189 protein-coding genes, 1 pseudogene and 1 riboswitch (2 of these 191 only partly in view) are annotated in these 230,686 nt (G+C 71.8%); of the genes and pseudogenes, 120 read left to right on the top strand and 70 right to left on the bottom strand.

Annotation, left to right across the window (positions count from 1 at the left end; all coding sequences use genetic code 11):
• Both RM609_RS14575 and RM609_RS14570 read left to right on the top strand, forming a co-directional pair.
• On the top strand, positions 1-420 hold the 3' portion of the coding sequence (locus tag RM609_RS14575) for a Dps family protein (RefSeq protein ID WP_311611039.1). 51 nt of this gene lie to the left of the window's left edge; the window shows 420 of its 471 coding nt (coding positions 52-471); the start codon falls outside the window, past its left edge; the stop codon is at positions 418-420.
• An 8-nt stretch (positions 421-428) separates the two neighbouring features.
• Positions 429-716 carry a hypothetical protein gene (locus RM609_RS14570; RefSeq protein ID WP_311611037.1) on the top strand — a complete coding sequence of 96 codons (288 nt, stop codon included), beginning with the start codon at positions 429-431 and terminating at the stop codon, positions 714-716.
• Between the two features lie 116 nt (positions 717-832).
• On the opposite strand, the gene RM609_RS14565 is transcribed toward RM609_RS14570, so the two are convergent.
• The 3 genes from RM609_RS14565 to RM609_RS14555 all read right to left on the bottom strand — a co-directional run bounded on the left by RM609_RS14565 (position 833) and on the right by RM609_RS14555 (position 7,496).
• Positions 833-1,639, bottom strand: a complete 807-nt coding sequence (locus tag RM609_RS14565) for a DNA-formamidopyrimidine glycosylase family protein (protein ID WP_311611035.1) — start codon at positions 1,637-1,639, stop codon at positions 833-835.
• A gap of 42 nt (positions 1,640-1,681) precedes the next feature.
• Positions 1,682-6,442: an ATP-dependent helicase gene (locus RM609_RS14560; protein WP_438828434.1), complete on the bottom strand. Its 4,761-nt coding sequence runs from the start codon at positions 6,440-6,442 to the stop codon at positions 1,682-1,684.
• Between the two features lie 133 nt (positions 6,443-6,575).
• Complete coding sequence (locus RM609_RS14555) at positions 6,576-7,496, bottom strand: hypothetical protein (protein WP_311611032.1); 921 nt, start codon at positions 7,494-7,496, stop codon at positions 6,576-6,578.
• An 80-nt stretch (positions 7,497-7,576) separates the two neighbouring features.
• Here RM609_RS14555 and RM609_RS14550 point away from each other — a divergent pair, with 80 nt between their 5' ends.
• The 4 genes from RM609_RS14550 (at position 7,577) to recX (ending at position 10,999) form a co-directional block, all read left to right on the top strand.
• Positions 7,577-7,771 carry a DUF3046 domain-containing protein gene (locus RM609_RS14550; protein ID WP_311611030.1) on the top strand — a complete coding sequence of 65 codons (195 nt, stop codon included), beginning with the start codon at positions 7,577-7,579 and terminating at the stop codon, positions 7,769-7,771.
• A 121-nt stretch (positions 7,772-7,892) separates the two neighbouring features.
• Positions 7,893-9,035, top strand: coding sequence for an AI-2E family transporter (locus RM609_RS14545; RefSeq protein ID WP_311611087.1), 1,143 nt, complete (start codon positions 7,893-7,895; stop codon positions 9,033-9,035).
• Between the two features lie 210 nt (positions 9,036-9,245).
• Positions 9,246-10,370: a recombinase RecA gene (gene recA, locus RM609_RS14540; RefSeq protein ID WP_311611028.1), complete on the top strand. Its 1,125-nt coding sequence runs from the start codon at positions 9,246-9,248 to the stop codon at positions 10,368-10,370.
• Between the two features lie 8 nt (positions 10,371-10,378).
• A complete protein-coding gene (recX, locus tag RM609_RS14535) occupies positions 10,379-10,999 on the top strand; it encodes a recombination regulator RecX (protein ID WP_311611026.1) in 621 nt (206 codons plus the stop codon).
• 156 nt (positions 11,000-11,155) lie between these two features.
• Here recX and RM609_RS14530 read toward each other — a convergent pair whose 3' ends face one another.
• The 8 genes from RM609_RS14530 to RM609_RS14500 all read right to left on the bottom strand — a co-directional run bounded on the left by RM609_RS14530 (position 11,156) and on the right by RM609_RS14500 (position 17,697).
• Positions 11,156-11,563 carry a rhodanese-like domain-containing protein gene (locus RM609_RS14530; RefSeq protein WP_311611024.1) on the bottom strand — a complete coding sequence of 136 codons (408 nt, stop codon included), beginning with the start codon at positions 11,561-11,563 and terminating at the stop codon, positions 11,156-11,158.
• Positions 11,560-12,141, bottom strand: a complete 582-nt coding sequence (locus RM609_RS14525) for a cupin domain-containing protein (protein WP_311611022.1) — start codon at positions 12,139-12,141, stop codon at positions 11,560-11,562. Before RM609_RS14525 ends, RM609_RS14530 begins: the two co-directional genes overlap by 4 nt.
• Before the next feature lie 77 nt (positions 12,142-12,218).
• The gene (locus RM609_RS34500; RefSeq protein WP_361699378.1) at positions 12,219-12,305 is read right to left on the bottom strand and encodes a putative leader peptide; all 87 of its coding nucleotides are present in this window, start codon (positions 12,303-12,305) and stop codon (positions 12,219-12,221) included.
• Between the two features lie 32 nt (positions 12,306-12,337).
• Complete coding sequence (locus RM609_RS14520; protein ID WP_311611019.1) at positions 12,338-14,095, bottom strand: FAD-dependent monooxygenase; 1,758 nt, start codon at positions 14,093-14,095, stop codon at positions 12,338-12,340.
• 221 nt (positions 14,096-14,316) lie between these two features.
• Positions 14,317-15,216, bottom strand: coding sequence for an amino acid ABC transporter permease (locus RM609_RS14515; protein ID WP_311611018.1), 900 nt, complete (start codon positions 15,214-15,216; stop codon positions 14,317-14,319).
• Positions 15,213-15,863, bottom strand: coding sequence for an amino acid ABC transporter permease (locus RM609_RS14510; RefSeq protein WP_311611015.1), 651 nt, complete (start codon positions 15,861-15,863; stop codon positions 15,213-15,215). The genes RM609_RS14515 and RM609_RS14510 overlap by 4 nt, the downstream gene beginning before the upstream one ends.
• A gap of 48 nt (positions 15,864-15,911) precedes the next feature.
• A complete protein-coding gene (locus RM609_RS14505; protein WP_311611014.1) occupies positions 15,912-16,835 on the bottom strand; it encodes a glutamate ABC transporter substrate-binding protein in 924 nt (307 codons plus the stop codon).
• A gap of 85 nt (positions 16,836-16,920) precedes the next feature.
• The gene (locus tag RM609_RS14500; protein WP_126916400.1) at positions 16,921-17,697 is read right to left on the bottom strand and encodes an amino acid ABC transporter ATP-binding protein; all 777 of its coding nucleotides are present in this window, start codon (positions 17,695-17,697) and stop codon (positions 16,921-16,923) included.
• Between the two features lie 256 nt (positions 17,698-17,953).
• Here RM609_RS14500 and RM609_RS14495 point away from each other — a divergent pair, with 256 nt between their 5' ends.
• Together RM609_RS14495 and RM609_RS14490 are read left to right on the top strand one after the other, a co-directional pair.
• Positions 17,954-18,664: a response regulator transcription factor gene (locus RM609_RS14495; RefSeq protein ID WP_311611012.1), complete on the top strand. Its 711-nt coding sequence runs from the start codon at positions 17,954-17,956 to the stop codon at positions 18,662-18,664.
• A gap of 12 nt (positions 18,665-18,676) precedes the next feature.
• A complete protein-coding gene (locus RM609_RS14490) occupies positions 18,677-20,083 on the top strand; it encodes a sensor histidine kinase (protein WP_311611010.1) in 1,407 nt (468 codons plus the stop codon).
• An 81-nt stretch (positions 20,084-20,164) separates the two neighbouring features.
• Here the strand turns inward: RM609_RS14490 and RM609_RS14485 are convergent, their stop codons facing one another.
• Positions 20,165-21,163, bottom strand: a complete 999-nt coding sequence (locus RM609_RS14485) for a TAXI family TRAP transporter solute-binding subunit (RefSeq protein ID WP_311611009.1) — start codon at positions 21,161-21,163, stop codon at positions 20,165-20,167.
• A 142-nt stretch (positions 21,164-21,305) separates the two neighbouring features.
• Between RM609_RS14485 and miaB the strand changes: the two genes are divergently transcribed.
• The 3 genes from miaB to RM609_RS14470 are packed head-to-tail and all read left to right on the top strand — an operon-like array spanning position 21,306 to position 24,034.
• Positions 21,306-22,802 carry a tRNA (N6-isopentenyl adenosine(37)-C2)-methylthiotransferase MiaB gene (miaB, locus tag RM609_RS14480; protein WP_311611008.1) on the top strand — a complete coding sequence of 499 codons (1,497 nt, stop codon included), beginning with the start codon at positions 21,306-21,308 and terminating at the stop codon, positions 22,800-22,802.
• A 21-nt stretch (positions 22,803-22,823) separates the two neighbouring features.
• Positions 22,824-23,300: a hypothetical protein gene (locus RM609_RS14475; protein WP_311611007.1), complete on the top strand. Its 477-nt coding sequence runs from the start codon at positions 22,824-22,826 to the stop codon at positions 23,298-23,300.
• Positions 23,301-23,323: 23 nt separating this feature from the next.
• Positions 23,324-24,034: a class III extradiol dioxygenase subunit B-like domain-containing protein gene (locus RM609_RS14470; RefSeq protein ID WP_311611006.1), complete on the top strand. Its 711-nt coding sequence runs from the start codon at positions 23,324-23,326 to the stop codon at positions 24,032-24,034.
• 104 nt (positions 24,035-24,138) lie between these two features.
• On the opposite strand, the gene RM609_RS14465 is transcribed toward RM609_RS14470, so the two are convergent.
• Positions 24,139-24,396: an antitoxin gene (locus RM609_RS14465; RefSeq protein ID WP_311611004.1), complete on the bottom strand. Its 258-nt coding sequence runs from the start codon at positions 24,394-24,396 to the stop codon at positions 24,139-24,141.
• 31 nt (positions 24,397-24,427) lie between these two features.
• Entirely contained in the window at positions 24,428-24,679 is a 252-nt protein-coding gene (locus RM609_RS14460; RefSeq protein ID WP_311611003.1) for a hypothetical protein, read from the bottom strand.
• 183 nt (positions 24,680-24,862) lie between these two features.
• On the opposite strand from RM609_RS14460, the gene miaA reads away from it, so the two are divergent.
• The 6 genes from miaA to hflX all read left to right on the top strand — a co-directional run bounded on the left by miaA (position 24,863) and on the right by hflX (position 32,998).
• Complete coding sequence (miaA, locus tag RM609_RS14455; protein ID WP_311611001.1) at positions 24,863-25,801, top strand: tRNA (adenosine(37)-N6)-dimethylallyltransferase MiaA; 939 nt, start codon at positions 24,863-24,865, stop codon at positions 25,799-25,801.
• Between the two features lie 107 nt (positions 25,802-25,908).
• Positions 25,909-26,385, top strand: coding sequence for a hypothetical protein (locus tag RM609_RS14450; RefSeq protein WP_438828437.1), 477 nt, complete (start codon positions 25,909-25,911; stop codon positions 26,383-26,385).
• A 53-nt stretch (positions 26,386-26,438) separates the two neighbouring features.
• Positions 26,439-27,326 carry a diaminopimelate epimerase gene (dapF, locus tag RM609_RS14445; RefSeq protein ID WP_311610997.1) on the top strand — a complete coding sequence of 296 codons (888 nt, stop codon included), beginning with the start codon at positions 26,439-26,441 and terminating at the stop codon, positions 27,324-27,326.
• A gap of 238 nt (positions 27,327-27,564) precedes the next feature.
• The gene (locus tag RM609_RS14440; RefSeq protein WP_311610996.1) at positions 27,565-29,703 is read left to right on the top strand and encodes a RelA/SpoT family protein; all 2,139 of its coding nucleotides are present in this window, start codon (positions 27,565-27,567) and stop codon (positions 29,701-29,703) included.
• 160 nt (positions 29,704-29,863) lie between these two features.
• Positions 29,864-31,348 carry a M1 family metallopeptidase gene (locus RM609_RS14435; RefSeq protein ID WP_311610994.1) on the top strand — a complete coding sequence of 495 codons (1,485 nt, stop codon included), beginning with the start codon at positions 29,864-29,866 and terminating at the stop codon, positions 31,346-31,348.
• Between the two features lie 147 nt (positions 31,349-31,495).
• On the top strand, positions 31,496-32,998 hold the full coding sequence (gene hflX, locus RM609_RS14430) for a GTPase HflX (RefSeq protein WP_311610993.1): 1,503 nt from the start codon (positions 31,496-31,498) through the stop codon (positions 32,996-32,998).
• A 91-nt stretch (positions 32,999-33,089) separates the two neighbouring features.
• On the opposite strand, the gene RM609_RS14425 is transcribed toward hflX, so the two are convergent.
• Positions 33,090-34,292 carry a trypsin-like serine peptidase gene (locus tag RM609_RS14425; RefSeq protein ID WP_311610991.1) on the bottom strand — a complete coding sequence of 401 codons (1,203 nt, stop codon included), beginning with the start codon at positions 34,290-34,292 and terminating at the stop codon, positions 33,090-33,092.
• Positions 34,293-34,553: 261 nt separating this feature from the next.
• Here RM609_RS14425 and RM609_RS14420 point away from each other — a divergent pair, with 261 nt between their 5' ends.
• The 4 genes from RM609_RS14420 (at position 34,554) to RM609_RS14405 (ending at position 40,877) form a co-directional block, all read left to right on the top strand.
• Positions 34,554-35,939, top strand: a complete 1,386-nt coding sequence (locus tag RM609_RS14420; RefSeq protein ID WP_311610990.1) for an aminotransferase class III-fold pyridoxal phosphate-dependent enzyme — start codon at positions 34,554-34,556, stop codon at positions 35,937-35,939.
• Positions 35,940-36,016: 77 nt separating this feature from the next.
• Positions 36,017-37,972, top strand: coding sequence for an IucA/IucC family protein (locus RM609_RS14415; RefSeq protein ID WP_311610989.1), 1,956 nt, complete (start codon positions 36,017-36,019; stop codon positions 37,970-37,972).
• A 7-nt stretch (positions 37,973-37,979) separates the two neighbouring features.
• The gene (locus RM609_RS14410) at positions 37,980-38,714 is read left to right on the top strand and encodes a GNAT family N-acetyltransferase (protein ID WP_311610987.1); all 735 of its coding nucleotides are present in this window, start codon (positions 37,980-37,982) and stop codon (positions 38,712-38,714) included.
• A 183-nt stretch (positions 38,715-38,897) separates the two neighbouring features.
• Positions 38,898-40,877 (top strand): ATP-dependent DNA helicase, encoded by a 1,980-nt coding sequence (locus RM609_RS14405; RefSeq protein WP_311610985.1) that lies wholly within the window; start codon positions 38,898-38,900, stop codon positions 40,875-40,877.
• Between the two features lie 201 nt (positions 40,878-41,078).
• Here RM609_RS14405 and lexA read toward each other — a convergent pair whose 3' ends face one another.
• Entirely contained in the window at positions 41,079-41,864 is a 786-nt protein-coding gene (lexA, locus tag RM609_RS14400) for a transcriptional repressor LexA (protein ID WP_099202316.1), read from the bottom strand.
• A 579-nt stretch (positions 41,865-42,443) separates the two neighbouring features.
• Between lexA and nrdR the strand changes: the two genes are divergently transcribed.
• The 4 genes from nrdR (at position 42,444) to RM609_RS14380 (ending at position 47,562) form a co-directional block, all read left to right on the top strand.
• A complete protein-coding gene (gene nrdR / locus RM609_RS14395) occupies positions 42,444-42,980 on the top strand; it encodes a transcriptional regulator NrdR (protein WP_438828433.1) in 537 nt (178 codons plus the stop codon).
• Positions 42,981-43,093: 113 nt separating this feature from the next.
• Complete coding sequence (locus tag RM609_RS14390; protein WP_311610981.1) at positions 43,094-45,967, top strand: vitamin B12-dependent ribonucleotide reductase; 2,874 nt, start codon at positions 43,094-43,096, stop codon at positions 45,965-45,967.
• A gap of 125 nt (positions 45,968-46,092) precedes the next feature.
• Positions 46,093-46,923 carry an arylamine N-acetyltransferase family protein gene (locus RM609_RS14385; RefSeq protein WP_311610979.1) on the top strand — a complete coding sequence of 277 codons (831 nt, stop codon included), beginning with the start codon at positions 46,093-46,095 and terminating at the stop codon, positions 46,921-46,923.
• 33 nt (positions 46,924-46,956) lie between these two features.
• Positions 46,957-47,562: a YdbC family protein gene (locus tag RM609_RS14380; protein WP_311610978.1), complete on the top strand. Its 606-nt coding sequence runs from the start codon at positions 46,957-46,959 to the stop codon at positions 47,560-47,562.
• Between the two features lie 53 nt (positions 47,563-47,615).
• Here RM609_RS14380 and RM609_RS14375 read toward each other — a convergent pair whose 3' ends face one another.
• Positions 47,616-48,242 (bottom strand): TetR/AcrR family transcriptional regulator, encoded by a 627-nt coding sequence (locus RM609_RS14375; RefSeq protein WP_311610976.1) that lies wholly within the window; start codon positions 48,240-48,242, stop codon positions 47,616-47,618.
• Between the two features lie 140 nt (positions 48,243-48,382).
• On the opposite strand from RM609_RS14375, the gene RM609_RS14370 reads away from it, so the two are divergent.
• The 4 genes from RM609_RS14370 to RM609_RS14355 all read left to right on the top strand — a co-directional run bounded on the left by RM609_RS14370 (position 48,383) and on the right by RM609_RS14355 (position 51,373).
• Positions 48,383-49,042: a histidine phosphatase family protein gene (locus tag RM609_RS14370; protein WP_311610975.1), complete on the top strand. Its 660-nt coding sequence runs from the start codon at positions 48,383-48,385 to the stop codon at positions 49,040-49,042.
• An 11-nt stretch (positions 49,043-49,053) separates the two neighbouring features.
• Positions 49,054-49,947, top strand: coding sequence for an ADP-ribosylglycohydrolase family protein (locus RM609_RS14365; protein WP_311610973.1), 894 nt, complete (start codon positions 49,054-49,056; stop codon positions 49,945-49,947).
• A 65-nt stretch (positions 49,948-50,012) separates the two neighbouring features.
• Positions 50,013-50,714, top strand: a complete 702-nt coding sequence (gene rnhB, locus RM609_RS14360) for a ribonuclease HII (protein WP_311610972.1) — start codon at positions 50,013-50,015, stop codon at positions 50,712-50,714.
• A 65-nt stretch (positions 50,715-50,779) separates the two neighbouring features.
• Positions 50,780-51,373 (top strand): hypothetical protein, encoded by a 594-nt coding sequence (locus RM609_RS14355; protein ID WP_311610971.1) that lies wholly within the window; start codon positions 50,780-50,782, stop codon positions 51,371-51,373.
• Between the two features lie 60 nt (positions 51,374-51,433).
• On the opposite strand, the gene RM609_RS14350 is transcribed toward RM609_RS14355, so the two are convergent.
• The gene (locus tag RM609_RS14350) at positions 51,434-52,021 is read right to left on the bottom strand and encodes a hypothetical protein (protein ID WP_311610969.1); all 588 of its coding nucleotides are present in this window, start codon (positions 52,019-52,021) and stop codon (positions 51,434-51,436) included.
• Between the two features lie 230 nt (positions 52,022-52,251).
• The gene (locus RM609_RS14345) at positions 52,252-54,414 is read right to left on the bottom strand and encodes a RecQ family ATP-dependent DNA helicase (protein WP_311610968.1); all 2,163 of its coding nucleotides are present in this window, start codon (positions 54,412-54,414) and stop codon (positions 52,252-52,254) included.
• Between the two features lie 158 nt (positions 54,415-54,572).
• On the opposite strand from RM609_RS14345, the gene RM609_RS14340 reads away from it, so the two are divergent.
• The 7 genes from RM609_RS14340 (at position 54,573) to RM609_RS14310 (ending at position 65,242) form a co-directional block, all read left to right on the top strand.
• On the top strand, positions 54,573-56,081 hold the full coding sequence (locus RM609_RS14340; protein WP_311610967.1) for a DUF4192 domain-containing protein: 1,509 nt from the start codon (positions 54,573-54,575) through the stop codon (positions 56,079-56,081).
• Positions 56,078-58,294 (top strand): glycogen debranching N-terminal domain-containing protein, encoded by a 2,217-nt coding sequence (locus RM609_RS14335; RefSeq protein ID WP_438828432.1) that lies wholly within the window; start codon positions 56,078-56,080, stop codon positions 58,292-58,294. The genes RM609_RS14340 and RM609_RS14335 overlap by 4 nt, the downstream gene beginning before the upstream one ends.
• A gap of 88 nt (positions 58,295-58,382) precedes the next feature.
• On the top strand, positions 58,383-59,141 hold the full coding sequence (locus tag RM609_RS14330) for an NUDIX hydrolase (RefSeq protein WP_311610966.1): 759 nt from the start codon (positions 58,383-58,385) through the stop codon (positions 59,139-59,141).
• A 152-nt stretch (positions 59,142-59,293) separates the two neighbouring features.
• On the top strand, positions 59,294-61,078 hold the full coding sequence (locus RM609_RS14325; RefSeq protein ID WP_311610965.1) for an ABC transporter ATP-binding protein: 1,785 nt from the start codon (positions 59,294-59,296) through the stop codon (positions 61,076-61,078).
• Between the two features lie 175 nt (positions 61,079-61,253).
• On the top strand, positions 61,254-62,192 hold the full coding sequence (locus RM609_RS14320) for a FadR/GntR family transcriptional regulator (RefSeq protein WP_311610963.1): 939 nt from the start codon (positions 61,254-61,256) through the stop codon (positions 62,190-62,192).
• A gap of 379 nt (positions 62,193-62,571) precedes the next feature.
• Positions 62,572-64,119: an RNA polymerase sigma factor gene (locus tag RM609_RS14315; protein WP_311610961.1), complete on the top strand. Its 1,548-nt coding sequence runs from the start codon at positions 62,572-62,574 to the stop codon at positions 64,117-64,119.
• A 142-nt stretch (positions 64,120-64,261) separates the two neighbouring features.
• Positions 64,262-65,242: a S1 family peptidase gene (locus tag RM609_RS14310; protein ID WP_311610960.1), complete on the top strand. Its 981-nt coding sequence runs from the start codon at positions 64,262-64,264 to the stop codon at positions 65,240-65,242.
• 169 nt (positions 65,243-65,411) lie between these two features.
• Here RM609_RS14310 and RM609_RS14305 read toward each other — a convergent pair whose 3' ends face one another.
• Positions 65,412-65,648, bottom strand: a complete 237-nt coding sequence (locus tag RM609_RS14305) for a DUF7455 domain-containing protein (RefSeq protein WP_311610959.1) — start codon at positions 65,646-65,648, stop codon at positions 65,412-65,414.
• A gap of 430 nt (positions 65,649-66,078) precedes the next feature.
• Here RM609_RS14305 and RM609_RS14300 point away from each other — a divergent pair, with 430 nt between their 5' ends.
• The 3 genes from RM609_RS14300 (at position 66,079) to RM609_RS14290 (ending at position 70,254) form a co-directional block, all read left to right on the top strand.
• Entirely contained in the window at positions 66,079-68,199 is a 2,121-nt protein-coding gene (locus RM609_RS14300; protein ID WP_311610958.1) for a DNA gyrase/topoisomerase IV subunit B, read from the top strand.
• 139 nt (positions 68,200-68,338) lie between these two features.
• Positions 68,339-69,502, top strand: coding sequence for a sensor histidine kinase (locus RM609_RS14295; protein WP_311610957.1), 1,164 nt, complete (start codon positions 68,339-68,341; stop codon positions 69,500-69,502).
• 77 nt (positions 69,503-69,579) lie between these two features.
• Positions 69,580-70,254, top strand: coding sequence for a response regulator transcription factor (locus RM609_RS14290; RefSeq protein ID WP_311611083.1), 675 nt, complete (start codon positions 69,580-69,582; stop codon positions 70,252-70,254).
• 15 nt (positions 70,255-70,269) lie between these two features.
• Here the strand turns inward: RM609_RS14290 and RM609_RS14285 are convergent, their stop codons facing one another.
• Together RM609_RS14285 and RM609_RS14280 are read right to left on the bottom strand one after the other, a co-directional pair.
• Positions 70,270-70,947, bottom strand: a complete 678-nt coding sequence (locus RM609_RS14285) for a response regulator (RefSeq protein WP_311610955.1) — start codon at positions 70,945-70,947, stop codon at positions 70,270-70,272.
• Complete coding sequence (locus RM609_RS14280) at positions 70,944-72,569, bottom strand: sensor histidine kinase (protein ID WP_311610954.1); 1,626 nt, start codon at positions 72,567-72,569, stop codon at positions 70,944-70,946. The genes RM609_RS14285 and RM609_RS14280 overlap by 4 nt, the downstream gene beginning before the upstream one ends.
• A 243-nt stretch (positions 72,570-72,812) precedes the next feature.
• Here RM609_RS14280 and RM609_RS14275 point away from each other — a divergent pair, with 243 nt between their 5' ends.
• The 3 genes from RM609_RS14275 to RM609_RS14265 all read left to right on the top strand — a co-directional run bounded on the left by RM609_RS14275 (position 72,813) and on the right by RM609_RS14265 (position 75,647).
• Entirely contained in the window at positions 72,813-73,682 is an 870-nt protein-coding gene (locus RM609_RS14275) for an ABC transporter ATP-binding protein (protein ID WP_311610952.1), read from the top strand.
• Entirely contained in the window at positions 73,672-74,538 is an 867-nt protein-coding gene (locus RM609_RS14270) for an ABC transporter permease (RefSeq protein ID WP_311610950.1), read from the top strand. The genes RM609_RS14275 and RM609_RS14270 overlap by 11 nt, the downstream gene beginning before the upstream one ends.
• A 65-nt stretch (positions 74,539-74,603) precedes the next feature.
• The gene (locus RM609_RS14265) at positions 74,604-75,647 is read left to right on the top strand and encodes an ABC transporter substrate-binding protein (RefSeq protein ID WP_311610949.1); all 1,044 of its coding nucleotides are present in this window, start codon (positions 74,604-74,606) and stop codon (positions 75,645-75,647) included.
• Here the strand turns inward: RM609_RS14265 and RM609_RS14260 are convergent.
• Positions 75,631-76,569 (bottom strand): ferredoxin family protein, encoded by a 939-nt coding sequence (locus tag RM609_RS14260; protein ID WP_311610947.1) that lies wholly within the window; start codon positions 76,567-76,569, stop codon positions 75,631-75,633. The genes RM609_RS14265 and RM609_RS14260 overlap by 17 nt on opposite strands.
• A 162-nt stretch (positions 76,570-76,731) precedes the next feature.
• Here RM609_RS14260 and RM609_RS14255 point away from each other — a divergent pair, with 162 nt between their 5' ends.
• Complete coding sequence (locus RM609_RS14255; RefSeq protein WP_311610946.1) at positions 76,732-77,808, top strand: CobW family GTP-binding protein; 1,077 nt, start codon at positions 76,732-76,734, stop codon at positions 77,806-77,808.
• Between the two features lie 83 nt (positions 77,809-77,891).
• Here the strand turns inward: RM609_RS14255 and RM609_RS14250 are convergent, their stop codons facing one another.
• Positions 77,892-80,348, bottom strand: a complete 2,457-nt coding sequence (locus tag RM609_RS14250; protein WP_311610945.1) for a DNA gyrase/topoisomerase IV subunit A — start codon at positions 80,346-80,348, stop codon at positions 77,892-77,894.
• A 222-nt stretch (positions 80,349-80,570) separates the two neighbouring features.
• Here RM609_RS14250 and RM609_RS14245 point away from each other — a divergent pair, with 222 nt between their 5' ends.
• The 4 genes from RM609_RS14245 to RM609_RS14230 all read left to right on the top strand — a co-directional run bounded on the left by RM609_RS14245 (position 80,571) and on the right by RM609_RS14230 (position 85,434).
• Positions 80,571-81,920: a M16 family metallopeptidase gene (locus tag RM609_RS14245; RefSeq protein ID WP_311611082.1), complete on the top strand. Its 1,350-nt coding sequence runs from the start codon at positions 80,571-80,573 to the stop codon at positions 81,918-81,920.
• Positions 81,921-81,961: 41 nt separating this feature from the next.
• Entirely contained in the window at positions 81,962-83,329 is a 1,368-nt protein-coding gene (locus tag RM609_RS14240) for a M16 family metallopeptidase (protein ID WP_311611081.1), read from the top strand.
• 225 nt (positions 83,330-83,554) lie between these two features.
• Positions 83,555-83,709, top strand: a riboswitch (cyclic di-AMP (ydaO/yuaA leader).
• Between the two features lie 13 nt (positions 83,710-83,722).
• Positions 83,723-84,526 carry a M23 family metallopeptidase gene (locus RM609_RS14235; RefSeq protein WP_311610944.1) on the top strand — a complete coding sequence of 268 codons (804 nt, stop codon included), beginning with the start codon at positions 83,723-83,725 and terminating at the stop codon, positions 84,524-84,526.
• A gap of 191 nt (positions 84,527-84,717) precedes the next feature.
• Positions 84,718-85,434, top strand: coding sequence for a GntR family transcriptional regulator (locus tag RM609_RS14230; RefSeq protein ID WP_311610942.1), 717 nt, complete (start codon positions 84,718-84,720; stop codon positions 85,432-85,434).
• Positions 85,435-85,696: 262 nt separating this feature from the next.
• On the opposite strand, the gene RM609_RS14225 is transcribed toward RM609_RS14230, so the two are convergent.
• Positions 85,697-85,978, bottom strand: coding sequence for an HPr family phosphocarrier protein (locus RM609_RS14225; protein ID WP_311610940.1), 282 nt, complete (start codon positions 85,976-85,978; stop codon positions 85,697-85,699).
• Positions 85,979-86,131: 153 nt separating this feature from the next.
• Between RM609_RS14225 and RM609_RS14220 the strand changes: the two genes are divergently transcribed.
• From RM609_RS14220 to RM609_RS14205, 4 genes are all read left to right on the top strand, one after another.
• A complete protein-coding gene (locus RM609_RS14220) occupies positions 86,132-89,332 on the top strand; it encodes a GNAT family N-acetyltransferase (protein WP_311610939.1) in 3,201 nt (1,066 codons plus the stop codon).
• A gap of 80 nt (positions 89,333-89,412) precedes the next feature.
• Positions 89,413-90,009: a DUF5998 family protein gene (locus RM609_RS14215; protein WP_311610937.1), complete on the top strand. Its 597-nt coding sequence runs from the start codon at positions 89,413-89,415 to the stop codon at positions 90,007-90,009.
• Entirely contained in the window at positions 90,009-91,217 is a 1,209-nt protein-coding gene (locus RM609_RS14210; RefSeq protein WP_311610934.1) for an alkaline phosphatase family protein, read from the top strand. Before RM609_RS14215 ends, RM609_RS14210 begins: the two co-directional genes overlap by 1 nt.
• A gap of 94 nt (positions 91,218-91,311) precedes the next feature.
• Positions 91,312-91,977: a thymidine kinase gene (locus RM609_RS14205; protein ID WP_311610933.1), complete on the top strand. Its 666-nt coding sequence runs from the start codon at positions 91,312-91,314 to the stop codon at positions 91,975-91,977.
• A 13-nt stretch (positions 91,978-91,990) separates the two neighbouring features.
• Here the strand turns inward: RM609_RS14205 and RM609_RS14200 are convergent, their stop codons facing one another.
• Complete coding sequence (locus RM609_RS14200; protein WP_311610932.1) at positions 91,991-92,785, bottom strand: VOC family protein; 795 nt, start codon at positions 92,783-92,785, stop codon at positions 91,991-91,993.
• 209 nt (positions 92,786-92,994) lie between these two features.
• On the opposite strand from RM609_RS14200, the gene RM609_RS14195 reads away from it, so the two are divergent.
• The gene (locus RM609_RS14195) at positions 92,995-93,840 is read left to right on the top strand and encodes a sulfurtransferase (protein WP_311610931.1); all 846 of its coding nucleotides are present in this window, start codon (positions 92,995-92,997) and stop codon (positions 93,838-93,840) included.
• Between the two features lie 114 nt (positions 93,841-93,954).
• Here RM609_RS14195 and sepH read toward each other — a convergent pair whose 3' ends face one another.
• Positions 93,955-95,067, bottom strand: coding sequence for a septation protein SepH (sepH, locus tag RM609_RS14190; RefSeq protein WP_311610929.1), 1,113 nt, complete (start codon positions 95,065-95,067; stop codon positions 93,955-93,957).
• Positions 95,068-95,436: 369 nt separating this feature from the next.
• Between sepH and RM609_RS14185 the strand changes: the two genes are divergently transcribed.
• Positions 95,437-96,522, top strand: coding sequence for a hypothetical protein (locus tag RM609_RS14185; RefSeq protein ID WP_311610927.1), 1,086 nt, complete (start codon positions 95,437-95,439; stop codon positions 96,520-96,522).
• 90 nt (positions 96,523-96,612) lie between these two features.
• Here the strand turns inward: RM609_RS14185 and RM609_RS14180 are convergent, their stop codons facing one another.
• Positions 96,613-97,968 carry a D-arabinono-1,4-lactone oxidase gene (locus RM609_RS14180; protein WP_311610925.1) on the bottom strand — a complete coding sequence of 452 codons (1,356 nt, stop codon included), beginning with the start codon at positions 97,966-97,968 and terminating at the stop codon, positions 96,613-96,615.
• The gene (locus RM609_RS14175) at positions 97,910-99,172 is read right to left on the bottom strand and encodes an MFS transporter (protein WP_311610923.1); all 1,263 of its coding nucleotides are present in this window, start codon (positions 99,170-99,172) and stop codon (positions 97,910-97,912) included. The genes RM609_RS14180 and RM609_RS14175 overlap by 59 nt, the downstream gene beginning before the upstream one ends.
• 142 nt (positions 99,173-99,314) lie before the next feature.
• On the opposite strand from RM609_RS14175, the gene RM609_RS14170 reads away from it, so the two are divergent.
• The 6 genes from RM609_RS14170 to RM609_RS14145 all read left to right on the top strand — a co-directional run bounded on the left by RM609_RS14170 (position 99,315) and on the right by RM609_RS14145 (position 105,407).
• The gene (locus RM609_RS14170) at positions 99,315-100,445 is read left to right on the top strand and encodes a ferrochelatase (protein ID WP_311610922.1); all 1,131 of its coding nucleotides are present in this window, start codon (positions 99,315-99,317) and stop codon (positions 100,443-100,445) included.
• Between the two features lie 13 nt (positions 100,446-100,458).
• Positions 100,459-101,292, top strand: coding sequence for an inositol monophosphatase family protein (locus RM609_RS14165; RefSeq protein ID WP_311610921.1), 834 nt, complete (start codon positions 100,459-100,461; stop codon positions 101,290-101,292).
• A 565-nt stretch (positions 101,293-101,857) separates the two neighbouring features.
• The gene (locus tag RM609_RS14160; RefSeq protein WP_311610920.1) at positions 101,858-102,511 is read left to right on the top strand and encodes a response regulator transcription factor; all 654 of its coding nucleotides are present in this window, start codon (positions 101,858-101,860) and stop codon (positions 102,509-102,511) included.
• A gap of 6 nt (positions 102,512-102,517) precedes the next feature.
• A complete protein-coding gene (locus RM609_RS14155; protein ID WP_311610918.1) occupies positions 102,518-103,816 on the top strand; it encodes a sensor histidine kinase in 1,299 nt (432 codons plus the stop codon).
• A 456-nt stretch (positions 103,817-104,272) separates the two neighbouring features.
• On the top strand, positions 104,273-104,569 hold the full coding sequence (locus tag RM609_RS14150) for a DUF4193 domain-containing protein (RefSeq protein ID WP_229355835.1): 297 nt from the start codon (positions 104,273-104,275) through the stop codon (positions 104,567-104,569).
• A gap of 13 nt (positions 104,570-104,582) precedes the next feature.
• Positions 104,583-105,407 (top strand): hypothetical protein, encoded by an 825-nt coding sequence (locus RM609_RS14145; protein WP_311610915.1) that lies wholly within the window; start codon positions 104,583-104,585, stop codon positions 105,405-105,407.
• A 115-nt stretch (positions 105,408-105,522) separates the two neighbouring features.
• Here RM609_RS14145 and RM609_RS14140 read toward each other — a convergent pair whose 3' ends face one another.
• Positions 105,523-105,966 carry a DUF3093 domain-containing protein gene (locus tag RM609_RS14140; RefSeq protein WP_311610913.1) on the bottom strand — a complete coding sequence of 148 codons (444 nt, stop codon included), beginning with the start codon at positions 105,964-105,966 and terminating at the stop codon, positions 105,523-105,525.
• A 59-nt stretch (positions 105,967-106,025) separates the two neighbouring features.
• Between RM609_RS14140 and RM609_RS14135 the strand changes: the two genes are divergently transcribed.
• The 7 genes from RM609_RS14135 (at position 106,026) to kdpC (ending at position 112,765) form a co-directional block, all read left to right on the top strand.
• Entirely contained in the window at positions 106,026-106,610 is a 585-nt protein-coding gene (locus RM609_RS14135) for a PaaI family thioesterase (RefSeq protein WP_311610912.1), read from the top strand.
• Positions 106,611-106,615: 5 nt separating this feature from the next.
• Positions 106,616-107,116 (top strand): dUTP diphosphatase, encoded by a 501-nt coding sequence (gene dut, locus RM609_RS14130; RefSeq protein WP_311611079.1) that lies wholly within the window; start codon positions 106,616-106,618, stop codon positions 107,114-107,116.
• A 1-nt stretch (position 107,117) separates the two neighbouring features.
• Positions 107,118-107,888: a DUF3710 domain-containing protein gene (locus RM609_RS14125; protein ID WP_311610910.1), complete on the top strand. Its 771-nt coding sequence runs from the start codon at positions 107,118-107,120 to the stop codon at positions 107,886-107,888.
• 324 nt (positions 107,889-108,212) lie between these two features.
• A complete protein-coding gene (kdpF, locus tag RM609_RS14120; RefSeq protein WP_043188605.1) occupies positions 108,213-108,302 on the top strand; it encodes a K(+)-transporting ATPase subunit F in 90 nt (29 codons plus the stop codon).
• An 8-nt stretch (positions 108,303-108,310) separates the two neighbouring features.
• Positions 108,311-110,002 (top strand): potassium-transporting ATPase subunit KdpA, encoded by a 1,692-nt coding sequence (gene kdpA, locus RM609_RS14115; protein WP_311610906.1) that lies wholly within the window; start codon positions 108,311-108,313, stop codon positions 110,000-110,002.
• Positions 109,999-112,110 carry a potassium-transporting ATPase subunit KdpB gene (kdpB, locus tag RM609_RS14110; RefSeq protein ID WP_311610904.1) on the top strand — a complete coding sequence of 704 codons (2,112 nt, stop codon included), beginning with the start codon at positions 109,999-110,001 and terminating at the stop codon, positions 112,108-112,110. Before kdpA ends, kdpB begins: the two co-directional genes overlap by 4 nt.
• A 4-nt stretch (positions 112,111-112,114) precedes the next feature.
• On the top strand, positions 112,115-112,765 hold the full coding sequence (gene kdpC / locus RM609_RS14105; protein WP_311610903.1) for a potassium-transporting ATPase subunit KdpC: 651 nt from the start codon (positions 112,115-112,117) through the stop codon (positions 112,763-112,765).
• A 136-nt stretch (positions 112,766-112,901) separates the two neighbouring features.
• Here kdpC and RM609_RS14100 read toward each other — a convergent pair whose 3' ends face one another.
• On the bottom strand, positions 112,902-113,399 hold the full coding sequence (locus tag RM609_RS14100; protein WP_311610901.1) for an 8-oxo-dGTP diphosphatase: 498 nt from the start codon (positions 113,397-113,399) through the stop codon (positions 112,902-112,904).
• 182 nt (positions 113,400-113,581) lie between these two features.
• On the opposite strand from RM609_RS14100, the gene RM609_RS14095 reads away from it, so the two are divergent.
• Positions 113,582-115,504 carry an NAD-binding protein gene (locus tag RM609_RS14095; protein ID WP_311611077.1) on the top strand — a complete coding sequence of 641 codons (1,923 nt, stop codon included), beginning with the start codon at positions 113,582-113,584 and terminating at the stop codon, positions 115,502-115,504.
• Between the two features lie 9 nt (positions 115,505-115,513).
• Here the strand turns inward: RM609_RS14095 and RM609_RS14090 are convergent, their stop codons facing one another.
• Positions 115,514-116,053, bottom strand: a complete 540-nt coding sequence (locus tag RM609_RS14090) for a GNAT family N-acetyltransferase (protein WP_311610900.1) — start codon at positions 116,051-116,053, stop codon at positions 115,514-115,516.
• Positions 116,054-116,336: 283 nt separating this feature from the next.
• Between RM609_RS14090 and RM609_RS14085 the strand changes: the two genes are divergently transcribed.
• The 4 genes from RM609_RS14085 (at position 116,337) to RM609_RS14070 (ending at position 120,916) form a co-directional block, all read left to right on the top strand.
• Entirely contained in the window at positions 116,337-118,889 is a 2,553-nt protein-coding gene (locus RM609_RS14085; protein ID WP_311610899.1) for an ATP-binding protein, read from the top strand.
• Positions 118,890-118,980: 91 nt separating this feature from the next.
• Positions 118,981-119,670: a response regulator gene (locus tag RM609_RS14080; protein WP_311610898.1), complete on the top strand. Its 690-nt coding sequence runs from the start codon at positions 118,981-118,983 to the stop codon at positions 119,668-119,670.
• A gap of 106 nt (positions 119,671-119,776) precedes the next feature.
• Positions 119,777-120,175 (top strand): OB-fold nucleic acid binding domain-containing protein, encoded by a 399-nt coding sequence (locus tag RM609_RS14075; RefSeq protein ID WP_229358002.1) that lies wholly within the window; start codon positions 119,777-119,779, stop codon positions 120,173-120,175.
• A gap of 3 nt (positions 120,176-120,178) precedes the next feature.
• Entirely contained in the window at positions 120,179-120,916 is a 738-nt protein-coding gene (locus RM609_RS14070; protein ID WP_311610897.1) for a DUF3159 domain-containing protein, read from the top strand.
• Between the two features lie 92 nt (positions 120,917-121,008).
• On the opposite strand, the gene RM609_RS14065 is transcribed toward RM609_RS14070, so the two are convergent.
• On the bottom strand, positions 121,009-121,686 hold the full coding sequence (locus RM609_RS14065) for a potassium channel family protein (protein WP_311610895.1): 678 nt from the start codon (positions 121,684-121,686) through the stop codon (positions 121,009-121,011).
• Positions 121,683-122,351: a potassium channel family protein gene (locus RM609_RS14060; protein ID WP_311610894.1), complete on the bottom strand. Its 669-nt coding sequence runs from the start codon at positions 122,349-122,351 to the stop codon at positions 121,683-121,685. Before RM609_RS14060 ends, RM609_RS14065 begins: the two co-directional genes overlap by 4 nt.
• Positions 122,352-122,898: 547 nt before the next feature.
• On the opposite strand from RM609_RS14060, the gene RM609_RS14055 reads away from it, so the two are divergent.
• From RM609_RS14055 to RM609_RS14020, 8 genes are all read left to right on the top strand, one after another.
• Positions 122,899-124,674, top strand: a complete 1,776-nt coding sequence (locus tag RM609_RS14055; RefSeq protein ID WP_311610892.1) for an ATP-binding protein — start codon at positions 122,899-122,901, stop codon at positions 124,672-124,674.
• A gap of 8 nt (positions 124,675-124,682) precedes the next feature.
• Entirely contained in the window at positions 124,683-125,114 is a 432-nt protein-coding gene (locus tag RM609_RS14050; RefSeq protein ID WP_438828436.1) for a roadblock/LC7 domain-containing protein, read from the top strand.
• A complete protein-coding gene (locus RM609_RS14045; RefSeq protein ID WP_311610888.1) occupies positions 125,111-125,473 on the top strand; it encodes a DUF742 domain-containing protein in 363 nt (120 codons plus the stop codon). The genes RM609_RS14050 and RM609_RS14045 overlap by 4 nt, the downstream gene beginning before the upstream one ends.
• The gene (locus RM609_RS14040; RefSeq protein WP_311610886.1) at positions 125,451-126,053 is read left to right on the top strand and encodes a GTP-binding protein; all 603 of its coding nucleotides are present in this window, start codon (positions 125,451-125,453) and stop codon (positions 126,051-126,053) included. The genes RM609_RS14045 and RM609_RS14040 overlap by 23 nt, the downstream gene beginning before the upstream one ends.
• Entirely contained in the window at positions 126,050-127,549 is a 1,500-nt protein-coding gene (locus RM609_RS14035) for a cytochrome P450 (protein ID WP_311610885.1), read from the top strand. The genes RM609_RS14040 and RM609_RS14035 overlap by 4 nt, the downstream gene beginning before the upstream one ends.
• Positions 127,546-128,649, top strand: coding sequence for a cytochrome P450 family protein (locus RM609_RS14030; RefSeq protein WP_311610884.1), 1,104 nt, complete (start codon positions 127,546-127,548; stop codon positions 128,647-128,649). The genes RM609_RS14035 and RM609_RS14030 overlap by 4 nt, the downstream gene beginning before the upstream one ends.
• Before the next feature lie 114 nt (positions 128,650-128,763).
• Positions 128,764-130,815 carry an APC family permease gene (locus RM609_RS14025; protein ID WP_311610883.1) on the top strand — a complete coding sequence of 684 codons (2,052 nt, stop codon included), beginning with the start codon at positions 128,764-128,766 and terminating at the stop codon, positions 130,813-130,815.
• Positions 130,816-130,922: 107 nt separating this feature from the next.
• Positions 130,923-132,251 carry a class I SAM-dependent RNA methyltransferase gene (locus tag RM609_RS14020; protein ID WP_311610882.1) on the top strand — a complete coding sequence of 443 codons (1,329 nt, stop codon included), beginning with the start codon at positions 130,923-130,925 and terminating at the stop codon, positions 132,249-132,251.
• Positions 132,252-132,797: 546 nt separating this feature from the next.
• Here the strand turns inward: RM609_RS14020 and RM609_RS14015 are convergent.
• The 3 genes from RM609_RS14015 to RM609_RS14005 all read right to left on the bottom strand — a co-directional run bounded on the left by RM609_RS14015 (position 132,798) and on the right by RM609_RS14005 (position 134,292).
• Positions 132,798-133,034 carry a helix-turn-helix domain-containing protein gene (locus tag RM609_RS14015; RefSeq protein WP_311611076.1) on the bottom strand — a complete coding sequence of 79 codons (237 nt, stop codon included), beginning with the start codon at positions 133,032-133,034 and terminating at the stop codon, positions 132,798-132,800.
• A 35-nt stretch (positions 133,035-133,069) separates the two neighbouring features.
• Positions 133,070-133,813: a hypothetical protein gene (locus RM609_RS14010; RefSeq protein WP_311610880.1), complete on the bottom strand. Its 744-nt coding sequence runs from the start codon at positions 133,811-133,813 to the stop codon at positions 133,070-133,072.
• 320 nt (positions 133,814-134,133) lie between these two features.
• The gene (locus tag RM609_RS14005; RefSeq protein ID WP_311610879.1) at positions 134,134-134,292 is read right to left on the bottom strand and encodes a hypothetical protein; all 159 of its coding nucleotides are present in this window, start codon (positions 134,290-134,292) and stop codon (positions 134,134-134,136) included.
• A 243-nt stretch (positions 134,293-134,535) separates the two neighbouring features.
• Here RM609_RS14005 and RM609_RS14000 point away from each other — a divergent pair, with 243 nt between their 5' ends.
• Positions 134,536-137,283, top strand: coding sequence for an AfsR/SARP family transcriptional regulator (locus tag RM609_RS14000; RefSeq protein ID WP_311610877.1), 2,748 nt, complete (start codon positions 134,536-134,538; stop codon positions 137,281-137,283).
• A gap of 30 nt (positions 137,284-137,313) precedes the next feature.
• Here RM609_RS14000 and RM609_RS13995 read toward each other — a convergent pair whose 3' ends face one another.
• On the bottom strand, positions 137,314-138,216 hold the full coding sequence (locus tag RM609_RS13995) for a serine/threonine protein kinase (RefSeq protein WP_311610876.1): 903 nt from the start codon (positions 138,214-138,216) through the stop codon (positions 137,314-137,316).
• Positions 138,217-138,324: 108 nt separating this feature from the next.
• Here RM609_RS13995 and RM609_RS13990 point away from each other — a divergent pair, with 108 nt between their 5' ends.
• The 5 genes from RM609_RS13990 to RM609_RS13970 all read left to right on the top strand — a co-directional run bounded on the left by RM609_RS13990 (position 138,325) and on the right by RM609_RS13970 (position 149,997).
• Positions 138,325-139,821, top strand: a complete 1,497-nt coding sequence (locus RM609_RS13990; protein ID WP_311610874.1) for a PD-(D/E)XK nuclease family protein — start codon at positions 138,325-138,327, stop codon at positions 139,819-139,821.
• Entirely contained in the window at positions 139,782-140,963 is a 1,182-nt protein-coding gene (locus RM609_RS13985) for a pPIWI_RE_Y domain-containing protein (protein WP_311610872.1), read from the top strand. The genes RM609_RS13990 and RM609_RS13985 overlap by 40 nt, the downstream gene beginning before the upstream one ends.
• Positions 140,956-144,465: a pPIWI_RE_Z domain-containing protein gene (locus tag RM609_RS13980; protein WP_311610871.1), complete on the top strand. Its 3,510-nt coding sequence runs from the start codon at positions 140,956-140,958 to the stop codon at positions 144,463-144,465. Before RM609_RS13985 ends, RM609_RS13980 begins: the two co-directional genes overlap by 8 nt.
• Before the next feature lie 32 nt (positions 144,466-144,497).
• A complete protein-coding gene (locus tag RM609_RS13975) occupies positions 144,498-147,266 on the top strand; it encodes a pPIWI_RE module domain-containing protein (RefSeq protein ID WP_311610870.1) in 2,769 nt (922 codons plus the stop codon).
• Positions 147,267-147,879: 613 nt separating this feature from the next.
• Entirely contained in the window at positions 147,880-149,997 is a 2,118-nt protein-coding gene (locus RM609_RS13970; RefSeq protein WP_311611075.1) for a DUF2075 domain-containing protein, read from the top strand.
• A gap of 56 nt (positions 149,998-150,053) precedes the next feature.
• On the opposite strand, the gene RM609_RS13965 is transcribed toward RM609_RS13970, so the two are convergent.
• The 3 genes and pseudogenes from RM609_RS13965 to RM609_RS13955 all read right to left on the bottom strand — a co-directional run.
• Positions 150,054-150,182: a DUF6408 family protein gene (locus RM609_RS13965; RefSeq protein ID WP_311610867.1), complete on the bottom strand. Its 129-nt coding sequence runs from the start codon at positions 150,180-150,182 to the stop codon at positions 150,054-150,056.
• 266 nt (positions 150,183-150,448) lie between these two features.
• Positions 150,449-152,320 (bottom strand): DNA/RNA helicase domain-containing protein, encoded by a 1,872-nt coding sequence (locus tag RM609_RS13960; protein ID WP_311610866.1) that lies wholly within the window; start codon positions 152,318-152,320, stop codon positions 150,449-150,451.
• Positions 152,321-152,447: 127 nt separating this feature from the next.
• Positions 152,448-153,323 (bottom strand): annotated as a pseudogene (locus RM609_RS13955) (TIGR02677 family protein); the annotation flags it as partial.
• Between the two features lie 288 nt (positions 153,324-153,611).
• Here RM609_RS13955 and RM609_RS13950 point away from each other — a divergent pair.
• Together RM609_RS13950 and RM609_RS13945 are read left to right on the top strand one after the other, a co-directional pair.
• Positions 153,612-154,244: a DUF4956 domain-containing protein gene (locus RM609_RS13950; protein ID WP_311610864.1), complete on the top strand. Its 633-nt coding sequence runs from the start codon at positions 153,612-153,614 to the stop codon at positions 154,242-154,244.
• Between the two features lie 32 nt (positions 154,245-154,276).
• Positions 154,277-155,068 (top strand): polyphosphate polymerase domain-containing protein, encoded by a 792-nt coding sequence (locus RM609_RS13945; RefSeq protein ID WP_311610862.1) that lies wholly within the window; start codon positions 154,277-154,279, stop codon positions 155,066-155,068.
• 51 nt (positions 155,069-155,119) lie between these two features.
• Here the strand turns inward: RM609_RS13945 and RM609_RS13940 are convergent, their stop codons facing one another.
• Together RM609_RS13940 and RM609_RS13935 are read right to left on the bottom strand one after the other, a co-directional pair.
• A complete protein-coding gene (locus tag RM609_RS13940) occupies positions 155,120-155,971 on the bottom strand; it encodes a putative RNA methyltransferase (protein ID WP_311610860.1) in 852 nt (283 codons plus the stop codon).
• Positions 155,972-156,003: 32 nt separating this feature from the next.
• The gene (locus RM609_RS13935; protein WP_311610859.1) at positions 156,004-156,609 is read right to left on the bottom strand and encodes a TetR/AcrR family transcriptional regulator; all 606 of its coding nucleotides are present in this window, start codon (positions 156,607-156,609) and stop codon (positions 156,004-156,006) included.
• A 180-nt stretch (positions 156,610-156,789) separates the two neighbouring features.
• Here RM609_RS13935 and RM609_RS13930 point away from each other — a divergent pair, with 180 nt between their 5' ends.
• The 4 genes from RM609_RS13930 (at position 156,790) to RM609_RS13915 (ending at position 159,422) form a co-directional block, all read left to right on the top strand.
• Positions 156,790-157,197, top strand: coding sequence for a cell division protein SepF (locus RM609_RS13930; protein ID WP_311610857.1), 408 nt, complete (start codon positions 156,790-156,792; stop codon positions 157,195-157,197).
• 26 nt (positions 157,198-157,223) lie between these two features.
• Complete coding sequence (locus RM609_RS13925; protein WP_311610855.1) at positions 157,224-158,372, top strand: AAA family ATPase; 1,149 nt, start codon at positions 157,224-157,226, stop codon at positions 158,370-158,372.
• A gap of 122 nt (positions 158,373-158,494) precedes the next feature.
• Entirely contained in the window at positions 158,495-158,845 is a 351-nt protein-coding gene (locus tag RM609_RS13920; RefSeq protein ID WP_311611073.1) for a nucleotide pyrophosphohydrolase, read from the top strand.
• 118 nt (positions 158,846-158,963) lie between these two features.
• Complete coding sequence (locus RM609_RS13915) at positions 158,964-159,422, top strand: DUF6099 family protein (RefSeq protein WP_311610853.1); 459 nt, start codon at positions 158,964-158,966, stop codon at positions 159,420-159,422.
• Between the two features lie 20 nt (positions 159,423-159,442).
• Here RM609_RS13915 and RM609_RS13910 read toward each other — a convergent pair whose 3' ends face one another.
• Positions 159,443-159,670: a hypothetical protein gene (locus RM609_RS13910; protein ID WP_438828431.1), complete on the bottom strand. Its 228-nt coding sequence runs from the start codon at positions 159,668-159,670 to the stop codon at positions 159,443-159,445.
• Between the two features lie 406 nt (positions 159,671-160,076).
• Between RM609_RS13910 and mmuM the strand changes: the two genes are divergently transcribed.
• From mmuM to RM609_RS13875, 7 genes are all read left to right on the top strand, one after another.
• A complete protein-coding gene (gene mmuM, locus RM609_RS13905) occupies positions 160,077-161,009 on the top strand; it encodes a homocysteine S-methyltransferase (RefSeq protein ID WP_438828430.1) in 933 nt (310 codons plus the stop codon).
• A gap of 34 nt (positions 161,010-161,043) precedes the next feature.
• Entirely contained in the window at positions 161,044-162,609 is a 1,566-nt protein-coding gene (locus RM609_RS13900) for a 3' terminal RNA ribose 2'-O-methyltransferase Hen1 (protein ID WP_311610851.1), read from the top strand.
• Positions 162,610-162,665: 56 nt separating this feature from the next.
• Positions 162,666-165,299, top strand: a complete 2,634-nt coding sequence (locus tag RM609_RS13895) for a polynucleotide kinase-phosphatase (RefSeq protein ID WP_311611067.1) — start codon at positions 162,666-162,668, stop codon at positions 165,297-165,299.
• Positions 165,300-165,519: 220 nt separating this feature from the next.
• Entirely contained in the window at positions 165,520-166,752 is a 1,233-nt protein-coding gene (locus RM609_RS13890) for an arginine deiminase (RefSeq protein ID WP_311610850.1), read from the top strand.
• 106 nt (positions 166,753-166,858) lie between these two features.
• Positions 166,859-167,860 (top strand): ornithine carbamoyltransferase, encoded by a 1,002-nt coding sequence (argF, locus tag RM609_RS13885; RefSeq protein WP_311610849.1) that lies wholly within the window; start codon positions 166,859-166,861, stop codon positions 167,858-167,860.
• Positions 167,861-168,017: 157 nt separating this feature from the next.
• Entirely contained in the window at positions 168,018-168,845 is an 828-nt protein-coding gene (locus RM609_RS13880; RefSeq protein WP_311610848.1) for an enoyl-CoA hydratase family protein, read from the top strand.
• Positions 168,842-171,115 carry a bifunctional salicylyl-CoA 5-hydroxylase/oxidoreductase gene (locus RM609_RS13875; RefSeq protein WP_311610847.1) on the top strand — a complete coding sequence of 758 codons (2,274 nt, stop codon included), beginning with the start codon at positions 168,842-168,844 and terminating at the stop codon, positions 171,113-171,115. Before RM609_RS13880 ends, RM609_RS13875 begins: the two co-directional genes overlap by 4 nt.
• 93 nt (positions 171,116-171,208) lie before the next feature.
• Here the strand turns inward: RM609_RS13875 and RM609_RS13870 are convergent, their stop codons facing one another.
• Entirely contained in the window at positions 171,209-172,045 is an 837-nt protein-coding gene (locus RM609_RS13870) for a PaaX family transcriptional regulator (RefSeq protein ID WP_311610846.1), read from the bottom strand.
• Positions 172,038-173,678, bottom strand: a complete 1,641-nt coding sequence (locus RM609_RS13865) for an AMP-binding protein (protein ID WP_311610844.1) — start codon at positions 173,676-173,678, stop codon at positions 172,038-172,040. The genes RM609_RS13870 and RM609_RS13865 overlap by 8 nt, the downstream gene beginning before the upstream one ends.
• A gap of 157 nt (positions 173,679-173,835) precedes the next feature.
• On the opposite strand from RM609_RS13865, the gene RM609_RS13860 reads away from it, so the two are divergent.
• From RM609_RS13860 to RM609_RS13850, 3 genes are all read left to right on the top strand, one after another.
• Positions 173,836-174,999, top strand: a complete 1,164-nt coding sequence (locus tag RM609_RS13860; protein WP_311610842.1) for an acyl-CoA dehydrogenase family protein — start codon at positions 173,836-173,838, stop codon at positions 174,997-174,999.
• A gap of 31 nt (positions 175,000-175,030) precedes the next feature.
• Entirely contained in the window at positions 175,031-175,429 is a 399-nt protein-coding gene (locus RM609_RS13855) for a RidA family protein (protein WP_311610841.1), read from the top strand.
• A 157-nt stretch (positions 175,430-175,586) separates the two neighbouring features.
• Entirely contained in the window at positions 175,587-176,210 is a 624-nt protein-coding gene (locus RM609_RS13850; protein ID WP_311610839.1) for a TetR/AcrR family transcriptional regulator, read from the top strand.
• A gap of 78 nt (positions 176,211-176,288) precedes the next feature.
• Here the strand turns inward: RM609_RS13850 and RM609_RS13845 are convergent, their stop codons facing one another.
• Positions 176,289-177,512 carry an FAD-dependent oxidoreductase gene (locus RM609_RS13845; protein ID WP_311610837.1) on the bottom strand — a complete coding sequence of 408 codons (1,224 nt, stop codon included), beginning with the start codon at positions 177,510-177,512 and terminating at the stop codon, positions 176,289-176,291.
• A gap of 217 nt (positions 177,513-177,729) precedes the next feature.
• Here RM609_RS13845 and RM609_RS13840 point away from each other — a divergent pair, with 217 nt between their 5' ends.
• Positions 177,730-178,839 carry a PP2C family protein-serine/threonine phosphatase gene (locus tag RM609_RS13840; protein WP_311610836.1) on the top strand — a complete coding sequence of 370 codons (1,110 nt, stop codon included), beginning with the start codon at positions 177,730-177,732 and terminating at the stop codon, positions 178,837-178,839.
• A gap of 61 nt (positions 178,840-178,900) precedes the next feature.
• On the opposite strand, the gene RM609_RS13835 is transcribed toward RM609_RS13840, so the two are convergent.
• From RM609_RS13835 to RM609_RS13825, 3 genes are all read right to left on the bottom strand, one after another.
• Positions 178,901-180,430: a helix-turn-helix domain-containing protein gene (locus tag RM609_RS13835; protein WP_311610833.1), complete on the bottom strand. Its 1,530-nt coding sequence runs from the start codon at positions 180,428-180,430 to the stop codon at positions 178,901-178,903.
• Positions 180,431-180,529: 99 nt separating this feature from the next.
• Positions 180,530-181,087, bottom strand: coding sequence for a Uma2 family endonuclease (locus RM609_RS13830; protein WP_311610832.1), 558 nt, complete (start codon positions 181,085-181,087; stop codon positions 180,530-180,532).
• Between the two features lie 153 nt (positions 181,088-181,240).
• Positions 181,241-181,837 carry a hypothetical protein gene (locus RM609_RS13825; protein ID WP_311610830.1) on the bottom strand — a complete coding sequence of 199 codons (597 nt, stop codon included), beginning with the start codon at positions 181,835-181,837 and terminating at the stop codon, positions 181,241-181,243.
• 343 nt (positions 181,838-182,180) lie between these two features.
• On the opposite strand from RM609_RS13825, the gene acnA reads away from it, so the two are divergent.
• From acnA to RM609_RS13805, 4 genes are all read left to right on the top strand, one after another.
• The gene (gene acnA / locus RM609_RS13820) at positions 182,181-184,895 is read left to right on the top strand and encodes an aconitate hydratase AcnA (protein ID WP_311610828.1); all 2,715 of its coding nucleotides are present in this window, start codon (positions 182,181-182,183) and stop codon (positions 184,893-184,895) included.
• A 235-nt stretch (positions 184,896-185,130) separates the two neighbouring features.
• Positions 185,131-185,421, top strand: a complete 291-nt coding sequence (locus RM609_RS13815) for a hypothetical protein (protein ID WP_311610827.1) — start codon at positions 185,131-185,133, stop codon at positions 185,419-185,421.
• Positions 185,422-185,540: 119 nt separating this feature from the next.
• Positions 185,541-185,873, top strand: coding sequence for a hypothetical protein (locus RM609_RS13810; RefSeq protein ID WP_311610825.1), 333 nt, complete (start codon positions 185,541-185,543; stop codon positions 185,871-185,873).
• Between the two features lie 98 nt (positions 185,874-185,971).
• Complete coding sequence (locus tag RM609_RS13805) at positions 185,972-187,273, top strand: hypothetical protein (RefSeq protein WP_311610823.1); 1,302 nt, start codon at positions 185,972-185,974, stop codon at positions 187,271-187,273.
• Positions 187,274-187,332: 59 nt separating this feature from the next.
• Here RM609_RS13805 and RM609_RS13800 read toward each other — a convergent pair whose 3' ends face one another.
• The 5 genes from RM609_RS13800 to RM609_RS13780 form a co-directional block, all read right to left on the bottom strand.
• Positions 187,333-188,277: an FG-GAP repeat domain-containing protein gene (locus RM609_RS13800; protein ID WP_311610821.1), complete on the bottom strand. Its 945-nt coding sequence runs from the start codon at positions 188,275-188,277 to the stop codon at positions 187,333-187,335.
• Between the two features lie 142 nt (positions 188,278-188,419).
• On the bottom strand, positions 188,420-189,310 hold the full coding sequence (locus RM609_RS13795) for an FG-GAP-like repeat-containing protein (RefSeq protein ID WP_311610820.1): 891 nt from the start codon (positions 189,308-189,310) through the stop codon (positions 188,420-188,422).
• Between the two features lie 163 nt (positions 189,311-189,473).
• The gene (locus RM609_RS13790; protein WP_311610818.1) at positions 189,474-190,442 is read right to left on the bottom strand and encodes an FG-GAP repeat domain-containing protein; all 969 of its coding nucleotides are present in this window, start codon (positions 190,440-190,442) and stop codon (positions 189,474-189,476) included.
• Between the two features lie 189 nt (positions 190,443-190,631).
• Complete coding sequence (locus RM609_RS13785) at positions 190,632-191,543, bottom strand: FG-GAP-like repeat-containing protein (RefSeq protein ID WP_311610817.1); 912 nt, start codon at positions 191,541-191,543, stop codon at positions 190,632-190,634.
• Positions 191,544-191,718: 175 nt separating this feature from the next.
• The gene (locus tag RM609_RS13780) at positions 191,719-195,594 is read right to left on the bottom strand and encodes a GH92 family glycosyl hydrolase (RefSeq protein ID WP_438828429.1); all 3,876 of its coding nucleotides are present in this window, start codon (positions 195,592-195,594) and stop codon (positions 191,719-191,721) included.
• A gap of 450 nt (positions 195,595-196,044) precedes the next feature.
• Here RM609_RS13780 and ngcE point away from each other — a divergent pair, with 450 nt between their 5' ends.
• From ngcE to RM609_RS13735, 9 genes are all read left to right on the top strand, one after another.
• The gene (gene ngcE, locus RM609_RS13775; protein WP_311610815.1) at positions 196,045-197,475 is read left to right on the top strand and encodes an N-acetylglucosamine/diacetylchitobiose ABC transporter substrate-binding protein; all 1,431 of its coding nucleotides are present in this window, start codon (positions 196,045-196,047) and stop codon (positions 197,473-197,475) included.
• 9 nt (positions 197,476-197,484) lie between these two features.
• A complete protein-coding gene (locus RM609_RS13770) occupies positions 197,485-198,402 on the top strand; it encodes a carbohydrate ABC transporter permease (protein ID WP_311610813.1) in 918 nt (305 codons plus the stop codon).
• On the top strand, positions 198,402-199,328 hold the full coding sequence (locus tag RM609_RS13765; protein ID WP_311610812.1) for a carbohydrate ABC transporter permease: 927 nt from the start codon (positions 198,402-198,404) through the stop codon (positions 199,326-199,328). Before RM609_RS13770 ends, RM609_RS13765 begins: the two co-directional genes overlap by 1 nt.
• A gap of 226 nt (positions 199,329-199,554) precedes the next feature.
• Complete coding sequence (locus RM609_RS13760) at positions 199,555-200,754, top strand: ROK family transcriptional regulator (RefSeq protein ID WP_311611063.1); 1,200 nt, start codon at positions 199,555-199,557, stop codon at positions 200,752-200,754.
• A gap of 280 nt (positions 200,755-201,034) precedes the next feature.
• Positions 201,035-202,141, top strand: coding sequence for a substrate-binding domain-containing protein (locus tag RM609_RS13755; RefSeq protein ID WP_311610811.1), 1,107 nt, complete (start codon positions 201,035-201,037; stop codon positions 202,139-202,141).
• Between the two features lie 4 nt (positions 202,142-202,145).
• A complete protein-coding gene (locus RM609_RS13750; protein ID WP_311610809.1) occupies positions 202,146-202,937 on the top strand; it encodes an ATP-binding cassette domain-containing protein in 792 nt (263 codons plus the stop codon).
• Positions 202,938-202,945: 8 nt separating this feature from the next.
• Positions 202,946-204,229, top strand: a complete 1,284-nt coding sequence (locus tag RM609_RS13745) for a sugar ABC transporter permease (protein WP_438828435.1) — start codon at positions 202,946-202,948, stop codon at positions 204,227-204,229.
• 231 nt (positions 204,230-204,460) lie between these two features.
• Positions 204,461-206,449, top strand: a complete 1,989-nt coding sequence (dxs, locus tag RM609_RS13740) for a 1-deoxy-D-xylulose-5-phosphate synthase (protein ID WP_311610805.1) — start codon at positions 204,461-204,463, stop codon at positions 206,447-206,449.
• Between the two features lie 201 nt (positions 206,450-206,650).
• Positions 206,651-208,177 (top strand): amino acid permease, encoded by a 1,527-nt coding sequence (locus RM609_RS13735; protein ID WP_311610804.1) that lies wholly within the window; start codon positions 206,651-206,653, stop codon positions 208,175-208,177.
• 33 nt (positions 208,178-208,210) lie between these two features.
• Here the strand turns inward: RM609_RS13735 and RM609_RS13730 are convergent, their stop codons facing one another.
• On the bottom strand, positions 208,211-208,636 hold the full coding sequence (locus RM609_RS13730) for a PIN domain-containing protein (protein WP_311610802.1): 426 nt from the start codon (positions 208,634-208,636) through the stop codon (positions 208,211-208,213).
• A gap of 103 nt (positions 208,637-208,739) precedes the next feature.
• Here RM609_RS13730 and RM609_RS13725 point away from each other — a divergent pair, with 103 nt between their 5' ends.
• Positions 208,740-209,756 (top strand): PLL family lectin, encoded by a 1,017-nt coding sequence (locus RM609_RS13725; protein ID WP_311610800.1) that lies wholly within the window; start codon positions 208,740-208,742, stop codon positions 209,754-209,756.
• A gap of 58 nt (positions 209,757-209,814) precedes the next feature.
• Here the strand turns inward: RM609_RS13725 and RM609_RS13720 are convergent, their stop codons facing one another.
• The 5 genes from RM609_RS13720 to RM609_RS13700 all read right to left on the bottom strand — a co-directional run bounded on the left by RM609_RS13720 (position 209,815) and on the right by RM609_RS13700 (position 216,181).
• A complete protein-coding gene (locus RM609_RS13720; RefSeq protein WP_311610799.1) occupies positions 209,815-210,900 on the bottom strand; it encodes a C40 family peptidase in 1,086 nt (361 codons plus the stop codon).
• Positions 210,901-210,917: 17 nt separating this feature from the next.
• Positions 210,918-211,400: a poly-gamma-glutamate biosynthesis protein PgsC/CapC gene (locus RM609_RS13715; RefSeq protein WP_311610798.1), complete on the bottom strand. Its 483-nt coding sequence runs from the start codon at positions 211,398-211,400 to the stop codon at positions 210,918-210,920.
• A complete protein-coding gene (gene pgsB, locus RM609_RS13710) occupies positions 211,397-212,626 on the bottom strand; it encodes a poly-gamma-glutamate synthase PgsB (RefSeq protein ID WP_311610796.1) in 1,230 nt (409 codons plus the stop codon). Before pgsB ends, RM609_RS13715 begins: the two co-directional genes overlap by 4 nt.
• A gap of 3 nt (positions 212,627-212,629) precedes the next feature.
• A complete protein-coding gene (locus RM609_RS13705) occupies positions 212,630-214,858 on the bottom strand; it encodes a cache domain-containing protein (protein ID WP_311610794.1) in 2,229 nt (742 codons plus the stop codon).
• A 177-nt stretch (positions 214,859-215,035) separates the two neighbouring features.
• Positions 215,036-216,181, bottom strand: coding sequence for a CapA family protein (locus tag RM609_RS13700; protein WP_311610792.1), 1,146 nt, complete (start codon positions 216,179-216,181; stop codon positions 215,036-215,038).
• A gap of 18 nt (positions 216,182-216,199) precedes the next feature.
• Between RM609_RS13700 and RM609_RS13695 the strand changes: the two genes are divergently transcribed.
• Complete coding sequence (locus RM609_RS13695; protein ID WP_311610790.1) at positions 216,200-217,189, top strand: hypothetical protein; 990 nt, start codon at positions 216,200-216,202, stop codon at positions 217,187-217,189.
• Between the two features lie 72 nt (positions 217,190-217,261).
• Here the strand turns inward: RM609_RS13695 and RM609_RS13690 are convergent, their stop codons facing one another.
• From RM609_RS13690 to RM609_RS13670, 5 genes are all read right to left on the bottom strand, one after another.
• Positions 217,262-219,388, bottom strand: a complete 2,127-nt coding sequence (locus RM609_RS13690) for a 3-hydroxyacyl-CoA dehydrogenase NAD-binding domain-containing protein (RefSeq protein ID WP_311610788.1) — start codon at positions 219,386-219,388, stop codon at positions 217,262-217,264.
• Positions 219,385-220,605, bottom strand: coding sequence for a thiolase family protein (locus tag RM609_RS13685; protein WP_311610787.1), 1,221 nt, complete (start codon positions 220,603-220,605; stop codon positions 219,385-219,387). Before RM609_RS13685 ends, RM609_RS13690 begins: the two co-directional genes overlap by 4 nt.
• 249 nt (positions 220,606-220,854) lie before the next feature.
• Positions 220,855-222,132, bottom strand: coding sequence for an HRDC domain-containing protein (locus RM609_RS13680; protein ID WP_311610785.1), 1,278 nt, complete (start codon positions 222,130-222,132; stop codon positions 220,855-220,857).
• A gap of 81 nt (positions 222,133-222,213) precedes the next feature.
• Complete coding sequence (locus tag RM609_RS13675) at positions 222,214-222,873, bottom strand: response regulator transcription factor (protein WP_126916532.1); 660 nt, start codon at positions 222,871-222,873, stop codon at positions 222,214-222,216.
• Positions 222,874-223,154: 281 nt separating this feature from the next.
• Positions 223,155-223,817, bottom strand: a complete 663-nt coding sequence (locus tag RM609_RS13670; RefSeq protein ID WP_311610782.1) for a DUF3000 domain-containing protein — start codon at positions 223,815-223,817, stop codon at positions 223,155-223,157.
• A 91-nt stretch (positions 223,818-223,908) separates the two neighbouring features.
• Here RM609_RS13670 and hemE point away from each other — a divergent pair, with 91 nt between their 5' ends.
• The gene (gene hemE / locus RM609_RS13665; protein ID WP_311610780.1) at positions 223,909-224,973 is read left to right on the top strand and encodes a uroporphyrinogen decarboxylase; all 1,065 of its coding nucleotides are present in this window, start codon (positions 223,909-223,911) and stop codon (positions 224,971-224,973) included.
• A 30-nt stretch (positions 224,974-225,003) separates the two neighbouring features.
• On the opposite strand, the gene pcaG is transcribed toward hemE, so the two are convergent.
• The 3 genes from pcaG to RM609_RS13650 all read right to left on the bottom strand — a co-directional run bounded on the left by pcaG (position 225,004) and on the right by RM609_RS13650 (position 227,562).
• Positions 225,004-225,561, bottom strand: coding sequence for a protocatechuate 3,4-dioxygenase subunit alpha (pcaG, locus tag RM609_RS13660; protein WP_311610778.1), 558 nt, complete (start codon positions 225,559-225,561; stop codon positions 225,004-225,006).
• Complete coding sequence (pcaH, locus tag RM609_RS13655; protein WP_311610777.1) at positions 225,561-226,292, bottom strand: protocatechuate 3,4-dioxygenase subunit beta; 732 nt, start codon at positions 226,290-226,292, stop codon at positions 225,561-225,563. The genes pcaG and pcaH overlap by 1 nt, the downstream gene beginning before the upstream one ends.
• Before the next feature lie 76 nt (positions 226,293-226,368).
• Entirely contained in the window at positions 226,369-227,562 is a 1,194-nt protein-coding gene (locus RM609_RS13650; RefSeq protein WP_311610776.1) for a thiolase family protein, read from the bottom strand.
• A 131-nt stretch (positions 227,563-227,693) separates the two neighbouring features.
• Here RM609_RS13650 and hemG point away from each other — a divergent pair, with 131 nt between their 5' ends.
• Entirely contained in the window at positions 227,694-229,130 is a 1,437-nt protein-coding gene (hemG, locus tag RM609_RS13645; protein ID WP_311610775.1) for a protoporphyrinogen oxidase, read from the top strand.
• Between the two features lie 10 nt (positions 229,131-229,140).
• Positions 229,141-229,866 (top strand): hydrogen peroxide-dependent heme synthase, encoded by a 726-nt coding sequence (gene hemQ, locus RM609_RS13640; RefSeq protein ID WP_311610773.1) that lies wholly within the window; start codon positions 229,141-229,143, stop codon positions 229,864-229,866.
• A 67-nt stretch (positions 229,867-229,933) separates the two neighbouring features.
• On the opposite strand, the gene RM609_RS13635 is transcribed toward hemQ, so the two are convergent.
• Positions 229,934-230,686: the 3' portion of an alpha/beta hydrolase gene (locus RM609_RS13635; protein ID WP_311611062.1), read on the bottom strand. The gene runs 810 nt beyond the window's last position; 753 of the gene's 1,563 nt are visible here — the last part of the coding sequence; its start codon lies beyond the right edge, outside the window; the stop codon is at positions 229,934-229,936.

The raw sequence follows: 230,686 nt of genomic DNA, 5'->3' as shown, positions 1-230,686 counted from the left end.
GACGCCCTCCAGGGCGCGCTCGTGGACCTCGTCGACCTCTCCCTCGTCGCCAAGCAGGTCCACTGGAACGTGATCGGCCCGCGCTTCCGCTCCATCCACCTCCAGCTCGACGAGGTCGTGGCCAGCGCCCGTATCCACGCGGACACGGTCGCCGAGCGGGCCTCGGCGCTCGGGGTCTCCCCGGACGGCCGGGCCGAGACGGTCGCCAAGACCAGCGGAATCGGCACGATCGGCGGCGGCTGGACCAAGGACACCGATGCCGTACGGACCCTGGTCGAGGCGCTCGGCGCCGTGATCACACGGATGCGCGAGCGCATCCAGGCGACCGGCGACCCGGACCCCGTCACCCAGGACATCCTCATCGGCCTGACGGGCGACCTGGAGAAACACCACTGGATGTTCCAGGCCGAGAACGCCTGAAGCACGCGATGCTCCGGGGAGACGAGCCCGGGCGCCCGCCGCCCCTGGGACCGCTCGGCTGGGCGGTGGGAGGCCTTCTGACCGGGGTGTGGTGCTGGGCCGTCCTCCGGCTGCTGCTCCAGCCGGGCCGGGCCGGATTCGTGGAGGGGCTGGTCGCGGCCGGGGGCTGGGGGCTGAGCCTGCTGCCGGTGCACTGCACGCCCCGGAGCCGGGCGGAGGGCGGGGAGGCCGGAGGGGCCGGAGGGGCCGTCCTGAGGGCGCTGCGACGGTGGTGGCGCGGAGGGGCACGGCACTGAGACGTCGCCTGCCCCCGGCCGTGGGGCCGTCGCCTGCCCCGGCCGTGGGACCGTCGGTGCCGTCGGTTCACCCGTTCGGATGAGTGGCGGGGGATCGAGCGGCGGGGGATCGGGGGTCAGCCGGTGGGCGGCGGGGGAGGGCCCGTCTGGCAGTGGGGGCACCAGTAGGTCGTCCGCTCCCGGCCCTCCGGCCCCTGGCCGGCCACCAGGACGGGCGTGCCGCAGCGCCGGCACGGCCGGTCGGCCCGTCCGTAGACCCACAGACCGCGGTCCGGGCGGGCGTCGGCCGTGGTGATCCGGGAGACACGGGACTTGTTGGCCTCCAGCAGCTTCTTCGCCAGGGCCACCAGCCGATCGGGGCCGGGCACGGACGCCATGGGCAGCCAAGGGGTGACCCGCAGCAGGAAGCACAGCTCGGACTTGTAGACATTGCCGACGCCCGCCAGATTGCGCTGGTCGAGGAGGGCCTCGCCGACCGTGCGCCCGGGGTCCGAGAGCAGCCGGAGGACGGCCTCCTCCGCGTCCCAGTCGGGGCCGAGGAGGTCGGGGCCCAGATGGCCGACCAGCGTGGACTCGTCGGTGGTGCGCACCAGGTCCAGCACGGGAAGGCGATAGCCGACGGCCGTGCGGTCGGCGGTGGCCAGGACGGCCCGGATCTGGTGGTGCGGGCCGCCGCGCGGGCGCTCACCGGTGGCGTGGACGCGCCAGGAGCCGTCCATGCCGAGGTGGGAGTGGAGGGTGAGGCCGCCGCCGACGCGGGTGAGCAGGTGCTTGCCGCGCGGGACGACCTCGAGGACCGTGCGGCCGGTGAGATCGGTGGTGGCGAGCCGGGGCACGCGCAGGTCGCTGCGGATCAGCGCCTCACCCGCGAGGGCCTCGTGCAGGACCCGCGCGGTGCGCCAGACGGTGTCTCCTTCGGGCATACGGCGACTCCTTCGCGGATACGGCCCATGATGCGGCGTGGGTCAGGGCGCGCGCAGGCGCAGCCCCCGCGGTGTGGCGTGGAAGCCCGCCGCCTCCAGCACGGCCCCGAGCGGGGAGGACAGGGCCGGGGCGCCGTTGACACGCTCGACGGTGACCGTGCCCAGCGCGCCGGCGTGCGCCGCCTCGGCCAGGGCCGCGGCCGCCTCGCGTACGGCGGGATCGTCAGCGGTGGTCTCCGCGCCGGGTTCCTGTGGCCAGGCCAGGACGGTCTTCCCGCCGCGCTCGACGTAGAGCGTCAGCGCGCCGTCGAGGAGGACGACCAGGGCGCCGGCCTTGCGGCCGGGCTTGTGGGTCGCGCCGGCGGGCGGATCGGGCCAGGGCAGCGCGGCGCCGTAGGCGTTGGCGGGGTCGGCGGCGGCGAGGACGACCGCCCGGCGCCGGCCGTCCCGAGCGCCCGCCGGCCGGTCCTCCCAGGGGGCGCCTCCCGGGGCGCCGGAGCGCTCCCGGGCCGTACTGGCGGCGCGCAGCCGGTCGACCGCGCCGTCCACGGCGAACTGCGCCGCGCCCAGCCCCTCGACGACATAGCCGCGGCGGGCCTGGCCGCTCTCCTCGAAGACCGACAGCACCCGGTAGGCCGCCGCGAAACCGCCCTCCACCCCTTCGGCGGCGACGGCCCCTCGGGTCACCACGCCGTGCCGGTCGAGCAGGGTCCGGGCCAGGGCGTGGGCCCGGTGCGTGACGTCGGGCGCGCGCTCGGGCAGCAGCGACCAGCGGCCCGCGACCGTGGGCGGGCCGCCGCGCGAGGCGGTGGGCCGGAGCCCCGGGCCCGTCCGGGCGAGGACGGAACCGTAACGGCCGCGCGGGACGGCCCGTTTGGCGCGGTGGGCGGTGGAGCCGGCCGTGCGGCCGGAGCCGAGCACCGAGCGCAGCGGCGCGAGGGTGTCGTTGGTCAGCCGGCCGGACCAGGCGAGATCCCAGACGGCCTCGGCGATACGGGCGTCCGTGCCGTCGGTGCCGTCCACCGCCGCGCTCGTGGCGCGCACCTGCTCGGCGATCTGCCGGAAGAACAGGCCGTAGCCACCGGCGAGGGCGTCCAGCACGGCCTGGTGGAGGGGGGAGAGCTCCAGCGGATGCGGGGCCGGGAGGAGCAGGGGGGCCGTGTCGGCGAGCAGCAGCGAGACCCAGCCGTCCTTGCCGGGGAGGGCGCCCGCGCCGGCCCAGACGACCTCGCCCGCCGCCGTGAGCTCGTCGAGCATGGCGGGGCTGTAGTCCGTCACCCGGGAGGGCAGGACGAGCTTCTCCAGCGCGGACGCGGGCACCGGGGCGCCCTGCAACTGCTCGACGGCGCGCAGCAGTCCGTCGACGCCGCGCAGGCTGTGGGAGCCGACGTGCTGCCACGCGGGCAGGAACGCGGCGAGCGTGGCGGGCGGCACGGGCTCCAGCTCGTGCCGCAGCGCCGCCAGGGAGCGGCGTCGCAGCCTGCGCAGGACGGCCGCGTCGCACCATTCCTGGCCCAGGCCGGCGGGGTGGAACTCGCCCTGCACGATCCGTCCGGCGGCCGCCAGCCGGTGCAGCGCGCCGTCGGTCACCGCGATGCCGAGGCCGAACCGGGCCGCCGCCTCCGCCGAGGTGAACGGGCCGTGGGTGCGGGCGTAGCGGGCGAGGAGATCGCCCAGCGGGTCCTTGACGGGCTCGGTGAAGGCCTCGGGAACGCCGACGGGCAGGGCCGTGCCCAGGGCGTCCCGCAGCCGCCCGGCGTCCTCGACGGCGGCCCAGTGGTCCTCGCCGGCGATCCGGACGCGCAGGGCGCGGCGGGCGTCGGACAGCTCCCGTGCCCAGCCCGGCTCGGCGCCGCGCGCGGCCAGCTCGGCGTCGGTGAGGGGGCCCAGGAGCCGCAGCAGATCGGCGACGCCTTCGGCGTCCTTGGCGCGGCGGTCCTCGGTCAGCCACTGGAGCTCGCGCTCCAGCTCGGTCAGCACGTCGGCGTCGAGCAGCTCGCGGAGCTCGGCCTGGCCCAGCAACTCGGCCAGCAGCCGGGAGTCGAGGGACAGGGCGGCGGCGCGCCGCTCCGCGAGCGGGGAGTCGCCCTCGTAGAGGAACTGGGCGACGTAGCCGAAGAGCAGCGAGCGGGCGAACGGGGACGGCTCGGGGGTGGTGACCTCCACCAGACGGACCCGGCGCGCTTCGATGTCGCCCATCAGCTCGGTCAGGCCGGGGACGTCGAAGACGTCCTGGAGGCATTCGCGGACGGCTTCGAGGACGATCGGGAACGAGCCGAACTCGCTCGCCACCTGGAGCAGCTGGGAGGCGCGCTGGCGCTGCTGCCACAGCGGTGTGCGCTTGCCCGGATCGCGGCGCGGCAGCAGCAGGGCACGGGCGGCGCACTCGCGGAAGCGGGAGGCGAACAGGGCCGAGCCGCCCACCTGATCGGTGACGATCCCCTCGACCTCGCCCTTGTCGAACAGGACGTCGGCGGCGCCGAGGGGGGACTGCTCGGCGTCGTACGCGCCGTCCTGCCGGGTGGGCTCGGTGTCGAGCAGGTCCAGGCCGAGCAGGTCGGCGTCGGGCAGGCGGAGGACGATGCCGTCGTCGGCGTGCATCACCTGGGTGTCCATGCCGTACCGCTCGGAGAGCCGGGCGCCGAGGGCCAGCGCCCAAGGGGCGTGCACCTGGGCGCCGAAGGGGGAGTGGACGACCACCCGCCAGTCGCCCAGCTCGTCGCGGAACCGTTCGACGACGACGGTCCGGTCGTCGGGCACGTGCCCGCAGGCGCGGCGCTGCTCGTCGAGGTAGGACAGGACGTTGCCGGCGGCCCAGGTGTCGAGGCCGGCGGCGGTGAGCCGGTCGCGGGCGGCGTCGGGCGTCAGCCCGCCGATCTCGCGCAGGAACGCCCCGAGCGCGCGCCCCAGTTCGAGCGGGCGGCCCAGCTGGTCGCCCTTCCAGAACGGCAGCCTCCCCGGGGTGCCGGGGGCGGGGGTGACGAGGACGCGGTCACGGGTGATGTCCTCGATCCGCCAGGAGGTCGTGCCCAGGGTGAACACATCGCCGACGCGGGACTCGTAGACCATCTCCTCGTCGAGCTCCCCCACCCGGCCGCCGCCCTTCTTGGGGTCGGCGCCGGCCAGGAAGACACCGAAGAGGCCGCGGTCGGGGATGGTGCCGCCGGAGGTGACGGCGAGCCGCTGCGCGCCGGGGCGCCCCGTGACCGTACCGGCGACGCGGTCCCAGACCAGGCGCGGGCGCAACTCCGCGAAGGCGTCGGACGGATAGCGTCCGGCGAGCATGTCGAGAACGCCGGAGTAGGCCGACTCGGGCAGCGCCGCGAAGGGCGCGGCCCGGCGCACCAGGGCCAGCAGCTCCTCGACGTCCCAGGTGTCCATGGCCGCCATGGCGACGACCTGCTGGGCGAGGACGTCCAGCGGATTGGCCGGTACGCGCAAGCGCTCGATGGCGCCCCGGCGCATGCGCTCGGTCACCACGGCCGCCTGCACCAGGTCGCCCCGGTACTTGGGGAAGACGACGCCGGTGGAGACCGCGCCGACCTGGTGGCCCGCGCGGCCCACCCGCTGGAGCCCGGAGGCGACCGACGGCGGCGACTCGACCTGGACGACCAGGTCCACGGCGCCCATGTCGATGCCCAGCTCCAGGCTGGAGGTGGCGACGACGGCCGGCAGCCGGCCCGCCTTGAGGTCCTCCTCGACCAGGGCGCGCTGCTCCTTGGAGACCGAGCCGTGGTGCGCGCGGGCGAGGACGGGCGGCGCGCCCTTCGCCGGGCCGGATCCGCCCATCAGCTCGGCGGGGGAGTGGTGCTCGGGCAGCGGGGCCCCGGTGGCCCGTTCGTGGGCGATCTCGTTGAGCCGGTTGCACAGACGCTCGGCGAGGCGGCGGGAGTTGGCGAAGACGATCGTGGAGCGGTGGGCCTGGACGAGATCGGCGATGCGCTCCTCGACGTGCGGCCAGATCGACGGCCGGTCCTTGCCGTCGCCGCCCTCCTGCACGGGCGAGCCGCCGAGCTCGCCGAGGTCCTCGACGGGCACGACCACCGACAGGTCGAACTCCTTGCCGGACGGCGGCTGGACGATCTCCACCTTGCGCCGCGGCGAGAGGAAACGGGCCACCTCGTCCACCGGGCGCACGGTCGCGGAGAGTCCGATGCGCCGGGCGGGGCGCTCCAGCAGGACGTCGAGGCGCTCCAGGGACAGTGCCAGATGCGCGCCCCGCTTGGTCCCGGCGACGGCGTGCACCTCGTCGAGGATCACGGTCTCCACGCCCGTCAGCGCCTCCCGCGCGGCGGAGGTGAGCATCAGGAACAGCGACTCCGGCGTGGTGATCAGGATGTCCGGCGGCCGGGTGACCAGGGCGCGGCGCTCGGTCGCCGGGGTGTCGCCGGAGCGGATGCCGACGCGGATATCCGGCTCGGGCAGCCCCAGCCGGGCGGCCTCCTGGCGGATGCCGGTCAGAGGGCTGCGCAGATTCCGCTCGACGTCCACGGCGAGGGCCTTGAGCGGCGAGATGTACAGCACCCGGCAGCGCTTGCCGCGCTCGGCGGGCGGCGGGCTGCTCGCCAGCCGGTCGAGGGAGGCGAGGAAGGCGGCCAGCGTCTTGCCGGAGCCGGTGGGCGCGACGACCAGGACGTCCGAGCCCTCGCCGATGGCCCGCCAGGCGCCGGCCTGGGCGGCGGTGGGCGCGGAGAACGCCCCCGTGAACCACGAGCGGGTCGCGGGGGAGAACGCGTCGAGAGCCGAGGCCGGGTCCGGCTCGGAGGGCGGGGCCGCCGCCGTGTCGTTCGCCATGCCCCCCATCGTGCACCGCACCACTGACAATGCCCCGGACACGCAGGTCAGCGGCGGTTCCAGCGGGTTCGGGGCCACTGGCCCGGGGTTCCGGGGGCACTGGCCCGGGGCCCGAGGTCCGGGGGCCGGGCGGGCCGCGGGGCTAGACGGGGCGGCCGTACGCGCGCAGGGCCAGCAGGGCGTCGATGGTCACCATGGGCCGGCACTCGAGGACCGTGCCCGGGGCCCAGGCGCGCCAGCGGACCGGCCAGCCGCCGTCCTCCTGCTGGGCTGCGGCGAGGAAGTCCAGCGACCGCGCCATCTCGGCGTCGGAGAACCAGCCGCGGGCCAGCGATCCGGGCGTGCGCGCGAAGTCGTGCGGGAAGTGGTACTCGCCGGGCGCGTACCCCTCCGGCAGGGGATGGTCGGCCGCCCGGTCCGGATCGAGCACGGCCAGCCGCTGTTCCCGCACCGTCCGCCCGAGCCGCTCGGCCGCGGCCTTCGCCCGGGCGCGGTCCGGCGCCCCGTCGAGGAAGGCGACGGCCGCCTCGACCTCGTACGGGTGGGTGCGCGCCCCCCGGCCGAGGGCGTCGACGGCGGCCCAGCAGAAGTCGGTGGCCCGGAACAGCCAGGCGTGCCACACCTCGTTGCGGTGCAGCAGGCCGACCACGGGGCCGGTGGCGAGCAGATCGCTGGGAGGGTCGTCCACCAGCGGGATCCAGGGGGCCGCCGGATAACCGCGCAGCGAGGGGTGGAGGGCGGGCAGCGCCCCGTCGGGGGTGGAGACCGCCGTCAGATAGCGGCACACGGGCTCCACCCGCCGGTCGCGGCAGCGCCCGATCTCGTCGAGCACGCGCAGGGCGTGCGCGGTGTGCAGCGGCTGGCTCACCGGGCCGCGCAGATCCGGCTCCAGGGCGTGGCCGAAGCCCCCGTCGTCGCCCGCGTACGCGTCGAGGGCGGCCTCGACGGCGGCGGCATGCCCGCCCAGGAAATGGAACGCGAATCTCCGCTGCTCCAGGACACGGGCGGTCAGCCAGATGAAGCGCTCGGCGAGGGCGGTGGCGGATGCTCCGGACGGTGCCATGGACAAGACCGTAGGGCGCGGAGCGCCGCCGGTCAGCGGCTCATGGTCGGCTGCACTCTCAGGGGCGGGATACTGGGCGCATGCGGTTGACGGTCTTCTGGCAGCGAATGGCTGACTATTTCGGCGCGGTGTACGCCGACTCCTTCGCTCGCGATCATGTGATGTCCGAACTCGGCGGGAGGACCGTGCACCAGGCGCTGGACGCCGGCTGGAACGCCAAGGACGTCTGGCGCGCGGTGTGCCGGGCCGTGGAGATCCCCGAGGACCGCCGCTGATCGTGCCCGGACGGCGGCCGCCGACCGGACGCCTCATGAATTTCATCCGATAAGCCACACTTGCTCCGTGGCAGCGACAGACGACACCGCCCCCGACGACTCCCGGCCCGACGACACGCGGATGCCGCGCTGGCTGCCCAGGGCGGTGGTGGTCACCCTCGCCCTGTTCGCGTGCTTCCAGCTGGCCGGGTGGGCCTTCCACCGGCTCACCGGTCTCCTCGTCGACATCCTGGTCGCGTTCTTCCTCGCGCTGGCCATCGAGCCCGCCGTGGACCGGATGGCCGCGCGCGGCATGCGCCGGGGCCTCGCGACCGCTCTGGTCTTCCTGGGCGTGGCCGCCGCCGTGACCGGCTTCGTCACCCTCCTCGGCTCGATGCTCGCCGGGCAGATCCAGACCATGGTGGAGAGCTTCCCCTCCTACCTGGACTCGGTGATCAGCTGGATCAACCGGACCTTCCGCACCAGTCTCTCCCGCGTCGAGATCCAGAGCAGTGTGCTCCACTCGGACTGGCTGCGGAAGTACGTCAGCAGCAGCGCCGGCGGCGTGCTGGACGTGTCGGCCGCCGTCCTGGGCGGGCTGTTCCGGACCCTGACGGTGATGCTCTTCGCGTTCTACTTCGCGGCCGACGGGCCCCGGTTGCGCCGCGCGCTGTGCTCGGTGCTGCCGCCGCGCCGGCAGGCGGAGGTGCTGCGCGCCTGGGAGATCGCCGTCGCCAAGACCGGCGGCTACCTCTACTCGCGCGCCCTGATGGCGCTGGTCTCCGGGATCGCGCACTACGTCCTGCTCCAGACGCTGGGCGTGCCCTACGCCCCGGCGCTCGCGATCTGGGTCGGGCTGGTGTCGCAGTTCGTCCCGACCATCGGCACCTACCTCGCGGGCGCCCTGCCGACGCTGCTCGCCTTCACCGTCGACCCCTGGTACGCGGTGTGGGTGCTGGGCTTCGTCGTGGTCTATCAGCAGTTCGAGAACTATGTGCTCCAGCCCCGGATCACCGCCAGGACGGTCGCCGTCCACCCGGCGGTCGCCTTCGGCTCCGTGATCGCGGGCGCTGCGCTGCTGGGCGCGGTGGGCGCCTTGATCGCCATCCCGGCGACGGCCACGCTCCAGGCCTTCCTGGGCGCGTACGTCAAGCGCTACGAGGTCACGGGGCTCCCGACGGGTCCGGGCGGCCGGGGCGAACGGGACGAGCAGGACGAGCGAGGTGGCGACGGGCGGTCGCCTTCGCTGCTCGCGAGGGTGATCAAGGCCTTGCGGGAGCGCTGATTCCGCTGTGGTTCCGCTGTGGTTCCGCCGCCGTCCGGCGCGCGGAGTGGTGCGCTTGACACCAAAATCGAACATCCATTCTTATGGGTGTCCCGGGCGGCTGGAGCCGAGTTATCCACAGGCCCGGAGCGACGCCCGGGCGCATTGTCAGTGGCAGGCGTTAGCGTCGTGGACGTGAAGCGATCGACTCAAGCGAACCGGGTGGAACCCATGGCAGGAACCGACCGCGAGAAGGCGCTCGACGCCGCGCTCGCGCAGATTGAACGGCAATTCGGCAAGGGCGCGGTCATGCGCCTGGGCGAGCGGCCGAATGAGCCCATCGAGGTCATCTCCACCGGGTCGACCGCTCTCGACGTCGCCCTCGGCGTCGGTGGCCTGCCGCGCGGCCGCGTGGTGGAGATCTACGGACCGGAGTCCTCCGGTAAGACGACCCTGACGCTGCACGCCGTGGCCAACGCGCAGCGGGCCGGTGGCACCGTCGCGTTCATCGACGCCGAGCACGCCCTCGACCCCGAGTACGCCAGGAAGCTCGGCGTCGACATCGACAACCTGATCCTGTCCCAGCCGGACAACGGCGAGCAGGCTCTGGAGATCGTCGACATGCTGGTCCGTTCCGGCGCGCTCGACCTGATCGTCATCGACTCCGTGGCCGCCCTGGTGCCGCGCGCGGAGATCGAGGGCGAGATGGGCGACTCGCACGTGGGTCTCCAGGCCCGTCTGATGAGCCAGGCGCTGCGCAAGATCACCAGTGCGCTCAACCAGTCCAAGACCACCGCGATCTTCATCAACCAGCTCCGCGAGAAGATCGGCGTGATGTTCGGCTCCCCGGAGACCACGACCGGTGGCCGGGCCCTGAAGTTCTACGCCTCGGTGCGCATCGACATCCGCCGCATCGAGACGCTGAAGGACGGCACGGAGGCGGTCGGTAACCGCACCCGCTGCAAGGTCGTCAAGAACAAGGTCGCGCCGCCCTTCAAGCAGGCCGAGTTCGACATCCTCTACGGCCAGGGCATCAGCCGCGAGGGCGGCCTGATCGACATGGGTGTGGAGCACGGCTTCATCCGCAAGGCCGGCGCCTGGTACACCTACGAGGGCGACCAGCTCGGTCAGGGCAAGGAGAACGCCCGCAACTTCCTCAAGGACAACCCCGACCTCGCCAACGAGATCGAGAAGAAGATCAAGGACAAGCTGGGCGTGGGTGTCCGGCCCGGTGCCCCGGCGGAGGAGCCCGCCGCCGACGCCGCGGGTGCCGCCGCGGGCGAGCCGGCCAAGTCGGTGCCCGCTCCGGCCGTCAAGTCCACCGGTAAGGCGGCGAAGGCCGCGGCCAAGAGCTAAGCCGCGTCATGTCTGATGCACAGCCGTGGCACGGCGACGGGCCCGTGCCACATGAGCCGCGCGCGGACGACCGAACGGGCGGTGGCTCCGCTTCCCCGTCGAGGGCCGGGGCCGGAGCACCACCGTCACCGGAGGAGCAGGCGCGGGCGATCTGCCTGCGCCTGCTCACCGGATCCCCGCGCACCCGCAAACAGCTCGCCGACGCCCTGGCCAAGCGCGGCATACCGGCCGAGGCGGCGGAGGAGGTCCTGTCCCGGTTCGTGGACGTGGGCCTGATCGACGACGCCGCGTTCGCCGGCGCATGGGTCGAGTCCCGCCACCACGGCCGGGGCCTGGCCCGCCGCGCCCTCGCCCGGGAGCTGCGCACCAAGGGCGTCGACTCCGCGATCGTCGCCGAGGCCGTCGGGCAGCTCGACGCGGAACAGGAGGAGCGCACCGCCCGTGAGCTCGTCCAGCGCAAGCTCCGGTCGACCCGGGGCCTGGACCGGGAGAAGCGGCTGCGCCGCCTCGCCGGAATGCTGGCCCGCAAGGGCTACTCCGAGGGGCTCGCCCTGCGCGTGGTGCGCCGCGCCCTGGAGGAGGAGGGCGACGACCCGGAGTTGCTCGACCACTATCTGCCGGACGTCTGAGGCCGCGACGGGGTTGGGACGGCGCCCCAAGAAACAGGAAGGGGCTGGACAGGGGCCTCTTCTCCGCCGCGACGGCGAGCAGCCACCCGCCGCATGTCCGGCGGTGCCGAACCGCCCTCGGCCGACCGGGCGATCGGCCGTGCCGCCCCTCGTCGCTCAGGGCGTCCCCGGAAGCCAGGGCAGCGTCACCGGCAGTCCGGCCGCGCGCCAGGCCTGAAAACCGCCCACCAGGTCGGTGGCCCGGTACAGGCCCAGCCGGCGCAGGGAGACGGCGGCCAGCGACGAGGCGTACCCCTCGTCGCAGAACACGACCACCCGCAGGTCGTGATCCGTCACCCGCGCCGCGCGGTGCTCACAGTCCGGGTCGAGCCGCCACTCCAGTTCGTTGCGTTCCACGACGAGCGCCCCCGGGACCGTCCCGTCGCGCTCCCGCAGCGCCGCGTAGCGGATGTCCACCAGCAGCCCGCCGTCCCTCTGGACGGCAGCCGCCTCGGCCGGCCCCAGGCGGTCGAGCTGTGCGCGCGCCTCGGCAAGCAGCTCCTCCACCCTCATCCGCTCCCTCATGCCCACTCCCGCGCCCACTCGACCGCCTCCAGCCGCAGCACCTGACCGCTGCGGCTGTACCGGCGCATCATCGGCAGCGGTGGGTAGTACGCGTGCACGGACACCGCGTGCCGCTCCCGTGAGGCGTTGAACACCTGGTGGACGTGGTGGGGACCGAACGCCCTGCCGTTCCCGTCCGCCAGCAGCCGCTCACGGTCGATGCCGTCCGCCAGCTCCAGCAGTTTCCACCCCTCGGTGGGCAGCCGCGCGGCCAGAGACTGCTCGGTCAGGCCGCCGGCGGCCACGGCGAATGCGCCGTGCGAGCCACCGTGGTCGTGCCATCCGGTGCCACTGCCCGGCGGCCAGCCGATGAGCCATGCCTCGCTGCCGGCCGGCCCCTCCAGCCGGATCCAGGTCCGTCCGTGAAGGTCGAGCGGGAGCGAGGCGACGAGACGGGTGTCGGCGGCCGTCCGTCCGGCGAAGTCGAGGAGATCCGCCTGGGACGGCGCCCCGGGGGCGTCCGGCGAGGCGGCGTACGAAGCGGTCGTGCGTGCGGAAGCTGGCGCACCGGAGGAAGCGGGCGCAACGGAAGAGGGCACAGTCGAACCGTCCTGAGTGATCGCGAAGGACGCGCGCGGCGCATGGAGCGCCCGGCAGCGCGGAAGGAAAGAGCGGATCAGCAGGACGGACGACAGACACAGCCCGCGTAGCGGACGAGGTCCAGATGGACCCTCCGCCAGAAATGCGAGCCGCTGTCAGTCACGTTGCGGAGTCAACCATGGCGACAAGTGCCGGTCAACGGTTGGCCGTAGCCTCACGGGTGGCTTCGTCGGGGCTCGCCGCGCCCGTGCGCACCGCTTCCGCCGGCGCCCCGGTGCCACCGGCGGCACCGCCCCGTGCCGCGTCCGCGCACGCGTACAGCTCCGCCGCCCGCACCCCCGCCAGCGCGGCCACCAGCCGGCCGTCCGGCCGGACCACCAGCACGGTGTGCGCGTCCGCACCCGGATACCCCTCGGCGACCAGCAGTTCCGCCGCCATGGGCAGGGCCGAGACGGCCGCCGCCAGCCCGGGCATGAGGCCCGCGCCCAGCCAGTGGCGACGCTCCCACACCCCCGTACCGGGGGCGACGAGGACCACCAGAAGATCGCCGCCCAGCCGGTCGCGCAGCCACACCTCCGACCCGTCCGGCGCGGTCACCGGCACGTCCGCGACCGGCGCCCCCACGGCCGTGCCCACCAGTACCGAGCTCGCGGGAGGCGCGGCCGGCAGCAGGGGCGTACGGGAGTGGACGGCCGGCGCGCCCAGCAGCCCGTGCCCCAAGTGGCCTTCCGTCAGCAGCGCGTCATGGGAGCGCGCGGCGCCCGGCACGAGTGTGCGCCGTACCGTCCGCCAGCCGCCCTCGCCGCGTACCGCCGGCAGCATCCGGTCGGCGGTACGCAGCCGGGCGGCGACGGCCTCCCGGCGCTCCGCCTGATAGCTGTCGAGCAGCGCCTCGGAGGCGCCGTGGTGCCAGGCCAGCGCCAGCTTCCAGGCGAGGTTCTCGGCGTCCAGCAGCCCTTCGTCGAGCCCCTGGGTGCCCAGCGCGCCCAGCAGATGCGCGGCATCGCCCGCGAGGAAGGCGCGCCCGCAGCGCCAGCGGCGCGCGAGTCGGTGGTGCACGGCGTACACACCGGTGTCCAGCAGTTCGTACGCCGGGGTTTCGCCGCACCACGCCGCCAGGGAGTCGCCGACCCGGGCGAGGAGCGCATCGGGGGTGACCAGCCCGCCGTCGGGGGGCAGCGGCCAGTCGAGCCGCCACACCCCGTCGGGCAGCGGACGGGCCGTCACCTCGTCGCCACGCGGCGGCGACCGGTGCAGCACGGCCTCGCCCGGCCAGGGCAGCTCGGCGCGGAGCGCGGCGACGGCGTACCGCTCCACGGCCGTGCGCCCGGGGAAGCGGGCGCCGAGCAGTTTGCGGACGACGGAGCGGGCGCCGTCGCAGCCGATGAGATAACTGCCGCGCCATACCGTGTGGTTGTCGCCGTCGTTGTCGCCACGGGTGTGCGCGGTGACTCCGGAGGAGTCCTGTTTGAGGAGGGCCACGCGGCTGTCGTGGACGACGCGGACGTCCGCCTCGGCGGCGAGCGCCGCCCGTAGTTCGCGCGTCAGGGCGTGCTGGGGCAGATGCAGCGGAGACGGTTCTGCTGCCGGGTCGGAGTGCCCCTCGTCTCCCGGGTGCTCCTCGGCGCCCTCCGGATCCTCGAACTCGGCGGGCTCCACGGCCTTTCCCGCGCCGCCGGGCGGCGCGAACGGGATCCGAGCCACCTCCGTCCGGCGCCGCAGCGTGCGCCAGCCCGCCCAGCGGGTCCCCTCCGAGGTGACGCACCCCAGCCGCTCCAGCAGCGCGGCGGTGTCCGGCCGCAGCACGACCGTACGCGCCAGACGGCGCTCATGCGGCAGACCGGTCTCGTCGGGGGACTCGTCCAGGACGGTGACGGGCACCTCGTACCGGGCCAGGGCCAGGGCCAGGGTGAGCCCGACGGGCCCGGCCCCGACGACGATCACCGGGTCCACGGCGCGGCCCCCTCGCCCCCGGAACGGACGGTGACCTCGCCGTACGCGTGGCGCGTACGGGACGTACGGGGACTGGCAGGGGGAAAACGGTGCGCGATCACAGAACGTATGCAACCCATTGCCGGTGCGTGCGTCAAGTGATCAGAGGTGCCGTCACGGCGCGCCGAAGGCGTGCGCCCCGCCGGTCCGGTGCGACCGACGGGGCGTCAACCGTCGTCCGTTCAGCCGTTCCCGGCGACGTCCGCGCCGGAGGCTCCCGCCGTGGACTCGGTGCCCGGCACCGCGCCGGCGGCGGGCATCGCCGGCGGCCTTCCCTTGCGGGAGCGCTGTGTGCGCCGTTCGACCCATGTGGCGACGGAGGACAGCGCCAGGCACAGCAGGATGTAGATCGAGCCGAAGACGATGACCATCGGGATGAAGGCGTAGACGCCGTTCACGGGCGGGGTCTGCTGGGCGAAGGCCTTGCCGACGAACAGCAGTTCCTCGTAGAGGATGATGAAGCCGAGCGAGGTGTCCTTGAGGGTCACCACGAGCTGGCTGATGATCGACGGCAGCATCGAGCGCACGGCCTGCGGCACCAGCACGGTCGTCATCACCTGGGTCTTGCGCAGCCCGATCGCGTACGCCGCCTCGCTCTGTCCCCGGGGGACGGCGTTGATGCCGGAGCGGAAGATCTCCGCCTGGACCGAGCCGTTGTACAGCGTCAGCCCGATCACCAGGGCCCACATCGGGTCGGAGGTGAAGACCGCCGCGTACAGCAGGAAGATCATGATGAGCAGCGGCATGGCCCGGAAGAACTCCACCAGGGCCGTGGCCGCCCAGCGCACCGGCCGGTGGTCGGACAGCCGCGCGGTGGCCAGCACGGTGCCCAGCGCCAGTGAGAGGACGGCCGCGACGGCGAAGGTCTTGAGGGTGGTCAGCAGGCCGTCGACGATCCGCTGCTGGGTCTCGGTGTACTCGTAGTCGTCCCACAGCCCGGCCTGGAATTGCCCGGTGGCGTCCAGCCGGTAGATCACGAAGCCGATCAGCCCGGCGATCGCGACGGTGGACAGCGCGCCGTAGAGGCGGTTGCGGGCCCGGCTCCGGGGGCCGGGGACGTCGTAGAGGACGCTGCCGCTCATCGGGCCACCGCCAGTCGGTTCTCCAGCAGCCGGAACAGGCCGCTGATGGTGAAGGTGATGATGATGTAGCAGATCGCGATCCATAGGAAGATCACGTAAATGTTGTAGCCCGAGGCGGCGTTGAGGGTCTTCTGCACCGAGCCGAGCTCGGTGACGTTGAAGCCCGAGGCGATGGCCGTGTTCTTGGCCAGGGCGATCAGGAGGCTGCCGATGGGCGGTATCGCGGTGCGGACGGCCTGCGGCAGCACTATCCCGGCCAGCGTCTGCCCGAAGGTCATCCCGATCGACCGGGCGGCCTCCGCCTGGCCCACCGGCACCGTGTTGATCCCGGACCTGATGGCCTCGCAGATGAACGCCGAGGTGTAGCAGCCCATGGCGAGGACGGCGAGCCAGAAGGAGTCCCAGCCCTTCAGGCCCAGTGCCGGCAGCCCCAGGGTGACGGCGAGGAAGAGCAGCACCAGCGGGGTGTTGCGCAGCAGCGTCACCCATGTGGTGCCGAAGACGCGCAGCGCGGGCACCGGAGAGACGCGGAACGCCGCGACGAGGGTGCCCAGCACCAGGGCGAGCAGCGCGCTGAGCACCGTTAGTTCCACGGTGCCGATGAAACCTTCGCGGAACATCGCGAAGTTGTCCGACAGAACGTTCACGTCACTTCTCCGGGTATCGCGAGTCGGTCGTCCGGCACCGCTCGCCGGTCAGTAGCGGTCGATCGCGGGCGGGGGGGACGCGGGGACGCCCGAGCGGCCCAGCGTGGCGTCGTAGGCCTTCTTCCAGTCGCCGTTCTTCTCGTGCGCCTCGATGGCCTTGTTGACCGCCTCGCGCAGCGCCGTGTCGTCCTTCTTGAGGCCGACGCCGTAGGGCTCCTTGGAGAAGGGATTGCCGACGACCTTCAGCGCGCCCTTGTTCTCGGCCGCGTAGCCCTTGAGGATCGAGTCGTCCGTGGTGACCGCGTCGACCGAACCGTTGACCAGCTCCTGCACACACAGCTGGTAGCCCTGCTGCGCCTTGGCCTCGGCCACGCCGTACTTGGGCTCCTTGATCCGCTTCAGCGGGGTGGAGCCGGTCACCGAGCAGACCTTCTTGCCCTTGAGGTCGTCCGGGCCCTTGATCGAGCTGTCGGCCTTCACCAGCAGGTCCTGCCCGGCGACGTAGTACGGGCCGCCGAAGCCGACCTGCTTCTTGCGCTCGTCGTTGATCGTGTACGTACCGACGTACAGGTCGACGCCGCCGCTGGCGATCTGTGTCTCCCGCGCCTCGGAGGGGACCGTCGCGAACTTGATGTGCGCCTCGTCGAAGCCGAGATCGGCCGCGATCATCCGGGCGATCTCCACGTCGAAGCCGGAGCGCTTCTTGGTGCCGGGGTTCTCGAAGCCCAAGCCGGGCTGGTCCGCCTTGGTGCCGATGGTGATCGTCTTGCCCTTGATCTTCTCGAAGACCGAGGATCCCTTGACGTCCGCGGCGGAGTTCACCTGGTACTTCGGCGGCTCGGCGGCTGCGGAGGCGCCGCCGCTGGACTTGTCGCTCTTGTCGTCGGGGCTGCCCGACTTGCCGCAGGCGGTCGCGGAGACGGCCAGCGCGACGACGACGGCTGCCGCCGCTGCGGTGTTGCGGAGCTTCATGGAGGACATCCTTTGCGTCTGCGGGACCTCGGGGGGCGGTGGAGCGGCGGGGAAGGGCGGTGCGGAGCGGAGCGCGGTCGTGCGCTCAGTGGTGGAGGATCTTCGACAGGAAGTCCTTGGCCCGGTCGCTGCGCGGGTTGCTGAAGAACTGGTCCGGCCGCGCCTCCTCGACGATGCGGCCGTCCGCCATGAAGACCACGCGGTTCGCCGCGGAGCGGGCGAAGCCCATCTCGTGGGTGACGACGACCATGGTCATGCCGTCCCGGGCGAGCTGCTGCATGACCTCCAGCACCTCGTTGATCATCTCCGGGTCCAGGGCCGAGGTCGGCTCGTCGAAGAGCATCACCTTCGGGTCCATGGCCAGCGCCCGGGCGATCGCCACACGCTGCTGCTGGCCGCCGGAGAGCTGGGCGGGGTACTTCTCCGCCTGGGCGCCCACGCCCACCCGGTCGAGCAGGGAACGGGCCGTGGCCTCGGCCGACTTCCGGTCCTTCCTGCGGACCTTCACCTGCCCCAGCGTCACGTTCTCCAGCACGGTCTTGTGGGCGAAGAGATTGAACGACTGGAAGACCATGCCCACGTCGGCGCGCAGCCGCGCCAGCTCTCTGCCCTCCTGGGGCAGGGGCTTCCCGTCGATGGTGATGGAACCGGAGTCCGTCGTCTCCAGCCGGTTGATCGTGCGACACAGGGTCGACTTGCCGGACCCCGACGGCCCGATGACGACCACCACTTCGCCGCGGGCGATGGTCAAGTCGATGTCCTGGAGCACGTGCAGCGCGCCGAAGTGCTTGTTGACCTTGTCCAGGACGACCAGGGCGTCCGCGGCGGGCGCCACGTCCTTGGTCACCGATATCTCGTTCATCGGCGCTCCTCGCTCCGTCCTCCTCGGTTGGGGAGGACCCTAATGAGCGGCGAAGACCAGCGTCATTACATCTGAGCTGAAATTGAGCATAACGATCCGGACTCAAACGGACACACAGCGTCAGAGCGCCGGAACGTTTCGGTCCGGAGTACCGGCTGGATAACGGATGCCCTCGCGTGGGCAGAACCCCTTGACGTACCGGGAGCGCATCGGCGTGGATGCGGTGATACCGCACCGAGCCGCGCGGAGGGGGCCGATGAGACTGCTGCTCGTGGAGGACGACGACCATGTCGCCGCGGCCCTGTCCGCCGTCCTGGCCCGGCACGGCTTCGACGTCACCCATGCCCGGAGCGGCGAGGAGGCCCTCCAGGCCCTGCTCCCGGGCGAACGGTCGCCCTTCGGCGTCGTCCTGCTCGACCTCGGACTGCCCGACCAGGACGGCTTCGAGGTCTGCGGCAGGATCCGCAAGCGCACCACCACGCCCGTCATCATGGTGACCGCCCGCGCCGACACCCGCTCGAAGATCCACGGCCTGAACCTCGGCGCCGACGACTACGTGGTCAAGCCCTACGACACCGGTGAACTGCTCGCCCGCATCCACGCCGTCGCCCGGCGCAACCCGCCCCACGAGAGCGCACCGGGCCAGTCGCACGACCCCGAGGGCGACCCGAACGTCATCGGCCTGGGCGCCCTGACCATCGAGCTCCCCAACCGCCGTGTCTGCGTGGACGGCTCGGCCGTCGCCCTCACCCGCAAGGAGTTCGACCTGCTGGCACTGCTCGCCCAGCGACCCGGGGTCGTCTTCCGCAGGGAACAGATCATCAGCGAGGTGTGGCGCACCAGCTGGGAAGGGACCGGACGCACCCTGGAGGTGCACATCGCCTCGCTGCGCGCCAAGTTGCGGATGCCCGCCCTCATCGAGACCGTCCGGGGCGTGGGCTACAAGATCGTCATCCCGGCCCGGTAGTCGCGGCACCCCGTGCGCGCCCGACTCCTCCCGCTGCTCATCGTGCTGATGGCGGGCATCCTGATGACGCTCGGCCTCCCCCTGGCCGCCGGCATGGCCGCCGTGCGCCAGCAGCACGTCGTCGTCGACCGCATCGACGACACCGCCCGCTTCGCCGCCCTCGCCCAGTTCGCCGGCTACCGCACCCCCGAGCCGCCCCAGGGCGGCGAGAGCGGCGACCGGCAGCTCAGCCTCCAGCACGAACTCGCCCGCTACGAGAAGCTGTACGGCATCCGCGCCGGCGTCTTCTCCCGCGAGGGAAAGCCCCTGACGGTCGCCCCCGCGGGCTGGGTGCTGCCCCGGAGCGGCGAGAGCTGGGCGGCCTTCCAGGACGCGCTGGCCGGGCGCCGCAGCCGCGACCCCGGACAGATCTGGCCCTGGCGCCACGACCGGCTCACCGTTGCCTCGCCCGTCATCCGCGACAGCGACGTCGTCGCCGTCGTCGTCACGGACTCGCCCACCGGCCGGCTGCGCTCCCTCATCCTGCGCGACTGGCTGCTGATCGTGGCCGGGGAGACGGCGGCGATGCTGGTCGCGGTCGCGGCGGCGTTCCGGCTCACCGGGTGGGTGCTCAAGCCCGTACGCACCCTCGACGCCGCCGCCCACGACATCGCCACCGGCCGGATGAAGTCCCGGGTCGTCGCCGACAGCGGCCCACCGGAACTGCGCAGACTGGCGCGCTCGTTCAACGAGATGGCCGACAATGTCGAGGACGTCCTGGAGCAGCAGCGCGCCTTCGTCGCCGACGCCTCGCACCAGCTGCGCAACCCGCTCTCCGCGCTGCTGCTGCGCATCGATCTGCTGGCACTCGACCTGCCCGAGGGCCACGGGGAGGTCACCTCGGTGCGCGCCGAGGGCAAACGGCTGGCCCGCGTCCTGGACGACCTGCTGGACCTCGCCCTGGCCGAGCACGACCCGGGCGACTCCCAGCTCACCGACATCGCCGAGATCGTCACCGACCGGGTGGGCGCCTGGTCCCCGGTCGCCGACCGCGAGAAGATCGCCCTCACCTACCGGGGGCCCGCAGCGGCGACCGGATGGGCCGACCCCGTCGCCCTCTCCAGCGCGCTCGACGCGATCGTGGACAACGCGCTCAAGTTCACACCCGAGAACGCCCGTGTCGAGGTCACCGTCGCCGTGTCCGGCGACCGGGTCGACATCACGGTGGCCGACGGCGGCCCCGGCCTCACCGAGGAGGAGCTCACCCGCGTCGGCGACCGCTTCTGGCGCAGCAGCCGCCACCAGAACGTCTCCGGTTCCGGCCTCGGACTGTCCATCTCCCGCGCCCTGCTCGCCGCCGGCGGGGCCACGCTCGCGTACGAGCCGAACAGACCGACCGGGCTGCGCGCGACGATCGCCGTCCCGCGCCACGGCGGCTGAGCCCACCACGCCCCGGCCGCGCGGGCGTTCCGCGTCGCGACCGCGATCGTCTCCGGCGTCCGGCGTCTCCGGAAAGGATGTTTACGGCTTGGCCGACAGGTAATAGCGGCGCGCTCCGGCGTGGAGCTCCAGGGGGTCGGTGAAGATGGCCGTGCGGAGGTCCACCTTCTGCGCGGCGTTCACCTTCTTGCCGATGGGGTCGCGGCTCTCTATCACCGTGCGGGTGACGCTCTCGGTGAGATCCGCGTCGGTGTCGTCCCTGGTGACAAGGAGATTCGCGATCGCGATCGTCTGGACGACGCCGGGGGCGTTGAGCTCGGGATAGGCGTCCGTCGGCATCATCGCCGACCGGTAGTAGCGCGTCTGCCGTCCCATCCGGTGCAGGGGCTCGATGAGGTCCCCGAGCTGGACGAGCCTTATCGGCAGCCGCTTTCCCAGTTTGCTGACGGCGTCGGTGGCCAGCCCGCCGGACCAGAAGAACGCGTCGAGCTCGCCGTTCTCCAGCAGCCCCGGCATCTGGTCGATGCCCACCCGCCGCGGAGCGATGTCCTTCTCGAAGTCGAGGCCGGCGGCCTGGAGCAGCCGCCGGGTGATCAGTTGCACCCCCGACCCGTCCGCGCCCACCCCCACCCGCAGCCCCGCGAGATCCCGGGTGGACCGCACCGGGGAGTCCTTGCGCACCACCAGCTGCATGTAGTCGTCGTAGAGCCGCGCGCACGCCCGCAGCCGTCCGGCGCCCGGCTGCTTGCGGTCCCGGTAGGTGGCCACCGCGTCGGCCGTGGCGAAGGTGAAGTCGGCCTCGCCGCTCGTGAGCTGCCGCAGATTGTCGAGGGAGCCCTGGCTGGGCCGCAGCCGTACCCTCAGGGCCGGCACCTCCCGGGCCAGGTTCTCCTTGAGGACCTTGCCGTACCTCTCGTACACCCCGGTCGCCACCCCCGTCGCGACCCTGATCTCCCCGGTCGGCGCCGGGCCGCGATCGGGCGGCCACAACGACCACAGCAGCAGGGCGAGCACGGCGGCCGCCACCGCGCCCGCCCGCGCGGCGCGGCGCCCGCCCGGGCGCGCGAATCGGGGAAGCACGGTCGGATCCTGCCAGTCCGCCGCCCCGCCGACCAGGCCTCGGCGAGAGGCGTCGCGGGGCGGTGATCACGGGGCGGGAGACGGGTGCCGGGGAAACGCGGGGGCGGGCTGTCCGAGCGACCACGTACCCTGGTCGATTGAGATGAGTGCGAAGACATACGAGGTGCGCACCTACGGGTGCCAGATGAACGTCCATGACTCCGAGCGGCTGTCCGGCCTGCTGGAGGACGCGGGCTATGTCCGCGCGCCCGAAGGCACTGCCGAGGGCGATGCCGACGTCGTCGTCTTCAACACCTGCGCGGTGCGGGAGAACGCCGACAACAAGCTGTACGGCAATCTCGGCCGCCTGGCCCCGATGAAGACGAAGCGGCCCGGCATGCAGATCGCCGTCGGCGGCTGCCTCGCCCAGAAGGACCGCGACACGATCGTCAAGCGGGCCCCCTGGGTCGACGTCGTCTTCGGCACCCACAACATCGGCAAGCTGCCGGTGCTGCTGGAGCGCGCCCGCGTCCAGGAGGAGGCGCAGGTCGAGATCGCCGAGTCGCTGGAGGCGTTCCCCTCCACGCTGCCGACGCGCCGCGAGAGCGCCTACGCGGCCTGGGTCTCCATCTCCGTCGGCTGCAACAACACCTGCACCTTCTGCATCGTCCCCGCGCTGCGCGGCAAGGAGAAGGACCGCCGCCCGGGCGACATCCTCGCCGAGGTCGAGGCGCTCGTCGGCGAGGGCGTCAGCGAGATCACCCTCCTCGGCCAGAACGTCAACGCCTACGGCTCCGACATGGGCGACCGCGAGGCGTTCTCCAAGCTGCTGCGCGCGTGCGGCCAGATCGAGGGCCTGGAGCGCGTCCGCTTCACCTCGCCCCACCCGCGTGACTTCACCGACGACGTGATCGCCGCGATGGCCGAGACGCCGAACGTGATGCACCAGCTGCACATGCCGCTCCAGTCCGGCTCGGACACGGTCCTCAAGGCGATGCGCCGCTCGTACCGCCAGGAGCGCTTCCTCGGCATCATCGAGAAGGTGCGCGCCGCCATGCCGGACGCCGCCATCTCCACCGACATCATCGTGGGCTTCCCCGGCGAGACCGAGGAGGACTTCGAGCAGACCATGCACGTGGTCCGCGAGGCCCGCTTCGCGAACGCCTTCACCTTCCAGTACTCCAAGCGCCCCGGCACCCCGGCGGCGACCATGGACGGGCAGATCCCCAAGGAGGTCGTGCAGGCGCGCTACGAGCGTCTGGTCGCCCTCCAGGAGAAGATCTCCTGGGACGAGAACAAGAAGCAGGTCGGCCGGGTCCTGGAGGTCATGGTCGCCGAGGGCGAGGGCCGCAAGGACGACGCCACCCGGCGCCTCTCCGGCCGCGCCCCCGACAACCGCCTGGTCCACTTCACCAAGCCGGACGAGGACGTCCGCCCGGGCGACGTGGTCACCGTCGAGATCACCTACGCCGCCCCGCACCACCTGCTGGCCGAGGGCCCGTCCAAGGCCGTCCGCCGCACCCGCGCGGGCGACGCCTGGGAGAAGCGCAACGCCGCTCCGGCGGAGAAGCCCAAGGGCGTGATGCTGGGCCTCCCGCGCATCGGCGCCCCCGCGCCGACTCCGGCGCCCGCGGCGGGGCCGGGCTGCGGCTGCGACTGACCGGTCACAAGGGGGGGCGATATGACAGCCTGGGGGCTCGTCATCGAGACGACGACGGGGTCGGCGGACCGCAAGCACTGGACGGCCGCCGTCGTCGCCCACGTCGAGGGCACGCGCGAGGACGCTCTGCGAGAGCTCGAGGCGCGTGCCCGGCGCTACGTACCCCAGCATCCCTTCAGCCCCAGGCGCACCCGCCTGCTGCGGACCGCGGACGGGTTCGCGCAGGTGGTGGACGGGGTGTGGGACACCTTCATCACCCGCTTCAGCGTGGCGGAGCTGCTATACGACAGCGACCCGCGACCGCCCGAGCCGGACGATCCGGAACCCCCGCTGAACGCCTATGGGGACAGGCGGACGGGCAATCGGCACGCCGAGCCGTTCCCGCTGCCGGCGCCGAAGCCCCCGCCGCCCGAGCCGGTGCCCGAGCCCTGGGACCCGGCGGAGAAATGGCTGCGCGACGATTCGGGAAACGGTACGGGGAAGCCCGGCGACCGATGATCGCGAATTGCTAGGGTGCGGCCATGCTCGTCGCCGCCGCAGTATGCCCCTGCCCGCCCCTGCTGGTCCCCGACGTGGCCGCCGGGGCCGCGCCCGAGCTGGACGGCCTGCGGGCCGCCTGCCTGGACGCGGTGGCCGTGCTGGCTGCCGCCCGGCCCGACCGGCTCGTCGTCGTGGGCCCCGCCCCGCACGACGGTGACGGCACATACCCACAGGGTTCCCCCGGGTCCTTCCGCGGCCTGGGCGTGGACCTCGACGTACAGCTCGGCGCGGCGGATCCCGCCGGTGGGCGCCGGCTCCCGCAGCCCCTGGCCGTCGCCGCGTGGCTGCTGGAGCGTACGGAGTGGGCCGCCTCGCCGGTCGAGGGCCTGGGCGTCGGAGCGGCGCTGGAGAGCGGGCGGTGCCTGGAGACCGGCCGGGAACTGGCCGCCGCGGCGGAGCGGACCGCGCTCCTGGTGATGGGCGACGGCAGCGCCTGCCGCACGGTGAAGGCGCCAGGCTATCTGGACGAGCGGGCCGAGCCCTTCGACGCGGAGGCGGCACGGGCCCTGGGAGCCGCCGACACGGCCGCCCTGGCCGCCCTGGACCCGGGGCTGGCCCGCGAGCTCCAGGCGGCCGGACGCGCCCCCTGGCAGGTCCTGGCGGGCGCGGGGGAGGGCGCGGGGCTGAACGGCGCGCTGCTGTACGACGAGGCCCCGTACGGCGTGGGCTACTTCGTGGCGGCCTGGTCGTAATTTCTTCGGTCGTGGCAGCTCCAGGCTGCGCGGTCACGGCGCACACACGGCGACGGCCGTGGAGCGCGCTCCACGGCCGTCGCCGACTGAGGTGATGACGAGGATCAGGAGCCCTCGGAGCCCTTGCCGCCGGCCGGGCCCCCGGGCTTGCCGTCCTGCTCGGCCAGGCGGCCGAGGGCGTCCTTGGCCTTGCCCGTACCGGCCTGGATCTGGCTGCTGTACTTGCCCTTGGTCTTCTCGTCGACCGCCTTGGCGGCCTTCTCGAGCCCCTGCTCGATCTTGCCCCCGTGCTGCTGCGCGAGATCGCCGGCCTTGTCCTTCAGCGGACCGAGCTTGGCCTTGAGATTGTCCAACAGGCCCATGGTGACCGCCCCTCGTCTTTCCTTGCCGAACCTACTTGCGGGCGCCTTCACCGGCCTCGCTGTCGGCTGCCTTCTCCGCCGACTGCTGCTTCGGGATCTCCACTCCCTCGGCCGTCTCGTCCGCGGTCTCCTCGGCCTTGGCCTCGGCCGCCTCCTCCGGCTGCGCCTCGGCCGTCCCGTCGGCGTCGGTGGATTCCGCCGTCGGAGTGGCAGCCGCGGCCTCTTCCGTTGACGCCGAGGACTTCGACGACGACCTGCCGAGAAGCCTTGCAAACACGCCCATATCTACTCCATTACCTTACTGGTGTGAGCGAAATCCCGCGTCGTCAGGGGCGTCCCATGGCGCCGCTCACGCACGCCGGTCCGCGAACCGGCTCTCGGAACCTCGCAACAGGCAACGAACCCGTCTGCGTCGCGTCACGTCGCTCGTTCGTGGGGTGCTCCGGAGGTTTGGGAGACTGAAGCGGTGAGAAACGCAGCTCCCGCACCCCGGGTCATCGCCGTCGTCGGTCCCACGGCGGCAGGCAAGTCCGATCTCGGCGTCGCCCTCGCCCAGCACCTGGGCGGCGAGGTCGTCAACGCCGACTCCATGCAGCTCTACCGCGGCATGGACATCGGCACAGCCAAACTGACCATGGAGGAGCGGCAGGGCGTGCCGCACCATCTGCTCGACATCTGGGACGTCGAGGTGGCCGCGAGTGTCGCCGAGTACCAGCGGCTGGCCCGGGCGGAGATCGACCGGCTGCTCGCCGAGGGCCGCACGCCGATCCTCGTCGGGGGCTCCGGGCTCTACGTCAAGGGCACCATCGACGCCATGGACTTCCCCGGCACCGACCCGGCCGTACGGGCCCGGCTGGAGGCCGAGCTGGAGGAGCTCGGCCCGGGTGCGCTCCACTCCCGGCTGGCCGCCGCCGACCCGGCCGCCGCCCGCGCGATCCTGCCCGGCAACGGCCGCCGCATCGTGCGCGCCCTGGAGGTCATCGAGCTCACGGGCCGGCCCTTCACGGCGAACCTGCCCGGCGAGGAGCCCGTCTACGACGCCGTGCAGATCGGCGTGGACGTCGAGCGCCCCGAACTGGACGAGCGGATCACCGTCCGGGTGGACCGGATGTGGGAGGCCGGGCTCGTCGACGAGGTGCGCGCCCTGGAGCGCGAGGGACTGCGCGAGGGGCGCACGGCCTCACGCGCACTCGGCTATCAGCAGGTGCTCACCTTCCTGGCGGGGGAGTGCACCGAGGAGGAGGCCCGCGCCGAGACCGTCCGGGCCACCAAGCGCTTCGCGCGCCGGCAGGACTCGTGGTTCCGGCGGGATTCCCGCGTCCACTGGCTGAGCGGCGCCGCCGACCGGCGGGCGGAACTTCCCGAGCGAGCGCTGGCGTTGGTCGAACGGGCTATTACAGCCTGATCACGTGATGGCATCGGGACGCTCCGCACGCCATGGGGAGCGTGTCCGACGTGCCATCATCAAGCTTCGATCGAGCCGTGGAGTCCGAGTTGGGAGGGCGCGTGGCGATGGAGGCCGGCCCTCGTGACAGACCGCATCAGCCGCAGTCCTGGGAGGACCTCCCGGCGGCGGCCGGGGGAGAGCCGGACGTGCTGACCCCGGACGGCCCCGAGGACACCGAGGGGACGACGGCGGACGCGACGGCGCCCGCTTCCTTCCGCGAGCTGCGCCCGCCGCGCAGGCTCCGGCTGTGGCAGATCGCGCCCATCGTCGTGCTGGCGGCCGTCGGCTCGCTGATGTTCGCCTTCCCGCTCGCCTTCGAGTTCGGCGACGGCGGGCCCCTCGTCGCCGTCCTCGGCCTGCTCATCAGCTGCTGTGCCGCCGGCTGGGGCGTGATGGCGGCCCGTCGCGTGGGCTACACCTGGCCGGGCCTGCCGCCGCGCGGCTCCGGGCGGCGCCCGGACTGGCGGTACGTGGCCGGGTACACGGCCGTCGTCGCCGTGGTGGTCCTCCTCGCCGTCCTGCGCGTGGCGCGACTGCGCTGACCCCCGCCGGGACCGGCGGAAGGCGCCCGGGCGGGGACCCGTACCATCGAAGCGTGAGCACCGCGCAGATCGCCTTCCTCAAGGGTCACGGCACCGAGAACGACTTCGTGATCATCCCCGACCACGACGGGCGCCTGGATCTGTCCCCGGCCGCAGTCGCGCTCCTGTGCGACCGGCGTGCGGGTATAGGCGCGGACGGCGTGCTCCGGGTCGTGCGCTCCGCCGCGCACCCCGAGGCGCGGGCGATGGCCGGCGAGGCCGAGTGGTTCATGGACTACCGCAACAGCGACGGCAGCGTCGCCGAGATGTGCGGCAACGGCGTCCGGGTGTTCGCGCGCTACCTCCAGGCGGCGGGCCTCGTCGAGGAGGGCGACCTCGCGATCGCCACCCGCGCCGGCGTCCGCCACGCCCACATCGCCAAGCCGGGCCCCGAGGGCGAGCCCGGCGGGATCACCGTCGCCATGGGCCGGGCCGAGCTCCCCGAGGGCGAGGTCACCGTCACCGTCGGTGAGCGCGACTGGCCCGCGCGCAACGTCAACATGGGCAACCCGCACGCGGTCTCCTTCATCGACGACCTCGCCGACGCCGGGAACCTGTACACCGCCCCCGCCGTCGCCCCCGCCGCCACCTACCCGGACGGCGTCAACGTGGAGTTCGTCGTCGACCGTGGCCCCCGCCACGTCGCCATGCGGGTCCACGAGCGGGGCTCGGGCGAGACGCGCTCGTGCGGCACCGGCGCCTGCGCCGTGATGGTCGCGACGGCCCGCCGCGACGGCGCCGACCCGGCCGTCCTGGGCCACCCCGTCACCTACACCGTGGACGTCCCCGGCGGACGCCTGGTGATCAGCGAGACCCCGGACGGCACCGTCGAGATGACCGGGCCCGCCGTGATCGTCGCGGAGGGCGTCTTCGACGCCTCCCGCTTCGCCGTCACGGTCTGACGCCCGCAGTCACCGCCTGACCCCACGGCTGCCGCCTGACGCCCGCAGCCGCCGTCTGACGCCCGTACGGACGCGCCACCGTTTGCCGCTCGGCCCGTGTCATGCCTCGGCTCCCTCGAATGGGTGATCCGTTTCACTCTGGGCGAGAGCGGGTGAGCGGTGCGTGATGGGCTCGGTAGCATCAAGCACCGGCCTGGAGGCGTGAGCCGACCGCCGGTCGACGCTGCCGGAGGTGCCCATGGGCGCAGAGGTCACGAACACCGGTGCTCCCGGCCGCAGGCGCGGCCGCCGCATCGACCTGAGACGACTGGGGCGCGCCGCGCTCAGCGGCTCCGGTGCCCGCGGCCGTCTCCCCGATGCCATCGACCACGTCGCCAAGGTCCACCGCGCCCACCACCCCGGGGCCGACCTGGACATCCTCCACCGGGCCTACGTCCTCGCCGAGTCCTCCCACCGCGGCCAGACGCGCAAGAGCGGCGAGCCCTACATCACCCACCCCCTCGCCGTCACCCTGATCCTGGCCGAACTGGGCGCCGAGACCACCACCTTGACCGCGTCCCTCCTCCACGACACGGTCGAGGACACCGAGGTGACCCTCGATCAGGTGGGGGAGGCCTTCGGCGAGGAGGTGCGCTTCCTCGTCGACGGCGTCACCAAGCTGGAGAAGGTCGACTACGGCGCCGCCGCCGAGCCCGAGACCTTCCGCAAGATGCTCGTGGCCACCGGGAACGACGTCCGGGTCATGTCCATCAAGCTCGCCGACCGCCTGCACAACATGCGCACCCTCGGCGTCATGCGCCCCGAGAAACAGGCGCGCATCGCCAAGGTCACCCGCGATGTGCTGATCCCCCTCGCCGAGCGGCTGGGTGTCCAGGCCCTCAAGACCGAGCTGGAGGACCTGGTCTTCGCCATCCTCCACCCCGACGAGTACGCCCGCACCCGTGACCTCGTCCTCGCCCACGCCGATCGCCCCGACCCCCTGGAGGCCACCGCGACGCGGGTGCGCGCCGTCCTGCGCGAGGCGGGCATCGCCGCGGAAGTCCACGTCCGCCGCCGTCATTTCGTCTCCGTGCACCGGGTGCGGATCAAGCGCGGCGAGCTCACCGGTTCCGACCTGGGCAGGCTGCTGGTCCTGGTCGGCGAGGACGCGGACTGCTACGCGGTCCTCGGCGAGCTGCACACCTGCTTCACACCGTTCATCTCGGAGTTCAAGGACTTCATCGCCGTCCCCAAGTTCAACCTCTACCAGTCGCTGCACACGGCCGTCGCCGGCGAGGACGGCCAGGCGGCTGAAGTCCTCATCCGCACCCACCGGATGCACCGGGTCGCCGAGGCCGGCGTCGTCGCCCTCGGCAACCCTTACGCGGCCCCCGAAGCCCCCGACGCGCCGGACGGCGAGCGGGTCGACCCCACCCGCCCCGGCTGGCTCTCCCGCCTCCTGGAATGGCAGCGCGCCACCCCCGACCCCGACACCTTCTGGACCTCCCTGCGCGACGAGCTCGCCCAGGACCGCGAGGTCACGGTCTTCCGGGCCGACGGCGGCACCATCGGCCTCCCGGCGGGCTCCAGCTGCGTCGACGCCGCCTACGCCCAGTACGGCGACGGGGCCCACCACTGCATCGGCGCCCGGGTCAACGGCAGGCTGGCCGCCCTCGGCACGGTGCTGCGCGACGGCGACACCCTCCATCTGCTGATGTCCCCCGACAGCGCCTCCGGCCCCTCGCCCGAGTGGCGCGAGCACGCGCGTACGCCGGCGGCCCGGATCGCAATCGACCGCTGGCTGGCCGCCCACCCGGCCCCCGACCCCGCCGCCGACGGCCCCCCGGCGGCGCCACCCGCCCCCGGCCCGCCCCGGGCCGCCCCCCGGGCCGCCTCCGCCGCGCGCGACCCCGTCGCCGTCGTCACCGGAGCGGCGGGCGAGGGCGAGCGGGCGGGCGTGAGCGTACGGCTGGCGGGCTGTTGCACCCCCGTACCGCCCGACGAGGTCACCGGTTTCGCGGTGCGCGGCGGCACGGTCACGGTCCACCGCGCCCCGTGTCCCGTCGTGGACCGGATGGTCACCTCGGGACGGCAGCCGGTGGAGGTGCGCTGGCGCAGCCCGGACGGGACGGGTGGCGGGGACTACCGCGTGACCCTGCGGGCGGAGTCGTTCAGCAGACCGCATCTCCTCGCCGACCTGACCGAGGCCATCGCGGCCGAAGGGGTCGCCGTCATCTCCGCCGCCGTCGAGCCGCCGTATGAGCAGCGCGTACGGCATACCTACACGCTCCAGCTGGCCGACGCGGCCCAGCTGCCGGAGCTGATGCGGGCGATGCGCCGGGTCCCGGGGGTCTACGACGTCGAGCGGGCGGGCCGGTCGCTGACGGCCCCGCTGTAGCCCCCGCTCCCGTCGGCTGTGGCCCCGCTCCCGCCGGCCCGGGGGCGCGGGCCCGCCGGTCGTCCGATACGACACTCGTACCAGCATCCAAGACGCTCGTAAGGGTGGGCCGACGTCGCGCCGCCACCGGCGTGCGGGCGCGCGCTGATAGCGGTGGAGCATGTCGCACTCACCCGCCCCCGGGGAGCGTTCCCCGCAGCGCCGGCGCTTCCCGCGCCGCCGGGCCACCCTCCTCGCGGCCGCGGCGGTCCTGGTCCTGGGCGCCGCCGTGCCGCCGACCCCCGAGGCCCGGGGGATCGGCGACCGGCTCTTCCCCCACCTGGGCAACCCCGGCTACGACATCGCGGCCTACGACATCTCGCTCGTCTACCACGCCAACGACCAGCCACTGGATGCCGTGACCCGGTTCGTCGCCCGGTCCAGCGCGCAGCTGGACGGCTTCAACATGGACTTCACCCACGGCAAGATCGCCTCGGTCGAGGTCAACGGCGCGCCCGCCCGGTTCGCCCCCGCCGGGGAGGACGTGGTCGTCACCCCGACGGAGCCGGTGCCCTCCGGCAGCTCGTTCACCGTCACCGTCCACCACACCAGCGACCCGCGCGGCGAGGGCGAGGGCGGCTGGGTGCCCACCGCCGACGGCCTCGTCATGGCCAATCAGGCCGACGCAGGCCACCGGGTCTTCCCCGGCAACGACCACCCCTCCGACAAGGCACTGTTCACCTTCCGGGTGACCGCCCCCAAGGAGCTGACCGTGGTCGCCAACGGGCTGCCCGCCGGGCGCGCCACCGAGGGGGCGAACACCACCTGGACCTATCGCACCCTCCACCCCATGGCCACCGAGCTCGCCCAGGTCGCCATCGGCCGCTCCACCGTCCCCCAGCGCGGCGGCCCGCGCGGGCTGAAGCTGCGGGACGTGGTGCCCGCCGCCGATCAGAAGGCCCTGGAGAGCTGGACCGCCAAGACGCCCGACCAGATCGCGTGGATGGAGAAGCGGGTCGGGAACTACCCCTTCGAGACCTACGGGGTGCTCATCGCCGATGCCTCGACCGGCTTCGAGCTGGAGACCCAGACCCTCTCCCTCTTCGAGCGCGACGTCTTCACCAAGGCCGGCTTCCCCGACTGGTACGTGGAGTCGATCATGGTTCACGAGCTCGCCCATCAGTGGTTCGGCGACAGCGTGAGCCCCCGCGTCTGGTCCGACCTGTGGCTCAACGAGGGCCACGCCACCTGGTACGAATCGCTGTACGCGGAGGAGCGCAAGGGCCGGAAACTGGTGGACCGGATGCGCGTCGCCTATCAGCTCTCCGATCAGATGCGGGCCGACGGAGGGCCCCCGGCGGCGATCAAGGCGCCCGTTCCGGGCAAGAAGATCAGCATCTTCCGGCCGGTCTGCTACGACGGCAGCGCCCTGGTGCTCTACGCCCTCCGCCAGCGGATCGGTGCGGCGGCCTTCGACCGCCTGGAGCGCGAGTGGGTGCGCCGCTACCGCGACTCCACCGCCACCACAGCCGACTTCGTCGCCCTCGCCTCCGAGGTCTCCGGCCAGGACCAGGCACGCTTCCTCCACCCCTGGCTGTACGAGCGGACGACCCCGCCCATGCCCGGGCACCCCGACTGGAAGACGACCCCGCCGAAACCCGCGTGACGCCCCGGCGGCGGCATGGGAACATCGACGGGTCGGCGAGGCGGCCGCCTCCGGGAATCTCCGGAGCGCGCCGGACGTTGTCGATGCCGTGAGCGCCCGCCGTGAGGGCGGGCACCGCGCACAGTCGTCAATCAAGCAAAGGATCAAATGACCTCCTCTTCTTCCCTTCCCCAGGACCGGCAGGACCGGCAGAGCCTCCCGGAGAGCCTTCGGGCCGACGCCCTGATGGAAGAGGACGTCGCCTGGAGCCACGAGATCGACGGGGAGCGTGACGGCGAGCAGTACGACCGTTCCGAGCGCGCCGCCCTGCGGCGTGTCGCGGGGCTCTCCACCGAGCTCGAGGACGTCACCGAGGTCGAGTACCGGCAGCTGCGCCTGGAGCGCGTGGTGCTGGTCGGCGTCTGGACGTCCGGCACGGTCCAGGACGCCGACAACTCCCTCGCGGAGCTCGCCGCCCTCGCCGAGACCGCCGGCGCCCAGGTGCTCGACGGCGTGATCCAGCGCCGCGACAAGCCGGACCCGGCGACCTACATCGGCTCGGGCAAGGCCCGGGAGCTGCGGGACATCGTCCTGGAGAGCGGCGCCGACACCGTCGTCTGCGACGGTGAGCTCAGCCCCGGCCAGCTCATCCACCTCGAGGACGTCGTCAAGGTCAAGGTCGTCGACCGCACCGCCCTGATCCTCGACATCTTCGCCCAGCACGCCAAGTCCCGCGAGGGCAAGGCCCAGGTCTCCCTGGCCCAGATGCAGTACATGCTGCCGAGGCTGCGCGGCTGGGGTCAGTCGCTGTCCCGGCAGATGGGTGGTGGTGGCTCCGGTTCCTCCGGCGGCGGCATGGCCACCCGTGGTCCCGGTGAGACCAAGATCGAGACGGACCGGCGGCGGATCCGCGAGAAGATGGCGAAGATGCGCCGGGAGATCGCGGAGATGAAGACCGGCCGCGACATCAAGCGCCAGGAACGCCGGCGGAACAAGGTCCCGTCGGTGGCCATCGCGGGCTACACCAACGCCGGCAAGTCCTCGCTGCTCAACCGCCTCACCGGCGCGGGCGTCCTGGTGGAGAACTCCCTGTTCGCCACCCTGGACCCGACCGTCCGCCGGGCCGAGACGCCCTCGGGCCGGATCTACACCCTCGCCGACACCGTCGGATTCGTCCGGCACCTGCCGCACCACCTCGTCGAGGCGTTCCGCTCCACCATGGAGGAGGTCGGCGACTCCGACCTGATCCTCCACGTGGTGGACGGCTCGCACCCGGCGCCCGAGGAGCAGCTGGCCGCCGTGCGCGAGGTGATCCGGGACGTCGGCGCGGTCGACGTGCCCGAGATCGTGGTGATCAACAAGGCGGACGCGGCCGATCCGCTGATCCTCCAGCGGCTGCTGCGCATAGAGAAGCACTCGATCGCGGTGTCGGCGCGGACCGGCGAGGGCATCGAGGAGCTGCTGGCGCTGATCGACGCCGAGCTGCCGCGCCCCGCCGTGGAGATCGAGGCGCTCGTGCCGTACACCCATGGCTCGCTGATCGCCCGGGTGCACAAGGACGGCGAGGTGATCTCCGAGGAGCACACCCCGGAGGGCACCCTGATCAAGGCCCGGGTCCATGAGGAGCTCGCCGCCGAGCTCCAGCGGTTCGTACCGGCCGCCCGGCCCTGACCCCGGCACGGCGAAGGCCCGCCCCGACTTCGGTCGGGGCGGGCCTTCGTCCTGTGCGGCGCCGCTTCGCTCCACGCGGTGCCGCTTCGCGCTACTGCTTGTTCGCGAACTTCTGGCTCAGCGCGTCATAGACGCCCTTGGCCTCCGGGCCCAGGCGCGGACCCGCCAGCCAGGTGCTGTTGGCCGGGCCGATCGAGGTGTTGGAGACGAGCACCGGCTTGCCGTCCGGACCGTTGGCGAACCAGCCGCCACCGGACGAACCGCCCGTCATGGTGCAGCCGATGCGGTACATCGTGGGCTGCGACGACTCGATGGTCAGACGGCCCGGCTTGTCCACGCAGTCGTACATCTTCTGCCCGTCGAAGGGCGGCGCGGCCGGGTAGCCCCAGGCCCCCATGCTGCTGATGGACTTCACCTGCGGGGTGCTGAAGTCGACGGTGAGGGCGTTGCCGACCGTCTCCTCCAGGGACTTCCCGCTGCCGTTCTCGGACTTCACATGGAGCACGGAGAAGTCGTACGGGGCACCCGCGCCACCGGTCTCGGCGCCCTGCGTGATCCACTGCGACGACGTCTGCGCCCAGTCCGCCCACCACACGCCGTACGGGGCGACGTCCTGCACCGGAGCGCTGTTGACCTGCGCCCCCGGGAGACCGTTGTCGTTGTAGGACGGCACGAAGGCGATGTTCCGGTACCAGCCGCCCTTCTGGCCGGCGTGGACGCAGTGGCCGGCGGTCCACAGCAGGTTGGACTTGCCGGGGTGTGCCGGGTCCTTGACGACCGTGCCCGAGCAGACCATGTGGCCCTCGGGGCTGTCGAAGAAGACCTTGCCCACCGGGGCGGCGTTGTTGTGGTACGGCAGGCCGACGGCCTTGGCGGTGACCGGACGCGGCTCCGGGTCGGTGACGCCCTGGTCGCTCGCCCCACTGCCCGGCACGGTGCCGGGGGCGCCCTGGGTGGCCAGCGTCTTGTCGCTGGAGCGGGCATCCTTCATCGTGTCGGGCTTCCAGTGGCCCTTGATGATGGGGTTGATGAAGTCGCGGGCCTCACGGAGCCACTGGTCCTTGTCCCAGTTCTTCCAGGCGCCGTCCTGCCACTTCTTCTTCCACTTGTCCAGGTCCCCCGCGGAGATGCCCTTCGGCAGGCTGGGGAGGTCGTCGCCCTTCTGGCTCGCGGCCGCGCTGGGCTTGGTGTCGCCCCCGGCCTTGTCGTCGGACGGGCCGCACGCGGTGACCGACAGCGCCAGGGCGGCGGTGAGGGCTGCCGCGGCCAGAACAGGCCGCCTTGTCGATGGCATGGAGTGGGCTCCCCTGTGATCTGTGCGTATTGGGTGGCTCATGCCCGCTATGCGAGTGACATGGCGGGCACTTGTCATGTACTGCCCCGGCGAGGGGCAGGCCCCCACTATGCCGGTGCCGAGGGAGACGGACACGGGCGGGTCCTCGGTTCCGGAACGAAGGATCTTGCGATCGGACCGTGATCCGCAGCTCGCGGCGTCGTTGGTACGTACGGGGGACGACCGACCATCGTTCAGCGGGCAGGAGGAGGTAACCGAGCCATGGCCCCGACCCGACCAACGCCGCCCGCACCGCCCTTGACCCGTCGGCCCGGCCGCGCGGGCACCCTCCGGCGGCAGCCGGCCCGGGAGTCCTCGGCCCGGACGTACGCCCGCTCGCTGCCCGTCGTGCCCGTGCGCGCCCGGGGCCTGACCATCGAGGGCGCCGACGGCCGCCGCTATCTCGACTGCCTCTCCGGCGGCGGCGCCCTCGCGCTCGGCCACAATCACCCGGTCGTGTTGGAGGCCATCCGCGCCGTGCTCGACTCCGGGGCACCGCTTCAGGTCCCGGACCTCGCCACCCCCGTCCAGGAGGCCTTCGCGGACGAGCTGTTCGCGACCCTCCCGCGCGGACTGGCCGACTCGGCCCGGATCCGGTTCTGCGGCCCCGCCGCCACAGACGCGCTGGCGGACGCCTTCCGGCTCGTCCGCGCCGCGACCGGCCGCGACGGGCTCCTCGCCCTCGCGGACGGCGGGCCGGGGGAGGCCGTACCGGATGTACTGGACGTCCGGGGCCCGAGGGTGGCCCGGCTGACCTTTCCTCAGGGGCACGCGTCCCCGGCCGGGGACGCCGGCGAGACCAGCTGTCCGATCAGCGACGTTCGCAGGGACATCCCGCTCCCCGCCGGGCTCGTCGTCGAGCCGGTCCTGGGCGACGGAGTGGTGCCGCTGCCCGACGACCGGCTGCGACGGCTCCGCGACATCACCGCGGCGCGGGCCGTGCCGCTCATCGCCGACGAGGCGTGGACGGGAGCCGGGCGCACGGGCGCCTTCTGGGCCGTCGAGCACAGCGGCGTCGTCCCCGACGTCATGGTCCTGTCCAGGGCCATCGGCGGCAGCCTCCCGCTCGCCGTCATCGTCCACCACGACGACCTCGGCGCCCGGCCGCGCCATCGGGACGAGGCCGTCGCCTTCCAGGGCAACCAGCTCGCCATGGCCGCGGGCACGGCCACCCTGCGCCACATCAGGGAGAACGGACTGGAACGCCGCGCGGCCGTCCTCGGCGCCCGGATGCTCGAAGGGCTGCGGAGGCTCGCGCGGGAGCACGAGTGCGTCGCGGACGTACGCGGCAAGGGGCTGATGATCGGCATCGAGGTCACCGATCCCGAGGCCGGCTCCGCGTCCGTTCCTGGAGCCGGTTCCGTGTCCGGCGCGGGCGTCCCGGCCCCGGGTCGTAGCGCGTCCTCCGCCGTCGCCCTCGCCGAGGACGTACAGCGGGAATGCCTGCGCCGCGGGCTGATCGTCGGGCTGAGCGACCGCCGCCCCCCGGTGATCCGGCTGCTGCCGCCCCTCACCCTCACCGACGAGCAGGCCGAGGCCGTCCTCGACCGGCTGTCCGACGCCGTCGCCGCGGCCTCCCGCACCGTCCGCCGGCACCCCACTTCCTAGACCGCCGCACCAGACCGCCGAAGGAGGAAGGCGCCGCAGCCCGGCCGGAACGCCGTGACCTGTACGCCGCACCCCGCATGAACGCGTCCCTCCCCACCGACGCCTCCCCCGTCGGCCAGGCCCGGACCCCCGCGCTGCCGCGCCGGCACGGCAGCGCAGGCGAGCACGACCGTCTCGGCGGGCACGGTGTCCGCGCCGAACTGCCCGCCGCCGGCCCGCACGGCGTCACCGAACCCCTGGACGACCCCGACCCGCGAGCCGCCGCGGACACCGCCGCCGTGGAGAACCTGCTGCGCTGCTGGGTACGCGAGAACGGCGTCGAACGCCCCCACGGCGACACCCTCTACCTGCCGCTCAACGCCAGCGGCATCCCGCTGAGCGTGCCCGTGCACTACTGGTCCGCGACCGGCTGGCACCGCTTCGGGCGCGTCACACTGACCGGCGGCCCCGACGACGCCCCCGCCTTCGACGCCGTCACCCTGGCCGCCCTCCTCGGCCGGGAAGCCGCCCACCGCGCCGCACAGGCCGGCCGTCCCTCCACCGACGACGGTGGCGAACTGGTCGCCCGCGTCGCCGACTCGGCCCGCCGCACGGCCGTGTTCCTCACCGACCGGCGCGAGCGGCCCGCCGACCCGGACGAGGGCGAGCTCTTCCTCTACGGCGAACAGGCCCTGCTCCTCGGACACCCCCTGCACCCCGCGCCCAAGAGCCGGGAGGGCCTCTCGGACGCCGAGGCCGCCCCCTTCTCGCCCGAGCTGCGCGGCCGCTTCCCACTGCACTGGCTGGCCGTCGACCGTTCCGTGCTGGCCGCCGACTCGGCCTGGACCGAACGCGGCCGCCCCGTCGACGCCACCGCCCTCGCGGCCCGCCTCGCCGGACCGGACCTGGAACGGGAGCTGCCGCCCGGGACCGCCCCCCTCCCGGCGCACCCCTGGCAGGCCCGCGACATCCGCCACCGCCCGGAGACCGCCCGGCTCTTCGACGCCGGACTGCTGCGCGACCTCGGTCCGCAGGGCGAGCCCTGGTACCCCACGTCCTCGCTCCGGACCGTGCACCGGCCCGGCGCCCCCGCGATGCTCAAGCTCTCCCTCGGCCTGCGCGTCACCAACTCCCGCCGCGAGAACCTCCGCAAGGAGCTGCGGCGCGGCGTCGAAGTGCACCGGCTGCTGCGCGGCGGCCTCGCCGAGCGCTGGCGGGCCGCCTGCGTCGGCGGACACGGCTTCGACATCGTCCGCGACCCGGCCTGGATCGGCGTCGACGCCCCGGACGGCACCCCGCTGAGGGGGCTCGACACCGTCATCCGGCACAACCCCTTCGGCCCCGGCGACGACGCCGTGTGCCTCGCCGGGCTCGTCTCGCCCCGGCCGTGGGCGGGCCGGCAGGGGGCCACCGGCAGGCCCGCCACCCACTCCCGGCTCGCCGACATCGTCGCCCGGCTCGCCTACCGCACGGGCCGGCCCGCCGGAGCCGTCGCCACGGAATGGTTCCTGCGCTATCTGGAGGCGATCGTCCGGCCCGTCCTCTGGCTGGACGGCGAAGCGGGCATCGCCCTGGAGGCCCATCAGCAGAACACCCTCGTCCTGCTGGACGCGGACGGCTGGCCCGTCGGCGGGCGCTACCGCGACAACCAGGGCTACTACTTCCGCGACTCCCACCGCGACGCACTCGAACAGAGGCTTCCGGGCATCGGGCGGGAGAGCGACACCTTCGTCACCGACGACGTCGCCGACGAACGGTTCCTCTACTACCTCGGCATCAACAACGTCCTCGGGCTGATCGGCGCGTTCGGCTCCCAGCGCCTCGCCGACGAGCACGTCCTGCTCGCCGCGCTCCGCCGCTTCCTCAAGGAGGTCGCGTCCGGAGCCTCCCCGGTCCGTTCCACCCTGCCCCGGCGCCTGCTCGAGGAACCCAAGCTGCGCTGCAAGGCCAACATGCTGACCAGGCTGCGCGGTCTCGACGAGCTCTCCGGGCCCGTGGACTCCCAGTCGGTCTATGTCACCATCGCCAACCCCCTGGCCACGGCGGCGGGGTGAGCCACGGATGAACGCCGACGCCTACGACGACTGTGCCGACACCGTCGACCTCCGGCTGACCGACGAACTCATCGAGCTCATCACCGCCGAGCACGCCGTCCACGACCTCACCGAACCCGCCGACGCCCACCACTCGTCGTCGGTCCGGTCCGGCCTCTCCGGCGGCGCGGGCGACTTCCTGGACGGCCTCGCCGACTGGGGACCGGTGGGCACCGACGCGGGGCCGTTCCAGCTCGTCCCGGTACGGATCGAGCGCGACCTGCGGCTGGTCACCCAGTGGATGAACGATCCCGCTGTCGCGGCGTTCTGGGAGCTGGCCGGGCCCGGTGCCGCCACCGTCGACCACCTCCGGGCCCAGCTCGACGGCGACGGGCGCAGCGTGCCCTGCCTCGGAGTGCTCGCCGGGGTCCCGATGAGCTACTGGGAGGTCTACCGGGCCGACCTCGACCCGATCGCCCGCCACTACCCGGCCCGGCCGCACGACACCGGGATCCACTTCCTCATCGGCAAGATCGCCGACCGGGGCCGGGGTCTCGGCACGCTGCTCCTGCGGGCGGTCGCCGACCTGGTCCTGGAACACCGCCCCTGCTGCGACCGGGTCGTCGGGGAGCCGGACCTGCGCAACACCCCGTCCACGGCGGCGTTCCTCGGCGCGGGCTTCCGGCTGAGCGGCGAGGTGGAGCTGCCCGGCAAACGCGCGGCGCTGATGATCCGCGACAGGGCGCTGCGTGCCGTCCTGTGACGATCACGAGACGGCGGGGGAGGGGCCGGGGCCCGTCGTGGGCCTCACCGCCGGTCCGGGCTTCCCGGCCGGTCCGGGGCTCCCCGCCGGTCCGGGTCGGGCCCTTTGCGCGGCCTGGCCCGGAAAGGCCCAGGACGGTCATCGGGACCCGATGTCAGTGCCGCACCGTAGGCTGAACAGGCTATGACTGCCACCTCCTCGCCCTCCGTCACCGACCTGCTGCACGCCGCTGTCTCCGCCGTCGGGGGCTCCGAGCGGCCCGGCCAGGTCACCATGGCCGAAGCCGTCGCCACGGCCATCGACGACGGTTCCCACCTGCTCGTCCAGGCGGGCACCGGCACCGGTAAGTCGCTCGGCTACCTCGTGCCGGCCCTCGCCCACGGCGAGCGCGTCGTCGTCGCGACCGCCACACTCGCGCTTCAGCGCCAGCTCGTCGAGCGCGACCTGCCGAGGACGGTCGACGCGCTGCATCCGCAGCTGCGCCGCCGCCCCGAGTTCGCGATGCTCAAGGGCCGCTCCAATTACCTGTGCCTCCACCGGCTCCACGAGGGCGTCCCGCAGGACGAGGAGGAGGGGCTCTTCGACCCCCTCGAGTCGGCCGCGCCCACCAGCAAGCTCGGCAAGGACCTGCTGCGCCTGCGCGACTGGGCGGACGAGACCGAGAGCGGCGACCGCGACGATCTGACGCCCGGCGTCTCCGACCGCGCCTGGGCCCAGGTGTCCGTCACCTCCCGCGAGTGCGTGGGCGCCTCGAAGTGCGCCTACGGCGCCGAGTGCTTCGCCGAGGCGGCGCGGGAGCGGGCCAAGCTCGCCGATGTGGTGGTCACCAATCACGCGCTGCTGGCCATCGACGCGATCGAGGGCGCCCCGGTCCTCCCCGGCCATGAGGTCCTGATCGTGGACGAGGCCCATGAGCTGGTCTCTCGGGTCACCGGCGTCGCGACCGGTGAGCTCACCCCGGGCCAGGTCAACCGGGCCGTCCGGCGGGCCGCCAAGCTCGTCGACGAGAAGGCGGCGGACGCCCTCCAGACCGCCGCGGAGAGCTTCGAGCGGCTGATGGAGCTCGCCCTGCCCGGCCGGCTGGAGGAGGTCCCCGAAGATCTCGGCCACTGCCTGATGGCGCTGCGCGACGCCGCGCGCACGGTGATCTCGGCGATCGGCAACACCCGCGACAAGTCCGTCCAGGACGAGGACGCGGTCCGCAAGCAGGCCCTGGCCTCCGTGGAGAACGTCCACGCGGTCGCGGAGCGCATCGTGGAGGGCTCCGAATACGACGTCGTCTGGTACGAGCGCCACGACCGCTTCGGTGCCTCGCTGAGGGTGGCGCCGCTGTCGGTGTCGGGGCTGCTGAGGGAGAAGCTCTTCAGCGAGCGGTCCGTGGTGCTGACGTCGGCCACGCTCAAGCTCGGCGGCGACTTCAACGGTGTCGGCGCCTCCCTGGGGCTCGCTCCCGAGGGCGTCGAGGGCGAGGACGTCCCGTCGTGGAAGGGCGTCGACGTCGGCTCGCCGTTCGACTATCCGAAGCAGGGCATCCTCTACGTCGCCCGGCACCTGGCCCAGCCGGGCCGGGAGGGCAACCGGACGGACATGCTCGACGAGCTGGCCGAGCTGGTGGAGGCGGCCGGAGGCCGCACCCTGGGGCTGTTCTCCTCGATGCGGGCCGCCCAGGCGGCCGCCGAGGCGCTCCGAGGGCGGGTCGACATGCCGATCCTGCTCCAGGGCGAGGACACGCTGGGCGAACTCATCAAGAACTTCGCGGCGGACACTCGTACGTGTCTGTTCGGCACGCTGTCGCTGTGGCAGGGCGTCGACGTGCCGGGGCCGAGCTGTCAGCTCGTGGTGATGGACCGCGTGCCCTTCCCCCGCCCGGACGATCCGCTGATGAGCGCCCGGCAGCGGGCCGTGGAGGACGCGGGGGGCAACGGCTTCATGGCCGTGGCCGCGACGCACGCGGCACTGCTGATGGCGCAGGGCGCGGGCCGGCTCGTCCGGGCGTCGGGCGACCGCGGCGTGGTCGCGGTGCTCGACCCCCGGTTGGCGACGGCCCGCTACGGCTCCTTCCTGCGCGCCTCGATGCCGGACTTCTGGTACACCACGGACCGTAATCAGGTGCGCCGCTCCCTGTCCGCCATCGACGCGGCGGCCAAGGCGGACGGGAAATAGCGGGGCACGAAGTAGGGGCACGAAGTAAGCGGTCGCGCATAAGTCGCGTGACCGCTTGCTGCTGCTTAAGACGCTCCGCCGCCTTGCCGCATTAAAGAAAGACGCGCGAAATCGGCAGCGCGTAAACGCGTATGTGCGCATAAAGAAGAGCCCCGGAACCGGCGCAGTTGGTCCCGGGGCCCAGTCTTTCGACGGGTGGTGTCAGACCCGCCGCAGTACGGCCACGACCTTGCCCAGAATGGTGGCCTCGTCACCGGGAATGGGCTGATAGGCGGCATTGTGCGGAAGCAGCCAGACATGGCCGTCTTCGCGCTTGAAACGCTTGACCGTGGCTTCTCCGTCGAGCATCGCGGCCACGATGTCGCCGTTCTCCGCCACGGGCTGGCGGCGGACCGTCACCCAGTCGCCGTCGCAGATGGCGGCCTCGATCATGGAATCGCCGACCACCTTGAGGACGAACAGCTCCCCGTCGCCCACCAGCTGGCGGGGGAGGGGGAAGACGTCCTCGACGGACTCCTCGGCCAGGATCGGGCCACCGGCGGCGATACGGCCCACCAGCGGGACGTACGAGGCGGCGGGCTTGCCGGTGGTGTCGGTCGGCTGCGTGCTCGGCTGGTCCGAACCGCGCACCTCATAGGCGCGGGGGCGGTGCGGGTCCCGGCGGAGGAAGCCCTTGCGCTCCAGGGCCATCAGCTGGTGGGCGACGGAGGAGGTGCTGGAGAGCCCCACCGCCTGGCCGATCTCGCGCATGGATGGTGGGTATCCGCGGCGCTGGACGGAGTCCCGGATGACCTCGATCACGCGGCGCTGCCGGTCGGTGAGCCCGGAGCTGTCCGCCCGGATACCGGGGGGCCGTCCAGGGAGTGAGCGGGCCGGCTTCTGCCCCTCGGCGTTCATGGCTGCGTCATTCATCGGGTGTGCCTGGTCGAGTCGGTTCTGGGAGCGGTCCTGGGCGGTGATGGTGGCGCTGTCTGCGGTGGTGGTCACGTCGGCCCCTCTCGAGATGTTCTCTCCCTAGCTGGACAACGGTAGTTGCTTTCGAAAGGTTGCGCCAAACACACGTTCGAGTGAAATATCGCGGATTGGCTGACTTGATCAGTCGGCAGGGTGTACGGGCAAAGATCAATTCGCCCCATTACGGTACTCTTCGATGCGCGGTTCGCCCGCTCGCGCCGGAGGCCCGTTCGGGTCGCCCGGCGCTCGCGCGACGGTCCGTCCGCCGCCGTCCGAGAGGTGTCGGCGGTGTCCGGCGGCGTCGCCGTGCCACGTCCCCAGTGTGTCATCCGCGACCTTCCCGGCTTGCCTTCGGGCGCCTCGCGCGAGGCCGTGTCCCGTCGCGGCGGCGCGACACGCTGGGGGAGATCCTGGCGGCCGGGCACCAGATCTAGTGGTTTGATGGCGGAAGCTACCCACAAGTTGTGGTCGATGCCCCTCCCTGGTCATTCCGGGTCCCGGTCATCGCCTATGCTGGGGGCTGCTCGGCGAGACCCCCTACGGGGTCGCCGAAGTCGGAGAACATGTACAGCTTTTTCGAGGTTCCTCGAGGGTGAAGGAGGGTGGAGAGCCATGCACTGCCCCTTCTGCAGGCACCCCGACAGCCGTGTCGTCGACAGCAGGACCACCGATGACGGCTGCTCGATCCGCAGGCGCCGCCAGTGCCCCGACTGCTCCCGCCGGTTCACCACCGTGGAGACCGCGTCACTCATGGTGGTCAAGCGGAGCGGGGTCACCGAGCCGTTCAGCCGGACCAAGGTGATCTCCGGAGTGCGCAAGGCGTGCCAGGGTCGCCCGGTCACGGAGGACGCTCTGGCGAAGCTCGGTCAGCGGGTCGAGGAGGCGGTGCGGGCCACGGGCAGCGCCGAGCTCACCACCCATGACGTCGGGCTCGCCATACTCGGCCCGCTCAAGGACCTCGACCTCGTGGCGTACCTGCGCTTCGCGTCCGTGTACCAGGCGTTCGACTCGCTCGAGGACTTCGAGGCCGCCGTCGCGGAACTGCGCGAGGGCCTCGGCCGTGGCGAGAGCGGCGGAGGCTCCGCCGCGGACCCGGCGGCTCCCGCCGGTGGCGCCGAGGTGCCGGCGCCCGCCGTCGCCGCCGACTGAGCGACGACATCCAAGACCTACCCGGGGCGCTGAGCGCCACCGGGTGACAGAACACATCGCGCCCCGGAAGAAAATCGGCGCATTAGGGCGTTTTGCCCGTAGAGGGAGGCGGCATGACCGAGACGACGAGCGGCTCTGCGCGAGGTTCCCGCTCCAAGGGAAACAAGGGCGGCAAGGGCTTGCGCATCGAACGCGTCCACACCACCCCCGGGGTGCACCCGTATGACGAGGTGGTCTGGGAACGTCGTGACGTCGTCATGACCAACTGGCGCGACGGCTCGATCAACTTCGAGCAGCGTGGCGTCGAGTTCCCCGACTTCTGGTCGGTGAACGCGGTCAACATCGTCACCAGCAAGTACTTCCGCGGCGCGACGGGCTCCCCCCAGCGCGAGTCCAGCCTGCGCCAGCTCATCGACCGCGTGGTGTCCACCTACCGCAAGGCGGGCGAGGAGCACGGGTACTTCGCCTCCCCGGCGGACGCCGAGATCTTCGAGCACGAGCTGACCTACGCCCTGCTCCACCAGGTCTTCAGCTTCAACTCCCCGGTCTGGTTCAACGTCGGCACCAAGCAGCCGCAGCAGGTCTCCGCCTGCTTCATCCTCTCCGTCGACGACTCCATGGAGTCGATCCTCGACTGGTACAAGGAAGAGGGGATGATCTTCAAGGGCGGCTCCGGCGCCGGCCTGAACCTCTCCCGCATCCGCTCCTCCAAGGAGCTGCTCTCCTCCGGCGGCAACGCCTCCGGTCCCGTCTCCTTTATGCGCGGTGCCGACGCCTCCGCCGGAACGATCAAGTCCGGCGGCGCCACGCGCCGTGCGGCCAAGATGGTCGTCCTCGACGTCGACCACCCGGACATCGAGGCCTTCATCGAGACCAAGGTGAAGGAGGAGGAGAAGATCCGCGCCCTGCGCGACGCGGGCTTCGACATGGACCTGGGTGGCGACGACATCACGTCCGTCCAGTACCAGAACGCCAACAACTCCGTCCGTGTGAACGACGAGTTCATGAAGGCCGTCGAGACCGGCTCGAAGTTCGGTCTGCGCGGCCGGATGACCGGTGAGGTCATCGAGGAGATCGACGCCAAGGGCCTCTTCCGCAAGATGGCCGAGGCCGCCTGGGCCTGCGCCGACCCGGGCATCCAGTACGACGACACGATCAACCACTGGCACACCTCGCCGGAGACGGGCCGGATCACCGCGTCCAACCCGTGCAGCGAGTACATGCACCTGGACAACTCCTCGTGCAACCTCGCCTCGCTCAACCTCATGAAGTTCCTGCGCGACGACGACAACGGCAACCAGTCGTTCGACGCCGAGCGCTTCGCCAAGGCCGTCGAGCTGGTGATCACGGCGATGGACATCTCCATCTGCTTCGCCGACTTCCCGACCGAGAAGATCGGCGAGACCACCCGCGCCTTCCGCCAGCTGGGCATCGGCTACGCCAACCTGGGCGCCCTGCTGATGGCCACCGGCCACGCCTACGACAGCGACGGCGGCCGCGCCCTGGCCGGCGCGATCACCTCGCTGATGACGGGTACGTCCTACAAGCGCTCCGCCGAGCTGGCCTCGGTCGTCGGCCCGTACGACGGCTACGCCCGCAACGCCGACGCCCACAAGCGCGTCATGAAGCAGCACTCCGACGCCAACGCCGTCGCCCCGCGCATGGACGACCTGGACACCCCGGTGTGGGCCGCCGCGACCGAGGCCTGGCAGGACGTGCTCCGCCTCGGCGAGAAGAACGGCTTCCGCAACGCCCAGGCCTCCGTGCTGGCCCCCACCGGCACCATCGGCCTGATGATGGACTGCGACACCACGGGCGTCGAGCCGGACCTGGCCCTGGTCAAGTTCAAGAAGCTCGTCGGCGGCGGCTCGATGCAGATCGTGAACAACACGGTCCCCAAGGCGCTCAAGCGCCTGGGCTACCAGCCGGAGCAGATCGAGGCGATCGTCGCCCACATCGCCGAGCACGGCAATGTGATCGACGCCCCGGGCCTCAAGGCCGAGCACTACGAGGTCTTCGACTGCGCCATGGGCGAGCGCGCGATCTCCGCCATGGGCCATGTGCGCATGATGGCGGCCGCGCAGCCGTTCCTCTCCGGCGCGATCTCCAAGACGGTGAACCTGCCGGAGTCGGCCACCGTCGAGGAGGTCGAGGAGGTCTACTTCGAGGGCTGGAAGATGGGCCTGAAGGCCCTCGCGATCTACCGCGACAACTGCAAGGTCGGCCAGCCGCTCTCCGCCAAGAAGAAGGAGGAGGAGAAGAAGGCCGAGGCCCCCGCCCCCGCCGTCGCGAAGGTCGTGGAGTACCGTCCGGTCCGCAAGCGCCTCCCCAAGGGCCGCCCGGGCATCACCACCTCCTTCACGGTGGGTGGCGCCGAGGGCTACATGACCGCCAACTCCTACCCGGACGACGGCCTCGGCGAGGTCTTCCTGAAGATGTCCAAGCAGGGCTCGACCCTCGCGGGCATGATGGACGCCTTCTCGATCGCCGTCTCGGTCGGCCTCCAGTACGGCGTGCCGCTGGAGACCTACGTCTCGAAGTTCACCAACATGCGCTTCGAGCCGGCCGGTATGACGGACGACCCGGACGTGCGGATGGCGCAGTCGATCGTCGACTACATCTTCCGCCGCCTGGCGCTGGACTTCCTGCCCTTCGAGACGCGCTCCGCGCTGGGCATCCACTCCGCCGAGGAGCGTCAGCGCCACCTGGACACCGGTTCGTACGAGCCGGCGGACGAGGAGGTCGACGTGGAGGGCCTGGCCCAGTCCGCGCCGCGTCAGGTCGAGCCGGCCAAGCCGGAGGTCCCGGCCCGGCCCGCCGCGGCCGCCCCGGCGCCGAAGCAGGCCCACAACTCCACCGAGCTGGTGGAGATGCAGCTCGGCCTGAACGCCGACGCGCCGCTGTGCTTCTCCTGCGGCACGAAGATGCGCCGCGCGGGCAGCTGCTACCTCTGCGAGGGCTGCGGCTCGACCAGCGGTTGCAGCTGATCGCCCTGACGATGGCCCTGTGACGATGGGGGAACCGGCTTGTGCCGGTTCCCCCATCGGCTTTTCCGCGACTCGTACGCACAGGTGAATACTGGTGGGGCGATCACGTGAAAGGCGGCATGGGAATGGGGCATTCCATATGGGGCGGCGCCGAGCTGGAGCTCGGCGCCTATCTGGAGCGCATCGGATTCGAGGGGACCGCCCGGCCGGATCCGGAGACCCTGCGGGCGGTGCACCGACGTCATGTCGCCGCGTTCACGTTCGAGAATCTCGAAGTGATGCTCGGCCGCCCCGTCCTGCTCGATGTGAAGGCGCTCCAGGACAAGATGGTCGTGAAGCGGCGTGGCGGTTACTGCTACGAGCAGAACCTGCTCCTGGCCGCCGCCCTGGAGCGCATCGGCTTCGCGGTCTCCGGGATCGGCGCGCGGGTGCGCATGGACAGCGGAAGCGTGCGCCCGACGACGCACATGGCGCTCAAGGTCGAGGCCGGTGGCGAGGAGTGGCTGTGCGACGTCGGCTTCGGCGGCGAAGGGCTGCTGGAACCGCTGCCCCTGCGGGACGGGGCACCGGCAGAACAAGGGGAATGGACGTTTGAACTCGGGCGTGAGCAGAAGGACATACGCGTCCTGCGCTCGCTCCATCCGGACGGCTGGTTCGACCTTTACGCCTTCGGTCCCGAGGAGCGTCACCCGGTCGACTACACGGTGATGAACCACTACATCTCGACGCACCCGCGCTCGCCCTTCGTCTCGCGGCTGGTGGTCCAGCGGACGGAGCCGGGCCTACGGCGCACGCTCATGGGTTCGACGCTGACGAACGCGCGTCCTGATGGATCGGGGGATGAACGTGAAGTCGGTGCCGAGGAGTTGACCACGGTGCTGAAGAACGAGTTCCGGATCGAACTGGACGCCGAGGACGCCGCGATCCTCACCCGCGTGTACCGCGCCGCTACGTGACGCGCGCCACTGCCGTCGCCGTACGATGGGTCGGTGCTGGTCAAGTGGATTCGCTGCACCGTGGTGGACCGCCGGGGGTTCGAGCGGGGGCAGCGAAAATGGGCGGGACTGCTCGGTGAACCGGGATTCCGGGGGCAGGGGGGTGGCTGGAGCCGGGCGCGTCCCGGTGTGGTGCACCTCTTCGGCTTCTGGGAAAGCCGGTCGTTCTACGACTCCTTCATGGCGCGGTCCCACGACAGGCTGGCGGCGGCGCAGGCCGGCACGTTCAGGAACGTCCAGGTGCGGCTCTTTGAGCACCGCTTCGATGTGAAGGTGGGATTCCGGCCGCAGTTCGGGGACGCGGACGTGGTGCGTTTCGCGCACTGCCGGGTCCATGAGGACCGGGTGGAACACTTCACGCTGATGCAGGAGAAGGTGTGGAACCCGGCGATGGCCGGGTCGCCCGGGATGCTGCGGGGGGTCTTCGGCGAGGCCCCCGGCCCGGAGTTCCTTGTCCTGTCGATGTGGAACTCCGGGGCGGAGCACGGGAAGTACCGCGAGGACCGGGTGGAGCGGCTCGCCCTGCGGGCACAGACCGAGGCCGACGTCGCGGCGATCAACGGTGACGTCGTGCAGATAGAGCAGGCGTGGACGGTGTGACGGCGCGCCCTGCCCGCCTGGTGCCTGCCTGATGCCGGGCACGCCCGGCCGCGTCAGCCCGCCGTCGTGACGTGGGCGCCCGCGGCGACCGCCGCGAGCGTGGCCTCGGCGGCCTCGTCCGCGACGGCGGCGTCGACGGGCTCGCGGGTGATGAACAGCCTGAGGAACAGCGGGGCGGACACGGCCCGTACGACGGCGCCCGCGTCGGTGCCGGCGGGCGCCTCGCCCCGCTCGACGGCCCGGGCGATCAGCGGCCCGCAGCGCGCGAAGCGCTCGCGGTGGAAGGCGCGCAGGGCCTCCGCCGCGCGCTCGGACTGGAACGCGGCGGCGATCAAGGCGGTCGGGGCGGCGGCGGTCCCCGGGGCGGTGAAGGTGTCGACGATCCCGTGGGCGAGCGCCCGGAGATCGCCTCTGAGGGTGCCGGTGTCGGGCGGCGTCCAGGCGTCCTCTCCCGCGAGGCCGAGGGCCTCCGCCACGAGCCCGTCGACGCCGCCCCAGCGACGGTAGAGCGTGGTCTTGTGCACGCCGGAGTGCTCGGCGACGTACTCGACGGTCAGGCCCGGGTAGCCGTGCTCGACGAGCCCGGCGAGAACGGCGTCGCGCACGGCGGCGCGGGTGCGGGCGGTGCGTCCGCCGGGCCGGACGGTGCCGGGCTCCGAGGACGAGGACTTCGCAGCCAAGTGCAACTCCTGTTGCGTTAGTCGAGCGAGGCGTGCCATGCTGAGGGTAACGCGACTTTGGTTGCGTTTGATGTCGTGTCGAGTCCCATCGCTTGGGGGAGCGTGAGGCATGGTCCGGCTGCTGGCTCTAGGGTGGCGGCATGTCACGCCCCCGGCGCATCGTCCTCCTCCGGCACGGAGAGTCGGAGGGCAATGTCGACGACACGGTCTACGAGCGGGAGCCCGACCACGCCCTCAGCCTGACCGCGAAGGGCCGCAAGCAGGCCGAGCGGGCCGGGGAGCCGCTCCGGGAGCTCTTCGGCGACGAGCGGATCTCCGCGTACGTCTCGCCCTACCGCCGCGCGCATCAGACCTTCCACGCCCTGAAGCTCGACCCCGCCCGCGTCCGCGTGCGCGAGGAGCCGCGCCTGCGCGAGCAGGACTGGGGGAACTGGCAGGAACGGGAGGACGTACGCCGCCAGAAGGCCTACCGCGACGCCTACGGGCACTTCTTCTACCGCTTCGCCCAGGGCGAGTCCGGGGCCGACGTCTACGACCGGGTCGGCGCCTTCCTGGAGAGCCTGTGGCGCAGCTTCGAGGACCCCGGCCACCCGCCCAACGTCCTCCTCGTCACCCATGGCCTGACCATGCGACTGTTCTGCATGAGATGGCTGCACTGGACCGTCGCCGAGTTCGAGTGCCTGTCCAACCCGGGCAACGCCGAGACCCGCGTACTGCTGCTCGGCTCCGACGGCCGCTATCACCTGGACCGGCCGTTCGAGCGCTGGTGTACCCCCGAGTCGTACGGCTTCACCGACTAGAGTTCGCAGCGATGACAGCTGACCGATTCCACCGGGCCCTGGCGAGTCTCCAGGGGCTGGCCGTGGGTGACGCCCTCGGCTCCCAGTTCTTCGTCCCCGCCCACTATCCGTCCCTCAAGCGCCGCGAGCTCCCGCCCGGGCCCTGGAGCTGGACCGACGACACCGAGATGGCCTGCTCCGTGCTGGCGGTCCTGGCCGAGCACGGCCGTATCGACCAGGACGCCCTCGCGCGCTCCTTCGCCGATCACCACGACTTCGACCGCGGCTACGGCCCCGCGGTCAACAGGATGCTGCGCCTGGTCAGGGAGGGCGGCGACTGGCGCGAGCTGGCCGCCGCGCTGTTCAAGGGGCAGGGGTCCTGGGGCAACGGCGCCGCCATGCGCATCGCGCCGCTGGGCGCCTGGTACGCCGACGACCCCGAGCAGGCCACGCACCAGGCCGAGATCTCGGCGTACACCACCCACCAGCACCGCGAGGCCGTGGCCGGCGCCATGGCCGTGGCCGCCGCGGCGGCCATCGCCGCGGGCCCGGCCGGCGCCCCCGGCCCGGAGGCGCTGCTGGACGGAGTGATCGCGCTCGTGCCGCGCAGCGCGGTCCAGCAGGGGCTGCGCCGCGCCCGCGACATGCTCGACTACGCCGACACGAACACCGTCGCCGCCGTCCTGGGCTGCGGTCGGCGGACCAGCGCCCACGACACCGTGCCCTTCGCCCTGTGGGCCGCGGCCCGCCATCTCGGCTCGTTCGAGGAGGCGTTCTGGACGACGGCCCGGGCCGGCGGTGACGTGGACACCACGTCCGCGATCGCCGGAGGAGTGGTCGCCGCGGCGGAACGAGGTGCTCCGCCGGCAGCCTGGCTGGAGTCCACGGAAGCCCTCCCCGGCTGGCTTCCGGCCGCTTCGCGCTGAGCGGACGGAAGGAGCGGGGGCGGGGCGGGACAGCCCGGCCTCAAAGGCGTAACCTTGCAGGCGTCATGCCCTACCAACCGCCTACCCACAGCGTCGAGCGCTCCCTCCGAGCGACGACCGGAGCAAAGATCGTCGCCGGCGTGGACGAGGTCGGCCGGGGTGCCTGGGCCGGTCCCGTCACCGTGTGCGCGGCCGTCACCGGCCTCCGCCGTCCGCCCGAGGGGCTCACGGACTCCAAACTGCTGACGCTCAAGCGGCGCACCGTGCTCGCCGAGCAACTGGAGTCCTGGGTCACCGCGTACGCGCTCGGCCACTCCTCCCCACAGGAGATCGACGAGCTGGGCATGACGGCGGCCCTCCGGCTCGCGGCCACCCGGGCGCTGGAAGCGTTGCCCGTACGGCCCGACGCGGTGATCCTCGACGGCAAGCACGACTACCTCGGGGCGCCCTGGAAGGTCCGTACGGTCATCAAGGGCGACCAGTCCTGTGTGGTCGTGTCTGCCGCCTCCGTGATCGCCAAGGTGCGGCGGGACGCCATGATGGCCGAACTGGGCGAGGAGCACGCCGACTTCGGCTTCCGTGACAACGCGGGCTACCCGTCGCCCGTGCACCGCGCCGCCCTGGAGGAGCTGGGCCCCACCCCGCACCACCGGTTGTCGTGGGCCTATCTGGACGCGCTGCCCCGGTGGCAGCACCTCAAGCGAGTTCGTATCAGCCCCGACGACATGGCCTTGGAGGCCGGTGGTCAGCTCGGCTTCGATTTCTGATCCGGACGGGCGCACAGCGCCACCCGCCGACGCGACTCGCACCGGCGTTTGATAAACATCAACTCATGCCTCTCATCCCCGAGGAGCCTCAGATTCACGAGAGTGTCCCGGGTCCCCGCGCGGTACCGGCCCCCGGCCGGACCGCGGCGACCCCCCGCCCTGTCCCTGGTCCCCGACCGGCCCCCATACGGCCCGGCGGCACCGGCCCGCACCGCACCTCCGTCCCGGCCCAGCGCGCCCCGCGCGAGACGGCCGCGGCGGAGTCGGCGGCCACCCCGCAGATCCAGCTGATCCCGGCAGTCGCCGAGGGTGCCCTGGACGCCGCGGACGAGGCCGTCGACGTCCTGCTCGACAGCGGCCGGGCCCCCGGCGAGGTGCTGGTCCTCACCACCGGTGACCCGCACCCCTGGTCCGCGCACGAGCTGTCCTTCGGCGAGGCGTCCTACTGGGCGCAGCACGACGCCGGGGACGACGTCTTCTACGCGAACGCCGACACCCAGCGGGTCACGCCCCGCCCGGTCGTCGTCGTGGCCGTCAACGGCGGGTCGGACGCCGCGGTGGCCGGCGCGCTGCCCGCGGCCATGGCCCGCGCCGGCGCGCTGCTGATCGTCTGCGGTGACCCGCAGCGGGTCAACAGCCTTCTCTCCGTCGACGCCTGACGGACGCGCACGGCGGCCGGCCGCCCGTGAGAGGGCCGTCGGCCGCCGAGGCGTATCGCCTCACCGGGCCACCGTACGGCGGTGCGCCTCGGGCGCTCCGCCGCCGGAGCTGAGCGGTGCCACCGGATAGACGGCGGAGCAGGGCCGGCGGCCGCTGCGTCCCTCGCCGAGGATCTGCCACCCGGTGCCGGTGAGCGTGATGTACGCGCCGCAGCGCAGGCCGTGCAGCGCGCAGGCGTCGCGCAGGGCCCACATCCACGCGCCGTCCTCCTCCGTCCAATGGGACTCGCCCTCACGGCAGTAGAGCAGCACGGCCGTGCGGACGGGGGCGCGTCTGCGCAGATCGTGGGGGATCACCCGGCGCAGTTGGATGAGGAGCGCGTTGCGCAGCTCCCAGCCGTCGGCCGGGCCCGCGCGCCCGGCGTGCCGGACGAAGGAGGCGCTGGCCACGAGCCGTTCGTCCGGCTGGAAGACGGCGACGACCGCCGTGGACGGCGTCGGCGCGTGCCGGGCGTGGAGCCCGCTGACCACCTCGCGCGGATTGCGCAGCAGGGGGACTCCCGAGGCGATCCAGTCCGAGGGTTCGAGCAGCCTGCCCGGGCGGGGAACGGAGTCGGCGGACGAGGGTGGAGCGAAGCCGAAGGCCATGATTCTCCCTTCGTCTGCACGCCCACGATCCGGGGCGGGAGCTCAGGCAGGGCGTACACCGCGGCCTACGGCGCGACAGCGGTCCCGGCGGCCTGTGCGACGGGCGGGGGCGGGGGACCCGTCCAATTCTCGCGGCCCCACCCGCCGCGCGGCAACGATCAATTGCCGCCAATGACCGGTATCCGCTGTTCCGGGGCCCGGAGTTCCGGGCCGCCCGGTCGTCTCGTACGTCACCCCTGAACGGCCAGGACCAGAGGGAACACCCCCTTCGCCCCGGAGCGCCGCAGCAGCCGCGCCGCGACGGCGAGGGTCCAGCCGGTGTCGGTCATGTCGTCGACGAGAAGGACCGGACCGCCGGCCGACGCCAGGGCCTCCGCGAGGGCCGACGGCACGGTCAGCGCCCCGTCCAGCGCCCGCAGCCGCTGGGCGCTGTTGGTGCGCGGCACCCGGGTGTCCGCCTCCACGTCCCCGTACTCGACCGAGCCGAGGAGGGGCATTCGGCCAATGGCGGCGATGCGCTCGCCGAGCGAACGGATCAACAACGGCCGGGTCCGGGAGGCGACGGTGACGACGCCCACCGGGCGGGCCGGGGCGTCCGGGGCGCCGGACGCCCAACCGCCCGCTCCCCGGGCCCAGTCGGCCAGCACGGTCACCACCGCGTCCGCCACGTCGTCCGGAACGGGGGCGTCCGGGGCCTGCGGCGCGAGGAGGGGGCGCAGCCGGTTGCCCCAGCCGATGTCGGAGAGCCGCCCGAGCGCCCGGCCGGGTGCGGCCTGCTCACCCACGGGGATCCGCCCCTTGAGGTCCACACCGACCGCGGCCATCCCCGTCGGCCACATCCGGCGCGGCTCCACCTCCACCCCCGGTCGTCCCAGCTCGCCCCGGGAGGCGTCCAGGGCCGCGCCGGAGACGCCGGCGGAGAACCGGGACCCGGCACAGTTGTCGCACCGCCCGCAGGGCGCCGCCGCCTCGTCGTCCAACTGCCGCCGCAGGAACTCCATCCGGCACCCGGTCGTCGCCGCGTACTCCCGCATCGCCCGCTGCTCCGCCTCGCGCTGCCGCGCGACCCAGGCGTACCGCTCGCCGTCGTACGCCCAGGACGCGCCGGTCGCGGTCCAGCCGCCGCGGACCCGGTGCACGGCGCCGTCCACGTCGAGGACCTTCAGCATGGTCTCCAGACGGGAGCGCCGGAGGTCCACCAGCGGTTCGAGGGCGGGCAGCGAGAGCGGCCGGTCCGCGGCGGCCAGCACGTCCAGCGTGCGACGGACCTGCTCCTCCGGCGGGAAGGCCAGCGACGCGAAGTACTTCCAGATCGCCTCGTCCTCACGCCCCGGCAGCAGCAGCACCTCGGCGTGCTCGACGCCGCGCCCGGCCCGGCCCACCTGCTGGTAGTAGGCGATGGGAGAGGAGGGGGAGCCGAGGTGCACCACGAAGCCGAGGTCGGGCTTGTCGAAGCCCATGCCCAGCGCGGAGGTGGCCACCAGCGCCTTGACGCGGTTCGCCAGCAGGTCCTCCTCGGCCTGCTGACGGTCGGCGTTCTCGGTCTTGCCCGTGTACGAGGTGACGGTGTGCCCACGCCGGCGCAGGAACGCCGCGACCTCCTCGGCGGCGGCGACCGTGAGCGTGTAGACGATGCCCGAACCGGGGAGCTCGTCGAGGTGATCGGCGAGCCAGGCCAGGCGGTGGGCGGCGTCCGGGAGCTCCAGGACGCCGAGGCTCAGGCTCTCCCGGTCCAGCGGACCGCGCAGCACCAGCGCCTCCGCCCCTTCGCCCGTCCCCAGCTGCTCGGCGACGTCGGCGGTGACGCGGGCGTTCGCCGTGGCGGTCGTGGCGAGCACCGGCACCCCGGGCGGCAGGTCGGCGAGCATGGTCCGCAGCCGGCGGTAGTCGGGCCGGAAGTCATGGCCCCAGTCGGAGATGCAGTGCGCCTCGTCGACGACGAGCAGACCGGTGGCGGCGGCGAGCTTGGGCAGCACGTTGTCGCGGAAGTCGGGGTTGTTGAGCCGCTCGGGGCTCACCAGCAGCACGTCCACCTCGCCCGCCGCGACCTCGGCCTGGACGGTCTCCCACTCCTCGGTGTTGGAGGAGTTGATCGTGCGCGCCTGGATGCCCGCCCGCGCGGCCGCCTCGACCTGGTTGCGCATCAGGGCGAGCAGCGGGGAGACGATCACGGTCGGGCCGCTGCCCCGCGCCCGCAGCAGGGCGGTCGCGACGAAGTACACCGCGGACTTGCCCCACCCGGTGCGCTGGACGACCAGCGCGCGGCGGCGGTCGGCGACGAGGGCCTCGATCGCGCGCCACTGGTCCTCGCGCAGTCTCGCCTTGCCCGTGGCGTCTCCGACGAGACGGGCGAGGACGGTGTCCGCCGAGGTGCGGAGGGCTTCGTTGGTCATGCCCCCATGCAACACGAGGACACTGACAACGCGCGAACCCGGTGGCCGGGCCTGTGGAAAACCCGTGCGGACGGTTCTCCACAGGAGTAGTACGACAATACTTCTGGAGTTATCCACAGGGCTGGCGGGCTCGGACGGCCTCGCGGGACTCTCGGGCCATGACGCACCACAACGAGTCCTCCCGCCCCTCCATCGACTCCTCCGCCGCCCGGGACACTCCGCCGGACGCGCAGATCACGCTGCGCAGCCCGGCCGAACTCGCCGACGCCCTCCCGTATTTGCTGGGCTTCCACCCGAACGACAGCGTGGTGATGCTGGCCCTCCACGGTGAGCGCGGCCGCTTCGGCGGGCGGCTCAGGCTGGGCATCCCGGGCCCGGAGGAGTGGCCCGACGTCAGCCGGCAGCTCGCGGAGACCCTGATCTCGGGCTGCGACAAGCGGGGCGCCCGGCCCGACGGCATCGTCCTGTTCCTGTGCCAGGACCCCGCCGGCGGAGAGACCGGCCGCCAGGTGATGGAGCGGCTCCGCCCGCTGGCCCAGAGCCTGCGTCTGGCCTGCGGAGAGCTGGACGTACCCGTCTATGAGGCACTGTGCCTCTCCGACGGCCGCTACTGGTCCTACTGCTGCCCCGACGAACGCTGCTGCCCGCCGGACGGCGCGCCGCTGGCCCCTCCCGGCACCTCGGTCATGGCCGCGGCCGCCGCCTACGCGGGGATCCAGGTGCGCGGAACGCTCCGCGAGATGGAGGCCCGGTACGCCCCGCTCACTGGAGGACGGGCGCTGGAGCAGCAGTCCGCGCTGGACGCGGCCGCCGCCGACCTCGTCCCCCGCATCCTGGCCGGCACCGCCGGCCGGACCGTACGGCAGGAGACGCTGGACCTGGTGAGCCTGGTCGTGGGCCGGTTCCACACGGCCCGGCCTGTCGTCGGCCGGGCGGAAGCCGACGCCCGTGACGACGACCTCCTGGCCGCCGACGAGGCGGCGGCTGTCATCCTCGGTCTTCAGGACCGCACCACGCGCGACCACGCCGCGGAGTGGATGGAGGGGCCCCGGGCCCCGGCGGTGCTGCGCTTGTGGCGGGCTCTCGCCCGGCGGTGCGTGCCTCCCTATACGGAGCACGCGGCCGCGCCTCTCGCCCTGGCGGGCTGGGTCGCCTGGTCGATCGGCGACCACCCGGAGGCCCGGGTCGCCCTGAGCCGGGCCCTGAGCACCGACCCGGAATACCTCTTCGCCCAGCTCCTGCACCGCGCGTGCAACGACGGCATGGACCCCGAACACCTCCGTCGCTGTCTGCGCCGCGAACGCGCCGACCGCGCGGTGCACGCGGCGGCCCACGCCGAAGTGGCCCGCGCGGCGGCAGCGGACGCCAAGACGGCGGGAACGAAGGAAGTGGTGGAGGCGCCGAGGGCCAGGGAGGCAGCGGACCACGCGCAAGAACGGCGACGCCGTGACCGGCCCGCGACCGCCGGCGCGGGGACGGCCGACGTGGGCCCGGTCGGCGTGGGATCCACCGGCCCGGGCGGCACGAGCGGGCCATCCGGCTCGGGCGGTACGAGTGGGCCGGGCTCTTCGGCCGGGCCCGTGGGCCCTGCCGGAGCCAGTGGTCCTGCGGGACGGGCGCGTACGCGGCGGCGCGGCGGGCCGCGGGGCGCGCGGAGCCGGTCATGACCCCGGCCGCCGAGGGCCACCGTGACCTCGGCGGGCCCGGCGCCGTTCACCTGAGTGGCCGTAATCGTCGTCGACGATCGTCGTCGGCCATCCGGCGGCCCGGTCAGGACCGCCGGGACCCGGACCGCGAGCACCCAGGGAGCGCAGACACCGTGCAAGGCATCGCCCCCAAGGGTCCTTCGACCCACACGTCCCACCTGGTGCAGCGGCCGCCCGAGCAGCGGCGCGGCGGCAGTGCGCGCGCCCAGGGGCCGCAGCCCGTGCACGAGTCGCTGATCTGCGTCGCCCTCCCGGCGCTCGCGATCTCCCGTGCGCACGGGCAGCTCACCGGGCACGGCCTCGACGGGTTCTACCGGAGCGGCCGCAGGCTCCTGGGCACGTGCCGGGTACGGGTCGCGGGGGTCGAGCCGTTGCCCGTGCAGGGGCGGATGGTCAGCGCGGACCGCGCCCGCTTCGTCGGCACGGTACGCACCCCCGCCGACGCCGGGCCGGACCCGGCCGTCACCGTCGAGCGGCTGCGCGACGCCGAGGGCGTGGAGCGGATCGTCGTCCGCAGCTCGGCGGCGCAGGAGCTGACGCTGCCCGTGGAAGTGGCCCTGGGGACCGACCTCGCCGAGCTGGCCGCGATCGCCGCCGGTGCCGCCGGACCCGAGCTCCCCGCCGACGTGCACGCCTCCGGGCTGCGCTGGTCGGCACCCGGGACGCAGGCGGTGGTCACCGCCGACCCGGCCCCGGACGACGTCCTTGCCTCGGCCGGACTGCTGTGCTGGGAGATACGGCTGCCGCCCGGGGGCAGCCGGAGCATTGAGCTCCGGGTCCGTCCAGAGCTGCCCGGCCGGCCGCAAGCACCCGAGTCGGCGGCGCTCGGCCGTGGCGGGGCGGCGCCGCCCTGGGGAGAGGCGGAGGCCGCCGGGGACGACCCACGGGTCGCGGCACTGCTGGCGACGGCCCTCGGCGATCTCCGCGCGCTCCTCGTCCGCGACCCCGTCCACCCGGGCGACGCCCACCTCGCCGCCGGCATCCCCTGGCGGTGCGGCCAGCTCGCCCCCGCGGAGGCCCTGTGGGCGGCCCGGATGACCCTGCCCCTGGGCGTCCGGCTGGCCGCCGGCACGTTGCGCACCCTGGCGCGTACACAGATCGCCGGGCCGGGGCCCGACAGCGGCAGGATCCCCGGGGCGCTACGGCACTCGGGCGCCCACCTGCCCCCCGGGTGCACCGGCGTCGAGGCGACCCTGCTGTTTCCCGTCGTCCTCGCCGAGGCCCGGCGCTGGGGGCTCCCCGAGCAGGAGATCGAGGCCCTGCTGCCTGCGGCCGAGCGGTGCCTGGAGTGGCTGCGAGCCGCCACCGGGGACCGGGTGTATCTCGCGGACCCGGCGCCGGGCGGGCCGTACCGCTGCGAGGTCCAGGCGCACGCCCACCGGGCCGCCTCCCTCGGAGCGGATCTGCTGGAGGCCTACGGTCGGCCCGGCGCGGAGGGCCTGCGCGAGTGGGCGGCGGCGCTGCGCCGCCGCTTCCGGGAGGACTTCTGGTCCGACGACCGCGGTGGCGGGCGGCCCGTGGCCGCGCGCACGGCCGACGGCCGGCTGATACCCCACCTGGGGTGCGCGGCGGCCCACCTGCTGGACACGGGGCTGCTCGGTTCGGGGGAGTACGGCCCGGGGCTGCTCGACCGGGTGCAGACCGAGCAGCTCGCACGGCTGCTCGGCGGTCCCGCCCTCGACTCCGGCTGGGGGCTGCGCAGCCTGGGGGCGAAGGAGCCCGGGCACAACCCCTTCGGGCACCGTGGGGGAGCCGTGCGGGTCCATGAGACGGCGGTCGCCGTGGCCGGGCTGATGGCGGCCGGGTACGAGAAGGAGGCCGCCGGGCTGCTCCGGGGGGTCCTGGACGCCTCCGAGTCCTTCGGCCACCGGTTGCCGGAGATGTACGCGGGGGACCAGCGGACCACGGGCGGTGCGCCGCTGCCGCACCCGGCGGCTTGTCGGCCCGCCGCTGTCGCCGCCGCGGGCGCGGTCCAGCTGCTGACGGTGGCGGCCGGGGTGCGCCCCGACGTCCCGGCGGGCGGTGTGACGGTCCGGCCGCCGCGCTCGGTGCCGCTCGGCGAGCTGCGGTTCACCGGGCTGCGCGTCGCCGAGCGGCCGTTCTCCGTACGGATCAGCAGACTCGGGCTCGGCATGGTCGAGGAAGCCGCGGCCGGCCTGCAACTGGGGGTGTGAGCGGATGGGCGCCGGGTTCGTGGCCGGGCCGCTGATGGGGAGAGCGCAAGAGCCTGTTTATCGTCAGGAAGACGACTATGATCACGACATGCCCTACGACCCGTCGGCCTTCCCGCCCTTCGCAGTCACCGTCGACCTGGTCGTGCTCACCGTGCGACGCCATGCGCTGTGCGCGCTGGCCGTCCGCCGCGGCGAGCCCCCCTTCCAGGGCCGGTGGGCCCTGCCCGGCGGATTCGTGCGAGCCGACGAGGACCTGGCGACGGCGGCCGCCCGGGAGCTGGCCGAGGAGACCGGGCTACAGGCCCACGACCCGGCGGCGCCCGCGAACGCCAACGCCGCGCACCTCGAACAGCTCGCCACGTACGGCGACCCCAAGCGCGACCCCCGGATGCGTGTGGTGAGCGTGGCCCATCTCGCGCTCGCGCCCGACCTGCCGGCCCCGCGCCCCGGCGGCGACGCGCGCAGCGTGCGCTGGGCGCCCGTCGAGGACCTGCTGGACGAGGTCGGGTACGGGCGCGAGGGCGAGCAGGCCGCGCCGCTGGCCTTCGACCACGCCCGTATCCTCGCGGACGGCGTCGAGCGCGCCCGGTCCAAGATCGAGTACTCCTCGCTGGCCACCGCCTTCTGCCCCCAGGAGTTCACGGTCGGCGAGCTCCGCCGGGTCTATGAAGCGGTGTGGGGCGTCGCCCTGGACCCGCGGAACTTCCACCGCAAGGTCACCGGCACCCCGGGATTCCTGGTGCCCACGGGCGGGACGACGACGCGCCAGGGCGGGCGACCGGCGCAGCTCTTCCGGGCGGGCGGGGCCACGCTGCTCAATCCGCCCATGCTGCGGCCCGAGGCGTAGCCCCGAACCCCTGGGGCGCGAAAGCCGGACGGGGGACTCGGCGGGGCCGCCGGAGGGAACACGCGGCGGCACGGGCATCTACATTGCGTAGCAAATAGGACATATCGGGTTACGGTGCTGCGGTACGGTCCCGCCGTCCCGCGAGTGAAGCCATGATCCAGGCCATCGGGCTGACCAGCCTCTCCCGCCGCCACCAGCCCCCCGCCGTCGACGACCTCACCTTCGAGGCCCGCCCCGGGCGCGTCACCGTGCTGCTCGGCGAGCCCGGCGCCGGCAAGACCACCGCCCTGCGCCTGATGCTGCGACTCGACGCCGGGCGCGGCGTCGCGCTCTTCCGCGGCCGCACCCTGGACCGGATCCCTCACCCCGCCCGCGAGATCGGGGTCCTCCTCGGGGACGTCCCCGGACACCCCGGTCGCACCGCACGAGGCCATCTGCGCATGCTCAGTGCCGCGGCCGGGGTCCCGGCCGAGCGCGCCGACGACGTCCTCGAGGTCGTCGGCCTCAGCGGCCTCGCCGACCAGCGCCTCGGCGACTTCTCGCTCGGCATGGACCGCCGCCTCGGCCTCGCCTCCGCGCTCCTCGGCGACCCCCACACCCTCGTCCTCGACGAACCGGCCGGAGGGCTCTCCCCCCGCGAGACCGCGTGGCTCCACGGGCTCCTGCGCGGCTATGCGGCCCAGGGCGGAGCCGTCCTGGTCACCTCGCGCGATCCCGCCGAGGCCGCCCGGATCGCCGACCAGGTCGTCACCATCGACGAAGGGCGCCTCGTCGCCGACCAGGAGGGGACCGCCTTCTCCGGCACCCGGCTGCGCCCCCACGTCGTCGTCCAGTCGCCCCTGGCGAACCGCCTCGCCCATGTCCTGGCCGAGGAGGCGGACTCGGCGGACGAGCGGCCGAGCGGCCCTCCCGTCGAGGTCGTGCGCGAAGGGGGCAGCCGGCTCCTCGTCTACGGCAGCAGCTGCGCCGTCGTTGGCGAGACCGCCTACCGCCACGGCATCCTCGTGCACCGCCTCGCGGAGGAGACCATGGACACCGGCCCCGTCGCACCGCTGCGGCGTGCCGACGGCCGCGGCGCCGACGGCGCGGCCGGCGAGGACGGCGCGCCGGACGGACCCGCCGTGCCGGAGGCCGCGACCCGTTCCGGCCTGCGGCGCCGGCTCCCGGCCCCGAGCCCGGCGTGGCCTCTGCGATACGAACTGCGCCGCGCCACCGGCGTACGCACCGGCTGGGGCGTGGCGGGCGGGGCGCTCGTCCTGTCCGTGCTCGCCTCCGTCCTGCTCGCGCGCGCCGGAGCCGACCCGACATCGCGGCTGCTCGTCGGCTGGCCGCTCTGGCTGCCCCTGCCGCCGGCCGCCTTCGCGGCCGGCCTCCTGGGCTCGCTCTCCTTCGGCCAGGAATTCCGCTACCCCGCGCTCGCCCCGGACCAGGGCACCGTGCCGCGCAGGCTCGGGCTGCTCGGCGCCAAGCTCGCGGTCTCGGCGGGAATCGCCCTGCTCCTCGCGCTGACCGCGCTCGGTCTCGACGCCGCCGCCCTGCGGACCCTCTTCGGCCCTGCCGTCCCCCTCCTCCCCGGCGGCTGGGCGGCCGCGCTCGTGGGCTGGACCTGCCTCGTCCTGGGGTGCGCCTGGGCGGGACTGCTCGCGGCCGGGCTGTTCCGGTCCACCGCGCTCGGGCTGGTGGCGGTCCTCGCCGTCCCCACGCTGGTGGTGCCCGTACTGGGCGGCGCGCTCTCCCGGCCCGAGGCCCGGTCGCTGATCGGCCTGCCGGAGCGGCTGCGCTCGGCGGCCCTGGTGCGCTGGCCGTCCGGCGTCGACCAGGGGATCGAGGCGGCGCTGCGCCTGATGTCCCAGCCGATCGGATGGGCGCTCGCGCTGTCGCTGGCGGGACTGCTCGGCGCGTATGTGCTGACCGTGATCCGCGGGCGGCCCAGGTGAGCGCTGTGCTAATGCGCCTCGCCGGTCCGCGGCGAACGCAGAGTGACAATCGGCCCGGAGGGGCTGTGGAGAACCCGGCGGAGCCATCACTCTCCGCAGTCGGTCAATCCAGAAGGGCGCCCGATTCTGGCTATTTGAGCGTCAATTGCGAGGTAATGGGCGATCACCCTTTCGTGTGCTTTTCACCAAAGACCTCAAGGGCCTTCGAGGTGTCGCCGACAAAGGAAGCGTGAGTACCCTTGCGCACACCATGATGACCGCGGCTCGCCCCGCCGACTCCGGCCTCGCAGGCCCGGGCGAGCTTGACCGCTACTCCTACGCGGACGCCCCCGGGGCCGACCGCGGAGCCCCGCCCGCCTGGGACGGCGACGGGGAGCTGAGCCGCGCGGGCCGCCGCGCCGCAGGCAGCCGTGGCCGAGGGCTGCACGGCCAGCTCGTACAGCAGCTGGGCCAGATGATCGTCTCCGGCGACCTGGGCGCCGACCGCCCGCTGGTCCCGGAGGAGATCGGGCAGCGGTTCGAGGTCTCCCGCACCGTCGTCCGCGAGTCCCTGCGCGTCCTCGAGGCCAAGGGCCTGGTCAGCGCCCGCCCCAACGTGGGCACCCGGGTCCGGCCCGTCAGCGACTGGAACCTCCTCGACCCCGACATCATCGAGTGGCGCGCCTTCGGTCCACAGCGCGACGACCAGCGCCGGGAGCTGTGCGAGCTGCGCTGGACGATCGAGCCGCTGGCCGCCCGGCTCGCCGCCGGTCACGGCCGCGAGGACATCCAGCAGCGCCTCGCCGACATGGCCGAGATCATGGGCCACGCCCTCGCCCAAGGTGACTCCCTCACCTTCACCCGCGCCGACGCCGAGTTCCACTCCCTGCTCCTCCAGGTCGCGGGCAACCGCATGCTGGAGCACCTCTCGGGGATCGTCTCCTCCGCCCTGCACGTCTCCGGCGCCTCCACCGGCGGCTGCGACCGTCCCACCGAGGCGGGCGTCGGGCAGCACCTGCGGATCGTCGACGCCGTCGCCGCCGGGGACGCCGCGGGAGCCGAGGCGGCCATGCGCCAGCTGCTCGTCACCCACCCCGAGGTCGAGCGAGTGGTGCCCGCCCCGCGCGAGCACTGAGCGCGGGACGGACCCCGCGGACGGGGCGGCGCGTGCGGGGCCGCTCGGCCGGCGCGTGCGTACGGGAGCGTACGCGCGCACCGGCCGAGCCGTTCCGCACGGCCGTCGACGGCGGCAGAGTTCACGATCTATCCACTTCAGGGGCCTTTCACCCTGTTTTGGGGTGTGACTCGGGCCACGAGGATTGGGCGTAACGCTCCTTGTGACAGCGCGATGACTAAAGAGGTGGTGACTGCGGAGGGAATACGCGCCTCGATGGAGGTGCTGACTTCTCCGCACTACCGCCCACGCGCCGTCGGTTCATCCTTGCCGACGGTCGTCGGCCCGGTCCAGAGCGGACGGGGCCGGAAGCCGTTTCCATCGTTCCGAGAGGTTGTTCGTGTCGGCCAGCACATCCCGTACGCTCCCGCCGGAGATCGCCGAATCCGAGTCTCTGATGGCGCTCATCGAGCAGGGAAAGGCCGAGGGGCAGATCGCCGGCGACGACGTGCGTCGGGCCTTCGAGGCTGACCAGATTCCGCCAACCCAGTGGAAGAACGTTCTGCGCAGCCTCAACCAGGTCCTCGACGAGGAGGGTGTGACGCTGATGGTCAGTGCCGCAGAGGCGCCCAAGCGCACCCGCAAGAGCGTCGCAGCGAAGAGCCCGGCGAAGCGCACCGCCACCAAGGCCGTCTCCTCCAAGACGGTCACGGCGCGGCAGTCCTCCGTCTCCACGTCGTCCGCCCAGGGCGCGTACGGCGACGAGACGGACGAGGCCGTGGCGCCCGCCAAGAAGACCGCCGCCAAGAAGGCGACGGCCAAGAAGACGGTGGCCAAGAAGACCGCCGCCAAGAAGACGACGGCCAAGAAGTCGGCCGCCAAGAAGGACTCCGACGAGCTCCTCGACGAGGACCTCCTCGAGGAGACCCCCACCCCGGGCAAGGGCGAAGAAGAGGAAGAGAGCGGCGAGAACAAGGGCTTCGTCCTGTCCGACGAGGACGAGGACGACGCCCCGGCGCAGCAGGTCGCGGTGGCCGGCGCCACCGCCGACCCGGTGAAGGACTACCTGAAGCAGATCGGCAAGGTCCCCCTGCTCAACGCCGAGCAGGAGGTCGAGCTCGCCAAGCGCATCGAGGCCGGTCTCTTCGCCGAGGACAAGCTGGCGAACGCCGACAAGCTGGCCCCGAAGCTCAAGCGCGAGCTGGAGATCATCGCCGAGGACGGCCGCCGCGCCAAGAACCACCTCCTGGAGGCCAACCTCCGTCTGGTGGTCTCCCTGGCCAAGCGCTACACCGGCCGCGGCATGCTCTTCCTGGACCTGATCCAGGAGGGCAACCTCGGTCTGATCCGCGCGGTGGAGAAGTTCGACTACACCAAGGGCTACAAGTTCTCCACGTACGCGACCTGGTGGATCCGCCAGGCCATCACGCGCGCGATGGCCGACCAGGCCCGCACCATCCGTATCCCGGTGCACATGGTCGAGGTCATCAACAAGCTCGCGCGTGTCCAGCGCCAGATGCTCCAGGACCTGGGCCGTGAGCCCACCCCGGAGGAGCTGGCCAAGGAGCTCGACATGACCCCCGAGAAGGTCATCGAGGTCCAGAAGTACGGCCGTGAGCCGATCTCCCTCCACACCCCTCTGGGTGAGGACGGCGACAGCGAGTTCGGTGACCTCATCGAGGACTCCGAGGCGGTCGTGCCGGCCGACGCGGTCAGCTTCACCCTCCTCCAGGAGCAGCTGCACTCCGTCCTGGACACCCTCAGCGAGCGCGAGGCCGGCGTGGTCTCGATGCGCTTCGGTCTCACCGACGGTCAGCCGAAGACGCTCGACGAGATCGGCAAGGTCTACGGGGTGACGCGTGAGCGCATCCGCCAGATCGAGTCCAAGACGATGTCGAAGCTGCGTCACCCGTCGCGTTCGCAGGTGCTGCGCGACTACCTCGACTAGTCCTGACAGAGCGATAGATCGATCGCCGTGGGGCCCGGTTCCTCTTCCGAGGAGCCGGGCCCCGCTGTTCTCCGGATGCGGTGACCGGCGTGCGGGGTGACGCTGGGTAGGCAAAGAACTTCGCTCCGTCAGGAGGCTGTGTATGCGCGCCCTGAGGTACCCGCTGATCGGAACGGCCGTGCTGCTGCTGGTGGCCCCCGTCCCGGTGCGGGCGGGAAACCGCGGGATCATCGGCGGGCAGGCCGTGAAGGTCGCGGACGTGCCCTGGACGGTGGCTCTGGCGAGCCGTGAGCGGTTCGGCCCCGTCCGGTCGGGCCAGTTCTGCGGTGGCGCCCTGGTGAGCCGTACGACGGTCGTGACGGCGGCCCACTGTCTCAGCCGTGAGGTCCTCGGCGTCGAGATGTCCGAGGCGAAGGACCTACGAGTGATCGTGGGGCGTGACGACCTGCGCGGCGGGGCGGGGAAGGAGATCGCGCTCAAGGACGCCTGGGTCAACCCCGCCTTCAACCCCGAGACCAACGGCGGGGACGTCGCCGTCCTCACTCTGGCCGAACCGGTCACCGACAAGGCCCCGATCGCCATGGCGAAGGAGGGGGACGCGGCCTACAAGCCCGGCACGGAGGCGGGCGTCTACGGCTGGGGCGACATGTTCGGCAACGGCGCCTACTCGCCCACGCTGCGGGGGGCGCTGGTGTACGTCATGGAGGACGGGATGTGCCGGCAGGCCTACCCGGGCGGCCCCGAAGGGGTCTACCAGCCGTCGACCATGCTCTGCGCGGGGCTGCCGCGCGGCGGGCGGGACGCCTGCCAGGGCGACAGCGGGGGCCCGCTGGTGGCGCGGGGCCGCCTCGTGGGGCTGGTGTCCTGGGGGAGCGGCTGCGCCCAGGCGGGCCGTCCGGGGGTCTATACGCGCGTCTCCGCCGTCGCCGCGCTGGTCTGGGCGCACAGTGTCGACCCGGCCCCGGGAGCCGCTCCACCGGCCGCTCCGCCGCCCGCGCAGCCTCCCGTGGCGCCGCCCGTCCGGCCACCGGCCCCGTCGGTCGCTCCCTCCGCGTCCCCGCAGGTGGCACCGCCCGCTCCGGGGGCCGGGAAGCGGCCGGGCCGGAGGCCGCGATGGGCTTGAGGCCGCGACGGGTCCTAGGCCGGGGCCGTCACCGAGCGGCGGGAGCCGGAGGAGGGTACGAGAGCGGGCGGCCTCCCCGGCAGGGGTGGCCGCCCGCGGCTGTCCGGCCCTGGACGGCCGGACCTCGCTCGTCGTCGGATGCGATGTGTCAGCGCCGCACCGTGCGGACTCAGCGGTCCTCGTCGGATGCGGACGCCGACGCCGGCACGGCGGTGAGCCGCTCCGTCTCGTCCTGTATTTCCGCGGCGATCTTCTTGAGTTCTGGCTCGAACTTGCGGCCGTGGTGGGCGCAGAAGAGCAGTTCACCGCCGCTCATGAGAACGACGCGCAGGTAAGCCTGAGCGCCGCACCGGTCGCAGCGGTCAGCGGCCGTCAGCGGGCTCGCGGGGGTCAGAACAGTAGTCACGTCGCCTCTTCTCTAGCTCGACGAGCTGTCGTACCAGGGTCAACATCCAACCAGGCCGAAAACGTTCCCGCTCGTGGCTTTTCCTCGAAACTTCCTTCCGAGGGGCCGGATCTTGACGTTTGGCGGCGAATGAGCCGTATTGCGTGGGCTTACGGTTTCACGTCGCTGGGGGTTGTCGTCCTCCCGGCCGGCTTGCCGGGTTGTTCTTGAGGACGTGCCCGGAGCCTAAATGGTTCATGCCTCGAAGGGAACGTGATGTGCATGTCACTCCATCGAGGTATCGAACAGGTGATCGAAACTCGATTAGCATGGTTGTTCTCAAGGGTGGCGGCACAAAGGCTCTACCTGGCCTCGGTACCCTCTGAACGGCAACTGAGCCACCCATGTGCCCCACTCGGGCCAGACAGAAATTCAGCGAGGAGCGAACCGCGTGACCGCCGAGACGTCCGTGCCGTCCACTGCGTTGCTGACCGGGGCAGACCGGGACGGATCCAACTACACCGCTCGGCACCTGCTCGTCCTCGAGGGCCTGGAGGCCGTCCGGAAGCGGCCGGGCATGTACATCGGCTCGACGGACAGCCGTGGCCTGATGCACTGCCTCTGGGAGATCATCGACAACTCCGTCGACGAGGCCCTCGGCGGGTTCTGCGACCACATCGAGGTGATCCTCCACGACGACGGGTCGGTGGAGGTGCGGGACAACGGCCGCGGCATCCCCGTGGACGTCGAGCCCAAGACCGGGCTGTCCGGTGTCGAGGTCGTGATGACCAAGCTGCACGCGGGCGGCAAGTTCGGCGGCGGCTCGTACGCGGCCTCCGGCGGTCTGCACGGTGTCGGCGCCTCCGTCGTCAACGCGCTCTCCGCGCGGCTGGACGTCGAGGTCGACCGGAACAGCAGGACCCACTCGATCAGCTTCCGCCGGGGCGTCCCCGGCATCTTCACCGAGTCGGGCCCGGACGCCCCCTTCGACCCCTCCGGCGGGCTGCTCAAGGGCAAGAAGGTCGCCAAGGCCCGCACCGGCACCCGCGTCCGCTACTGGGCGGACCGCCAGATCTTCCTCAAGGACGCCAAGCTCTCCCTGGACAACCTCTACGGGCGCGCCCGGCAGACGGCCTTCCTGGTGCCCGGGCTGACGATCGTCGTCCGCGACGAGCGGGCCCTGGACGGCGGGGAGATCACCGAGGAGACGTTCCGCTACGACGGCGGCATCAGCGAGTTCTGCGAGTTCCTCGCGCAGGACAAGGCCGTCTGCGACGTGCTGAGGCTGTCCGGGCAGGGCACCTTCAAGGAGACCGTGCCGGTCCTCGACGACCGGGGCCACATGACCCCCACCGAGGTCACCCGCGAGCTCGGCGTGGACATCGCCCTGCGCTGGGGCACCGGCTACGACGCCACGGTGAAGTCCTTCGTCAACATCATCGCCACCCCCAAGGGCGGTACGCACGTCACCGGGTTCGAGCGGTCGATCACCAAGACGGTCAACGAGGCGCTCCGGTCGGCCAAGATGCTGCGGGTCGCCGAGGACGACGTCGTCAAGGACGACGCCATGGAAGGGCTCACGGCGGTCGTCACCGTCCGGCTGGCGGAGCCGCAGTTCGAGGGGCAGACCAAGGAGGTGCTGGGCACCTCGGCCGCCAACCGGATCGTCGCCAACGTGGTCGCCAAGGAGCTCAAGGCGTTCCTGACCTCCACCAAGCGCGACGCCAAGCAGCAGGCCCGGTCCGTGCTGGAGAAGGTCGTCGCGGCGGCCCGCACCCGTATCGCCGCCCGCCAGCACAAGGAGGCCCAGCGGCGGAAGACGGCGCTGGAGTCCTCCTCCCTGCCGGCCAAGCTGGCCGACTGTCGCAGCGACGACGTCGAGCGCAGCGAGCTGTTCATCGTCGAGGGCGACTCGGCCCTCGGTACGGCCAAGCTGGCGCGGAACTCGGAGTTCCAGGCTCTGCTGCCGATCCGCGGCAAGATCCTCAACGTCCAGAAGTCCTCGGTCTCGGACATGCTGAAGAACGCCGAGTGCGGCGCGATCATCCAGGTGATAGGAGCCGGGTCCGGCCGCACGTTCGACATCGACGCCGCGCGGTACGGGAAGGTGATCTTCCTCGCCGACGCCGATGTAGACGGCGCGCACATCCGCTGTCTGCTGCTGACGCTGTTCCAGCGCTACATGCGGCCGATGGTGGAGGAGGGCCGGGTCTTCTCGGCGGTGCCCCCGCTGCACCGGGTGGAGCTGACGCACCCCAAGAAGGGGCAGGACAAGTACATCTACACCTACTCCGACAGCGAGCTGCGGCAGACGCTCATGGAGCTGGACCGCAAGGGCGCCCGCTACAAGGAGAGCATCCAGCGCTACAAGGGTCTGGGTGAGATGGACGCCGACCAGCTCGCCGAGACCACGATGGACCCCCGTCACCGCACCCTGCGCCGGATCAACATCAGTGACCTGGAGGCCGCCGAGCGCGCCTTCGACCTGCTGATGGGCAATGAGGTCGCGCCGCGCAAGGAGTTCATCACCAACTCCGCCGCCACGCTGGACCGCTCGCGCATCGACGCCTGACGGCCCGGCGGGCGGCACATACGAGGGCGACACGCCCGACGTCCACCCCCGGGTGGAGAGGACATCTCCACCCGGGATCCACCCGGGACCCACCCGTGCTCCGATACGCGCCGGGAGCCGACTCCGTAGCGTGGGTCGCGTGGCGATCGAGAACTGGACCGAATGGCCCGCCCGCGAGGCGCTCGCCGGGGTGGGAGTGCCCCGGCGGCGCCGGGTGATGACGTGGGTGGTGCGCGTCGTCCTGGTGGGCGCCTTCCTGTGGGGGGTGCTCCGCGAGGACGTCTTCCACGGCTGGGGGTACGCCGCGCTCGCGGCCGGCTTCCTGCTCTGCGCCGCCGCCGTGCGGGGGTGCTATCTGACGACGCTCGCCATGCGGCTGTGGCCCTCCGTCGCGCTGCTGGGCGTGCCGGCGCTGATGGGGGTGGCCGCCCAGGCGGCCGGGTCGCACGCCGCGGTGACGGGGCTGTGGTGCGTCACCGCCGCCATCGCCGTGGAGCGGCTGCCCCTGGGCGCGGGGGTGGCCTTCGCCGGTGTGTGCCTGGGGGCATACGCGCTGGTCACCCACGAGCGGCCGGTGACGATCGCGGTGACGGTCGTGGGTGTGCTGCTGATCGGGTACTCGCTGCGGCTGGACGAGGAGGCCCGCGGCGCCGGGTTCCGGTTGCTGGCCCAGGAGCGGGCCGCCCGGCGGGCCGAGGCGGAGTCGGCGGCGCTGGCCGAGCGCGCCCGTATCGCCCGGGAGATACACGATGTGCTGGCGCACAGCCTCTCCGCCCAGCTGGTGCATCTGGAGGCGGCCCGGCTGCTGATCGAGGGCGGCGCGGACCGCCGGCAAATCCTGGAGCGGGTGTCGGCGGCCCGGGGCATGGCGCGCCAGGGCCTGGCCGAGACGCGGCAGGCGCTGTCCGCCCTGCGGGGAGAGCTCACACCGGTGGAGGAGTTCCTGCGGGAGGTCGCGGCGGTCGAGGGGGCGCGGCTGGAGATGGCGGGGGAGCCGCGCGGGCTGCCCGCGGAAGCGGGGCTGGCCGTGCGGAGGGTCGCGCAGGAGGCGCTCACCAATGTGCGCAAGCACGCTCCCGGCGCTCGGGTGGAGATGCGGTTCACCTATCTGGAGCGAGAGGTGGAGCTCTGGGTGAAGGACAGCGGAGCGGTGGGCACGGTCGAAGGGCTGGCGGTCACCGGCGCCGGGTACGGTCTGCTCGGGATGAGGGAGCGCGCCGAACTGCTCGGCGGCACGCTGGAGGCCGGGCCGGCCGGATCGGACCAGGAGGGCTTTGTGGTGTGTCTGAGGGTGCCCGCGTGACGGGCGGTACGAGCGGCGGAGCGAGCGGGCCGGGGGGCGCCGCAGGGGAGGGGAGCGGGGGGCCACGGGCCGCGCGGGTGGTGGTCGCCGACGACCAGACCGTGGTGCGCGAGGGGATCGTCATACTGCTGGGGCTGCTGCCGGGGATCGAGGTCGTGGGTTCGGCGGCTGACGGGCTGGAAGCGGTACGGCTGGTGGCCGAGCACGCGCCCGATGTGGTGCTGATGGATCTGCGGATGCCACGGTGCGACGGTGTGGAGGCCACCCGGCGGATCCGTGCCGAGTACCCGGCCACCCAGGTCGTGATCCTGACGACCTACGCCGACGACGACTCGCTCTTTCCCGCGTTGCGGGCCGGCGCGCGCGGCTACCTCACCAAGGACGCCGGCGGGGAGGAGATCGTACGGGCCGTCGAGCATGTGATGTCGGGGGAGGCGGGGCTGTCCCCGAAGGTGCAACTGCGGCTGCTGGAGCGCCTTTCCGCGGGAGCGGTCCAGCGTCCGACGATGGCGCCGTGGCCTCCGCGCGAGCTTCCGGACGGGCTGACGGCACGTGAGGCGGAAGTCCTCTCACTCGTCGCCGAGGGCCTGTCCAACGGTGAGATCGCCCGCCGCCTCCAGGTCAGCACCGCGACGGTGAAGACCCATATCAACAACCTCTTCGCCAAGACCGGGGTGCGCGACCGGGCCCAGGCCGTGCGCTACGCCTTCCGGCACGGCATCGCGCGGCCACCGGAGACCTCCATGTCCTGACGAGCCGATGGAGTGTCACCGCCCTGACCAGGCATAGCGATGCTCGGGGCGGCCCGTCTCGCCGTACTTGAGCGTCAGGCTGAGCCTGCCCGACTCCTCCAGCCGCTTGAGATACCGCTGGGCGGTCGACCGGCTCAGCCCCGAGCGCTCCGCCACCTCGTGTGCCGACAGCGGCTGCGAGGCGTCCGAGAGCACCCGGCGGATCAGGTCGGCCGTCGGCGCCGAATGGCCCTTGGGCAGGGGCGTGGTGACGGCGGCGGTGCGCAGGGTGCCGAAGATCCGGTCGACCTGGTCCTGCTCCGCCTCCTCGGCGCCCGCCAGGGTCCGCCGCAGCCGCGCGTACGCCTCCAGCTTCACCCGCAGCCCCGGGAAGGTGAACGGCTTCACCAGATACTGAAGCGCGCCGTAGCGCATGGCCGTCTGCACGGTCGCCACGTCACGGGCCGCGGTGACCATGATGACGTCCGTGTGGTGGCCGAGCTCCCGGATGCGGCGGATCAGCGACAGCCCGCTCTCGTCCGGCAGATAGTGGTCGAGGAGTACCAGGTCGATGCCCCCGCGCTCCAGCAGCGCCAGCGCCTGCGCGGCGTTGTGGGCCGTGGCCCGCACCCGGAAGCCCGGCACGCGCATGACATACGCGGCGTTGATCTCGGCGACGCGGAAGTCGTCGTCCACGACCAGGACCTCGATCATCTGCTCACTCCTTCGAGGGATCGTGCGCCCGACGCCAAGGGGTGGAGGGCGTCCGGCAGCTCCACGGTGAACGCCGCGCCGCCGTCGTCCCGTTCACCCGCGCGGGCCGAGCCGCCGTACCGTTCGGCGAGGCGCCGTACGAGCGAGAGGCCCAGTCCCCGGGGGCGGTTGGGCGCTGCCTTTTTGGTGGACCAGCCGTCGGCGAAGACCAGTTCGCGGGCCTCCTCCGGGACGCCGGGGCCGTTGTCGGAGACGGTGACCACGGCCGTCGTGCCCTCCGCCCGGATCCCGACCTCCACAAAGGCGTCCGGCCGGTAGTTCCCGGCGGCGTCCAGGGCGTTGTCCACGAGGTTGCCGAGCACGGTGACGAGGTCCCCCGGCTCCACCACCCGGCCCGGCAGATCCGACTCCTCGCTCACCCGCAGCGCCACCCCGCGCTCCGCGGCGACCGCGCTCTTGCCCACCAACAGGGCGCTGACCAGCGGTTCGTGGACCCGCTCGGTGACCTGTTCGGCGGTGGCCCGGTGTGCTCCGGTCACCTCGGCCACGAAGTCGACGGCCTCCTGGTACATCTCCAGTTCCAGCAGCCCGACGAGGGTGTGCAGCCGGTTGGCGTGCTCGTGGTCCTGGGCGCGCAGCGCCTCCGTCAGCCCCCGGGTGCCGTCCAGTTCGCGGCCCAGCTGCTCGAGTTCCGTACGGTCGCGGAGCGTGGCCACGGTTCCGCCGTCGGCGGTGTCCATCCGGTTGACGACCAGCACCCGGCCGTCCCGGACGGTGAGCAGGTCCGTGCCGGTCACCCGGCCCGCCAGCACATCGGTGGTCCGGCCGGGCGGGAGGAGGATGTCCAGTGGCCGGCCGAGGGCGTCCGGGCCGAAGCCCAGCAGCCGCCGCGCCTCGTCGTTGACGAGCCGGACCCTGCCTTTCCGGTCGAGGGCCACCACCCCCTCGCGAATGCCGTGGAGGATGGCCTCGCGCTCGTCGAGGAGGGCGGCGATTTCCGACAGCGCGATGCCGCGGGTGCGTTTACGCAGTCGCCAGGAGACGGCCAGGGCCGCCAGCGCGCCGACCGCGAGCGCCGTTCCCGCGTTGGTGAGGATGCCGGGCAGGGCGTGCAGCAGGACGTCGCGCACGTCGTCGTAGGCGATGCCGACCGAGACGGCGCCCACGATCGCGCCCTCCGGTCCGCGCAGCGGCACCTTGCCGCGCGCCGAGCGGCCCAGGGTGCCGTTCTCGATGCCCGTCCACTCGCGCCCGGCCAGTGCCGGGCCGGGATCGGTGCTGACATGGCGGCCGATCTCGGCGGGTGTGGTGTGGGAGTAGCGGATGCCCTGGGTGTCGACGACCACGACGTAACTGGCGTCCGTCGCCAGACGGATGCGCTCGGCGGCGGTCTGCACCGGTCCGTCGGGGCTCGGCGGCCCGGCCAGGATGTCATGGGCGAGCCCGGGCTGGGCGGCGGCCGCCTCGGCGATGGCCAGCGCGCGGCGTTCGGCCTGCTCGTCCAGCTGGGCGCCCAGGGGTGCGAGGAAGAGACCGGCGGTCAGCGCGGTGACACCGGTGGTGATCAGCAGCTGGACGGACAGGGCCTGGGCGAAGACGCGCCGGGGCAACCGGGGGCGCATGGAGAGAGCCTTTCGCTTCCGGGCCAAGGGTGTGTACCGAACGTAGCCGGACGATGGCCTCTTGTGTCACCCCCGTGTCACTTTCGTTGTTCTATCGCGAGCAAAACGAGCAGAACAGGCTTCGTACGCTGAAGTCGCACAGCGCACACAAGACTGCCGCTGTGGCGCAGGCCACTTCTAGCCTCCAGCACCGGTCGTCCCGCACGGGCGGCGGGACCGGACACCCAGGAGCGGAGGCGCCCTATGAACAGCGGCAACCCAGGGGAGAACCCCGGCGGCACGCCACGGCCGGCCGTGGCGCCGGCGATCGAGCTGCGCGGCGCGACCAAGGTGTTCCGCACCCCCTCGGGGGCGGACCACACGGCCGTACGCGATCTCGACCTCACCGTCGCCCAGGGGGAGTTCGTGGCGGTCGTCGGCCCGACCGGCTGCGGCAAGTCCACCACGCTCACGCTGGTGAGCGGCCTGGAGGAGCCCACCGAGGGCGAGGTGCTGGTGGGCGGCGAGCCCGTGACCGGCATCCGGCCCGAGGTCGGCTTCGTCTTCCAGCAGGACGCGGTCTTCCCCTGGCGGACCGTGCTGTCGAACGTGATGGCCGGCCCGCGCTTCCGGGGCGTGCCGAAGACGGAGGCGCGCGAACGGGCCCGTGACTGGCTGGGCCGGGTGGGGCTCGCGGCGTTCGAGGACCGCTATCCGCACCAGCTCTCCGGCGGCCAGCGCAAGCGCGTGGCCCTCGCCCAGACCTTCGTGGGCGACCCGGAGATCCTGCTGATGGACGAGCCGTTCTCGGCGCTGGACGTACAGACCCGGGCGCTGATGTCGGACGAGCTCCTGGAGCTGTGGGGCGGTTCGCGCCCCGACGGCCGGGCGGCCTCCGTCGTCTTCGTCACCCACGACCTGGAAGAGGCCATCGCGCTCGCCGACAAGGTCGTCGTGATGACGGCCGGGCCGGCCACCGTCAAGGAGATCTTCCCCATCGACCTGCCCCGCCCCCGGAGCGTCGAAGCCGTACGCCTGGAGCCCCGGTTCATCGAGATCTACCGGGAGATCTGGTCCTCCCTCGGCGAGGAAGTCCGTATCACCCGGGAAAGGGGTGCCGCTCATGTCGCCTGAGTCCATCTCCGCCACCGTCGTCACGCAAAAGCGCCCCCAGGGGCGCACGGAAGCGCGGGCACGGGCGGCGCGCAACCACAAGCTGCGGGTTCTTACCGCGCGCGTCCTGCTCCTCGCCGTTCTGCTGGGCGCCTGGGAGGTGCTGGCCCGTACCGAGGTCATCGACGCCTTCAACTTCTCGATGCCGTCGAGGATCTGGGACCAGGCCGTCCAGTGGACCCTCCACGGCACCCCGCAGGGCTCGCTCGGCGAGCAGATCGCCTACACGCTCTACGAGGCCCTGCTCGGCTGGGTCGTGGGAGTGACGGCCGGTGTGGTCCTCGGCATCGCCCTCGGCCGGGTCCGCTTCCTCGCCGACGTCCTCGGCCCGTTCATCAAGGTGCTCAACGCGCTGCCCAGGATCGTCCTCGTGCCGATCTTCGTGATCTGGTTCGGCCTGGGGATCGCCTCCAAAGTCGCCTCGGCCGTAGTGCTGGTCTTCTTCCCCGTCTTCTTCAACGCCTTCCAGGGCGCCCGCGAAGTGGACCGCAACCTGGTCGCCAACGCCCGCATCCTGGGCGCGAGCGACCGCCGGGTGACCTTCCAGGTCGTCATCCCCGCCGCCACCTCGTGGATCTTCACCAGTCTGCACGTCAGCTTCGGTTTCGCGCTGATCGGCGCGATCGTCGGCGAGTACCTCGGCGCGTCCAAGGGCATCGGCCTGCTCGTCGCCGCCTCCCAGGGCACCTTCAACACGGCCGGGGTGTACGCGGCGATGGCCATCCTCGCCGTCGTCGCGCTCCTCGCCGAGGGCCTGCTGACCTTCGCGGAGAAGCGGCTCTTCCGCTGGAAGCCCGCCGCGTCCGGCGAGCGCTGACCGCCCCCTCATCCCCACCGCGCACCACCCGTTTCACCCCCCGACCCGACCGTAAGGAACGGAAAATGCGTACGTCCGCCAAGCTCTCCGCACTGGTCGTCGCCGGAGCGATGTGCCTGTCCCTCTCCGGCTGCGCCGACGAGTCGTCGGCCGACACCTCCGGCAGCGAGTCCCTCAAGGGGGACGTCGTAAAGATCATGGTCGGTGGCCTGGACAAGGTCATCTACCTGCCGGCGGTGCTCACCCAGCGCCTCGGCTACTTCCAGCAGGAGGGCGTGACGGTCAAGCTCCTGAGCGAGCCCGCCGGCGTCCAGGCCACGACCTCCCTGCTCTCCAATGACGTCCAGGGCGTCGTGGGCTTCTACGACCACACCCTCGACCTCCAGGTCAAGGGCAAGAAGGTGGAGTCGGTGGTGCAACTCGCCCAGACGCCGGGCGAGGTGGAGGTCGTCTCCACCAAGGCGGCGGGCGACATCGTCTCCCCCAAGGACTTCAAGGGGAAGAAGCTGGGCGTGACCGGACTCGGCTCGTCCACCGACTTCCTCACCAAGTACCTGGCGGTGAAGAACGGCGTGGACGTCAGCGATGTGACGCCCGTGGCGGTCGGCGCGGGACAGACCTTCCTCTCCGCGCTGGAGAAGGGCGCCATCGACGGCGGCATGACCACCGACCCGACCGTCGCCCAGGTCCTGGACAAGAACCTCGGCAAGGTCCTCGTCGACATGCGCACCCCGGAGGGCTCCAAGGCGGCCCTCGGCGGCCTCTACCCCGCGTCGAGCCTCTACATGAGCAGCGACTGGGTGAACAGCAACAAGGAGACCGTCCAGAAGCTCGCCAACGCCATGGTGAAGACCCTCAAGTGGATGTCCGAGCACACGCCCGAGGAGATCGCGGCGCAGATGCCCGCCGACTACGCCAAGGGCGGCAAGGACCTGTACGTGAAGTCGATCCGCAGCACCCTGCCGATGTTCACCAAGGACGGCGTGATGCCCGCCGACGGGCCGAAGACCGTCCTCCAGGTGCTCAAGTCCTTCAACCCGAACCTCAAGAACGCCTCCGTGGACCTGGCGAAGACCTACACCACGGAGTTCGTCAAGAAGGCCGGCTGAGGCCGGCCGGCCGGGCGGCGGCCAGCGGGACGACGGCGACGACGTCCATCCGGGCCGGTGTGCCCAGTGCCCGGCCGCAGCTCTCGGGGCGGGGCGGCTCCGCCGCGCCCTGCTCGACCTCGACCCGCCAGGCGCGGCCGTCCGTGTGCGCGACGGTCACGGACCAGCGGGGCGCGGCCCCCTCGGTACCGGTGACGTCCAGGGCGTCCGCGCCCTCCTCGCCGGTCAGCGCGCGGACTGCCAGCTCGGCGGCCTGCCCGGGGCGTTCCCAGGCGGAGCGGCCCCGGCAGTGCGCGGTGATGATCCGGCCGTCGCGCGCCGCCTCCAGGGCTTCCTTGACGGCGTGCGCGGTGGCCCGCCCGTAGGCGTAGCCGTAGGGCAGGACGAACAGGGTGGGGGAGAAGCGGTGGCCACCGATGTGGGTGACCTCCCAGACCTCCGTGCCTCCCGCTGCGGCCAGCTCGGCGGCGAGCGGACGGCCCAGCAGGGCACAGCAGCGGTCGCGCTTGCCGTTGGTGCACACCAGGGCGAGGGGATCCCCGTCGTACGACTCCCACAGCCCGCCGTGCTCGCCCGCGCCGAGCGCCGCGAGGTCCAGCGCCGGCAGCGCGGCCGGGTCGGCGAGGGCGGTCGTACGGATCCAGGAGCGGCCGGGCGCGGTGTGGGCCACGAAGATCCGCTGGAGGGACGGCTCATGGCAGTCCGCGTGCCGTCCCGGGCGGCGGATCAGGGCGATCCGCACACCGGTGCCTGCGGCCGCCTCGTCGAGGGCACGGCCGACGGCGGGGTCGAGGTGGCTGGAGGTGAGGGCGTTCGCACCCCACGGGCCGGGCTGCTCGATCAGCAGCCAGGTCCGCGCCGGTGCGGCGGTACCGGCCAGCGGCTCGGTCAGCTGTAGGGAGGCGGTCGCGCACGTGCTCACGTAGGTGAGCCTAACCTGACCGGGGACGGTCCTGCGCGCCGAGCCGGTTCGTTCGTAGGACGAGCCGACGATATGCGGACGATCGTCCGGACCCTCCTATCCTGGGTCGGGCGGTGGATCCCGGTCCGTCCGCCGCAGTGGACCGACGATGGAGGCTCTTCCTTGGCCAAGCGACAGATTCCGGTCATCGTGCTGGCGGGATTCCTCGGATCGGGCAAGACGACCCTGCTCAACCACCTCCTGCGGCGCAGCGGAGGCACCCGGATCGGGGCGGTCGTCAATGACTTCGGCAAGATCGAGATCGATGCGATGAGCGTCGCCGGCCAGGTGGATTCCATGGTCTCCCTCGGCAACGGCTGCCTGTGCTGCGCGGTGGACACCAGCGAGCTGGACGGCTTCCTGGACCGGCTGGCCCGCCCGGCGGCCCGTATCGACGTGATCGTCATCGAGGCGAGCGGGCTGGCCGAGCCCCAGGAGATCATCCGGATGATCCTGGCCAGCGACAACGACAGCGTCGTCTACGGCGGGCTGGTCGAGGTGGTCGACGCGGCGGAGTTCGCGGCGACGCGCGAACGCCACCCGGAGCTCGACCGGCATGTGGGCATCGCCGACCTCGTGGTCCTCAACAAGGCCGACCGGATCGGGGACGAGGCCCGCGAGAGCCTGCTGGAGACGCTCACCGGGCTGGCCCCGGGCACTCCCGTCGTCCCGGTCTCCCATGGGCGGATCGACCCGGAGATGCTCTTCGACCGCAAGCCCCGCGAGGACCATCTGGAGGCCGTGCGCCAGCTCTCCTTCGAGGACCTCCTCCTCACGGACGACGAGCACGAGCATGACCACGAGCACGGTGACCACTGCGGGGAGCGGTGCGGCCACGGCGGCCATCTCCACTCCGGCTACGAGAGCGTCGAATTCCGCTCCGACGCCCCCATGAACCCCCGGCGGCTCATGGACTTCCTCGACAGCAGGCCCGAGGGCCTCTACCGCATGAAGGGCTTCGTCCACTTCGGCGTGACGGGCCATCGCGACAAGTTCACCGTGCACGCGGTGGGCGACTTCCTGCGCTTCTACCGGTCGCCCTGGGGCCGTTCCGAGGAGCGCGTCACACAGCTGGTGATGATCGGCAGGGGCATCGACGCCGGTGCCCTGAAGGAGGGCCTCGAAGCCTGCCGGGACACGGCACCGGAGGCCGCCGAGGAGCACAGCATGTGGGGCGTACTGCGCTACGCGCAGGCCTGACGCGCGTACGGGCCTACGGGCTTGAGGCGCGTACGAGCCGGGGGTACGCGCCAGGCCCGCGCGTACCCCCGGCCCAGGAGGGTCTACACCGGGCCGGCCACCACGGCCACCGGCTTCGGCAGCGGCGTACCCGAACCGTCACGGCGCGGGTCGGGGGCCGGCAGTTCGGCGGGCAGGCCGGCGTCCGTCGCGGCCCGCGCCGGGGCTGCGCCCGCCCAGGCCAGGACGAGGCAGTCCTCGCCCTTGAGGAAGCGCTGGCAGCGCACACCGCCCGTGGCCCGGCCCTTGCGCGGGTACTGGTCGAACGGCGTCGCCTTCGCCGTGCCCTCGGAGGCCGCGCCCGGCAGCCCGCCCCGGGCACCCGCGACCGTGAACACCACCGCGTCCTCCGCGGGGTCGACGGCCGTGAAGGAGATGACCTTCGCGTCCGGCGACAGCTTGACGCCTGCCATGCCGCCCGCCGGGCGGCCCTGCGGCCGCACCTGCGAGGCCTGGTAGCGCAGCAACTGCGCGTCGTCCGTGATGAAGACCAGGTCCTCCTCGCCCGTGCGCAGCTCGACGGCGCCGACGATGGTGTCGCCGTCCTTGAGGGCGATGACCTCCAGCTCGTCCTTGTTGGCCGGATAGTCCGGGACCACGCGCTTGACCACGCCCTGCTCCGTGCCGATGGCCAGGCCCGGGGAGGACTCGTCGAGCGTGGTCAGACAGACCAGGCGCTCGCCGTCCGCCAGCGACAGGAACTCCGACACCGGGACGCCGCCCGCCAGGTTCGGCGGGGCCGCCGTCTCCGGCAGCTGCGGCAGGTCGATCACCCGCAGCCGCAGCAGCCGCCCGTCGGAGGTCACCGCGCCCACCTCGCCCAGGGCCGTCGCCGGGACGGCCGAGACGATCACGTCGTGCTTCACGCGCTTGGCGTCGGCCGAGGCGTCCACCGGCTCACCCGTGGCCGTACGGGCCAGGAGGCCGGTGGAGGACAGCAGCACCCGGCACGGGTCGTCCGCGACCTTCAGCGGCACCGCCGAGGCCGGCGTGCCCGCCGACTCCAGCAGCACCGTGCGCCGGTCGGTGCCGAACCGCTTCGCCACGTCCGCCAGTTCCGCCGAGACGAGCTTGCGGAGCTCCGCGTCCGACTCCAGGATCCGGGTCAGCTCGGCGATCTCCGCGGTGAGCTTGTCGCGCTCCGACTCCAGCTCGATCCGGTCGAACCTGGTCAGGCGGCGCAGCGGGGTGTCGAGGATGTACTGGGTCTGCACCTCGGAGAGGGAGAAGCGCTCCACGAGTGACGCCTTGGCGGCCGCGGCGTTGTCGCTCGATCGAATGATTTGGATGACCTCGTCGATGTCGACGAGCGCCACCAGCAGACCCTCGACCAGATGCAGCCGGTCGCGCCGCTTGCCACGCCGGAACTCGCTGCGTCGGCGGACCACCTCGAAGCGGTGGTCGACATAGACCTCCAGCAGCTCCTTGAGGCCCAGCGTCAGCGGCTGCCCGTCGACGAGCGCCACGTTGTTGATGCCGAAGGACTCCTCCATCGGCGTCAGCTTGTAGAGCTGCTCCAGGACGGCCTCGGGGTTGAAGCCGTTCTTGATCTCGATGACCAGGCGCAGGCCGTGGGCGCGGTCGGTGAGGTCCTTGACGTCGGCGATGCCCTGGAGCTTCTTGGAACCGACCAGGTCCTTGATCTTGGAGACGACCTTCTCCGGGCCGACCGCGAACGGCAGCTCCGTGACGACCAGGCCCTTGCGGCGGGCCGTGACGTTCTCCACGGAGACCGTGGCGCGGATCTTGAACGTGCCGCGGCCGGTCTCGTACGCGTCGCGGATCCCGCTCAGGCCGACGATGCGGCCGCCCGTGGGCAGATCGGGGCCCGGGACGAACTTCATCAGGGTGTCGAGGTCGGCGCCCGGGTGCCGGATCAGGTGCCGGGCGGCGGCGACGACCTCGCCGAGGTTGTGCGGCGGCATGTTCGTCGCCATGCCGACCGCGATGCCGGACGAACCGTTGACCAACAGGTTCGGATAGGCGGCCGGGAGGGCCACCGGCTCCTGCTCGCTGCCGTCGTAGTTCGGCGTGAAATCGACGGTGTCCTCGTCGATCGAGTCCGTCATCAGCGACGTCGGCGCCGCCATCCGGGCCTCGGTGTAACGCATGGCCGCGGGCGGGTCGTCGTTGCCCAGCGAGCCGAAGTTGCCGTGGCCGTCCACCAGGGGCAGCCGCATGGAGAAGGGCTGCGCCATGCGCACCAGGGCGTCGTAGATCGAGGCGTCGCCGTGCGGATGGAGCTTGCCCATCACCTCGCCGACGACCCGGGCGCACTTCACATGCCCCCGCTCGGGCCGCAGGCCCATCTCGTTCATCTGGAAGAGGATGCGGCGCTGGACCGGCTTGAGGCCGTCCCGGGCGTCGGGCAGGGCACGGGAGTAGATGACGGAGTACGCGTACTCGAGGAAGGAGCCCTGCATCTCGTCGACGACGTCGATGTCGAGGATGCGCTCCTCGAACTCTTCCGGCGGCGGGGTCTTCGTGCTGCGGCGGGCCATCGCGGCTGCTGCTCCTTCGATCGATTGCCGAGGCGGTTCTGACGCGGACCATTGTGGACCGAGCCACCGACAACGCCGACCGCGACCCGTCCGGGGCATCCCCGGCGGTTCGGGAACTTCGCCAGATGTCAGCGCGCTTGCATACAGTGACAGGACTGTTCATCACGCGAGTCGTCGCGAGGCACCGCGGGATCTCAAGAGATCGAAGGGACGTACATGCCCATGGGTCACACGGCCACGCAACAGGCCGGCTCCGGCGGCCTGACAGCGACCGAGCACCGCCTGGCCAACGGCCTGCGGGTGATCCTCTCCGAGGACCACCTGACCCCCGTCGCCGCGGTCTGCCTCTGGTACGACGTCGGCTCGCGCCATGAGGTCAAGGGCCGTACCGGCCTCGCCCACCTCTTCGAGCACCTGATGTTCCAGGGCTCGGCCCAGGTCAAGGGCAACGGCCACTTCGAGCTGGTCCAGGGCGCGGGCGGCTCGCTCAACGGCACCACCAGCTTCGAGCGCACCAACTACTTCGAGACCATGCCCACCCACCAGGTGGAGCTGGCCCTGTGGCTCGAGGCCGACCGGATGGGCTCACTGCTCACCGCCCTCGACGACGAGTCGATGGAGAACCAGCGCGACGTCGTCAAGAACGAGCGCCGCCAGCGGTACGACAATGTGCCCTACGGCACGGCCTTCGAGAAGCTGACGGCCATGGCCTACCCCGACGGCCACCCGTACCACCACACGCCCATCGGTTCCATGGCCGACCTGGACGCCGCCTCCCTGGAGGACGCGCGCGCCTTCTTCCGCACCTACTACGCGCCGGGCAACGCGGTCCTGTCGGTCGTCGGCGACATCGACCCCGAGCAGACGCTCGCCTGGATCGAGAAGTACTTCGGCTCCATCCCGGCGCACGACGCCAAGCAGCCCCCGCGCGACGGCCGGCTGCCCGACACCATCGGCGAGCAGCTGCGCGAGGTCGTCCGCGAGGAGGTGCCCTCCCGCGCCCTGATGGCCGCCTACCGCCTGCCCCACGACGGCACGCGCGAGGGTGACGCCGCCGACCTGGCGCTGACCATCCTCGGCGGCGGCGAGTCCTCCCGTCTGCACAACCGCCTGGTCCGGCACGACCGCACCGCCGTCGCGGCCGGCTTCGGCCTGCTGCGCCTGGCAGGCGCCCCCTCGCTCGGCTGGCTGGACGTCAAGGCGTCCGGCGGCGTGGAGGTCTCCGCGATCGAAGCCGCCGTCGACGACGAGCTCGCCCGCTTCGCGGCCGAGGGCCCGACGCCCGAGGAGATGGAGCGCGCCCAGGCCCAGCTGGAGCGCGAGTGGCTGGACCGGCTGGCCACCGTCAGCGGCCGCGCGGACGAGCTCTGCCGCTTCGCCGTGCTCTTCGGCGACCCCCAGCTCGCCCTGACCGCCGTTCAGCGCGTCCTGGACATCACCCCCGGGGAGGTGCAGGAGGTCGCCAAGGCCCGGCTGCACCCCGACAACCGCGCCGTGCTGGTGTACGAGCCCACGCCCCAGTCCGGCACCGACGCCGCCGGCGAGAACCAGGAAGAGGAGGCGGACCGGTGAGCGACGCCGCAGCCGCGAGCACCCAGACCGTGAAGGCCTCGATGGACTTCCACCCGCAGCCCCGGCCCGGCACCGCCACCCCCTGGGCCTTCCCCGCACCCGAGCGCGGCCTGCTCCCCAACGGGCTGACCGTGCTGCGCTGCCACCGCCCCGGCCAGCAGGTCGTCGCCGTCGACGTCGTCCTGAACGCGCCGCTGGCCGCCGAGCCCGAGGGCCTGGACGGCGTCGCCACGATCATGGCGCGCGCCTTCTCCGAGGGCACCGACAAGCTCAGCGCCGAGGAGTTCACCGCCGAGCTGGAGCGCTGCGGCGCCACCCTCGACGCCCACGCCGACCACCCCGGTGTCCGGCTCTCCCTGGAGGTCCCGGCCTCCCGGCTGGGCAAGGCCATGGGCCTGCTCGCCGACGCCCTGCGCGCCCCGGCCTTCCCGGACAGCGAGATCGAGCGCCTGGTCGACAACCGCCTGGACGAGATCCCGCACGAGCTGGCCAACCCGGCCCGCCGGGCGGCCATGGCGCTGGCCGCCGAGCTCTTCCCGGCCGACTCCCGGATGTCCCGCCCCCGTCAGGGCGCGCAGGAGACCGTCGAGCGCGTCGACGCCGCGGCGGTCCGGTCCTTCTACGAGGCCCATGTCCGCCCCGCCACCACCACCGTGGCGATCGTCGGCGACTTCACCGGCATCGACCTCGACCGGACCCTGGCGGAGTCCCTGGGCACCTGGACCGGCACCACCGTCGAGCCGCTGCCCGTGCCGGCCGTCACCGCCGACGACACCGGCCGCGTCGTCATCGTGGACCGGCCCGGCGCCGTGCAGACGCAGCTCCTCATCGGCCGTACCGGCCCCGACCGGCACGCGAGCATCTGGCCCGCCCAGATCCTCGGCACCTACTGCCTCGGCGGCACCCTCACCTCCCGCCTGGACCGCGTCCTGCGCGAGGAGAAGGGCTACACCTACGGCGTGCGCTCCTTCGGCCAGGTGCTGCTCTCCGCCCCCGACGGGACGGGCACGGCCATGCTCGCCATCAGCGGCTCCGTGGACACCCCCAACACCGGCCCCGCGCTCCAGGATCTGTGGACCGTGCTGCGCACCCTGGCGGCGGAGGGCCTGACCGAGGCCGAGCGCGACGTCGCCGTGCAGAACCTGGTCGGTGTCGCGCCGCTGAAGTACGAGACGGCCGCGGCCGTCGCCGCGACCTTCGCCGACCAGGTCGAGCAGTACCTGCCGGACGACTTCCAGGCGCGGCTGTACGAACGCCTCGCGCAGGCCGGCACGGTGGAGGCCACGGCGGCCGTCGTGAGCGCCTTCCCGGCCGACCGCCTCGTCACCGTCCTCGTCGGTGACGCCGCCGAGATCGCCGAGCCCGTCAAGGCCCTGGGCATCGGCCCGGTGACGGTCATCCCCGCCTGACGGCGACTCACCACCCCGGCGCGGCGGCCACGCTGCGCCGGGGCAGCGTTGGCGCATGGGTCCGTTGTGACCCATGCGCCTCGCTTATGTCCGCTTTCAGGCGGAGGTTGCATGTTGGTCGTGTGGCGTACGTCATAAAACCCCACTTCTGTTTGCTGTTCGAATCTGACGCCGATTAGCGTCAGGCCCGGCAGCCCGCCTATCGGAGCCGCGACCGCGGCCCCCGGGCAGCCATCGCCGAGTTCCCGAGGCGCGAGCCGAGGGGAGCCGGGGACCCAAACGTCCCTGGGGTGAATCGGGCCCCTCTCACGAGGGATCCGTAGGAGACCTTCCTGCTCCGAACCCGTCAGCTAACCCGGTAGGCGAGAGGGAAGGAAAGGAACAGCCGCAGACATGGCGTTCACCCGTGCCACCGGGAAGCACCGTCGTCCGAGCCGCGCCGCGCGCGTCAGCGCCAATGTGGCGGGCATAGCCACCCTGACGGCCGCCGGCGTCGTCGCCGGTGTCGCCGCCCCGGCCTTCGCCGCCTCCGACGACGCCCAGCGCCCCGAGGACACCGGCCTGACCCAGGCCGTCGTCATCGGCGACGTCATGGCCGAGCACGTCGACGCCCAGGCCGAGTCCCAGCGCAGCGCCGCCGACGAGGCCGCCGCCCGCCTCCAGGCCGAGGAGAGCGCCAAGCAGAAGGCTGTCCAGGCCAAGCAGCGTTACGAAGAGGCCAAGCGCAAGGCCGAGGAGGAGCGCGCCGCCAAGGAGAAGGCCGCCCGCGACGAGGAGCGCAAGCGCCTCGGCACCTTCGTGAGCCCCATCGACGGCTCCTACGTCTCCACCGCCTACAAGGCCTCCAGCGGCCTGTGGTCCTCCGGCAGCCACACCGGCATCGACATGCACGCCGAGACCGGCACCTCCGTCCACGCGGTGGGCATGGGCACCATCGTCGAGGCCGGCTGGGGCGGCGCCTACGGCAACAACGTCGTCATCCAGATGGCCGACGGCACGTACACCCAGTACGGCCACCTGTCCTCCATCGACGTCTCCGTCGGTCAGTCGGTCACCCCGGGCCAGCAGATCGGCCTCTCCGGCGCCACCGGCAACGTCACCGGCCCGCACCTGCACTTCGAGGCCCGCACGGCCCCCACCTACGGCTCGGACATCGACCCGATCGCCTACATGGCCGCGCACGGCGTCAACCTGTAACGACGCGCGACGACTTCCGAAAGGCCCCGGCCCCAGGCCGGGGCCTTCGTGTTGGCCAAAAAATATCCATGAAGCGGCGGCACCATCGGAAAACGCCCGGGATTGCCATAGAGTCGCCGAACGGACGTCAATCGGCCGTGCTGCAGGGGGATTGAAGCATGAGGCGGAGGTAGACCCATGCGGGGCCGTACGTGAGCGGCGACGGCGAAGGGCCGCGCGAGAGCCGTCGTATTTCCACGCACGCGGTGTGCACCGCCATCCGCGACGACATCGTCTCCGGCGCTTTCCCGCCGGGCAGCCGGCTCATCGAGGAAATCCTCGCCCGCCGCTACGGCGTCTCCCGGGTGCCCGTGCGCGAGGCGCTGCGCACCCTCGCCTCCGAGGGCTTCGTGACCACCCGCCGGCACGCCGGCGCCTGTGTCGCCGAACCCACCGAGCGCGAGGCCGCCGACCTTCTCGACATCCGGGCCCTGCTGGAGCCGCTGGGCGCCGCCAAGGCCGCGCAGCGGCGCTCCGAGGCCCATCTCAAGGTGTTGCGGGGCCTGGTCAGGCTGGGTCAGGAGCGGGCCCGCGCGGGCCGTTGCGCCGAACTGCGTCAGCTCGGCGACTGGTTCGACGAGACGCTCGCCCAGGCGTCCGGCAGCCCCTCGGTCGCCGGGCTCCTGACCCAGCTGCGCCGCAAGATCGCCTGGGTGTACGCCCCGGGGCCCGTGGTCCGGCCGCTGGAGACCTGGGAGGCGTGCGGGGCGCTGGTGGACGCGGTGGCCCGCGGGGACGTGGAGCGCGCCCGGGAGCTGGCCGCCGTACGGGCCGGCCGTTCACCCGGTGAATTCCTGCTGCGGCGGACCGGCGGCGACCGCGTCCATCCGCCGAAACAGCCCGTAAACACGGCGGGCGTCCGTTCTTAACAAGGGCCCGCTATTCCTGGAGGAATAGCGGCCGGGAATTCGTGGCGGTCCCCGGCCGGAGCACCGCCGTGCGCGTCTGTGGAGAGCGGCGCGCACGGCGTGTGAAAAGCCCGTGGGCGCGGCCGTGATGCGGCCCTTGGGCACGGCCGCGGGATACGCCCCTGGATACGGGCCCTGGATACGACGACGGGGCCGCGGCGGCCTCGGTCGGCTGCCGCGGCCCCGCCGCGCGGTCCCGCCCGGGGAGGGGCGGGCCGGTGGATCAGACGGTCTCCGGGAGCTCCTCGAGCCCCTCGGCGACGAGCTTGGCCAGACGGTCGAGCGCGGCCTCGGACCCCTCCGCCTCACTGGCGAGGACGATCTCCTCGCCACCCTGGGCGCCCAGGCCCAGCACGGCGAGCATGGAGGCGGCGTTGACGGGGTTGCCGTCCGCCTTGGCGATCGTCATGGGGACGCCGGCGGCGGTCGCCGCACGGACGAAGATCGACGCGGGCCGGGCGTGCAGGCCCTCGGCCCAGCCGACGTTTACGCGGCGCTCAACCATGGTGTTGCCCTTCAAGTCGATATTGGTTGTCTAGACCATTGTGGCACGGGGCGCGCGGTGCCCAGCGCGCGCGCCCCACCGGGGACCTCCGGTCGCGCCCCGTGGGCCGGGCGGCACCGGACCACTGTCGGTACCCGGCCTTACGCTGGGCCCATGCAGACGCCGTCCGAGCACGCGTACCCGACCCACTGGGAAGCCGACGTCGTGCTGCGCGACGGCGGCATCGCCCACATCCGCCCCATCACGCCCGACGACGCGGGGCGGCTGGTCAGCTTTTACGAGCAAGTGTCGGACCAGTCCAAGTACTACCGCTTCTTCGCCCCCTACCCCCGTCTCTCCGACCGGGACGTCCACCGCTTCACCCACCACGACTACGTCGACCGGGTGGGCCTCGCCGCGATCGTGGGCGACGAGTTCATCGCCACGGTGCGCTACGACCGCATCGCCCCGGCCGACGAGGCCGAGGTCGCCTTCCTCGTCCAGGACGCCCACCAGGGCCGCGGTGTCGCCTCCGCCCTGCTCGAGCACGTCGCGGCCGTCGCGCGCGAGCGCTCGATCCGGCGCTTCGCCGCCGAGGTGCTCCCCACCAACACGAAGATGATCAAGGTCTTCACGGACGCGGGCTACACACAGAAGCGCAGCTTCGAGGACGGCGTCGTCCGCCTCGGCCTCGACCTGGAGCCCACCGACGCCTCCCTCGCCGTGCAGCGCGCCCGCGAACAGCGCGCCGAGGCCCGCTCCGTGCAGCGCCTGCTCACCCCCCGCTCCGTCGCCGTCGTCGGCGCCGGCCGCGAGCCCGGCGGCATGGGCCGCACCGTCCTGCGCAACATCGTCGCCGGCGGCTTCACCGGTCGGACGTACGCGGTCAACCTCGCCTTCCCCGAAGAGCCTTCGCGCCTGGAGCCCGAGGGCGTCCCCGCCCATCGCTCCGTCCTCGGCATCCCCGAGCCGGTGGACCTCGCGGTCGTCGCCGTCCCCGCCGAGCAGGTCCCCGCCGTCGTCGCCGACTGCGGCGAGCACGGCGTCCAGGGCCTCGTCGTGCTCACCGCCGGATACGCCGAGAGCGGGGGGAGGGGCCGCGCCCGCCAGCGCGAGCTGGTCCGCCAGGCCCGCTCGTACGGCATGCGCGTCATCGGCCCCAACTCCTTCGGCCTGATCAACACCGCCGACGCCGTCAGGCTCAACGCCTCCCTCGCCCCCGAGCTGCCCGCCGCCGGACGGGTCGGGCTGTTCAGCCAGTCCGGCGCCATCGGCATCGCCCTGCTCTCCGGCCTCCACCGGCGGGCGGCCGGCCTCGTGGGCATCTCCACCTTCGTCTCCGCGGGCAACCGCGCCGACGTCTCCGGCAACGACTTCCTCCAGCACTGGCACGACGACCCCGACACCGACGTCGTCCTGATGTACCTGGAATCCATCGGCAACCCGCGGAAGTTCGCCCGCCTCGCCCGGCGCACGGCCGCCCGTAAGCCGCTCGTCGTCGTCAAGGGCGCCCGGCACGGCGCCGCCGCCCCCACCGGCCACGCCGTGCCCTCCACCCGCATCCCCGACGCCACGGTCTCCGACCTGCTGCGCCAGGCCGGCGTCATCCGCGTCGACACGGTCACCGAGCTGGCCGACGCCGGGCTGCTCCTCGCCTCCCAGCCGCTCCCCGAGGGCCCCCGCGTCGCGATCTGCGGCAACTCCGAATCCCTCGCTCTCCTCACGTACGACGCCTGCCTCACGGACGGGCTGCGGCCCCTACTGCCCCGCGACCTGACCACGTCCGCCACCCCGGCGGACTTCCGCGCCGCGCTCTCGGCCGCGCTGGCCGACCGGGCCTGCGACGCCGTGGTCGTCACCGCCATCCCCTGGGTCGGCGACACCTCCGCCGCCGACCTCGCCACCGCCCTGCGCGAGGCCGTCGCGACGTCCCCCACCGCGAAGCCGGTGGCGGTGGTCCACCTGGAGATCCCGGGCCTGGCCGAAGCCCTGGCGGCACCGGGCCCGGCCCGCGCCGCGGACGAGCCGCCCTCGGCCGAGGGCCCTGCGGGCCCGCTGCCGGGGAGCCCCGCCTCCACGGCTGGGCGCCGGCCGCCTGTTGTGGACGGCGGGGCCGTCGGCCGGGGGGCCGCATCGAGGGACACCGCTGCCGGGGGAGCCGTCGCGGCGGAAGCCGCCGCTGCTGCGGGCCCTGCCCCTGGTGGGCCTCCGGACCGCGCCCCGGTGAGGCCTGCCGTCGAGGCAGGCCCGTCGCCCGCTGTCGGCAGCGGCGCCCCACACACTGGCCCGGCCGCCCCGGGGTCGGTCGCCCCCACCGGCGCCCCGAGCGCGGGCGCCGCCCCCGGCACGCGTCCGGACCGCCGCGCCCCGGCAGGCTCACCCGCCACGGGCGGCGTTCCCGGCGCCCCCGCCACCACCGGTGGCGAGCCGCAAGCCGCTGCCGCGATCGGCACCGCATCCGCCCCCGGCCCAGCCGCAGGCGTACCCGCAGGCGGCTCCGTGCGGATACCCGCCTACCCCGCCGCCGAGCGGGCCGTGCGGGCGCTGGCCGAGGCTGTGCGTTATGCGCGGTGGCGGCGGGATGTCGCCGTGCCCGGGCGGGTACCCGAGTACGACGACATCGACGAAGAGGGCGCCGCCGCCGACATCGACGTCCTGCTCCGGGCCCACGGCGCCGTCGCCCCGCGCGCCGTGACGCTCTCCGCCCCCGACACCCAGCGCCTCCTCGCCCGCTACGGCATCGCCGTGCTGCCCGCCCTGCCCGCGCCCGACCCCGACAGCGCCGTGGACGCCGCCCGGCGGCTCGGCTTCCCCGTGGCCCTCAAGCCCACCGCACCCCACCTCCGCCACCGCGCCGACCTCGGCGGGGTCCGCCTCGACCTCGGCGGCGAGGCGGAATTGCGCCGCGCGTACACGGAGTTGACCGAGCTGCTCGGCAAGCCCGAGGAGCTGAGCCTCGTCGTGCAGTCCATGGCGCCCCGTGGCGTCGACACCGTCGTCCGCGCCGCCATCCACCCCACCGCCGGCGCGGTGCTCTCCTTCGGGCTGGCCGGCGCGCCGTCCCTGCTGCTCGGGGACATCGCCCACCGCCTCGTCCCGGCCACCGACCGGGACGTCGCCGAGCTCATCCGTTCCGTGCGCACCGCGCCGCTGCTCTTCGGCTGGCGCGGCTCCGCCCCCGTGGACACCGCGGCCCTGGAGGAGCTGCTGCTGCGGGTCTCGCGCCTCGTCGACGACCACCCGGAGGTCGTGGGCGCCGACCTGGAGCCGGTGATCGTCGCCCAGCATGGGGTGCACGTCCTCGGCGCGACCATCCGGCTGGCCCCGCCCCCGGCCCGCTCCGACCTCGGGCCGCGGAGTCTGCCCCTGTACTGACCCTGTACCGAGTCCCCGTACCGAGTCCCTGGCCGGGGATCGGCGGCAGCCGGACCCCGTACGCCCCGTAGGATGGGCGTATGGCGAAGACCGGTACGACGACCCAGGGGCTGCGCGCGGCTATCGAGCGCAGCGGCTACTACCCGGCCCTCGTGGCCGAGGCGGTGGAAGCCGCCGTGGGCGGTGAGCCGGTCGTGTCGTACCTGGTCCACCAGGAGACGACGTTCGACTCGAACGAGGTGCGCCGCCATGTCACGGTGCTCGTCCTCACCGGCACCCGATTCATCGTCAGCCACACCGACGAGCAGGCCGCCGACGGCACCTCCCCGTCGCCCTACGCCACCACCTCCACCGAGTCCGTGAAGCTCGACCGGATCTCCTCGGTGGTGCTCAGCCGCGTCGTCGCCAACCCCGAGGCCTACACCCCGGGCACCCTGCCCCGCGAGGTCGTCCTGACCATCGGCTGGGGCGCGGTCTCCCGCATCGATCTCGAGCCCGCCGCCTGCGGCGACCCGAACTGCGACGCCGACCACGGCTACACCGGCTCCTCCACCGCCGACGACCTCAGCCTGCGGGTCAGCGAGGCGGGTGACGGCCCGGACACCGTCCGTCAGACCCTCGCCTTCGCCCAGGCGCTCTCCGAGGCCACGGCGGCCACCGCGGCGACCGCCCGCTGATGTCGTATTCCACCGTCGCCGGCGCGGCCTGGCCCGAGCCGGCCCCGCTCGACCCCCGCTCCGCACCGCTGCCCCGCTACGGCACCGGCTCCCTCGCCGACCTGCTGCCCTCGGTCGCGGCGGGCCTGGGCGTGCCCGGCCTCACTTCCGGGATGGAGCTGGCGCCCGCCGACCGGGTCTGCGTCTTCCTGATCGACGGCCTGGGCTGGGAGCTGCTGCGCGCCCACCCCGACGAGGCCCCGTTCCTCCACTCGCTGCTGGGCACGTCCATGAACGGCACCGGCGCGCCCATGACCGCCGGCTTCCCCTCCACCACCGCGACCTCCCTCGCCTCGGTCGGTACGGGCCTGCCGCCCGGCGCCCACGGTCTGGCCGGCTACACCGTCGCCGACCCGGCCACCGGGCAGCTGATGAACCAGCTGCGCTGGCGCCCCTGGACCGACCCCCACGCCTGGCAGCCGTACCCCACCGTCTTCCAGCTCGCGGACGCGGCCGGGATCGCCACCTGCCAGGTCTCCGCGCCGGACTTCGAGCACACGCCGCTGACCAAGGTCGCGCTGAGCGGCGGCACCTTCCACGGCCGGCTCTCCGGCGAGGAACGGATGGACTTCGCCGCCCAGCGCCTCGGCGCCGCGGACCGCTCGCTCGTCTACACGTACTACAGCGAGGTCGACGGCAAGGGCCACCGCTTCGGCGTCGACTCCGAGGAGTGGCGCGGCCAGCTGATGTACGTGGACCTGCTCGCCCGGCGACTCGCCGAGCAGCTGCCGCCGCGCTCGGCCCTCTACGTCACCGCCGACCACGGCATGATCGACATCCCGTTCGACCCGGAGTCGCGCATCGACTTCGACGAGGACTGGGAGCTGCGCGCCGGGGTCGCCCTGCTGGGCGGCGAGGCACGGGCCCGCCATGTCTACGCGGTGCCCGGCGCGGCCGCCGACGTCCTGACCGTGTGGCGCGAGGTGCTCGGCGAGCAGATGTGGGTCGCCGGCCGGGACGAGGCCATCGAGGCGGGCTGGTTCGGCCCGCCCGGCGAGGGCGTCGACGACCGGGTGTACGCGCGGATCGGCGACGTCGTCGCCGCCGCCCGCGACGACGTCGCGATTGTCGCCACGGAGACCGAGCCCAACGAGTCGAAGATGGTCGGCCTCCACGGTTCCATGACGCCCGTCGAGCAGCTCGTGCCGCTCCTCGAAGTCCGCTCCTGAGCGAAGCCCGCTTCCTGAACGAAGCCCGCTCGCGAGCGGAGCCCGTTCCCCCCTGACCTCCCCCCACGATCAAACGAAAGGCATCGGCCTTCCCATGCCCGAGCTGGTGTTCTTCTCCGGAACGATGGACTGCGGAAAGAGCACCCTCGCTCTGCAGATCGAGCACAACCGGTCGGCCCGCGGCCTCGAGGGGCTGATCTTCACCCGCAACGACCGCGCGGGCGAGGGCAAGCTGTCCTCCCGGCTCGGCCTGGTCACCGACTCCGTCGAGGCGGGGGAGGGGTTCGACTTCTACGCGCACCTGGTCGCGCACCTCTCGGCGGGCGGCCGCGCGGACTACGCCATCTGCGACGAGGCCCAGTTCCTCGCCCCGGAGCAGATCGACCAGCTGGCCCGGATCGTCGACGACCTCGAACTGGACGTCTTCGCCTTCGGTATCACCACCGACTTCCGCACCAAGCTCTTCCCCGGCTCCCAGCGCCTGATCGAACTCGCCGACCGCGTCGAGGTCCTCCAGGTCGAGGCGCTGTGCTGGTGCGGGGCACGGGCCACCCACAACGCCCGTACGGTCGGCGGGGAGATGGTCGTCGAGGGCGCGCAGGTCGTCGTCGGCGACGTCAACCAGCCGGAGACCGTGGTCGGTTACGAGGTGCTGTGCCGGCGCCACCACCGCCGCCGGCTCACGGCGGCCGCCGCGCGTGCGGCTGCCCTGTCGCCGGACGTGCTGCCGGTGGATCCCGAGACCGAGAACGCGCGCTGAACCGGACGGCCCGCTAGCGCGCCGTCCGCAGCAGGGTGAAGACCGCGCCCTCCGGGTCCTCGACCGTCGCAGCGTGCCCGGCCGCCATCTCCGCCGGGCCCTCCACGACCCGGCCGCCCAGCTCGACGACCCGCTCGGCGGCCGTGTCCACGTCCGCCACTTCGAAATACGTCATCCAGTGCGGATGCCGCAGCGACGGCCCCGCACCCCGGATCGCGGCCACCGGACGGCCGTCCAGGTGAAGCGTGAACGTGTCGGCGCCCACGGCGCCGGACGACTTCGTCTCGTACCCGAACAGCGCGCGGTAGAACTTCAGCACCGCGGCGGCGTCATGGGTCACCAGTTCGTGCCAGACCGGGGTGCCCGGCGCGCCCGTCGTCCCGGGATCCACCATCCCCCGCCCCTGCCGGACGCCGAACGGCGCCCCCGCCGGGTCCGTGGCGAGCACCACCCGCCCCGCGTCCTCGGCGGCCAGCGGGCCCACGCCGACCGTTCCACCGGAGCAGTGGATCCACTCCGCGGAGGCGTCCGCGTCGTCGCTCGCCAGATAGGTGGTCCACGCGTTGGCGAGTTGACGATCGGGCGGCAGGCCCCCGATCCCGGCGACATCGTGGCCGTCGACCGTGGCCCGTACGTACGGGCCCGGGCGGCCGGGCCCCGGGCTGTAGTAGGACCACCCGAACAGCCCGCTGTAGAACTCCTTGGTCGCCTCCAGGTCCTGCACCAGGAGACTGGTCCAGCAAGGAGTGCCCGGTGTCTGCCGCCGGGTGCCCTCGCCGTGCTCGGAGGAGCCCCATACCTCGGTCATCGTCAGTATCTCCTCGGACCATCGTGGTGGCCGCGCGTCCCCGCCGGGACACGCGCCCCGGCCGCGCCGGGCGTAAGGGTTCCCGCTGAGCATGCCCGAATTCGCGTTCCGCTTCCGTGTCCTCGGCAGCGCCGTCCAGTATCGATCAGCAAAGCGCCTTCTGGCCAGGGGACCGTTCGGAGCAACGGGGACTACGCCAGGATGGGTTCATGAACGCCATCATCACCGCGAAGGAATGGGCGAGCGAGTCGGCCGGCGAGCGGCCGCCTACGCTCCTGGACGTCCGCTACCGGCCTGGAGGCGCGCCCGGCCGTCCCCAGTACGAGGCCGGGCACCTCCCGGGCGCCGTCTATGTCGACATGGACGCCGAACTCGCCGGCGAGCCGGGGAAGAAGGGCCGTCACCCGCTGCCGGACACCGCGGAGTTCGGGGCGGCGATGCGCCGGGCCGGGGTGCGCTCCGACCGCCCGGTCGTCGTCTACGACGACGGTCTGGGCTGGGCCGCGGCCCGGGCGTGGTGGATGCTGCGCTGGGCCGGGCATCCGTCCGTACGCGTCCTGGACGGCGGGCTCGCCGCGTGGAACGCGGCCGGGGGAGAACTGACGACGGAGGTACCGGCGTCGGCCGACGGCGACTTCGTGCCCGAGCCGGGCGCGCTGCCGGTGCTCGACGCGGACGGCGCGGCCGCGCTGGCGCGGCGCGGGGTGTTGCTGGACGCGCGGGCGGGGGAGCGCTACCGCGGTGAGGTGGAGCCGCTGGACCGGGTCGCCGGGCACATCCCCGGCGCGGTCTCCGCCCCCACGACCGAGAACGTCGCCGAGGACGGCCTCTTCCGCCCGGCCCCCGAGCTCGCGGCCCGCTTCGCGGCGCTGGGGGCGACGGGTGCGCCCGGCGCGGCGGAGGTGGGCGTCTACTGCGGCTCGGGCGTCTCCGCGGCACACGAGATCCTGGCACTGGCGGTGGCGGGTGTGCCGGCGGCGCTGTACGTCGGGTCGTGGAGCGAGTGGTCGTCCGACCCGGCGCGGCCGGTGGCGACGGGGGCGGAAGCGGGCTGACCACCGCCGGGGCGGATCCGGCACCGCCGGACGCGTATCCGGTGGTGCCTCGCCGCGACGGCGCTTAGCCCACCGCGAGGTGCCCGGCGGTGCCGAACCGGCCTGTCGGCCGGATCAGTCCTGCTTCTTCCGCCGCGTCCCGAAAACGATCTCGTCCCAGCTCGGCACCGCCGCCCGTCGCCCGGGGCGGACGCCGTCCGCCTCGGCCTGGCGGTCCGTCGTGCCGGTCAGGCGTTCGCGGTGTCCCGCCACCGATCGCGGCATGAGGACGTCCGCGTAGGCGGACCCGGCGCTGGCGGCCGGGGCCGGGGGCTCGACGATCTCCGGCTCCTCCGCCGGGGCCTCGGACGGGGGCGAGGGGATCGCGCCGACGGCCGGGGGTGTGGAGGGCGGCTCGGGTACGACCATGTCGCCCCGGAAGCTGGGCACGGCCTCCAGGAGGCTGGTCAGCGAGTCGCGGTCGCGCTCCTTGGGCGCGTCCTCGGCCGGCGCCTCGCCGGAGGGCGCCTCCGTGTCCGCGCCGTCGGCGGACTGCCGGTCCCGGTCGAGGGAACGGTCCAGCGGCCGGTCGCGCGGCAGCCGGGCGATACGTGGCACGAACGGGAAGGTCGGCTCGGGCGTGTCGTCGGTCTCGCCGATGAGCGCCCGGGCCTCGTCGTCCAGCGCCTGAACGATCCGGCGCGGCGGGTCGTAGGTCCAGCTGGCCGCGCGCGGCTCCCCGGCGGCGCGGTAGACCAGCAGGACTTCCCAGGTGCCGTCGTCGCGGCGCCAGGAGTCCCACTGGGCGGTGTCCTTCTCGGCGCCACGCAGCATCATGCGCTCCGCGACGGTCTCGCCGAGCGGCGGACCGCTGTTCTCGCCGGGGCGGCGTACGGCCGTCTTGCGGGCCCGCTCCGCCATGAAGGCGCGCTCGGCGAGCACGGGGCCCTCGAAGCGCCGTACGCGCTCCACGGGGATGCCCGCCAGCTGGGCGACCTCCTCCGCCGAGGCGCCGGCCCGGATGCGGGCCTGGATGTCGCGGGGCCGGAGGTGGCTCTCCACCTCGATCTCGATCTGGCCGAGGCGTGCGCGGTCGTTGCGCACGGCGGCGCGGAGCCGCTCGTCGATGGGAAGGGTGTACTCCGTGCTGTCCGCAGACTTGAGAACCAGCCGTGTGCCGTCGTTGGAGACTGCCACGACACGCAGTTCGGGCATGGGGACCTCCCGGGTGGTGCCTGCCGACGTCACCTGCGTCGCTGCTTCCGCTAGTCGAGTGTGGCCTGCCCGGGTAGCAGCCTGCCACAACATTGCCGAGTTGACGGGGCGAGAGCCGCCCGGGCCCCTCCCGCCGGATCCGGTGGATTCCGGGCAGCCGAACGGGATATTGGGGCCAGGGCTCGCCACAGTACTCCATTCGGGCCAGCGGGCGTGGATCGGCGCGCCAGCGAAGTTCACCTGCGGCAAGGGAGTTGGAATGCGCCCCTTGGGGCGGGCTCGGCCGGGCTTGGTTCCCATGGGTGGCGAGGTTCACATAATCGCCCGATTCGGAACTGTTCGTTAGGCTCGAATGTCTCTTCTGGCTATAAGAGGTACTGAAAGGAACAACAGAGGCTGGAGATGGACGACAAAGCCGAAAGTGAGGCAAAAGCCAAGGGCAAGCGCCTGGAACTGAGCGTCGCACAGGTGTCCGGTAGTGCTCTGGCGGCAGTCGTGGCGGCCCTGCTCGCGGGCAAACTCGGTGTATACGGCACGGTACTCGGTGCCGGTGTCGTCAGTGTGGTGGCCACGACGGGTGGCACAGTCTTCCAGCACCTGTTCAAACGTACGGGTGAGCAGATACGCGATGCGGCGGGCCCGTCGGAGCCCCGGCTCCGTCAGGTGCCGGTGCGCGACGCGTCCCGCGCCGTGGACCGGGCGCGCTCGGCCGACGCCGCGACGACCGTGCTCCCCGTCGCCGATCCGGAGCGCACCCAGCTGCTCGGACAGGTCGACGCGACGGGCGCGTCGCCGGGGACCGAGGACCGTACGCAACTGCTGCACCAGGTGTCACATCCCGGTGCGAACCCGGCGCAATCCGAGGCGTACGCCGGTGCGTACACCGGCGCGCAGGACGACGCGTACATCCACGGCTACTCCGACACGTTCTCGCACGGCACGACCCACGGCACCCGGCTGCGCGGCTGGAAGCGCCCGCTGCTGGGGGCCGCTGCGGTCTTCGCCCTGGCCATGGGCACGGTGACGGCGGTGGAGGTCGTCTCCGGTTTCAGCGCGGACGGGGACAAGGGCGAGACGACCGTCAGCCGGATCTTCCAGCCGGGCAAGAGCGAGAAGAAGCAGGACCCGGACCCGCCGCAGACCCCGGACCCCGGCCGCTCGCACGACGGGAACGAGGCGGACGCCGGCGAGAACGGCCCGACCCCCTCGCCGGGCGTGTCGCAGCAGGGCGGCGGCAGCGGTACGGGCAAGCAGACGCCCGACCCGGGGCCGACCCCGTCCTCCGGCGGTAGCTCCACGCCGAAGCCGACCCCGACGCCGGACGGCAGCTCGTCGCCGGACGCGGGCAAGGGCGGGACGGACGGCAAGGGCGGCGGCACCGGCGGCCAGGGCTCCGGCGGCACGGGCGGCCAGTCGCCGTCGCCGCAGCCCGGCCAGAACGCCGCGGCCGGTACGGGCACGGGCACCGGTACGGGCACGGCCTCGTAGGTCGGCCTCGTAGGGCGAGACGCGCGGGAACATCACGGGCGCCGGGCGGCGGACCTCCCCCGAGGGAGGCCGCGCCCGGCGCCCGTGCCGTCACCCGCCCAGGACCCGCCGCAGATAGGCGTTGCCGAAGACGCGGTCCGGATCCAGCCGGTCCCGCACCGCCGTGAACTCCGCGAAGCGCGGATAGACGTCCGCCAGATACGCGGCGTCGCGGTTGTGCAGCTTCCCCCAGTGCGGCCGCCCCCCATGGGCCGTCATGATCTGCTCGACGGCCGTGAAATACGCCTGGTGCGGGGTGCCCCTGTACATGTGTACGGCGATATAGGCCGTATCCCTGCCCGAAGCGGTGGACAGCGGGATGTCGTCCGCCGGGGCCGTCCGCACCTCCACGGGGAAGCTCACCCGCAGCCGCCGGCGCTCGATCATCGCCCGCAGCTCCCGCAGGGCTGCCATTGCCGCCTCGCGCGGCAGTGCGTACTCCATCTCCAGGAAGCGCACCCGGCGGGGGCTGGTGAAGACCTTGTAAGGGATGTCGGTGTACGTACGGGGGGACAGAGCCCGGGCGGAGAGCCGGGCGATTCCGGGGACCGTCCCGGGGACGGCCCGGCCCAGCGCGCAGACGGCGCCGAAGAGGCCGTTCGACAGCAGTTCGTCCTGCACCCAGGCGGCGGCCCGGCCGGGCGGGGCGGCCGGGCCCTCGACGCGGTTGTTCCGCTTGGTGGTACAGCGGTCGGTGTGCGGGAACCAGTAGAACTCGAAGTGCTCGTTCTCCGCGACGAGCGTGTCGAAGCCGGATGTGACCGCGCCGAAGGACATCGGCTCCTCGCGCGCGGTGAGCAGGAACTCCGGTTCGACCCGGAAGGTGATCGCGGTGATCACGCCCAGCGCGCCGAGGCCCACCCGCGCCGCGGCGAACACCTCCGGGTTCTCGCCCGCCGAGCAGGTCAGTACCGAACCGTCGGCGGTCACCAGCTCCAGCCCCGCGATCTGGGCGGCGATCGCGCCCGAGTCGCGGCCGGTGCCATGGGTGCCGGTGCTGACGGCCCCGGAGACCGTCTGCTCCATGATGTCGCCCATGTTCGTCAGGGACAGGCCCCGGGCGGAGAGCTCCTCGTTGAGCCGACGGAGCGTCATGCCCGCGCCGACCGTCACGGTCCCGGCGTCCCGGTCGATCGAACGGATGCCGTCCAGGCCCTCCGGGCGTATCAGCAGACCGTCGGTGGCGGCCGCGGCGGTGAAGGAGTGGCCGCTGCCGACCGCCTTCACCTTCAGGCCGTCGGTGGCGGCCCGGACGACCGCGGCGGCCAGCTCCTCCGTGGTCCGCGGGGTCACCGTGCGCGCGGGCCGGGCGGTGACGTTCCCCGCCCAGTTGCGCCATACGTCGTCGTCATGCCTCCTGGTGGCGCTGTTCCGCCAGGTGCTGTTCGTCCTTGCCGTCGCCCCCATGGGCGCGCACCCCCACCCGCTCCGGCGCCGGCCGCAGCCGGCGGTACCCGAGGAACGCGCCGACGGCCGCGAGCAGTCCCGCCGCGCCGGACACCGCGTACCCCGCCCGGGCCCCGGCCGCGTCCACCACCCAGCCGGCGGCCGACGAGCCGAGCGCCACGCCGACCGCCAGTCCGGTGCTCGTCCAGGTCATGCCCTCGGTCAGCTTCGCGCGCGGTACGTGCTGCTCGACGAGGGCCATCGTGGTCACCATCGTCGGCGCGATGGCCAGGCCCGCGACAAAGAGCGCCACGGCCAGGAACGGCAGGTTCCCGACCAGTTGGAGGGGGATCATACTCACGGCCATCGCACACACACCCAGAACCCAGCGGCGGGCGGCGTCACCCCGCAGATGGAGCAGGCCGAAGACCGCGCCGGCGATCCCGGAGCCCAGCGCGTACACAGCGAGCACCAGGCTGGAGGCGGCCTTGTGGCCCTGGTCCTCGGCGAAGGCCACGGTGACGACATCGATGGAGCCGAACAGGGCGCCGGTGGCCGCGAAGACCGCCACCAGCACCTGAAGCCCCCGCGAGCCCAGCGCGGAGCCCGCCGACTGGTCCGTCCGGGGGTGCGGCTCCGGCTCGGTGGCCCGCTGCGCGGTCAGCCACACGACGCCGATCGCCAGGAAGCAGGCCGCCAGCAGCGGACCCGCCTCGGGGAACCAGCTCGTGGACAGGCCGATCGACAGGATCGGCCCGATGATGAACACGACCTCGTCGATGACGGACTCGGCCGAGTACGCCGTGTGCAGATCGCGCGGTGAACCGTGGAACAGCGCCGCCCAGCGGGCCCGCACCATCGACCCCACGCTCGGCACACAGCCCGCGCCCGCCGCGAAGACGAAGAGCGTCCACTCGGGCCAGCGCTGCTGCGCGCTCACCAGCAGCCCGGCGACGGCCGCCAGCGCGACGGCCGTCGCCGGGCGGAGTACGCGCCGCTGCCCGTGCCGGTCGACCAGCCGGGAGACCTGCGGTCCCAGGACGGCGGCGGAGAGCGCCAGGGTCGCCGAGACGGCGCCCGCCAGCCCGTACCGGCCGGTCAGCTGGGAGATCATCGTGACGACGCCGATGCCGAGCATCGACAGGGGCAGCCTGCCGACGAGGCCCGCCGCGGCGAAGCCCTTGGTGCCGGGTGCGGCGAATATCGCGCGGTAGGGACTGGACAAGGACGCTCCCGGAAAGGTCGGCACTGGGGACGGGTCGAGGGTGCCGTAAGGGACGTAGGTGGCCGATACAGCTTACGTCCGTATGTTCGTGCGACGCACCGCCATTTCCCGGCTGTCAGTGGCGGGTGGCAGGATCGGAGGCATGTCGGATCAGCCATCCCACGCCCCCTATGACGCCCTGCTGTTGCTCTCCTTCGGCGGGCCCGAGGGGCCGGACGACGTCGTCCCGTTCCTGGAGAACGTCACCCGCGGCCGGGGCATCCCCCGCGAGCGGCTCAAAGAGGTCGGGCAGCACTACTTCCTCTTCGGCGGCGTCAGCCCGATCAACGACCAGAACCGGGCGCTGCTGAGCGCCCTGCGCGAGGACTTCGCGGCGCGCGGTGTCGACCTCCCGGTCTACTGGGGCAACCGCAACTGGGCGCCGTACCTGACCGACACGTTGCGTCAGATGGTGGCCGACGGCCACCGCCGGGTGCTCGCCCTGACCACCAGCGCCTACGCCTCCTACTCCGGCTGCCGGCAGTACCGGGAGAACCTCGCCGACGCGCTGGCCACGCTGGAGGCCGAGGGCCTGCCCCTGCCGCGCGTCGACAAGCTGCGGCACTACTTCAACCACCCCGGCTTCGTCACGCCCATGGCCGAGGCCACGCTGGCCGCGCTCGACCGGCTGCCCGAGGACGTCCGGGCCGGCGCCCATCTGGCCTTCACCACGCACTCCATCCCCACGGCCGCCGCCGACACCTCCGGCCCGGCCGAGGGCCACGGCGACGGCGGCGCCTATGTCGCCGAGCACCTCGACGTGGCCCGGCTCGTCGCGGAGGCGGTGCGTAAGGAAACCGGCGTCGAGGACCGCCCCTGGCGCCTCGTCTACCAGTCCCGCAGCGGCGCCCCGCACATCCCCTGGCTCGAGCCCGACATCTGCGACCACCTGGAGGCGGTGAGCGCCGAGGGCGCGCCGGCCGTCGTCATGGTGCCCATCGGCTTCGTCTCGGACCACATGGAGGTCAAGTACGACCTCGACACCGAGGCCACCGCCAAGGCCGCCGAGCTGGGCCTGCCCGTGGCCCGGGCCGCCACCGTCGGCGCCGACCCGCGCTTCGCCGCCGCCGTCCGCGAGCTGGTGCTGGAGCGCGCGGCGACCGAGCGGGGCGAGCGGCCCGAGCGCTGCGCGCTGGGCTCGCTCGGGCCCTCCCACGACCTCTGCCCCGTCGGCTGCTGCCCGGCGCGGGCCCCGCGCCCGGCCGCCGCCGGCGCCGACAGCCCGTACGCGTAAGGAGCCGCTGACCGTGACCGTGAACGACGCCCCCGATGCCCTCGACGCCCCCGACGCTCTCAAGGACGAACTCCTGGCGGTGGCCCTGGAGGCCGCCGACCGGGCCGGCGCGCTGCTGCGCGACGGCCGGCCCGCCGATCTCGGCGTGGCCGCCACCAAGACCAGCCCCATCGACGTCGTCACCGAGATGGACATCGCCGCCGAGAAGCTGATCACCGGCTTCATCGCGGAGCGCCGCCCGCACGACGGACTGCTGGGGGAGGAGGGCGCCAGCACCGAGGGCACCAGCGGGGTGCGCTGGGTGATCGACCCCCTCGACGGCACGGTCAACTATCTCTACGGGCTGCCGTCGTGGGCCGTGTCGATAGCCGCCGAGATCGACGGCGAGGCTGTCGTGGGCGTCGTCGCGGCCCCGATGCGCGGCGAGACGTACCGCGCCGTGCGCGGGCGGGGTGCCTTCGAGGGGCAGCGGCGGCTGCGCTGCCGGCCCGCGCCCGCCTTCGCACAGGCCCTCATCGGCACGGGCTTCGGCTATCTGACGGCCCGGCGCGCCGCCCAGGCGGAGGTGGTGCGCGCGATCCTGCCGGAGGTGCGGGACATCCGGCGCGCCGGAGCGGCGGCGATCGACCTGTGCGACGTGGCCTGCGGCCGGCTCGACGGCTACTACGAGCGCGGGCTCAACCCCTGGGACTACGCGGCGGGCGCCCTCATCGCCCGCGAGTCCGGCGCCCTGACGGGCGGCCGCCCCGGGGCCCCCGCCACGGGCGAGCTGACGATCGCGGCCGCCCCGGGCCTCTTCGAGCCGCTCCAGGCACGGCTGGAGGAACTGGGAGCCTGGCACGACTAGCCCTGCCGACCGGCCCTGCGGGCGGCTTCCGGGGACGTACGGCGAAGCCCCCTCACGCAGGCGCCCCCGGCACGGGCATCCGTGCCGGGGGCGCTCCGCGCTGTGCGGATCAGACTTGTACGCCGTGCTCCGCCGCCAGGCGGTGAAGCTCGTCGAGCTCCGACTGTTCGACGTCGGCGAGGTAGTCGTCGCCCGTACGACGGGCGTGGTCGAGGTCGGACCGGGTCATCTCTATGCGCTGCAGAATGCCAGCGGTGAACGCGTCCATGGTGCTGCGCCCCCTCGTCGTGGGTTGGCGGCACGGGGGTGTGCCACGGCGAAAACGATCACTGCGTGGTGTACCCGCATACGCGTAGGCGTACGGAGAAGCGTGATCGCGGGTGTGCAGACGTCTTCCCCACCCCGGTCCGGGCGGAAACCTTTGACCGCCGAAGAATCCGGAATCCTTCCCAGGCAGACCGCCGGGCACCCCTTACAGCCGGTTTACCGACATCCGAGGCAGGATGGAGGGACCCATCAGGGACAACACGCCTGCCCACACGGGCCAAGAGGAAGGAACAGCGCCGTGCGCGTACTCGTCGTCGAGGACGAGCAACTGCTCGCAGACGCCGTCGCCACCGGACTGCGCCGGGAGGCCATGGCCGTCGACGTCGTGTACGACGGAGCGGCCGCCCTGGAGCGCATCGCCGTCAACGACTACGACGTCATCGTCCTCGACCGTGACCTGCCGCTCGTCCATGGCGACGACGTCTGCCGCAAGGTCGTCGAGCTCGGCATCCCCACCCGGGTCCTGATGCTGACCGCCTCCGGCGACGTCAGCGACCGGGTGGCCGGCCTGGAGCTCGGCGCCGACGACTACCTTCCCAAGCCCTTCGCGTTCAGCGAGCTCACCGCCCGCGTGCGCGCCCTCGGGCGCCGTACGACCGTGGCGCTGCCGCCCGTCCTGGAGCGCGCGGGCATCAAGCTCGACCCCAACCGCCGCGAGGTCTTCCGCGACGGCCGCGAGGTACAGCTGGCGCCCAAGGAGTTCGCGGTGCTGGAGGTGCTCATGCGCAGCGAGGGAGCCGTGGTCTCGGCCGAGCAGCTGCTGGAGAAGGCCTGGGACGAGAACACCGACCCGTTCACCAACGTGGTCCGGGTCACCGTGATGACGCTGCGCCGCAAGCTCGGCGAACCCCCGGTGATCGTCACCGTGCCCGGTTCCGGATACCGGATCTGACGCGCGATGTCCCGGACCCCCGCCGCCCCCACGCCTCCGCCTCCCCCCGCCCCTCCGGCGGGCGGGCCGGACCCGGCCGCCGCTCCGCCCCCCAAGCCCACCTGGGACCCGCGCCAGCCTGTCGTCCGGCCGTTCCCCTGGCTGCGCCCGACCATCCGGATACGCCTCACCCTGCTCTACGGCGGGATGTTCCTGATGGCCGGCGTCCTGCTGCTGACGATCATCTATCTGCTGGCCGCCGACGCCCTGAGCGTCGGCAGTGAGCCCCTGATCAGACTGGTCAACGGCAGCCAGGTCCAGGTGACCGGCAACACCTGCCCCGAGCTGAAGAGCCCGGGCCTCAACGCCGACCAGGCCAACAACATCCTCGAAGCCTGCATGCGCGACCAGCGGGCGGCGGCCCTCGGCTCCCTGCTGCGCCGCTCCCTCCTCGCCCTGCTCGGCCTCGCCGTGATCGCCTTCGCCTTCGGCTACGCCATGGCCGGCCGGGTCCTCTCCCCGCTGGGCAAGATCACCCGCACCGCCCGCCGGGTGGCCGGGTCGGACCTGACCCGGCGGATCGAGCTGGGCGGCCCGGACGACGAGCTCAAGGAGCTGTCGGACACCTTCGACGAGATGCTGGACCGGCTGGAGCGGGCCTTCACCGCCCAGCAGCGGTTCGTCGCCAACGCCTCGCACGAGCTGCGTACCCCGCTGGCGATCAACCGCACCCTGCTGGAAGTCAGCCTCTCCGACCCCGGGGCCTCCCCGGAGCTCCATCAGCTAGGCAAGACGCTGCTGGCCACGAACGAGCGCAGCGAGCAGCTCGTGGAGGGCCTGCTGCTGCTCGCCCGCAGCGACAACGAGATCGTGGACCGCAAGCCCGTGGACCTCGCCGAGGTGGCCTCCCAGGCCCTCGACCAGGCCCGTGGGGAGGCCCAGACCAAGGGCGTGGAGCTGCGCGGCACCCGGCAGCCCGCGGTCGTCCAGGGCAACGGCGTGCTGCTGGAGCGGATCGCGCTGAACCTCGTGCAGAACGCGGTGCGCTACAACACCCCCGACGGCTGGGTGGAGGTCACCACCCAGGCCCTGCCGGGCCAGGCCGTGCTGATCGTGGAGAACACCGGCCCGGTCGTCCCGGCCTACGAGGTGGACAACATCTTCGAGCCCTTCCGGCGGCTGCGCACGGAGCGTACCGGCAGCGACAAGGGCGTCGGCCTGGGGCTGTCCATCGTGCGCTCGGTGGCCCGGGCGCACGGCGGGCGGATCACCGCGGAGCCTCGTGAGGGTGGTGGTCTGGTCATGCGCGTCGTCCTGCCCACCTGACCGGCCCCGGGCCGGTCAGGTCCCGGCCCGATCCCGGCCCGGGCGTGCCCGGGCGAGGGGGAGTCTGCGACAATAGGTCCCTCGTGGGTTCGCTTTGGGCGGAATTCATCCGGTCCGCCCGGCACCGCGGCTGTGTGTGATCGGTCACATACGCAGACTTCCGGCCATCTACTCTCCGTGACCATGGATCCCAAGGGAGCGCCTGAAAAATGGGGGTTTCCAGGGGTCCTGATCACGGGAAGTACACGGAATGGCGTGGCCGCACACGGCATTTCGACCGTGTACGGTCCCCATCGACACCCGTCCCGATCACCTCTTCAGGTGTGCGGTTGGGTGTCGATTGAGTAACAGACCTTGATGTGAGGCAAAATCTCCGCCTCGGGTCGGGCACAAGTCCGGCCTCTCACGCGTTACGTGCGCTGGAGATACCGCAGACACCCAGAGGGGGAGAGCGACATGGCAACGGACTACGACACCCCACGCAAGACCGACGACGACGTCGACAGTGACAGCCTTGAAGAACTGAAGTCCCGGCGGAACGACAAGTCCTCGTCGTCCGTCGACGTCGACGACTTCGAGGCCGCCGAGGGCATGGAGCTGCCCGGCGCCGATCTTTCCAATGAGGAGCTGGCCGTTCGGGTCCTGCCCAAGCAGGCCGATGAGTTCACCTGCATGAGCTGTTTCCTCGTGCACCACCGCAGCCAGCTCGCCGGGGAGAAGAACGGCCAGCCGATCTGCCGCGACTGCGAGTAGGCGAGGGTCTGCCATGGCAGGCTCGAACCCGTTCCGGAAGCGGCGTTCCCAGCGGCCCGGGCTGACCTCCGGGCCCGTCGAGAACGCCCCCGGCGGCACGGTCGAGACCGGTGCCGACCCGACCACCGAGCGAGGCCGTACGGCCTCGCTCGCGGTTGTCGTCGGCCAGGAGGCCGCCGCGCGGCTGCGCAAGGGCGGCCGGCTCGGCCGGGCCGGGCTCACCGCCGTAGCGGACCGGATCATCGCGAACGCTCCACGCATCCCGGTGCGTGATCTCGCGACCCTTCGTACACAGTTCCCCGGCCTCGGGCCGGAGGAGCTCGCGGACAAACTGGTGGCCGGTGCCGTCTACGGCACCTCCACCGTGGGCGCGGGCATCGGGGCGGCGGCCATGCTGCCCGTACCGCCCGCCATGCCCGCCGAGCTGGCGGCCGAGGTCATCGCGGTCGCCGCCGTGGAATACAAGCTCATCGCCGAGCTGCACGAGGTGTACGGCGTCCGGGCCCCCGGCAACGGGCGCCAGCGGGCTGTGGCCTATCTCGGGGCCTGGGCCGACGAGCGTGGCATCGACGTCACGTCCCCCTTGACCGTCAATGCCGCGCTCGGCGGCCAGCTCCGTCGCGAGCTGCGTCAGCGAGTGCTGAAGCGCACCTTCCGCAATCTCCCCAACCTCACGCCCTTCATGATCGGCGCGACCGTCGGCGCGGTGATGAACCGCCGGGACACCAAGCGGCTCGCCGAGAAGGTCCGCGCGGACCTGCGCACCCAGCAGGTCCCCTGGGACGAGCTCGCGGGCACGCCCCCGGAGCCGCCGGACGAGGGTCTGGGGCTGGCCTGAGCCATGGGACCGGCCCACAAGGGCCTCTCAGGGGCCCTTGTGGCCCTTGTGGGTGACCGCCGGGCCCGGGAGAGCCAAGGGAGCCGCGCGGGCCCGCCCTCAAGCCCGTACGCCCTCAAGCCCGTACGGCCTCGACGGCGGCGGCCAGTCGCTCGGGGAAACGCGTGGAGAGATAGAGATACGGAGTGGGGTCCACCGGATCGGTGACCTCGATCCGCACCGCCGTGGGCACATAGCCGCGCAGCAGCATGAAGGCGCGGGTGTCCGCCTTGTGGGTGCGCCAGGCGCGGGCCTCCTCGGCGTCCAGCACCTCCGGCACCCCCAGCGCCGCGACGGGGATCTTCGCGTCCCCCGCCACCAGGGCGTCGCCGACGACCCGGATCCGCGCGGAGCCGTACGAGCTGACCGCCATCGCGGCCAGCGCCGAGCCGCCGATCAGCCCGCCCAGCATCGGCAGGGTGCCCAGCGGCAGCAGGATCAGCGCCATGGCGACGCCGGCCATGACCGCGATGACCCACCAGGAGCGGGGCGCGGTCAGGCGTTCTTCGTAAGGCTGCATACGCACAAGCTTGGCACGGACGGGACCGGGCCCCGTTCACGCGGGTAAGGTCAGCCCCTGTGAGTGGACGAACGACAGCGCTGACACCGCCGGCCGACGCACGGCCTCCGGTGCGGCACCCCGAAGCCCCCGCGCCCGGAGAGATCATCGGGTCGCACTACGAACACTGCTTCGGCTGTGGCGGCGGTCAGCCGCACGGGCTGCACCTGGAGACGCGCGCCGGTGAGGGAGTCAGCGTCACCGCCGAGTTCCGGGTCAGGGAGGCCCACCAGGGCGCCCCCGGCCTGGCCCACGGCGGTGTGCTGGCCACGGCCCTGGACGAGACCCTGGGCTCGCTGGGCTGGCTGCTGCGCACCATCGCGGTCACCGGACGGCTGGAGACGGACTTCACGCGTCCCGTGCCGGTCGGCACCGTGCTGCACCTGACGGCCGAGGTCGTCGCGGTGCACGGCCGCAAGATCTACTGCACGGCCACCGGCCGCGTCGGCGGCCCGGAGGGCCCGGTCGCGGTGCAGGCGGACGCGGTGTTCATCGAGGTCAAGGTCGACCACTTCATCGAGAACGGCCGCAAGCAGGAGATCCAGGCCGCCCTCGCCGATCCCGACCAGGTGAAGGTCGCCCGAGCCTTTGAGGTGAACCCGTGAGCGTCGTGCCCCGTCCGCAGCTGGACGTCCTGATCCGCCGGGTCGACCCCGAGGTGCCCATTCCCTCGTACGGGCACCCCGGTGACGCGGGCTGCGACCTGGTCACCACCGAGGCCGCCGAGCTCGCCCCCGGCGAGCGCGCGGTGCTGCCCACCGGCGTCTCCATCGCGCTGCCCGACGGCTACGCGGCGTTCGTCCACCCCCGGTCGGGCCTGGCGGCCCGCTGCGGGGTGTCCATGGTCAATGCCCCGGGCACCATCGATGCCGGGTACCGTGGAGAGATCAAGGTGATTGTGGTCAATCTGGACCCGCGCGAGAGCGTCCGGTTCGAGAGGTTCGACCGCGTCGCCCAATTGGTTGTCCAGCAGGTCGAGAAGGTCCGCTTCCACGAGGTGGCGGAGCTTCCCGGCTCGGCGCGGGCCGAAGGGGGCTTCGGGTCCACCGGTGGCCACGCTGCCGTGGGGAATGGATTCGCTTCGGTCGCCTGCGACCGGGAAGGACAGTGACGTGTTCGGTCGTCGCCGCAAGCGCAGCGAGGACGTTGTCGATCGTATCGACGACGTGGCCTCCGAGGAGTTGACTGAGGACTCCCGGGCCGCAGAGGCCACCGCGGCCGAGAGCCGGATCCGGCTGGAGCCGGGGCCGCGCCCCGACGGTCCGTGGGACGCCTCCGAGGTCGGGGACCCCGCCGAGGGCCGGGTGGACCTGGGCGGACTGTTCGTGCCCGGCGTCGAGGGCATGGAGCTGAGGGTCGAGGTCGCCGGTGACGCCATCGTCGCCGCGACCGTGGTGCTGCGCGACAGCGCCGTTCAGCTCCAGGCGTTCGCCGCCCCCAAGCGCGAGGGCATCTGGGGCGAGGTCCGCGAGGAGATCGCGGCCGGCATCACCCAGCAGGGCGGTGTCGTGGACGAGGTCGAGGGGTCGCTCGGCTGGGAGCTGCGGGCCCAGGTGCCCGTGGCGCTGCCGGACGGCACTCAGGGCGTCCAGCTCGTCCGTTTCATCGGCTGTGACGGTCCGCGCTGGTTCCTGCGCGGTGTGATCTCCGGCCAGGGCGCGGTGCAGCCGCAGACCGCCGGGCTGCTGGAGCAGGTCTTCCGGGACACCGTCGTGGTGCGCGGGGAGTCCCCGATGGCGCCGCGCGACCCGATCGTCCTGAAGTTGCCCGACGACGCGCAGATGGTGGCCGAGGGGCTCCAGCAGCAGGAGGAGCCGGGCTCCCGCTTCGCGGGCGGCGTGGACCGTCTCCAGCGCGGCCCGGAGATCTCCGAGATCCGCTGACGCCGAGGGCCTCCTCCGGCCGCCGGGCGGCCGGAACATGCCGTTTCACTGGGCCGGAACCCGTAATACGGGTTCCGGCCCAGTGGCGTTTCCGAAGCGTTTTCGCAGGTCCGCGAGGTCCGCGTAAGGATCTCGTCAAGGGGGCGCTAATGGCCGTAAGGGAGGCGTCAACGGAAGCGCTACCGGGCGGTAGTGGAGGTTTCCTCTAGAGGTCCGTTCTCCCGAACCTCTCTAGGAGCACACGATGGCCGATGTGGCCTTCGTCGTCACCACCGTCGCGGTCTTCGTGCTGGTGGCTCTCGTCGCCAAGGGGGTGACGAAGCTGTGACCGCCGAGAACATCGTCGGCCTCGTCGTGGCCGTCGCCCTGCTGGGCTACCTGATCCTCGCCCTCGTTTTCCCGGAGAGGTTCTGAGCACAGACATGAGTCCCGTCCTCTCCGGAATTCTTCAGCTCGTCGCGCTCACGGGCGCGCTGGCCCTGGCCTACGTCCCGCTCGGCGACTACATGGCCCGCGTCTACAGCTCCGAGAAGCACCTGCGCGCCGAGAAATGGGTCTACCGCCTGATAGGCGCCGACCCCGACGCGGAAATGCGCTGGCCCGCCTATCTGCGCGGCATTCTCGCCTTCTCCGCCGTCAGCGTCCTCTTCCTCTATCTGCTCCAGCGGGTCCAGGGCGTGCTGCCCGACTCGCTCTCGCTCGGCTTCCACGCGATCAGCCCGGACCAGGCGTTCAACACCGCCGCCTCGTTCGTGGCCAACACCAACTGGCAGTCGTACTCCGGTGAGCAGTCCATGGGCCACGCCGTGCAGACGCTCGGCCTCGCGGTGCAGAACTTCGTCTCGGCCGCCGTCGGCATGGCCGTGGCCGTCGCCCTCGTCCGGGGCTTCGCCCGCTCCCGCACCGGCGAGCTGGGCAACTTCTGGGCCGACCTGGTGCGCGGCACGATCCGCGTCCTGATCCCCCTCTCGGTGGTCGGCGCGCTGATCCTTGTCGCGTGCGGCGCCATCCAGAACTTCGCCGGCATCCACGACATCGGGCAGCTGGCGGGCGGCACCCAGCAGGTCAACGGCGGCGCCGTGGCCTCGCAGGAGGTCATCAAGGAGCTCGGCACCAACGGCGGCGGCTACTTCAACGCCAACTCCGCCCACCCGTTCGAGAACCCCAACGCCTTCACCAACCTCTTCGAGCCGTTCCTGATCCTCGTCATCCCCTTCGCGCTGACCCGCACCTTCGGCAAGCTCGTCGGCAACGTCAAGCAGGGCTACGCGATCCTGGCGACGATGGGCGTCATCTGGCTCGGCTTCACCGCGCTGATGATGTGGACCGAGTACGCGCACCACGGCGCGGCGCTCCAGGCCGCCGGCAGCGCGATGGAGGGTAAGGAACAGCGCTTCGGCGTCGGCGCCTCCGCGATCTTCGCGACCGCGACCACGCTCACCTCGACCGGTGCGGTGGACTCCTTCCACTCCTCCTTCACCGGCCTCGGCGGCGGCATCACCCTGCTGGGCATGATGCTCGGCGAGATCGCGCCCGGCGGCGTGGGCTCCGGCCTCTACGGCATGCTCGTGATGGCGATCATCGCGGTCTTCATCGCGGGCCTGATGGTCGGCCGTACGCCCGAGTACCTCGGCAAGAAGATCGGCACCCGTGAGATCAAGCTCGCCGCGTGCTACATCCTCATCACCCCGACCCTGGTCCTCGGCTTCACCGCGCTGTCCATGGCGCTGGCCTCGCCGCCGGAGTCGATCCTCAACACCGCGGGCAACTCGGTGCACAACAGCGGCGCCCACGGCTTCTCCGAGGTCCTCTACGCCTTCACCTCCGGCGCCAACAACAACGGCTCCGCCTTCGCCGGCCTCAACGCGAACACGCCCTGGTACAACACCACGATCGGCCTCGCGATGCTGCTCGGGCGCTTCCTGCCGATGGTCTTCGTCCTGGCGCTGGCCGGTTCGCTCGCCGAGCAGAAGCCCGTCCCCGAGACGGCGGGAACCCTGCGCACCGAGAAGCCGCTCTTCGCGGGCCTGCTCGTCGGCGCGATCCTCATCATCACCGGCTTGACCTACTTCCCGGCCCTGGCCCTTGGCCCGATGGCGGAGGGACTCTCATGAGCACGACCACCCCTGTCCGTACCGAATCCGAGGACCCCAAGGACGTCCACCCGCACGGCGACCAGGAGGCCGGCCGGGTCTCCGGCGGGCTCTTCGACCCCGCCCAGCTGGTCAAGTCCCTGCCGGACGCCTTCCGCAAGCTCGACCCCCGGGTCATGGTCAAGTCCCCGGTCATGTTCGTGGTCGAGGTCGGCTCGGTGGTCACCACCGGCCTGGCGCTGAAGAACCCGGGCGACTGGTTCGGCTGGACGATCACGATCTGGCTGTGGCTGACCGTCCTGTTCGCCAACCTCGCCGAGGCCGTCGCCGAGGGCCGCGGCAAGGCCCAGGCCGACACCCTGCGCAAGGCCAAGACCGACACGGTCGCGCGCCGGATGACCGGCGACGGCGGCGAGGAGTCGGTGCCCGGCACCGAGCTGCGCGTGGGCGACCTGGTCGTCTGCGAGGCGGGCGACATCATCCCGGGCGACGGCGACGTCGTCGAGGGCGTGGCCTCCGTCGACGAGTCGGCCATCACCGGCGAGTCGGCCCCGGTCATCCGGGAGTCCGGCGGCGACCGCTCGGCCGTCACCGGCGGTACGAAGGTCCTCTCCGACCGCATCGTCATCAAGATCACGACCAAGCCGGGCGAGACCTTCATCGACCGGATGATCAACCTGGTCGAGGGCGCCGCCCGCCAGAAGACGCCGAACGAGATAGCCCTCAACATCCTGCTGGCCTCGCTCACCATCGTCTTCCTGCTCGCCGTCGTCACCCTCCAGCCCTTCGCGATCTACGCGGGCGCCGAGCAGACGATGATCGTGCTGGCCGCCCTGCTCGTCTGCCTCATCCCGACGACCATCGGCGCGCTGCTCTCCGCGATCGGCATCGCCGGCATGGACCGGCTCGTCCAGCGCAACGTCCTGGCGATGTCCGGGCGCGCGGTGGAGGCCGCGGGCGACGTCTCGACGCTGTTGCTCGACAAGACCGGCACCATCACCTACGGCAACCGCCAGGCGGCCGAGTTCGTGCCCGTCAAGGGCACCATGGCCGCCGAGGTGGCCGACGCCGCCCAGCTCTCCTCGCTGTCCGACGAGACGCCCGAGGGCCGCTCGATCGTCGTCCTCGCCAAGGAGAAGTACGGCCTGCGCGAGCGCCACGAGGGCGAGCTCGTCGGCGCCGAGTGGATCCCCTTCACCGCCCAGACCCGGATGTCCGGTGTGGACGTCGACGGCCGCAAGGTCCGCAAGGGCGCGACCGGTTCGGTCGTGGCCTGGGTGGAGGAGCGCGGCGGCACCGTCGCCGAGGACGCCACCAAGCTCACCGACGACATCTCGCAGGCCGGCGGCACCCCGCTCCTCGTCGCGGTCGAGGACGACAAGGGCCCCCGCGTCCTGGGCGTCATCCACCTGAAGGACGTCGTCAAGGAAGGCATGCGCGAGCGGTTCGACGAGCTGCGCGCCATGGGCATCAAGACCGTCATGATCACGGGTGACAACCCGCTGACGGCTCGGGCCATCGCGGAGGAGGCGGGAGTCGACGACTTCCTGGCCGAGGCCACGCCCGAGGACAAGATGGCGCTCATCAAGCGGGAGCAGGCCGGCGGCAAGCTCGTGGCCATGACCGGCGACGGCACCAACGACGCCCCGGCGCTGGCCCAGGCGGACGTGGGCGTGGCCATGAACACCGGCACCTCGGCCGCCAAGGAGGCCGGGAACATGGTGGACCTGGACTCCAACCCCACCAAGCTCATCGAGATCGTCGAGATCGGCAAGCAGTTGCTGATCACCCGTGGCGCGCTGACCACCTTCTCCATCGCCAACGACGTCGCGAAGTACTTCGCGATCATCCCCGCGATGTTCGCCGTCGCCTACCCCGGCCTCGACAAGCTCAACATCATGAGCCTGGAGTCGCCGAAGTCCGCGATCCTGTCGGCCGTCATCTTCAACGCGCTGATCATCGTGGCCCTGGTGCCGCTCGCCCTCAAGGGCGTGCGCTACCGCCCGATGAGCGCGGACGCCATGCTCCGCCGCAACCTGCTGATCTACGGACTGGGCGGCCTGATCTCCCCGTTCATCGGCATCAAGATCATCGACCTGCTCATCTCCCTCATCCCTGGCATCGGGTGACGTCATGAACAACTCCGTACAGAACACGATCCGGCTGGTCGGCGCCGGGCTCCGCGCCCTGCTCGTCCTCACGGTCATCTGCGGTGTGATCTACCCGCTCGTCGTCACCGGCATCGCCCAGGCGGCCTTCAACGACAAGGCCAACGGCTCCGAGATCAAGGTCGACGGCAAGTCCGTGGGCTCCGAGCTGCTCGGCCAGAGCTTCAACCTCGCGGACAAGAAGGACAAGGACGGCAACCCTCTGCCGGACCCCAAGTACTTCCAGCCCCGCCCCTCGGCGGCCGGTCCCAACACCGAGAACACCCAGTACAAGCTGCTGGTCTCCGGTGCCTCGAACCTCGCCGCCGACAGCAAGGTCCTGCTCTCCAACGTCGAGCAGCGCCGCGCGGACGTCGCCGCCTTCAACGGCGCCTCCCCGGCCTCGGTGCCGGTGGACGCCCTGACGGCCTCCGCCTCCGGCGTCGACCCGCACATCTCCCCGGACTACGCCCGGCTCCAGGCCAAGCGCGTGGCGAAGGCCAACGGGCTGCCGGAGGCCAAGGTCGAGAAGCTGGTCGAGGACCACGTGGACGGCCGGATCCTCGGCTTCATGGGCGACGAGCACGTCAACGTGCTCCAGCTCAACGTGGCCCTGAAGGAGCTCGCCAAGGGCTGATGTCCCTTCCGGTAAGCCGCGTCAGGCACCGACGGCCCGGCCCCCTTGTCACCTCGCGCGTCCGCGGTGACCGGGGGCCGGGCCGTTCGCCGTTCGGACGCCTGTCCGTGACGCCCCATAGGCTCAGTGGCTGTCGTCAGCCCGCCACCGGCTCCGCCCGGACCTGTGCCGTGGCGACGGTCAGGCAGTCGTCGGCGAAGACGAACTCGGCGTCGACGTAGCGCCCTTCGAGCACATCGGGCATCCAGTGCCCGGCGTCGTCCCACATGGCCCCCAGCGGCAGCGCGCGCACCGGGTACCAGGCGGGCGCGATCTCGTCGCACTCGCGCGGGGTACCGGTGGCGGTGTCGGTGACGAAGACGGTCACCTCCTGGTCGTGGTCCGGGCGGGCCGGGAAGCGGAAGACGAGCTTCGCCGCCGGTCGCAGCGCCGACTCGGGCGCGACCAGCGAGGACTCCTCCCGCAGCTCGCGCACCGCGGCCCGCTCGGGGCTCTCCCCGACCTCCACGTGGCCGCCGAGGCCCACGATGTTGCCCGTGCCGAAGCCCCGCTTCTTCCGGCCGAGCAGGACCTCCCGTTCACCGTCGGCGGCGGTCCGGGTCACCAGGCACAGGCACATCGGCGTCAAGGTCATGCCCCGCATCATGGCGCACTCCTGGGCGGCACGGCTTGTGTTCGCCCCACCTGCCCCACCCATAGGCGGGGCAGGCCCGCGCGCCGGAGGGAAAACGCGCGGCGTTCCGGGCCGCGGCAGGGCACTGTAGGGGCGTGGCCTCCTTACCTCAGCAGTCCCATGTCACCTCGCCCGCACCGCACATGATCGTGTGCGGTGACGACGGCCTGGCGCCCCGGCTCGCGGCGGAGCTGTCCGGTGTGCACGGCGAGCGGGTCGTCCTGGTGCTGCCGCCCGCCCGCGACGACCGGCGTCGCCCCGTGGCGGTGGCGGGACGGGCCGCCGCGCTCTTCGGACGGGTGACCGGCGCGGTCGGACGGGGCGTGAACGGCCCCAATGGCTCGTCCGGTCCCAATGGCTCGTCCGGTCCCAATGGTTCGTCCGGCGCCAACAGGGCGACCGGATCCAGCGGCAGGGCGACCGGCTCCAACCGGGCGACCGGGCCCGACGGTTCGTCCGGTGGGGCGGTACGGGTCGTGGAGGCCGTCGAGCCCGACGACGAGGCGCTGACGGAGGCCGGTGTCGAACGGGCCGTCGCGCTGGCGCTCGTCCATGACGACGACGAGACGAACGTCAACGCCGCGATGCGCGCCCGGCGGCTCAACCCCCGGCTGCGGCTGGTCATCCGGCTCTACAACCGCCGTCTCGGCCAGTACCTGGAGGAGCTCCTCGACCAGGCCGCCCTCGTGGGCGACGCGGACGCCGGGACCACCACGGTGCTCTCCGACGCCGACACCGCCGCCCCGGCACTGGTGGCCGCCGCCGTGACGGGCACCAGCAAGGCCATCGAGGCGGGGGACCTGCTGCTGCGGGCCGTGGAACGGCCCGCGCCGTCCCCGGGGCAGGGCGGGGACGACACCGGGCCCGGGACGGTCATCCTCGCCCTGCTCTCGGACGGCGACGGGCCGGTGCTGCTGCCCGACGAGCGACAGGTGGCACGGGCCGGACGCCGGGGGCGCGTCGTGCTGGAGACCGTGCGGTACGCGGCGCCGCCACCGCCGCCGTCCTCGCGGTTCGCGGCGGCGCGCAGTCTGCCGCTGGGTTCGTTCTTCTCCCCGCGGCTGCGCTGGGCGCTGGTGGGGCTGGCGGCGGCCGTGTGCGGGCTGGCGGTCGCGTCGTGGCTGGTGACGGGTGAGGCGCCGGTGCACGCGGCGTATCTGTCCCTCCTGGACCTCTTCGCCATCAACGACCCGGCCATCGGGCAGCCCATGGGGCGGCAGATCCTCCAGCTGCTGTCCGGGCTGCTGGGGCTGTTGTTGCTGCCGCTGCTGGTGGCGGCGGGCCTGGAGGGCCTCGGTACGTTCCGGTCCGCCTCGGCGCTGGCGCGGGTGCCGCGCGGGCTGTCCGGGCATGTGGTGCTGCTGGGGCTCGGCAAGATCGGGGCGCGGGTGCTGGCCCGGCTCCGGGAGCTCGGCATCCCGGTGGTCTGTGTGGAGCGCGATCCACAGGCCCGGGGCGTCGCCCTGGCCCGCTCGCTCCGGGTCCCCACGATCATCGGTGACATCACGGAGGAGGGCGTCCTGGAGGCGGCCAAGATCGCCGACAGCCGGACCCTGCTGGCGCTGACCAGTAGCGACATCACGAACCTGGAAGCCGTTCTGTACGCGCGAGGCGTCAAACCCGACCTTCGAGTGGTCATGCGGCTGTACGACGACCGCTTCGCCGGCGCGGTCTACCGCACCCTGCGGGACTCCCACCCCCAGGCGCTCACCCGCAGCCGCAGCGTCTCCTCCCTGGCGGCCCCGGCTTTCGCGGGCGCGATGATGGGCCGTCGGATCCTGGGGGCGGTCCCCGTGGAACGGAAGGTCGTCCTCATCGCCGCCGTGGAGGTCGAGGGCCACGCCGCGCTCGAAGGCCGTACGGCGGGGGAGGCGTCCCGCCCCGGCGCCTGGCGGGTCCTCGCCCTGTGCGGCCCGGAGGCGACGCCGCGCTGGGACCCACCGCCCGGGCAGGTCCTGGGCCCCGGGGACGAGGTGATCGTGGCCGCGACCCGGGAGGGGCTGGCGGACCTGCTGGGCCGCCGGCCCCACTCCCGTACGGACGCGGACGGCGGCCGGACCGGCTGACCCGCCGGCTCACCACACGTCGCCCGGCCGCCAGTCGCAGACGAGCTCGCCGTCCAGGTCCGGCCCCGGCGCGGCCACCGGAAGGACATAGACGCTCCCGTCCTCCTCCGGGATCCGCCGCATCCCCGACGGGGCGAGAACCGACAGCGGACCCCGCCACAGGCGCCAGCCCCGGCCCGTGTACAGCGGAGCCGCCGCCTCCCCGGAGCCGAGGGCACCCAGCTCGTAGGCGCCCCGCAGCAGCACCCCCTCCAGCGCCGTCATCACCGCCGAAGCGAGGCCCTCGCGGCGGCGGTCCGCGCGCACGGCCACGGCCTCGACGTAGCCCGTGCGCAGCGCGCGCCCGCCGTGCAGCAGCCGGCGCTGCACCAGCGAGCCGTGGGCGAGGAGGACGCCGTCCTCCCACACCATGGCGTGCATGCCACCCACCGCGTGGTCCCAGTCGTCGTCCGTGAAGCGGTCGCCGAAGGCGTCGTCCAGCAAGGCTCGGATCGTGGCCAGTTCGGCGGAGGTGAGGTCGGAGGTGTGCGCGGTGCGCGGCTCGGGCATGGTGGAGGCCTCCTCGCGTCGGCGGGGATGGAACGTCGGTGTGTGGGGGTCCCGCCGCGTCATTGTCGCCGGGCGACCGGAGTGCCGCACCGGATTTCCCCGCCCCCGGCCGTCACCACGCCTCCGACCTGCGGGCGGGCGGTTACGGCCCGAGGCGTCAGGACTGCGTCAATACCTGCCGCCCGACCGACTACCGCCCGAAATGTCCAAAACCCTGGCCGTAAGGTCGGGGAATACACGGCAGCCTGCACACCGCCGTGACTCGTGAAAGACAATAGGGGCCATGGGACGCGGCAACCTCCGGATCTACCTAGGCGCGGCACCGGGCGTCGGCAAGACCTACGCGATGCTCTCCGAGGCGCATCGCCGGGTCGAGCGTGGCACGGACGTCGTGGTCGGTTTCGTGGAGCACCACAACCGTCCGCGCACCGAGGTCATGCTCCACGGCCTGGAGGAGGTGCCCCGGCGGGAGCTCGTCTACCGGGACTCGCGCTTCACCGAGATGGACGTGGACGCGCTCCTCGCCCGCCGCCCGGCCGTCGCCCTCGTGGACGAGCTCGCCCACACCAACGTCCCCGGCTCCCGCAACACCAAGCGCTGGCAGGACGTCGAGGAGCTGCTCCAGGCCGGCATCGACGTGGTCTCCACCGTCAACATCCAGCACCTGGAATCGCTGGGCGACGTGGTCGAGTCGATAACGGGCGTCCGCCAGCGCGAGACCGTCCCCGACGAAGTCGTGCGCCGCGCGGGCCAGATAGAGCTGGTCGACATGTCGCCGCAGGCCCTGCGCCGCCGCATGGCGCACGGCAACATCTACAAACCCGACAAGGTCGACGCGGCCCTCTCCAACTACTTCCGCCCCGGCAATCTGACCGCCCTGCGCGAGCTGGCCCTGCTGTGGACGGCCGACCGGGTCGACGAGTACCTCCGCCAGTACCGCACCGAGCACGACGTCTCGACGATCTGGCACGCCCGTGAGCGCATCGTCGTCGGCCTCACCGGCGGCCCCGAGGGCCGTACGCTCATCCGCCGCGCCTCCCGCATGGCGGCCAAGGGCTCCGGCAGCGAGATCCTCGCGGTGTACATCGCCCGCAGCGACGGGCTGACCTCGGCCTCCCCCAAGGAGCTGGCGGTCCAGCGAACCCTGGTCGAGGACCTGGGCGGCACCTTCCACCACGTCATAGGGGACGACGTCCCGGCCTCGCTGCTGGAGTTCGCGCGCGGGGTGAACGCCACCCAGATCGTGCTCGGCTCCAGCCGCCGCAAGACCTGGCAGTACATCTTCGGGCCCGGCGTGGGCGCGACCGTCGCCCGGGACTCCGGCCCCGACCTCGACGTCCACATCGTCACCCACGGCGAGGTCGCCAAGGGCCGCGGCCTGCCCGTGGCCCGCGGCGCCCGGCTCGGCCGGGGACGGATCGTGGCCGGCTGGCTGGTCGGCGTGGCCGGCCCGGCACTGCTCAGCCTGCTGCTGACGCGCGTCGTCCCGGACCTCGGGCTCGCCAACGACATGCTGATGTTCCTGTGCGCGACGGTCGGCGCGGCCCTCCTGGGCGGCATGTTCCCGGCCCTGGCGTCGGCGGCCTTCGGCTCGCTCCTGCTCAACTACTACTTCGTCGAGCCCGTCCACCGGCTGACGATCACGGACAGCAAGAACATCGTCGCGATCACGATCTTCGTCTTCGTGGCGATCTCCGTGGCATCCGTCGTCGACGTCGCCGCCCGCCGCACCCACCAGGCCGCGCGGCTGCGCGCGGAGTCGGAGATCCTCTCCTTCCTGGCCGGCAGCGTCCTGCGCGGCGAGACGAGCCTGGACGCCCTGCTGGAGAGGGTCCGCGAGACCTTCGGCATGGAGTCGGTGGCGCTGCTGGAGCGCGCCAGCGAGGTCGACCCCTGGACCTGCGCGAGCAGCGTCGTCACCAACAACGGCAAGCCCCTGCTGCGCCCCGAGGACGCCGACGTCGACATGCCCGTCGGCGACAACATGGCCCTCGCCCTCTCCGGCCGGGTGCTGCCCGCCGAGGACCGCCGGGTGCTGGCCGCCTTCGCCGCGCAGGCCGCGGTCGTCCTGGACCGGCAGCGACTGGTGGACCGGGCGGAGGAGGCCCGCGCGCTCGCCGAGGGCAACCGCATCCGCACCGCCCTGCTGGCCGCCGTCAGCCACGACCTGCGGACCCCGCTGGCCGGCATCAAGGCGTCCGTCACCTCGCTGCGCTCCGACGACGTCGCCTGGTCGGAGGAAGACGAGGCCGAGCTGCTGGCCGGCATCGAGGACGGCGCCGACCGGCTCGACCACCTCGTCGGCAACCTCCTCGACATGTCCCGCCTCCAGACCGGCACCGTCACCCCGCTGATCAGGGAGATCGACCTCGACGAGGTGGTCCCGATGGCACTGGGCGGCGTCCCCGAGGGCAGCGTCATTCTCGACATCCCCGAGACGCTGCCGATGGTGGCCGTCGACCCGGGCCTCCTGGAGCGCGCCGTGGCGAACATCGTGGAGAACGCGGTCAAGTACAGCCCCGACGGCTCACGCGTCCTGGTGTCCGCCAGCGCCCTGGGGGACCGGGTCGAGGTGCGGGTCGCCGACCAGGGGCCCGGCGTCCCGGACAGCGCCAAGGACCGCATCTTCGAGCCCTTCCAGCGTTACGGCGACGCGCCGCGCGGCGCCGGCGTCGGCCTCGGTCTCGCGGTCGCCCGCGGCTTCGCCGAGTCCATGGGCGGCACACTGGCCGCCGAGGACACCCCCGGCGGCGGGATGACCATGGTCCTGACCCTGCGGGCGGCCGCCGGCCGGCCGCCCGTACGGCCGGACCTCCCGGCCCAGGCCACCTCGTGAGGCCCGGACCGGGGCGCGGCCCCCGTACCAACCCCGACGGAATCCCGGGCTCCCATGGCGGGGCCCGCATGAACAGCAGAGGTGGTTCAGCATGAACCGGGTGCTCGTGGTGGATGACGAGCCGCAGATCGTGCGCGCGCTCGTGATCAACCTCAAGGCGCGGAAGTACGAGGTCGACGCCGCGCCCGACGGCGCCACAGCACTCCAGCTCGCCGCCGCGCGCCACCCCGACGTGGTCATCCTCGACCTCGGCCTGCCCGACATGGACGGCGTCGAGGTGATCAAGGGCCTGCGCGGCTGGACCCGGGTGCCGATCCTGGTCCTCTCCGCCCGCCAGACCTCCGACGAGAAGGTCGAGGCGCTCGACGCGGGCGCCGACGACTACGTCACCAAGCCGTTCGGCATGGACGAGCTGCTGGCCCGGCTGCGGGCCGCGGTGCGGCGGGCCGAGCCGACGGGCGTGTCGGCGGCGGGCGACGACGCGATCGTCGAGACCGAGGGCTTCACGGTCGACCTCGCGGCGAAGAAGGTCAACCGCGGCGGCAAGGACGTACGCCTCACGCCGACGGAGTGGCACCTGCTGGAGGTGCTGGTACGCAATACGGGCCGTCTCGTCAGCCAGAAGCAGCTGCTTCAGGAGGTCTGGGGGCCGTCGTACGGGACGGAGACGAACTACCTGCGGGTATACATGGCCCAGCTCCGCCGCAAGCTGGAGCTCGATCCGTCGCACCCGAAGCACTTCATCACGGAGCCGGGGATGGGGTACCGGTTCGAGGTGTGAGGGGACCGGTCCGAGGTGTGAGGGGGACCGGTTCGGGGTGTGAGGGGACCGCGCCGGGCCCGTCGGGACTGATCCCGTCGGCGTGGGCCCCCGGTACGCTGGGGACATGAGTGCCGTACCCCGTTCCGAGAAGCCGACCGGCCGTTTCCGCCGGATGCTCGACCGGCTGTCGTCCTCCCAGGAGGAGCTCCACCACGCCGAGCTTCAGCAGGACACGGAGGCCACGGGCTGCACCCGAATCTGCGACTGCGACGACCGTGACATCGTCAAGGTCACCGGTACGCTACGGACGGTCACCCTCCGGCCCCGCGCCGGGGTGCCCGCCCTGGAGGCGGAGCTGTTCGACGGCTCGGCCGCGCTCGACGTGGTCTGGCTGGGCCGCCGCTCCATCGCGGGCATAGAGCCCGGCCGTAAGCTGATCGCCTCCGGGAGGATCTCCATGAGCCGCGGCCGGAGGGTGCTGTTCAATCCCCGATACGAACTCCGACCGCTCGGACAGGAGTAGCCGTTGCCGTCCTTCGACAAGCCGACGGACCAGCAGGAAGCGACGCCGGACGCGCAGGGCGCGGACTCGAGGGCGGCCACCGAGGCCGCCCTCTTCGAGGCCTTCGGCGGCGTGCGCGGCATGGTGGAGACCACCGTTCCCGGTCTGGTCTTCGTCGCGATCTACACGGTCAAGCGCGACATCCACGTCGCGGCCATAGCCGCGCTGGGCCTCTCGCTCCTCCTGGGCGTCGCCCGCCTGGTCCGCAAGGACACCCTCAAGCACGCCTTCAGCGGTGTCTTCGGCGTGGCCTTCGGCGCGGTCTTCGCGATGATGTCCGGCGACGCCAAGAACTTCTACCTGCCGGGCATGCTCTACTCCCTGGGCCTGGCGGTGGGATACATCGTCTCGGCCGTGGCCGGCTATCCGCTGATGGGCCTGATCCTGGGCCCGGTGTTCAAGGAGAACCTCTCCTGGCGCACCCGCAACCCCGGCCGGAAGGTCGCCTACACCAAGGCCAGCTGGGCCTGGGGGCTGATCCTGCTCGCCAAGTCGGCGGTGCTCTTCCCCCTCTACTGGTGGGGTGACGTCACCCAGCTGGGCTGGGTGAAGGTGGCCCTCGGCATCCCGCCGATGCTGCTGTCGGTCTATCTGACCTGGATCTTCCTCTCCAAGGCCCCGCCGCCGATCGACGTCTTCGCGGAGATGGAGGCGGCCGAGCGCGCGGAGCGCGAGCGCGAGGCCGAGGCGACGGCCCGCTGAGCGGCCGTACGACCGCCCTGAACGACGTGGAGGGCCCCCGGGACTATTCCCGGGGGGGCCCTCCACGTACGCAAGGTCCGTACGGACCGGACTCAGTCGGCAGTGGCCTCGCGGCGCACCGACAGCAGGTCCTCCAGCTGCTCCTCGCGGGCCGGGGCGGCCACGAACAGCAGCTCGTCGCCGGCCTCCAGCGCGTCCTCCCGGTTGGGGGTGAGCACGCGGTTGCCGCGGATGATGGTGACCAGCGAGGTGTCCTCCGGCCAGTCCACGTCGCCGACGCGGATGCCGGCCAGGGCCGACTCCGGCGGCAGGGTGAGCTCGACGAGGTTGGCGTCGCCCTGGCTGAAACGCAGCAGCCGCACCAGGTCGCCGACGCTCACGGCCTCCTCGACCAGCGCCGACATCAGACGCGGGGTGGAGACGGCGACGTCCACGCCCCAGGACTCGTTGAAGAGCCACTCGTTCTTGGGGTTGTTCACCCGGGCCACGACCCGGGGCACCCCGTACTCGGTCTTGGCGAGCAGCGAGACGACCAGGTTGACCTTGTCGTCACCGGTCGCGGCGATGACCACATTGCAGCGCTGGAGCGCCGCCTCGTCGAGCGAGGTGATCTCGCAGGCGTCGGCCAGCAGCCACTCCGCCAGCGGCACCCGCTCCACCGAGATGGCCGAGGGGGCCTTGTCGATCAGCAGGACCTCGTGCCCGTTCTCCAGCAGCTCGCCCGCGATGGAACGACCCACCGCGCCGGCACCGGCAATGGCAACCCTCATCGGTGAGCCTCCTCGGGCCCCTGCGAGAAGGCCGCTTCGACCTTCTCGAGCTCGTCGGTGCGCATCATCACGTGCACCAGATCGCCCTCCTGAAGCACCGTGGAGGACGTCGGCAGCATCGCCTCGCCCAGTCGGGTGAGGAACGCCACGCGCACCCCGGTCTCCTCCTGGAGGGCGCTCACCTTGTGGCCGACCCACGCCTCGGCGATGGGGACCTCCGCGAGCTGCACACCGCCGCTGGGGTCGCGCCACAGCGGCTCCGCGCCCGACGGCAGCAGCCGCCGCAGCATCTGGTCGGCGGTCCACCGCACGGTGGCCACGGTCGGGATGCCGAGCCGCTGGTAGACCTCGGCGCGGCGGGGGTCGTAGATACGGGCCGCCACGTTCTCGACGCCGAACATCTCCCGGGCCACCCGGGCCGCGATGATGTTGGAGTTGTCGCCGCTGCTCACGGCGGCGAAGGCGCCGGCCTCCTCGATGCCCGCCTCACGCAGCGTGTCCTGGTCGAAGCCGACGCCGGTCACCCGGCGCCCGCCGAACCCGGAGCCCAGACGGCGGAAGGCCGTCGGGTCCTGGTCGATCACGGCGACCGTGTGGCCCTGCTGCTCAAGGGTCTGCGCGAGGGCCGAGCCCACTCGCCCGCACCCCATGATCACGATGTGCATTACGCCTGCCCCAAGCTCCGGACTACCGCGCTGACCTGCACCAACACCCTGCTCACAACTTTCTTCCTCGACTCACGGCCCCACAGGCGGGGGCCCGAGGGTACGACCGATGTGCTCGATGGGAGTTTTGTCCGCACCGAGCGCATGCCACCACCGTATCCGCAACCCCCGGACGACCGGGCGCCAGGACCTCCGACCGGGCCTGCCGCGGGCGCCGCGGACCCTCGCGGCCCCTCCCCGGACGGGGGTTCCACACCCCTCCCGGAGCCCCTGCCGACACCCCCCGTCGACGCCCTTCCCGGCACCCCCGAATCGGTCCTGGATCGGTCCTGAAACGGTCCTGGGCCGGTCCCGGATCGGGGTGACGTGAACCCCATCCCCTTGAAGGGACGAAAGGCATGCGCAAGCATGTTCGGGACTCGTGACGGAGATCGGACGCATGGTCATGTACGCGGTTAGGATGATCCGCGTATTCCGCTTCTGGACGGGACGTCAGGGTGCCGACCTGTCCCTCCGACCGCAAGCCCCCTTCGTCCAAGAGGAATTGATGTCTGATCACATATCCCAGGTGGTGATCTGGTGTCTGGTCGTCGCGGTGGCCGCCGTGGCGGTCCTGCTGACCCGTCAGCGCTCGATCACCGCCGGACTGCGCAGGCGCGTCGCCCAGCTGGAGGAGAGCGTCCAGGCACGTGACGAGGAGATCGGGCATCTGGTCGGTGTCCGGCTGCCCGCCGTCGCGGACGCCGTCAACCAGGAGGTGCCGCTGCCCGGGCCGCTCGACGCGCGGCTCGCCGGCACCCTCTTCGCGCTGCGCCTCCAGGATGTGATGGACCTCTTCGCCCAGGCCGTGGAGAAGGCGCAGAGCCGGGCGGACCAGTCCGCCAAGGCCGCGCTCAAGGCGTCCATGCGCGCCCTCCAGGGGCTGGCGCACGAGCAGCAGCTGGCCATCTCGGAGATGCAGGAGCGGCACGACAACCCCGACGTCCTGCGCGACCTGCTGGAGATCGACCACGCCAACGCCCAGTTCGGCCGGCGCGCACAGGCCATCGCCGTGCTCTGCGGCTCCTGGCCCGGCCGGCAGCGCGTCGCCTCCCCGCTGACCGACGTGGTCCGGGGCGCCACCTCCCGGATCCGCGACTACCGCCGCGTGCGGGTGCACAGCGGCCAGAACGAGCTCGCGGTCGTCAGCCGGGTCGTCGAGCCCGTCGTCCTCGCCGTCGCCGAGCTCCTCGACAACGCCGCCCGCCACTCCCAGCCCAACACCATCGTCGAGGTCAGCCTCCAGCCGGTGCACAACGGCGCGTGCGTCGTCATCGACGACGCGGGCGTGGGCATGGACGGCCGTGAGATCCAGGAAGCCGTCGCCATGCTCTCGGGCCGGCAGGCGGTGGACGTCTCCCGCCTCGGCGACCCGCCGCAGTTCGGCTTCCCCGTGATCGGCGTGCTCGCCGCGCGCTACGGCTTCAGCGTCTCGGTCGACACCCGCTCCCCGTACGGCGGTGTCCGCGCCGTCCTGTTCCTGCCCTCCGCGCTGCTCACCCAGCTGGAGCTGGACGGGCCCGGCACGACGCCCCTGCGGGAGCGCGGCCGGGACGAGGAGGCGCGGCACGCCCCGACCGTGCCCGCCCCGCGCGGCCCCTCCCGTCCGCGCACCCGCCAGCCGGAGCGCACCCACGCACCGCAGGAGCCGCCCGCGTACGGCGGAGGCGCGGACCGGCCCGCCGAAGGTGCCGGCATCCCGCGCTCCGCCCCGCACGCCACGCCGCAGCCGCCCGGCACCGGTACCTCTCACAACAGTGGCGCACTGCACGACACCGCGCACAACCACCCCGGTGCCCCGGACAACCCCGCCACTCCGCATGCCACCGGCGCCGCGCACGACTCCGGCACCGCACACGACTTCCCCGACACCGCGCACAACCCCGGCACCCCGCCCCCCGCCGGCAACCCGCACGTCACCGGCTCCACCGCCGGTGGGCTGCCCAAGCGCCGCCGCAGGCAGCCCGCGCCCGGACAGCAGCGTCACTCCCGGCCGGCCGCGCCGATGCCGCCCACCGACCTTCCCCCGGAGCGCTCGGCGGAGGAGACCGCCCGGCGCATGGGCGCGTTCGCCCGCGGCACCCGCACCGGCCGCACCGGTGAGCACCACTTCCCGCCGCTGCCCGGCGCCCCTGGCGCCCCCGGCGACCGGGACGCCCGGCCCGCCGGCCGGGTCCCCGGCCCCGGACCGCTGCCGGAACAGCTTCCGCTGCCGGAACGGCTTCCACAGGCCGACGCCCACGCCCCCACCCCCGTAGAAGACGAAGGGAACCCGCACGCGTGAACGACCACATGAACAAAGAGCTGGGCTGGATGCTGGACGAGGTCGTCAAGATGCCGGAGGCCCGGCACGCGATCCTGCTCTCCGCCGACGGCATGCTGCGCGCCCACTCCCAGGGCATCGACCGCGACGAGGCCGAGCGCCAGGCGGCCGCCCTCTCCGGGCTCCAGTCCATCAGCCGCTCCACCACCGAGTTCTGCACCCACCCGCAGAACCAGGACAGCCCGTGGCGGCAGACGCTCATCGAGTTCGCCCACGGCTACGTCTTCCTCATCGCCGCCGGCCCCGGCGCCTACCTCGCCGTCTCGGCGAGCGAGAACGTCGACATGGAAGCCGTCACCTACCGCATGCAGAAGACCGTCGACAGGCTCGGCAAGGAACTGGTGAGCCCGCCCCGGCAGGGCATGGGCGCCTGGCAGGGCGGCCCGGGCAGCCAGGCATGACCCCGCCGGCGCCGCGACGCGACAAAGGGCTGGTCCGCCCGTATGTCGTCACCGAGGGCCGCTCCCACCCCACGCGCAACACCTTTGACCTCGTCACCCTGGTGATGGCGCATGAGGACCGGCCGCTCGGCGGCCTCAGTCCGGAGAAGCACGCCCTCATGGAGCTCTGTCTCGGCGGCGCCCTGTCCGTCGCCGAGATCGCCGGTCATCTGATGCTGCCCGTCAGCGTCGTCAAGGTGCTGCTCGGCGATCTCGTCGACAGCGGCCACCTCTCCACCCGGGCCCCCATTCCCTCGGCAGAGCTGCCCGAGGCCCAGATCCTCCAGGAGGTGCTCGATGGACTCCGCGCTCGCCTCTGACGGAGCCGTCTACCTGCCCCGTACCGTCCGGACCGCGGCGAAGATCCTCGTCGTGGGGCACTTCGCGGTCGGCAAGACCACCTTCGTCGGCTCGCTGTCGGAGATCCGGCCGCTGCGCACCGAGGAGACCATGACCCAGGCCGGCGCGTTCGTCGACGACCTGGCCGGTATCGACGGCAAGACCACCACGACCGTCGCCATGGACTTCGGCCGGCTCACCCTCAGCGAGAGCCTCGTCCTCTATCTCTTCGGCGCGCCCGGCCAGCAGCGCTTCACCCGGCTCTGGCAGGACATGACCCATGGCGCGCTCGGCGCGCTCGTCCTCGCCGACACCCGGCGGCTGGACCAGTCCTTCGAGGTCATGGGGCTGCTGGAGGAGCTCGGACTGCCGTACGCGGTCGCCGTCAACCACTTCGACGGCGCCCCCGCGTACCCCGACGAGGAGATCCGCGAGGCCCTCGACCTGCTCCCGGAGACCCCGCTGATCACCTGTGACGCCCGTGACCGGGTCTCCTCGACCCGCGCCCTGATCACCCTCGTCGAATACCTCAGCGCCCGCATCGCCCAGGAGCACGTGTGACCTTCCGCCCGGACGCACCACCCCCCGGGTGCCCCGCGCACCAGGCGCCGCCCACGCCCCACCCCTCGCAGGCGCCGCCGGCGACGTACACCCCGCTCTACGGGCCCGACTTCGCCGCCGACCCGCACGTCGTCTACCAGCGGCTGCGGCAGTACGGGCCCGCCGCGCCCGTGGAGCTCTCCCCCCGGGTCAAGGCCGTCCTCGTCACCGACTACCGCGCCGCGCTGGAGGTCCTGCGCAGCCCCGACCGGTTCGTCAAGGACGCCCGCCACTGGCGCGCCCTCGCCGACGGCCGTGTCGAGGCGGACAACCCGGTGGTGCCGATGATGGCCTACCGGCCCAACTGTCTGTTCTCCGACGGCGACCACCACCGCCGCTACCGCCAGGCCGTCGACGACAGCCTCGCCCGGATCGACCCCAACGCGCTGCGCGGCTATGTCGAGCGCAGCGCCGACAGCCTCATCGACCGTTTCACCGCGCTCGGCGAGGCCGACCTGCTCGGCAGCTACGCCAAGACCCTCCCGCTGCTGGTCTTCCAGCAGCTCTTCGGCTGCCCGCCCGAGCTCGGCGACCGGCTCGTCGAGGGCTTCTCCGGCATCTTCGACGGCGTCGACGCCGAGCGCGCCGACGCCCTGATCACCAGCAGCCTCCTGGAGCTCATCGCCCTCAAGCGCCGGCAGCCCGGTGCGGACGTGATCTCCTGGCTGATGGCCCACCCCGTCCAGCTCAGCGACGAGGAGATGCTCCATCAGCTCGTCGTCCTGATCGGCGCGGGCACCGAGCCCCAGCAGAACCTGATCGCCAACGCGCTGCGGCTGCTGCTCTCCGACGACCGCTTCGCAGGCGACCTCGCCGGGGGCAGCCTGCCCGTCGACGACGCCCTCGACGAGGTCCTCTGGCTCGACCCGCCCATGGCCAACTACGCCGTCCACTACCCCCTGACCGACGACAGCCTCGGCGACGTCCCGCTGCGCGCGGGCGAGCCCGTCGTGGTCAGCTTCGCCGCCGCCAACACCGACCCCGCCCTGCGCACCGGCCACCCGGCCGGCAGCCGGGCCGGCAACCGTGCCCACCTCGCCTGGAGCGCGGGCCCCCACCACTGCCCCGCCAAGGACCCCGCCCGGCTCATCGCGGCCGCCGCCGTCGAGCGGCTGCTGGACCGGCTCCCGGACCTGGAGCTGGCCGTGCCCGCCGACCGGCTCGTCTGGCGGCCCGGCCCGTTCCACCGCGCGCTCACCGCGCTGCCGGTGCGCTTCCCCCCGGTGCCCGTCCCCGTACCGGCGCCCCCGCCCGTACACCCCGGTATGGCCCCCCGCCCTCAGCCGTCCGCGCCGACCCCGGCCGAGACCTCTGGAGACCGCCGATGGACCGCCCCACATGCCCCGTCGCCATCGATCCCGCCGGCCGTGACATCCACGGCGAGGCCGCCCGCCTCCGCGCCCTCGGGGAAGCGGTCCCCGTGGAGCTTCCTGGGGGCGTGGTGGCGTGGGCAGTGACCAGCCAGCCACTGCTCAAGCGGCTGCTGACCGACCCGAGGGTCTCCAAGGACCCGAACCGGCACTGGCCCGCCTGGATCAACGGCGAGATCTCCCCGGAGTGGCCGCTCTACACCTGGGTCGCGGTGACCAATATGTTCACCGCCTACGGAAGTGACCACAAGCGGCTGCGCACCCTCGTCGCCAAGGCCTTCACCGCCCGCCGCACCGCCGCCCTGCGCCCGCGGATCGAGCGGATGGCGGCGGACCTCCTCGACCGCCTCGACGCCACCCCGCCCGGCGCGGTCGTCGACCTGCGCGAGGAGTACGCCTACCCCATCCCCATCCAGGTCATCTGCGAGCTCTTCGGCGTCGAGGACGAGTCCATGCGGGAGGGCCTGCGCCGCTGCGTCGACTCGATCTTCCACACCTCCGCCGACCCGGAGGAGGTCACCGCCACCTACAGCGAGCTCTACGGCCTGCTGCGCGGCCTCGTCGCCCTCAAACGGGAGACCCCCGGCGACGACATGACCAGCGTGCTGATCTCCGCCCGCGACGAGGAGGACGGGAGACTGGGCGAGCAGGAGCTCGTCGACACCCTCCTGCTGATGATCGGCGCGGGCCACGAGACCACCGTCAACCTCCTCGACAACGCCATCCACGCCCTGCTCACCCACCCCGAGCAGCTCGCCCTCGTCCGCGACGGCAAGGCCGGCTGGGACGACGTGATCGAGGAGACCCTGCGCGTCCAGGCACCCGTCGCCAACCTCCCGCTGCGCTACGCGGTGGAGGACATCGAGCTGGACGGGGGAGTGGTGCTGCGCAAGGGCGACGCCATCGTCGCCGCCTACGCCGCCGCGGGCCGCGACCCCGGTCTCTACGGCGACGACGGCGGTCGTTTCGATGTGATGCGTGCCACCAAGGAGCACCTCTCCTTCGGTCACGGCGTGCATTTCTGCCTCGGCGCCCCGCTGGCCCGGCTGGAGGCGGCCGTCGCGCTGCCCGCGCTCTTCGCCCGCTTCCCCGAGATGTCGCCGGCGGCGGCCCCGGACAAGCTCAGCCCGGTGGAGTCCTTCATCTCCAACGGCCATCGCGCGCTGCCCGTAAGGCTGCGACCGTAGTCAGCATTTGAACTGCCCTTTACCTACCGGGAGTGATCGCGTAGCGTACGCAGGATCGACTCCCGGTGGGTGGCGGGTGGGCGTCGGCCATATCGAACCCTTACGATCCTCTGCGTGTCCAAACTGACCGACCTGCCGAAACGGATCCTCATCGGCCGGGCGTTGCACAGCAACAAGCTGGGAGAAACCCTTCTCCCCAAGCGCATCGCCCTTCCCGTCTTCGCCTCCGACCCGCTCTCCTCCGTGGCGTACGCGCCGGGCGAAGTGCTTCTCGTGCTGTCCGTGGCGGGCGTGTCCGCCTACCACTTCAGCCCATGGATCGCGGTGGCGGTCGTCGTGCTGATGTTCACGGTGGTCGCCTCGTACCGCCAGAACGTCCACGCCTACCCGAGCGGCGGCGGCGACTACGAGGTCGCCAACGTCAACCTCGGCCCCAGGGCGGGCCTGACCGTCGCCAGCGCCCTGCTCGTCGACTACGTCCTGACCGTCGCGGTCTCCATCGCCTCCGGCATCGAGAACCTCGGCTCCGCCATCCCCTTCGTCGTCGAGCACAAGACCGCGTGCGCCATCGCCGTGATCGTGCTGCTGACCCTGATGAACCTCCGGGGCGTCAAGGAGTCCGGCAAGCTCTTCGCGATCCCCACCTATGTCTTCGTCGGCGGCGTCTTTGTGATGATCGCCTGGGGTGCCTACCGCGGCCTGGTCGCGGGCGACACCATGAAGGCCCCCACCGCCGACTACACGATCAACGCCGAGCACACGGGCCTCGCGGGCTTCGCCCTCGTCTTCCTGCTGCTCCGCGCCTTCTCCTCCGGCTGCGCCGCGCTCACCGGCGTCGAGGCGATCAGCAACGGCGTCCCCGCCTTCCGCAAGCCGAAGTCCAAGAACGCCGCCAGCACCCTGGCCCTGATGGGCGGCCTGGCCGTCACCATGTTCTGCGGCATCATCGCCCTGGCCCTGGCCACCAAGGTGCGGATGGCCGAGAACCCGGCCACCGACCTGCTGAAGAACGGCACACCGGTCGGCGACGGCTACACCCAGAACCCGGTGATCTCGCAGGTCGCCGAGGCCGTCTTCGGCAACGGATCGTTCCTCTTCATCGTGCTGGCGGCCGCCACCGCGCTGGTGCTGTTCCTCGCGGCCAACACCGCGTACAACGGCTTCCCGCTGCTCGGCTCGATCCTCGCCCAGGACCGCTACCTGCCGCGCCAGCTCCACACCCGCGGCGACCGGCTCGCGTTCTCCAACGGCATCGTGCTGCTGGCCGGCGCCGCCGCCGTCCTGACGTACATCTACGGCGCGGACTCCACCAAGCTGATCCAGCTGTACATCGTCGGCGTCTTCGTCTCCTTCACCCTGAGCCAGACCGGCATGGTCCGGCACTGGAACCGCCTCCTGCGGTCCGAGACCGACCCAGCCAAGCGCCGCCGCATGATGCGCTCCCGCGCCATCAACACCTTCGGCGGCCTCCTCACCGGCCTGGTCCTGGTCGTCGTGCTGGTCACGAAGTTCACCCACGGCGCCTGGGTCGCCCTCCTCGGCATGGTGATCTTCTACGCCACCATGACCGCCATCCGGCGCCACTACGACCGGGTCGCCGAGGAGATCGCCGCCCCCGACGAGCCCGGCGACGAGACCGTCCGCCCCTCCCGGGTGCACTCCATCGTCCTGGTCTCCAAGATCCACAAGCCCACCCTCCGGGCCCTGGCCTACGCCAAGCTGATGCGCTCCGACACCCTGGAGGCCGTGAGCATCAGCGTCGACGCGGCCGAGACCAAGGCCCTGCGCGACGAGTGGCAGCGGCGCGGCATAGACGTCCCGCTGAAGATCCTCGACTCGCCCTACCGCGAGATCACCCGGCCCGTCATCGACTACGTCAAGGGCCTCCGCAAGGAGAGCCCGCGCGACGCGGTCAGCGTCTACATCCCCGAGTACGTGGTCGGCCACTGGTACGAGCACCTGCTGCACAACCAGAGCGCCCTGCGCCTGAAGGGCCGCCTGCTCTTCACCGCCGGCGTGATGGTCACCTCCGTGCCGTGGCAGCTGGACTCCTCCGAGGCCGCCAAGCGGCGCGCCCGCAAGCGCGCCGAGTGGAACGCGCCGGGCGCGGTGCGCCGCGGCCCGGTCGCCGAGTCGAAGAAGGAAAAGGCCGCGACGAAGAAGTAGCGGCGCGGGGCACCGATGTCGCTGATGGGGTGCGGCGGGACGTAAACTGGACGGCTGTTGTCCAGCGGCGTCCCGCCGCACCCTTCACTTTCTGGAGTCGACCAGTCATGCAGCACGAGACCGAAGCATCGCTGGTCGGCCACGAGTACGAGGTCGAGGTCGGCCCGGTGGCCCACGGCGGCCACTGCGTGGCCCGCACGGAGTCGGGCCGGGTCCTGTTCGTACGCCACGCGCTGCCGGGCGAGCGCGTGGTGGCGAGGGTGACGGAGGGCGAGTCGACGTCCCGCTTCCTCCGCGCGGACGCGGTGGAGATCCTCTCGGCGTCCAAGGACCGAGTCCCGGCCCCCTGCCCCTTCTCCGGCCCGGGCAAGTGCGGTGGCTGCGACTGGCAGCACGCGAAGCCGGGCGCGCAGCGCCGCCTCAAGGGCGAGGTCATCGCCGAGCAGCTCCAGCGCCTCGCGGGCCTCACCCCGGAGGAGGCCGGCTGGGACGGCACGGTCATGCCGGCCGAGGGCGACAAGCTCCCGGCGGGCGAGGTCCCGGCCTGGCGCACCCGCGTCCAGTACGCGATCGACGCCGAGGGCCACGCGGGCCTGCGCAAGCACCGCTCGCACGACGTCCAGGTCATCGACCACTGCATGATCGCGGCCCCGGGCGTCACCGAGCTCGGCATCGAGAAGCGCGAGTGGCCCCAGATCGCCTCCGTCGAGGCCATCGCCGCCACCGGCTCCCACGACCGCCAGGTCATCCTCACCCCCAAGCCGGGCGGCCGCCTGCCCATCGTCGAACTCGACAAGCCGGTCTCCGTCATGCGCATCGGCGAGCGCGACAAGCAGGTCCACCCCGTCCACGGCCGCGCCTTCGTCCGCGAGCGCGCCGACGACCGCACCTACCGCGTCGGCGCCGGCGGCTTCTGGCAGGTCCACCCCCAGGCCGCCGACACCCTCGTCAAGGCCGTCATGCAGGGCCTGATGCCCCGCAAGGGCGACATGGCCCTCGACCTCTACTGCGGCGTCGGCCTCTTCGCCGGCTCCCTCGCCGAGCGCGTCGGCGACAAGGGCGCCGTCCTCGGCATCGAGTCCAGCAAGCGCGCCGTAGAGGACGCCCGCCACAACCTCCGCGACCTGGACCGCGTCCGCATCGAACAGGGCAAGGTCGAATCCGTCCTCCCGCGCACCCGCATCGACAGCGCCGACATCGTCGTCCTGGACCCGCCGCGCGCTGGTGCGGGTCGCGAGACCGTCCGCCACCTGGCCACCCTGGGGGCGCGGCGCATCGCGTACGTGGCCTGCGACCCGGCGGCGCTTGCCCGCGACCTCAAGTACTTCGCGGAGGAGGGCTACGAGCCGGTGAAGCTGCGGGCGTTCGACCTGTTCCCGATGACGCACCATGTGGAGTGCGTGGCGATCCTGAAGCCGCTGGCGAAGGGCCTCTGACCGGTTTTCCTAGGCTGCTCAGGTGTGGCATGGTGTGGTCGACCTGTTTCCCCGGAGTGCATGACGTGGAGCCTGTCACGTGACGGATGCGCGCCTCTGACCTGCGGTTCTGCGGAGGTCATGCTGGATGAAGGGTTCGCTGGCCCGATCATCGCGGGGATGGCAAGAAGTCATTTCGACGCTGCTTCTGACGATGTGTCACGTCTATCGGTCGGCTGCTCATGCTCTGTGGAGTGCTCGTTCTCGACTCGTTGGGCGTCTCCGGGGCTGGGACTACGACTGCCTTGCCTTCGATCCCCGTGGGCATACGGAGGCCTTCCTCCGCCTGCGGAACCCGAACCCTGTGTCGCAACCGGGGCTGAGGTTTCTCCTCAGGTCGACCAGGCCGCTCTGCCATGGCGCACGATCATCCGGGCGCGGCGACTCAGCGGGCCACCACCGGGTGACGGACCGGATGGGGCGTGGAGAAGCAGGGCCGTGCGGCCTCGTAGTTGATGCCACGGGGCCGCACGGCAGTGGGGGACACGAGGCCCCTCTTCTTCCTTGTCAGAAGTTGGCGCCTGGGGCGTCCGGGGCCAGTTTCGGGTCCACGTTGTACAGCGGACGGTCCTCGATCCCCAGGGCGCGCATCAGCTCGTTGGTCGGAATCCTGTACCTGCCTCCGACGCGGAGGACGAGGCAGGGGAACTCGTCTTTGCGGATCAGCCGGTACGCGGTCGTTGAGCCGATCCCGAGTGCTCGGGCCGCCGTCCGCAGGTCCACTGCGACGGGCAGGTCGAACATCTCGGTGAAAGTGAGTCGGCCCTCTGCCGGGTCCTTCACGCTCGCCTCCCCGCAGGGCGGACCGGCCGGGTGCCCACGCGGCACCCGGACCGTCGCTTCTTCCGGGGGCCGAGGCGCGTCGAACGGTCCCGTGTCCCGTCGTCGGTGTCGACGAAGGCCCCCTTGCGCAGATGCTCCGGGCGCACCCAGAAGCGCAGCGGTGCGCACAGCCCGTCCAGGCCGTCCGGACGGTCGACCCGCACGTCTAGGCCCTCCTCGGCCGGAGCGTCCGCCTCCCCCTCGGACGCGGTGAGCGCACGATTCTCGGCGATGCGCTCGACCTGGGTAGAGGGGAGCTCCCTCAAGCCGTCGCGGGCAAAGCGCCACGCCCTGGTGCGCGCTGCGTGGATCAGGGAGGAGTCGGAGAGGCAGCTCGCGGCGTTCGGGGCCGCCAGCTCCTCCAAGAGGGCCAGGACCATCTCGGCCTCGACGTCCGACCGGTCGGCATGCAGTCGTGTGCAGACGCGGTGGACTGTCCCGGTCAACCGGGGCAGGGCCAGCCAGATCATCAGGAGCTTGCCGGTGCTGTGTGGAGCGAGGTTACTCAGCGCGGTGCGGAGTACCTCCTTCCAGACCGCGGCGGCGAACTGCGGGTCGGAACCTGGACCGTACAAGGCCTCGTGCGTCTCGGCGGCGGACAGCCGGACCGGCTCCGCCCCCTCGGTGTCGCTAGGAATGGTCACTAGGACCGCCTCGTCGACCCGGGGTTCGTCGAAGTGCCGCCGCACCGAGGCGAACATACTGCTGGATGGTAGATACATCAGGAAAAATCCTCTCTCTGGGCTGAGAGTGCCGGAGGTGCCGCGGTTCTGGACGGGTTGAAGTCCTGTGGGGTGGTTACATCACCCCAGATGCGGACGGACCAGGAAAAATCCCCAGGCGTCCCACTTTGATGCGTACGTATGCGGTGTTGGTCATGCCGACCGGGAATCGCCGCCTTCGACCACGAGCGTGTGACAGATGCGGAAAGGTCGCGAGCTCGCCAGTCACAGGAGTTCGGAGGGGTGGGACCGAGGTGGGTGGGTGCCCGCCCGGGACGGGCACCCACGAGCTTTCGAGGTCAGGCGGTCTCGGAGGGCGAAGCGTCCGGCACCTCGGAGTGCGGGGTCGCCTGCGTGGTGCCCTCAGGGCGGACGACCGCCCGCCGGCGGCGGCTCGGCGGCCAGTCGGGGGACTGGCGCAGACGGCTCGCCCGACGGTTGCGCTGACGGTTGTTCATAGGGCCTGTGGTTCCTTCCTGATGGATCGATGTATGGCTACGCCGCCATTCGCGCTTCTGCGAGCGGCTGGTGCCATCGTGCCCGGGGCCGGGAGGAGGCCGCAGAGCGGAAACTGAGGGAAAACTGAGACCTGGGGGCGTGAAGGAGCAAGCGCGTGTGAAGCGGCACACCGCAGCGCACAGATGAAGTGGGCGCCGTCGAGGGGCGGGACCACTGCTTGCAGCGCGGAGAAGGGAAAGGCGATGGAGGGGCACGTGCTGGGCCCGGTCAGAGCCGAAGGGAACAGCGGCGGAAGGGTCTCCGTAGGTTCGAAGCCGGCCGCGCTGTTCGCGCTTCTGGTGACATCACCGGGCTACCGATGCACCAGGAAGGAGATCGCCGAAGTCCTCTGGGAGGAGGACGAGAACGCCGGCGACCGGGTGGACCGTGCCGTCTCCGACCTGCGGAAGCAACTGGGCCGGGAGGTTGTGCCCCATGGCGGCAGGTCGGGTTACTGCACGCTCCGTGTGCCGGAGGGCAGCGTCGATCTGCTCCGCTTCCGCGGCAGGGTGGCGAAAGCTAAGGAGCTGAGCCATCCAGAGCGCTTCGAGCAGCTCGGTGCGGCCCTGGAGGAGTGGGACGGCGACGAACCCCTGCACGGGCTGACCGCGAGCGGCTTCCATCTGCGCCGGGAGGAACTGCGGGCCGAGTTGATGGCCGCCGTGTACGCCCGGCTGGACGCCGCCTGGAAGTCCAGGGAGGAGAAATGGCTCCGCGAGGAGACGGAGAAGTGGTTCGAGCGCGCACCGGAACTGCCCCGGATCTTCCAGTTCTACCTGCGCGCCCACGGCGACCTGCCGGAGCGCCGGCGTGAACGGCTCATCGAGGAGTGGACGAAACGCAACGGAAAGCCGGACGCCGATTTGCAGAGCGTTATCGACGAGGTCCGGGGCGTCGCGCACCGGCCGGGCGTGACGCTTCTGCCGCCCGTCCCCGACCAGTTGCCCGGCAGCAGACGCAGGCCGGTCGGGCAGGACAATCTGATCCGCAGCCTCGTCGAGGCCGTGTGCGAGGAACAGGACGTCGGCAACCTGGCGGTGGTCCTCATCAGCGGCATGGCGGGTGTCGGGAAGAGCACGGTGGCCCACCACGTCGCCCGTCGGCTGCGGGAGCGGTTCCCCGACGGGGTGCTCTACGCCGGACTGAACGGGTTCGCCGACGGAGATGTGCAGCCCGCCGAGCCGGACGAGGTCCTGGACAGGTTCCTGGCCGCGCTGCCGCCCTACTCCACGGTGACCGGACCGGAGAGTAAGAGTGGTGCGCTGCGGTCGGCACTGGCCCACCGCTCGGTACTCATCGTCCTCGACGACGCGCTCAACGCCCAGCAAGTGCTGCCGCTGCTCCCCGGAGACGGCACCTGCGCCGTGATCGTCACCAGCCGCAACGACCTCTTGCGCCTGCAGTCCGAGAGAAAGGTGCTGTTCCGCAAGATGGAGCCGCTGCAAGAGGCGGACGCCCTTGAGGTGCTCCAGGAGAAGGTATCGGCCGAGGACCGGTCGAAGTACGCTCAGGCCTTCAGCGAGCTGGTCCGCCTCTGCGGTCGGCTGCCGCTGGCCCTCACCGTGGTGGCCCGGCTCCTGGAAGGCGGTGGGCGTCCGCTGCGTACCCTCCCCACCCTGGTGCGGGAGATGAAGGAGGAGCGGGCGAAGCTGGACACCCTGCACCTGCCGGAGCACGAACTGTCGGTCCGTGCCGCGCTGAACTGCTCCGTACGCGTGCTCGGTGCGGAGGCTCGGTTGCTGCTGTGGCAGCTCGCCGTTCATCCCGGGCCCAGCGCCTCCTGGGAGGCGGTGATGGACCTCGGGAGGGCGGCGGGCGAAGGCGGGCGTACCGACCGGGCCCTGGTGGAGCTCGTGGCGGCGAACCTGGTGGAGTCCCGGGGCGACCGCTACGGGCTGCACGACCTCGTGCGGGTCTTCGCCCGCCAGCATGTGCAGCCGGGGCCGGACGAAGAGACGGCGGATATCGAGCGAGCGACCGTACGGCAGGTGCTGGAACACCAGCTGCACAACGTCCGTGCCTGCGACCGGGTGCTCGACCACGAGCGCACCCTGCCCATTGGCGAGCCCGACGGGGTCACGGTCACCGACCCAGCGGAACCGGGGCAGGCGATGGCGTTCCTGGATGAGGAGTACTCCGCCGTCCAACGAGGCATCCGATTGGCCGCCGGCCAGGGCATCGAACGGTACCAATGGCTGCTTCCGATGGCCCTGGTCACCTATCAGTGGCGCCGTCGCCTCCTCAAAGACGTGGAAAGGAACCTCCGGTACGCCATTGACGCAGCGGAATCCGCCGCCCCGGCCGATTGCGCCATGGTCCACCGCATGCTGGCAGGGACACAGTGGCGACTCGGCAAGTACGACGTGGCCGTTGGCCACCTGCGCCGGGCCGTCCGGCTCAGTGAGGAGGACCACAGCGAGGCGGGTCGGCTGAGTCTGGCCCGGTCGTTACACCGGCTAGGGCTCACTCTGCGCAAGCAGGGCGACCGGACCGGCGCGGAGGGAGCGCTGTCCCAGGCACTGGAATTGTGCCGGGAGGTTTCCGACCCGGTCGGGGAGGCGGCCGCCCTGAACGCCCTCGGCGCGCTCCATCACGACGATGGCGAACACGAGCAGGCACTCCGACGGTGTGCTGACGCGCTAGGTGTGGTTGAGCGCACGACAGAGCGCAGCGGCCTGGCCGACGTGCTGTTCACCCTGGCCAAGGTGCACCTGGCCCGCTCCGAGCGGGACGAGGCCATTTCCCTGTACCGGCGGGCCTGCGGCATCTACCGCGAACAGGAGAACTGGCCCAACGAGGACAAGGCACGGCTGCTCTTCGCGGACGTCCTGGTGTCCGCCGGTATGACCGACGAGGCGGTACGGGAGTTGGAGAGAGTCATCGTGCTGCGCGAGCTGATGGGCGGCCAAGGTGTACGTGAAGTCCGTGAGTTGCTGGAAGGCCTAAGGTGACCCGCCCGGCCGCCGACCGCCGGGTCACCGTCACAGCCGGGGCGGATGCGTGCGGTAGTACTCGGTCGGGTCGGGGCGCAGCCGCTTCGATGGCCGCCGTGAACCCAGCCTGGGCAGGTACGGGCGGAGCCGGTCGAACACCTCACGGACATCCGCCGGGCGCTCCTCCGCCTCCCACCGGACCATCCACAGCGCGAGGGAGGCGAACTCCGGGGGAAGCTCGGCGAGCTTGTCGGCCGGCAGCACCGGGCCACCCGGTTCCGCACGCTCCTCCAGTCCGCCGTAGGGCAGCCGCATGACGGTCATTTCCAGCAGAATGCAGCCGAGCCCGAAGATGTCTGCCCGCCGCGTCAGACCTGAGGGACACGCGTCGGACTGCTCGGGGGAGGCCCAGCCACGCGTGCCGCGCTCGTGGGATGTCTCCTCACCCGCCATGATCGCGTGGCCCATGTCGATGAGACGGAGACGGCCGTCCGGTTGCACGATGACGTTCTCGGGTTTGAGATCGCAGTGCACCAGATTCCGGTCGTGCACTTGCCGCAGAATTTCGCACAGCTGGCCGATGACGGACGCGACGTTCCCGGAATGCCTAACGGGCCGGGCCGCCAACAGGACGTTCTGTAGTTGACGTCCCTGGACGAATTCCATGACTAGACATCGGCGTCCTCGGCGCGTTCCGGTGGCGATGATTTCGGGAATCTCTCGAATTCCCGTCAGCATCATCATTCGGGAGCCCTCTTCGAGCAGGTTGCTGCCGGCCCAGTGAAAATCGCTCTCGGGGCCGAGATCCCGGGCCTTCTGGAGCTTCAGCGCCACCCTTACCCCGGTTCTGCGGTCACGGCCGAGGAAGAGGTCGCCCTGACCGCCGTCACCGACCATGTCCAGCACCTCGTAGCGCTTCTCCACATTGCCGATCTCTTCGATCTCCCTCATGGCCACCCTTCTTCCCTCCGTGTGGAAATGGAGCAGGAAATGTCACAGCCATGGCTACCCCCCGACGGGGTGACCCGCACCTCCGAAGTCATCACGGTATCCGCCGGAATGTTCAAGGGGGGAGAATTCCGGTGCCCCGCCGCCGACGCCCTCAAGACCCGCGGCTACCACACCACTGACCCCGTACCGCGCCGCCGCGAGCGGTTGGAGCACTTTGCTCTGGGCCCCTTCATGGCCGCCTGCGACGCCCGCTCCCGGCCCTCCGGCAGCCCGCCCCGGACACGTACCGCGCCCTTGCACGACGGCCTGAGGGCCTGGTCGGACCATGGTGTGAACGCATACGAAGCGGCCTTCCCTGCCGACCCGGAACACCCCCTGAACGAGGTTCCCGAGCCGTGGACGTACCGCTACCGGCCGTCCGGCCCCGACCCGCGGAACGCCCAGGAGTACCGCTTCACCGTGTGGGGCCGATGCCTGGCCTCCGCCGACGGCGCCTACCGTGAGCTCCGTCTGCCCGTGCACCGACTGAACCGGGACCTGCCGCCCGACGGGTTCACCGCCGTCGTCGCCCTGGTGCTGGCCGAGGGCACCCCCGGGCCGCCGCCGGAGCACGTACGGATCGTGGAGTTCGCGCTGTTCGACGGCCATACGCGGGAGCTGTTCGCCGGCAGCCGGACGCAGGCGCTCGCCCGGTACCGCGAGCACGGCCCCGACGCCCTGGCCGGAGTGCTGGACGGACGGGAATACCGCCCCGGTTCCGCCTGCGGCGGATGCCCCTACCTGTCGGTCTGCCCGGCCCTGCGTACGGCGCCCGGACTACTGGGCATCGAGGCACCGGACAGGCCCCGCCGCACCTGGTCGGTGACCAACGGACGCAACTACCGGGCCTGCCCGGCCCGCGATCACATGCGCCGGCTGCACCTGCCCAGGGCGGACTCCGTTGAGCGCGAGGTGACGGCCGAGCGCGGCCGGGCCCTGCACGCCTATCTCGCCAACCGGCACGGCCACGGTTCGCCACGACCCTGCACGGTCGAGGTCCCCGAGAAGTGGGTGCCGGACGGATTCGACCTGCCCGACCGCGAACGCGCGCTCGGCACACTCCTGTTGCAGCGGCACGCCGCGGTCTGCCCGCTGCGGTGCGTCAGGGACGGGACGGACGTGCGGACCGAACCCCGAGTGGTGCGGCACGACACTGCCGCCGACGTGGTGGTCATCGCCGCACCCGACCTGCTCTACCGGGACGCTGACTCATGGGTATGGCGCGAGACCAAGACCTCTGCCACCAACCGGCGGCCCAACCGCCCCCTGCTGGAGTTCTACCCCCAACTGGCCCTGGCGGTCGTGCTGATCGCCCGCGGTGACCTAGGCGGCGCTGCGTCCCGTGCCCGGGTCGAGCTGGAGGTGCTGCGCCCCGGCGGTGCCGACCTGGAGATCATCGACCCCTTCACCTCCGTCAACCGGACCGCGGCGGAGGAAATCCTGCAGGCGATGGTGGCCGACTGGCACGGGGACGACCGCTACGCGGCCGTGCCCGGACGCTCCTGCGAGCGGTGCGAGGTGGCCCGATGGTGCTCGTCGTCGCCCGCTACCGAGGCCGCGGCATGAGGGCGGGGGCGGCCCGCGGGGCCGGCCGACCGGACACCGGAGAGGCGCCCGAGGGCGTGGGCAGCGCACTCTTCCGCGAACTCGCGCACATGGTGGCGGCCCTCGCCGAGGTCCAGGGACTCCGCTCATTCGTCCTGCCCTATCCCGGGCTCGCCCAGCGTGCTCTGGACCGCACAGTGATGCACTGTCTCGACGTCGGGGAGACACCGCCGAGGAGCCTTCCGGAACTGTGGGAGTGGTGCAGGACCAGGCCGGCCGACGATCCGCTCTTCGCGGTTCCCGCCTCCCTGATCACCCCGGGCACGACGCTGGTGCACCCGGTCGGCCGGATGCCGACCCGGTCGTGCCTCGAAATCGACTCGTACAGGCCGGACGGGGGCGTCGCGGCGCACGCCCGCGCGCTTCTGGGCGACCTGGAGGTGCGGTGCGTAACGGGCGAGCGCTACCGGCAGTGCCGGAGGTTCCTGGCCCGTCACCCAGTGGTCCACCAGCAGGACCGCTTCGGGCTCGGTTGGAGCAAGGCCGTCTGGAGCCGGGTCAAGAGCCTCTACGGGCCGTTGCCCGAATCCCTGCTCGTCGAAGACGTTTTCCTGCGCTGCCCCTCGTGCGGGCTCCCCGCGCTGCCGCGGGACGGGGCCGTGCCCGTACCCGGGCCGCACGCCACCGGCGCGGACATCTGGTGCGAGGGGGAGGAATGCCCGCGCAACGACGCTCCGGAACTGATCCGCGAGCCGGGCCAGGCGTGGATCCTGCGGGGTTCGCTGCGGACGTTCCTCGCACTGCCGCACCGGACCGAAGAGGCCGCCCGGGACGCACTGGATCGCGCCGGGATCGACCACGAGGCCCTGTCGGGGCCGCTGTCCGCCTACCGCCTGAGGGACACCGGTCCCGGAATCGTGGACATCCAGGTATACGACCGCCTGCAGCCGGCTCTCCTTGCCGTACATCTCACCGACGGCGCACCCCTCGCGGACCGCACCCTCGTCGTGGTCCCTGACGCGCTCGCCGGGCGGGACGGCTACCGGGAGGCCTTCACCAACGCCCTTCCCGCGCTTCTGCGGGACCGGCTGGTGCTCACCACACCCGTGGACCTCGTGCCCGACCTGGGACGGGGCCGGGGAGAGGAGAAGGACGATGCGTAGCATCACCCCGCCGCTGAACGACGTACTCCGCGCACTCCAGGCGTTCCTGGGGCCGCCCGTCCCCAAGCCCGCCCTGGAAGCCCTCTGCCAGGTGGAACTCGGCCTGTACCTCCAGCAGAAGCTGATGCCGGGCAGCCCTGCGGGCAGCGCATGGGTGCTGTTCAGCGGATACGGGTTCGCCGAGGCGTACGGCGCGCCGCTGCCACCGGACACGGCGCAGACGCTGCGTGTCGCCCGGTACTCGCTGTGGACGTTGCGTAGGAGCCGAACCTGGCGCGAGGCGCTGGATAGCTACCAGCTGTTCGACCCCAGGGTGCGCGGCTACGACGTACCGGACACCGAGTCGCCAGCCACTCGCCGCGAACTCTCCGTCGCCAGCGACCGCTTCCCCGTCTACGAGCAACTGCTGCGTGGCGCACCGCCGCTGGCTGGCAAACGTATGCCGGTCGCGGGCCAGGGCCCGCACGCCTTTCCCGTCAGCCGCACCATGGCCGTCGTCGACCTGCCGCCGGTCCCCCACACCCCCCTCGTCGCCCACGACATGGATCTGGAACCGGCCGGTGGCGGAGATCCCCTCGTCTTCACCAGGAAGAGCCTGGAGCGCACCGCGGCGGAGATGGACGCCACGTACGCCCGCACCGCCGGAGAAAAGCCGCCTCGCTGGCTGGAGCGACTGCGGGCCTTCGACCTGTCCACCAAGGAGAGCGGAACGTTCCACAAGGCCGGCACGGACGAGGACTTCACGTTCACGGTCGACGGGATCCAGCATCTGCTCGGCATCGTCGGCGTTGGTAAGAGCACGCTGCGCGACATCGTCGCCGTCCATCTCGCCAAGCTCGGCAAGCGCACCACAGTCGTGGTCACCGACGTCGCGGAGGTGCTGAAGCTCGTCCAGCTCTACAATCTCTACACCGACGACGCCGCCGCACCCGTGCTCGGCTCCTCCGGGCGGGAGCGGCACGCACAGAGGCTGCACCGCCGGCTGGCCGGCCGGGGCGAGCACCGGCTGCTTGCCCACGACGACCCTGCCTTCGCCTACCTCGGGACCTCCTGCGTGCTCAACGTCAGGCGGCAGGGCGCCATGTCGTCCACCGAGCCGCTTGCCTTCGGCGAGGCGCCCTGCTCCCGGCTCAGGCCGCCGTCGGACCCGCGGCGCGACAAGGGCGGCGGACGGGCCTCCGAATGGCAGAAGAATGCGACGAGTTGCCCGTACTGGTCGGCCTGCCCCCGGCACCACGGAGCCCGCACCCTGGTCGGCGCCCTGATCTGGGTGGCCACGCCGGCCGGACTGATCGACGCCTCGCCGCCCCGCCCCCAGAACGGCGAGCGCATCCGTTACCTGGAACTCGCCTGCCGCCGCAGCGACCTCGTGATCATCGACGAGGCCGACCGCGTGCAGATGCAGCTCGACCAGACCTTCGCACCCGCCGTCGTCCTCGCTAGTGACGAGGACAAGGGCCTCATCGACCAGCTGAGTCGACACAAGATCCGGGAACTCGCGGCGAGCGGGCGCACCCAGCTCTCCGAGCGGGACGTGGAGACCTTCGCCGCCGCCCTCAACACCGCCGGATCGGCCACCGACCGGCTGTACGCGATGCTCGTCGCTGGGTACGAGCTGCGCAACTGGGTGCGGACGGGCTACTTCAGCGCCTGGACGCTCCAGCTCGGACTGCTCGACGAACGCTACGAACTCCCCGACGGCAGCGGACCGGAACACCAGAATTACGCCCCCAGACAGGCCCTCGGCAAACTTCTCGACGCCTTCCGCGACAACCCCTTCGGCGACCGCCGCCGCAGGACGGGGGAGGACTCCAGCCAGCTCACCGCCCTCCTCAACGAACTGCTCCACACCGGCAATCCGGAGAACACCCGGCGCCACCTGACCGAGGTCATGGACGAGGTCTTCCGCATCGACCCGCAGTACATGACGGCTCGGAAGCAGAAGTACAAAGAGGAGTACGACGAGTGGAAGCGCGAGGAGGAAGAACGGCAGAAGAAACGTGGGCATCGCCGGAAGCCCAAGCCGCCGCCCCAGACCCCCGAGCAGTGGCGGCAGAAGCTCGCCGAACGCTTCGAGTTCACGCTGCTGCTCAGCGCCCTGGAACCCCGGCTCGCCATGATCAACGCCATGTGGCCCCGCGTCGAGGCCGCCCTTAGCCTGGGCTTCAACACGATGTACCGTCGGCCGCTCGACTACGGCCCGATGGTGCCCGAGGCCCCGATGGGCAACGTACTCGGCTTCCAGTTCCGGGTCCCAGGCGAGGACAATGGCGGAGTCCGCAGCGGCGAGCTGACCTTCTTCCGCTGCAGTGGCGTCGGACGTGAGCTGCTGCGCGCCATGCCCCACCTGGCCTCCGTCGACGGTCGACCCGGCGCCCATCTGCTGCTCATGTCCGGCAGCAGCTGGGCGGGCGCGTCCAGCCGCTACCACGTCTGTGTCCCGGTCGGTGTGATCATCGAGCCGCCGGCCGAGGTGACCGAACGCATCGCGGACGAGAGCCTGATGCGCTTCGAGTTCATCGACGACGGCGACGAGAAACTGCGGCTGTCGGGAACCCACCCGGACGACCGCCCCGAGAAGCTGCGCCGCATCGCCACCTACCTCGGGGCGGGGGAGTACGACGCCCCCGAAGGAGGCCCACTGGAGCGCGAGTTGCTCTCCCTTCCCCCGGGGCGAGACCAGATCCTCCTGCTGGTCGGCAGTTACACCGAGGCGCGTATCGTGGCCGACACCCTGCACAACCTCAACTCTCGCTGGCGCGACAGCGTGCTGTGCCTGGTCTCGGATGACGAGGAGATCGCCCCGGAGGACGAGGCGCCGTCCGCCTACCGCGCCCGGTCACTGCGCCGGGGCGACGTCGAGCACCTGGAGGACCTCGACGCGGACATCCTCGTGGCGCCCCTGCTTGCCGTGGAGCGGGGCCACAACATCCTCAACGATGATGACGAGGCGGCCATCGGCACGGTCTACTTCCTGGCACGGCCCAATCCGCACCCCGAGGACCTGTCCCTGGCCGTCCATGCCGTCAACGATTGGATCGTCCGCGCCGTCACCGGCGGTGACTTCGACACCTGGGTACGGGGACAGGACACCGTCGAGGAAGGCGCCGACGAGGTCCGCCGCCTCGCCCGTTCGCGCTGGTATCAGGTGCTCGCCCGCTCGATGGCGTGGAGCCATCTCGGCGACGAGGTGCGGGAGCAGGTCACCTGGGACATGCTCGTCTTGATATGGCAGGTGATCGGCCGACTGGTGCGTGGCGGCGTACCGGCCCGGGTGGTCTTCGTCGACGCCGCCTTCGCCCCGAACCGCGAGGCCGTACCCCCACGCCCCGACACCCCCCGCTCCAGCCTGCTGCACAGTGCGCTCGACGTGCTGGACCCGTATTTCGACGGCGTAACGAAGAGCGCGGAGGAGCAGTTCATCGCCCGCGCCTTGTATGAACCGCTCCGGCGCATGCTCACCCGCCTGCTCGCCCCTGCACCCGCTCCGGCCCACCCGTAAGCGCCGAACTCCATCTTCCAGGAGGCAATTTCGTGTATCGCACCATTCGCGTCGCGGCCTACGAACCCGACCCGCTCCATGGGCCGTGGCGGGAGGAGATGAGGGTGCTGCGGCTCGGCGAGGAGTTGCACACCGAGCTCACCAGGATGCACACCGAGGCATTCAGGGGCTCCGTCCGCCCCGACCGGCTTCCCGTACGCAGGCTCAACTCCCTGCTTCAGGCGATGGCCCCCGGTGTCATCGCGACCGGCCGCAACGCCGGAACGGACGGCTTCCTGCCGTGGCTCTATGCGCGGGAAGCCGTCCCGCCGGAGGTACTGGCCCCGGTGATCGGCGCCTGGGCGGCGGGCATGTACCGGGAAGAGGACGATACCGAAGACGCCGATCTGGAGGACAGACTCCGCTCCGACGACCCGTCCGAGGCCGTCCAGCTGTCACATTGGGAGTCCGAATCGGTCGACCTCGCCGAGACCGTGACCTCGGCGGGAGGAACCGCCGAACCCGCCGCGCGGCTCTACAGCCTGCTGCCCGAGTGGGTCGCCTTCCGGCTGGCCGCCCGGACGTTCCGCACCGGGGGCACCACTCTCCACTTCCGAGTCGAGAGCTCGGGCAACGGTGCGCGACTCGTCTCCTGGCCGCCTCAGCGGTACGAGCGACGCGGGCAGACCTGGTACTACTCGGCCTGCCTCAACATCACCGTCCACACCGTGCCGTTTGCCGCACGGTTTCGCGTCCATGTGTCCACCCAGGTACGCCGGTGGGCCACCCGGCTTGCCCTACGCCCCCACGAGTTCGGCGGCACGACCGTCCTGCTCGATGCCCCTCTGCCGTGGCCGGGAGGGCCGGACCGGGGCCACCGGCTGATGGTGAACACCCTCGGCTACGACTGGCGTCTGAAGGAACTGGCCTGGCGCCATCACAGCCCCGCACCGCTCGTGCCCGGACTGGACATCGTACGCAACTACCCCCAGCCCGCCGCGCTCTTCACCCATCCGGAACGCTGGATCAACGGGTCCGGGAACGTGGCCGCCGGCATTGTCTACCACCCGTCGATCGGCCCGCACGAGGTCGGACCCGGGCTGATGCCACGGGAGCGGTCGGATCTGGACGCCTGGGTCGAGGAAGGGTTGCGCCCCATGCTGACCCGGGTCCCCGATCTCACGCGGGTGACCCGAAATAACACCCCCTCGCTGCTGCCCCGTTCGAGTGCCGGGGGTGGGCCGGGCGTCCGGGACGCGCAGCTGGCCTTGCAGCGGCGGGCGGCGCTGGCACGCGTACTGAACGGCCGCCCCATGGAGATCGACGTCTTCTGGCAGTCCCCAGAGACCCGCGCCGCACTGCTGGCGGAACTGCCGAAGCTCATCGGCTTCCCTCCCGGGGAGAGGGTGGGGCCGGCCGACGACGACACCTGGCGGTGGCGGGGCGAGGGGATCGAGATTCGCGTACGAGCCCGGCCCGCGGGGGCCCTGGCCGACGCCCTGCCGGTCTCCCGGGAGCGCAGGCGCCCCAGGGCCGTCCGGCTGGCTGAAGCCATCGAAGGGCGCTGCCGGCTCGTGGCGGATCGGATGGTGCCGCGACCCGACGGGGCCGGTGTCGTGATCGCGGAGATTGCCGGCAAGGAGCGCTTCGCTGCCGTTCCCGACTCCGACCCCAAGCACGCTCTACGCATCGCCTGGGCGCGGCAGGGCCGGCTGAGCCAGTTCGTCAACCTGCCCGACGACACTGACAGTGGCCTGGAGCACCGGGCCAAGTGGACCTGGCTGGACGCCTTCAGACAGCTCGGCGCGATCAGCCCGCCCGCCCACCGGGTGGGAGCCGGAATTCCCGGCGACCTCCAGTACGCGGCGCTCTGGCTCGTACGCCACACGAGGAAGGGGCCCACGCGGTGCCCCGTCCGCCGGCTGGTCGCGGTGAGGGTCCGCCCCGGGGACGGACCGGGCGACATCGAGGGGTGGGACGCCGAGCGCGCCGAATGGGTGCCATATCCGCAGCTGTTGCTGCTGCTCTCCCAGGCAGTGGAACCCGTGGCGGAGGCGGGAGAGGTGGCGAATGCGGAAGGTCCTGGCGATGGCGCTACCGCCCGAGGAGGGCCCCGGCCCGCTGCCCGCGCAGGCGTGGAGCAGCACAGACAGCGGGAGACCGAGCGGCAGATCCGCGCGCTGCTCTTCCAGCTCCGCGACCGCCCGACGCTTCTGCTGGCGGACGCCGGCAATCTGCGCCAATGCTGGCCCGGACTGCGCAACGGCGAATTGCACCGCGACATGCTTGGCTTCGGTACCGAACCCGCCCAGCGCCACACACTCTACGGCGACGACCTGCGGGTGGTGCTCGTACGGGATGCCAACGCCCGGGAGGAAGTGGCGGGATGGTACGCCCACGACGCCAAGGACAGGGTCGGCTTCGCCGAGGGCGTGTGGGGGACGGCGGAGACGGAGAGCCGTGTCTTCGCGAGTACTGCCTCGACCCCGCACACGGCGGCGAAACTACCGAAGGGACTCATGAAGCTGGCGCCCACGGCACAGGGCCGGACAGCACCCGGGAAGACCGCCTGGAACCCCGGGCAGCTGGAGATCACCGTGCTCAGCTGCCTCTCGGAGAAGGCGCTGGCGGACTCGGGGCGTGAAGGGGACCAGCCCGACCGGCCGGCGGAGTGGGCGACGCTCACGCACCAGCTGCGCTACCACGACGACTACCCGCCGCTCGCCCGGCCCCTCCCGCTGCACCTGGCACGGCTCACCGGTGAGTACGTGCTTCCGGTGGCTGGAACGAAGGAGGAGGGGAGCATGTCACCCGCTCCGTGAGCAAGGCGTCGCCTGCATGGGGCGTCCCAATGATCGACGCTGACAATAATCGTTGTTCCCTCGGGTGCGTGCCAAAGGCTGAACCAGACCACGGTTGACGGCGTCTGGTGCACTCCTTGCTGGGACCACCGCGCGCCATTGTTCTCTCCGCCGTGACGCTCGATTGACGCTCTGCGCGCCTCGTGACTCCCAGACGGAGATGAGAGATTGCACCTGACCTGCGGATTTCTCTGAACTCACCCGGGTGACATGCTTCCGATGACGCACCATGTGGAGTGCGTGGCGATCCTGAAGCGTGCAGAAAAGGTTCGCTGAGAGCAACGGCGAGATCTCGCCCCCGTGTGACAACTGGCACAGGGGTTCAGGCGTGCTGCGCATGACGACACCGATGTAGCGTGGGCGCTCACGGGGAGATGCCGCCTGGCCCGCTCCTGAGCCTACGAGCCGGACAAAGGCGATCCGGCCGCGATACCTGTGGTCCGGGTCGGCACTCATGGTGCTGTCTCCGCGGGCTAAGATCACCAGAACCGATTGCGGCCCGACGGGCTTCCCGACGAGGACATGCCCCCACCCGCACGAGTCACTCGTGCCCTGGGGGAACCATCTCGTGTCCATGCTCCTGCTGAAGCTGTCAGCGCAGGATCTGCTCACTCTGAATTCGCGTCGTCGAATGGTGCCGCACCTCGCCGCTCGCTGGCGGTACTTCCGGGGGGCCGATGTTTCGGGGACCGAGCGGGCTGCGTGGGCCGAGAGCCTGGTGAGTATCGCGAAGGACCTCGTTGCCGCGGGACGCGGAAATGTGGAGATGATCGTCGAGTGCGCTGCCACGGTCGACGAGTCGAACCGCTCTGATGATCCCCAGCTCATCGATGTGATTCTGGTGGGCCGTCATCCGGTGGAGAACGTGCCATCGGTGCAGTTGGTCGAGTTGAAGCGCTGGTCGACCGTGACCAGGGTGGAACAGGCTACCGCGGATCTGGTGCATGTGCCGGGCATGGAAGACAGCAAGAAACATCCTGCGTTGCAATTGCGGGAATATTACCAGGCGTTCACGAGTTCCAGGGGGCCGTTCCAGGGACTCGACTTCGCTTGTGGCGGCTTCGCCTATATGCACAACGCTACGCAAGAATCCGTGCGCCCCCTGCTTGAGGTGGACGCGCCGACAGGATCCTACGCCCATGTGTACACGGGCGACCGGCGCGCACAATTGCTGTCCGACCTCCGGAAGCACTTCGCCGGGGAAGGCGCCGCCTCTGTGGCCGAGACGATGCTGCGGAGCATGGGCCTGCACAATACTCCTCTGCTCGACGCCATGATCCGGTCCCGTGGAGCCGACACCGTTTTCACTTTGCGCGGGCGGCAGAAGGAGGTCGCCGACCAGGTCATGGAGACGGCTTCCAAGGTCCTCCCGGCCCCCCTGTCCCCCACCTGGATACCGGACGAGCGACGTGTGGTCTTCCTGGTGACCGGTGGCGCCGGAACCGGGAAGAGCGCGATCGGCCTGCAGATCAAGGCGGAGTTGGAGGCCCAAGGCCGCACGGTCAACTACGCCAGCGGCAGCAGGGCCTTCAATGGCGCGCTCCAAGAGCATGTTGGCTATGGGGACCGAGAGTTCAAGGAGACGTTCACCTACTTCAGCAACTTTGTCACTCCACCGGATCCGCCTCCGGACGTGCTGATCTGCGACGAGGCACACCGTCTTCGCGATCGTTCGACCAATCGCTTCTGGAAACCTGAGGACTGGGGTACCGGTCCTCAGGTGGACGAGCTTCTCGCGGCGTCTCGCCTGACTGTGTTCTTCCTGGACGAGGGGCAGTCCGTACGACCGAACGAGGTCGGCACCGTCGGTCTTATCGAGGAGGCCGCTGGGAGGCATGACGCCCGACTCGTCCGCTACGGACTCCGCGAACAGTTCCGGTGCGGTGGCAGCGACGCCTACGTCCGCTGGGTACGCGCGGTGCTCGGCATGACCGACGAAGTACCTGAGCTGTGGACACCGGACGGGCTGATGCACATCGAGGTGGCGGATACCCCGGAGGAACTCGAACGGATCATCCGTGCTGAAGCGCTGGCCGGCGCGTCCGCACGCATGGTCGCCGGCTACTGCTGGCCGTGGACGAAGCCGCTCGGCGTGGAGAGACGGCTGGAGGCGGACGTTCGTATCGGCGGCTGGCACCGGCCGTGGAATGCTGACAGCGAGAGTTTCTGCAAGGACGGGGTGCCCCCGTCAAGGATCTGGTCCGTGCATGAGAACGGACTCGGGCAGATCGGCTGCGTGTACACAGCACAGGGCCTTGAATGGGACTGGTGCGGTGTGATCATGGGCGAGGACATGGTGCGCCGCGATGGCCGGTGGGTCTTCCGCCGGGGCAAGGAACGCAAGGATCCGGAGTCGGGTGTCAAGTATGTTGCTCAACACGGCTCGTTCGACCCGAAGGTGAAGTCCGGAAGCGTCGATGACGAGGAATTCGCCAGGCTTGTCCGCCAGGCGTACAACGTGCTGATGACCCGGGCCAGCCGTGCGACGGTGCTCTACTCCACGGATGAGGAGACCCGGGCCTACCTCAAGAAACTCGTCGGTGAGGTGGAGATCCACGGGTTGCGTCCCACCTGGGGGAACTTGCCGGCGGAGGCACGCAGCCCGCATTTGCCCCGGCCCAGCAGAGGAGGACGTGGCCGAAAGGGCAGGAAGTCGCGTGGATCGCAGAAATCTGATCTGCGGCTCTTTTGAGGGAAGGTGACATGGAAGTGGAGTGGCGGACTCGCCGGGCCCGCCACTTGCCTGCATCAGAAGAGCAGGCTCGCAATCGACGTCAAGGTCGTCACCAGAAGGTTGGAGACGACTCCGACAGCGATCTCGTTCAGGACCTCGCGGATCCGTTCACGACGCGCAGGCTTGTGCTCGACCGGGGTCATGACCACTCCAAAGCAGTGAGATTGGAATGGCAGGGGGATGCCCTACCGGGCATCCACGCTCACGTCGTGTATCACCACACGGCGGGCACAACCATTCCTCACTCGCGGCCGTTGAAGCACGTGTTGGACCACAGCCCGTACCCTCCGGGAAGGTGCGCAGCGCAACGATGGTACCTCGTGAGCCGGATTCATGAGATGTGACTTTCAAGGGTGGCTCAATGGTGCGAACGCGCTGCCGCCCATGGGACGTTGGAAGCCATCGGTGTCTACAGCGTCGGAGAGATCAGAGAGCGGAGCTTCTCGCGAGTCTCCGTATCCGTCGAATAGATGATCGTCCCAATCATGCCCCGGGTGAGCAGCACCTTGTAGGTGTTGCGGATGAGGCGGTCGACGTCTTCGTCCGGCGTCGCCTTGGTGAAGGCGGGGTCCTTCGACGCGGTGCGGTCGACCACCCAGCAGTCGGTCCGCCAGACCAGGTCTGGACCCATGATCACGCCCGACCAGTCGTACTCGAAGCCCTGCGCGGTGTAGACACAGCCGACCTGCCCGAACCCGGCGGGGTCGGTGGCCCAGAGCGGCGCGGGAGGCGCGCCGAGGAGGGCGCGGTCGCCGTAGAGGTTCCACGGCCTTGCCCAGTCGCCGATGACCACGTCGGTAGGCAGGGCGGACATGGTCGGAGTGATTTTCGTCGTCCACCTCCAGCAGTAGCCGGCGGACATCCGGGCGCCGTAGTTCTCGGCCCGTCGTGAGGCGAGGAAGTCTTCCAGCTCCTGCGGGCTGTCGGCAGTCAGTAGTCGCACCTTGCCGTCCGGCTCCCACGCGGCAGGTCCATCGCCCTTCAGCCCCAGCAGGCTGGTCACCCAGCTCAGGTAAGCGTCACTGCCGCCGCACCGGAACTGGCTGTCCAGCTCCACCACCGTGCACTCCAGTCCCTGTTCGGCGGCGGCCTCCCGGATCTGATCCACTGTGCCCATTTCACCGGGACGCACCACTTGGTGCTGGTCCAGCAGGAATACCGGTACGCGGGCGGCGTCCATCAGCTCTGCCACCTGCCGGCGGCCGGTACGCAGCGCAGCCTTGGTGTACCGGTTAGCGGAAGCCTTGCGGAGACGGTGTGCCTCGTCGCAGATGAGCACGTCGAGATCGTTGGGCTCGGCCTCCATGAAGCTGTTGAAATAGCGGAAGAGCTTCTGGACCTCGGGCTTCCGGGCACCAGCGACCTTGCGTATCGTCTTCGTGAACGACTGCGAACCGGTGGCGTGCAGGGTAGGGACCCCACGCCGGTATAGATCGCCCAGCAGAGACAGGGCGATCACGCTCTTGCCGGAGCCTGGACCTCCAGCCACCACGCCGACCTGCTTGTGGTTGGCCCGCCGGGCCTGGCGGACTGCCGACATCACCGTCTCGTAGGCGAGCCGCTGCTCGTCCAGCAGGACGAACTGTTCCCGGTTGCGGACCTCTTCGGCGGCAACGGTCATTAGCTGCTTCGACGGCCGGACCTTGCCTTGCATCAGCGCGTCGGCCGCCTCGGCTCCCGGCTTCTCCGCCAGTCGGGAACGCAGGTAGCCCAGGAAGGCGCCGCGCTGCTCGCCGGTGAACATCCGGCCCCGGTCGTCCTCCATGACGGCGCGCAGCCCCGCCACCCCGAACTCGGTCGCATTGTGCAGGTAGGCCACGCCTGCGACCGACTCGGGGAGCCGCTCCAGCGCTCCGTTGAACGAGACCAGGTAGTCGCAGTAGCCGCGTACTTGCTCGATCGGATTGAGGACCGGCTCCGGGTAGGCGGGTACGCGGCACCGCAGTGGATCGTCCCCCTCCGGGGAAGCTTCGCTCCACTGCTTCAGCTCGACCACCACGTACGACGGCTCACCGGTGGCCGGATGCACGCCGGCCAGTATCACGTCCGCGCGCTTGCTGGTCAGCGGCAGTCCGTACTCCAGAAGTATCTCGACCTCGCCGAGTCCGGCTTCCACGAGCGCGTTGGTCAGCGCTGGGATGCTCCGCTCCCAGGAGCGCACTTCCGACGGCTGGGGCCGATGGCGGTGCTTGTGCAGGAAGTTCTCGGTCAGGAGTTCCGCCAGCCGTCCCTCGAGGTGAGTGCGGTTGGCCAACGACGCCGCGGACTCACGGAACAGCAAGAAAATGCCCCCAGGCAACACGAAGTAACTCGTGCGGGTGGGGGCATGTCCTTCGGTTCCGCGGAAGCGGAGCGGAAGCCCGTCGGGCCGCTGAGATGGTCTTTACCATTCTAGGGCAGGGCGTGGATCATGTATGAGGAGCGCGGGTCTCGATGCTGCCAGGCAGCCTGCGAGGCCTGGCGGCACCGAGCCTTCGGTTAGGCGGCCGGCCGGAGTGCCAGGGCTCCGAGTGCCCAGTGGTTGAGGCGGCGGCATACCGTACGCGAGATCGAGACGGCGGCGGAGTGGTCTGCCTGGGCCGTGTTGCGGGGGCATGGCCGGCGGCCTCGCGAGCGGCGGCGGTCCGGAGCAGCGGTGCGATCACGTCGCCGTCCTCCAGTTCCAGGATCAGCTGGGCGATGCGTCCGCCGAGAGTGATCAAGTCCTTGATGAACCGCTCCAGATACTGGATGAGGCGGTCCTTGTAGGCGAGGAAGACCTCCTCCTCGACATCGTGGAGGTCGATGGTGCGCTGCAGGGAGCCCATGAAGGCCCGGGCGTTCTCGGCGAGGGCCGCGAACCGGCTGGTCAGCGCGTCGAGTGCGAGATAGGTCTTGGCCGGGTCGGGTTCTTTCTCGGCTCCCAGGACGAGGAGGGCGCGCAGTTGGGTGACGATGTCGTGCAACGCGACGGCTTGAAGCGCGCCCCGCCGGCCGAGCGCCTCGTCGTATGCGGAAAGCGCCTCCTCCGCTGCCTCTCCCGCCTGGGTGAGCTGATAGACGAACCGCTTGCGGTAGAAGTCCTCGACGGCGGTGACGCGGGCCGTATCGGGATCGGCGCGCAGATTTCCCCATTCGACGAGGCTGTCAAGTGCCTTGACCACGACGTCGAGCTCGGCCGGACGCTCAGCGGCGGGCAGGGCGGCATGCACGTCCTCGGGGCGCAGGTGCACCGCGAAGCGCTCCTTGGCGGTGAGGAACGTTCGTATAGTCCGCCGGCAGAGGGCGGAGTTGGGGGCCGTGAGGTGAGCGAAGGGGGCGTATCCGGTCGGGGCTGGGGGGGGCGGGTGTCGGGGTCACCGCCCGGTCATTCTGTCCGATGAGTCGTGGCATGGATGTGCAATGCCGGGAATCTCACAGGCGACACAGGCAACGCTGGCAGTGGTCTATTCCGGGCAGGGCCGACTCGCACTGCACGCCGCAACTGTTCGCATTGACCCTCTCCGGGAGGAACGTTTCTCCACAGGGTGAAGCATGTTCGATTCAGGTGGGCCTATCGTCTGTGCTCCTTCCGACCCGAGAGGGAGCGAATCATGGACGCTCTACGGCACATCGCCGCCGGCCTGGTGCTGGACCTCGCCGCCGTCTGTCTGCTGGCCTTCGCGATCTACTATCCGCGGCACCGTCGCCGTGACCTCGTACCGGCCTACCTGGCCCTGAACACCGGGCTGTTCACCGTCGTCGCGGCCCTGGCGGCGGTGGGCGGCAGAGGGGCGGCCGGGCTCGGGTTCGGGCTCTTCGGGGTGTTGTCGATCGTGCGGCTGCGCTCGGACGCGGTGCAGCAGGAGGACGTCGCGTACTACTTCACCACGCTCGTCCTCGGCCTTGTCTGCGCGCTGCCGGATGTGACGCTTCCGGTGAAGGCCGGGCTGAGCGCGGTACTGCTCCTCGTGCTCTGGGCTGCCGACAGCCAGTGGCTTCTGGCCCGCTCGCGCCGCGCCGTCGTCACTCTCGACCGGGTGCACCGTGACCCCCTCGCACTCCGGGCCGACCTCGCCGGGCGACTGGGCGAACCGCTGCGGTGGACCGTCATGGAGGTGGACTACGTCCGCGACCTGATGGTCGTCGACGTCCGGTACCGCGAGCCCGACCCGGACGAGGGCGTGCACTTCGGTGCGGAGGTACTGACCGGGCTCCGAGTCGCGCCCGCCTGCGAGCCGGTGTGAGCGCCGACATGGCAGGTCCGGGGACAGCCACCATGACGGCCGTACGAGCTGTCGCGCGGGTCGCGGAGGACGCCGCACCCATCTCCCTCGCCGAAGTGAACGAACGGGCCCAGCTGCTGACCCGATTCGACCGCAAGTACCTCGTTCCCGCATCGGTCTTCCTGAGTGTGGCCGGTCGTCTGACGGATTCCCGGTGGCCGGGTGGCCCCTTCCGGGTGCTCGCCATCGGCGGGCGTCGAGCCTTCCGCTATCACTCCGTCTACTACGACACCCTCGAACTCCGTTCCTTCCACGACCACCGCCAGGGCCGCCGGCTCCGTTTCAAGATCCGTGAGCGGGTGTACGAGGACTCGGGGGAGCGGCAATTCGAGGTCAAACTCAAGGGAGGACGCGGTGATACGGTCAAGCGCCGTCGCGCTCTGACCGGCGCAGACACCCCGCTCGACGCCCGATGCCGCGCGTATCTCGCCGAGACCCTGCGGCGGGCCCACGGCGTCGACGCGCCCATGATCCTGTGCCCTTCCATCACCACGGACTATCTGCGCACGACCCTGGTGGCCGACGGCGAACGCGTCACCTGCGACGTGGGTCTGGTCTGTGGCGACCCGCGCACGGGACGGGCCGTACACGGTGACGCAGCGCTCGTCCTCGTCGAGACGAAATCGGCAGGCCATCTCAGTGACGTCGACCGGTTGTTGCACGCCCATGGGGTGCGCCCGGCCGTCTTTACCAAGTACTGCGGAGCCTTGGCGGCTCTCCGTCCCACCCTCCCGGCGAACCGCTGGCGACGGGCGGTCCGGCGGGTGTTCGGGGAGGCGGAATGACGTGGAGGGCGACGGTAGCCATGGGGAGCGTCAGTGCTGTACGGGGCGTCTCTAGGTCAGCGGCCGGTACGCCGTCAGCGTCACCGACAGTGTGACCTCGTACGGCTCCGGAAGCGCCGCGATCCGTGCTGCCAAGCCCTCGCCGTCACGGTGCCAGGCGTTGGGGCCCATGCCGACCAGCTGGGCCAGGGCGTGGTGGTCGAGCGTCATGGTCGTCGTCAGGGCGCGCGAGGTCGTGGTCGAGAAGTGCGGGGCGAGCTGGTCGGAGAGGCGTTCTTCCTTGCGCTCGTCCACGCGCATCAGGCCCAGGGTGTCGATCAGCTCCTGGAGGTGGTCCGGGCGGGGGGTGACGACCAGGAGGGCGCCCTGCGGGTGGAGGACCCGGCGGAGTTCCGGGCCGTTGCGCGGGGCGAAGGTGTTGACGACGAGGGCGGCGGAGGCGTCCAGCAGCGGCAGCGCCTGCCAGGCGTCGGCCACCACGGCGCCGATGCGCGCGTGCGCCTTGGCGGCGCGGCGGGCGGCGAACTTCGAGATGTCGAGGAGGATTCCCTCGGCCTCGGGGAAGGCGTCCATGACATGGGACTGGTAGTAGCCCGTGCCGCCGCCGATGTCGACCACGCAACCCGCGGCCGGAGAGGCCGACGAGTCGGCCGTGTCACGTGCCAGGGAGACCAGCGCGTCGGCGATGGGGGCGTAGTGGCCGGCGCCCAGGAATTCCGCGCGGGCGTCGACCATCTCCCTGGTGTCGGCGCTGTATTTGACAGCACCCGGGAGCAGGTTCACATAGCCCTGCTTCGCCACATCGAAGGCGTGGCCGTTCGAGCAGACCAGCGCACGGCCCTTCGCGGCCAGGGGAGCGGTGCAGTGGGGGCAGCGCAGGTACCGCACAATATGGTTCAACATCGCGTACCGATCGTACCGTTATGGGTGATGTATCAGGCCCGGGGAGCCCGGGGGCGCAGCCCGGCGAGGGCCATGTCGACGAGTCTGTCGGCGAATTCGTGCGTCAGCGGCTGGCCTCGCAGCAGCCAGCGCTGGGAGAAGGGGCCGAGGATCAGCTCCGCGGCCAGACGCGGGTCGACGTCCTCGGCGACTTCCCCCGCGTCCTGTGCGGCGCGGATCCGGTCGACGTAGGCCTGCGTGCCCGGTTCCATCACCTTGCTCGTGAAACCGGCGGAGACCTCGGCGTCGTTCACCATGGCCACGTAGAGCGCGCGGTACGGGGCCTGGAACGCGGGGTCGTTGAATTCGTCGACCGTCGCCCGCAGCACGGCCTTGAGGTCCGTCGCGAGGTCGCCGGTGTCGGGCAGCATGCCCTCGCCGGCCTCCATGGTCTCGGTGAAGGCGTCGAGCAGGACGGCCCCCTTGGACGGCCACCAGCGGTAGATCGTCTGCTTGCCGACGCCGGCGCGTGCCGCGATCCCCTCGATCGTCAGCTTGTCGTAGCCGGTCTCGCCCACGAGGGAGAGGGCGGCCTCGCAGATCGCCTGGCGTGAGCGCTGGCTGCGGCGGGCGGCGTCGGGTGCTGTCTTGTCGGGCATGACACGGGAGTGTAGCGAGTGATCGAGGCGATACGTATCGTTTCGTCGATGGCGTGCCGAAGAGTCCACCCCCGGGCCGATCGGCCCCTTCGGGGCGCGTGTCATTGGGCCTAACGGGGGTTTTTATCCCTAGAATCGCGGGATGTACATACCCAGCACGTTCCCCGGAGGGGTGATCCGGTGAACCGGTCCGAGGCCACCGATGAGCAGTGGGAGGGGCTTGCCCAGGTCGTCCCGCTGAGGGGCCACCAGGCATGGCCGTCCTGGCCCGACCACCGGGCCCTGCCCGAGGAGGAGCCCGCGGAGAAACAGCGACGGCTCGTCGTGCTCCGGGTGCAGATCTTCGCGGACGCCCGCGAGGTCGCCGAGCATCTGATCGCTCGCGTTCCGGTGCTGCTCGACCTCACGAGCGCCGACACCGATGTGGCCAAGCGCATCCTCGACTTCTCCAGCGGTGTCGTCTTCGGGCTGGGCAGTGCCATGCACCGAGTCGACACCAATGTCTTCCTGCTGGCCCCCGAAGGGACCGAGGTGGCCTCCGGGTACCCCGATCGTAGGAAGAATGATCAGATGAAACGGTTTGGCTGACGAAGTGCCGCCTACGGTCCTCAGGCATGGACGCCGCCAATCCGCACCAGCGCCCCGTCGTCACCGAACTGCGGGTTTCCGCTTTCAAGTCGCACCGTAACGCTGTCTTCGCCCTCGGCCCGCTGACCCTGTTCAGGGGCGGCAGCGGCAGTGGCAAGTCCAGCGCCCTGGAGGCGTACGAGACCCTCGCCCGGCTCGCGGGCGGTGACACCCTCGACGAGGCGCTCGCCCCGGTGGCCGGCGGCGCCCAGGCGTGCGTACCGCAGCAGGCCAGGCCCGACGCCCAGGGGAGACGGGGCTTCCGGATCGGGTGCACGGTGGAGGGGCCGATGGGCCCGGTTCTGCTCGACGTGGCCGTTCAGGCCGAGCCCGAACTGCGCGTGGTCGGCGAACGGCTGACGGGGGCGGGGCTGACGCTGCTCTCCACGGCGCTGCGCGACCCGGGGCTGCCGAGGGTCGAGGCCGCCTGGCACACGGCGGGTTCCGTGCCCGTCACCCGCGCGCCCCTGCCCGATGACCGGCTGGGCACGGCGCTGCTGCCGTTGCGGGTCGCGGGGAAGACCGCCGGGCAGCGGATGGTCCTCGACGCGGCCGAACAAGTGGTGATCGCCCTGCGCTCGGTCTTCCCCTGCGACCCCCGGCCCGAGCTGATGCGCGCACCGGTCGCCGCGCGTGACGGGCGGCTGCGGGGCGCGTGCGACAACGTTGCCGCGGTCCTGGGGCGCACCCGCAACGAGTGCGTCATCCGGCATGCCCTGCTGGTCACGGCTGCGGCTGCGGGATGCCGCGGCCCGGTCGACGGACTTTCCGTGGAGGGCCTCGACGGCGGGTTCGTACGGGCCGTCCTGGCGCGGCAGGCCGGGGCGACCACCCCGCTGGAACGGCTGGGGGACGGCGAACTGCGCTATCTGGCGCTGTGCCTGGTGCTGCTCACGGGGCCCGGGGTGCTGGCGGTGGACCCGGTGGGCGAGGTACTGCAGGCACGGCAGGTGCTCACGGTCCTGGCGGACGGCCTCGACCGGTGCCTCGACGCGCGACAGGCCCGGGAGCTGCTGGGGCTGGCGGCGCGGATGTGCGAGCGGGGGCACATCAGACTGGTGGGGACGGTACGGGGAACAGCGGCGGAAGTGGCCGACGAGGTGGCCGGGGCGTCGATGGTAGACCTGGGGGCGTGAGCGAACACCCTGAACATCAGGAACACCCTGAGGAAGACCGCCGCGACCGCCGCGACCGCGACACCCGTAATTGCGGCGCCCACCACGAGCCCGCCGCCCCGGCGGGACTCGACGTCCGGGCGTTGCAGGACCGGCTGGCGGCCTTCGCCGCGGCACGCGACTGGCAACGGTTCCACACCCCCAAGAACCTGGTCGCGGCGCTCAGCGTCGAGGCGTCCGAACTGGTCGAGATCTTCCAGTGGCTGACGCCGGAGCAATCGGCCCGGGTGATGGAGGAACCCTCGACGGCCGCGCGGGTCGAGGACGAGGTCGCGGACGTTCTGGCCTACCTGCTCCAGTTCTGCGAGGTGCTGGGGATCGACGCCCTGGCAGCGCTTTCGGCGAAGATCGACCGAAATGAGCGGCGATTTCCGGCACCGAAGGGGGTCGGCGGCGACGTCGACAATCAAGAGGGTCGTCACTCTCCGGAGTGATTGAGTTATCCACACCGCATTTGGTATCCACAGATTTCTGAATTCCCCTGGCTTTTCCGGCGGTTAGTCATCACTCTGGGTAGTGAGAGCGGGCAGACGGGAAACATGGGGGACGGTCATGGAGGCAGTGCGGCTCATCGTGGCCACTCGGCACGCCCTGGCGCAGGCCAGGGAGGTGCGGGACATCGTCGCGGAGGCATGGCAGGCACAGGCGCTGGCCGAGGCCATCGGCAGCCATGTCGCCCTGCACGGACCCTTCGAGGCGCGCGCGGCGGCCCTCGGCCTCAGCGAGGCCGGGGCCCGGGCCTCCGGAGCGCTGCGCCAGACCGCGCTGCGGTCCGGAGGTCTACGGGCGGCGCAGCTCGCCGAAGTGCGCGACCCCTGGGCGGCGTTGACGGACCTCGGCGAGCTCCTGGGCGAGGTCGGCATCGCGCTGGTGGGCGTCGCCGGCGCCTGCGAGGAGGACGCCGTCTACTGGCAGTGCATAGAGGCGATCGACGCCGCCGACGAGACCAGCGACAGGATCGGAGGGCTACTCAGACGGCTCGCCCTGCGGACGCGAGGCGGTGCGGCATGAGGGGCCCGGGGGTGTGGAGGTCAGTCCTTGCCGGTGCCGCCCCTGGGCGAGGCGGGCTCGGCGGGCTCCTCGGGCTCGTCCTCGGCTCGTCGCTCCGACGACTGAAGGTCGGCGTCGAGCTGCGTCAGATCGGCGTTGAGCGCCGCCATCAGCTCCTCCATTTGTTGCAGCAGGCCCTTGGGTGCGCCCTGCTGTGGGGAAGCGGCCTGGGTGGGCATGGCCTCGTCGGGCGCGGCTTCCTGGGTCATGGTGGCCTCCTCGGCCCTCGCCCTCCCCGTGCGGTCGGGCGGCGTTGCGATCGTCGCCTCCGGCAGTGGGCACCGGTGCGCGGGCCGGGCGGTCCGGCTCCGCCCGAGCCAACGATCAGCTGGACACGGCGGACACTGGCGGAGGCGCCGTGGGCCGTCCGGCACGGGGGAATTTCACCCGGCCGGAGTGAGTAGGGGAAGGCGTGAGGCGGCCTGTTGACGTCTGTTCGAGCAAGTGGGACGGAGGTGTGCGGAGGGAGGCGTGATAGTGGTGGGGAGAGGCCCGCCCAGCGCTGGAGGAACACCCTTGATGTCCGCCTCTGATACACCGCCCGGCATGCCGTCCGATGCCTTGCCTGTCACGTCGTCTGACGCGTTGCCTGTCACATCGCCCGACGTGTCTGACGTGCCCGACGCGTCTGATGTGCCGGACGCGCTGACTGTCGCACCGCTCGCGGCCGCGCTCGCTCGCGGGCCGCTCGTCCTGGACGGCGGGCTGTCCAATCAGCTGGTGGCCCAGGGCTGTGACCTGACCGACGAGCTGTGGTCGGCGCGGCTGCTCGCCGATGAGCCCGCGCAGATCGAGGCCGCGCACACGGCCTATGTCCGGGCGGGTGCCCGGGTGCTCATCACGGCCAGCTATCAGGCGACCTTCGAAGGGTTCGCGAAAAGGGGCGTGGGGAGGGAGGAGACGGCCGCGTTGCTGCGGCGGAGTGCGGAGCTGGCGCGCCGGGCGGCCGCGCGGGCTGAGAGGGAGGTCTGGGTCGCCGCGTCCGTCGGGCCGTACGGGGCGATGCTCGCGGACGGCAGCGAGTACAAGGGGCGGTACGGGCTGAGCGTCGCGGAGTTGGAGCGGTTCCACCGGCCGCGGATCGAGGCACTGGCCGGGGCCGGGCCGGATGCGCTGGCGCTGGAGACCGTGCCGGATGTGGACGAGGCGCGGGCGCTGCTGCGGGCAGTACGGGGCTGTGGGGTGCCGGTGTGGCTGTCGTACAGCATCGAGGGTGGGGCCACCAGGGCGGGGCAGCCGCTGGCGGAGGCGTTCGCGGTGGCCGCCGGGAACGATCAGGTGATCGCCGTCGGGGTCAACTGCTGTGCGCCGGGCGATGCGGACCGGGCGGTGGAGATCGCCGCGCGGGTGACGGGGAAACCGGTCGTGGTCTATCCGAACAGTGGGGAGGGATGGGATGCGCGAGCAAGGGACTGGCGGGGGAGTGCGACATTCGATCCCGCGCGGGTCGCGGTCTGGCGGGCCGCAGGGGCCCGGCTCATCGGCGGCTGTTGCCGCGTTGGCCCGGAACGGATCGCGGAGCTGGCCGCGCTGCTGGAAAACCAGTAGGAATCCGGCGAGTCGGACCCGGATAATCGGCCGTGTGTTCCTGACGATCAGTACTTCCGGCGACGCCGAGAACCCCGCGACCGACCTCGGATTCCTGCTGCACAAGCACCCCGACAAGGCGCAGCGGTTCTCCACCTCCCATGGCACCGCGCATGTCCTCTACCCCGAGGCCGGCGTGGAGCGCTGCACGGCGGCGCTGCTGCTCGAGGTCGATCCGGTGGCGCTCGTCCGGCGCGGCAAGGGCCGGGGCAGGGGTGGCGCTCCCGACTCGGCGCTGGCGCAGTATGTCAACGACCGGCCCTATGCGGCCTCCTCGCTGCTGGCCGTGGCGATCGGCAGCGTGTTCTCCAGTGCCATCAAGGGTCAGTGCGCGGCCCGGCCCGAACTGCCGAGTCAGGTACGGCCGTTGCGCATCGAGATCCCGGCGCTGCCCGCCCGGGGTGGTGCCGCGCTCGTGGAGCGGCTCTTCGCACCGCTGGGCTGGACGGTGGACGCCCGTCCGGTGGCACTGGACGAGCGGTTCCCCGAGTGGGGCGACTCGCGCTATGTGTCGCTGGCGCTGGAAGGGGAGCTGAGGCTGGTCGAGGCGCTGCGGCAGCTGTATGTGCTGCTGCCGGTGCTGGACGACGCCAAGCACTACTGGGTCGCGCCCGACGAGGTGGAGAAGCTGCTGCGCTTCGGCGAGGGCTGGCTGGAAAACCACCCCGAGCAGCGACTGATCACCAGCCGCTATCTCTCCCGCCGCTGGGGCCTCACCCGTGACGCTCTCGACCGCCTGGCGCTGGCCCGGCTGGCAGAGACCGACGACACCGAGGCCGAGGTGCTGGACAATGCGGTCGACGAGACGGCGGACACCGAGGAGCGGCCCGTACCGCTGGCGGTGCAGCGCCGTGCGGCGATCCTTGACGTACTGCGCCGGTCCGGGGCGTCCCGGGTGCTCGACCTCGGCTGCGGCCAGGGACAGCTGGTGGGGGAGCTGCTGAAGGACGTCCGTTTCACCGAGATCGTGGGCGTCGATGTGTCGATACGCGCGCTGAAGGAGGCCTCGCGGCGGCTGCGCCTGGACCGGATGCCGGAGCGGCAGGCGGCCCGTGTGGCACTGCTCCAGGGCTCCCTGGCCTACACCGACCGCAGGCTCGCCGGTTATGACGCCGCCGTGCTCAGCGAGGTCATCGAGCACCTGGACCTGCCGAGGCTGCCCGCCCTGGAGTACGCGGTGTTCGGCGCGGCCCGCCCGGCGACGGTCATCGTGACGACGCCCAATGTGGAGTACAACGTCCGCTGGGAGACCCTGCCGGCCGGGCACGTCCGCCACGCGGACCACCGCTTCGAGTGGACCCGGAAGGAGTTCCGGGCCTGGGCCGAGCGGGTCGCCGAGCGCCATGGGTACGCGGTGGAGTTCCTGCCCGTGGGCCCCGACGACCCCGAGGTGGGGCCGCCGACGCAGATGGCCGCGTTCCACAGGAACGACGCGAGCGAGGGCGCGGACGCGAAGGGCAAGACGTACAAGGGCAAGAACAACGATGTGAACGACGTTAATGGTGTGAGTGACAAACCGCGCGGCACCGACGAGAGCGCGAAGGAGGCGAGGACTGCATGACCGAGAACCGCACAACGGAGAGCCGTACCACGGAAGAGGGCACGGCCGAGGAGCGCATGGCTGAGGGCCGGGTGAGCCTGGCCGTTCCCGACCTGTCGCTCGTGGTCCTCGTCGGGGCCACCGGATCCGGCAAGTCCACCTTCGCCGCACGGCACTTCAAGCCGACCGAGGTCGTCTCCAGCGACTTCTGCCGAGGCCTGGTCAGCGACGACGAGAACGACCAGAGCGCCAGCAAGGACGCCTTCGACGTCCTGCACTACATCGTCGGCAAGCGCCTCGCGGCCGGCAGGCTGACCGTCGTCGACGCCACCAACGTCCAGCCCGAGGCCCGTAAACAGCTCGTCGCCCTGGCACGGGAGCACGATGTGCTGCCCGTCGCGATCGTCCTCGACATCCCCGAGGACGTCTGCGCCGCGCGCAACGCCACCCGGCCCGACCGGGCCGCCCTGACCCGTCGCGTCATCCAGCGACACCAGCGCGAGCTCCGGCGCTCCCTGCGACACCTGGAGCGCGAGGGCTTCCGCAAGGTGCACGTCCTGCGCGGCACGGCCGGGACGGACTCCGCCGAGATCGTGCGCGAACGCCGCTTCAACGACCTGCGGCACATCACCGGCCCGTTCGACATCGTCGGTGACATCCACGGCTGCCGCTCCGAGCTGGAGAGCCTGCTGATCCGGCTGGGCTACGACCTCGTGCGCGACGACGCCGGCCGTCCCGTGGACGCCGCGCACCCCGAGGGGCGTACCGCCGTCTTCGTCGGCGACCTCGTCGACCGGGGCCCCGACAGCCCCGGTGTGCTGCGCCTGGTGATGGGCATGGTCGCCGCCGGGCACGCCCTGTGCGTCCCCGGCAACCACGAGAACAAGCTCGGCCGCTTCCTCGGCGGCCGTCAGGTCAAGGTCGCGCACGGCCTCGCCGAGACGATCGAGCAGCTCGAGCGGGAGGCGGAGCGGGACCCGGAGTTCCGGGAGCGGGTGCGGGAGTTCATCGGCGAGCTCGTCAGCCATTACGTTCTCGACGGCGGCGCGCTGGTCGTCTGCCACGCGGGGCTGCCCGAGAAGTACCACGGCCGCACCTCCGGCCGGGTCCGCTCGCACGCGCTGTACGGCGACACGACGGGCGAGACCGATGAGTTCGGCCTGCCCGTGCGCTACCCATGGGCGGAGGACTACCGCGGCCGGGCCGCCGTGGTCTACGGCCACACCCCGACCCCCACGGCCACCTGGCTCAACAACACCATCTGCCTGGACACCGGTGCCGTCTTCGGCGGAAAGCTGACCGCGCTGCGCTGGCCCGAGCGCGAGCTCGTGGACGTGCCGGCCGAGCGCGTCTGGTACGAGCCGCTGCGGCCGCTGATCGGCGAGGCGCCCGGCGGCGCCGACGGCCGCCCGCTGGACCTCGCCGACGTCACCGGCCGCCGCGTCGTGGAGACCCGGCACCTGGGCAAGGTGGCGGTCAAGGAGGAGAACGCGGCGGCGGCCCTGGAGGTCATGAGCCGCTTCGCGGTCGAGCCCCGCCGGCTGGTCTACCTGCCGCCGACCATGGCCCCCTGCGCCACCTCCAAGGAGGAGGGCTACCTGGAGCACCCGGCGGAGGCCTTCGCCGCCTACCGCACCGACGGTGTGCGCCAGGTGGTGTGCGAGGAGAAGCACATGGGCTCCCGGGCCGTGGTTCTGGTCTGCCGTGACGCGGACACGGCCCGTGAGCGCTTCGGGCTGCCCGAGGGCGTGCCCGGCGCGGTGTACACCCGCACGGGCCGGCCGTTCTTCGACGACACCGAGGTGGCCACCCGTCTCCTGGAACGGCTGGGCCGCTGCGTGGCGGGCGCCGGGCTGTGGGAGGAGCTGACCACGGACTGGCTGCTGCTGGACGCCGAGCTGATGCCCTGGTCCCTCAAGGCCCAGGGGCTGCTGCGCAACCAGTACGCGGCCGTGGGCGCGGCCTCCGGCGTGGTCTTCCCGGGTGCGCTCGCGGCCCTGGAGTCCGCCGCAGCGCGGGGGCTGGACGTCGCCGAACTGCTCGGCCGGCAGCGTGAGCGGGCCGAGGACGCCGAGGCCTTCACGGAGGCGTACCGCCGCTACTGCTGGACCGTCGGCTCGGCCGCCGGCACCGACGGCCGGGCCGACGGGGACGAGGGCGGGGACGGGCTGGACGGGATCCGGCTGGCGCCGTTCCAGATCCTGGCCGCCGAGGGCCGCAACCTGGCCACGGTCCCGCACGACGAGCAGCTCGCGATGATCGACCGGATCGTGGCACAGGACGCGGGCGCCTCCGCCGGGCTGCTCGCTCCCACCCGCCGCATCGTCGTCGACACCGGGGACGAGACGTCCGTCGCCGAGGGCACCCGCTGGTGGCTCGACCTCACCGCGGCCGGTGGTGAGGGCATGGTCGTCAAGCCGCTCCAGGCGTATGTGCGCGGGGAGGACGGCAGACTCGTCCAGCCGGGCATCAAGTGCCGGGGCCGCGAGTATCTGCGGATCATCTACGGGCCCGAGTACACCCGCCCGGAGAATCTGGCGCGGCTGCGCATACGCCACCTCGGCCACAAGCGGTCACTCGCCCTGCGCGAGTACGCGCTGGGCCTGGAGGCGCTGGACCGGCTGGCGGCCGGGGAGCCGCTGTGGCGGGTCCACGAGGCGGTCTTCGCCGTTCTCGCACTGGAGTCCGAGCCGGTGGATCCGCGGCTCTAGCGCGCGTCGCCTCCGGCGGTTTCGCGGTCCGGGTGGTCCGGTCACCTGCGGGCCGGTGGGGGCTGGTCGCGCCCACGCGGCGGTAGCCGCATATCGACACGGCCCCGCGCCCCTTACGGGGCGCGGTAGCGCGTCGGCCGCCTCCCCCCGGTCGTGATCACTTGGCACTCCGTGCCCCGGTCGCCGAGTGAACGTGGCGGGTTGGGGTCAGGATGGGGGAATGGGATTCCATGTCGATTCCGAGGCCGGGCGGCTGCGCCGCGTCATTCTGCACCGCCCCGACCTGGAGCTGAAGCGGCTCACGCCCTCCAATAAGAATGCTCTTCTCTTCGACGACGTGCTCTGGGTCCGCCGCGCCCGCGCCGAGCACGACGGCTTCGCGGATGTCCTCCGTGAGCGCGGAGTGGAGGTGCATCTCTTCCAGGACCTGCTGGAGGAGAGCCTGCGGTCACCGGCGGCCCGGGGGCTGGTGCTGGACCGGGTCTTCGACGAGAAGGAGTACGGCCCCCTCGCCACCGACCATCTGCGGGCCGCCTTCGACGGGATGCCGGCCGCCGAGCTGACCTCTTGGCTCGTCGGAGGGATGACCAAGCGGGAGTTCCTGGAGCGGCACGCCGAGCCTGTCTCCATCCGCTTCCACGCCATGGACCTGGACGACTTCCTCCTCAATCCGTTGCCCAACCACCTCTTCACCCGCGACACCTCGGCCTGGATCTACGACGGGGTGAGCATCAACGCCATGCGCTGGCCCGCCCGTTGGCACGAGACCGTGCACTACGAGGCGGTCTACCGTCACCATCCGCTCTTCGCCCCGGGCGGCTTCCACGTCTGGTGCGATGGGCAGGTGGCCTACCCCTCCACCATCGAGGGCGGCGATGTGCTGGTCATCGGCGAGGGTGCCGTCCTCATCGGGATGAGTGAGCGGACCACCCCGCAGGCCGTGGAGATGCTGGCCAGAGGCCTTTTCGCGGCCGGGTCGGCCCGTACGATCGTGGCGCTGGACATGCCCAAGCGGCGGGCGTTCATGCACCTGGACACCGTGATGACCATGGTGGACGGCGACACCTTCACCCAGTACGCGGGCCTGGGCATGCTCCGCTCGTACACGATCGAGCCCGGCGTCGGCGAGAGCGAGCTCAAGGTCACCGACCACCCGCCGGAGCATATGCACCGCGCCATCGCCGCTGCCCTGGGCCTCGACTCCATCAGGGTGCTGACCGCCAGGCAGGACGTCCACGCGGCCGAGCGCGAGCAGTGGGACGACGGCTGCAACGTCCTGGCGATAGAGCCGGGCGTCGTGGTCGCCTACGAGCGCAACGCGACGACCAACACATATCTGCGCAAGCACGGTATCGAGGTCATCACCATCCCGGGCAGCGAGCTGGGCCGGGGCCGGGGCGGGCCGCGCTGTATGAGCTGCCCGGTCGAGCGGGACCCGGTGCCGGGAGCCTAGCCTTTTGAACTGGGCCGCAGCCCTCTAGGCGAGTGTATAAGAATGTGGCAGGCTGTATATACTTCCGATTTTCGCTACAGCCGCTGACGACGTAGGAGCCCATGCCATGGCGACAGACCTCAAGGGCCGCCATCTCCTCAAGGAGACGGACCTCACCGCCGAGGAGTTCCACGGCCTGATCGAACTGGCCGCGGAGCTCAAGGCCGCCAAGCGCACGGGCTCCGAGGAGCGCCGTCTCCAGGGCCGTAACATCGCGCTCGTCTTCGAGAAGACCTCCACCCGGACCCGCTGTGCCTTCGAGGTGGCCGCCGCCGACCAGGGCGCTCGCACCACCTACCTCGATCCGGCGGGTTCCCAGATCGGCCACAAGGAGTCCGTCCGGGACACCGCACGGGTGCTCGGCAGGATGTTCGACGCCATCCAGTACCGGGGTCATGGTCAGGATGTCGTCGAGGAGCTCGGCGCCCACGCCGGGGTGCCCGTCTACAACGGCCTCACCGACGAGTGGCACCCCACCCAGATGCTGGCCGACGTGCTCACCATGACCGAGCACACCTCCAAGCCGCTGGAGCGCGTCGCCTACGCCTACCTCGGCGACGCCCGCTACAACATGGGCAACTCCTACCTCGTCACCGGCGCCCTCCTCGGTATGGACGTCCGGATCGTGGCGCCCAAGGAGCTGTGGCCCGCCCAGGAGATCATCGAGGAGGCCGGGCGGCTGGCAGCGGCCAGCGGCGCCCGGATCACGCTCACGGACGACGTCGCCGAGGGCGTGCACGGCGCGGACTTCGTCGCCACCGACGTCTGGGTGTCGATGGGCGAGCCCAAGGAGGTCTGGGACGCCCGTATCGCCCTCCTCGCGCCGTACGCGGTCACCATGGACGTTCTGCGCGCGACCGGCAACCCCGCCGTGAAGTTCCTGCACTGCCTGCCCGCCTTCCACGACCTCGGCACCTCGATCAGCCGTGAGATCCACGAGCGTCACGGCCTGACCTCGCTGGAGGTGACCGACGAGGTCTTCGAGTCCGCCCACTCGGTCGTCTTCGATCAGGCCGAGAACCGCATGCACACCATCAAGGCCCTGATGGTGGCGACCCTGGGCCGCTGACCCCGCCCATCGCGACCGCTTTCGCCTCACCGTCACGAGTGCGCGACAGAGCTTCAAGCCGCCCCAAGCCCTATCGCGCACTCGTGACGACAGTCACACAACGGTGATAGCTTCACCGGGCAGGCACCAGCCGTCCGGCTGAAGGAGGCCGTGCTCCATGAGCCCGTTCACCGGCTCCGCGTCCCGCACCGAGGAATGGCGGCACCTGCGCCTGACCCTCGATTCCGGCGTCGCCACCGTCACCCTCGACCGCCCCGACCGGCTCAACGCCCTCACCTTCGGCGCCTACGCCGACCTGCGCGACCTCCTCCCCGAGCTGGCCCGCGACGGCTCCGTACGCGCCCTGGTCCTCGGCGGCGAGGGGCGCGGCTTCTGCTCCGGCGGCGACGTCGACGACATCATCGGCGCGACCCTGGCCATGGACACCGCCCGCCTCCTCGACTTCAACCGCATGACCGGCCAGACCGTCCGGGCCCTGCGCGACTGCCCCTTCCCCGTGGTCGCCGCCGTGCACGGGGTCGCGGCCGGCGCCGGCGCGGTCCTCGCGCTCGCCGCCGACTTCCGGGTCGCCGACCCGACCGCGCGCTTCGCCTTCCTCTTCACCCGGGTCGGACTCTCCGGCGGCGACATGGGCGCGGCCTACCTCCTGCCCCGCGTCGTCGGCCTCGGCCACGCCACCCGGCTGCTGATGCTCGGCGAGCCCGTCCACGCGCCCGAGGCCGAACGCATCGGCCTCATCAGCCGGTTGACGGAACCGGGCGGCGCGCCTGCCGCCGCCCGCGACCTCGCCCGCCGGCTCGCCGAGGGGCCCGCCCTCGCCCACGCCCAGACCAAGGCCCTGCTCAACGCCGAACTCGACATGCCCCTCGCCGCCTCCCTCGAACTCGACGCCGCCACCCAGGCCCTCCTGATGAACAGCGCGGACTACGCCGAGTTCCACGCCGCCTTCACCGAGAAGCGGCCTCCCGTGTGGCGGGGCCGGTGACCTCCCCGGTGACCGCCCCGGCGGCGGCCCGGATCGCGGTCGTCGGCGGCGGCCCCGCCGGTCTCTACGCGGCCGCCCTGCTCAAACGCCAGGCGCCCGAACGCGACATCGTCCTCTGGGAGCGCAACGCCCCCGACGACACCTTCGGCTTCGGCGTCGTCCTCTCCGACGAGACCCTCGACGGCATCGAGACCGCCGACCCCGTCTTCCACGCCGCCCTCCACCGCGATCTCGTCAGCTGGGAGGACGTCGACGTCGTCCACCGGGGCCGCACCGTCACCTGTGGCGGCCACGGCTTCGCCGCCCTCGGCCGTCACCGTCTCCTCGACCTCCTCCACCGGCGCTGTCGCGAGCTCGGCGTCACCGTCCGCTTCCGCGCGCAGGCGCCGCCCGCCGCCGAGCTGGCCCGCTCGTACGACCTCGTCATCGCCGCCGACGGCGCCGGCAGCCGCATTCGCGACACCCACCGTGACCACTTCCGCCCCACCGTCACCTCCCACCGCTGCCGCTATATCTGGCTCGCCACCGATTACGCCCTGGACGCGTTCCGCTTCGAGATCACCGAGACCCCGTACGGCGTCATGCAGCTCCACGCCTACCCCTTCGGGCCGGACGCCAGCACCGTCATCGTCGAGATGCGGGAGGAAGTGTGGCGCCGCACCGGCCTGGACGGCCGCGACGAGCAGGCGTCGCTCGACGCCTGCGCCGGCTGGTTCCCCAGGCTGCTGAAAGGCCACGCCCTGCGCTCCAACCGCTCCACCTGGAACGTCTTCCGCACGGTCGTCAACGAGCGCTGGTCCCACGGGCGTACGGTCCTGCTGGGGGACGCCGCCCACACCGCCCACTTCTCCATCGGCTCCGGCACCAAACTCGCCCTTGAGGACGCGGTCTCCCTCGCCGCTCATCTGGATGGCGGCGTTACGAGCGTCACCGAGGCCCTGGCGGCGTACGAGGCCGAGCGCCGCCCCGTCGTCGAGTCCCTCCAGCGGGCGGCCCGCGCCAGCATGGAGTGGATGGAGGACCTCGCCGTCCGCGTCGACGGGCCGCCCCGCCGGTTCGCCTTCGACCTCCTCACCCGCAGCCGCCGCGTCACTCACGACAACCTCCGGCTGCGCGACCCCGGTTTCGTCGCCGCCGTGGAGGAGGAGGCGGGCGTCCCGGCCGGTACTCCGCCGATGTTCACGCCCTTCGAACTGCGCGGGCTGACCCTGCGCAACCGTGTCGTCGTCTCCCCGATGGACATGTACTCCGCCACGGACGGCACTCCGGGCGACTTCCACCTCGTCCACCTCGGCGCCCGCGCCCTCGGCGGCGCGGGGCTGGTGATGACCGAGATGGTCTGCGTCAGCGCCCAAGGGCGCATCACACCGGGATGCACGGGGATGTACGCGCCGGAGCACGAGCGGGCGTGGGAACGCGTCGTCGGTTTCGTCCACGGGCGGGCTCCCGGCACGGCCATCGGGGTCCAGCTCGGCCACTCCGGACGGAAGGGGTCGACGCGGCTGATGTGGGAGGGCATCGACCAGCCCCTCCCCGAGGGCAACTGGCCCCTCGTCGCCCCCTCGGCCATTCCGTATCGGGCTGGGGTCAACCAGACGCCGCACGCCTTGAACGTGCCCGAACTCGCCGTTCTGCGGGATGAGTTCGTGCGGTCGGCGGAGGCCGCGGCGCGCGCCGGGTTCGATCTGCTGGAGCTGCACTGCGCGCACGGCTATCTGCTGTCCGGCTTCCTCTCGCCGCTCACCAACCAGCGCACCGACGCCTACGGCAGCGGTCTCACCGGTCGGCTGGCCTTTCCGCTGGAGGTTTTCGACGCCGTACGCGCGGTGTGGCCGGCGGAGCGGCCGATGACCGTCCGGATCTCGGCGACGGACTGGGCCGAGGGCGGTACGACCGCGGACGACGCCGTCGCCATCGCCCGGGCCTTCGCCGAGCACGGCGCGGACGCGATCGACGTCTCCACCGGGCAGGTCGTGCCGGACGAGCGGCCCGCGTTCGGGCGCTCGTACCAGACGCCGTTCGCGGATCGCATCCGCAGGGAGGTGGGGGTGCCGGTGATCGCTGTCGGGGCGATCGCGTCCTGGGACGACGTCAATTCGCTGATCCTGGCAGGGCGGGCGGATCTTTGCGCGTTGGCGCGGCCGCATTTGTACGATCCGAACTGGACGTTGCATGCGGCGGCGGAGCAGGGGTATTCGGGTCCGGGGGCGCCTTGGCCTTTGCCGTACCGGGCGGGGAGTCGGAGGCCGCCTGCGGGGCGGCGGGCGTAGGGAGGAGGCCCCGGTTTCCCGGGGCTCCGCCCCGGACCCCGCTCCTCAAACGCCGGAGGGGCTGGATAGGTCGCCTGGACGGGCTGGATTGCGTTACGCCAGCGCCGGTGTCACGAACTGCGCGCCCGCGTCCCGCAAGCGTGCGTGCAGAGCCGCGAAGACTCGGGCCGCGCGGCCGCCCGGCCAGTCGGTGGGGAGGAGGCCCGCCGGGAGGCCGGGGTCGGCGTACGGGAGGCGGCGCCAGCGGTCGAGGGCCAGCAGGTAGTCGCGGTAGGCCGCCTCCGGCGGCACCGGCTTGCGGCGGGACCAGCGGCGGAGGACCGGTTCGTGGGCGTCCAGGAACGCGCGGTGCTGCGCGGCCAGCGCGTCGAGGTCCCACCAGCGGGCGACCGACTCGGCGGTCGGCTCGAAGCCCAGGTGGCTGCCCCGGAACAGGTCGACGTAGGAGGCCAGGCCGAGCCGCTCCAGGGTGTGCCGGGTCTCCTCGTGCACATGGGCCGGGGCGATCCACACACCGGGGGCCGCCGTGCCGAAGCCCAGCCGGGAGAGCCGGGAGCGCAGCAGGTGGCGCTTGTGCCGCTCGTGCTCGGGTACGGAGAAGACGGCCAGCAGCCAGCCGTGGCCCGCGCGGGCCGAGGAGCGGCCGTAGATGCGCCGGTCGCCGTCGTCCAGCAACTGCCGGGCGCCGTCGGACAGTCCGTAGCCCGCCGCGCCGGCGGGGGTGCGGCCGGCCACGAGCAGGCCGCGGCGTTTGAGCCGGGAGACGGCCGACCGCACCGAGGGCGAGTCCACGCCCACCGCGCCCAGCAGCCGGATCAGGGCCGCGATCGGCACCGGCGCGGCGGGGTCGCCGGCGTCCCCGCGCCCGTACGCGCCGTAGAAGGTGACGATGAGGGAGCGGGGGGTGTGAAGCGGTTGCTGGTCAGTCACGGGGAAACTGTAAAGCTCCGGAACGCAGGCGAAAGCGTTGCAATTTGCCTGTGGGCGTACGGGGAAGGGCGGTGAGGAACACGATCTCGCGAGGGCACTTGTACGGAACGATCTCCTTTTTGGTGAACTCTCGTATGTCCGCGACCGTTTCTGCGGTGGACGGCACTCCCTCCCGCAGGACGACGTGGGCGACGACGATCTGTCCGCGCCGCTCGTCCGGGCGGCCGACGACGGCCGCCTCCAGGACGTCGGGGTGGCGCAGCAGGGCCTCCTCTACCTCGGGGCCCGCGATGTTGTATCCGGCAGAGACGATCATGTCGTCGGCGCGGGCCACGTAGCGGAAGTAGCCGTCCGGCTCGCGGACGTAGGTGTCGCCGGTGAGGTTCCAGCCGTCGCGTACGTACACGCGCTGCCGTTCGTCGGCGAGGTAGCGGCAGCCGGTGGGGCCGCGTACGGCCAGCAGGCCGGGGCACCCGTCGGGCACGGGCGCGCCGTCCGGGCCGACGACGCGTGCCTCGTAGCCGGGGACGGGGAGGCCGGTCGTGCCAGGGCGGATGCGGTCGTCGGCGGCGGAGATGAAGACGTGCAGCATTTCGGTGGCGCCGATGCCGTTGATCAGGCGTAATCCCGTCGCACGCCGCCACGCGTGCCAGAGGTCGGCGGGCAGGTGCTCGCCCGCGGAGACGCACCGGCGGAGGGACGACACGTCGTACGGTCCGAGGGCGCCCAGCATCGCGCGGTAGGCGGTCGGCGCGGTGAACAGGACGGAGACGCGGTGCCGTTGAACGGCGGCGAGCAGACGCTCGGGGCCGCCCCAGTCGGTCAGTACGGTGGACGCGCCGGCGTGCAGCGGGAAGACGAGGAGGCCGCCGAGGCCGTAGGTGAAGCCGAGAGGCGGGCTGCCGGCGAAGACGTCGTCCGGGCGGGGCCGCAGTACGCGCGCCGAGAAGGTGTCGGCGATGGCGAGGACGTCGCGGTGGAAGTGGACGCATCCCTTGGGGTGTCCGGTGGTGCCGGACGTGAAGGCGATGAGGGCGACGTCGTCGGCGGAGGTGTCCACCGCACCGTAGGATGCGGGTTTATTTGCCGAGAGCCGCAGAAGGTCGTCGGGTGCGTTTCCGCCGTACAGCGTGATGCGTAAGTCCGTTATGTTCGCCGCGTGCAGGTCGTCGGCCGACCGGGCGTCGCACAGCGCGTGCCGGACGCGGGCGATCCGGCAGACGGTGGCCAGCTCGTGCGGGCGCTGCGCGGCCAGGACGGTCACCGCCACCGCGCCCGCCTTGAGCACGGCCAGCCAGCAGGCCGCGAGCCAGGGCGTGGTGGGGCCGCGCAGCAGCACTCTGTTACCGGGTACGACGCCCAGGTCCTCGGTGAGGGCGTGCGCGATCCGGTCGACGTGCTCCTTGAGCAGGCCGTACGACCAGACGCCCCCGGTGTCGTCCAGGACCGCGGGCCGCTCCGGGCCCAGCCGGTCCACCGTGGCGTCCAGCAGGCGCTCGGCGCAGTTGAGGCGGTCGGGGTAGCGCAGGTCCGGGGCACCGGGGAGGCCGAAGCGGAGTTCCGGCCACTGGGCGGCGGGCGGGAGATGGTCGCGCGGGAAGGTGTCGATATGGGCCGATGGCATGAGCTCCATCGCGGATGCGCCCCCTCGTCGGCGGAATCACCGGAGAAAACGGAGGTGAACGGGGGTCTTGCCAGCGACGCGGATCCACTGTCAGCGTATCGAGTTGGTGACGGCAGTCAATAGAGCGCGATGGCGCGATAAACCACGCGAGAGAAGGGTGGGTCGGATGGCCACACCGTTCACAGGGGAGGGGGAGCGGCGCAAGGGCTCCGTGGAACTGCGCGCGCTCGCCGCCCGCCGCTTGCGCCCCGTCGCGGACCGGGGCGCTCCCGGCAGGGTCAACAGGCCGCTCCTCGCGACGCTCGGCGAACTCGGTCTGCTCTCCCGGGTGGTGCCCCTGGCCGGGCCCGTACGCGCCCTGGATCTCTGCCTGTTGCGCGAATCGCTGGCGTACGCCTGCACGGAGGCCGAGACGGCCCTCGCCCTGCAAGGTCTCGGCGCCCACCCCGTCGTCGCCCACGGCAACCGGGCACAGCGGGCGCGCTGGCTGCCGGAGATCGCGGCGGGCCGGGCCGTGGCCGCGTTCGCGCTGAGCGAGCCGGGCGCGGGCTCGGACGCGGCCGCCCTGGAGCTGCGCGCGGAGCCGGCCGGGGTGACGTCCGGGGCGGCGTCCGGGCCGGCGTCCGGGGCGGCGGGCTGGCGGCTCCACGGCGAGAAGCGCTGGATCTCCAACGCCCCCCAGGCCGACGTCTACACCGTCTTCGCGCGGACGGGCCCGGGGTCCGGAGCGGCCGGGGTCACCGCCTTCCTCGTACCCGCCGACCGCCCCGGCCTCGGCGGCGAACCGCTGGAGATGCTCGGCCCGCACCCCCTGGGCACACTCACCTTCGACGGCGTGCCCGTGGGCCCCGGCGACGTCGTCGGCGAGGTGGGCCGGGGCTTCCGGCTGGCCATGGCCACCCTCGACCTGTTCCGCCCCAGCGTCGGGGCCTTCGCGGTGGGCATGGCCCGGGCCGCCCTGGACGCCTCGGTGGCCCACGCGGGCGAACGCCGGGCGTTCGGCGGCCCGTTGAAGGACCTCCAGGCCGTCTCCCATCTGCTCGCCGAGATGGCCACCCGCACCGAGGCGGCCGGCCTGCTCGTCCAGTCGGCCGCCTCGGCCTACGACGCGGGGGAGCCGGGTGTCGCCGCGCGCTCGGCGATGGCCAAGCTCTTCGCCACCGAGACCGCCCAGTACGTCGTCGACTCCGCCGTCCAGATCCACGGCGCCCGCGCCCTGGCCCGCGGCCACCTCCTGGAGCACCTCTACCGGGAGGTGCGCGCCCCCCGGATCTACGAGGGGGCGAGCGAGGTGCAGCGCACGATCATCGCGAAGGAGCTGTACAGGTGAGCGGGGACCCGGTGAGTGAGGAACCGTCCTGATGGGTCTGGAACGGATCGATCCCGCCACTCTCGCCCCGCCCCGCGGCTTCAGCCACGCCGTCGTCGCCACCGGCGGCCGGCTGGTCCTCCTGGCCGGGCAGACCGCGCTCGACGAGGACGGGACGGTCGTGGCGGGCGGCCTGCCGGAGCAGTTCGAGCTGGCCCTGGCCAATCTCCTGACCGCCCTCCGGGCCGCCGGGGGCGGCCCGGAGGACCTGGCCCGGGTGACGGTCTACGCGACGGACGTGGGGGCGTACCGGGCGCACGCCCGTGAACTCGGCCGGATCTGGCGGCGCTTGGCGGGCCATGACTACCCGGCGATGGCCGTCGTCGGCGTGGTCCGGCTCTGGGACGAGGAGGCGCTGGTGGAGCTGGAGGGGCTGGCCGTGCTGCCCTGACGGTGGTGTCCGGTGGCCGTGCTGCTCCGGCCGGGGCGCCCGGTGTACCGTTTGCAGCGGTTCGCAGAAGCGTTCGTGGAACCGTGCCCGGGGAAGCCCTCGCGGCGTCCGTGGCCGAGCGAGAGCGGAGCCGAGTGAGAGCAAAGGCGGCGTGTCGATGGCCCCTCGTCGGAGTGCCGACCCCGAGGCCCTGACCTTCACCGAGCGGGCCCGGCGGCAGCAGATCGTCGAGTGCACCATCGACCTGATCTCCACCAAGGGCTACCCGGCCACCTCGCTCTCGGCGATCGCCGAGGCGGCCGGCATCTCCAAGGCCGCCGTCCTCTACCACTTCTCGTCGAAGGACAACCTCGCCCGGCTCACGCTCGAGCACGTGATGGAGCGGTTCGCGGCCCATGTCCAGGAGCGGGTGGAGCGCGAGACCGAGCCGTGCGCCGCGATCGTCGCGTACGTCCGCGCGATGATCTCGTACCAGCAGGCCAACCGCCGGCACGTCCGCGTCATCACCGAGATGCTCCTCGACGACCAGGACGGCACCCGGCTCAAGACGCCGGGCTCCCACGACACCGGCGACCGCTGGCAGCACCTGGCCGGCCTCCTGGCCCGGGGGCAGGAGGCCGGCCAGGTACGCGCCTTCGACACCCGCACCGTGGCGCTCGCCATCGGCGGCGCGATCGACAACGTGATCTCCCACTGGCTCGTCCACCCCGACTACGACCTCGACGCGGCGGCCGACGAGCTGGAGGCGTTCACGCTGAGCGCGATCCGGCGCCAGGACTGACCCCCGTACGGTCCCGGCACCGGATCGGCCCCCTCGGCCCCCTCGGCCCCCTCGTTCCCCCCCGTCCCCAGGCCCTTGTCAGCGCCGGGCGAAGGCGGGCACGTGCTCGGGGCGGATCCCCACCCCGCCCAGATACCCGGTCAGCGTCCGCAGCGCCGGAACGCGCCGCAGCAGCCGGAACGGCACCGGCAGCCGGCCGGGGTCGAGCGTGCCGGCGAGGGCGGGCCGCAGCAGGGTCTCGTGCTCGGCGAGCTGCGACCGCTGGACGACGGCCACCGGCAGCAGCCGGCGCTTCTGCACCCGCTCCAGGTCGTGCACGCAGACCGAGCCGTTCCGCAGCGGCTCCGCGAGGATCCGCCCGGCCGCCACGGCGTCCTGCACCGCGAGGTTGACGCCGACGCCGCCGGTCGGCGACATGATGTGCGCCGCGTCCCCGACGCACAGCAGCCCCGGCCGGTACCAGCGCCGCAGTCTGCCCATGGTCACGTCGAGCAGCTTCACGTCGTCCCACGAGCGGATCGTGTCCGTCACCTCCTCGCCCCAGCCGAACAGGTCGCCTATCCGGGCGCGGAACCACTCGATCCCGTTGGCCCGCAGCTCCTGGTCGGTGCCCTTCTTGATGAGGTAGGAGGTCTGGTAGTACTCGCCGCGGTCCATGGTCGTCGCGAACTGGTCGCCCTTGGCGCGCATGAAGACCGCGCCGTCCTTGGCGCCGTCGGCCTGCGCGGGCACCCGGACCTGCCAGACGTCCATGGGGACGTCGAAGTAGTCGGGCCGCAGCCCCGCCAGCTCGCGGACCAGCGAGTCACGGCCGTCGCAGGCGACCGTGAGGTCCGCCGTGATCTCCCCGGTGGCGCCGTCCGCGTCCTCGTAGCGCACGCCGGTGACCCGGCCGCCCTCGGTGAGCAGGTCCGTGACTGCCGTGCGCATCCGCAGGGTGAAGGACGGCTCCTCGGCGGCCGCGCTCGCGAGCAGGTCGAGGAAGTCCCACTGCGGGACCATCGCGATGTGCTTGTGCGGGCCCGGGATGCGGCGCAGATCGCTCAGGGGCACGATCGTGTCGCCGATGTGCATCCGGACCGTGTCCAGCCGGCGGGCCGGGAGCCGCGCGAACCGTTCGCCCAGGCCGAGTTCGTCGAGTAGCCGCAGCGTCGACGGGTGGACCGTGTCGCCGCGGAAGTCCCGCAGGAAGTCCTTGTGCTTCTCCAGCACGGTCACCTCGACGCCGGCCCTGGCGAGCAGCAGCCCGAGCATCATGCCCGCGGGCCCGCCCCCCACCACACAGCAGGTCGTGCGTTCCATTTCTTTCCGCTCCCCTCACGGTGGATGACGACGACTGACCGTGCGGTTAAAAGTCTGACCGCTCGGTCAGTCGGGAGTCTACGCATGCCCGCCGGGGAGCGACAACGACCCCTCCGGGGGAGCCCTTTCGGGTGCTTTGGGGAGGTCGCCGATTGATAAAGCGGCATAAAATAGTGCCGTTCAGATGCCGCCGGGAAGTGGGAAGCGGGAAGCGCGCATGGCGTCCGTCTCCACGTACTGGCCGCGCTACGTGCGGCTCGCCCCCGGCGCCCTGATCGCGGCCGGGCTGACCTGGAACGCGCTGGCGCCGCAGAACTACTGGGGCGACCCGATGATGGCGGCGGCCTGTGTGGTGGCGGGCGCGCTCCTGTCGCTGCGGCACACCGTGGTCGTGGGCGCCGTCATCGTCGTGGGCGTGCTGGCGCTGACCGCCAAGGACGACTACCTGGGCCGTCCTCCGGGCTGGCTCGAACTGGCCAACACCCTCTTCGCCGCGCTGATCGGCGTCGGCGTGAACCGGGTGGTCGCCCGCCACGGGCGCCGGCTGGACGTCGTCCGCTCGGTGGCGGAGGCCGCCCAGCGGGCGGTGCTGCCCGCGCCCCCGGCCCGGATCGGGCCGCTGGCCGTCGCCGCCTGCTACCGGGCCGCGCAGGTGGAGGCGCAGATCGGCGGCGACGCGTACGCCGTGCAGGCCACGCCGTACGGCACCCGGGTGCTGATCGCGGACGTCAGGGGAAAGGGACTCGGCGCGGTGGGCGCGGTGGCGCTGCTGCTCGGTGCCTTCCGGGAGGCCGCGGCGACGGCCCCGGACCTCGGAGAGCTCGCCGACCGCCTTGAACGCGCGGTGGCGCGCGAGGTGGGGGAGCGCGAGGAGGAACTGCGGATGGAGGGCTTCATCACGGCGCTGCTCGGCGAGTTCGAGCCGGGCGCGGGCCGGCTCTCCCTGCTCAGCCGGGGGCACCCGGCGGCGTATCTCCTCACCGGGGGCGTCGACGGCGTGCGGGTGCGGCCGCTGGCGGCGGGGGAGCCCGGCCTGCCCCTGGGGATGGGCGCCCTGGACGCGTCCGGCCCCCGCCCCGCCCCCGACCGCTGGCCGTTCGCTGCCGGCGACACCCTGCTGATGGTCACCGACGGGGTGACCGAGGCCAGGGACGGCGCGGGCGTCTTCTACGACCCACGGGAGCGGCTGCCGGGGCTCGGGCCGTTCGGCGGACCGGGGGACGTCATCGACGCGCTGATCCGCGACGTCGAGCGCTGGACGGGCGGCCCGCGGGACGACGACATGGCCGTGCTGGCCGTCATGCGAGAGCCCGGCGCGCCCGCGTGAGCGTGCGCGCCGGGCTCGTGGCCGGCGTGGGGCCAGTGAGGGGGCCAGCGGGGGGCGGGTGCTAGATGTCCCGGAACGTCTCGATCTGGGCGCCGATGGAGTTGAGGCGCTCGGCCAGATCCTCGTAACCGCGGTTGATGACATAGACGTTGCGCAGCACCGAGGTGCCCTCGGCGGCCATCATCGCCAGCAGCACGACCACGGCGGGGCGCAGCGCGGGCGGGCACATCATCTCGGCCGAGCGCCAGCGGGTGGGGCCCTCGACCAGGACGCGGTGGGGGTCGAGCAGCTTGACGTCCGCGCCGAGGCGGTTGAGGTCGGTGAGGTAGATGGCGCGGTTGTCGTAGACCCAGTCGTGGATGAGGGTCTGGCCCTGGGCGAACGCGGCGATGGCCGCGAAGAACGGCACGTTGTCGATGTTCAGGCCCGGGAACGGCATCGGGTGGATCTTGTCGATCGGCGCCCGCAGCTTGGAGGGGCGCACGGTCAGGTCGAGCAGGCGCGTACGGCCGTTGTCGGCGCGGTACTCGGGGCTGCGCTCGTGGTCGAGGCCCATCTCCTCCAGGACGGCGAGCTCGATCTCCATGAACTCCACCGGCACCCGGCGGATCGTCAGCTCCGACTCCGTCACCACGGCGGCGGCGAGCAGGCTCATGGCCTCGACCGGGTCCTCGGAGGGCGCGTAGTCCACGTCGCGGTCGATGGTGGCCACGCCGTGCACGGTGAGCGTGGTGGTGCCCACGCCCTCGACCTTTACGCCCAGCTCCTCCAGGAAGAAGCAGAGGTCCTGGACCATGTAGTTGGAGCTGGCGTTGCGGATGACGGTCACGCCGTCGTGGCGGGCGGCGGCCAGCAGGGCGTTCTCGGTGACGGTGTCCCCGCGCTCGGTCAGCACGATGGCGCGGGTGGGGGAGACGGAACGATCCACCTGGGCGTGGTACGTGCCGTCGGTGGCCGTGACCTCCAGGCCGAAGTGCCGAAGCGCCGTCATGTGCGGCTGGACGGTGCGGGTGCCGAGGTCGCAGCCGCCGGCGTAGGGGATCTTGAAGTGGTCCATGCGGTGCAGCAGGGGACCCAGGAACATGATGACGCTACGGGTGCGGCGGGCGGCCTCGGTGTCCATCGCCCCCAGGTCGAGCTCGGCGGGCGGCACGATCTCGAGGTCGTTCCCGTCGTTGATCCACCGGTGCCGTACGCCGATGCTGGCGAGCACCTCGAGGATCCGGTAGACCTCCTCGATCCGCGCCACGCGCCGCAGGGTGGTCCGCCCGGCGTTGAGCAGCGTGGCGCACAGCAGGGCCACGCAGGCGTTCTTGCTCGTCTTGACGTCGATCGAACCGGAGAGCCGACGTCCGCCGACGACGCGCAGATGCATCGGGCCGGCGTATCCCAGGGAGACGATCTCGCTGTCGAGGGCCTCGCCGATGCGGGCGATCATATCAAGACTGATGTTCTGATTTCCCCGCTCAATGCGGTTGACCGCGCTCTGGCTGGTCCCGAGCGCGTCCGCGAGCTGCGACTGGGTCCAGCCACGGTGCTGCCGGGCGTCGCGGATGAGCTTGCCGATACGGCCGAGGTAGGCGTCTGTCATGAGTCAGACGGTATCTCAGATATGAGATTTCTTCTGCACGTGCCATGGCCTCTCCACGTGTTCTGCTCCTATCCGAACAATCGGACAGGGGTATGGAAATCAGAAGTCCGACGTGTCGAGCTCCAGGTCGAAGGGGGCGGGGAGGTGAACGGGGGCTCCGAATGGGGTGGGGCCTTCTGCTCGCGTGTAGCCGAGTTCGCCCCCGGGCTTACTGAAGAGCGTGCAGGTGTGCTCCTGGCGGTCGACCAGGAGGTAGAGGGGGGCGCCGTATTCGGCGTAGCGGCGGCGCTTCGCGACCCTGTCTGTGTCGCCGTTCGAGTCGGAGGTGATTTCCACGACGAGTAGCGTTTGGTCGGGCACGAGGGCGCCTCCGCCCTTCGCCAACTTGCGTGGCACCACAGCCAGGTCGGGGACGTACCAGTTGGGGCTGCCCGGCAGGTCGAGGTCGCCCGAGCCGGCTCTGCATTCGAGCTTCCGTAGTACCGGGCCGAGTTGCTCGCGAATCTCATCGGCTACGTTCTCGTGGTCCCAGGTGGGCATGGCTGGCTGGATGACCCCCTCCACGATCTGCACTCGATCTCCCTCGATGTGCTGGATCGCATACTTCAACGCCTTTTCGGGGTCGTCGGCTGCGTATGTGTGGGGCTGTGCGCTCATCGGTCCTCCCGAGGACATCGTGACTGCAGCATGACGACTGTCCATGGTCTACAGCAATCCGCTCCGCCGCCCCGCCCGTTCGGCCCAACGCTCACCCGAACTGGTGAACCAGCCCCGACGCCGGGCCGGACGCGCGCCGGCTCGCGGGTCGCGCTAGCGCGCAGGCGTCCTGTCCTTGAGGGTGTAGCCGCCCGCCACGACCCCCGAGTCGGGGGCCGGCGCCATGCACTTCTTCAGGGGAAGGTCGCTCTTCTCCGTCCCCCCGGACAGCCCGATCCGGCTCGGGCCGCCGTTCTTGCCGTCGGCGACGTAGAAGCTCACGCCCATGCGGATGTGCCGCTTCAGATAGCCCGCCTTCTCCCAGGGGCCGCCGGCGTCGGTGCGGACGAGCCTGCCGGTCACGGTCGCCACCGGGCCGCCGGTGGTCAGGCAGTCGACGGTGAATTCGCCCCAGTGGTCGGACGCGGGCTGTCCGTTCATGGCGTCCGTGCGGTGCGAGATGCGGAAGGTGCCGTCGGACCGTACGGGGAGGTGGCCGGGGCCATAGGAGGAGCGGGCGTCGACGGTGACGCGGATGTCGTTGCCGGGCATGGGGTAGTCCATCCGGCCCCACCCCGTGAGGCTGGAGGTGCTCGTGATCGGCGGCTCGCCCCCGGCGGGGCTCGCCGCCACCGCGGGGACGGCGGCCGGGGCGGTCAGCGCGGCGGCGAGGGCGAGGAGTGTGAGCGTGCGAGGGGCCCGTATGGACACGTGATTCTCCGGTGCTGGAGGGGGCGGATCGGGAACGTGTCCGATCCTGGCCGCCGGAGCGTTCCCGGCCGTCGCTCCCCGGGACGAGATCACGGGCAGCTGCCTCCGCCGCGCGGGGGAACCGCTGTCGGACACCGGGTGCAGGCCCGCTCGGCGTATCCGGGCATGACCGATCGGCAGCGATGTATTAGAGTTATCTCGACATCGAGATATCTGCCGAGAGGCGTACCGCTGTCACGCGCGAGTAAGGCATACCTAACTTAGGCACACCTTAGCGGATGCGCGCGCCATCGGGGCGGCAGGATTGCCGCAGTACGCGAATTCATGCATGAAGGAGACTGTCGTGTCGGCGAACAGCTTCGACGCCCGCACCACGCTGCGCGTGGGCGACGAGTCGTACGAGATCTTCCGGCTGGACAAGGTCGAGGGCTCCGCGCGCCTTCCCTACAGCCTGAAGGTGCTCCTGGAGAACCTCCTCCGCACCGAGGACGGCGCGAACATCACCGCCGACCACATCCGCGCCCTGGGCAACTGGGACTCGCAGGCCCAGCCCAGCCAGGAGATCCAGTTCACGCCGGCCCGCGTGATCATGCAGGACTTCACCGGCGTGCCCTGCGTCGTCGACCTCGCCACCATGCGTGAGGCCGTCAAGGAGCTCGGCGGCGACCCGGCGAAGGTCAACCCGCTCTCCCCGGCCGAGCTGGTCATCGACCACTCCGTCATCGCCGACAAGTTCGGCACGAAGGAGGCCTTCGGCCAGAACGTCGAGCTGGAGTACGGCCGCAACAAGGAGCGCTACCAGTTCCTGCGCTGGGGCCAGACCGCCTTCGACGACTTCAAGGTCGTCCCCCCGGGCACCGGCATCGTCCACCAGGTGAACATCGAGCACCTGGCCCGTACGGTCATGGTCCGCAACGGCCAGGCCTACCCCGACACCCTCGTCGGCACCGACTCGCACACCACCATGGTCAACGGCCTCGGCGTGCTGGGCTGGGGTGTCGGCGGCATCGAGGCCGAGGCCGCGATGCTCGGCCAGCCGGTCTCCATGCTCATCCCGCGCGTCGTCGGCTTCAAGCTGACCGGTGAGCTCCCGGCCGGCACCACCGCCACCGACCTCGTCCTCACGATCACCGAGATGCTGCGCAAGCACGGCGTCGTCGGCAAGTTCGTCGAGTTCTACGGCGAGGGTGTGGCGGCGACGAGCCTCGCCAACCGCGCCACCATCGGCAACATGTCGCCGGAGTTCGGCTCCACCGCCGCGATCTTCCCGATCGACGGCGAGACCCTGAACTACCTCAAGCTCACCGGCCGCTCCGAGCAGCAGGTCGCGCTCGTCGAGGCGTACGCCAAGGAGCAGGGCCTGTGGCTGGACCCGGCCGCCGAGCCCGACTTCTCCGAGAAGCTGGAGCTCGACCTCTCCACGGTCGTCCCCTCCATCGCCGGCCCGAAGCGCCCGCAGGACCGCATCGTCCTGGCCGACGCCAAGGCCCAGTTCGAGCGTGACGTCCTCAACTACGTCTCCACCGCCGACGAGGCGGGCGAGGAGTCCTTCCCGGCCTCCGACTCCCCGGCCGCCTCCAACGGCGTCCCGTCGAACCCGGTCACCGTCACCGCCCCCGACGGCAGCACCTACACGATCGACCACGGCGCCGTCACCGTCGCCGCGATCACCTCCTGCACCAACACCTCGAACCCCTACGTCATGGTCGCCGCCGCGCTCGTGGCCAAGAAGGCGGTCGAGAAGGGCCTGACCCGCAAGCCGTGGGTCAAGACCACCCTCGCCCCGGGCTCCAAGGTCGTCACCGACTACTTCGACAAGGCGGGCCTGACCCCCTACCTCGACAAGGTCGGCTTCAACCTCGTCGGCTACGGCTGCACCACCTGCATCGGCAACTCCGGCCCGCTGCCGGAGGAGGTCTCCAAGGCCGTCAACGACCACGACCTCGCCGTTACCTCGGTGCTCTCCGGCAACCGCAACTTCGAGGGCCGGATCAACCCCGACGTCAAGATGAACTACCTGGCGTCCCCGCCGCTGGTCGTCGCCTACGCCCTCGCGGGCTCCATGAAGGTGGACATCACCCGCGACGCGCTCGGCATCGACACCGACGGCAACCCGGTCTTCCTCAAGGACATCTGGCCCTCCGAGGCCGAGGTCAACGAGGTCGTGACCAACGCCATCGGCGAGGACATGTTCAACAAGTCCTACCAGGACGTCTTCGCGGGCGACGCCCAGTGGCAGGCCCTGCCGATCCCGACCGGCAACACCTTCGAGTGGGACACCGAGTCCACCTACGTCCGTAAGCCCCCTTACTTCGAGGGCATGCAGATGGAGCCGGCCCCGGTCGCCGACATCGCCGGCGCCCGCGTCCTGGCCAAGCTGGGCGACTCGGTCACCACCGACCACATCTCCCCGGCCGGTGCCATCAAGGCCGACACCCCGGCGGGCAAGTACCTCACCGAGCACGGTGTCGAGCGTCGTGACTTCAACTCCTACGGCTCCCGCCGAGGCAACCACGAGGTCATGATCCGCGGTACGTTCGCCAACATCCGCCTGCGCAACCAGATCGCGCCGGGCACCGAGGGCGGCTTCACCCGCGACTTCACCCAGGCCGACGCCCCGGTGTCGTTCATCTACGACGCCTCGCAGAACTACCAGGCCGCCGGCATCCCGCTGGTCATCCTGGGCGGCAAGGAGTACGGCTCCGGCTCGTCCCGCGACTGGGCGGCCAAGGGCACGGCCCTCCTCGGCGTCAAGGCCGTCATCACCGAGTCGTACGAGCGCATCCACCGCTCGAACCTCATCGGCATGGGCGTCCTGCCGCTCCAGTTCCCGGCCGGCCAGTCGGCCGACTCGCTCGGCCTGACCGGCGAGGAGACCTTCTCCATCGCGGGCGTCACCGAGCTCAACGAGGGCCGCACCCCGAGCACGGTCAAGGTCACCACCGACACCGGTGTCGAGTTCGACGCGATCGTCCGCATCGACACCCCCGGTGAGGCCGACTACTACCGCAACGGCGGCATCATGCAGTACGTGCTGCGCAACCTGATCCGCAACTGAGCGTTGATCCGCAACTAGGCGGTTTCTGCTGCGTGGTTGAGGGCCGCACCCCGTTCCGAACGGGGTGCGGCCCTTTCGCGTGCCCGGCCGGGCGTTCCCCCGGCCACCCTCCCGGGGCATCTCCCAACACGACCGGGTGATAGGGGGATTGATGAAGTGTTGTGCATTCCCATGCGGGTTAGGCTCCCCGGCGGGATGGACGCGACGGCGTCGTCCCAGAGGGAGGGATGAGTCCATGGGATCCGCCATGACCTTCGGGGAGCTCGGCCGGCTGTACGGCGAGGAGCTGCCCGCGCGGATCGCCCTGTCGAGCCTGCTGCCCGCCGGAGCCGCCACCGGCCCGGGCGCCGACCATCACCCCGTCTATCCGGCGCTCATGAGAACCGAGCACGGCACGACCGTGGCCTACGCCTGCCAGTACAGGGAGAACCCCGGCGGCCTCGGCCTCCTCGTCGCCCTGGGCTTGGCGCCCAGTACGCCCGGCTACACCATGACCTGTGTCCCGGCGGCCGTTCACAGCCGCTGACACCACACGCGTCACCGTCTCAACCCCCCAAGGACTCCGTCCCCGGCCGATCCGGCGGGGGCGGCATGCCCGGGCGCCGTTCGGCGGGCCGGGAGCGGACACCAGAGAAGGGGAACGAAATGGACAACGCCATCAGCTTCGAGGAACTCGACCAGATCACGGGAGAGGTGCTGCCCGAGCGGACCGTCATGGGCGTCATCGCCACCCCGCTCAACCTTGTCGGCCCGGGCGACCCCGGTGCCGGCGCGGCCGCCGGCAGCTCCAGCTCCGCGGCGGCCACGGGCGGCGGCGTCTTCGCCCCCGTTCCTCACGACCACGGCACCACGATGCTGTCCGCCTGCCAGTCCATCGACCGGCAGGGCACTCCCGGCCTGCTCGGCTCCCTCGGCCTGGGCTCCGAGAACCCGACCGCCAGCGTGGTCTGCACCCCGGCGGCCGTGGCCAGCCACTGATCGGCCACTGATCGCCTGACGGCCCGCCGTAACACCCGGGGAAGGGCCGGGCCCGCTCTCCCAGCCCTTCCCCGCCCGCCACCTCCCGGAGGACGTCCATGTCAGCGCCCTGCGCCACCCCCAGCCTGGTGGCCGGCATGGAACTCGTCGGCGAGTTCGAGGGCTCCGGCTACCGTGAGCCGCCGCAACTGGTCTGCCGTCCCGACGGCCAGATCGTCCGGCTCCCGCCCCTGCTCTACCGGGTGGTACGCGCCCTGGCCGGCCCCCTGCCCCTCGGCCCCGAGCCCGCCATGGCCCGGATCGCCGCCGACCTCTCGGAGGAGACGGGCCGGCGGTTCACCGAGGAACACATCGTCTTCCTCATCGACAAGAAGCTCGCCCCGCTCGGCATCACCACCTACAGCGACGGCTCACCGCCACCCCCGACGACGAAGAACGACCCGTTCCTCGCCTTCCGCTTCCGGCTGGCCGTACTGCCGGAGCACGTCACCTGGTTCCTCTCCGGCCTCTTCGCCTGGCTGTTCCGCCCGGCGGTCGTCGTTCTCGGGCTCGGCGCGTTCGTCGCGGGCGAGGCATGGCTGTGGACGACCCAGGACACGGGCGCCGCGCTGCGGGACGTCCTCACCTCACCGGCCGACGTCCTGCTCGTCGTCCTCCTGGCCATCGCCTCGTGCGCGTTCCACGAACTGGGCCACGGCGCGGCCTGCCGCTACGGAGGCGTTAGGCCCGGCGCGATGGGCTGCGGCATCTACCTGGTGTGGCCCGCCTTCTACACGGACATCACCAACTCCTACCGGCTGGGCCGCGCGGGCCGTATCCGCGCCGACCTCGGCGGCGTCTACTTCAACGCCGTCTTCGTCCTGGGCCTGGGCGCGCTGTACGCGACGACCGGCTTCCAGCCGCTGCTCGTCGCGATCCTCTCCGTCCACCTGGAGATGGTCCAGCAACTGCTCCCCACACTGCGGTTCGACGGCTACTACATCGTCGCCGACCTGATCGGCATTCCCGACCTGTTCAAGTACATCGCGCCCATCCTGCGGCGGGTGTTCCTCCGCCGCCCCCAGGACGACCGGCTGCGGGCCCTGAAGCGCTGGCCGCAGGTCGTGGTCGCGGTGTGGGTGCTCTTCCTGGTACCGGTACTGTCCCTGCAACTCGGCCTGGTGCTGGTGAACCTGCCGGAGCTGCTCGCGGCGGACTGGCGCATCATCACGTCGCTGATGGAGCACGCGGGCGCCTCTGGCGCGTCCGGCGATCAGGTCCTGGCCATGGTCGCGGCGTGCCTTCAGGCGGTGTTGCTCGTCCTGCCGCTGGCGGGGCTGGCGCTGGTGGTGGGACGGCCGGTGCGGGCGCTGGTCCGGCTGGCGTGGCGACGGCCGGGTGCCCGCCGGGCCGGCGGCTGAGCCCGACAGCCGAGCCGGGCCTGCGTGAGGCGGGCGGCCCCACGCAGGCGGGTCACCTACTAGAACATCGTGTCGTACTGGCCCCAGCCGCCGCCGATGCGCACGCGGTTCGCGAACGGGTCGTTCTGGTTGCCGTTGCCCTTGTAGAGCCACAGGACGCCGGACTTGTCACGCGCGAGCAGGTCGCTGCGGTTGTCGAGGTCCACGTCGCCGCTGGACACCAGCATGTCGTACGCGTCCCAGCCGCTGCCGACCTTGACCCGGCCGGCGAACGGGTCGTTGACGTCGCCGGTGCCCTTGTAGAACCAGAGGACGCCGTTCCTGTCCTTGGCGACGATGTCGGCCTTGCCGTCACCGTTGAGGTCGCCGCGACCGACGATGTCGGTGTACTGGTCCCAGCCGCCACCGACACGGACGCGGTCACCGAGCGTGCCGTCGGGACGGGCCACGTACAGCCACAGCACACCGGACTGGTCCCTGGCGATGAGGTCGGCCTGGCCGCTGCCGCCGAGGTTGCCCGGGGAGGTGATGCGGTTGTAGATGTTCCAGCCGCCGCCGATGCGCAGGTGGGTCGCCGGGACGTCCTTGCTGCCGCCGTGGACGTAGAACAGCGATCCGTCGATCGTCCGCATGTAGTGAGAATCCGCGAGGCCGTCCTGGTTCAGGTCGACCTGGACGGTGGAGGTGATGCCCCGCCAGTCCGTGTTGAGGGACTTCCGGTCGGAGAACCCGCCATGGCCGTCGGGGACATAGCGGTACAGGGTCGTACCGTTGACCGCCATCAGCGGGAACCGGGGCGCGTCGGCCGGCGATTCCGAGACGGGTGCCTTGCCCGACGTCACCGGGGCGACGGACTGGGCGGCCTTCTGGAGGTCCTGAGCGGACGGAGCCGGGGCGTCGGCGGCGGCGGTGCCCGCCGTGGTGCCGATCAGGGCCGCGGCTATCGCCGCGGTGGCGAGACGCGACAGGGCGCGTCTGCGCTTGTGCCCGGAAATGTGGGCCATATGGCTCTCCTGTATGAGAAAGACGCGACATCCACGGGTCCGGGATGCCGCGATACGCCGGGATCCTGCCATACGGGCCGATCATGACAAGGGCCGCACCCCCGGTTGGTCGGGTGCGGCCCTCGGTCATGCGCGGGAGGGATCAGAACAGGTCGTTGTACTGGCCCCAGCCGCCGCCGATGCGCACGCGGCTCTCGAAGGGGTCGGTCTGCTTGCCGTTGCCCTTGTAGAGCCACAGGACGCCGGACTTGTCGCGGGCGAGCAGGTCGCTGCGGCCGTCCAGGTTCACGTCACCGGTGGCGATGAGCTTGTCGAAGATGTTCCAGCCGCCGCCGACCTTGACCCGGCTGGCGAAGGGGTCCTTGACGTCGCCGGTGCCCTTGTAGAACCAGAGGTCGCCGTTCTTGTCCTTGGCGAGCATGTCGGCCTTGCCGTCGCCGTTCAGGTCACCCTTGCCGACGATGTCGGTGAAGATGTCCCAGCCGCCGCCGACGCGCACGCGGTCGCCGAGGGTGCCGTCGGGACGGGCCTGGTAGAGCCACAGCACGCCCGACTTGTCGCGGGCGAGGAGGTCGGCCTCCTTGGTGCCGCCGATGTTGCCGGGGGAGAGGATGCGGTCGTAGATGTTCCAGCCGCCGCCGATCCGGATGGGAGCGGGCTCGTCCGCCCCGTCCTTCCCCTCGGGCGAGTAGACCAGCGTGCCGTCGGTCGTCCGGAAGTAGGCGCTGTCGTAGTACCCGTTCTGGGCGTGGTCGACGTTCACCGTGGCGGTGAAGTCGCGCGAGTCGACGCCGGTGATCTGCTCCCGGTCGCCGAAGCCACCCTGACCATTGGGCTCGTACACGAAGACTTCGCCGGTCGACTTCGTCGCCTCAAGCGGGAAGTACGGCGCCGCGACGGTCGGACGGTAGTCGGGGGACGGACCGGTGGCGGCGGCGGTGCCCGCCGTGATGCCGGTCAGGGCCACGGCTATCGCCGCGGCAGTGAGGCGCGAGAGGACGCGTGCGCCCTTACGGCCGAAGGTGTGGGCCACCTAGTACTCCTGTGGTGAGAAAAACGCGGTGCCCCTCGGTCGGGGACCGCGAGACGACCGGATCATGCCACAAGCCCTTCACATACGGAGGGGCCGCATCCCCTATTGGGATGCGGCCCCTGTAGCCGTGCCGTACCCCTGCGCATCGCAGGGGACTGATGGATCAGAACATCAGGGAGAACTTGCCCCAGCCGGGGCCGATCTTCGTACGGTTCTCGAAGGGGTCGTTCTGGTTGCCGTTGCCCTTGTAGAGCCACAGGACGCCCGACTTGTCGCGGGCGAGCATGTCGCTGCGGCCGTCGTGGTCGAGGTCGCCGATGCCCACGAGCTTGTCGAAGATGTTCCAGCCGCCGCCGACCTTGACGCGGCTCTCGAACGGGTCCTTGTAGTCGCCCGTGCCCTTGTAGAACCAGAGGTCGCCGTTCTTGTCCTTGGCGACGATGTCGGCCTTGCCGTCACCGTTGAGGTCGCCGCGGCCGGTGATGTCGGTGTACTGGTCCCAGCCGGGGCCGACGCGGTAGCGGTCGGTCAGGGTGCCGTCGGGGCGGGCGAGGTAGATCCAGAGCACGCCGGACCTGTCGCGGGCGAGGAGGTCGGACTCGCCGGCGCCGCCGAGGTCACCGGGGGAGAAGACGCGGTCGTAGGCGTTCCAGCCGCCGCCGATCATCTTGTTGCCGGCCTCGCCGGTGTACTCCATCTGGCCGTCGGCGTGCCGGACGTACCAGCCGTCGCTCTCGCCGTTGCGGTCGTGGTCGACCTGGGTGGCCTCGGTGAAGTTCTGCCAGCCGGAGTCGAGGAACCAGGCGTCCTTGAAGCCGCCGTTGCCGTTGGCCGCGTACAGGTACACGAGGCCGTCGCGGTCGGCCGCGTAGAGGTCGAACTGCGGAGCCGCGGCCGTGCCCTTGCCGTCGGCGGTGGCGGCCCGCAGCAGGCCGGCACGCGGCTTGGGGGCGTTCTGGGGGGCCTTCTTGTGGGCCCCTTCGGCGCGCTGGTGCGCCTTGGCGGCGGAGGTGCCTGCCGGGCCGTCGGCGGATGCGGTCGCGGAAGCGGCGCCGACCAGCGCGGTGGCTATCGCCGCGGTGACGAGACCGGAGAGCACGCGTCCACGCTTACGACCGGAGAGATTGCCCACTTGGTTCTCCCTTGGAGGCGATTCGGTGAGCGATGCCCGGAAGCATCGCCGATTCACCTTGATCATTCCCATGGGGTGCACGCACATCAACCGATTTATCAGGAGTCGGAAGTCACATCCGGGGCTGCGCTTGTCGCAAGCGCGGCCCCGGATGTCACGGCTCCCACACGGCGCGGGCGTGAGGCAGGATCAGAACAGGTTGTTGTACTGGTCCCAGCCGCCGCCGATCTTCACGCGCTTCTCGAAGGGGTCGGTCTGGCTGTCGTTGCCCTTGTAGAGCCACAGGACGCCGGACTTGTCACGGGCGAGCAGGTCGCTGCGGCCGTCACCGTCGACGTCACCCGTGCTCACGAGCTTGTCGTACTGGTTCCAGCCGCCGCCGATCTTGACGCGGTCGGAGAGGGGAGCGTGGGACTCGCCGGTGCCCTTGTAGTACCAGAGGTCGCCGTTCTTGTCCTTGGCGACGATGTCGGCCCTGCCGTCGCCGTTGAGGCTGCCCTTGCCGACGATGTCGGTGTACTGGTCCCACCCCGGGCCGACGCGGTACGGGTTCTCCAGGGTGCCGTCCTCACGGGCCAGGTAGAGCCACAGGACGCCGTTCTTGTCGCGGGCGAGGAGATCGGACTCGAGCGAGCCGCCGAGGTCACCGGGGGAGAAGATGCGGTCGAAGGCGTCCCAGCCGGGGCCGATCGCCTTGTCGCCGCGGGAGCCGTGGTACTCCAGCAGGCTGTTGTCGCTGTGCTGGTGGTACCAGCCGTCCATCTTGCCGTCGTGGTCGTGGTCGACGGTCGCGGTTTCCGAGACACGCGGCGCCGAACCGTAGAAGCCGTACTTCTCGACGTCCTCGAAGCCGCCCCGGCCGTTCGGCTGGTACTTGTAGATGTCCTGGACGTCCTTGACGTCCTGGGCGCGCTTCTCCGCGAACAGCGGGAACTGGGGGGCGCCGGCCGAGGGTATCTTCGGGGCGGCCTTCGCGCCCGGCGCGGTGCCGGCGGCGGCCGCCGTTCCGGCGGTGAGGCCGACCAGGGCGGCGGCAACCGCGGTGGTGCCGACCAGGCCCGACAGCCCGCGCCCGCGCTTACGACCGAAGTGAATCCTCATGTAATGCCCCCCATTGTCTAATGTCAGGATGCTGCGTCCCGAGATGGGCCGTAGCAAGACCTTGATCATCATTACATGAGATCTTCGGATGTCTAGGTGACTTCCGGACAGAAAGGGGCTGTACCTCCCCAGGAGGTACAGCCCCTACGTGGACGTCCGCGTCAACGGCGTCGGCTCAGCCCTGCGCCCCCAGCAGCTCCACCTCCGCCAGCGTCGCCTCCTGGCCCCCCGTCGGCTCCAGGCGCCAGTGGCGGTAGGCCGCCGGAGCGCGGAGGGCGAAGACGCGGGTCTGGCGGTCCCAGGTGAAGGACTCGGCGGTGCGGCGGTCGACCTCGGTCCAGGTGGTGCCGTCTGTCGAGCCGCGGAGCACCCAGCCGGTGGGGGCCTTGGCGCGGTCGGCGGAGGTGAGGGTGTAGGACGTCACCCGGGAGTCCCCCGGTGTGTCGAACGTGGCGGTGGTGAAGGACGCCGACGTGCGGGACGTGTCGTCGGTGAGGGCCGAGCCGTCGTGGGTCGTGACGTCGGTGAGCGGGGCCGGCGGCTTGTCGTCCGTCGTGAGGGAGGCCGGGCCCGCGTCCGGGGCCGTGGCCCAGCGGGACGGGCCGGGGCCCATGGCGAAGTCCAGGGTGCCACCCCTGGACAGCAGGGCGTGGGGGAGGGCGGTGCTGTTCCACGCGCGGCCGTTGACGCGCAGGCCCTGGACGTAGACGTTGCGGGCGCTGTTGCGCGGGGCGCGGATCACCAGGTCGCGGCCGTTCTCCAGATGGACGGTGGCTTTGGTGAAGAGGGGCGAGCCGATTGCGTACTCGCCCTGGCCCATCACGAGCGGGTAGAAGCCGAGGGCGCTGAAGACGTACCAGGCGGACATCTCGCCGTTGTCCTCGTCGCCGGGGTAGCCCTGGCCGATCTCGCTGCCGAGGTAGAGGCGGGAGAGGATTTCGCGGACCTTCTCCTGGGTCTTCCACGGCTGGCCCGCCGCGTCGTACATGTAGGCGATGTGGTGCGAGGGCTGGTTGCTGTGGCCGTACATGCCCATGCGGACGTCCCGGGCCTCGGTCATCTCGTGGATGACGCCGCCGTACGAGCCGGCGAACTCGGGGGCGCCCGTCTCGGGGGTGGCGAAGTAGGTGTCGAGCTTCTTGGCCAGGCCCGCGCGGCCGCCGTGGAGGTTGGCCAGGCCGCGGGTGTCCTGGGGGGCGGTGAAGGCGAAGTTCCAGCCGTTGGTCTCGGTGTAGTCGTTGCCCCAGACGCGCGGGTCGTAGGAGGCGGGCGGCAGGCGCCAGGCGCCGTTCGCGTCGCGGCCCTGGAAGAAGCCGATGCGGGGGTCGAAGAGCTTGACGTAGTTCCGGGCGCGGTTGAGGAAGTAGCCGGACTCCTCGCGGTAGCGCTCCTTGTGGGTCTTCTCGTAGAGGGCGCGGGCCATCCGGCCCAGGCCGAAGTCATTGAGGTAGCCCTCGAGCGCCCAGGACAGGCCCTCGCGGGTCCGGGTGCTGGTGTAGCCGAGGAAGACGGAGGTCTCCATGCCCTTGCGGCCGGTGCCGGGGCTGTCCGGGGCGACGGTGGCGTTCTTCAGCGCGGCCGCGTACGCCGCCTCGGCGTCGAAGGGGACGCCCTTGACGTAGGCGTCGGCGAAGGCGACGTCGGAACTGGTGCCCGTCATCAGGTCGGCGTAGCCGGGGGAGGACCAGCGGGAGATCCAGCCGCCGTCCTTGTACTGCTGGACGAAGCCGTCGATCAGTCTGCCCGCCTGGCGGGGAGTCAGTAGGGAGTACGCGGGCCAGGTGGTGCGGTAGGTGTCCCAGAAGCCGTTGTTGACGTAGATCTCGCCGTCGACGATCTGGGCGCCGGTCGTGGTCGGGGTGTTCTCGCCGGCGGGCGGGGAGAAGGGGCTGGCGTAGCGCGGCCGGGGGCGGGTGGGGGTGCCGGTGTTCTCGAATCCGGAGTTGGGATAGAGGTAGATCCGGTAGAGGCTGGAGTAGAGGGTGGTGAGCTGGTCTCGGGTCGCGCCCTCGACCTCGACGCGGCCGAGGAGGGTGTCCCAGGCGGTGCGGGCGTGGGTCATGACCTGGTCGAAGCCGGTGCTCGCCGGGATCTCCTGCTCGAGGTTGGCCCGGGCCTGGTCGGTGCCGATGAGGGAGGTCGCCACGCGCAGGGTGACCGTACGGCTCTTGCCGGGCGCGAAGCGCAGATAGCCGGTGACGGCGTCGCTGCCGGTGTCGCCCTTGAGCTTGCCGCTCGCGATGACGGGCGTGTCGAAGACGCCGTGGACGAAGAGGCGCCCGGCGCCGGTGGACAGCCCGCTCCGGACGTCCGAGTAGGCGCTGAAGGAGCGGTGCTCGGGGTCGAGGGTCAGTCCGCCGCGGTCCTTGACGTTGTCGAGGAGGACGCTCGCCTGGTCCGAGGGGAAGGTGAAGCGGATCATCGCGGCGTGGTCGCTCGGGGTGACCTCCGCCTTGAGGCCGTTCTCGAAGGTGACGGCGTAGTAGTGGGGCCGGGCGGTCTCGTTCTCGTGCCGGAAGGGCAGGGCGCGGGCGGCGCGGGAGGCGGGCGGGACGCCCGGGGACGCCGAGGGCATGAGCTGGAACGTCTGCCGGTCGCCCATCCAGGGGCTGGGCTGATGGCTCGCGGAGAAGGCCTGGAGGGTGGGGAGGTTGTCGGCGTTGTTGGTCGCCGCGTACTGGTAGAGCCAGTCCGTGACGCCCGCGTTGGTGACGGGCGTCCAGAAGTTGAAGCCATGGGGGACGGCGGTGGCCGGGAAGGTGTTGCCGCGGGAGAAGTTGGAGCTGGAGTGGGTGCCCCGGGTGGTGACGGCCCGGTCCGCCGGATGGGCGACGGGTGGCTCCTGGGGGGCCGGGGCGAGGGAGATGTCGTCGACCCAGCCGCGGAACTTCGCCGGGCCCACGGGCGAGTCGTACGCGATCAGCACCCGTTCCACGGTCTTCCCCGAGGCGACGGCCCCGATGCGCGACTCCTTGCTGTTCCACTGGTTGACGTAGAGCGTTCTGGAGGCGGCCTGGCCCTGCGGGGTCAGCCGCGCGCCGTGCTGGTCGACCGCGCCGAGCTCGCTGAGGTAGGTGCCGTCGGTGAAGGCGAGGTCGACGGCGACATGGGTGGCGGGATAGCGGGCGTCCGGCTCGGGGAGGGCGGGGAAGATCTTGTAGGAGAGCAGGGTCCTGGGGGTGACGCGCAGCCGGGTCCGGAAGATCTTGTTGTACGAGTAGGCGTGGCCGGTGGCCTGGTGCATGCCCCCGTAGCGCAGCGCGTGGGTGCCGGTGAAGCCGGCGCGGGCCTTGGCGGTGGGGGAGCCGGTGGGGCCGCGGTCGATGTGGCTGCGCATGTCGGCGGGCGGCGGGGTGCCGGTGTCGCCCGCCGCCAGCTGGAACTCGGCGAGCTGGGTGACGGGCTCGCCGTTGTTGCGCGTTATCTCCAGCCGGTACTGGCGGTAGGGACGGTTCCCGGAGAAGGAGAACTCCCGGGTCTGGAGCCGCTTTTCGAAGGCCTCGCCCTGGCGGGTGTCGAGCACCTGCCAGCCGCTGCCGTCGTCGGAACCCTTGAGCACCCAGTCCCGGGGGTCGCGGCCGGGGGCGTCGTTCGCGGAGGTCAGGGCGTAGCGCACGGCCGTGACGGGCCGGTCCAGCTCGAATTCCAGCCAGGCGGTGCGTTCGAAGGCGAGCCACTTGGTCGCGCTCTCGCCGTCGACCAGGTTCTCCTTGACCTCGCCCGCCTCGGCGTGCTCGCCGCTGGCGCGGACGGCGGTGACCCGGTCGGTGACATTGCCGGGGATGCCGCTGGTGTCGTCGCCGTCGACCCCGGCGGTGCGCGGGCGGCCGTCGCGGCCGGTCTCGACGCTGTCGGTCCAGTCGGGCCGCGGGTCGCCGGGCTCGAAGGAGGAGGCGAAGCGCTCGTCGGCGGCCGCGGCGGCCCGGGGCGGCGACGCCCCGACGATCTGGCCCTGCGTGACCTGAGCCCCCGTCATCAGTACGGTGGCCACCAGGAGCGCCGTGGGACGGGCGAGCGTACGCCATCTGCGGTACCCGGTTCCCGTTCGCATCCCTTTGCCTCTCCGCTGAACCCGGCACGGACGGCCGGACGACTCAGACAACGTTGTCACCCATGACGCGCAGTGTTAAGTAGTGCGTGAGACACCAGTGGTGTCAAGGGTCTCGGGGCTGGTGTCGCCGGACGGGTCCCAGGGGGGTCCCGGGGGGCTCCGAGGGGCGGCCGGAGAGGTCTCAACTCGGGAAAGACTGACGGTCAAAGCCGCTTTCGATCTTGCCCAGTTGATCGGAGTGGACTATACCTGTCGAACAGTCCGGGCGGCCGTGGCCGCCGTCGGGCCAGGGGGAGGGCGGCGCACGAGCACGCCGCGGGGGATTCTTCCCGGAGCGCACCCAGCACCAAGCTTCAACTGACCCGCGGTGTCGGGCCCTTCGGCGGTGACGAGTTCGCAAGGGGGAGACCGGTGCACCGCCTGAGTCCTGGAGAAGGCGAGGACTTGAGCATGGGAACCACCCCGGAATTCAGCCGGCGCGACCTGATCAAACGAGCCGCGGCGATAGGCCTGATCGCGGTGCCGACGATGAGCGTGCTGAGCGCCTGCGCCAGCGGGGACAGCGGCGGCGGGAACCAGGTCGACAAGGGCGAGAAGAGCGACAAGAACCCGCTCGCGGTCAATGGGAGCGCCGCCCTGGACGTCGTCATCTTCGACGGCGGTTTCGGCCAGCAGTACGCCAAGGACGCCGAGGCCGAATACCAGAAGGCCTTCCCCAAGGCCCAGGTGAAGCACTCCGCCACCCAGGAGATCCAGACCCAGCTCCAGCCCCGGTTCAACGGTGGCACCCCGCCGGACCTCATCGACAACTCCGGTGCCAAACAGATGGACATGGGCACCCTCGTCGCCAAGAAGCAGCTGACCGATCTCAACGCCCTGCTGGACGCGCCCTCTTATGACGACCCGTCGAAGAAGGTGCGCGACACCCTGCGCCCCGGCGTCGTGGAAATGGGCCAGTTCGACAGCAACGAGACCTGGGTCCTGTACTACGCCTATACGGTCTACGGCGTCTGGTACTCGAAGACGAACCTGGCGAAGCTCGACGCCCAGTACCCCGAGACCTGGGACGACATGCTCAAGGTCTGCGAGGCGGCGAAGAAGAAGGGCATCGCCGGCTGGACGTACGCGGGCAAGTACCCGTACTACCTGCCGTTCAGCCTCTACCCGTTCATCGCCAAGATCGGCGGTGTCGAGGTGCTGAAGAGAATCGACAACCTGGAGCCCAACGCCTGGAAGGACCCGGCCGTCAAGGCCGCCTTCGAGGCCTATTACGAGCTCTACAAGAAGGGCTATATCCTCCAGGGCACCCCGGGCCTGACCCATATCGAGTCACAGACGGCGTGGAACGAGGGGAAGGCGCTGTTCCTCCCCAATGGCTCATGGGTCGAGAACGAGTCGAAGAAGACCACGCCCGCCGATTTCCGGATGGCCGTGGGCGCACCCTCCGGCCTCGACAAGAGCGACAAGCTGCCGTTCGGCACCCTGTGGGCCTCCGGCGGCGAGCCCTTCATCGTGCCGAAGAACGCCAGGAACCCCCAGGGCGGCATGGAGTTGCTGCGGCTCATGCTGGGCAAGAAGTCCTCCCAGAACTTCATCAAGTCCGTCTCCTCGCTCACCTCCCTCAACGGCGGCACCGAGGGCCTGGCCCTCCCGTCGGGCCTCGCCTCCTCCCAGGAGGCGCTCACCAAGGCCGGGAAGAACGTGGTCAACCCGCGCCTCGTCGACTGGTACGTGGCCCTCCAGAAGGAGAAGATCGGCGTGGGGGCGCTCGGCGAGATGATGGCCGGCCGGCTGACCCCCGACGAGGCGATCACCAAGATCCAGCGCTTCGCCGACGAGACCGCGAAGGACGACTCCGTCAAGAAGTACCGGCACAAGTGAGCGGCGGCCATGCAGCACGGTAAGTACCGCTTCATCGCGGGTTTTCTGATCCTGCCCCTGGCGCTCTACGGCATCTTCGTCATCTCGCCGTTCGTCCAGGCCATCTACTACTCCTTCACGGACTGGACCGGACTGAGCCCCGACTTCCGGATGACGGGGTTCAAGAACTACCAACGGCTCTGGAACGACGACGTGTTCTGGAAGGCCGTCGGGCACAACGTCCTGCTGCTGCTCGTACTGCCGGTGGTGACGCTCGGGCTCGGGCTGTTCTTCGCCTTCATGCTCAACGTCGGCGGCCGCCGCAGGAAGAACGCGGCGGTCGCCGGGGTACGCGGGTCGGGCCTCTACAAGGTCGTCTACTTCTTTCCCCAGGTGCTGTCGATCGCCATCGTCGCCCTGCTGTTCCAGTTCGCCTACAACCCCAACAGCGGCGCCCTGAACTCCTTTCTGAGCGCCGTCGGCCTGGATTCCGTACGGCCGGAATGGCTGGGCGACCCCAGGCTCGCGCTGTGGTGCGTGACGGCGGTGATGGTGTGGAGCAACGTCGGCTTCTACGTGGTGCTGTTCTCGGCGGGCATGAGCGCCATTCCCCGGGACTTCTACGAGGCCGCCCTGCTCGACGGCGCCAATCGCCTCCAGACCTTCTTCCGGGTCACGCTCCCGCTGCTCTGGGACACCGTGCAGACCGGCTGGGTCTATATGGGCATCATGGCGCTCGACTCGTTCGCCGTCGTACAGATCATGACCGTGGGCCCGGGCGGGCCGGACTACTCCACGGAAGTGCTGTCCTTCTACCTCTACACCAAGGCGTTCCGTGACGGGCAGGCCGGATACGCCACGACGGTCGGTGTCGCCCTGCTCATCGTCACCATGATCTTCGCGGGCGTCGTGCTGAAGCTCGGCCGGCGCGAAAGGCTGGAGTACTGATGGCCGTGACGGCGGAACCCACCGAGGGGAGCGGCACCGCGACACCGGGGGCCGGGACGGCCGCCGGCTCCGGGGCGCCCCGCAAGAGCATGGGCCGCGAGGGCGGCGTCCTCAATGTCTTCTCCCACGGTGTGCTCTTCATCTGGGGCCTGATGGTCACCCTGCCCCTGCTGTGGGCGGTGATGAGCGCCTTCAAGACCGACAAGGAGATCTTCACCTCGCCCTGGGCGCTGCCCAAGGGGCTGCATTTCGACGCCTGGGGCCGGGCCTGGTCCCAGGCGCACATGAGCGAGTACTTCCTCAATTCCGTCATCGTCGTGGCCGGTTCGCTCGCCGGCACGATGCTGCTCGGGTCGATGGCCGCCTATGTCCTGGCCCGCTTCGAATTCCCCGGCAACCGCTTCATCTACTTCCTCTTCGTCGGCGGGATGAGCTTCCCGATCATCCTGGCGCTCGTGCCGCTGTTCTTCGTGATGAAGAACATGCAGCTGCTCGACACCTACCACGGGCTGATCCTGGTCTACATCGCCTATTCGCTGCCGTTCACGATCTTCTTCCTCAGCGGGTTCTTCAGGACCCTGCCGACCTCCGTCGCCGAGGCGGCGCTGATCGACGGGGCCTCGCACACCCGGACCTTCTTCCAGGTGATGCTGCCCATGGCGAAGCCGGGCCTGATCAGCGTCGGCATCTTCAATTTCCTGGGCCAGTGGAACCAGTACCTCCTGCCCACGGTGCTCAATGTGGGGGACGACGACAAGAAGCTGCTGCCCCAGGGGCTGGTCGCCCTCGCGGTCAGCCAGGGGTACAAGGGGGACTGGTCGGGGCTCTTCGCGGGCCTGGTCATGGCGATGCTGCCGGTGCTGGCCGCGTACATCGTCTTCCAGCGGCAGGTCCAGGCGGGGCTGACGGCCGGGGCCCTGAAGTAGTGCCGGCGGCTCCGGCGAAGCAGCGCCGGCCGGCCTCGGGCCGGGTGGCCGGAAATGGCCCCCCGGCCCGCCCGGCCCTTACGCTGTGGCGTCGGACCCTTGACGGGACGGAAGCCCTACGGCTGAGCTTAGGGTTCATATGTTGTAGGGATGGCCGGGCTCCAGAGCCGTAGTCCGGCCTCGGGGCGGCGGTCGGGCCGGCCCGGTGAGGCGGGAGTGGATGGGCGTGGAGACTCCGGGGTCGCAGTCGTCGCTGCACCGGGCCAACCTGGAGCGGGTCGTACGCGCGGTGCGCATGGCGGGCTCGCTCACCCAGGCGGAGATCGCCCGGACCACCGGGCTGTCCGCCGCCACCGTCTCCAATATCGTCCGGGAGCTGAAGGACGGCGGGACGGTCGAGGTGACCCCCACCTCCTCCGGCGGCCGGCGCGCCCGCAGCGTCTCGCTCTCCGGCGACGCCGGGATCGTCGTGGGCGTGGACTTCGGCCATACCCACCTGCGGGTCGCCGTCGGCAACCTCGCCCACCAGGTGCTGGCCGAGGACGCCGAGCCGCTCGATGTGGACGCCTCCGCGGAGCAGGGGTTGCAGCGGGCCGAATACCTGGTCAGGACCCTGATCACCAAGGCCGGGATCAACCCGGGCAAGATCGTCGGGGTGGGGCTGGGCGTCCCCGGCCCGATCGACGCGGAGTCCGGGGTGCTGGGCTCGACCGCGATCCTGCCCGGCTGGGCCGGCACCAATCCCCGCGACGACCTCGCCGCCCGCCTCGGCGTGCCCGTCCACGTCGACAACGACGCCAATCTCGGCGCCCTCGGCGAGCTGGTGTGGGGCGCGGGCCGGGGCGCCACGGACCTGGCGTACATCAAGGTCGCCAGCGGCGTGGGCGCGGGCCTGGTGATCAACGGCAAGATCTACCGGGGCCCGGGCGGCACCGCCGGGGAGATCGGCCACATCACCCTGGACGAGTCCGGCCCGGTCTGCCGCTGCGGCAACCGCGGCTGCCTGGAGACCTTCACCGCCGCCCGATACATCCTGCCGCTCCTCCATTCGGCCCACGGCACCGATCTGACCGTGCCGCGCGTGGTGGAGCTCGCCCGCGAGGGCGACCCGGGCTGCCGCCGGGTGATCTCCGACGTCGGCCGGTACATCGGCAGCGGCGTGGCCAACCTCTGCAACCTCCTCAACCCCAGCCGGGTCGTCCTCGGCGGCGACCTCGCCGACTCGGGCGAGCTGGTGCTCGCGCCCATCCGCGAGTCCGTCTCGCGGTACGCGATCCCGAGTGCCGCCCGCCGGCTGGAGGTCGTGCCGGGGGCGCTGGGCGGCCGCTCCGAGGTGCTGGGCGCGCTGGCGCTCGTTCTCAGCGAGATGGGCGACTCGACCCTGCTGGATCCGGCCGGCCCGCCGCGTTCCGCGATACCGGCCTGAGGCCTGACGGCCCTTTCCGGACCACGCGCGGGGCGCGCACAGCGCTTTCGCGCGCTCCGGAAGGGCCCGGAAGGATCCGGAAAGGTCCGGGCGGGTCCGGAAAGGTCCGGGAAAAGACACGCCGACGCCGCGATGCGTCACCTCTTGAGTTCACACAGATAACGAATGGCATCGTTGCCATCTCGTTAAGAATTTACTTCTTGACGCTCCTTTGGCGGCCGAGTTGACTTCCGGTCACCTCGGCCGCAATGGCGCGGCCTCGTCAGGGAGGTAACTGCAAGTGAACGCTCATCTGCGTCGTGCGGCTGTGGTCTTGGCCGCCGCCTCGATGGCCGCCGGGCTGGCGGCCTGTGGCAGTGCCAAGGAAGCGGGCGGCGGTACCGCGAAGAAGGACAAGAAGGGCCCGCTGACCATCGGTCTGCTGCTGCCGGAGAACCAGACCGCCCGCTACGAGCGGTTCGACCGGCCGCTGATCGAGAAGAAGCTCAAGGAACTCGCGGGCGCCGACACCGTCATCCTCTACGACAACGCCAAGCAGGACGCCTCGGTCCAGCAGCAGCAGGTCGACACGATGATCACCAAGAAGGTCGACGCCCTGATCCTCGACGCGGTGGACGCCAAGTCGATAGCGAGCTCGGTCAAGAAGGCCAACGACAAGGGAATTCCCGTCGTCGCCTACGACCGCCTCGCCGAGGGCCCGGTCAAGGCGTACACCTCCGTCGACAACGAGCGCGTGGGCAGGATCCAGGGTGAATCCTTGCTCAAGGAACTCGGCGACAACGCCTCGAAGGGCCAGATCGTGATGATGAACGGCGCGATCACCGACCCCAACGCCAAGATGTACAAGGCCGGCGCCCATTCCGTGCTCGACGGCAAGGTCAAGGTCGGAAGGGAGTACGACACCAAGGAATGGAAGCCGGAGAACGCCAACGAGAATATGAAGGGCGCCATCTCCTCCCTCGGCAAGGACAACATCATCGGCGTCTACTCGGCCAACGACGGCATGGCCGGCGGCATCATCACGGCCCTGCGCAGCGCCGGCTTCGACAAGCTCCCGCCGGTCACCGGCCAGGACGCCGAGCTCTCGGCCGTCCAGCGGATCCTCGCGGACGAGCAGTTCATGAGCGTCTACAAGCCCTACAAGCCCGAGGCGGACGCGGCCGCCGAACTGGCCGTCGCCCTCGCCCGGGGCAAGGCCGTCGGCGACATCGCCAAGGCCACCGTCTCCAGCGGCACCACCAAGAAGGTCCCCGCCGTCATCGTCACGCCCTTCGCCCTCACCAAGGCGGACATCGCGAAGTACGTCGGCCAGGAGGGCTTCTTCACCAAGGACGAGATCTGCACCGCCAAGTACCGCGCGCAGTGCGACGCGGCCGGGCTGAAGTGAGGGGATGACGCACATGTCCGCTCCGCCCGTGCTGGCGCTGCGAGGGATCTCCAAGCGCTTCGGGGCCGTCCAGGCGCTCACCGACGTGGAACTGGAGATCCACGCCGGTGAGGTGGTCGCCCTCGTCGGCGACAACGGCGCCGGCAAGTCCACCCTGGTCAAGACCATCGCGGGCGTCGGCCCGGCCGACGACGGCGTCATCGAGTGGCAGGGCCGGCCCGTCACCGTGGACCGGCCGCACACCGCCCAGGAACTGGGCATCGCGACCGTCTACCAGGACCTCGCCCTCTGCGACAACCTCGACGTCGTCGGCAACCTCTTCCTCGGCCGGGAGATCGCCCGCGCCGGGGTGCTGGACGAGGTCGAGATGGAACGCCGCTCCCGGGAGCTCCTCGCCACCCTGTCCATCCGCATCCCCAGCGTCCGGATCCCCGTCGCCTCGCTCTCGGGCGGGCAGCGGCAGACCGTCGCCATCGCCCGTTCGCTGCTGGGCGAGCCCAAGGTCGTCATCCTCGACGAGCCCACCGCCGCCCTGGGCGTGGAGCAGACCGCCCAGGTCCTCGACCTGGTCGAGCGGCTGCGCGAGCGCGGCCTGGGCGTGATCCTCATCAGCCACAACATGGCGGACGTGAAGGCCGTCGCCGACCGGGTCGCGGTGCTGCGCCTCGGCCGCAACAACGGCACCTTCGAGGTGCGGACGACCTCCCAGGAGGAGATCATCTCGGCCATCACCGGCGCGACCGACAACGCTGTCACCCGGCGTAGGGCCCGCACGACCGGGGAGGGAACGCCGTGACCGCCGATATGTCCAAGAAAACTGGAGCCAAGGAGCCCCGGGACGCCGCCGCGCCCGCCGCGGAGGCCGCGGCCCCGCCCGTCGACCCCCGGCTGCTGGTCCGCGAGGAGGGCTTCGCCGGCTACTGGAGCGAATTCCGCCGGAAGCTGCGCAGCGGTGAGCTGGGGTCGCTGCCCGTGGTGGTCGGGCTGATCGTCATCGGCCTGGTCTTCCAGCTGCGGGATTCGGCCTTCCTGGGCGCCGAGAACCTCTCCAACCTGTTCGTCACCGCCGCGGGCACCGGCCTGATCGCGGTCGGCATCGTCTTCGTGCTGATCCTCGGCGAGATCGATCTGTCAGTGGGCTCGGTCAGCGGCCTGGCCGCCGCCGTCCTCGCCGTGCTCAACGTCCACCACGGCGTGCCCGAGTGGCTCGCCCTGGTGATCGCCCTGGTCACCGGGGCCCTCGCCGGGGTGCTGCACGGCTTCTTCTTCGCCCGGATCGGCGTACCCGCCTTCGTCGTCACCCTGGCCGGCCTGCTCGGCTGGAACGGTCTGATGCTCCAGGTGCTCGGCTCCAACGGCACCATCAACCTCGACGACTCCGGGCTGGTCGCCGATCTGACCAATCACTACTTCACCGACATCTCCGCCGCCTACGGGCTGGCCACCCTTGGCGCGGCGGTGTTCTTCCTGGCCTCCTGGCGCGACAGCAGGCGGCGCGAGGCGGCCGGCGTCCCCAGCCGCCCGCTCAGCGAGATCGTGCTGCGCACGGCCGTCCTCGCGGTGCCCGCCTATGCGGTGGCCTGGCTCCTCAACCAGTACAAGGGCCTGCCACTGGCCTTGGTGATCTTCCTCGGGGTGGTGGTCGCGCTGGACTTCGTGCTGCGCCGTACCTCCTACGGGCGCAAGATCTTCGCCCTCGGCGGCAGCGTCGAGGCGGCCCGCAGGGCCGGCGTCAACGTCGCGGCGGTGCGGATCTCGGTCTTCGCGCTGTCCGGCACGATGGCGGCGCTCGGGGGCATGTTCCTGGCCTCCCAGATCAACGCCGCCAACCAGTCCTCGGGCGCCGGCAGCCTGCTGATGAACGCCATCGCGGCGGCCGTCATCGGCGGCACCAGCCTCTTCGGCGGCCGGGGCTCGACCTGGTCGGCGCTGCTGGGCGTGCTGGTGATCCAGTCGATCGCCTCCGGGATGGCCCTGCTGGGCATCGCCTCGGCGGTCCAGTACATGATCACGGGCGCGGTGCTGCTGGCCGCCGTGGTGATCGACTCCCTCTCCCGCCGGACCCAGAAGACGGCCGGCCGGGTGTAGCGGGCGCGGGCGGGCGTACGGGCGAGGGGCCCGGGCCGGATGGCCGGTCCGGGCCCCTCGCCGTGCGCGTCCGCCCGGCCTTTCATAGGGTGTGTGATCTCGCTCCGCCGAACGCGTGAGATAGCTCGCATCACCCGTTCACCGCCATTGCAGGCGGACCAGGGGCGGAACATTAGACTCGACGGACCGGCGAGCTCGACCAGGCTCGACAGCTCGAACAAGGAGGCACGGGTGGCGCTGCTGACCCGCATCAGGGAACCGCGCGATCTGGACCGGCTCACCCCGGAGCAGCTCGACCGGCTGGCCGCGGAGATCCGCACCTTCCTCGTCGACGCCGTCTCCAAGACCGGCGGACACCTCGGGCCCAACCTCGGCGTCGTCGAGCTCACCATCGCCATGCACCGGGTCTTCGACTCGCCCAGGGACAAGGTGCTCTTCGACACCGGCCACCAGGCGTACGTCCACAAGCTGCTCACCGGCCGCCAGGACTTCTCGCAGCTCCGCGCCAAGGGCGGCCTGTCCGGCTACCCCTCGCGCGCCGAGTCCGAGCACGACGTGATCGAGAACAGCCACGCCTCGACCGTCCTGGGCTGGGCCGACGGCCTCGCCAAGGCCAACCAGATCCTGGGCAGGAAGGACCACGTCGTCGCCGTCATCGGCGACGGCGCGCTCACCGGCGGCATGGCCTGGGAGGCGCTGAACAACATCGCCGTCGCCAAGGACCGCCCGCTCGTCATCGTCGTCAACGACAACGAGCGCTCCTACGAGCCCACCATCGGCGGCCTCGCCAACCACCTGGCCACCCTGCGCACCACCGACGGCTACGAGCGCTTCCTCGCCCGCGGCAAGGACCTCCTGGAGCGCACGCCGGTCCTCGGCAAGCCCCTCTACGAGACGCTCCACGGCGCCAAGAAGGGCCTGAAGGACTTCATCGCCCCGCAGGGCATGTTCGAGGACCTCGGCCTGAAGTACGTCGGCCCGATCGACGGCCACGACATCGAGGCCCTGGAATCCGCGCTCCAGCGCGCCAAGCGCTTCGGCGGCCCCGTCCTCGTGCACTGCCTCACCCAGAAGGGCCGCGGCTACAAGCACGCCGAGCAGAACGAGGCCGACCGCTTCCACGGCATCGGCGCCATCCACCCCGACACCGGCCTGCCCGTCTCCTCCGGCGGCGCCAGCTGGACCTCCGTCTTCGCCGACGAGATGGTCAAGCTCGGCCAGGAGCGGGAGGACATCGTGGCCATCACCGCCGCGATGATGCAGCCCGTCGGCCTCGGCAAGTTCGCCAAGGCCTTCCCCGAGCGCGTCTACGACGTCGGCATCGCCGAGCAGCACGCCGCGACCTCCGCGGCGGGCCTGGCCACCGGCGGCGTCCACCCGGTCTTCGCCGTCTACGCCACGTTCCTCAACCGCGCCTTCGACCAGGTCCTGATGGACGTCGCCCTGCACAAGTGCGGCGTGACGTTCGTCCTGGACCGGGCCGGCGTCACCGGCGACGACGGCGCCTCCCACAACGGCATGTGGGACATGTCGATCCTCCAGGTCGTCCCCGGCCTGCGGATCGCCGCCCCCCGCGACGCCGACCAGGTCCGCGCCCAGCTGCGCGAGGCCGTCGAGGTCAAGGACGCCCCCACCGTCGTCCGCTACTCCAAGGGCACCGTCGGCCCCGCCGTCGAGGCCGTCTGCCGCATCGGCGGCATGGACGTGCTGCGCCGCCCCGCCGACGCCACCGAGAAGCCGGACGTCCTCATCGTCTCCGTCGGCGCGCTCGCCCCGATGTGCCTGGAGATCGCCGACCTCCTCGACAAGCAGGGCATCTCCGCGACCGTCGTCGACCCGCGCTGGGTCAAGCCCGTCGACGAGGCCCTGCCGGGCCTGGCCGCCGAGCACCGCGTCGTCGTCACCGTCGAGGACAACGGCCGTGTCGGCGGTGTCGGCTCGGCGGTCGCGCAGGCGCTGCGCGACGCCGGGGTGGACCTGCCGCTGCGCGACTTCGGCATCCCGCCGCGCTTCCTCGACCACGCCTCCCGCAAGGAGGTCATGGCGGAGATCGGGCTCACCGCCCCCGACATCGCCCGCCAGGTCACCGGCCTCGTCGCCAAGCTCGACGGGCGCCTCGACGGCGCCGACGCGACCGCGGAGGCGCTGAAGGCCGCCGAGGCCACCGGCTCCAACGAGTCCTCCGAGGCGGGGGAGACCGCCGAGGCCGTCCGCGACTGACGGGCCCATCGCCGTCCCGAAGGGCCGGCCGCACCACCCGCAGGGGTGGTCCGGTCGGCCCTTCCGCATGGATGCGTCTGTCCTCCATCGGGTGAATCCTGGGGGTGGGTGGCTGTGGCCGCCCGCATCACGCCCCGATCATCGCGGACACTCGCTCAGTTCGGGCAGGGCGAGCGACGCCGAGCAGGTGGAGGTGAGCCGATGAGCGCAGAGCGACCCGTCCGGAGCGGCCGCGGCAGAAGCGGCATGTTCCGGACCAAGACGGTGGAGCAGTCCATCCAGGACACCGAGGAACCGGAACACTCCCTCCGGAGGGACCTGTCCGCCCTCGACCTCACCGTGTTCGGCGTCGGCGTCGTCATCGGCACCGGCATCTTCGTCCTCACCGGAAAGGTCGCCAAGGAGAACGCCGGGCCCGCCGTGGCCCTCGCCTTCGTCCTCGCCGGTATCGTCTGCGGGCTCGCGGCGCTGTGCTACGCCGAGTTCGCCTCCACCGTGCCGGTGGCCGGGTCCGCGTACACCTTCTCGTACGCGACGCTCGGCGAGCTCCCCGCGTGGATCATCGGCTGGGACCTGATCCTGGAGCTGGCGCTGGGCTGCGCCGTGGTGGCCGTCGGCTGGTCCGGCTACATCCAGTCGCTGCTGGCCAACGCCGGCTGGCATCTGCCGGGGCCGCTGACCGGCGCCCATGGCGGCAGCTTCGGCTTCGACCTCCTCGCCGCCGTCCTCGTCCTGGTGCTGACGGCCATTCTGGTCGCCGGGATGAAGCTGTCCTCACGGGTGACGGCCGTCGTGGTCGGGGTGAAGGTCACCGTGGTGCTCATCGTCATCATCGTGGGCGCCTTCTTCATCAACGGGTCCAACTACGAGCCCTTCGTCCCGCCGTCGAAGGGCACCGCGGGCGGCAACGGGCTCGCCGCGCCGCTGGTCCAGCTGATGTTCGGCTTCACCCCGTCCAACTTCGGCGTCATGGGCATCTTCTCCGCGGCCGCCGTGGTCTTCTTCGCCTTCATCGGCTTCGACATCGTGGCCACCGCGGCCGAGGAGACCCGCAACCCCCAGCGCGACCTGCCGCGCGGCATCCTCGGCTCCCTCGTCATCTGCACTGTGCTCTACGTGGCCGTGTCCATCGTCGTCACCGGTATGCAGAAGTACGACAAGCTCTCCACGAAGGCGCCGCTCGCCGACGCCTTCAAGGACGCCGGGCACCCCTTCTGGGCCGGGCTGATCAGCTTCGGCGCGGCCGTCGGCCTCACCTCCGTCTGCATGATCCTGCTCCTCGGGCAGAGCCGGGTGTTCTTCGCCATGAGCCGTGACGGGCTCCTGCCCCGCTTCTTCTCGACCGTCCACCCGCGCTTCGGCACGCCCTATCGCTCCACGGTCCTCCTGGGCGTCGTCGTCGCGATCGTCGCGGGCTTCACCTCGATCGACGTCCTCGCCGAGCTCGTCAACATCGGCACGCTGTTCGCCTTCGTCGTCGTCGCGGCGGGCGTGGTCGTCCTGCGCCGCAGCCGCCCCGACCTGCCGCGAGCCTTCCGTACCCCGTTCGTGCCCTACGTCCCCGTGCTGTCGGTGCTCGCTTCGCTGTGGCTGATGCTCAACCTGCCGGCGGAGACCTGGGTGCGGTTCGCCGTGTGGATGCTCATCGGCGTCGTCGTCTACTTCGCCTACGGGAGGAGGATGAGCCGGGTGAGCCAGGCGCAGCGGAGCGGGCCGCCCACCATCTGACCCGGACCCAGGCCCGGACCCGGGGGCCGCGGTCTACGGGCGTACCGCCCGCGGCCCCACCACCTCGGCGCCCAGCGCCCTCACCCGCTCGCGCAGTTCCCGGTCCGCCGTGACGACCACACAGCGCCGCCCCGGCGCCCGCGCGGCGACCAGCTCCACGATCCGGTCGTCCCCGCTGCCGCCGGCCGCCTCGACGCCCACCCCGGGCACCGGCGCGGTGCCGCGCGCCGCGCCCTCCACCACCAGCACGATCTCCGGAGGGACGGCCGGCGGCGGCTCCACCACCCCCTCCGGAAGCCCTTCCCGCGCGTAGCCCGCCAGCAGGTCCCGCAGCCGCTCGGCCGCCCCGCGCCGGTCGTGCCACCAGCCGTCCGGCACCGAACCGACGACGTTGGCGGCGTCCACGACAAGAAGAGCGGAATCAGGGGTTCTGGGGGATTCCGGGGCCGGTGCGGTCATGGCGATCAGCTTGGCACGCCGTCAGCGGGCGGAATCCGCAGTGTTAATGTCGAGGATCGACAAAATCGGTAAAGGCTTTCCAAGAGAGGCTGGTCAGCGAGTCATGGCAGTGCGCACGGCCACCACCACCGGCTGGTTGCTGCGGGGTGACGACGGCCGGCTGACGGCCTACGTCCCGGTCTCGGGCGGTCTCCTCCGCTGGACCGAGGCCCGCCCCGGCGGCCCCGAATGGACGGGCCCCGAGCGGGTGGACGTGCCGGGGCTGGAGCCGTACCTCTCCATAACCCGGAGCGCCGAGGGCTATGTGTACCTCGCCGGGCTCCGCCGCCGCCCCCACGAGGACGGCCGCGCCGAGACCGACGTGGTCTACAGCACGCAGTTCCAGTCGGGCCGCGCCATGACGCAGTGGCGGTCCATCGGCACGCCCCACGGCGGCGACTGGGAGAAGGCCGGACGGATCGGCTTCCCTGTGGCCGCCGTCGACGGCGTCGGCCTCCACCTCTATTTCCGCAACGCCGGCCGCGGCATAAGCGGACGCCGCCAGGACGCCAAGGGCATCTGGGGCCGCTGGCTGGACCTCGCCGGCAGCAAGGTCGTCGAGTCGGGATCCGCGGCCGTCTCCGCCGACGGGCACGTCGAGCTCGTCGCGCCCGCGCCGGACCACGTCCTGCGGTGGCGCCAGGAGGAGCCGGGCGGGCCGCTGAAGCGGATGCCCGACACGGCGGTGAAGTCCCTGCCGGGGTCTTTTTCGTCCGCCTCGGCCGGAGCCGGCGCGGACGTCGCCCACTACTGGCGTACGGAAGGGGACTCGGTCCTGCACACCCAGTGCGCGGGTGAGTCGCGGGCCCTGCCGTCGCTGGGAGGTGACGGGAGCGGTCCGGTGGCCGCCCTGGGCGACGTGCTGGTGCAGCGATCGGGTGCCGGCCGGGTCCTCGTCGCGGTGGGCGAGGACGGATCGTGGACCGACACGGGGCAGGAGTGCGTGGGGGCGCCGGCGGTGGCGTACGACGCGGAGGGCCGTGTCGTCGTGGCGGCCGTCGCCCCCGACGGAGGGCTGCGGGTCGCGCGGCAGCGCGGGGATGCGGCCGGGTTCGACCTCGGGCCGTGGGCGCGAGCATAGTTCTTGTCTCGAGCGCCGGACGGGCTGACTTTGTCAGCCCGTCCGGCGCTCGAGGACATTACAAACGCGTCGCGCTGCGCAACCCCGTCGCATAGAAGCCGTTGCCGTCGAGGCGGGCCGTGCCGCCCTTGTCGCCGAAGGTGGGGCCGTTGGCCTCCTCGCGGCTGGAGATGAAGCGGGGCTTGCCGTCGGTGTCGAGGCCCAGGTAGACGCCGACGTGGTCGAGGCGTTCGCCGGTGCGCTTGTCGATGTCGAAGAAGACCAGGTCGCCCGGCTGGAGCTTGTCGATGGCCGCCGGGCGCTTGCCCGTCAGTTCCAGCACCGGCACGCCCGGGGCGAGGCGGGCCATGCCGTTGGCCGTGCGCGGCAGGCCGTCGCCCTTGGTGTCCTTGCCCAGCAGGGGGTAGCGGGCGCGGTAGCCGAAGACCGTGCGGACGAAGCCGGAGCAGTCCATCGCGCGGAAGCGCTGCGTCTCGGGCTTCTCCACCGTGCCGTCGCGGAAGGTGTAGGGGATGCCCAGGTAGTCGTAGAAGTCGGACTGCTCCAGGCGCATGTCCCCGGCCTCGGAGCCGTTGGGGTTCAGCGGGCCGAACTGGGCGTCGCCCGCGTAGGGGATGCCGTGGGCGTCCTTCTTCTGCGGGGCGCCGTCGAGGTACTCCATGGAGAACGCGAAGATGTCCGGCTCCTGGCTGCCGAGCTGGGTGGCGAACCACTCCTTGAACCAGGGGGCCTGCTCCGCGCCCTCCTTCCACCTCTCCGGCAGCAGCCGCACCCAGCTGTCGGTGGTGACCTTCGCCGAGGTGTAGTTGGGCTCGGTGAAGGTCCGGCTGGGGCCGGTGAGCACGGCGGTGCGGGCGCTGTCGGTGAAGGTGGCGAGCACCGAGCCGTCGGCGGAGCGCACGACCGTACGGGCCGGGGAGGAGAGGCGCTCGAAGCGGCGCTCGCCCGTGGCGGTGGCCTTGCCGGCGGCCTTGCTCGCCGGGCCGATGGTGCGTACCGGCGGGGCCGGGTCGTCCTGCCGGTCGCGCAGCTCCACCGTGAGGTAGGCGCTGGTGCCGAGCAGCCCCAGGAGGACGAGGGCGTGGAGGGCGCGCCTGCCGTTCGGGCCGCCGCCCTTGCGGCGGGTGCTGTGCTTCCGGGACATGAGGATGAGCTCCGTGGTCAGACGGTGGGCATGAAGCCGAGCAGGATCCCGGCGGTCAGGACGACGTAGTTGGCGAGCGACACCGTCGCCGTCGCCAGCAGGGTCGCGCCGCGCGGCTGGCGGACCAGCTGATAGGCGATCAGGCCCGGGACGATGAAGCCCAGGGTCTGGTTCGCGTACATCAGGGGGAACTGCTGCTGGAGGATGATGTGGAGCGTCGCCTGGAGGACCACGCCGGTCAGCACGACGGCGGCGAAGAGCCGCTTGCCGTAGAGGATGACGTGACGCTGGAGCAGCAGCGTGCCCAGATAGGTCAGGACGGTGATGCCGACGACCATCGCGGCGCGCTGGAGGTCCTCCACCAGGGTCAGGGCCAGCCAGCCGGGGGTGATCATGCCGCCGGGGGAGAGGTTGGTGGTGAGGTAGCAGACCAGCGAGAACAGCAGCCCCAGCGCGATCCCGATGGCGGCGATCTCCGGAGTGAGGACGGCGGGGATCAACGGAAGTCTCCTGTGTGCTGCGGCTGCGGCGTCGGCTGCGATGGGTCGTCGGAGGGGAGTTCGGCCAGGCGTTCCAGCAGCAGCTCGCCCTGGCCGTGGATGTTGCCGATGGCGATGAGCGAGGCGCCGGGGCCGAGCCGGCCCAGGATCTCCCGCTCCAGCTCGGCCGGGTCGCGGCGGTCGCCGCCCAGGTCGACGATCCGTGAGCGCCACTCGGCGGGGATCGCGTCGGCGGCGCTCTTCGTCGGGTGGCCGATCAGGAAGACCGACTCCGGGGCGAGCCGGGGGATCAGCTCGCCCATCTGGCCGTTGCGCTCGACACGGTCGGGACGGCAGTTGATCAGTACGTGCAGGGGGCGGTCGACGGCGCCGAGGCCCAGCAGCTGCTCGACGTTCATCAGCGTCGACTCGGGGTCGTTGGCCGCGAAGATGTTGGCGAAACGGAACGGCACGCCCTCGGGGGTGCGGTAGCGCTCCACGGACAGCACACCGGGGTCCGGCGGCGCGTCGTACATGCCCCGCAGGGCGGTGGCCCGGTCCACGCCGAGGAGCTCGGCGACGGCGAGCGCGATGGCCACGTTCTCCTTGAACGTGAACCAGCTGAAGCCGCGCAGCTCCTCGTCGGTGACCGTCTCCGGGTCCACGGCGATCAGCCGGCAGTCGCGCCTGCCGGCCTCCTCGCGCAGGATGTGCAGCCGGTCGCGCTCGGCGGTGACGCAGATGCCGCCGACCGGCATGGACCGGCTCAGGGAGCGGGCCACATCGTCGAGGGTCGGGCCCATCTCGGCGAGGTGGTCCTCGCGGACGTTGCACAGCACGCCGATGGTGGAGCGGATCAGCTTGGTCTGGTTGACCTCCTGAAGGGCCGGCATCACGGCCATGCACTCGATGACCAGGGCGTTCGGGCGGTAGGCGGCGGCCCGGCGCACGATGCCGATCTGCTCGACGACGTTGGCGATGCCGAACTTGCGGTAGACGGGCTCCTCGGTGGCGTCCGGGTGGATGAAGCGGGCCGCGGTGCCGGTGGTCTTGGCGACCGTGACCAGCCCGCCGCCGCGCAGCGCGCCCGCGCACAGCCGGGTGATGGAGCTCTTCCCCCGGATGCCGTTGATCAGCACCCGGGTGGGGATCGCGTCGAGGTTGGTGAAGTGCCGGCGTTGCTCGATCACGCCCGCGACCAGGAGGATCGCGCAGCAGATCACCAGGACCGTATAGAGGAAGAGCACGCGTCAGGTCCTTCCGGAGGGGCGCGCCAGCTGCTGCCGGATCAGTTCGAGGTTGCGGACGACCGCGCCCGTCTCGTCGTGGTGCTGGGGGAACAGGACGGTCTTGCGGTCGCCTCCGGCCAGCGCCTCCGCCTGGCCGGCGAGCTTGCGCAGCGGGCGGATCACGATGATGTGCAGCCAGCCCAGGCAGGCCACGGCGGCGGTCACGCCGAGGAGCCCGGCGAGCATGGTGCGCCGCTGGGCGCGGTACTCGGGAAGCTCCAGCCAGGACGTCGGCTGGGAGCTGACGACCTGCCAGCCGAGGTCCTTGACCGCGCCGCCGCCGGTGAAGGGGGCGGCGGCCGTGATGTCGGAGGTGCCCTTGCCGCGGTGGAGGACGGCGGTGCCGGAGGTCTTGCCGGGGTGCTTCGCGGCGGTGACCGCGAGGTCGTCGAGGTGGCCCGAGGGCAGCTTGGCGAAGGCCCGGAAGCCGTGGGCGCGGTCGGCGGCGACGATCCGGTGGGCCTTGTCGATCAGCCAGACCTGGCCGAGGCCGGGCCGGGTGACCATCGAGACGAGGAACTGCGGGTCGTACTCGCCGACCACCGCGCGGCCCTTGCCGCCGGGCACGGCCGCGTAGGCGGCGATCAGCGGTTCCTTGCCGGAGGTGTTGAGCTGGACGACGGAGTCCTCATGCGGCGCCTTGCCGACCGGGTGGTGCGGGGCGGCTCCGGCGCGCGTGAGGACCTTGCCCGCGCCGTCGAGGACGTAGACCGCGCGGTAGCGGCCGTGTTCGCGCAGCGTCTTGTCGAGGACGGACTTGTCGGCGGCCTCCGACGCCTCGCGGTCGTCCGCGCCGAGGGCCTGCGCCACGGAGGCGACGTCGGCCCAGCCCTCGTTGAGCGCCTTGCGCACCCGGTCGGAGGCGGTGTCGGTCCGGCGGCGCTGGTCCTCCACCAGCTGCTGGGGCACGGTCACGGCGCCGCCCGCGCGGCCCGCGAGCAGCAGCAGCGGCGCGGCCCAGGCGAGCAGGACCACGGCGCATACGATCACGGAGCCGCGGGTGCCGAAGCCGCCGCGCGCCCGGCCGGTACGGGTGGGCCGTCCGCCGAGCAGCTGGCGGCGCAGGCTCTCCAGGGCGGCGCCGACCCGGGCCGGCTCACGGCCCCTGAAACGGCGGACGGGCCGGTCCAGTTCGCCCCGGGCGAGCCGGCGGCTCTCCAGGTACAGCTGGAGCAGCGGCCGCTGGACGGTGGTCAGCAGCACCCAGCCCACGATCAGGGCGAGGACGAGCAGGACGCCGGCGGCGGCGAGCCCGAAGGCCTGGGTGCGTACGGCGGACGGGTCCTCGGTGGCCTCGACGGAGGTGACGACGGACAGGCCGAGGGCGCCCGCGGGGCTCGTCTCGCCGGGGGCGCGCCCGGCGGCCGCGTAGCCCACGGCCATCCGGGTGTCGCCGCGCCCGGTGCCCATGAGGTGGCCGCTCGCGCCGGGGTGACCGCCGGGCTCGGGGGTCTTCGAGGATTCGGCGGCGGCCTTCTTGCGGGCGTTCTTCGCCCACGCCTTGCGGGCGACGGACGGGCCGTCGCTGGCCAGGACGGTGCCGGCGGAGTCGACGACCAGCAGCGAGCGGTCCTCGCCGGAGGAGATGCCGGGAACGTTGAGGGTGCCGGAGGCGACGAGCAGCCGGGGCCGTTCGCCGCGCAGGGCCGCCATGACGAGCATCCGGGTCTCGCCGGAGGGCAGCCGCACCAGCTGCGGGCCGAGCGGGGTGGTGCCCCCGGCTTCACCGGGTTTGGCGTCCTTCGTGCCCGGCTGCCCGGCCCTGCCGCCGAGGACGGTCGCCAGGGGGATGTTCTCGCCGCGCGCGGCGAGGAGGGTGCCGCTGCCCGGGTCGACGACGGCGGTGCCGCGCCACTTGCCGTAGACCTTGCCGAGCTGGTCCATCAGGGCGTCGGGGGCGCCCGCCTTCTCACCGCCGAACCGGTCGGCGGCGCGCTGGATGTCGGTGACGCTCTCGTCGAGGGAGGCCCGCAGCGACAGGGCGCCGTCCTCGGCCACGTGCTGCTGGGAGGTCAGCACGGCCCGGTCGACGAGGGCCCGGTCGCGGTCGCCGAGCACCAGGGCCGTCGTGCCCGCGACCGCCAGGAGCAGCGCCAGCAGGGCGGCGATCGGCGGGCGGGCGCCGCCCAGCAGGGGCATGTCGGCGCGGCGGCGCGTCTTGCGCCGACGGGAGCCGCGCGATGCGGACAACGGGGTTCCTCTCGGTGGTGAGCGCGCGGGGCATGCTCACCGGAACCGTGAGGTCCTGGCCCTAACTGTCTGCCGCACTGCGTTTTGGAGCGTGAATCGTCCGGATTCTAGGCAGACTTTAAAGAATTGACCAAGTCGATTGTATGGACATGATCAACTCTGTCCTTTTTGGCGCGGCTATTCAGTGATGGTCAGCGGACGCAGACCGTCCTTCTCCGCACCCCGGTTGAGCACCGTGCCCCGGGTCCGCTCGAAGGCCGTCCGGTACCGCGAGCGCTGCTCCGCCGTCAGGCCCCCGCCCTTCAGCGCCGCCCCCACGTCCACCAGCCGGATCCTCGGCTCCAGCTCCACCAGGGTCGGGACGAACCGGGCGTCGGACACCGACCACGCGCCCTTCCGCTTGGTGAAGGAGAACCAGCCCAGCACGCCCTCCTCGGTGACGCCCAGCGGCTTCGCGTGCCGGGCCACCTGATTGCCCAGACCGTAGGCGAACCAGGTGCTCCCCACCTTCTCGAAGGGCTGCACCACATGCGCGTGATGGCCGACGACCAGGTCGATGCCGGTCTCCTCGGCGATCCGCTCGGCCAGCCGCGCCTGTGTCCTGCTCACCTCGGCCCGCCCCTCGCGCCCCCAGTGGACGCTCGCGAAGACCACCTCGGCGCCCGCCGCCCGGGCCCGCTTCTCGTCCTCCGCCATCCGCCGCACATCGGTGATGTTGACCAGCCAGGGCTTGTCCTTCGGCACGGTCGTGTCGTTGAGCCCGTACGTGTACGACAGCTGCGCCACCTTCACGCCCTTGACGTCCAGGACGAGGGGCGTGGCGGCCTCCCGTGCGTCGCGCGCCGACCCGGTGTGCCGCAGCCCGGCCGCGTCGAGGGCGTCCAGCGTCCGCCGTACGCCCTCGGGGCCGTGGTCGAGGGTGTGATTGGAGGCCGTCGAGCAGGTGTCGTAGCCGAGGTCCTTGAGCGTGCCGGCGATCTGCGGCGGCACGCTGAACTTCCGGTAGCCGAGGAAGGGGCCCTCGGGCTCGGCCATGGCGGTCTCCATATGGCAGACCGCGAGGTCCGCCTTGGCGACGACCGGCTTGATCCCGGCCATGACGGCACCGAAGTCCGGCCCCGGCCGGCCCGCCTCCCGGGCGTCCTTGACAGCCTGCTCCGTGATCTCCGGATGGATGAGCACGTCCCCGCCCGCGGCGAGCGTGAACGACGCCTCCACCCCGCCCGGTTCCGCGCGGGCGTACAGATAGCCCGCCGTCGAGCCACCGACGAGGAGCGCCAGGGCTGTGGAGAGGAGGACGGGGCGACGGAGGAAGCGTTTCACCGGGGTATTTTTACCGCCATGAGGCTCAAGCCCGAAATCTCCTCGCCCTTGGCGTCCGTGCTGCTCGGCGCGCTGACGCTGACGGCGCTCACCGGGCTGACCGGCTGTGCCGACCCCTCCGGCCGCCCCCGCCAGGGCGCCCCCGACGCCGGGGCATCGGACGCGGCGGGCACGGTCGACCTCGGTGCCCGGATCACGGGCTTCACCGACCGCATCACCCAGAACGGGCACTACCGCGTCCCGGCCGACAGCGACCGACGGGCCGTCACCGACGGCGTCCGCCACCTCCTCGACGGGGACCGCGCCGCCGCCGAACGGTCGCTGGCCGGCGTCGGCTACGCCCTGCGCACCCTCGCCGACCGGCAGGACGGCCGCCGCTACGCCGAGATCGCCGACGCCACGCCGGAGGGCGAGACCGGCCGGGGCTGGGGCCGCGTCTACCTCGACCTCCACGGCCCGGCGCGCTGGTCCGTACAGGTGCCGCACCCCAGCGCCGACCAGCGCACCGAACAACTCGGCATCGGTCTGCTGCGCGGAGCGCCGGGCGGGGTGCTGATTCTTGCCGGTGCGCATCGCAATGCCGCCGATTCCGCTGACGCGGATGCCGCCGATGTCGCCCACCGCGCGGACTCCGTCTTCGCCGCGGTCGCCGCCGTGCTCGCCGACCGGGGGCTGCCCGCCGTACAGGTGCACGGCTTCGCCGACAGCAGCCTTCCCGACCGCGACGTGGTCGTCTCACCGGGCAAGGGTGACGCGGGCCTGCCCGCCGCGAGCCGCCTCGCGGCGAGCCTGCGGAAGCGGCAGTTGCGGGTCTGCGAAGTATGGCGGCGCTACTGCGGCCGCCTGGAGGGCCGTACGAACGTCGAGGGCGACCACGCGGACGGGGTCGGGGCGCCGTTCCTGCACGTCGAGCACAGCCGGCGGGTGCGGTTCGACGACGCGCTCATGGCGGAGGCGGTGCGCGCGTTGACGGAGGTCGTCCAAGGCTGGAGTGCGGGGCGCTCCTGACGCGCGCGCGGCGCGCGGAAACGGACGGGGGCCCGGGGCGAAAGCCCCGGGCCCCCGTCGCGTCGGCTGCGGCTACGCCGGAACGCTCGCCACGCCCTGCGGCAGGAAGCGGCGGCCGATGACGCGCTCGGAGATGCCCTCGCGGTCCAGGTACGGCGTGACGCCGCCCAGGTGGAAGGGCCAGCCGGCGCCGGTGATCAGGCACAGGTCGATGTCCTGCGCCTCGGCGACGACGCCCTCGTCCAGCATCAGGCCGATCTCCTGGGCGATGGCCTCCAGGACGCGCGCCCGGACCTGCTCCTCCGTCAGGACGGTGTCGCCCTGCACCAGAAGGGCGGCGACCTCCGGATCCAGCTCCGGCTTGCCGGAGTCGTAGACGTAGAAGCCGCGCTTGCCGGCCTTGACCACGGCGGCCAGGTTCGGCGAGACCTTGAAGCGGTCGGGGAAGGCGGCGGCCAGCGTCTCGGAGACGTGCAGACCGATCGCCGGGCCGACCAGCTCCAGCAGCACCAGCGGCGACATCGGCAGACCGAGCGGCTCGACGCCCTTCTCCGCCACCGCGACCGGCGTGCCCTCGTCGATGATGTTCTGGATCTCGCCCATGAAGCGGACCAGGATGCGGTTGACGACGAACGCCGGGGCGTCCTTCACCAGCACCGCCGTCTTCTTCAGCTTCTTGGCGACGCCGAACGCCGTGGCCAGCGCCCCGTCGTCGGTCCGCTCGCCGCGCACGATCTCCAGCAGCGGAAGGATCGCGACCGGGTTGAAGAAGTGGAAGCCGACGACCCGCTCGGGGTGCTTCAGCTTCGACGCCATCTCGGTGACCGAGAGGGAGGAGGTGTTGGTCGCCAGGATCGCGTGCTCGGGCACGACCGCCTCGAGCTCGGCGAACACCTGCTGCTTGACGCCCATCTCCTCGAAGACGGCCTCGATGACGAAGTCCGCGTCGCCGAAGGCGGCGGCCTTGTCCAGCGAGCCGGTCACCGAGGCCTTCAGGCGGTTGGCCTTGTCCTGGTTGATACGGCCCTTGAGCAGCAGCTTGTCGATCTCGCCGTGGACGTAGCCCACGCCCTTGTCCACGCGCTCCTGGTCGATGTCGGTCAGCACGACCGGCACCTCGAGACGGCGGACGAACAGCAGCGCCAGCTGGGACGCCATCAGACCGGCGCCCACGACGCCGACCTTGTTCACCGGGCGCGCGAGCGACCTGTCCGGCGCGCCGGCCGGACGCTTGCCGCGCTTCTGCACCAGGTTGAAGGCGTAGATGCCGCTGCGCAGCTCGCCGCCCATGATCAGGTCCGCGAGGGCCTGGTCCTCGGCGTCGAAGCCCTGACGCAGGTCGCCGTTCTTGGCGGCGGCCATGATGTCCAGCGCCCGGTAGGCGGCCGGGGCGGCGCCGTGCACCTTGGAGTCGGCGAAGGCGCGGCCGCGCTCGATGGCCTGGTCCCAGGCCTCGCCGCGGTCGACCTCGGGCCGGACGACCTCGGTCTCGCCCTTGAGGACGGAGGCCGTCCACAGCAGCGACTGCTCCAGGAAGTCCGCGCCCTCGAAGAGGGCGTCGGCGATGCCCAGGTCGAAGACCTGCTTGCCGCGCAGCTGCTTGTTCTGGTTCAGCGAGTTCTCGATGATCACCGAGACCGCGCGGTCCGCGCCGATGAGGTTCGGCAGCAGGGCGCAGCCGCCCCAGCCGGGCACCAGGCCGAGGAAGACCTCGGGCAGCGAGAAGGCCGGGATGGCCTTGGACACCGTGCGGTAGGTGCAGTGCAGACCGACCTCGACGCCGCCGCCCATCGCCGCGCCGTTGTAGTACGCGAAGGTCGGGACCGCCAGCGCCGACAGCCGCTTGAAGACGTCGTGGCCGCCCTTGCCGATGGCCAGGGCCTCCTCGTGCTTCTTCAGCAGCTCGACGCCCTTGAGGTCGGCGCCGACGGCGAAGATGAACGGCTTGCCGGTGATGCCGGCGCCGGTGATCTCGCCGGCCTTGGCCTCCGCCTCGACCTGGTCGATCGCCTTGTCGAGGTTGGCGAGGGACTGCGGGCCGAACGTGGTCGGCTTGGTGTGGTCCAGGCCGTTGTCCAGCGTGATGAGCGCGAAGCGCCCCGCGCCGGGCAGGTCGAGGTGGCGCACGTGCGCCTGGGTCACGACCTCGTCGGGGAACAGCTCGGCCGCGCCCTTCAGGAGCTCAGTGGTGGTGCTCACTTGTTGCCTCCGTCGAAGTGCGGGTTCTCCCAGATGACCGTTCCGCCCATGCCGAAGCCGACGCACATCGAGGTGATGCCGTAGCGGACGTGCGGCTGCTCCTCGAACTGCCGGGCCAGCTGCGTCATCAGCCGGACGCCGGAGGAGGCCAGCGGGTGACCGAAGGCGATCGCGCCGCCGTACTGGTTGACGCGCGGGTCGTCGTCCGCGATGCCGTAGTGGTCCAGGAGCGAGAGCACCTGGACGGCGAAGGCCTCGTTGATCTCGAACAGACCGATGTCGTCGATCGTCAGACCGGCCTTGGCCAGCGCCTTCTCGGTCGCCGGGACCGGGCCGATGCCCATGACCTCGGGCTCCACACCGGCGAAGGCGTAGGAGACCAGACGCATCTTGACCGGCAGGCCCAGCTCGCGCGCCACGTCCTCGGCGGCGATCAGCGAGGCGGTGGCACCGTCGTTGAGACCGGCCGCGTTGCCCGCGGTGACCCGGCCGTGCGGACGGAACGGCGTCTTCAGACCGGCCAGGTTCTCCAGTGTGGTGCCCGGGCGCATCGGCTCGTCGGCGGTGGCCAGGCCCCAGCCCGTCTCCCCGCCCTCGGGCGAGGTGCGGCGGATGGAGATCGGTACCAGGTCGGCCTGGATCTTGCCGTCGGCGTACGCCTTGGCGGCCTTCTCCTGGCTGCGCACCGCGTACTCGTCGGCACGCTGCTTGGTGATGTGCGGCAGGCGGTCGTGGAGGTTCTCCGCCGTCATGCCCATGAAGAGGGCCGACTCGTCGACCAGCTTCTCCGACACGAAGCGCGGGTTGGGGTCGACGCCCTCGCCCATGGGGTGACGGCCCATGTGCTCGACGCCGCCGGCCAGGGCGATGTCGTAGGCACCGAGGGCGACACCGCCGGCGACGGCGGTCACGGCGGTCATGGCGCCGGCGCACATGCGGTCGATGGAGTAGCCGGGCACGGACTGCGGGAGGCCCGCGAGGATGCCGGCCGTACGGCCCAGGGTCAGGCCCTGGTCGCCGATCTGCGTCGTCGCGGCGATGGCGACCTCGTCGATCCGGGCCGGGTCGAGGTCCGGGTTGCGGCGCAGCAGCTCCCGGATGACCTTCACGACCAGGTCGTCGGCGCGGGTCTCGTGGTAGATGCCCTTCGGGCCCGCCTTGCCGAACGGGGTGCGGACGCCGTCGACGAAAACGACGTCCCTAGCGGTACGAGGCACGTTGGCTCTCCTCCAGGTGCGGATCGCTGCGCGCGGGCATGCCTAGACGGCTCCGCCGCGGTGCGGGCTGACACCGTCATGCTACTTGCGGGTAACCACGCTGCCCAGACCCCTGGGCGGGAGCGGCGAAGGTCACATTCCGTGTGCGGCGCCGCTTCCGGGGCTCCGCCCCGGACCCCGGTCCTCAAACGCCGGACGGGCTGACAGAAGTCAGCCCGTCCGGCGTTTGAGGACAGAGCACAGCAGCCTTTAGGCCGACGCCTCCGTCAGCGCCTTCACCAGTGCCGTCGTCACCTGGTCCACCTGCCAGGCGCGTGCGCCGTGGGCCGCGAGGGCCTCGGCGACGGACTCCACGGTGGGGTGCCTCGGCGGCTCCCAGCACAGCCGGCGCACCGTGTCCGGGGTGATCAGGTTCTCCTGGGGCATGGTGAGCCGCTCGGCGATCTCGGACACGGCGGAGCGCGCCGCGGCCAGCCGGGCGGCGGCCAGCGGGTCCTTGTCCGCCCAGGCGCGCGGCGGGGGCGGGCCGGTCAGCGCCTGGCCGGGCTGCGGGAGCTCCGCGTCCGGGACGGCCTTGGCCCGGTCGATCGCGGACTGCCACTGCTCGAGCTGCTTGCGGCTCATCCGGTGCCCGAAGCCGGGCAGCTCGGCGAGCGCGTGGGTGTTGGGCGGGATGTTGAGCGCGGCCTCGATGATCGCGCCGTCGCCGAGCACCTTGCCGGGGGAGACGTCGCGTCGCTGGGCCACGTTGTCGCGGGTGGTCCACAGCTCCCGCACCACGGCCATCTGCCGGCGGCGGCGGACCTTGTGCATCCCGGACGTGCGCCGCCAGGGGTCCTTGCGCGGCGGCGGGGGCGGGGCGGAGGCGATGGCGTCGAACTCCTCGTGGGCCCACTCCAGCTTCCCCTGCCGGGACAGCTCCGTCTCCAGCGCGTCGCGGAGGTCGACCAGGAGCTCCACGTCCAGCGCGGCGTAGCGCAGCCAGGGCTCGGGCAGCGGGCGGGTGGACCAGTCGACGGCGGAGTGGCCCTTCTCCAGGGCGTACCCGAGGACGTTCTCGACCATCGCGCCGAGCCCGACCCGGGCGAAGCCGGCGAGCCGGCCCGCCAGCTCGGTGTCGAAGAGCCGCGACGGGGTCATCCCTATCTCGCGCAGGCACGGCAGGTCCTGGGTGGCGGCGTGCAGCACCCATTCGGCGTCGCCGATGGCCTCGCCGAGGGCGGACAGGTCGGGGCAGCCGACCGGGTCGATCAGCGCGGTGCCGGCGCCCTCGCGGCGCAGCTGGACGAGGTAGGCGCGCTGACCGTAGCGGTAGCCGGAGGCCCGCTCGGCGTCCACGGCGACGGGCCCGGTGCCCGCGGCGAAGGCCGCGACGACCCGGGCCAGGGCGTCGGCGTCGGCGACGACCGGGGGCATGCCTTCGCGTGGCTCCAGCAGGGGGATCGGCGCCGAATCGACGTCGTCCGGGGGGCCGCCCCCGGTGGTTCGCAGTGTCGTGTCTTCTGCGGTCTCTTGGGCGTCGGTCACTGGTCAAGGGTATCTGTGTATGGCAAGCGCCCGTCGCCGGAACGTTCCGGCGACGGGCGCGGCGGGGATTTCGGGGGGCGCTCAGTGGATGATGCCGGTGCGCAGCGCGACGGCCACCATCCCGGCGCGGTCCCCGGTGCCGAGTTTGCGGGCGATCCGGGCGAGGTGGCTCTTGACGGTGAGTGCCGAGAGCCCCATCGAGACGCCGATGGCCTTGTTGGACTGGCCCTCCGCAACCAGCCGCAGCACCTCCACCTCGCGTCCGGACAGCTCGCGGTAGCCACCCGGGTGGCCGGGGGCGCCGGGGGGCCGGCGCTGCATCCGGGCGGCGGCGGAGCCGATGGGGGCGGCCCCGGGACGACCGGGGATGCCGAGGTTCGTACGGGTTCCGGTGACGACATAGCCTTTGACGCCGCCCGCGAGGGCGTTGCGCACGGCGCCGATGTCATCGGCTGCGGACAGGGCCAGACCGTTGGGCCAGCCCGCGGCGCGGGTCTCGGAGAGCAGCGTCAGGCCGGAGCCGTCCGGGAGGTGGACGTCGGCCACGCAGATGTCGCGTGGGTTGCCGATGCGCGGCCGCGCCTCGGCGATGGACGAGGCCTCGATCACGTCGCGCACGCCCAGCGCCCAGAGATGCCGGGTGACGGTGGAGCGGACCCGGGGGTCGGCGACGACGACCATGGCCGTGGGTTTGTTCGGGCGGTAGGCGAGGCTAGCGGGTTGCTCGAGGAGAACGGACACCAGGCCTCCAGTGGGGGGAGTGGCGGGACGGGTGCCGACTTTGGGGATAAGCCGGGGCGATCCGTATGGGAAGGGTCACAAGGTCCTTCGGCAATGAAAGGGCCCGGCTTTAGGGAATGATCACGAATTGATGAGTAACAATTCGGGCAATTGAGACGATTGCCCGATCGATTCGACTGTTTCCCCGGCCGGAATCATGACCGGATAACCCACCACCCTTGACCGAAAACCGCCGGTCAAGGGTGGTTCGTCAGGAGTCGGCCACCGGTCGGCGGCCCCCGTCAGCGGCTGCTCTGCGGCCCCCGGCGCTGCGGCAGCGACACGATGCCCGCCTCGGGCGCGCCCCCCGGCGGCAGCCCCGCGATCTGGCACAGCAGGTCGCACCACGCCGACAGATGCGCCGCCGTGTCCGGCACCGCCCGCTCGGCACCCGCCGGCCCCTTCGCGGGGGCCGGCGACCACGACGCCCGGATCTCGATCCGCGTCGACGGCTCCCGCTCCCGCAGCCCCCCGAAGTAGTGGGAGCCGGCGCGTGTCACCGTGCCGCTGATCGCCGCGTACGGCACCCGGCGCGCCTCCAGCGCCCCCGTCAGCCAGGACCAGCACACCTCCGGCAGCAGCGGGTCCGCCGCCATCTCCGGCTCCAGCTCCGCGTGCACCAGCGTCACCAGCCGGAACGTGCCGCCCCAGGCGTCGTGACCCGCCGGATCGTGCAGCAGGATCAGCCGCCCGTCCGCCAGCTCCTGGTCGTCCACGACGACCGCCGCCTCCAGCGCGTACGAGTACGGGGCGAGCCGCTGGGGCGGCGGTGTCGCGTCCAGCTCGATCTCGGGCCGCAGGCGTACCCCTTGCAACCCGGCGACCGCCTGCCGGAAGACGGACGGGGTGCCCTCCCCATCCGCGTCGTCCGGACCGTCCGAGAGGTGTCCCTGCGCCGCAGCCATGCCCGGAAGACTAGGCGGAAGGACCCGCTGTTCCGGGTAGGGACACCCACACGGGCGGGTCACTCGTTCGGCCCGTGCGAAGATTTGGGGCATGAGTGAGCGCAGCCAGCAGCAGACCGGCCGCACCGCGGCACACGATTCGGCGTTTCTGAAGGCGTGCCGCCGTGAGCCCGTGCCGCACACGCCCGTGTGGTTCATGCGGCAGGCGGGCCGCTCGCTCCCCGAGTACCGCAAGGTGCGCGAGGGCATCCCCATGCTCGAGTCCTGCATGCGGCCCGAGCTCGTCACCGAGATCACCCTCCAGCCGGTCCGCCGGCACGGCGTCGACGCCGCGATCTTCTTCAGCGACATCGTGGTGCCGCTGAAGGCCATCGGCGTCGACCTCGACATCAAGCCCGGTGTCGGCCCGGTCGTCGCCGAGCCCGTCCGCACCCGCGCCGACCTGGACCGGCTGCGTGCCCTCGACCCCTCCGACGTCCCCTACGTCACCGAGGCCATCGGCATGCTCACCGCCGAGCTGGGCACCACGCCCCTCATCGGCTTCGCCGGGGCGCCCTTCACGCTGGCCAGCTACCTCATCGAGGGCGGCCCGTCGCGCACGTACGAGAACACCAAGGCCATGATGTACGGCGACCCGGAGCTGTGGGCCGACCTGGTCGACCGCCTCGCGGACATCACCGCCGCCTTCCTGCGCGTCCAGATCGAGGCCGGCGCGAGCGCGATCCAGCTCTTCGACTCCTGGGCGGGCGCCCTCGCCCCCGCCGACTACCGGCGCTACGTCATGCCCGCCTCCCGCAAGGTCTTCGACGCCGTCTCCGGCTACGACGTGCCGCGCATCCACTTCGGCGTGGGCACGGGCGAGCTGCTGGGCCTGATGAGCGAGGCCGGCGCGGACGTCGTCGGCGTCGACTGGCGCGTCTCCCTGGACGAGGCCGCCCGGCGCGTGGGCCCCGGCAAGGCGCTCCAGGGCAACCTGGACCCGGCCGTGCTCTTCGCGCCGCGCGAGGCGGTCGAGGCGAAGACGGACGAGGTGCTGGCCGCCGCGCGTGGGCTTGAGGGCCACGTCTTCAACCTCGGGCACGGCGTCATGCCCACGATGGATCCGGATGCGCTCACGCACCTGGTGGAGTACGTGCACGAGCGCACGGCACGCTGAGTTGTCCGGGGGCTCCGCCCCCGGACCCCCCTACGCCGTGGCGAAGTCGAGGAACACCGTCTCCGCTTCCCCCTGCAACCGCACGTCGAAGCGGTACGCCCGGTGCCCGCCCGGATCGGGCGCGGCCAGCAGCGTCGCCCGCCGCTCCGGCGGCAGCGCGCCCAGCAGCGGGTCCCCGTCCGGCTCCCGGAAGTAGACCCGCGTGAAGAGATTCCGCGGCAGCCCCCGGACGAAGAGGCACAGCGCCAGATACGGCACCCCCTCCGTCGGCGGCAGCGTCCGCAGCGCGTAGTGGCCGTCGCCGCCCGTGGGGACGCGGGCGAAGCCCGTGAAGCGTGCCCCGTCGCGGTGGAGGCTGCCCGGGGACCCGGTGAGGGAGCCGTCCGGGGCCGCCTGCCAGAACTCCAGGAGCGCGTCCGGCACCGGCACGCCCTCGCCGTCGAGGACCCGGCCGTGGACGGTGATCGCGTCGGGGTGACCGACGGGGGCGGCGTCGGGGCCGCCCGGGAAGGGCAGGGCCGTGCCGTAGAAGGGCCCGATGGTCTGCGAGGGCGTGGCGTGCGACGTGGCGCGCGACGACGACGGCATCAGCGACGGCCCTCCTCGGACCGGGTGGCGGCCGGGCCGTCCAGGACGATGTCCCAGCGGTAGCCGAGCGTGGACGCCGCAGGATCGTTCAGCCCGGGGTCGTAGGCGGCGATCAGCCGTCGCCGGGCGGCCGGGTCGGCGACGGAGTGCCACACCCCGTCGTGGGGGAGGAGCGGGTCGCCGGGGAAGTACATCTGGGTGACCAGGCGCTGGGTGAACGCCGTGCCGAAGAGCGAGAAGTGCACATGCGGCGGGCGCCAGACGTTCGCGTCCGGGAAGAGCGGATAGGCGCCGGGCCGGATCGTGGTGAAGCGGTAGCGGCCCTCGTCGTCGGTCAGGCAGCGGCCGGTGCCGGTGAAGTTGGGGTCGAGCGGCGCCGGGTGGCGGTCGAGCCGGTGGGTGTAGCGGCCGGCGGCGTTGGCCTGCCACACCTCCACCAGCTGGCCCCGCACGGGGCGCCCCCGGCCGTCCACGATCCGGCCGGAGACCGTGATGCGCTCGCCGATCGGCTCGCCCGGGTGCTGCCGCGTCAGATCGGCGTCCAGCGGGCTCACATCGGCCGCGCCGAAGACGGGCCCGGTCAGCTCGACGGCGCCGGGGGAGAGCGCGAGCGGTACGAGCGGCTGCCGGGGGTGGCGTTCGGCGGGGCCCAGATAGGGCTCGGGGGCAGGTGCCCCGGTCCGGTCACGCCGGTCACGTTCCTGTTCGCGTATCGCTTCGGGCGCTGCCATGGCCATGGCCTACCCCGGTCCGGCGGCGGTGATCCCCGCCGGACCGGCGATTGTCGGTCAGCGTTTCGGGCGCTTGTCAGCGTTCGAGGACCAGCGCCTGCCCCTGGCCGACGCCGACGCACAGCGCCGCCAGCCCCGTCCCCGACCCGGCCGCCGCGAGGGCGTGGGCGACCGAGCCCGTCAGCCGGGCGCCCGAGCAGCCCAGCGGGTGGCCGACGGCGATCGCCCCGCCGCGCCGGTTGACGACGGAGGGGTCCAGCTCGGGCCACTCCGCGAGGCACCCCAGGGCCTGGGCGGCGAACGCCTCGTTCAGCTCGAAGTCCGTCACATCCGCGAACGTGCGGCCCGCCTTCGTCAGCGCCCGCCGCACCGCCTCGACGGGGCCGAGGCCGAAGAGGTCCGGTTCGACGCCGGTGACCGCCGTCGCCCGGATCCGCGCCAGCGGCTCGCGGCCGGTCGCGCGCAGCCCCTCCTCGTCGCAGAGCAGCAGCGCCGCCGCGCCGTCGTTGAGAGGGGAGGAGTTGCCCGCGGTCACCGTGCCGCCGGACTTCCGGAAGGCGGGCTTCAGCGCGGCGAGCGCCTCCGCCGACGTACTGTCGCGGATCGACTCGTCCCGCGCGAGGGCCACCCTGTCGAGGGGCACGACCTCGGCGTCGTAGCGGCCCTCCCGCCACGCCGCGGCCGCCTTGCGGTGGCTGGCCAGCGCGAAGGCGTCCTGATCCGCGCGCGTGATGCCGTGCTTGTCGGCGATCAGCTCCGCGCCCTCGCCGAGGGAGACCGTCCACTGCGGCGGCATGTCCGGGTTGGTCATCCGCCAGCCCAGCGTCGTCGAGTACAGCTCCTGGTGACCGGCCGGGAACGCCCGCTCCGGCTTGGGCAGCACCCAGGGGGCGCGGCTCATCGACTCCACCCCGCCCGCGATCACCACGGACGCGTCCCCCATGGCGACGGCCCGGTACGCCTGGACGACGGCCTCCATGCCGGACGCGCACAGCCGGTTGACGGTCGCGCCGGGCACGGAGACGGGCAGCCCGGCGAGCAGGACCGCCATCCGGGCCACATTGCGGTTCTCCTCTCCCGCGCCGTTGGCGTTGCCGAGCACCACGTCGTCGACGCGGGCCGGGTCCAGGTCGGGGGACCGGTCCACCAGGGCGCGCACGACGTGTGCGGCCAGGTCGTCGGGGCGTACGGAGGCGAGGGCGCCGCCGTACTTCCCGACCGGGGTGCGGACGGCGTCGACGATGTACACATCCCGGATGCGGTCGTTCATGGGATCTCCGTAAACGTTCGTGGCGGGTGGGACGGTGGGACGGTCGTGTTGCGCGCGAGTCTCGGCCCGGTCCCGATCACTGTCAATGGGGTGCCGACCGGCCCGGAAGGGCGGTTTGAGACAGTGGAACCATGAGCGCAGCGCACACCCCCTCGCGGCATGTGGTGGTCATCGGCGGCGGCGTCTCCGGCCTTGCGGCGGCCTTGCGGCTGCTGGAGGGCGGAGCGCGCGTGACGGTCCTGGAGGCCTCCGGGCGCGTCGGCGGGAAGCTGCTCGCGGGCGAGATCGCGGGCGCGCCCGTGGACCTGGGCGCCGAGTCGGTGCTCGCGCGCCGCCCCGAGGCCGTGGACCTGGCCCGCGCGGCCGGCCTCGGCGGCCGGCTGATGGCGCCTGCCGCCACCGCGTCGCTCTGGACCCGCGGTGAGCTGCGGCCCCTGCCCAAGGGCCACATGATGGGCGTCCCCGGCGACCTCGCCGAGGTGGCCGCCTCCGGCGTCCTGTCCGCCGAGGGCCTGGCCCGGGTCGCGAAGGACGAGGAGCTGCCGCCCACCGAGCTCGGCGAGGACGTTGCCATCGGCAGTTACGTCGCCGAGCGGATGGGCCACGAGGTCGTCGACAGGCTGGTCGAGCCGCTGCTCGGCGGCGTCTACGCGGGCGACGCCTACCGGATCTCCCTGCGGACCGCCGTCCCCCAGCTCTTCGAGGCGGCGCGCGCGCACGGCACCCTGACCGCGGCCGTACGGGCGCTCCAGGAGCGGGCGGCCGCCGCGCCGCAGCAGTCGGGGCCGGTCTTCATGGGCATCGACGGCGGTATCGGAACGCTGCCGGGTGCCGTCGCGGACACGGTGCGGGCGAAGGGCGGCGAGATCTACCTCAACACCTACGTGCACGATCTGCGGTGGGTCGGCGACGAGTGGGAGATCCACTCCTCCGACTGGATCATGGAGGCCGACGCGGTCGTGCTGGCCGCGCCCGCGCCGGAGGCCGCGCGGATCCTCCACACCGCGACCCCGAAGGCTTCCGCCGAGCTCGCCGGCGTCGAGTACGCCTCCATGGCCCTGGTCACCATGGCCTTCCGCCGCTCCGACGTGGCGGGGCTGCTGCAGGGCAGCGGCTTCCTCGTGCCGCCCGTCGACGGCCGCAAGATCAAGGCGTCCACGTTCTCCAGCAACAAGTGGCGCTGGAACGCCGACTCCGCCCCGGACCTCTTCGTACTGCGTACCTCGATCGGGCGGTTTGGCGACGAGGAGGATCTGAAGCGCGAGGATTCCGAGCTGGTATCGATGTCGCTGAAGGACCTCGGTGACGCCGTCGGCCTCGCGGCGGCCCCGGTGGAGACCCGGGTGACCCGCTGGCACGGCGGGCTGCCGCAGTACCCGGTGGGCCACCTCACCCGGGTCGCCCGCATCCGCGAGGAGGTCTCCCGCCTGCCCGGTCTGCGCGTCTGCGGGGCCGCCTACGACGGTGTGGGCATCCCCGCCTGCGTCGCGAGCGGCCGGCGGGCCGCCGACGAGGTCCTGGCGACGCTCACGCAGACCCTGACGGAAGACGCCGACGGCGGCGAGTGAGAATAGGGACATGACTGACGCCTCTGACGCCCCTGTGAAGTCCCCGAACGCCGGCAAGAAGGCCAAGGACCTCAACGAGGTCATCCGCTACACCCTCTGGTCGGTGTTCAAGCTGCGCGACGTGCTGCCGCAGGACCGCGCCGGCTATGCCGAGGAGGTCGAGGAGCTCTTCGCCCAGCTGGCGGAGAAGGACGTCACGGTGCGCGGTACGTACGACCTGTCGGGTCTGCGGGCCGACGCCGACGTGATGATCTGGTGGCACTCCGAGACCTCGGACGCCCTCCAGGACGCGTACAACCTCTTCCGCCGCACCAAGCTGGGCCGCGCCCTGGAGCCGGTCTGGTCGAACATGGCGCTGCACCGCCCCGCCGAGTTCAACAAGTCGCACATCCCGGCGTTCCTCGCCGACGAGACGCCGCGCGACTACGTCAGCGTCTACCCGTTCGTGCGCTCCTACGACTGGTACCTGCTGCCCGACGAGGACCGCCGTCGCATGCTCGCCGACCACGGCAAGATGGCGCGCGGTTACCCCGACGTCCGGGCCAACACGGTCGCCTCGTTTTCGCTGGGCGACTACGAGTGGATCCTCGCCTTCGAGGCGAACGACCTGTACCGCATCGTCGACCTGATGCGTCACCTGCGGGCCTCCGAGGCGCGGATGCACGTGCGGGAGGAAGTCCCGTTCTACACGGGTCGCCGCAAGGACGTGGCCGACCTGGTGGCCGGGCTCGCCTGAGCCGGACGACGACGCCGGGCGGACTGACAGGGTCGGTCCGCCCGGCGTCGTTCGTGCGTAAACGTCGTCACGTCGTCGCGCGTGGCTCCGGGCGGGGCGCGCAGTAGACGCGACGGGCCGGGACGTCGCCCGTCAGCAGGTACGTCTCCAGGTAGCGGTTGACGCAGGTGTTGGGCCCGCCGCCGATGCCGTGGGTGCCCGCCTCCCGCTCGGTGACCAGGGACGAGCCCGGGAGCCGCTTCTGGAGCTCCAGCGCGCCCTTGTAGGGGGTGGCCGCGTCCCGCTCGGCGGCCAGCAGCAGCGTGGGCGGCAGACCGGACTTCCGGCCCAGTCTGACGTCCAGCGGCTTCTGCCGTGGTCCCTGCCAGTAGGCGCACGGCAGGTTCATGAAGGCGTTGCTCCACGTCTCGAACGGCGCACGCTCGGCGAGCTTGCTGTTGTCGCGGTCCCACACCTCCCAGGAGTGCGGCCAGGGGGTGTCGTTGCACTCGACGGCCGTGTAGACGGCGTTCTCGTTCTCGGCCGCCATCCGCGCGCCCTCCTCGCCGCCGCCGACGACAGCGAGCAGCGGCTTGTCGTCGCCCTGGAGGTACGCGGAGAGGACCTGCGCGGCGCGCGCCCAGAAGCTGTCGGTGTAGCCGGCCTTGAGGAAGACGCCCTGGAGCTGGCCGGGGCCGACCCTGCCGCCGGCGGCCCGGCGGGTCAGCGCGTGGATCGCCTTCTCGTAGGAGGCCAGCACCTCCTGGGGGGTGCGGCCCAGGTGGTAGACGGCGTGGTGCCGGGCGGCCCAGCGGCGCCAGTCGGCCCAGCGGCGGTCGAA

Origin of the sequence: Streptomyces hesseae, from assembly GCF_031845785.1 — a bacterium.
In the GTDB taxonomy this organism is placed as follows: Bacteria; Actinomycetota; Actinomycetes; order Streptomycetales; family Streptomycetaceae; genus Streptomyces; species Streptomyces hesseae.
The sequence above is the reverse complement of the archived record's forward strand: the minus strand, read 5'-3'. Positions and strand labels throughout refer to the sequence as shown.

Excerpts from the sequence above, each read along its gene's own strand:
- RM609_RS14570 (WP_311611037.1), top strand. The coding sequence starts at position 429 with ATGCTCCGGGGAGACGAGCCCGGGCGCCCGCCGCCCCTGGGACCGCTC.
- RM609_RS14565 (WP_311611035.1), bottom strand. The coding sequence starts at position 1,639 with ATGCCCGAAGGAGACACCGTCTGGCGCACCGCGCGGGTCCTGCACGAG.
- RM609_RS14560 (WP_438828434.1), bottom strand. The coding sequence starts at position 6,442 with ATGGGGGGCATGGCGAACGACACGGCGGCGGCCCCGCCCTCCGAGCCG.
- RM609_RS14555 (WP_311611032.1), bottom strand. The coding sequence starts at position 7,496 with ATGGCACCGTCCGGAGCATCCGCCACCGCCCTCGCCGAGCGCTTCATC.
- RM609_RS14550 (WP_311611030.1), top strand. The coding sequence starts at position 7,577 with ATGCGGTTGACGGTCTTCTGGCAGCGAATGGCTGACTATTTCGGCGCG.
- RM609_RS14545 (WP_311611087.1), top strand. The coding sequence starts at position 7,893 with ATGCCGCGCTGGCTGCCCAGGGCGGTGGTGGTCACCCTCGCCCTGTTC.
- recA (WP_311611028.1), top strand. The coding sequence starts at position 9,246 with ATGGCAGGAACCGACCGCGAGAAGGCGCTCGACGCCGCGCTCGCGCAG.
- recX (WP_311611026.1), top strand. The coding sequence starts at position 10,379 with ATGTCTGATGCACAGCCGTGGCACGGCGACGGGCCCGTGCCACATGAG.
- RM609_RS14530 (WP_311611024.1), bottom strand. The coding sequence starts at position 11,563 with ATGAGGGAGCGGATGAGGGTGGAGGAGCTGCTTGCCGAGGCGCGCGCA.
- RM609_RS14515 (WP_311611018.1), bottom strand. The coding sequence starts at position 15,216 with ATGAGCGGCAGCGTCCTCTACGACGTCCCCGGCCCCCGGAGCCGGGCC.
- RM609_RS14505 (WP_311611014.1), bottom strand. The coding sequence starts at position 16,835 with ATGAAGCTCCGCAACACCGCAGCGGCGGCAGCCGTCGTCGTCGCGCTG.
- RM609_RS14500 (WP_126916400.1), bottom strand. The coding sequence starts at position 17,697 with ATGAACGAGATATCGGTGACCAAGGACGTGGCGCCCGCCGCGGACGCC.
- RM609_RS14495 (WP_311611012.1), top strand. The coding sequence starts at position 17,954 with ATGAGACTGCTGCTCGTGGAGGACGACGACCATGTCGCCGCGGCCCTG.
- miaB (WP_311611008.1), top strand. The coding sequence starts at position 21,306 with ATGAGTGCGAAGACATACGAGGTGCGCACCTACGGGTGCCAGATGAAC.
- RM609_RS14475 (WP_311611007.1), top strand. The coding sequence starts at position 22,824 with ATGACAGCCTGGGGGCTCGTCATCGAGACGACGACGGGGTCGGCGGAC.
- RM609_RS14470 (WP_311611006.1), top strand. The coding sequence starts at position 23,324 with ATGCTCGTCGCCGCCGCAGTATGCCCCTGCCCGCCCCTGCTGGTCCCC.
- RM609_RS14465 (WP_311611004.1), bottom strand. The coding sequence starts at position 24,396 with ATGGGCCTGTTGGACAATCTCAAGGCCAAGCTCGGTCCGCTGAAGGAC.
- RM609_RS14460 (WP_311611003.1), bottom strand. The coding sequence starts at position 24,679 with ATGGGCGTGTTTGCAAGGCTTCTCGGCAGGTCGTCGTCGAAGTCCTCG.
- RM609_RS14450 (WP_438828437.1), top strand. The coding sequence starts at position 25,909 with ATGGAGGCCGGCCCTCGTGACAGACCGCATCAGCCGCAGTCCTGGGAG.
- RM609_RS14440 (WP_311610996.1), top strand. The coding sequence starts at position 27,565 with ATGGGCGCAGAGGTCACGAACACCGGTGCTCCCGGCCGCAGGCGCGGC.
- RM609_RS14435 (WP_311610994.1), top strand. The coding sequence starts at position 29,864 with ATGTCGCACTCACCCGCCCCCGGGGAGCGTTCCCCGCAGCGCCGGCGC.
- hflX (WP_311610993.1), top strand. The coding sequence starts at position 31,496 with ATGACCTCCTCTTCTTCCCTTCCCCAGGACCGGCAGGACCGGCAGAGC.
- RM609_RS14425 (WP_311610991.1), bottom strand. The coding sequence starts at position 34,292 with ATGCCATCGACAAGGCGGCCTGTTCTGGCCGCGGCAGCCCTCACCGCC.
- RM609_RS14420 (WP_311610990.1), top strand. The coding sequence starts at position 34,554 with ATGGCCCCGACCCGACCAACGCCGCCCGCACCGCCCTTGACCCGTCGG.
- RM609_RS14415 (WP_311610989.1), top strand. The coding sequence starts at position 36,017 with ATGAACGCGTCCCTCCCCACCGACGCCTCCCCCGTCGGCCAGGCCCGG.
- RM609_RS14410 (WP_311610987.1), top strand. The coding sequence starts at position 37,980 with ATGAACGCCGACGCCTACGACGACTGTGCCGACACCGTCGACCTCCGG.
- RM609_RS14405 (WP_311610985.1), top strand. The coding sequence starts at position 38,898 with ATGACTGCCACCTCCTCGCCCTCCGTCACCGACCTGCTGCACGCCGCT.
- nrdR (WP_438828433.1), top strand. The coding sequence starts at position 42,444 with ATGCACTGCCCCTTCTGCAGGCACCCCGACAGCCGTGTCGTCGACAGC.
- RM609_RS14390 (WP_311610981.1), top strand. The coding sequence starts at position 43,094 with ATGACCGAGACGACGAGCGGCTCTGCGCGAGGTTCCCGCTCCAAGGGA.
- RM609_RS14385 (WP_311610979.1), top strand. The coding sequence starts at position 46,093 with ATGGGGCATTCCATATGGGGCGGCGCCGAGCTGGAGCTCGGCGCCTAT.
- RM609_RS14370 (WP_311610975.1), top strand. The coding sequence starts at position 48,383 with ATGTCACGCCCCCGGCGCATCGTCCTCCTCCGGCACGGAGAGTCGGAG.
- RM609_RS14365 (WP_311610973.1), top strand. The coding sequence starts at position 49,054 with ATGACAGCTGACCGATTCCACCGGGCCCTGGCGAGTCTCCAGGGGCTG.
- rnhB (WP_311610972.1), top strand. The coding sequence starts at position 50,013 with ATGCCCTACCAACCGCCTACCCACAGCGTCGAGCGCTCCCTCCGAGCG.
- RM609_RS14355 (WP_311610971.1), top strand. The coding sequence starts at position 50,780 with ATGCCTCTCATCCCCGAGGAGCCTCAGATTCACGAGAGTGTCCCGGGT.
- RM609_RS14350 (WP_311610969.1), bottom strand. The coding sequence starts at position 52,021 with ATGGCCTTCGGCTTCGCTCCACCCTCGTCCGCCGACTCCGTTCCCCGC.
- RM609_RS14345 (WP_311610968.1), bottom strand. The coding sequence starts at position 54,414 with ATGACCAACGAAGCCCTCCGCACCTCGGCGGACACCGTCCTCGCCCGT.
- RM609_RS14340 (WP_311610967.1), top strand. The coding sequence starts at position 54,573 with ATGACGCACCACAACGAGTCCTCCCGCCCCTCCATCGACTCCTCCGCC.
- RM609_RS14335 (WP_438828432.1), top strand. The coding sequence starts at position 56,078 with ATGACCCCGGCCGCCGAGGGCCACCGTGACCTCGGCGGGCCCGGCGCC.
- RM609_RS14330 (WP_311610966.1), top strand. The coding sequence starts at position 58,383 with ATGCCCTACGACCCGTCGGCCTTCCCGCCCTTCGCAGTCACCGTCGAC.
- RM609_RS14325 (WP_311610965.1), top strand. The coding sequence starts at position 59,294 with ATGATCCAGGCCATCGGGCTGACCAGCCTCTCCCGCCGCCACCAGCCC.
- RM609_RS14310 (WP_311610960.1), top strand. The coding sequence starts at position 64,262 with ATGCGCGCCCTGAGGTACCCGCTGATCGGAACGGCCGTGCTGCTGCTG.
- RM609_RS14285 (WP_311610955.1), bottom strand. The coding sequence starts at position 70,947 with ATGATCGAGGTCCTGGTCGTGGACGACGACTTCCGCGTCGCCGAGATC.
- RM609_RS14280 (WP_311610954.1), bottom strand. The coding sequence starts at position 72,569 with ATGCGCCCCCGGTTGCCCCGGCGCGTCTTCGCCCAGGCCCTGTCCGTC.
- RM609_RS14275 (WP_311610952.1), top strand. The coding sequence starts at position 72,813 with ATGAACAGCGGCAACCCAGGGGAGAACCCCGGCGGCACGCCACGGCCG.
- RM609_RS14270 (WP_311610950.1), top strand. The coding sequence starts at position 73,672 with ATGTCGCCTGAGTCCATCTCCGCCACCGTCGTCACGCAAAAGCGCCCC.
- RM609_RS14265 (WP_311610949.1), top strand. The coding sequence starts at position 74,604 with ATGCGTACGTCCGCCAAGCTCTCCGCACTGGTCGTCGCCGGAGCGATG.
- RM609_RS14250 (WP_311610945.1), bottom strand. The coding sequence starts at position 80,348 with ATGGCCCGCCGCAGCACGAAGACCCCGCCGCCGGAAGAGTTCGAGGAG.
- RM609_RS14245 (WP_311611082.1), top strand. The coding sequence starts at position 80,571 with ATGGGTCACACGGCCACGCAACAGGCCGGCTCCGGCGGCCTGACAGCG.
- RM609_RS14240 (WP_311611081.1), top strand. The coding sequence starts at position 81,962 with ATGGACTTCCACCCGCAGCCCCGGCCCGGCACCGCCACCCCCTGGGCC.
- RM609_RS14235 (WP_311610944.1), top strand. The coding sequence starts at position 83,723 with ATGGCGTTCACCCGTGCCACCGGGAAGCACCGTCGTCCGAGCCGCGCC.
- RM609_RS14225 (WP_311610940.1), bottom strand. The coding sequence starts at position 85,978 with ATGGTTGAGCGCCGCGTAAACGTCGGCTGGGCCGAGGGCCTGCACGCC.
- RM609_RS14220 (WP_311610939.1), top strand. The coding sequence starts at position 86,132 with ATGCAGACGCCGTCCGAGCACGCGTACCCGACCCACTGGGAAGCCGAC.
- RM609_RS14215 (WP_311610937.1), top strand. The coding sequence starts at position 89,413 with ATGGCGAAGACCGGTACGACGACCCAGGGGCTGCGCGCGGCTATCGAG.
- RM609_RS14210 (WP_311610934.1), top strand. The coding sequence starts at position 90,009 with ATGTCGTATTCCACCGTCGCCGGCGCGGCCTGGCCCGAGCCGGCCCCG.
- RM609_RS14205 (WP_311610933.1), top strand. The coding sequence starts at position 91,312 with ATGCCCGAGCTGGTGTTCTTCTCCGGAACGATGGACTGCGGAAAGAGC.
- RM609_RS14200 (WP_311610932.1), bottom strand. The coding sequence starts at position 92,785 with ATGACCGAGGTATGGGGCTCCTCCGAGCACGGCGAGGGCACCCGGCGG.
- RM609_RS14195 (WP_311610931.1), top strand. The coding sequence starts at position 92,995 with ATGAACGCCATCATCACCGCGAAGGAATGGGCGAGCGAGTCGGCCGGC.
- RM609_RS14185 (WP_311610927.1), top strand. The coding sequence starts at position 95,437 with ATGGACGACAAAGCCGAAAGTGAGGCAAAAGCCAAGGGCAAGCGCCTG.
- RM609_RS14180 (WP_311610925.1), bottom strand. The coding sequence starts at position 97,968 with ATGGGGGCGACGGCAAGGACGAACAGCACCTGGCGGAACAGCGCCACC.
- RM609_RS14170 (WP_311610922.1), top strand. The coding sequence starts at position 99,315 with ATGTCGGATCAGCCATCCCACGCCCCCTATGACGCCCTGCTGTTGCTC.
- RM609_RS14155 (WP_311610918.1), top strand. The coding sequence starts at position 102,518 with ATGTCCCGGACCCCCGCCGCCCCCACGCCTCCGCCTCCCCCCGCCCCT.
- RM609_RS14150 (WP_229355835.1), top strand. The coding sequence starts at position 104,273 with ATGGCAACGGACTACGACACCCCACGCAAGACCGACGACGACGTCGAC.
- RM609_RS14145 (WP_311610915.1), top strand. The coding sequence starts at position 104,583 with ATGGCAGGCTCGAACCCGTTCCGGAAGCGGCGTTCCCAGCGGCCCGGG.
- RM609_RS14140 (WP_311610913.1), bottom strand. The coding sequence starts at position 105,966 with ATGCAGCCTTACGAAGAACGCCTGACCGCGCCCCGCTCCTGGTGGGTC.
- kdpA (WP_311610906.1), top strand. The coding sequence starts at position 108,311 with ATGAGTCCCGTCCTCTCCGGAATTCTTCAGCTCGTCGCGCTCACGGGC.
- kdpB (WP_311610904.1), top strand. The coding sequence starts at position 109,999 with ATGAGCACGACCACCCCTGTCCGTACCGAATCCGAGGACCCCAAGGAC.
- kdpC (WP_311610903.1), top strand. The coding sequence starts at position 112,115 with ATGAACAACTCCGTACAGAACACGATCCGGCTGGTCGGCGCCGGGCTC.
- RM609_RS14100 (WP_311610901.1), bottom strand. The coding sequence starts at position 113,399 with ATGACCTTGACGCCGATGTGCCTGTGCCTGGTGACCCGGACCGCCGCC.
- RM609_RS14095 (WP_311611077.1), top strand. The coding sequence starts at position 113,582 with ATGATCGTGTGCGGTGACGACGGCCTGGCGCCCCGGCTCGCGGCGGAG.
- RM609_RS14090 (WP_311610900.1), bottom strand. The coding sequence starts at position 116,053 with ATGCCCGAGCCGCGCACCGCGCACACCTCCGACCTCACCTCCGCCGAA.
- RM609_RS14085 (WP_311610899.1), top strand. The coding sequence starts at position 116,337 with ATGGGACGCGGCAACCTCCGGATCTACCTAGGCGCGGCACCGGGCGTC.
- RM609_RS14080 (WP_311610898.1), top strand. The coding sequence starts at position 118,981 with ATGAACCGGGTGCTCGTGGTGGATGACGAGCCGCAGATCGTGCGCGCG.
- RM609_RS14075 (WP_229358002.1), top strand. The coding sequence starts at position 119,777 with ATGAGTGCCGTACCCCGTTCCGAGAAGCCGACCGGCCGTTTCCGCCGG.
- RM609_RS14065 (WP_311610895.1), bottom strand. The coding sequence starts at position 121,686 with ATGAGGGTTGCCATTGCCGGTGCCGGCGCGGTGGGTCGTTCCATCGCG.
- RM609_RS14060 (WP_311610894.1), bottom strand. The coding sequence starts at position 122,351 with ATGCACATCGTGATCATGGGGTGCGGGCGAGTGGGCTCGGCCCTCGCG.
- RM609_RS14055 (WP_311610892.1), top strand. The coding sequence starts at position 122,899 with ATGTCTGATCACATATCCCAGGTGGTGATCTGGTGTCTGGTCGTCGCG.
- RM609_RS14050 (WP_438828436.1), top strand. The coding sequence starts at position 124,683 with ATGAACAAAGAGCTGGGCTGGATGCTGGACGAGGTCGTCAAGATGCCG.
- RM609_RS14045 (WP_311610888.1), top strand. The coding sequence starts at position 125,111 with ATGACCCCGCCGGCGCCGCGACGCGACAAAGGGCTGGTCCGCCCGTAT.
- RM609_RS14040 (WP_311610886.1), top strand. The coding sequence starts at position 125,451 with ATGGACTCCGCGCTCGCCTCTGACGGAGCCGTCTACCTGCCCCGTACC.
- RM609_RS14020 (WP_311610882.1), top strand. The coding sequence starts at position 130,923 with ATGCAGCACGAGACCGAAGCATCGCTGGTCGGCCACGAGTACGAGGTC.
- RM609_RS14015 (WP_311611076.1), bottom strand. The coding sequence starts at position 133,034 with ATGTTCGACCTGCCCGTCGCAGTGGACCTGCGGACGGCGGCCCGAGCA.
- RM609_RS14010 (WP_311610880.1), bottom strand. The coding sequence starts at position 133,813 with ATGTTCGCCTCGGTGCGGCGGCACTTCGACGAACCCCGGGTCGACGAG.
- RM609_RS14005 (WP_311610879.1), bottom strand. The coding sequence starts at position 134,292 with ATGAACAACCGTCAGCGCAACCGTCGGGCGAGCCGTCTGCGCCAGTCC.
- RM609_RS14000 (WP_311610877.1), top strand. The coding sequence starts at position 134,536 with ATGGAGGGGCACGTGCTGGGCCCGGTCAGAGCCGAAGGGAACAGCGGC.
- RM609_RS13995 (WP_311610876.1), bottom strand. The coding sequence starts at position 138,216 with ATGAGGGAGATCGAAGAGATCGGCAATGTGGAGAAGCGCTACGAGGTG.
- RM609_RS13990 (WP_311610874.1), top strand. The coding sequence starts at position 138,325 with ATGTTCAAGGGGGGAGAATTCCGGTGCCCCGCCGCCGACGCCCTCAAG.
- RM609_RS13985 (WP_311610872.1), top strand. The coding sequence starts at position 139,782 with ATGGTGCTCGTCGTCGCCCGCTACCGAGGCCGCGGCATGAGGGCGGGG.
- RM609_RS13980 (WP_311610871.1), top strand. The coding sequence starts at position 140,956 with ATGCGTAGCATCACCCCGCCGCTGAACGACGTACTCCGCGCACTCCAG.
- RM609_RS13970 (WP_311611075.1), top strand. The coding sequence starts at position 147,880 with ATGCTCCTGCTGAAGCTGTCAGCGCAGGATCTGCTCACTCTGAATTCG.
- RM609_RS13965 (WP_311610867.1), bottom strand. The coding sequence starts at position 150,182 with ATGACCCCGGTCGAGCACAAGCCTGCGCGTCGTGAACGGATCCGCGAG.
- RM609_RS13950 (WP_311610864.1), top strand. The coding sequence starts at position 153,612 with ATGGACGCTCTACGGCACATCGCCGCCGGCCTGGTGCTGGACCTCGCC.
- RM609_RS13945 (WP_311610862.1), top strand. The coding sequence starts at position 154,277 with ATGACGGCCGTACGAGCTGTCGCGCGGGTCGCGGAGGACGCCGCACCC.
- RM609_RS13940 (WP_311610860.1), bottom strand. The coding sequence starts at position 155,971 with ATGTTGAACCATATTGTGCGGTACCTGCGCTGCCCCCACTGCACCGCT.
- RM609_RS13935 (WP_311610859.1), bottom strand. The coding sequence starts at position 156,609 with ATGCCCGACAAGACAGCACCCGACGCCGCCCGCCGCAGCCAGCGCTCA.
- RM609_RS13925 (WP_311610855.1), top strand. The coding sequence starts at position 157,224 with ATGGACGCCGCCAATCCGCACCAGCGCCCCGTCGTCACCGAACTGCGG.
- RM609_RS13915 (WP_311610853.1), top strand. The coding sequence starts at position 158,964 with ATGGAGGCAGTGCGGCTCATCGTGGCCACTCGGCACGCCCTGGCGCAG.
- RM609_RS13910 (WP_438828431.1), bottom strand. The coding sequence starts at position 159,670 with ATGACCCAGGAAGCCGCGCCCGACGAGGCCATGCCCACCCAGGCCGCT.
- RM609_RS13895 (WP_311611067.1), top strand. The coding sequence starts at position 162,666 with ATGGCTGAGGGCCGGGTGAGCCTGGCCGTTCCCGACCTGTCGCTCGTG.
- RM609_RS13890 (WP_311610850.1), top strand. The coding sequence starts at position 165,520 with ATGGGATTCCATGTCGATTCCGAGGCCGGGCGGCTGCGCCGCGTCATT.
- argF (WP_311610849.1), top strand. The coding sequence starts at position 166,859 with ATGGCGACAGACCTCAAGGGCCGCCATCTCCTCAAGGAGACGGACCTC.
- RM609_RS13880 (WP_311610848.1), top strand. The coding sequence starts at position 168,018 with ATGAGCCCGTTCACCGGCTCCGCGTCCCGCACCGAGGAATGGCGGCAC.
- RM609_RS13865 (WP_311610844.1), bottom strand. The coding sequence starts at position 173,678 with ATGGAGCTCATGCCATCGGCCCATATCGACACCTTCCCGCGCGACCAT.
- RM609_RS13860 (WP_311610842.1), top strand. The coding sequence starts at position 173,836 with ATGGCCACACCGTTCACAGGGGAGGGGGAGCGGCGCAAGGGCTCCGTG.
- RM609_RS13855 (WP_311610841.1), top strand. The coding sequence starts at position 175,031 with ATGGGTCTGGAACGGATCGATCCCGCCACTCTCGCCCCGCCCCGCGGC.
- RM609_RS13850 (WP_311610839.1), top strand. The coding sequence starts at position 175,587 with ATGGCCCCTCGTCGGAGTGCCGACCCCGAGGCCCTGACCTTCACCGAG.
- RM609_RS13845 (WP_311610837.1), bottom strand. The coding sequence starts at position 177,512 with ATGGAACGCACGACCTGCTGTGTGGTGGGGGGCGGGCCCGCGGGCATG.
- RM609_RS13840 (WP_311610836.1), top strand. The coding sequence starts at position 177,730 with ATGGCGTCCGTCTCCACGTACTGGCCGCGCTACGTGCGGCTCGCCCCC.
- RM609_RS13835 (WP_311610833.1), bottom strand. The coding sequence starts at position 180,430 with ATGACAGACGCCTACCTCGGCCGTATCGGCAAGCTCATCCGCGACGCC.
- RM609_RS13830 (WP_311610832.1), bottom strand. The coding sequence starts at position 181,087 with ATGAGCGCACAGCCCCACACATACGCAGCCGACGACCCCGAAAAGGCG.
- RM609_RS13815 (WP_311610827.1), top strand. The coding sequence starts at position 185,131 with ATGGGATCCGCCATGACCTTCGGGGAGCTCGGCCGGCTGTACGGCGAG.
- RM609_RS13810 (WP_311610825.1), top strand. The coding sequence starts at position 185,541 with ATGGACAACGCCATCAGCTTCGAGGAACTCGACCAGATCACGGGAGAG.
- RM609_RS13805 (WP_311610823.1), top strand. The coding sequence starts at position 185,972 with ATGTCAGCGCCCTGCGCCACCCCCAGCCTGGTGGCCGGCATGGAACTC.
- RM609_RS13800 (WP_311610821.1), bottom strand. The coding sequence starts at position 188,277 with ATGGCCCACATTTCCGGGCACAAGCGCAGACGCGCCCTGTCGCGTCTC.
- RM609_RS13785 (WP_311610817.1), bottom strand. The coding sequence starts at position 191,543 with ATGAGGATTCACTTCGGTCGTAAGCGCGGGCGCGGGCTGTCGGGCCTG.
- RM609_RS13780 (WP_438828429.1), bottom strand. The coding sequence starts at position 195,594 with ATGCGAACGGGAACCGGGTACCGCAGATGGCGTACGCTCGCCCGTCCC.
- ngcE (WP_311610815.1), top strand. The coding sequence starts at position 196,045 with ATGGGAACCACCCCGGAATTCAGCCGGCGCGACCTGATCAAACGAGCC.
- RM609_RS13770 (WP_311610813.1), top strand. The coding sequence starts at position 197,485 with ATGCAGCACGGTAAGTACCGCTTCATCGCGGGTTTTCTGATCCTGCCC.
- RM609_RS13765 (WP_311610812.1), top strand. The coding sequence starts at position 198,402 with ATGGCCGTGACGGCGGAACCCACCGAGGGGAGCGGCACCGCGACACCG.
- RM609_RS13750 (WP_311610809.1), top strand. The coding sequence starts at position 202,146 with ATGACGCACATGTCCGCTCCGCCCGTGCTGGCGCTGCGAGGGATCTCC.
- RM609_RS13745 (WP_438828435.1), top strand. The coding sequence starts at position 202,946 with ATGTCCAAGAAAACTGGAGCCAAGGAGCCCCGGGACGCCGCCGCGCCC.
- RM609_RS13735 (WP_311610804.1), top strand. The coding sequence starts at position 206,651 with ATGAGCGCAGAGCGACCCGTCCGGAGCGGCCGCGGCAGAAGCGGCATG.
- RM609_RS13730 (WP_311610802.1), bottom strand. The coding sequence starts at position 208,636 with ATGACCGCACCGGCCCCGGAATCCCCCAGAACCCCTGATTCCGCTCTT.
- RM609_RS13725 (WP_311610800.1), top strand. The coding sequence starts at position 208,740 with ATGGCAGTGCGCACGGCCACCACCACCGGCTGGTTGCTGCGGGGTGAC.
- RM609_RS13720 (WP_311610799.1), bottom strand. The coding sequence starts at position 210,900 with ATGTCCCGGAAGCACAGCACCCGCCGCAAGGGCGGCGGCCCGAACGGC.
- RM609_RS13695 (WP_311610790.1), top strand. The coding sequence starts at position 216,200 with ATGAGGCTCAAGCCCGAAATCTCCTCGCCCTTGGCGTCCGTGCTGCTC.
- RM609_RS13670 (WP_311610782.1), bottom strand. The coding sequence starts at position 223,817 with ATGGCTGCGGCGCAGGGACACCTCTCGGACGGTCCGGACGACGCGGAT.
- hemE (WP_311610780.1), top strand. The coding sequence starts at position 223,909 with ATGAGTGAGCGCAGCCAGCAGCAGACCGGCCGCACCGCGGCACACGAT.
- pcaG (WP_311610778.1), bottom strand. The coding sequence starts at position 225,561 with ATGCCGTCGTCGTCGCGCGCCACGTCGCACGCCACGCCCTCGCAGACC.
- pcaH (WP_311610777.1), bottom strand. The coding sequence starts at position 226,292 with ATGGCAGCGCCCGAAGCGATACGCGAACAGGAACGTGACCGGCGTGAC.
- RM609_RS13650 (WP_311610776.1), bottom strand. The coding sequence starts at position 227,562 with ATGAACGACCGCATCCGGGATGTGTACATCGTCGACGCCGTCCGCACC.
- hemG (WP_311610775.1), top strand. The coding sequence starts at position 227,694 with ATGAGCGCAGCGCACACCCCCTCGCGGCATGTGGTGGTCATCGGCGGC.
- hemQ (WP_311610773.1), top strand. The coding sequence starts at position 229,141 with ATGACTGACGCCTCTGACGCCCCTGTGAAGTCCCCGAACGCCGGCAAG.